Source organism: Ruegeria sp. CF1 (assembly GCF_056537445.1).
Window position 1 is genome coordinate 57,303 of the sequence record NZ_JBQFRN010000005.1, and the last position, 214,309, is coordinate 271,611.

A 214,309-nucleotide genomic window follows, 5' to 3' on the forward strand; every position below is an offset into this window, starting at 1 on the left:
TTCGCTGACCAGGCACTTGGCCTTACAAATGACGATACAAAATCGGAAAACTCCCTCCCGTGGGATTGGCAACTGCGCATGTCGGTCCCCGAACGGGCGGTCATGGAAGCGATGGATGAATTGCCAGACCATGAGAGTTTTCACAACCTCGACATGGTGTTCGAGGGCTTGACGACGCTACGACCTAAGTTGCTCTCGGCACTTTTGCTGAGCTGCAAGAAAATAAAGGTCAGGCGCCTCTTCTTCGTTTTTGCGGATCGTCACAATCACCCCTGGCGCAAACGACTTGATGCTGACGCCTTCAACCTCGGGACGGGGGATCGAGCATTGGTCAAAGGTGGCCGGGTACATCCGCGATATCGCATCATGGTACCCGAAGAGTTCGTCACGACAGGGGCAGAAAATGGCGCGTAGGAATTATGAATCCCAGGTCGCCCTTCTCGTGCGTGTATTGCCTTACGTCGCGCAGGAAGAGATATTCGCGCTCAAGGGCGGGACAGCAATCAACCTATTCTATCGCGATCTACCGCGACTCTCGGTTGATATCGACCTGACATATCTGCCGATCAAAGAGCGTGAACAGAGCCTCGCCGAGATCAACGAAGCCATGGATCGTATCGCTAAGTCGATCGAAAAGGGCATCAACGGGGCCAAGGCTCAGAGAATAAAAGGAGGTGGAGGCGGCGCCACCCGCGTGCTTGCGCGTCTGGAAAGTGCAGAAGTCAAAATCGAGACCTCCCCAGTCACGCGCGGCGTTGTTCACGATCCCGAAACCCGGGCGGTCTCCGACGCCGTAGCAGACGCGTTTGGCTATGCAGAAATGCAGATCGTCTCATTCGAAGATTTGTTCGGCGGTAAGCTTCACGCAGCCGTGGATCGCCAGCATCCACGCGATCTTTATGACGTAAAACTTCTCTACGAACATGAAGGACTGACGGATGATCTGTTCCGGACTTTCCTGATCTACATTGCCTGTTCGGCACGTCCGGCACACGAATTGCTGAATCCCAACCTGATTGCCCTCGATCAACCTTATGTGCGTGAGTTCGAGGGCATGACCAAGTCGCCCGTCGGCCTGGATGACCTGCTGGCGACGCGCAACCAACTGATTGCGGATATCCAGTCTCGCTTCGACAAACCCACCAGACAATTTTTGCTCAGCCTGCAGGATGGCGCGCCGGATTTCGCCGCAATAGATCGACCGCAGGCCGCCAATCTTCCCGCCGTGCGTTGGAAGCTTCTCAATCTGGAGCGCCTGATCCGGGACAACCCAAAAAAGCACGTCGAGCAAAGGGAAGAACTCGAGAAACTCCTAGTTCGCCTCTTCGACTGATTGAAATTCAGAGTCCGACCAATTGAAAGCGCGGGCACATTTCCGCGCCGCTCACCCGCCCTTCGTGCCGTATTTCAGCCCCCTACCCGTCCCGATCTAGCTTTAACCAATAGCGAGTGTACCGGAGTTCACCTGTTCGGGTCAGAGCGCCCTTCTCGACCAGGTCCTGCAGATCCCGCGTCGCCGTGGCGCGCGATGTTCCCGTGATCGAGATATAGTTCTCAGCACTTAATCCGCCTTTGAACCCTTCCGGTCCAGCTTTGAACAAACGTGCGATTACTTTGCTTTGCCGGGCGTTGAACTGATCACGATACCGGTCATAGAAATGCGTCTTAGCAATGAAGAAACCAACCCGATCAAGAGTCACCCGCTGCGCTGTAAGAACGGTCTCGGCAAACCAGATAAGCCAAGGTGTAACGTCTAGCGTCTTTTGATGACGTTCGAGTTGGTCGTAGTATGCCTTCCGCTCTCGCTCGATCGTGAAAGCAAGTGCAATCAGACTTGGCTGACCAATGTTTTGTGCCAGGGACTTTTCAGCCAGCGCCCTACCCAACCGGCCATTGCCGTCCTCAAAGGGGTGAATGCTCTCGAAATACAGATGGCTCAAACCGGCCCGGATCAGCGCGCGCAAAGGTTCTGGACCATCTGGTGCGGTGCGGTTGAACCAGGTTACGAACTGGTCCATTTCAGCTGGAATCTGATGAGAAGGTGGCGCTTCGAAATGCACCGTTGGGCGGTCGAGCCTGCCTGAGACGATTTGCATTGCATCCTCATGGCTCCGGTATGATCCAATCGTTTCCAGATGCCTGTCATGGGACAGAAGCATGTCATGCCACCGAAACAGGGTGTCATGTGACAGTGGCTCCGAATAGTTGGAATAAACGTCCACCATCATTTCTGAAACGCCTTGCTCGCGCGGTTTGGATGGATAGCTGTCGGGAGCCAGTCCAAGATGGCGACGCAAGGAAGATTGCACGCTGAGCCTATCTAGCATCTCACCTTCGATCGCACTGGTCTTCATTGCCTCTTCGCTTAGCAGGTCGATACGCAATTGATCTCGATCCGATGTGTTCACATGATGAACCGCTCCAAGAACTTCCCCTGAGGACAACAGGAACTGTTGCTCGTATGGTTCGAGGCTCGAGGCATCGTAACGAAAAGTCGGCCAATCAGGGTTCTGCCAGTTCCATATCATGAGGTATAAGATTCCAGTCTATAACTCATTATTTATTACTTTTTGACCCATAGGGGTCAATCCTATAGCTCACCTCTTTCCGAACCGTTCAATCTAAACATTGATTTGAAAGATAAGCTGACGACAGAAAATCTCTTCCTGTTTCATAAAACCTACGACGCATTGGAGGTCCGCGTCAGCATTGCGCTTGGAGATAGCTCTCCCTTTTCAATCTTGGCCAGTAATGAAATCAGGTAAGCCCCTGGAGACTGTATGTTCTCAGTACGTTGGAAGATGTATCCGAGAACGATAAAGCGAATAGCGGGGCCAAACGTTAATTTCATTGCATACCAGGTTTTGCCAAGTCGTAGATACTCGGCGATATCATCCATAAGCCGATCACAGTGGTGCTGATCTTTCGCAAAGCGTAGTTCTGCGCATAGCCGTGGAAAACTGCGCTCCATTTGGTCTGGAGAAACCTGAATCTGAGAGAATTTTTCTTTTTTAACTTCCGGATTCAAAGAGTCCTCTTTGTGCCCCTCAATTTCACTGTCACTGGCCCTCAAATTTTCTGTATCAGTCTGTGTTATCTCGGAGATTTCCACAGAGATTTCTGCCAGCAGCTCGCTGAGTATATTTGCATCTGGTTTGCGACGCAGAGCATTGCGTACGGTGGTCATCAAATCAGAGATCGCGGTGTCATTTGCTACGAGGTCCCTAAGGCGCGCCAGAGCGGCGGAAACCTTGTCGCGGAGTACAGTGAACTCCAGAACTCGATCAGCATGCCTCTGGGCTTCCTGGATGAACTCAGCGTGCCGTTCAGACAAAGGCATCAAGGAGAGCCCAGTTGCGGTGACCACCCTGCCCTGTCGATCCCGGCGCGCCCATCGCTTGCCGTTTGCGCTCATTACGCGGCGGATAAGTCCAAGCTCAACCAGCGTTGAGATATGACGCTCAACTGTCTGCACGCTGACATGAGTTCGCTTGGCGATCGCCGCGTTGGAAGCGAAGCAGATGTGATGATCATCTTGGTCCGGAGCAATCTGATCACCGCCCACAAAGGAAATCATCGTTCTCAGGACATTGAGAGTTGTGGATTTTAACCCAAGAGGTTCTCTGGCCTCTTCAACGGCGCGAAGAAGTATCCATTTTTTGGGCGTACTACTCCCCTGCCCTGTCGTTACTGACAAGGTTGCTCCATTTGGAGCCAATGCTGTTAGTGTTTTCATGAAATTTTGTCAGCAGACAAAGAAAACCTGTTCACCCAGAGGCGTTTTTTATTGTGTCGTGATTCGCGGGCTGTTAGGGTTTAGGTGTTAAATCTATAACCACTAGTTGGTTTTTAGCCCTCGGAGCCTCAGGTTTCGGGGGTTTCTTTTTTGCTTTCCTCCTCTTTGCTCGTTGCCTCATGTAGAGTTAACATCTGTTAACTCGCTTACTCCTCGGCGCTTTCTTTGAAACGCTCGTAGGATTCTTGAATGATTTGTCCAAGGTTGTCCGAAAGCCAACTTGTGTAGGCTTCATTGTCCCCTGCCCTTTTGATCGTCATGTTCACCGCAGAATCGCTGGTCTTGATAACAACGTCGGGCGCCGGCCGGACTTCCTGTGCTTCTTTCTTAGGGGTCAAGCTACCCAAGAGCCCGTTTAACCGATCATCCGAATTAGCTATATTGAGCGTCTCCAAAAGCTTCTTGGCCTTGTCCGCTGTTATCACCTCTTTTCGCAACGCATCGGCGAGTGCTGTCCATTTGGGCCGTCCGGATTTCGGTGCTGGACCAATCATATCCCCGAGATCGTCCGGAATATCGTTTGTGACTCGCTCCAACTGTGACAGCGTGTTCTTGGAAATTGCTAGCGCTGTGATCGCTTCCGAGCGGTCATATCCCTGGTTTAGAATTTCGCGTGCGAACCGGGCTCTCTCGTAGTAACTGAGGTCAACCCGAGAAGAGTTCTCCAGACCTTTTGCCTGAAGCGCTTCCTTATCATCAAGGGTCCTTACCAGCGCGCGAACCGGCTGGTTTAGATACTGACAAGCTAAGATGCGACGGCGACCGTAGATAACCTCGAAGTGACCGTCGACTTCCTCGGAAGGACGTAACAGGACGGGAACCTGTTGGCCTCCTGCGTCCTTGATGCTTTCAGCAAGTTCCAGAACAGCTAAATCGATGTTCGCCTCGGCACCAGAGTTAACAGGTGTTAACTCGATTCCAAGCCTATCTTTTGGGCCCCAGGGTAAAATGAGTGAGGTATCGATGTCTTGGATACCTCCGGCTCCAACACGGACCGATGCAATTGTACCGCGTGGAAGTGCCGCATTAGCGCGTTCCGTTTTTGTAGGTGGAATTGGCGGGTTTCCGGCTGCCGCTGCAATCGCTGCAGCCATGCTGGTTTTGTTTTGTTTAAGTGCCATTTCAACGGCCCCACGCAGTTTGAATCATGTTTGAAACTTCGTGCCCAACGGCATCCATGCTTGATCGGGCGCGGTCATAGGTCGACCGCGTCATTTCTGATCGAACGACTTCGTACATTGTCATTTTCAACATCGCAGCATCAGCAATGGCCGTGCTTCGTAGCGCAGTTGCACCGATCACTCGATCCTGAAACAACGCCCGCATCAGGCTGACAATTTGCTGAGACGGGGTATCTGAGGGGTCGTCCCGTGTTATGAGAAACCGGAAATTGTCATGGACGATCGGAATCCCGGAGTTTTCAAACTCTTCAAGGTACGCCGAAGTCATTTCAAGAAACTGCTGTGTGGAAGCTACGTCCAACATGCTCGGTGTTAGCGGCACAATGACAGACGTTGCCGCGAACAATCCCGCCAGCGTCAGGAAGCCCAAAGAAGGCGGGCTATCGATAATGATCACATCGTAGTCTGCCTCTACCGTCTCGATTGCATTAGCGAGTCGATTATAAAAGGGGACACCTTTTCGGGCGTAGACAGCGGTTTCTGTTTCAAACTCTGACAGGATCAACTGAGCGGGGGAAAGATCCAAGCCAGGGAAGTAGGTGGCCCGAATACACTCGGACATTGGGACCGGATCTTCGTAGCGCAAAGCATCATAGATTGAGTTTCCCTCAAACTCGATCTCAGGCTGAATTCCGCAGAATCCAGTTAGGCTACCTTGTGGGTCAAGGTCGATGGCAAGAACGCGATAACCTTGAAGCGCAAGATAATGACACAGATGAATGGCAGAGGTGGACTTGGCACTGCCACCCTTGAAGTTCATTAGTTGAATGACCTGAAGCCGGTCGCTATCGCGACGGCCGGGGAGGTATTTCCCGGGTTTTCTGGAGCTGCCTTCAAGAATCTGGCGCATCGTTTTTATTTCGGCTCCGGAGTAAAAACGTCTGCCGTTTTTGTTGACTTCCGGTTCTGGAAGAGAGCCTTCAGCATGACCTTTTCGCAAGTATTGACCGGTTGTGCCAAAAAGGTCGGCTACCTCTGTCGCACTGAAGAGACGAAGGGTCTTTGACAACTCAGGAGAATAGGCCTGAGTTAAGTGGGTCGTCAGTGCAACTTGTAGACGATCAGAGATTTCACGTGTAACGTGAGACTGCGTCGCCGCAGCAATGGGTGTGGTCTGTAGCATAGTTGCAGTTTTCCTGCTCATTTTTGTATGGTTGCGCAACTTGCGTACATTTAGGCACTCGTATTCCGATTCATGTCAAGAGAAAAATCAATAACTTGTGGGTCGCTGCGAGGCCTGCACAAGCGCTCTGAAGTTAACAGCTGTTAACTCACGTATTCGCTGAGCGCTTAAGAAGCGGTTGGAGGTTGCATAGTGCCGATAAGAATTCAGATTCCCAGCCGGTGTTTTTAAAGGATGCTTGACCTCAGGTGCATTGTTGCTTCTTTGAGTTCAGCAAAGCGTTCACATCTTATCTAATCTTCAGAAAAGAAATTACTCGAATGCAATGCTTCACGCCGCCCCAATACTGAACGCGCGGATTTTCCTGACAAACGTCGACTAATTTTGACGGGATAGGGCAGGGCGGGTGGGGTTCGAATTACAGGATCTTTGCGCCAATAAGATACGGATGTGGTTCTGTTATCGTTGGGCTTGGTCTTTGAGGTATTATTCTGCGACAGTACAAAAATCTGATGCTGCAGATCAGTTGAACCGATGCTTCTTCCACTTGTTTATGGCGTTCGCTCGGACTTCGGCGATGCCGTTGTCGTCATGGTGTTTCTGTTCTTGTGCCATGAAGCGGTGCGGTGACAATCGTGTGGCGGTTTGGAAAGGGGGCCATCCGAGGCCACTGAGTCAGAAACTCAGAACGCAGTCCATGAATTGAGGCGTGTTATCTGATAAATCGCAACCGGGTTGAGACGCTGTTTCAAGACACCTTCGTCCGTCCTTGGAGGCGTGGTGGAACTAAACTCTTCTTCTCGATCAAAAGAAACCAGTTAGCTGAAGTACTTCTCAGAAATGAGACCAGATCGACTAAACTGCTTGGGCTATGTCCTCAATCGTTGAACCGACAGCCTCATTGGCATATATTGCCATAGAGGAGTCTTATGCCATGGTAACACGCAATGTCGTACTTACAGAATCGCAGGATCAACTGGTGCAGAAGCTGGTTGCGTCCGGTCGATATCAGAACGCCAGTGAAGCGTTGCGTGCCGGCCTTCGGCTTTTGGAGCGGGAAGAAGCGGGCCTAGTGTCTCTCATACAAGGCCTGCAAGAGGGCGTGGCACAGGCTCAGGCTGGAGATCTGGCAGAAGGCAGCGGTCCGGATGCGATCCGCCGTGCCTTTGCAAGGGCACGAACCGAAGCGTGACCAGACCCTTTCGACTGACACGCCGCGCTGAAGCCAGCCTGGTGGAAATTGCCCGATGGACCATCGACAAGTTTGGATCGCATCAAGCCGATCTTTATGAACAAGAACTAATAGCGCGCTGTCAGGCCATCACAGAGGGCAGGGTGGCCAGCCGCAGTTGTTCTATATTGGTCGAAGAGGCGGCGGATCTCAGATATGTGCGCGCAGGAGAGCATTTCCTGATTTATCTGGATCAGCCGGACGCGGTGATCATTGTTGATATCCTGCATTCCCGTTGCGATCTGCCGCGACATGTTTCCGCGCTGGCCACGTTAACAGATGCGACAGGAAACAAGACATAGGCACAGCAGCCGGAGTTTCCCTCAAGCGGGGATTATTAAATAGTCAGTAACTACTCACCCCAGTAGATCAGTCGCCGGGTTATCCGCGATGTCCACATCGTCGTAATATTTCTGCGCCTGCGCCATGGAGCGATGCAAGGATAGGCGCATGGCGGCCTGGATCGGGGCGCCGTCCAGCGCGGCCTGGGTCAGAAAGCCCGAGCGCAACCCGTGGGGCGAGGCAAACCCCTCGGGCAGTCCCGCCAGTTTCAGGCGGTGCTTGACGATCTGGTATATCGCATCGGCGGAAAGGCGGCGTTTCAGCACACGATCCGCTTTTGAGACTGGTCTGAACAGTGGCCCGTTCTTAATCTGTCCAACTTCGATCCAATGGACCAGCGCTTGGGCTGCGCGGCCTTTCAACACCAGCCGCGGCGTTTCACCTTTGGTTGTCGTCTTGGTCTCCAGCAGTGAAATCCAAACCAGGCTTTTCTCGTCGAACTCCTTCAGCGAGACGTCTTCAAACATCAACCCGGTGATCTCCGAGCGCCGTCTACCACCAGAAGCCCAACCCAGCATCAAGATGGCGCGGTCGCGGCAATCCCGCCGGGACCCCCGACAGGTGGACAGCAGTTGCTCCAGCACATCTCGTGTAATCGGGTGCTGCGATTTTGGGGCAGGGGGCCGGGCTGCAGCCCGGCGCGCCTTGGCACGGGCCTGCTTCACCTGCGGCGCACCGAAAGGGCTGGTCAGGTTCTTCATTCGATGAAACGCCAGCCAGGAGGCGATGCGCCGGTCCAGCGTCGAAGGGGCAGGGCAGGCGAGGGACTTGCGCAGCCCCTGAGCAATCAGCGCTTCTGCGGTTTCGCGCGCGACATCCGTTTCTGGTGCATCATTCAGATTTCGTGCGTGATCGAGAATGAAGGCGAGCGCAGTGGCCTCAGATTCCGGCCAGTCCAGCGTTGCTGCGAACCGCGCGGACTTCCAGGCGGTGATGTAGAGCAAATCCCGTTCATATGCCCGCAGCGTGTTTTCCGGTGTGCCGCGCACATAAAGATCAGTGAGCGCCTCCTGATCTGTGTCCGAGAGGGCAGTGGCGGCGGCGGGGAGGTATGGGGCAGGGGGCTTCATTGTCGATTTCCCCTAACCTGTAGACTTCTCTTACTTGTTTTCACCATGTTTCATGGTTGGCCTTATGCTAAGTTGTTCCTTTAAGTGTAGACGCGGACCAGAATTGTGCCGGTATTTGTTTACAAAATTGCAGGTTACAGTGCTGCATCTACTTAAGTTTTCTGCCGGAGCGGGGCAGGGGTCTACGGGTTTTGGACCAAGCCATCGCGAGTCCGGGGATTAAGGAAAACCGATAGAGGGCGTCATGGCCCCCATTTTGCATCAGTTTCGGGGCAAAATCAATTAAACCTGATAAGCGCTACTTATCATTAATAATAAGAAAAATTGAGAATACTGAAAGTGATGAGCAAAAATGCCAATTTATGCTCATGTAACAAAAAGAGAGCCAGCAGCATTGAAAAAGTAGGGGACGTCCATTCCATCAGGGTTCGGTTCTGTTGCTGTCACTGGGGAGTGGAAAAGCTTTGGGGATTATGCCGCTCTAAGTAGCCCTAGAGAAAGCCTTCCATCCAAGACGGCAGCCCTGAAAACCGCAACACGGTGCGCGCCTCTTGGGGACCATCTCATGCGTTGTTTCTTTCCCATGCGCACATTGGCGATTTCATTTACGAGGCCTTCTGCCCTTGACGTTGAGACCGCTTTCCCTTGCTGACGTCTTCGCCCGTAGTTCGCGATGGCTGACAGGTTGTGGCTCAAGTATGTTCTCAGATCCATTGCGGGTGAGGCGACCGAGAGCGCCGCATCGTTTGACTGACCATGGGTGTGTTCGCGCACACGCATCGCGAAGCGGAACAAGACATCAAGCGTATCGCGTGCTCGGTCTGTCTGGCCATGCCATATGCGCCAGCGAAGTGTCCCAACAAGGGCAGCAATCTCTGCACTACTTTCGGTTCCGATGTGTGATGTCAGCGTTTGAAATGTTGTCTCCACATGTCGGATGCGCGCCGATATATGCCACCAATCTAGTATGTGACGAACATCGGCACCGGTTGCATTTCTGACCAAGCGAGGCAGCGCGGGATCCCCATCAGAAAGAACAGTGACTGGAACGCCATCCTCCCAACCAGCGGCTTTCAGGCTGGACCGCAGGTGTTCAATCGGGTGATCGGCACCCATCTGGCTCAATCCAAACCGCCGTTTTTCAGCTGTTTCGCTTTCAATCGACCCCACAATAACTTCGAAATTTCGCCTTTGATATTCGAGGCGTGAACGAACATATGCGCTGTCCAGAAAGACCGTCACCTCGGTAGGTTTTGCTTGAATGGCCGTATCCGTGGGTTTCTCGCAACAGCGATCTTCCAGGGCCTTGGCAACCGACGCAAGCCGGTTTCGGATCGTTGCGTGGTTCTGGGTGGCGCAACGTGTGAGCTCGTTCAACAGTCGCGCGGCTTCCCGAAAACTATGCCAGGCACCCAGCTCGGCTTGAAGCCTCCTAAATTCGGGTGTGGCATTGTCTTTCAATATCCGCGTGAGCGGAGAATACGCTGCCTTGAACGCAGGAAAGCCCGGAAAGCCGCACATACACATCCGGCCCCGAGGCGCTTCGACAGTCACACGACCGAAATGAGTATCGACACGTCGCTTACGACGATCATGCACAGGCAAATACGAATCGCAGTGACGGCATACCCGCGCGACTTCGCTGATTTCTTCCACTTGATCCTGGAGAACAGCACGCTGGGCTTCTTTCAAGATCGATTTGCCTTCAGCGAGGCTGATACCAAGGCCGTCTTCCGACGGATCGATAGAACACCGCTCAATGACGCCAATATCATGGGACCGGCACTCGCCCCACCCAAACTCCGTTTCAATCCTGATCCGAACTTTCACACCAAATCCTCCTGTAACAAAGCCAACAGGATAGACCGAGATCAATTTAGGTCCCCAAAGCTTTTCCACTCCCCAGTGACAAAATGGCTCAGGCGGGTATATTACCTTGCCAGTTGAGCAAACTGCTGAAATGCAAAGAGTTCGGGTCTGAATTGACCTTTCCAACGCATCGCCGACATTGGGTCATTGCGCAGCATAGAGCGAAGTGGGCTCTCTCGTTGTATTCGCCGCGCATTGACCAGAGTCTGCTTCACCAGAATTCTGCTTAAAGGGGCAATTAGCACTCTGCCACACTCGACCCCAAACAGGTTGGCCTTCTAAAATATGCGGCCATTGACGTTCAAATCAATACGCGTGATGAATCAGCAATCCTTGGCTACTACTAACTGAGTATCGAAGTTCCTGCATGCTTCCGAAAACTTTGCAGGTGGGTAGTCATCTGTTACGAACATGTCGATTTCAGGCAATCCAGCTATCTTGATCGGCGCTTTTCGTTCGAATTTTGAGATGTCTGCGACTAGGAAAACCTTGTCGCTTCGCCCTATGATTGTTTGGCTTACGCCTACTTCACGGGTATCAAAATCCAATATATCGCCCTCCGGGTGGAGAGCGGAGCATCCTACAATTGCGAAGTCAAAGCGAAATCTTGAAATCGTTTCTCGCGCAACTGCACCCACAAGACCTCCATCAGACTTTCGTAAGTCACCACCAGTCACCACAACATCAACGCTTGAGTCATGAGACAGCTTGTTTGCGATATTGAGATTGTTAGTCACAACTAGCAACCCAGTATGCCGTCGCAACTCTGTGGCTACCGCTTCAGTGGTTGTTCCAATGTTCAAGAATAATGAACAATCGTTCGGAATGTGTTTCACACATTCTCTAGCGATATCAACCTTGGAAGGCTGGTTCAGCTCCTGCCGTTCCATATACCCAATGTTCATTGTGGTCGATGGGAGTATGGCACCTCCGTGCACGCGTTCGAGTTGGCCCGAGTCTGCCAGTTCTGTCAGGTCTTTTCTAATAGTTTGCGGCGTTACGCCAAAGTACTCAACCAACCGGTCAACGGTAACTCTGCCTTCACGCCTAGCGATCTCGATTATTTCAGGCTTTCGCAATGTCTGAACCATTATGCCTCCCTATTCTTCGTCGAACATAGTTTGTTTGCTTCGTTTCGCAAATATCAGCGTTCGTTTTAGCTTCGAATCGGCGATAAAGGGGTTCACAGTTGCCTTCGGATAGATGTTGGTCAAAAAAATTACTTATTTTTCCGGTAGTTGGCATAAAAGGAAAGAAAACGAAAAGAAAATCCTTCCATTTGCGTGCGTTTTCTGGTCAAAAGTATTGGCGGTCTGGAGAGCCGCACTGGGAGGATTACCATGCAAACAGACTATGACCTGTTGGTCATCGGCGGAGGTATTAACGGATGCGGGATTGCTCGCGACGCCGCTGGCCGAGGGCTAAAGGTTTGCCTCGTGGAAATGAACGACCTCGGCGGCGCGACTTCGGCGTCTTCGACCAAACTATTCCATGGCGGACTCCGCTATCTTGAGTACTTCGAATTTCGGCTGGTGCGCGAGGCTCTGATCGAAAGAGAAGTATTGCTAAAGGCGATGCCACATATTTCATGGCCAATGCGGTTTGTCCTTCCATATCACGGGGATATGCGGTTCGACTCTACGACTCCAACGTCTAAGTTGCTCAGCACAGTATTACCGTGGATGAAGGGCCGTCGCCCAGCTTGGCTTATCCGCTTGGGCTTGTTTCTGTACGACAATCTCGGTGGACGCGAAATCCTACCGGGCACGGTCAGCCTAGACCTGAGTTCGGCACCCGAAGGGTCTCCACTCAACGACAAGTTCAAAAAAGCATTTGAATACTCCGATTGTTGGGTTGAAGACTCGCGTCTTGTTGTGCTCAATGCGCGTGACGCCGAAAACAGAGGTGCGGATATCCTCACGCGGGAGAAAGTCGTATCAACGGATGTTTCCAATGGCCGTTGGAAGGTCACCCTTAAGAACTCAAACACTGGCAGTAAAACTTTGCGCACTGCAAAGATGGTAGTGAATGCTGCGGGGCCTTGGGTTGGAGACGTCCTTCGCGGCACATTAAAGAGCAACAGTTCGGCGGGCGTTCGTTTGGTGCGCGGCAGTCACATCGTGACAAAGAAGCTATTTGACCACGACAAGTGCTACTTTTTTCAAGGTACCGATGGTCGGATTATTTTCGCCATCCCCTACGAAACAGATTTTACGCTTATCGGAACAACGGATGTCGAACACACCGATCCGTCTGAGAAGCCTGAATGCACTGATGAAGAACGCGATTATTTGATACAATTCATCAACCAGTACATTTCTAAACCGATCACGACAGAAGATGTCGTCTGGAACTACTCAGGAGTTCGCCCTCTCTATGATGACGGTGCAGACAGCGCGACCGCGGCGACAAGAGACTATGTACTAAAGGTCGATAAGTCCCGTGGCGCTCCTGCACTGAACGTTTTCGGCGGCAAAATCACGACATACCGCTGCCTCGCCGAAAGCGCGATGGAAGAAATCGAAAGGGAGCTTGCTTTTGAAGGCGAGCCTTGGACAGCGGGTGTATCGATGCCTGGTGGCGACTTCCCGGTCGATGGGGTGCAAACTTTAGTCAAAGAACTTCGCGACCAGTTAGATTTCATCGACCAACGCTGGGCACTTCGGTTGGTACGAGCGTATGGCACCGATGCAAAGAAAATATTGAGCGATGCCAAAGTGTATGAGGACCTTGGGCGGGACTTTGGCGCTTCGTTGACCGAAGCCGAGGTCGTATGGCTCATGGACAAAGAATTCGCGCAACGCGCAGCGGATGTCGTTTGGCGCAGAAGTAAACTCGGGCTTCGAATGACGTCCGAGCAAATCAAAGAACTCGATAAATGGATGACCGCGCGCGCATTAGCGGCGCCCACGGCAGCTGCAGAATAGGGGAGGGGTTTTAGCAAATGTCGCTCGAACTGAAAGGCGTTTCCAAGGTCGTGAACGGCCAAACGCACATATACGAAACTGATCTTACTCTAGAAAAAGGCACCATGAACGTTTTGTTGGGGCCCACTTTGTCTGGCAAAACATCACTAATGCGCCTTATGGCGGGGCTCGATAAACCTGCCACTGGAAGAATTTTCTGGGAAGGCGAGGACGTTACCGACATGAAGGTTCAAGACCGGCATGTCGCGATGGTCTATCAACAGTTCATCAATTATCCTTCGATGACTGTTTACGACAATATCGCTTCACCACTCAAACTGATGGGCAAGAACAAAGGTGAGATTGATCGAGCAGTTCAAAAGTCTGCAGAGCTAATGCAGCTTACTCCAATGCTTGACCGCAAACCACTTGAGCTTTCAGGGGGCCAGCAACAAAGATGTGCATTGGCCAGAGCTCTGGTCAAAGATGCGGGCCTTGTGTTGTTGGATGAACCTCTCGCGAACCTTGACTACAAACTTCGCGAAGAACTGCGCGTTGAGATTCCCAAAATATTTGAAGAATCTGGGGCTATCTTTGTGTATGCCACCACCGAGCCAGAAGAAGCACTTTTGTTGGGTGGCAATACCGCGGCGCTTTGGGAAGGTCGCGTAACTCAATTTGGTCTGACACCGACTGTTTACAGGCAGCCTGTCGACGCAACTACTGCGCGAGTGTTCAGCGATCCACCTATGAATTTCCTAAACGTCAGCAAAACCGGACAGCGTATCATGTTCGGTGATGGACAATCTGCGCCAGCAGTGGGTCCGATGGCAGAATTGTCGGATGGTCGCTACATCGCGGGTTTCCGTCCCAACCACGTTGAAATCCTGTCGCACACGGCAAGTGCCATGACCTTTGAGACGCGGCTTATGGTGACCGAACTTACCGGCTCTGAGACCTTTGTGCATCTGGATCATCACGGCGAAAAATGGGTCGGGCTGGTGCATGGCGTGCACGACCTAGAAATTGGCGCACCACTCACGGTCTATCTGGACCCAAGCCATGTTTATATCTTCAGCGAAAACGGCGATCTGGTTTCTCCCGCATCGTACGCGCTGGCCGCTTAAGGAGGGGGACGATGGCTAAAATAACACTCGATAACTTGGCGCATTCATATTTTCCGAAGCCAAATTCCGAAGATGACTTTGCGCTAAAAGAACTGAACCACGTTTGGGCCGATGGTGAGGCATATGCCCTGCTTGGGTCTTCGGGTTGCGGCAAGTCGACCCTTTTGAATATTATCTCGGGCCTTTTGCATCCCAGCCAGGGGCGCATCCTGTTTGACGATGTGGACGTAACGGCCGCAACTACAGCGGAACGCAACATTGCACAGGTTTTCCAGTTCCCGGTTGTCTACGACACGATGACGGTGCGCGATAACCTGGCCTTTCCGCTGAAAAACCGCGGTGAAAGCCCACAGTATATCGCGGAGCGTGTGCAACAGATCGGCACGATGATCGGGATGGAGCACGAGTTGGACCGCCGCGCTCGCGGGCTTACGGCAGATGCAAAGCAGAAGATCTCTTTGGGTCGTGGGATGGTGCGCGAAGATGTTAACGCGCTTCTCTTTGATGAGCCGTTGACTGTGATTGATCCTCATATGAAGTGGGAACTGCGCACCCAACTGAAATCCTTGCACCACGAGTTTGGTCACACAATGATCTACGTGACCCATGACCAAACTGAGGCCCTGACCTTCGCAGACAAAGTGGTTGTCATGTATGACGGCCGTGTGGTGCAGATCGGAACGCCCGAAGAACTGTTCGAAAAGCCGCAGCATACTTTTGTAGGGTACTTCATTGGGTCCCCTGGTATGAATGTGATCTCAGCAGAGGTGGACGGCAACATGGCCAACATCCACGGAGTATCGCTTGGGTTGGGCCGTTCCTATTCGTCAATGCAAGGGAAGGTCGAGATCGGGGTTCGGCCGGAATTCGTGACGCTAACCGAAGGCGAGGGGCTACCCGTCCGGGTTAGGCGCGTTGAGGATGTAGGCCGGCACAAAATCGTGCGCGCCGACCTATTCGGAAATGACATCAACATCGTCGCGAACGAAGACACCTCGATTTCGCCGGATATGAACAGGGTGATCTTCGACCCCGCGAAAGTGAATGTTTACGAAAACGACTGGTTAAAGGAAGGGGAGGCCGCCTGATGGAAAAGACAGTCAATCACAAGGCTTGGTTTCTGGTTCTTCCGGTTCTGGTACTGGTCGCTTTCTCCGCGGTTATCCCGCTGATGACCGTGGTCAACTACTCGGTACAGGATACCTTTGGGAACAACGAATTCTTCTGGGCTGGTCTCGACTGGTTCGAAGAAATGTTGAGCTCGGACCGCCTTTGGGCCGCGTTCTGGCGCCAGTTAATGTTCTCGGGGATCATTCTGGCGATCGAGATACCGCTAGGGATCTTTGTAGCTCTGAATATGCCCAAAAGCGGGTTCTGGTCTAGCTTCTGTCTGGTTCTGATGTCGCTGCCATTGCTGATCCCATGGAACGTGGTTGGCACCATCTGGCAGATTTTCGGACGCGTTGATATCGGCCTGCTGGGCTATACACTTGACGCGCTCGGCATCAACTACAACTACACGCAGAATATTTTTGCAGCATGGGCCACGATCATCGTCATGGATGTCTGGCACTGGACCTCACTGGTGGCGCTGCTTGCCTTCGCGGGTCTGAAATCCATCCCGGATGCGTATTATCAGGCCGCTAAAATCGACCAGGCATCGCGCTGGAATGTATTCCGCTACATCGAGCTTCCGAAGATGATGGGCGTGCTGATGATCGCGGTGCTGTTGCGGTTCATGGACAGCTTCATGATCTACACCGAACCATTCGTGGTCACAGGCGGTGGACCCGGTAACGCGACCACATTGCTTTCGATTGACCTTGTGAAGATGGCTCTTGGACAGTTTGACCTTGGTCCGGCGGCAGCATTCTCAATCATGTACAACCTTGTGATCCTGACGTTGGCATATGTGTTCTACACCGTCATGACCACCATGGACAAAAAGGGAGTTTGATCCATGGCTGATATATCGGCAAACACAACTCCGTTGACCGTTTCGGCGCGAAAAACACCCAAGGTGCGCGTCAAGGGATCGACGATTGTCATGACCTTGTACCTGCTCTTTCTGATGCTGCCGATCTATTGGCTGATCAACATGAGCTTCAAGTCGAACACCGAAATCCTGAACACGTTCACGTTGTGGCCGAACGACCTGACCTTCGCCAATTACGCAACGATCCTGACCGATCCAGCCTGGTATTCAGGCTACATCAACTCGATGATCTACGTCATGCTGAACACCGTGATCAGCCTGACCGTCGCATTGCCCGCAGCTTATGCGTTCAGCCGGTACACGTTTATGGGAGACAAGCACCTGTTCTTCTGGTTGTTGACCAACCGGATGGCGCCACCTGCAGTTTTCGCACTGCCGTTCTTCCAGCTGTATTCTTCGGTGGGCCTGTTTGACACACACATCGCGGTAGCCCTAGCGCATTGTCTGTTCAATGTCCCGCTGGCTGTCTGGATCCTCGAAGGCTTCATGCGGGGTGTTCCGAAAGAGATCGATGAAACGGCCTATATCGACGGGTATTCGTTTGGGAAGTTCTTTGTGAAGATCTTCATGCCGCTCATTTCCTCAGGTATCGGTGTCGCAGCCTTCTTCTGCTTCATGTTCTCGTGGGTGGAACTGCTGCTCAGCCGGACATTGACGACCGTAGACGCGAAGCCGATCGCTGCAATCATGACACGTACCCAGGGTGCAGCGGGGATCGACTGGGGCGTTCTGGCGGCGGCGGGTGTGCTGACGCTCGTTCCCGGCGCATTGGTCATCTACTTCGTGCGCAACTACATCGCCAAGGGTTTTGCCCTGGGCCGCGTTTAACTCAGACCGGAGGACTCGAGATATGGACTGGATGGCTTGGACTGTACCTACTGCGCTGTTCTTTGGCTTCATTGCAACCACGCTGGTGATCTTCACGATACTGGCAATCAAATTTCCCGAAACGCCCCGCAAAGGCGTTCTGGGAATGGAGACGACACGAGGGGATCGTCTTTTCATCACACTCCTTGGCTCGGCCTTTATCAATTTGGCCTGGCTGGGGCTTGTCGGCGCAAATCAACCGTATGCGCTTATCGTCTGCCTCGTTTACGCGACCGCGGTCTTCCGCTGGGTGTGAACGTTGTAGGAGGGCCTGAAACTATGCGGTTTTCGGCCTTCAGCCTTTAATTGAAGTTTCCACAACAGGGAGGAAATAATGAACTACATGCTTAAATCAAGCACAGCGGTGGCGCTAGCACTTGGACTGACAAGTGCCCCTGCCTTCGCCGATATGGACGCCGCAAAGGCGTTCCTGGACGCGGAGATTGGCGATCTGTCTGTCCTGTCGCGTGAAGAACAAGAAGCCGAGATGCAGTTCTTCGTCGATGCCGCAAAACCTTTTGCAGGCATGGATATCAAGGTGGTTTCAGAGACCATTGCGACGCACCAGTACGAAAGCGAAGTTCTGGCGCCTGCCTTTGAGGCCATCACCGGCATCAAGGTAACACATGACCTGATCGGTGAAGGTGACGTTGTGGAGAAGCTGCAGACGCAAATGCAGTCGGGCGAAAATATCTATGACGCCTACATCAACGACTCCGACCTGATCGGCACCCATTGGCGCTATCAGCAGGTGCGTAACCTGACCGACTGGATGGCGTTCGAAGGTGCAGACGTGACGCTGCCTACCCTGGACGTTGAGGATTTCATCGGAACCAGCTTTACCACCGGACCTGACGGAAAACTCTATCAGCTGCCGACACAGCAATTCGCGAACCTTTATTGGTTCCGCTATGACTGGTTCAACGACGAAAAGAACAAGGCCGACTTTAAAGAAGCCTATGGCTATGATCTGGGCGTTCCGGTCAACTGGTCGGCGTATGAGGACATCGCCGAGTTCTTCACCGGTCGCGATCTGAGCCATCTGGGTGTTGACGGCGAAGTCTTTGGTAACATGGACTACGGCAAGAAAGACCCGTCGCTGGGCTGGCGTTATACCGATGCCTGGCTGTCGATGGCTGGCGTGGGTGACGTTGGTGAACCCAACGGTCTGCCGGTCGACGAATGGGGCATTCGTGTCAACGAAAACTCGCAGCCGGTCGGATCCTGTGTTGCCCGCGGTGGCGCGACGAACTCTCCGGCGGCTGTTTATGCTGTGGCCAAGGCGATTGAATGGCTGGAGAAATACTCGCCCCCCGCGGCGGCAGGCATGACCTTCTCCGAGGCCGGACCGATCCCAGCGCAGGGTAACATTGCCCAGCAGATGTTCTGGTACACAGCCTTCACCGCAGCCACCGTCGAGCCTGACCTGCCGGTCATGAACGAAGATGGCACGCCGAAATGGCGTATGGCGCCGTCTCCGCATGGCGTGTACTGGAAAGAAGGTCAGAAGATCGGCTATCAGGACGCCGGTTCCTGGACGCTGATGAAGTCGACCCCGGAAGATCGCGCCAAGGCTGCGTGGCTGTACGCTCAGTTCGTTGTGTCGAAAACCGTCGATCTGAAAAAATCCGATGTTGGTCTGACGTTCATTCGTGAAAGCACCATTGAAAGCCAGCACTTCACGGACCGTGCTGACAAGCTGGGCGGGTTGATCGAATTCTACCGTTCGCCAGCCCGCGTTCAGTGGTCGCCGACTGGCACCAACGTTCCTGACTACCCCAAGCTGGCACAGCTGTGGTGGCAGAACATTGGTGACGCGATGTCGGGCGCCAAAACGCCTCAGGAAGCCTTGGATGCATTGTGTTCTGATCAGGAACGCGTTCTTGAGCGTTTGGAGCGCGCCGGCGTCCAAGGCGATCTCGGACCTGTCATGAATGACGAACAGGATCCGGAGTACTGGTTCTCCCAACCGGGCGCTCCTTATCCGATGATCGAAAACGAGGACGAAGATCCGAAAACCGTCTCTTATGACGAACTGATCAAGTCCTGGCAGTAAGCTCAGGGTTCCTCCCCGGTGCGGGGCGCGAAGGCGCCTCGTGCCACCAAATTACTCTTCCATACTCCTGATGGCTCTCCCCGAGCCCAACTCGGGCGGTTTAACCACCGCTCCCCTTTTTTGCGGCCAATTGACCAAGGCAAATGTCCAATGAAATACGTACTCGCAGTTGACCAAGGGACAACCTCAACCCGCGCAATCATCTTTGACGAAGCATTGAAAGTAGTAGCTACTTCGCAAGATGAGTTTGATCAGCACTTCCCGCAGTCGGGTTGGGTTGAACATGTGCCTGACGATTTGTGGGCCTCATCCGCTGGAACGTGCCGCGCGGTTATTGAGCGTGCCAGTATTGATCCAAAAGACATTGTTTCAATCGGTATCACTAACCAGCGCGAAACCACCATCGTTTGGGATAAAGCGACTGGTCAACCGATCTACAATGCTATTGTTTGGCAAGATCGCCGAACTTCAAACTACTGCGAGCAACTACGAGAAGCTGGTCACAGCGATATGTTTGCTGACCGGACTGGTCTTCTGATTGATCCTTACTTTTCTTCGACGAAATTGAAATGGATTCTCGATCATGTCGATGGCGCCCGCGAGCGGGCGCGTAAGGGCGAGTTGCTGTTCGGAACAGTGGATACATTTCTAATCTGGAAACTGACCGGTGGAAAAGTGCATGCAACCGACGCGACAAATGCTGCCCGCACCATGCTCTATGACATCCGCAAAGGCCGTTGGAGCAGCACAATATGTGAGCTGTTCGATATACCGATGGAGATGCTCCCTGAAGTCAAGGATAGCGCTGCAGATTTTGGTATGAGCCGTGCCGATCTATTCGGTCGGGAAATCCCGATTTGTGGTGTAGCTGGTGATCAACAAGCTGCCACACTGGGTCAAGCTTGCTTCGAACCAGGTATGCTGAAAGCCACATATGGCACAGGCTGCTTTGCATTGCTGAACACCGGGGATACGCCGGTGCAATCGAAAAACCGGCTACTGACCACAATCGCGTATCAGCTGAACGGAAAACCAACATATGCGCTGGAGGGTTCAATTTTCATCGCTGGTGCGGTTGTCCAATGGCTAAGGGACGGTCTTCGGATCATTCATGAAGCCAGGGAAACACAGGCTTTGGCCGAGAAAGCAGATCCGACCCAGAATGTCGTTCTGGTGCCGGCATTCACAGGGCTAGGCGCACCTTACTGGAAGCCTGATTGCCGCGGGTCTGTATTCGGACTCACTCGTAGCTCTGGGCCCAACGAGTTGGCAAAAGCCGCGTTGGAGAGCGTGGCATTTCAAACACGTGATCTGCTTGAAGCGATGACTTCTGACATTGGAGATAAGGCAGACAATGCGGTGCTTCGCGTTGACGGCGGCATGAGCGCGTCTGATTGGGCGATGCAGTTTTTAGCAGATATCATCGATGGACCGGTAGACAGGCCGCAGATACTCGAGACAACTGCTCTTGGAGTTGCGTGGCTTGCGGGCATGCAAGTCGGCGCGATGCCTGAGAGGGAAGAATTCGCCAAACTCTGGGCACTTGAACGCGAGTTTGTGCCTTTGATGGATCAGAAGACACGCGCAAGAAAGTACGGTGCGTGGAAACGCGCAGTCGAGTGCACCTTGGCGTTCTAGATGGCGCCGCACTTTCATATCGATACGCCAACTTTGGTACACTTTGGCAAAGGTGCTTCACGGGCGCTGAAATCGGTATTGCCGAAGCACACTGATGCCGTGTTGATGGTGCGTGGAAAGTCTGAGACCAACTCTCTCTCAATCAGAGAGGACCTTGAACAACACGGAATTGTCGTCCACCAGATATCCGTCTCATCAGAACCTACCGTTGCAGCAGTCAATTTAGCTTTTGACGAGGCGGCTGGAAAGAAATGCTCTGCGATCATCGCCTGTGGCGGAGGCTCCGTTTTGGACACCGCAAAGGCGCTTCGATTCTGTCTGGAACTTGGAGCGAAACTTCCAGAAGATATTGGGACAGTCGATCAAGCGGATTTACAAGCTGAAGCCTCGATCGTTTTAGTGGCCATTCCAACGACCGCAGGAACTGGAGCGGAAGTAACAAGCAATGCAGTGCTGGGAATGCCAGCTTCAAAGGCGAGCCTTAGAGGTAGGCGACTCTTCCCATCGTTTGCTTTCGTAGATCCAGCGCTGCTATCTTCCGCTCCCAAAGCCGTAGCGATTGGAGCCGGTCTTGATGCCGTCACCCAAACGATCGAGGCTTACACCTCCCGTTTATCGTCTCCGTTCACTGCGGCAATCACAGAACCAAACATTCGATTGGGCGCCCAGGCTCTCCGCAGAGTTGTCGAACGCAATGACCAAGACGCTTGGATTCAGTTGGGTTGGGTGAGCCTAAGTAGTGGTATAGCTCTTGCGAATGGCGGACTTGGTGCCGCGCACGGGTTAGCTGCTGTTTTAGGGAGCAGGCTCGATGCACCACATGGACTGCTTTGTGGGCGACTATTGGGCCCTGTTCTGATCCAGAATCGTGCTGTTGCGCAGATCGGTTCCGAGACGCTTCGAAAGATAGAGACGAGCATCGAAGCTTTGGCTGAGGTTTTTCCTGAAAAACTTGGCACCAACGAGCTTTCTGGATTTGGGTCTTGGTTGGATCAAAATCGCGTCCCACGGCTGAGAGACTATTCAAACGACAAAGCAAACTTCGATGATTTCGCAGAGGCGGCAGTCTTTGCTTCGTCAAGCACAAAGAATGCTGTGCCGCTTAGAAAAACGGATTTCCGAGAAATTCTAGAAGCAGCTTACTAAAGCGAGAGAGAGATGACTAACAATCGTACAAACACAAAGATTGTCGCGACCTTAGGCCCAGCTTCGCGAGACAAAGAAGTAATCAAATCGCTGGTTGAGCACGGAGCGAATGTTTTTCGACTGAACATGAGCCATGGTGACCAGGAAACCATCAAAAAGACCCATGCAACTATCCGCGAAGTCGAGAACGAACTCGGCCGTCCCATCGGAATTCTAGCGGACCTTCAAGGGCCAAAAATTCGTTGTGGTGTGTTTGACGAAGGTCCCTACGAGCTAACCGTTGGTAGCATTTTTACTTTTGACAATGATCCAAAGCCAGGAGACTCAATGCGGGTCCAGCTTCCCCATCCTGAGGTTCTTGAAGCGTTGAAACCCGGCTCAACCGTTCTTGTGAATGACGGGAAGCTTCGGTTGATTGTCCGCGAATGTACCAGCACATCTGCTCAGTGCGAGGTATTGGTTGGTGGGCAGATCTCAGATCGGAAGGGCGTAAACCTTCCCGATGTATTGCTTCCGCTAAGCGCTTTGAGCACCAAAGACCGGAGCGATCTAGACTTCGTTTGTAATCTCGGTGTGGATTGGTTGGCTTTGTCCTTTGTCCAGAAAGCTGCAGACGTGGAAGAAGCTGCAGCGCTCGTGAAGGGCAGGGCACGGACCGTCGCAAAAATCGAGAAACCGCTCGCAGTCGAAAATTTTGATGAGATCCTTGAAATTTCGGATGGCATTATGGTCGCGAGAGGGGATCTCGGTGTTGAACTCCCTGTCCAAGAAGTACCTCGGGTTCAGAGAAATCTCGTTGCCAAGGCTCGGGCGGCGGGTAAACCCGTTATCGTAGCGACACAAATGCTTGAGAGCATGATTGATGCACCTGTCCCGACGCGAGCTGAGGTCTCCGACGTGGCAACCGCAATCTATGACGGGGCGGACGCAGTTATGCTGTCAGCGGAAACGGCAGCGGGGCAGTTTCCTCGCGAAGCCGTAAGCGTCATGTCAGCAGTAGCTAGAGAAACCGAATCCGACCCTAAGTATGCAGAGCTCATGGCAGTGCGTCAGCCGGACGAAATCGAGATAGATACGTCTCATGCGATTGCAGCTGCGGCCCGTGAGATTTCAGATCGCGCGCGTATCTCGGCAATTTGCTGCTTTACCCAATCTGGCACGACTGCGTTCCTCGTGGCACGCGAGAAGCCTAGAAAACCCGTTCTTGCACTAACCCCAAGTGAACAAACCGCTCGGCAACTCTGTTTGGTCTGGGGGCTTCAAAGCATCGTCGTCCCTCAAGCATCGCGCTTCAAAGAAGCAGGTATTTTCGCATGCGAGCAATGTCTTTCGCATGGTCTGGCTGCAACAGGCGACGAGATCGTTTTCACCGCGGGTGTTCCAATTGAGGACGCCGGAACCACCAACATTCTCCGAGTTTGGAGAGTTTGATTTGCGCGAAAATGTTAGCGCTAAAAGGAGAACACCATGACTACGGTAGCAATCAACGGCTTTGGCCGGATCGGACGAAATGTTCTTCGGGCCATTGTCGAATCTGGCCGGACGGACTTAGAGGTCGTTGCAATCAATGACCTTGGTCCCGTCGAAACCAATGCACACTTGATGAAATATGATAGTGTGCACGGCCGCTTCAATGGAGAGGTCAAAGCCACCGATTCCACGATCGACGTTGGGCGCGGGCCCATGGACGTGACCGCCATCCGGAATCCGGCTGAACTGCCGTGGAGCGGGGTCGATGTTGTGCTCGAATGCACTGGAATTTTCACGTCGAAGCAAGTGTGCCAAGCTCACCTCGACAATGGATCAAAACGTGTGTTGATCTCTGCTCCCGGAAAGGACGCCGATAAAACAATTGTGTTCGGGGTCAACCACGACACTCTCACATCAGAGGACGTCGTTGTTTCGAATGCGTCGTGCACCACAAACTGCTTGTCACCAGTCGCAAAGGTACTGAATGAGACCGTTGGCATCGCCAAAGGCTTTATGACGACCATTCACAGCTACACAGGTGACCAACCGACCCTCGACACGATGCACAAGGACTTCTATCGCGCTCGTGCGGCGGCCATGAGCATGATCCCAACCTCAACCGGCGCCGCTAAGGCCGTTGGCTTAGTCTTGCCCGATCTGAATGGAAAGCTCGATGGCGTAGCAATCCGTGTACCCACACCAAACGTGTCAGTGGTCGATCTGACTTTTGAAGCTGTGCGTGAGACAAGTGTTGAAGAAATCAACGAAGCCATTCGATCTGCGGCGAACGGCTCATTGAAGGGTATTCTTGGAGTCACCGACGAGAAGCTAGTGAGCCAAGATTTCAACCATGATCCGCGTTCATCCATCTTCGCCACCGACCAGACGAAAATCTTGGACGGTAATATGTGCCGAGTTTTGAGTTGGTACGACAACGAATGGGGCTTTTCGAACCGCATGGCAGATACTGCTGTCGCGATGGGCAAGCTTATTTGAGGACAGGAACATGAGCAAAATTTCAAAGATTAGTGCCCGTGAGATACTGGATAGTCGCGGCAACCCCACTGTCGAAGTTGACGTCATTTTGGAAGACGGCATGCTTGGCCGCGCGGCAGTCCCTTCGGGTGCATCGACTGGGGCACATGAAGCGGCTGAAAAACGCGACGGGGACACGTCGCGTTACTTGGGCAAAGGCGTTCTGGGCGCCGTCCGCGCTGTCAATGAAGAGATTGCCGAGACGCTCATCGGCATGGAGGCGACCGAACAAGTTGCTATAGACCAAGCGATGATCGCGCTGGACGGCACGGCGAATAAAGGTCGATTGGGCGCAAACGCCATTCTGGGCGTCTCCTTGGCGGTCGCAAAAGCGGCTGCGGACGGCACCTCGCTACCGCTGTTCCGCTATGTCGGAGGGACCTCTGCCCGCGTCTTACCCGTGCCGATGATGAACATCATCAATGGGGGTGAACATGCGGACAACCCGATCGATATTCAGGAATTCATGATCATGCCGGTTTCCGCATCGAACATCAAAGACGCTGTTCGTATGGGATCTGAGGTTTTTCACACGCTGAAGAAAGAGCTCTCGGCAGCTGGTCACAACACAGGGATCGGCGACGAAGGCGGTTTTGCCCCGAACCTGGAAAGCACGCGGGTTGCGCTCGATTTTATCAAAACGGCTGTCGAAAAAGCGGGCTACACGTTGGGCGAAGATATTTTTCTCGCCCTCGATTGCGCCTCCACTGAGTATTTCGCCGACGGCAAGTACGAGATGAAAGGCGAGGGCGCCTCGCTGAGCTCTGCGGAGAATGCAGACTACCTCGCGGCTCTTTGTGACGATTACCCGATCATTTCGATCGAAGACGGTATGGCCGAAGATGATTGGGAAGGCTGGAAGCTTCTCACTGATAAGATCGGCGACAAAGTCCAACTCGTTGGAGACGATCTTTTTGTGACGAACCCCGTGCGTCTTGCGGACGGCATTGCACAAGGCGTGGCCAATTCCATGCTCGTAAAGGTGAACCAGATCGGGTCCCTGACCGAGACCTTGCAAGCCGTCGATATGGCACATCGCGCGCGCTACACCAATGTGATGTCGCATCGATCCGGCGAAACCGAAGATGCCACAATCGCCGATCTGGCGGTCGCGACCAACTGTGGCCAGATCAAAACCGGCTCGCTGTCGCGTTCTGATCGTCTGGCAAAGTACAACCAATTGATCCGCATTGAAGAAGCCTTGGGAGACACGGCCGAATATGCCGGACGCTCCATCTTGAAGGTCTAAAGCCATGAAAGATGTGACTGAAAGCACACCATTTCTGGTTATTGGGAACTGGAAAATGAACGGCACGCGCGCGCAGCTGTGTGAATTTGCGCATTCCAGCGCACCTCAGGATCCGGAAGGGTGCAAACGCGTGTTGTGCTTGCCATCGGTTCTTTTGCCTCACGGCGTGAGTACGTTTTCCCAAACTTCGATCGAGTTCGGCGGGCAAAATTGTCATGAAAGCGCATCGGGCGCTTTCACCGGTGAGATATCGGCATCAATGCTGGCGGACGCCGGCGCCAAATGGGTCATTTTGGGTCACTCTGAGCGGCGCGAAGGTTTTGGAGAAACGGATGCGTTGGTGCGCTCAAAGGCTGTTACGGCCCTCAGCGTGGGCCTCATTCCAATCATTTGCATTGGGGAAAGCTTGGAAGACCGCGATGCTGGACGGCATCTCGGTGTTATCCTTGCGCAGTTGGAGGCGTCGACTCCTTTGGCGGAACCCGGTTGGTTGCTGGCAATCGCCTATGAACCGATTTGGGCCATTGGGAGCGGCATAAGCGCCTCTGAGGATCAGGTGCTTGAAGCGCATGAGGCGATTGCCAATTGGCTTCGTGAAAACCGCCAACCTGCACCCGTCCTATACGGTGGCTCGGTCAAGCCGGAAACGGCCGCCGGTCTTGCCTCGCTTGATCACGTTGACGGCTTTCTGATCGGCGGGGCGTCTTTGAACCCTCTTTCCTTTGATAGCATCGCTGATCTTTCAGCGGCCGCTCTGAGCTCGCTTCGGGGGTAAAACGATGCCTTTCAACTCGATCACTGATGTTAATCTGTCTGACAAACGCGTCATCATCCGGCTGGATCTGAACCTACCCGTTCAGGGCGGTTTGGTGACAGACTGGACCCGTCTTGAACGCTCCGAACCGACGATAAGACACATCGTTGAACAAGGGGGGCAAGCAGTTATTCTGTCTCATTTTGGTCGTCCGAAAGGCGCTTACGCCCCTGAGTATTCTTTTGATCTGCTGTTCAAGCAACTCCGGGAAAAGCTTCGCTTTCGCTGTGAGATGCTCGATCATAAGGGGAAGCTGCCGCTTGCCAAACTTGACTTGCCGAAAGAGGTTGCCGACGTACTGCTGATTGACAACACGCGGTTCTTTGAAGGCGAAACCAGCGGTGACGCTGAGCTGGCAAAAGAATTTGCGGCCTTCGGTGATTACTTCTGTTTGGATGCGTTTTCGATCGCCCATAGGGACCACGCGAGTGTGACCGGGCTTGCGCGTTATTTGCCGGCGTTTGCCGGGCTTTCATTGGCAAGTGAACTAAAAAACCTCAACGCGTCGCTGAACACCGTTGCGCGACCCTCAGTTGCGATTGTTGGTGGGGCGAAGGTGTCAACCAAGATAGGTGTTCTAGAAAACCTGATCCCAAAAACCGACACCATTGTTGTTGGCGGTGGGATGGCAAATACGTTTTTGAAAGCTCTGGGGCATGAAATTGGCATCTCGCTGGTCGAAGATGAGCAAATCTCCACGGCCACTGAGTTGATGAAGATGGCTGACGCGTCCGGGTGCAGCCTTGTCTTGCCTCTAGATGTTGCAACCAACGACAGCTTCGCGTCCACGAACGCGGCTTTGGTCTGTGACGTTAAAGATGTCGGCAGAAACCAGATGATCCTCGATTTTGGTCCGGCTAGCGTCGAAACGATCAAGCAAACTGTTCAGGCGGCACGGACGGTTCTTTGGAATGGCCCTCTTGGGGCCTTCGAGCTAACACCGTTTGATATTGCATCGGTTGAGCTTGCAACGGAAGTTGCGCGCCTCTGTAGAACCGGAGGACTGACAGCTATGGCCGGGGGCGGGGATACCTTGGCGTTGCTTGCCAAAGCTGGTGTCGCTGACGACTTCACCTTTTGCAGCACAGGCGGAGGTGCATTTTTGGAGTGGCTTGAAGGCAAATACTTGCCCGGCCTGGCGATGTTGGAGGTGAGTAGTTGAACGTTGGCTCATGTCCTAAACGTCGAACAAGGACAGACTTCAACAAGATCCTGATCGCCAACCGCGGCGAGATTGCCATCCGCGTTATGCGCGCAGCAAACGAGATGGGCAAACGCACCGTCGCCGTTTACGCCGCAGAAGATAAGCTGGGTCTGCACCGGTTCAAGGCGGATGAGGCGTATCAGATCGGCGAGGGCATGAGGCCGGTCGCGGCCTATCTGTCGATAGACGAGGTCATCCGCGTGGCCAAGCAATGCGGCGCGGATGCGATCCACCCAGGCTATGGCCTGTTGTCCGAGAAACCGGGTTTCGTCGACGCCTGCGTCAAGAATGGCATCACCTTCATTGGCCCCAAAGCCGGAACCATGCGCGCCCTGGATGACAAGGCCAGCGCGCGGCGCGTGGCCATCGCGGCAGATGTGCCCGTCATTCCAGCCACCGAAGTGCTGGGCGACTTCATGGATGCAATACTCGGGCCGCGTCAAGAAGTCGTCCTCCTTGAAGACATGCACCGAGAATTTGACGAAGGCTTACGACAACGGCCCAATTAGAGATGCAGTAGGAAATGTCCATCAAAGAGCAAAACAACACAGCATGGTTGATGATATTGCCGGCTATATCGCTACTCGCGACCGTTGGCCTAGTTCCGCTGGTAGCCGTGTTCAACTACGCTTTTTTTGATATTTTCACATTAAGAGATCGGTTCTGGGTTGGACCCGAGTGGTTTGCTGCACTGGTTTCCGAGCCAGGGATCTACAAGTCGCTGTTGCGTAGTTTTTTCTTTTCAAGTCTTGTCATCCTGATCCAGTTTCCCATCGGGATTGGCATCGCGTTGTTGCTTCCAAAGAACTCGGTTCTCAGCGGCATGGCCCTCATGCTCGTCGCCATTCCACTGGTCATTCCATGGAACATGATCCCAATCATTTGGTTGAACTTGCTGCATCCTGAGTTTGGGGTCGTAACGACTGTCTTTGAGGAGATTGGATGGGACTTCGACTACAAGTTCAACGCGGCCCACACGTATCTTCTCCTTGTTGTCGTTGACACTTGGCATTGGCTTGGGCTCGTCGTGATCCTTGCTTTCTCGGGCCTATCGAGCATTCAGCCTTCGTTTTATCAAGCTGCCGAAATCGACGGAGCGTCGAGGTGGGCAATTTTTCGATTCATTGAGTTGCCGAAGATGCGCGGCGTCCTTTTGATGGCCCTTTTACTGCGCACTTTGGATAGCCTTATGATCTACACGGAAGCCTTTGTGATCAATGCGGGCGGCCCAAACAATGCGACAGCATTCTTGTCTCTTGAGCTTGGAGAAGAGATCGCAGCGTTCAACTATGGGCCAGCGGCTGCACGGTCAGTGATCTATTTCTTGTTTGTCCTGACTGTGGCTTGGGTGTTTCGTATTCAGATGCAGCGTGATCAAGCGGTTGATAGGTGGTAGTCAGCATGACCTACAAGAGCAGCATTTCGAACCCTTGGCCTTTGGTTGGTCGGTTTGTCGTCTTTGGATTGCTTGCAGCGTTTATTCTCGCCCCGTTGCTTCAATCTATCATCATCAGTTTTACTGTGACATTGCCCCGCGAGGGATTTGTTGTTGGGCAGCGATCAATCCTAAATTACGCAAACATTTTTCGCGATCCTGATCTAGTCGCTGCACTTGGGAATTCGCTCACTTACGTCGTGGCAAATGTTGTCGTCACGATCCTGGTTTCGCTCCCTGCGGCCTATGCTTTATCGCGTTTCGCCTTTGTAGGCGATCGTCATGTCATGTTGATGCTATTGGCGTTTCGCATCACGCCTCAGGTTGTTTTGTCGCTTCCGGTGTTTTTGCTGTTCGCGCAGATCAACCTGCTGAACAACCCGCTTGGTATCGCTCTCGTGCACTGCCTGTTCAATATTCCGATCGCCACGTGGATCTTGGCGGGCTTCATTTCAGCTGTTCCAAAAGAGTTCGACGAAACCGCTTTTCTTGACGGGCACTCGCGCCCCGCCTTCTTTGTGCGATTTCTTGTGCCAGTCATAGCGCCGGGCATTGGGGTCGCATGTTTCTTCTGCTTCATCTTTTCCTGGGTCGAAGTCGTCTTTGCTCGGGTTTTGACATCGACTGGTGGCAAACCAATTGCTATGGCGATTGAAGGTCTGTTTGGCTTCACAACCGATATCGGTCTCGTAATGGCTATGACGATGTTCTCCGTTTTGCCGGGCGTGTTGCTAATATATTTTGTGCGGAACTACATCGCGCGCGGCTTCCAGGTTCGCGCATAGACATGCTTAGGAGTGGGAAAGCCCTTGGCAGCGAGACGCCTTAGATCACACAGTTCGGACGCTCCAACCCTGACCGAAGTCGAGTTGGTGATCATGAACGTGGTCTGGCTGCATCAAGGCGTGACGGTCAAGGAAGTGGTGGCGGCCTTGCCTGAGGGCGAGGGCAGAAAAGTCACAACGGTTGCAACGTTTCTGAAAATCCTCGAGACCAAAGGGTTTGTGACATCGCACAAACACGAACGCAGCCTAGTCTATTGTCCGAAAATTGCCTTGGGCGAATACCAGTTGATCGCACTTAGACAGATGTGCCGAACCTTGTTTGATGGCCGCACAGATGTGTTCTTGGAACGGTGTTTGGATGAGTTCAAATTGAAACAGCAAGATTTGGAAGTATTGATCCACCAGTTGGATAACGCAATCGAACGCGATGGCTAACCGCTTGGTCGCACGTCACCTTAAGATCATAGTGCGGCGTCCAACTCTGTTGGGGTCGATGGCGGGACAGGGACAAGTGACGCTATCGGCTCGGTTGTGTTTCGATGACATTGGAGCGTTTAGCGACAAAAAAAATGAAACCCAAAGTACAGAGTGCCGCAAGCGGCTCTGAAGGTGTAGACGCCCCCGCTGGCCTCGATGTGCCATTGTGGGTTTGCAAACAACCTGAATGGAGGCGTCTATGGAAGAGATTAGCATGATTGGCCTGGATTTGGCGAAGAATGTGTTCCAGGTGCACGGAGCGGATAGAACAGGTCATCCCGTTCTTCGGAAGAAACTGCGTAGAGGTCAGGTCCTCGAGTATTTTGCCAAGTTACCGCATTGCGTGGTGGCGATGGAGGCCTGCGCCAGTGCGCATTATTGGGCGCGCGAGATCGGTTGTTTGGGTCACAAAGTCAGGCTGATCCATCCGGCCTACGTGAAACCATTCGTCAAACGTCAGAAGAACGATTTGGTCGATGCGGAAGCGATCTGTGAAGCTGCAAGCCGACCAACGATGCGCTTTGTTGCCGTGAAGAGTGAAGAGACCCAGGCGTCAGCGATGGTTCTTCGGGCTCGCGAGCTGTTGGTTCGGCAGCGCACGCAATTGATCAATGCCGTGCGAGGTCACCTTGGAGAGCGCGGCCAATATTCGCAAGCTGGTTGCTTTGGTGGACTCTGGCGATAGCGCGATCCCGGATTTGGCCCGGGAGTGCTTAGAAAGGCTGATCAGCTTGCTGGACCAGCTGGACGGTCAGATCAAAGAACTGGATGCCGAGATTGCCCGCCGCGCGCGGTCAAACGAAACGGCACGCCGCCTTATGACGGTGCCTGGAATTGGCCCGCTCATTGCAACTGCGCTGGTTGCCCTTGCGCCACCGCCTGAAACGTTCCGTCGAGGACGGGATTTCGCCGCCTGGCTCGGGCTGGTTCCAAGACAGCATTCAACAGGGGGCAAGCAGCGCCTCGGGGCGACAACGAAGATGGGAGAACGTTCGCTCAGGCGATTACTGATCATCGGTGCCAACAGCGTTGTTATGTGGCGTTCGCGTAAGAGAACAGGAACCGATCCCTGGTGTCACTGGGGAGTGGAAAGAATATGGGGATACCCGCAGATTCTGATCTAATGTCTCGTTGTTTTTGCGGGAGGCATAGCGATGAAATTCAAGATCAGTATAGAGACAGAGTTTGGTTGGGGCGAGAAGCGATCACACGAGATTTGCACCCTGGAACGCCGGTCGGTTGATGCGTCCGAGGAAGACCTTGGACTGTGTCTGGTCGAGGCGAAATCAATACTTAATGAGATCCAGCGCGCGCTGCTGCAGGATCAGGTTGAAGAGATCGGCGAAATCGCTCGTGTCTGCCGTTTTTGTGGCACCTATCTACCGGTTCATGACCGCCGCCGACGCCGCATTGACACGCTTTTCGGTCGGGTCATCGTCGAAGCGCCACGGGTTCGAATATGCATGTGCGGTCTCCCGGGATTTCCAACGTTGAAAGTAGCGCATTCTCCTCTGACGCACCTTTTGCCGGACAATGCAACGCCAGAGCTTCGACGACTACAGGCAGAACTGGGAGCGCGCCATAGTTTTCGGGAAGCTGCGAGGCTTCTGAATGAACTGACACCTTGTGCTAAACAGAACCACGTAACGATCCGAAACCGAGTCGCGACCATCGCTGATGACCTTTCCGGCAGCGAACTTCTTTTGGCCACAGAAGCCAATCAACGCACCGAGTCATCTGAGATTACGGTATTTCTGGATAGCGCATATGTCCGATCAAGACCGGAGTATCAACGCCGGAACTTTGAAGTCATTGTTGGTTCCATCGAGAGCAAAGGATGCGAAAAACGCCGATTTGGATTGAGCGTGATTGGTTCGAACAATGCGCGCGAATATCTGCGACGAAATCTGGAAGCGGCCGGATGGCGTGATGGCACCACCGTAACGGTTCTGTCTGATGGTGACCCCGCATTGCCCCGATTGGTGAGGGACGCGACAAGTGCGGATGTCAGTCACGTCCTGGACTGGTGGCATGTTTCGATCCGCATCAGACATGTGGAAACAACTTTTCAAACTCTGCTTTCTTTACTGGAAGGGGTCGAAGTTCCAGGACTTGAGCCATTGGCACAAAGCCTTCGATGGCGCATATGGCACGGGCAAGCGGAACGGGCACTTGATGCGATTGAAACCCTGCTCAGATTTGGTATGCGCGTGCGCCGCGAAACAATTGGCCGAACGAATGAAGCGGCCTTTTCAGCGGTTGCACGAGCAATGGAGCTGCGCACCTACCTGGAATACAATCGTGCTGTACTCGTCGATTATGGTCGTCGGCGTCGTAACGAGAAGGCAATCTCGACATCACGAGCAGAAGGACTGGTCAATGATGTCGCGAACGCCCGGATGGGCAAGAAGCGCCGGATGCGTTGGTCCCCGCAAGGCGCGCATCGGGTGGCAACGGTAAGGGCCGCAGTTTTGGATGGAAGGCTTGGCGAAGGTCTACTCCGAGCGGCTTGATCCCCACATTCTTTCCACTCCCCAGTGACATTTTGCGCGTAAAGAAGACGTAGGTCATGCTGTGCAACAGAAATCACGCAGGCGACGGGGGTTCTGTTGCAATCTTTTGACCCCTGACCTTCGTGGCGTTAGAGCCTGATTGGAGAACGCCATTTCTATGATTGCTCTGCGTTGGATGACTGGAGCGGCTAGAATGGACGATCCAAGCGAGTTCCGCTCTGCTTACTTTTTGGTTAGAGAATGAGGCCACGAAACGAAACCTTGCCCTTACCTGCTCGAAGATATCTAAAAAAGGGCGGCAACCAAGGGCTTGGTTGTCTAAATCTGCGGCAGAGGGCGGATCCGAACAGATTTGATCGTCGGGAAAAATTTGTTGAGACCAATCTTAGTATTCGTACCGTTTTTTGCTGGAGTTTTGGCTCTTCCTTCTTTTGGTCAAGACCTAGACCCTGATGCTTCTGACTCTACTGCACGTGCAGCGCTGTCTGTTTTGAGTATCGCGGCCACTCCAAATGAAACTCTGTCTTCATTCTCATTCTTGAAGACATCCGGAGATACAAGAAATCTGCGTTCTACACAGTTGCGCGGAGGGTTCAACCCGTACGATAACGGTCTGTATCTAGAGGGCCTCATTGCGTATCAAAACTACAACCCTGTGCTCATTTTTCCCGAGATCGCTTCCGGGGCAGAATTGGATGTGACCTGGTCAAGTGTCGCGGCGACAGTTGGTGCCGGCTGGGAGTTTCCTCTGAACAATGGTTGGTACATCCGTCCGACGGGTCATTTTTCGCTTGGGCGTGTCACCACGGATGCTATTTTGAATGGTTTCCAATTGCCTTCTTCCCGCTCAGGTTCGGCTGATGCTGTTGATGGTGATTTGAACGCCTTTGGTGTCGGTGCTTCGCTTGGTATTTTTAAGGAGACGCAGATTGGCAAATGGAACGCAGAGTATCGATTCCGCCAGACCTTTTTGGAGTTTCACCCAATAAACGAGGCGCAGGCCGGGGATGCGAAGGCAAACTCCAATCAAACGACCTTGTTCTCACGTCATCGATATCCGCTGGAGGGACGCAAAGTCTTCGAACTGCCGTTACACCTCGTTTTGGACGCTGGGGTCGTTCTCTATCATGGGGATAGCGCGATCGTGCTGGGCACTGATTGGCTGGCTACTGCGGGTATCGGAATTGAAATTGATACTACGTCAACTGGCATACCGGCGATTCAAGCAGGGCGTATCATGCTGAACGGAGTTGTTGCTGAAGGACTTTCGGGATTTTCGATAGGTCTGGGTCTTCGGTTTTAAGTTGTCTGCAACCAGCGCTTGAGACTATTCAACCTTCCAAGAAATCAAAAGTTTTTGTGCCCAAGACCAGTCGAAACATGGGACTACTTGTTGCTACGGATCAAGACGGTATTCTAAAATTGCAATATGTTTGGTGTCCTCACCAATCCGACCGACTAAGGGGGCGAATGCCTTGCTGGATATTCTATTCTACGTAATGACAATCGTTTCGTTGTTTGTTGCAGTACTCTATTTCAGAGACCTTGGCGATATTCCGCAATTGTTCGTTAAAACGAAACGCAAGAATGTCGATCGGTTCATTCGTCACGAATACCGTTTCTGCTTCCAGAAATTAAGGGCACAGTGACATCCTGCCTCGATCGAAATCCGTGATGGCATTTACACAGAGATCTCCTGGCCAAAAGATTGCGACAAAGCCGTGCAGACGCAATGAACTACTTCATTTTCGATGCCTGATCGGGATTGACACTCAACTCGAAAAATAGATTCTGTGCATGTAGCGTCATATAGTATTCGTAGAATCTATTACGGTCAGGGCATGACGCATTCCAACGCAGCTTCCGGGTTTTCCCTCAACCAACTGGATCTCAACCTGCTTCGTGTTTTCGATGCGATCATGCGCGAGCGAAGTATAACCCGAGCGGCAATGCGCCTGGGTAGAACGCAACCATCGGTCAGCCACGCGCTGAATAGGTTGCGCGACATCTTGGGCGATGAGCTATTCCTGCGCGTTGACGGGCAAATGGCGCCAACGCCCCGCGCAAAAGATTTATCGGTGACGATCAGCAAAGCACTGTCAGACGTAAGCCTCGCGATTGAACAACATCTGCATTTTGAGCCCAAGTACACGACGCGAACCTTTCGGCTGTGCGTGTCAGATTATACCGCTGTTGTGGTTCTGCAGGCCCTAATTCAGAAATTTATTACCCAAGCCCCGAAGGCCAAATTGAACGTCGTGCATGCACAAAACTTCGAAGTGGCCTTGAAGTTGCGTAAGCGCGAGATCGATTGCGCGATCGTCGGGGATTACTCCGGGAACGATCCGTTGATTGAACAGGAGCTTGTGTCCAAGGACCGAATGGTTTGCGCCGCCTGGTCCGGCAACACCAAGCTCAAGGATATGACCCTTCAGCGGTACCTTGATGCACAACATCTCCAGATTTCATCTGATGGTCGCTCATCAGGCATGATGGATCGGGCGTTGAAAGATATCGGATTAAGCCGCACTACGATTGCTGTGACGCCCTATTATATGGGGATACCCTATGTTCTGGCGGGCACAGATATCATGACCGTGTTTGGCGAAGGCACGTTGCTGGCATTGCCGCCCGACAGTGACCTCACAATCTTTCCTCCGCCCGTAGAACTACCTGACCTCAGGGTCGAATTGCTGTACGAAAACTCGGTGTCGCCGGATCCGGGGCGAGAATGGTTAATGAACGTCATTCGCGAAGTCGTGGGGCAACAGGACAGCCGCAAAAAGGCGCTTTACAAAAAGATGCTAACGGTGATTTAGCAAACTAATGTAGCGTTCTGCTGGCATCATCTGGCAAAATGCTAAATCTGAATTGCCATCACTCGATTTCAAAGATTGCCTCGACTTCAACACTGGCCTGAAGCGGCAGCGAGGACACACTCACAGTGGCGCGCGTGTGACGACCGGCATCACCAAAGACGTCGACCATAAGGTCCGATGCCCCGTTCATGATTGGTGCGTGATCCGCAAAATCGGCATGCGCGGCGATGTAGCCACGCAGCTGAGATACACCCGTGACACGATCAAGCGATCCCAGTGCGGCTCTTGCCTGGGCCAATACGTTCATTGCACAAGCTCTCGAGGCCGCAACGGCATCTTCGATAGTTGCCCCTGTACTGACGGCACCTTTCGATACAAGCGTGCCCTCGATATCCAGACACAGTTGACCTGAGATGTACAATTGATTGCCGGAGATCTTGGTGGCCACATAGTTGGCCACAGATTTCGGGGGCTCAGGGAGCATAAGGCCCAATTCCGAGATCCGCGCTTCTGCATTTGTTGTCATTTTTGTGTCCTTAAATATTGTCAGGCGGTTTTCTGATGGTTTTGAAAGGCCGCAACAAACCGGTCCAGCCCGCTTTGAAGCGTTATCCGGGCCGTTGCCAAGTTAAGACGGATATGGCCTTCGCCACCGGGGCCAAGCGGCTTGCCGGGTGTGACCGAGATCCGCGCCTCTTCGATGATGGCATTGATTTGGTCGTCCGAGAGGCCCAGCCCACGCATATCCAGCCAAGCAAAATAGGTGGCGTCCGAGTCAAAAACCGTGATTTGTGGCAATGCATTCTCGAGCGTGTTGCGCAGAAGGGCGTGATTGCCTTCGATATAGCCCATCAACGCCCTGCGCCACGAGTCCCCGCCGCGTAGGGCGGCCTCGGTCGCGGCCTGCCCAAACATGCACCCTCCGAAATAGAGGTTGTTTTTGGCCAACCCGCGCTCGAATGCCTGGCGGTACTTGGGATTATCGATGATCACCAAGGAATGCTTGGTGCCGGTCAGATTGAAACTCTTGCTGGCCGATGTCAGCGTCGCTGAATTAATTGCCGCGGCCTCGGAAATCGAGGCGAACGGAGTATACTTGTGATCTGCTTTGACGAGGCCAAAGTAAACTTCATCACTGAGAACAAAAATGCCCCTGTTCAGGCAGAACTCGTTCAGCGCACTTAGCTCGTCGTGGGTCCAGGCACGCCCAACGGGATTGTGCGGGTTGCAAAGGAGCAGCATCTTGGTGCGCTCTGTCACTACTTGGGCCAGCCCGTCCAGATCCATGACATAGCGGCCATTTTCTACCTTGAGCGGGTTGGCCAGCGGAACACAGCCGCTTTCCCTGATGATCTCTTCAAAGCAGTGATGCACGGGCGACTGGTATACGACCTCGTCACCCGTCTGGGTCAGTTCCTCAAAGAATGGCTGCATCGACGGATAGATTGCGACGTGGCTGTAGATGGAGTCTCGATCAATCGTCCAGCCGTGGTTGCGTTCAAAGTGTCCGATGATCGCATCGAAATAGCTTTCCCGCTTCTGCGGATATCCAAAATGCCCACCCTGCGCGACGCGGTTGATAGCGTCCTGAACGGCGGGGGCGGCCTTGAAATCCATCTCGGCCGTGCCAAAGCACAGCCAGGAGGGATCTTTCCTGTTGGCTTGTTCAAGCTCCCATTTTTTTGTGCTCAGACCCGTGCGATCGAGCGGAATTTCAAAGCCGAAATTCGTGCTGTCGGTCGTTTCCTGAATGGCCATGGAAGGAGATTGAAGCATGGGGTTTCCTGTTCTTGCTCGTTTTCGTCGTGTGCTGTCTAGTCTTTCATAGAACACGCGCCAGAAACTCTTTGGTTCGCGGCGACTTCGGGTTGGCAATGACTTCCTTTGGGTCGCCTTCTTCTTCAACGATACCGCCATCCATGAAGATCAGCTTGTCAGCCACTTCGCGTGCAAAGCCGATTTCGTGGGTCACAACCACCATCGTGATGCCCTCTTTGACGAGGCCTTTCATCACGTCGAGCACTTCGCCGACCAGTTCGGGATCAAGCGCCGAGGTCGGCTCGTCGAACAACAGGACCTTAGGGCGCATGGCCAACGCCCGGGCAATGGCCACACGCTGTTGCTGGCCACCTGACAACTGTCGCGGGTAGTTGTCCCGCTTGGCCGCCAAGCCCACACGCTCCAACAGCTCTTCGGCATAGGCGATGGCGTCTTTCGAAGATTCTCCGCGCACCCGGATGGGGGCTTCGATCAAGTTTTCCAACACGGTCATGTGGGGGAACAGGTTGAAGTGCTGGAAGACCATTCCGATCTCGGCGCGACGCTGGCAGATGGCCGAGTCAGGCAGCTCGTGCAACTTGTTGCCGTCCAGCCGGTAGCCGACAAAATCACCATCAACCAGCAACAGCCCCGCATTGATCTCTTCGAGGTGATTGATGCAACGCAGGAAGGTGCTCTTGCCCGATCCCGATGGACCAATAATGCAGGTGCAGGTTCCGGCAGGCACCGTCACATTCACGCCCTTCAGTACTTCCAAGTGGCCGTAGGATTTGTGCACTCCTGCGGCGTGGACCATGGCTTCAGACGGAACACCAAACTTCTCACGGTGATTAAGTGGCGCAGCCATGCTTATTTCCTCCGGTTGAATTTAAAGAGAGATTTTAGGAATCCTTCAGCGTCGCCATGGTCTTCCTTGCCATAGTAGCGCTCGAGATAGCCCTGCCCGACCGACATGATCGAAACAACGACGAGGTACCAAAATGTCACCACAATCAAGAGCGGGATGGTTTCAAACGTCCGGGCATAGATTGCCTGGGCCGAATATAGAAGGTCACCCACGGCAATGATCGAAACCAATGACGTGGTTTTCAAGAGGTTGATGGTTTCGTTGCCGGTTGGTGGGATGATCATGCGCATCGCTTGCGGAATGATGATCCGGCGTGTCAGAAGGCTCGGTTTCATACCGAGGCAGGCAGCGGCCTCGGTCTGGCCCTTGTTCACGGACATCAAGCCACCACGGATGATTTCCGCCATGTAGCCAGACTCATGTAGCGACAGAGCGATCGTGGCCGCCACAAAGGGTGTCATGACATCATTGGTTGGAACCGAGACGAGCATGACAACGCCGGGAATCCCAATGCCGATATTTTTCACCAGGATAGCAAGGTTGTACCATAGGATCAGCTGAACCAACGCCGGTGTTCCTCGGAAAAACCAGACAAACACGCGGGCGGGAATGGCTAGTAGCTTGCTCGTCGACATCATCATGAGCGCAGCAACCATGCCCATCGCCGTAGCTAGAGCCATCACCACAATCGTGAGCCAAATGGTGGTCCAAAGTCCTTTCATGATCAAAGGATGGAACAGGTATTTGCCTACGATGTGCCATTGAAGTGCTTGATTTGTCACTGCTCCATTGACGAGGAATAAGACGCCAATGACTACAAGGGTCGCAGCTATGACGCGACCGGGGTGACGCAAAGGGATAACCTTGAGTTTTTCAGGGTCAAGGTACACGCTAACGGATTGGTTTTCGGCTGATGAACTCATGGCAGAATCCCCCTCATGGGATAGGCGTCCCCTTAGCGCGGGACAAAAGTGGAGAGGTCAAAAGGAACAGGTGATTGCTGGCCCCACCACGGGAGACTATGGCAGGGCCGGGGCCGTTTAGTTCGGCAATTGGGACGCTTCGGTGTATACCGTCGACTCCGATAGTCCGGACGCGTTCAGCTTATACCCTGACAGAATCCGCTCGTAGCTCCCGTCGCTGATCATCGCGTTAAAGACTGCCTGCATCATCTCAGCCGTAGCGGTATCGCCTTTTCGAACGGCTACGCCCAACGGCAACGGAAACATTGGATCACCAACAACAACCTGCGCGCCTTCGCTGGTGACTTGATAATACCCAGCCGAGGTCGAGTCTTCGAGCCGCGCCTCTGAGCGACCTGCTATGATCGCCTGGATTGCGTCTTTTTGCTCGGGGTAGATCTGCTTTTCGACAGCAGGCTTGCCAGCCGCCTCGCAGGCTTCGGTCAGCTTGTCGGCTACAAAGTCACCCGAAGACCCGGTCAGAACAGCGATCTTGCGACCGCAGGCACCGTGTTCACCTTCAAACGACGCCGCTGCGTCTGGTGTTGTCACAATAACCACACCGGTCTGCAAGAATGACACGAAGTCAACTTGCTCGAGGCGTTCTGCCGTCACTGTGAACGTCGACCAGGCGATTTGGAACCGGTCGGCTGCCAGGCCGGGAATCTGCGAGGCAAATGGCACCACGTCGATGTCCAACTCCGCTCCCAAGAGATTGGCGGCCGCAGTAGCCAGTTCAATATCAACACCAGCGGGCTTGCCATTCTCGTCCGTGTATTCGAACGGCGCATAAGAAAGCGAGTTTGCAATAGCAAGTTTGCCACTGTCTTTGACAGCATCGGTGACGGGGATGTCGCCAGCTGAGGCAACGGTTGCGACTACGGCTAGTGCAGCAACTGCAACAGGCTTGTTCAGAGATTTGAGCATGGGTTCCTCCCGAGATAGTACTCAGAGGTAGGCTAGAAATGCACAGTTAATTAATCCAATTCATAGTTAGCATACGCTAAATGCATCACCTGCATAAATGTGCACTCACGAGCTTTGCTAAAACGTCGAAAAAGCCTTTACCTCTTTGACTCAAATAAATCCTTGTAGATTTCGTTAACTGCTTTGCAATTCTCAAGTATCTTGTTCATGTCCGTGTTCTTTTGTTGGGGGCAGCCTAGTGTTCTGCCGAATGACAGCCTGCGGTACGCCGTCAAGAGCGCGATGTCATCGTTGGCGCCACAAAAGATCCGACTATGTCATGTCGGAATAACTGGAACCAGAGGTATCCCGACTATCAATGGTGTGCGCTGGCCATCCCACCAAAGGCGGCTCATCACACAATGAGAACAATCTTTCGATCGTGACGTTGTGTTTCGGCACGTGTAGTTGGGTTTCACTAGCCGAACGGCCGATTGGATGGAGCACGACCGATCTTTCCAAACATGCGGCGAAGGCCTGAAATTCACCCATCTGCGGATTGCTTTACTCCAAGGAGGTGTTCTTTTGAGACCGTCGCGAATTCATCCTTTGTCCCACACACGGTATTGTCTACTAGTGTTGGCTGGTAGTCCACACCGGGATAAAGCAAACACATGACTTCTCAATAAGTTACCAATGACGACAGGCTTCTACTCCTACAGAATTCGTATGGTTTCCGCACAAATCACTGTTGCGGATCCGACCGGAATTGCGGCAAAAGACACTACCTTGGCGAGCGCAGTTCTGGTTGATTGGTCGACCAACAATTTGTAGCGCCTGAACTTCTTGGATGTTCTAACCGTTCTCGGCGAGCGTGACTTGTCGCTGGGATTTTGGAGGGCACAATGAAAGCCTATCTCGTTGCGCATATTCTATTGCTGCCATTTCTCACCTTCACTGTCCTCGCACCGTTTGGTTTTCCACTCGCTGGTGCGGTCTTAGGTGCAGTTATCGGTATTGTTGGCTGTGCCGTGCGGTATGGCGCTCAATTTCCTCCGGCATTTATGGCCGCCCAGGTTCTGGGAGTTCTGACCGTGACGCTGGTTCTTCTGCTCGGGCCAGGGATTCGGGAGACCGACGCGCTCGCCATTGTATTCTCGTTTCTCGCAGTTGGGGCATTCGTGAGTATCCGCCAAGGCAGGCCGTGGACAGCAGAACTATCTGCGGCCGATGTCGGTGAATTTGCTCAGCATCCGGCCTTCATCAAGTCCAACATGATGTTCTCAGTTATGTGGATGCTAATCTTTGCTTGGTTCGCTTTTGCAAACTGGCAAGAGCTCTCGGCCATATATCGGTGGGTTCCGATGATCCTTGGTGGTGTCATTACGGTTATTGGGCCGAAACTTTTGATGAGAATTGGCGTCAAACGCGGCGTTGTTCCTCCGCAAAAATAGAATGATGCAGCGATGCCGGACTCATTGAAGGACGGAGAAACGAAAATCTAACGGTTTCAAAACCTTCGTTTCTCCAATGGCCTTCGTTTACGAGACAACCCCTTGGATATTGATGCTCCGTTTCTCGATGAACCGGTCACCTCTTCGTCAAAACCGATAAGTTGCCCCAATGAGCGGCCCGGACTGACTGAACGTGTAGTCGCTTCCATCAATCTCGTGATCGAATGAGATGTATCGGTAGCCTCCCCTGATAAGCCATCTGTCGCTAATAGCGTAGTCTGCGGTCATCAGAACCTGCCAGGTTTCGCTTCCGCTTCTAAAGCCTCCATAATCAAAAAAACCGGTACCAGACCATTTATCCGAAAAGGCAATACGTGCTCTTGCGGCGACAACCGGATCGGTCCAGCTTTCATCGGCAATACTCGATCTCCCGGGCATCATTCCCGGCGTAAATTGCAGGTCTGTTTTTGTTCTGTACCATCTAAACCCGCCGGCCAAGTCCAATTTGACGGATGGGTCCTCATAAACCCTGTATCCCAGATAACCACTGAAAAACTGGGTTTTGACCGAAGTATCCAGATCGGCATTTGCAGGACCTGACAATGTGTTGCTGAAGCTTAAATCGACGTAATTGTAGTCCGCTAGAATGCTCCAACGACCATTGGTTGCGGCAAACGCCCCCATGAATGCTAGATCCAGATTCTCAAGCGCATCTGAAAAACTCAGCGTACCCTCAATAGTACCTATGGGTGTTGCTTGAGAGGTTTTGGTCTCTGGTGTGAACAAATAGATCGAAGCCTCGTAGGACCAGTCATTTTGCTGCGCTGAGACCGCATTCGCCGCAAGCATATACACTGCGACCAGTGGTGCGAGGTCTTTCAGTAGTCTATTGAAAATCATATCTTCCACCTGCCGATCAAATGTAGTTGAGCTTCTTGCTTATCCAAAAAAGGATTTCCGCCAGCGCTGAGATCGCGCCGGCCTCTTCCGTGATTATCAGGGCTGTTCCAGATGTACCAAGCTGTGCGCTATCTGCAGGAAGGCCTTCTGGGATATCCATAGTGACGATGTAGCTGGACGCACCAGTTAGTTCGCGCAGGCTTGGCAACCCGCCTCTCGCATCCACCGCGCCTTCTCGCGTTCCCGGCGGAATTGCGCGGATTGTTGTCTCAAACTCGCGGCCCGGCATTGTTCCCAAAGCAATCCGGATCGTATCGCCTACTGACACGTTGGGATAACTACTTTGCGGCAACTGCGCGATGAGCAACCGGTCTGCAGGAAGCGAAAAGTTCATGGCACCTTGAAGAGTCGTTACGCGATTTCCGGGACGCAGCGAGAGGGCAGTGACGATACCGTTATCAGGCGCGCGCACAACTGTCTGTTGCAAAGCCCACTCAGCCTGTGCCAGTGCCTCCTGAACTTCGACAACTCCAACATCAACGCCGTCCACTTGGGCCGCAATTCGTCGTTCAAGACTACGCTTGCGCGCCTGTGCAGCGCGCAGTCCGGCTTCGAGTTGTTCAATCGTGGAAACTGCTTCCTGAAGTTGGAATTCAGCGGCAGCACCGCGTCCGGTAAGTTGGACTATGTCGTTGCGGCGCTGCACACCGAAAGCAAGTTGCGCTTCGAGAGATTCAATCTCTGCAAGCGCCGCCTGATGATCTGTTTTCAACTGATCTGCGGCTGACTGTGCGGCTGCAAGTGATGCTTGAAGCCGGGCAACTTCAGCCGCATAGGTGGTATCATCGATACGAAACAACACATCACCCTTTGCGACCGGTTGGTTTGCTTCAACGGCCACTTCGGTGACGGGACCAGACACGTTGGGTGCAATATTGATGACAGCACCTTGCACAGACACTGACCCGGAAGGTGTCGTGTGGTTCAAAGCTCCGATTACAACCAGCGCTATGACCAATGCTCCACCATATACGACTGTCTTGAAGAACCCGTTCCAAGGCAGGACTTTGAGCTTCGCAAAAACCAGCCAGACAATGCCGAAATAAAGACCAAGGATAATGAGCATCGTTAATAGCCCTCACTGTGTTTCTTTTACGTCCGCTGCCGTCAAAACTCGCGCGTATAGCTGATGCCAAGTAGGTTACGTTGTCCGAAAGTGTTGTCGATGTAGCTACCAAACACACTGATGCTGTCGTCTGGCGACGCATTGAAGGTAACACCGGCACCGATGCTGAACCCTGTGTAGTCGTTTGAGCCGGCGGATAGGACACCCGCGGTCTTTATCGTCCAGCGTTCAGAAATAGGTTTGAGACCCAACAATCCGACATATCCACCTTTGCTGGCGATTTCGGTGGGAAAGGCATCGGCAAACTCGAAATTGCTATTGCTGATCCGACCATCGGTGTAGTTTGCTCCGAGAGCCGGGAACAAAAGCCACCCTTTCGGTCGGATGCCAAATGCAGCAAGAGGTACGAACGTTCCGATGGCGTATTGCGTTTGCATGACACCGCCTTCGAGTTCCTGCTCTGAGACCGAGATATTCACGATGCCAAAATCGAAGAGGTAAGATCCGCCTATGCGCCACTGATCGTCCTCCGAGATTGATACGTTGATCTTAGTGACAGGTCCGAATGCTACTGACACGAATAGGGTGCCAAAATCGCTGTACCGGACGCCGATTTTTGTAACAATTTTTGTCGGATCATCCGAGAGTTTTTCATCTGGAACGGTCTGCGCCCAAGACGTGGAAGCCGCCACAGCGAAGAATGCCCCTAAAAAAGCACGGGATATCATTCGCCATCTGGTCATGCTCCGGTATCCTCACCATCTTTCGTGGCTTGGTCTTGCCGTTTCCGCGCTACCGCGCAGATAATGGTGAATACCAGGTTGATTGGAACCATCAGCGCCATGAATGCCAAGACACTTGCCGAATAGGCCGGGTTGAAGCAGCACGCATCCACAAGAAGGTATACGAGGCCGACATTGCGTAGGTTTGTACAGATGGCCAGTACCTGCCTATATTCCCGATTGCTGCCGCCTAAAAACCAACCGACCGCCATGAGCGAGAGAATGAAGATCAACATGGCGATCAGGCTCATCGGCCCAAGACCTACAGCCGCTTCTTGCCTGGTCCCGAGACTCGCTACGACAGATGCAATAAAAGAAACTGTCGATATGAGCATCGCCGGTTTGTAAATGTGCTCGGCCACTGTAGGGAAGAAACGACGGATCAACATACCCAACAACAGTGGAATCCCAATGACAGCCACGATACGGATTAGCAATTGATCCCAGGCGACGCGTTCAAGCGCATCGGTTGGAAGGACAATCTGAGCTGCCGCAGGGGCGAGTATTAAGCCAATGATTGACAGCAAGAACAGCAACGCTCCAGCAGCACCGACTTGTCCCGGTGCTTTGGTTGAAAACTGGACTGCGTTGATACCGCCAGGAGCTACCGCCAACAAAAACAACACGACGCTCACTGGTCGTGGGAGGGGAAAGAAACCGATGATGAGAATCGCGATGATAGGCGGAACGAACACATTCGCGGCAAGTACTCGCGCAAGTTTTTCTCGTTCGAGAATGGAGGAGCCCATTTCGCGGAAAGTTGCACTCATCCCGATGCAGAGCATCGCGAGGCAGAGAAAAATATGGATAAATAGCGTGACGGATTCTTCGAAGGGAAGGGGGGAGTCCATCACAGTGGTTCCACATTCCAAAGGATGCTAATTGTAGCGTAAATCGCAACCGCGAAAACCAACCCGGCTGAGATCAAGGCAGGTGAAATCGGAAAAGGCTTTCCGGAGATATCAGACAGTCGCTTAAGAAAAGTTATCTGTTGTATGATAGCAACTGACAGCATCAGCACCGCCAGTACCAGCATGAACAAACCAACAAAACGTGCGCGTTCCACCGGTGCGTCTTCTAACCCAGGCACGTCAGTTAGAATTCGGAAAAGTGCTGGTATGGAGAAGCCGAACCCAATGAGTGACGTGGCCGTTCTCATATATCCCATCGTCGTCCTGTCCGATGCAAGCCGGGAACGCTCGAATGCAAGATCCGTGCGCTCTCCAGCCAACTGATTGGTAGAACGCTGCGGTTCATCCTCATCGTCAAAATCCATGGTATGCCTCAGTGATAATTCTAGGTCTCATTTGGTTTGTCTGCGACCCGCTCTTCACGAATTTCCCGAACAAGAAAATAATCGAGAAAAGTTCGGACAAAGGCGATCGCCGTCAGCTTCGCGAGTTCTTCAATTGTCGGGTCTGTCGCAGTTGCGATAATGTCCGCGCCTAACTGCAATTCGAGCGCAACAATCAGGTACTTTCCGAGGATGCGCCGCGCGATTGGCTCTGCATCGGAGTTTCTGTGCAATATGAGCGCTCTAAGGAAGGCAACACCTCCTGCTGCAACAACAATGACGCTCGCCGCTTCGAAAAGGATCTGGATATAGCTTGCCGCTTGAACGATCAGTATTTCCAACGCATGCATGGTAACTATCCTGTTGCGACAGGTTCATCTTGACTTTCAGTTCGACCGACAGACGACACTGCGCAAGCATTGAACAACTCACCCAAGTGATCTGGATCGAGCGTTGATTTATGGGCGATGGCAACGATGCGGTTGGCCCGATTCTCAGCACCCCAAGCACGGTCCTTTGTCAGCTCAACGCGCCGTCCAACAACTTGCAGCACATATCGGTAATCCCGATCGTCATCCAGGTGCACAAAGCCTTTGCAGCGATAGATATTAGAAGGCAGTTCTCTCTTGATCATTCGTTCCAGTGCTTTGCGCTGTAACGGAGCATTGTGCGTATAGCTCCATGTACTGAAGAATGAACCGTGATTGTGCCTATGATCATGGTCATGGCTGTGTTCTTGATCAGCCATCGCGCGAGAAACATCGAACCGCCCAACGGACAGCAGGATTTCGAGGGGAACGCCACACTTGACCGCAGGCACAATGCGGACCCTCGAGAAGAAGCCGTCTATCCACCTCTTTACCTTTGCAGTTTCCTCGACACCCGCCAGATCAACTTTGTTTAGGATTACAAGATCCGCAAATCCGATCTGCTGCAGCTTGAGCTTGGCAAGGTCCGGGTCGTCATAAGTGAAGACTTGATCGGCGTCGACGACACACGTCACACTGTCAAGCCGTATCAGGTCGCGATAGGCTGAATCAACGAAGGTCATATAAATGCTTGCTGGGTCTGCCACCCCGCTGGCTTCAAGCAGTATGTATTCGATGGGATCATCACGTTCGATCAATGCGGCGACAGACTCAACGAGATCATCTCGGATTTGACAGCAGACGCAGCCGTTCGCGAGGCTGATCATCCCATCTTCGACGTCAACAACCAATTCTGCATCGACATTGATCGAACCGAAATCATTCACGAGAATGCCGACTTTCAACCCATGATCACCCTCCAAAATCCGGTTCAGCAGAGTGGTTTTTCCCGCACCCAGAAACCCTGTTAGGATCGTCAGCGGGACAGGTTCTTTTGGGGCATTATTCATGGCTGCATCCTTGGCAAGAACTGTGATCGCGCCGCGTGGCTCAGAAACGCGGCGCGTATTTTTAGTCAACAATCAGATCAATCCGTATGATCGCGTGCAGCAATCAGGGCGTGGAGGTCGAAGCGGAACGTTTCTTCGTCGTAGTGCTGCGTCAGTGGACGGAGTACGTCCTCAGGCATGTAGAGGGCCGGATCTAGTTCCCGTTCCCGGAGGAAGGCATCCTGTTGTTCCTCACGCGGCAAACGCGGTTTCGGGATCTGAATGTAATCCGGCATCTCGCCATCCGGGAACGGTATCGTTCTGGGATCTGGTGGCTGCATCGCCGGCATTTCCGGACGCAGGGCCATGCGTTCCCAGATACGATCCTTGGTGACGTTGATTACCTTGGTGTCTGGTCCACCAAAGAGGAATAGACCATCCCAATGCGCGCGAATTTCCGCGATGGCTTCGCCCGCCGATTCCTCGGTGTAGTGGCAGATCACACCGGCCCGAGGTTGAATTTCATTCATCAGATATCCCGCCGCATAGTAAGGCGTGTGGTAGGTATCCAGAGTGAATTCCAGAACTTCTTTGGGCGTGCCGTATTTGTAATTGAGCAGTTGCGGTAGATCGGCTTGTCCTTCGGTCACGAAAATGTCGCAGCCTTTCGCAAACTCGATCGTGCTTTCATCAGGGCGCCCGTCGCCTGTCCAGACAAAGGACAATCCGGCTTCTTCCCAATCCACGCGATATGCTGACGCACCGCTTTTCACGTGGCTTCGCGCCCAATGCGTGACTTTCAATCCGGGTTCTTCCAGAACCACACCGCCTTCGTCTTTGTAGTCGAACTCGACAACTTCGGTGTCGTAGCCTGCGCCAATCGGGCAGTGGTCAAAGTTTTCAAGATGCCATGTCATCATCTCATGCATCTTGTCGACCATATATTGAGTGCCCGTCTCTGGCCGGTCACCCGATGGGCCGAAAATGCGCAAACCGTTACGCCAGCCACCCGACCATGCGCGGAACGGCATAAAGTAGGGCAGGTCTGCATAGTGGTCGACGTGCAAGTGGCTGATGAAGATGTCGCGCACCATCGGCGGCAAAATGCCAAGCTGAATAATATTCCTTACGCAGCCATTGCCGAAATCAAAGAACAGGCGGCGCGGGAATGGAGTACCATTCCCCAACTCCAAGATAATGCATGTGCCGGACTGTACCATCGTCGGAGGCCAAGGCGTGCTACCCGGAAAACAAATCCGCATCTCGCCTTTTGGCAAAAGCTCGTTGGGCGGGAAAAAGTTGTTGCTTGTACAGCCGGGTGTTGGCCGGAAATATTCCGGCAGCGTAATGCCACCGCCGGGGCGTTGCCCGTAAGGGTTGCGTGGTTGGCTCATTCTAGATTCCTCCGGATATGGTTTTGGTGCTCAGTGTTTTGACTTCTTCTTGGTTCCTGAAGATCAGGCCCCGCAGTTCGGTGACATCGTCGAGGTCAATCGACATTGGTGAGCCTCTGAGTGTGCCTTCGTATTTCAGACAGCAGCTCGTCTCGAACAGTCTCCCATTCTCTTCGAACAGGAGACTTTTCTGGTGAGAGGGCTAAATACTTAAGGGCTTCATCAAGGTCTTCCACCGCTTCACGTACGTTTTCGTTCCTTAGCGCTCGGGACAGAGCTGCCTCGGAATACTCGGGTATGAGGGTGTGGAGTTCCCTGCAGTTCATGGCAGAATGTGACCCTTTTGTATTCACTTTAGCCAATATGTTAGAAGGTGGATGAAGCGAAAGGAAAGTGAGTTACAGTGAGCTAGGGGTAAGTTCAGCTTAAATTCAGAGGAGCAGGATGGTTATTAATATATTGAAAAAACTGCTTAAATCAGGTTCTTTCTAAGAAAATGGTAACGGCTGAAGAAATTAGACAAGCACTTGAGCGCGTCCTGACATCTGCAGAGTTTGCTGGTTCACCCAGACTGCAGTCCTTCCTGAGATACATTGTCGAGCAGGAACTTGACGGTCATGGGAGTTCTATAAAGGGCAAAGTTATTGCGACCGATGTCTACGATAAGGAACTTGACGAGAACGGAGGGGCACTAAACCTCGTGCGGGTTGAAGCCCGTCGCCTACGGCGTGGTTTGGAGGATTATTACAGTGGCGCGGGCAGATCGGACCCTTTGCGCATAAATATGCAAACCGGAGGGTATCGACCACAGTTTGAACGATTCATCGCGACGAAGCCAAGTGTCGGACAAAGCCAGTCGGAATCTTCGCATTCTGACGGTTTATGGCGTCATAAACTCCTGCTGCCCCTGATCGGAACAACGCTTTTGTTGATATTTGTTCTGTGGTATTTTGGTCTACGCGGTTCCCAATCGAAAACGGAGTTCGCAACCGTTAAAAGCTCCGCAGAACTGGCCGCACTTCGGGAGAGGTCAATTACCAGTGTTCAGGCTGTAAACTTAGCCGAGCAAACACGGGGATTGTTTTTTCCTTTGTTCGACCTCCGACGGCAAGCCATTAACCTGGAAACGTTTCGGTATGTGATTGAACTCGATCCGAACCTTGCTGCAGGCTATGCGGGTTCGGCCCAGGTACTCACACTTAAGTCACTGCTTACAAGCAATGCCGACGCATCTACCACTTTAATTGGTGAAGCTTTGGAAATGGCAGAGCACGCTACCACGCTAGACCCTTTGGATGGTTGGTCCCAAGCAGCTCATGGTTGGACCCTTGCCGTGACGGGAGACATTGAAGGAGCGCTTAGCCGTGCCAGAATTGCCTTGGACCTTAGCCCTCAAGACGGCCACACTTTGGATCTAATAGGCATCACGGCCCTAGTGGTAGATGATCCAGTGTTTATGGCCGAAGTGTCTCACCCACAACGGTCTCGACTGGGCGTCGGCCGTTTCGCATACAACAATATCTACGGCGCTTCACAACTAATGCTGGAGAACTATGACGAAGTCATTGAGGCCTTCTCCAAAGCAGCAGAGCGAGGCCATCCCGTAAGTCCTCCAAGCCTCTTTTTGCTCGCGACCGCCTTTCACGAAACAGGTAATCCTGCAGGGGCGGAGAAGGCAATCGTCGAAATGTTGGACACTTGGCCGGACTTTCCTGCCCATGAAGTTATAGCTCGGTTTTTCGTGAATGACTCTGCAACTCGTTCGCGCGTTCTTTCGGTGCTTGATCTGTATTCACCAAGTTGAGTCAGCAGACGTTCAGCTAGTCGAAGGAGTCCGCGCGACCAACTCGCCACCTTCCAGTCCGTTAGAGCTTCCTGACTCAGGCTGTTCGCCTCGGCCAACATACACATGATTGAAGATAATCGTACACGCTTCGGTTCGAATTCGAAGATCCGTAGCGACCCAATCTAATCGCATGAATAAAAGGAGGTTGATAAGCCAAGCATATCTGCAAAGCTCTTATTATCTGCCAGACACGAGGCCTCAAGTGCGACTGATCAGGATTTGTTTAATTGTAGCAGCGATGATCGCAATGGCCGTCGTCGGACTAAGGCTGGCGTTTCCACTCCCGCGAGAAAACTTCGCCGAACAGACTGTGATGCAAGGTTCCGATTGGACTGGACCACTTGGGACGACCATCAAGAGCGCTTTGGAGAGCAATTCCGGATTCGACGGGGTGCGCCCGTTAGGAAGCGGTCGCGCGGCATTTGCAGCCCGCGCCATCCTCGCGAGGGAAGCGACATCTTCAATCGATGCTCAGTATTACATCTGGCAGGATGACGTGACCGGCCTGATGCTACTTGACGAGCTTAGGGCAGCCGCCGAGCGTGGTGTGCGGGTTAGGTTGCTGGTCGACGATAACGGCATCTCAGGATTGGATGGTTTGCTTGCCGAACTGGATGCTTTGCCCACTGCAAATGTTCGCATTTTTAATCCGTTCACACTGAGAAGTCCCAAACTATTGTCGTACGCCTTTGACTTCAGCCGCCTGAACCGGCGGATGCACAACAAGTCAATGACAGTGGATGGGGTGGCCACAATTGTCGGTGGCCGCAATATCGGCCACATATATTTCGACTACGGGGCAGGAACTCACTATCTTGACGTAGACGCGATAGCCATCGGTCCTATTGTGGAAGAGGTTTCGCAGTCCTTCGATACATATTGGAATAGCGCTTCTTCGTATGATGCCGTTCTCTTCTTAGACCTTCCCGCAGAAAAAAGCCTACAGGCTAAAGCTGATGCGGCGCGCCAGACTGCCATCGGCGCAGGTTATCAGAAAGCAATCGAGGAAAGCGAACTACCCGACCGGATTGAGGGACATGATTTGAAGTTCGACTGGAGTGAGGTCACTCTTTTTGTCGACGACCCTGCCAAAGGCTTGGGTATCGTCGCAAGTAAAGACTTGATCGTCGAACAACTGATCGAATCCAATCTTTGGCGCGGTGTTTGAGACAGACCAACAAATCGCGGTGGCTTTGCCCAATGGGCAACGAATGATGGTAGGCCTGCCGTTGGCGAATTTGCTCACCTTTCTTGAATCGATCCAGTCTGAATAGTCACTGACCAATCTGCTCATCCGTGTCAGCCGTTCGTCTGATTGACATGAGAGTCAACGGCGGCCCCAACACCTCGAAGGCCACAGTACTGACTAGAGTAAAAGCCATGATCGACGCGGCCCAATGTGGAAATTGCTCTCCGGCGACAAGGGCCATTCCCACCGCGACACCGGCCTGTGGTAACAAAGCTGGACCGTACCAGCAGGTCTGACGGCTAGGCAGGCCGCCAAGTCTCGCTCCGCAATAACCCCCGACGAGGCGGGCGACAGCGCGCAAGAATAGGAAAAGAGCACCAGCCCAGCCCATCAAGCCGAAGGCTTCAATATCCAACGTGGCGCCAGCCAACAGGAAGAACAGGATCATGAATGGCCACTGAATGTGCTCGATCTCATGGAAAGCACGCTCGTGATGGCGGGCAAGATTCCCGATAACTGCGCCCGCAACCATGCCTGCTACCAAGAATGAAACCTCCAGCCAAAGCGCGAGGCCCGCTGTAAGAAAGACTATGCCCACTGCTTCTGCCTGCATTGGCTCTCCCGGTTTCAAGCGACCGGTCAGGTAAGCGGATGGCACGCCTAGTGCAGAACCCAACAAAATAGCCCCTCCGAAATCCCACATCGCTGTGGTCGTGATGGTAGCCCAACCGTCCGAATGACCGGCCAGAACCAATGCGACGCTGAAAACGATCAGTCCCCAAGCGTCATCAATTGCGACTATGCCCTTTAATGTCTCGGTGAAGCTGTTGGACACCCCAGATTGTTTTATCACGTCTGTCATGGCGGCCGGAGCTGTAGCCGTAGCAATTGCCGCCAGCACCAGCGCCAACCCGAAGGGCACGCCAATAGCGGCCAGTCCAGCAGAAACAATAACAAGGGTTGCAACCACGATTGAAATCGAAATCGTCAGAATGGCTCGGCCATGCCGAACCAGATTCTCGCGGGTCAATGATCCTCCAAGAAGAAATGCGACCATCGTCAATGCCACGATGGATACCTCATCGAACCACATTGCAACGTCGAGTGGGATCAACCCCATTCCGGCATTCCCTGCGATCAAGCCAAGGAAAAGCAAGGTGGTAACACGAGGAAGATGCGTGGCCCGGCCGAGTTGGTCGGCCGCCAATCCGGCAAGGAAGAGCACACCAAGGGTAATCAGAAAGCCGGCAATGTGCATAGAAAACCAAGCGTTAAGTTCTTGTCTAGACTACTCTAACCCCAACCCTGCCTGCTAGGAACCGATGACGGAGAAAATGCGAGTGTCCCGTCGCAGCTTAGGCCAAAGATCCCTAAAAAAAGGGATATTGATCTGTATTAAGGCGAAAGCGCGCTGCACTTGAAACAATAACTCATTCAGGAAATGAAGAGAAACTTTCGATGCCGACAAAGGAATCTAACACAAATATTCCGACGTCACTTTTGGATGTTTTCAAACAAATGCAGCCGCCCATGTCTGGCAATCCGGCCTTCGATGCCCAGATCGAACAATTTTGGTACGCATAGGAAAATTGCTCGAAGAAACAGAGGCCTTTGCGCAGGTCACAACCAGCTTCGCACCGCTCATGGTCAGACGGTCCTGAATAGCCTTGGGCCCAAAGGCTGTGAACAATGGCTGATAGGCCGCGCCAGCCCGGAGGGCGCCGAGAACAACTGTCACGAGATCCGGGGTGCGTGGCAATAGACCCGCCACGATGTCGCCGGGTTGGATGCCTTGTTCCTTCAGCAAGTTGGCGAAACGCGCGGCTTCATCGCGCAACTCCATAAAGTTGCGAGTCTCATAATGCCCGTCCAATGCAATCCAGTTCAAAGCCAGGGGATTGCCCTGCAAATGGGCGTCACAACATTCGACGCATGCATTGATCCCGTCGCTGAAACTACCGGAAAAGACAGACTTTGCGATGTTCAGATCAAAGTTTTCCACCGCTTTGGAATAGTCTCGAGGAGTACCAGAGTCAGAATTCGATTCCATCAAAACACATTCCTCCAAATGCAGCCCTTCAGTTACCTTGCACTCAAATGGGTCGAATTTCCACGTTGGAGATTACGCGAACGTAAGTGCACCAAGAGCGGTCCATTAGTCCCCTACCAAAGCTAGGTTTGGGTTCGAGAGGCCGACCTCGGCTGCGGTGCCGCATCCACAACACCTCCGTCCTGATACCCTGCGCGGTCCCCCCAAAGGCGACATCCATCGCACTTTGAGTTACTGCATTGCAGCTTTCTTAAATGGGATGTGTTAAAAAACCAGCCCTCGCGGCACATTGCCTGAACTAACAAGGAGCGGGCAGTGCGGACTTTCGCAAGTGCAAGAAAATCCTCATGCCATCATGCTCTTAGGCGCGACTGATCCGTGCGTATGAAAGGAAACTAACACCGTCACGGCGAGGAGTGTTGCCGTCGATAGCCGCTCGGCGTTTGACCTGTCCATCGTTTGACTGCGCGGGAAAGAGTTTCCTGATTTGCATAGCCAAGCTCGCGCGATAACTGATTCAGAGAAACGCTTGGCTCTTCAAGCAGGCGACTAAGAGAAGTCTCAGCGCGAACCCTATCTACAATCTGCTCAAGATTTGTGTTTTCCTCAGAAAGTAGACGTCTGAAGCTGCGTGCGCTGGTACCTGCAGCAGCGGCCAAGCTGTCCAAGCTTGGCGGCGCCTTTCCAAGCATGCTTTCGACAAGCGCACCAGCCTGATCGGCCAGCGACTGGCTCTCGCGCAATACACGCAGGTTTGTATCGTCTTTTTTGACGGCCAGGCTGCGTACTTCTTCCGGGAACTCGGCCTCGGCCACGTCCTGATCAATTTTTACATTCAGCGTGCGGTTTTTCGCGGGCATCACTCGATCCCCGAGCCAAGGTTTCAAATGAGACAAACCTTCGTCTGGGTGGGGTACAAGTTCGACACGCGAAACAGCTGGTGTATTGTTTGTCGCCACAGAGCAAATCATGTCAACCAACGCCGCCACATATTGCTGGACGTAGTGCAGAACTTCCTGCTCGCCCACCTCCAAGATCCAGCCATCCGTGATTTGAATTGAATTCGGCCCATCAACAACCATGAAGATTTCATGTGTGGAATGGGTTTGCATCTTTTGCGATACCCGGCGAAACCCATGGCGTACAGTTGGCCCAGCGAAGGCCGCGGCACCAATCAAGCCGATCTCGAATCCGCCGCGCCCGTCTACGATCCTTCGTGGGGTGTCAGCACCTTCCTGCCTCGAAAGTTCCACCAAAAAACGAACGGTGCCGCGCAGTGGAATTGGCAGGTAAGGGTCATTATCTGGAACCCACTCCAGCCCCGCCTTCGCCAGCAAACCGTCAACGTCAAGATGATTGTCATGCGCCCATCGCCGCATTGGATAAATGGACGCGGCGCGAATGAGTGGAATGGATGATGGCATAAGAGTAGTCTCCAGCTTCTCGTCGAATTTTGGCCACTGAAGTCAAATTTAGACCAGTATTTTGATCCAAATCAATATAGGATCACTCCGCTTCAGGATGCTTGTTCAATACCCAAGCTCGGCAAAATCCGGTGGGGACGCTACCTGCCGCCAAGATTTTTCCGACTTTCAGGATGCGCAGCAGATCGAAGGGAAGAAACAGAGTATGACACATCGAAATCTAGCACTGGCTGTAGCAATAGCTTCTATGTCTTGCGTGAGCCTGAGTGCCCATGCACAGACCGAAGCCCCGCTAGGATCGCCGGGTGCCACAACCACAATTGACGGCAGACAACTACCTCCGCCACCGTCTGAGTTTGGCGGCAAAATTGAACCTCAAGCGCTCAAGTCAACCGAGTACTGGCCACCGCGCGTGGTACCGCCGGAGGGGGCACCCAACGTTCTGCTTATCATCCTTGATGACGCAGGGTTTGGCGTTCCAAGCACCTTCGGTGGGGTAATCCCGACGGATACGATGGACGAACTTGCTGCAGCAGGGCTGAGCTTCACCAATATCCACTCGACCGCTTTGTGCTCGCCCACACGAGCGGCTTTGATCACAGGTCGCAATCACCATTCAGTCGGCTTTGGTGTCATTTCCGAACAGTCCACCGGCTACCCCGGTTATAACAGCATCATACCTGAAAATAAGGCTACCATCGGCCGGATACTATCAGACAACGGCTACGCAACTTCGTGGTTTGGTAAAGATCACAACACGCCGTCTTTCGCCGCCAGCCAGGCGGGACCATTCGACAAATGGCCCACAGGCCTCGGGTTTGAGTATTTCTATGGCTTTGTTGGCGGAGACGCGAACCAATGGCAACCAAATCTCTTCCGCAACACGACCCAGATTTACCCCTATGACGGAAATCCGGAATGGAACATGATCACGGGTATGGCGGATGATGCGATCCAGCATATTTCACGTCTGACCCAAATCGAACCCAATAAGCCGTTCTTCGTGAAATACGCGCCTGGTGCAACGCACGCCCCGCACCACCCGACCAAGGAATGGGTGGAGAAGATTGAGGCGATGAACCTCTTTGACGACGGCTATGAGGCGCTGCGCCAGACGATATTCGAAAACCAGAAGAAGCTGGGGCTTGTCCCTCAGGATGCGACCTTGACTCCATGGCCCGCTGACAAGATCAAGCCATGGGATCAACTGAGCGATGACGAGAAAAAACTGTTCGTCAAGCAGGTTGAGGTCTTTGCCGCCTATGCGGCCTACACTGACCATGAGATTGGCCGCGTTGTCGATGCTATCGACGATCTGGGACGGTTGGAGAACACGCTGGTCATTTACATCAACGGTGACAACGGGACATCCGCCGAGGGTGGTCCCATGGGAACGCCGAACGAGGTTGCCTGGTTCAACGGTATCTCGGCCATGCCTGCCAAGACCCAACTTCAATGGTATGATGTTTGGGGCACTGAAGAGACGTACAACCACATGTCCGCAGGCTGGTCATGGGCTTTTGACACGCCGTTCGATTACTTCAAGCAAAATGCCAACCGGCTGGGTGGCGTGCGTCAGAACATGGTCGTATCATGGCCCAAAGGGATTACCGACAAAGGCGGGATGCGCGATCAGTTCCTGCACGTGATCGATGTCGTCCCGACCCTTCTCGAAGTGACCGGTATCGCTGAACCGCTCGAGGTGGACGGCATCGTTCAGTCACCAATTGAAGGCACAAGCTTTGCCTATACCTTCGACAAGGCGAATGCGGACGCGCCAAGTCGTCACCGTACGCAGTACTTTGAGATGATGGGCCAATGGGCGCTGTATCACGAAGGCTGGTTCCTGAGCACCAAGGTCAACCGGATGCCATGGGAAACCCCCAAGACACCCAACCCCGACCCGCTGAACAATCAGGAGTTCGAACTCTATGATCTCAGAACGGACATGAACCAGCAAAAGAACGTGGCCAAGGATCATCCGGAGAAGGTGGAAGAACTGAAAGCGATCTTCATCGAGGAAGCCAAAAAATACCAGGTTTTCCCGCTGGATGCCTCTGTGACGTCGCGCCTCGCCAAGCCGCGACCCAGCATCACCGCAGGCCGCACCGAGTTTGTCTATACGCAACCCATGATCGGTGTGCCTCAGGGCGACTCTCCCAGTATCTTGAATTCGTCTTATACGTTCACGGCCGAGATCGAGGTGCCTGAAGGCGGCGCGGAGGGTATGATCGTGACTTCTGGCGGCAGGTTCGCGGGCTACGGGTTCTACCTCAAGGACGGCAAACCGACCTTCACTTGGAACATGCTCAATCTTAAGCGCATCCAGTGGCAGGGTAACGACGCTTTGACACCAGGTAAACATACCGTCGAGTTCGATTTCAAATATGACGGATTGGGTGACGGAACGCTGGCCTATGGCGACGCCAGTGGCATCGGACAGAGTGGAACCGGCACCCTGAGCGTGGATGGCAAGGTAGTTTCAACCAAGAAGATGAAAAACACCATCCCGGTCATTCTGCAATGGGATGAATCGTTCGACATCGGGCAGGATACGCTAACAGGTGTCTACGACAACGACTACAAACCGCCGTTCAACCTGACTGCAAAGCTGGACAAACTGACGTTGAAAATCGAACGGCCGGAACTCTCGGACGCCGATAAGAAACGGTTGGAAGACGCAATGCATCGCGCGAGCGACTAACCCCTTAACAGGGCTCTGTTTCCGACGGGGTCCTGTCAATGATGAATTCCGTGGAGGATGTTATGCAGGATCACCCGAAAAAACATGAGACCATCACAACCCGACGCCAGCTTTGCATTGGTGAGGCACCGCTGCTGGCCGCCACGGTCGCTCTCCAATAAAAGCAGAACACACCTCAGACGGCGAGGCAGATTTTCTATTTCTCCAGAAAGCCAGGGGCATGACGTATTTAGCCCGCGAAAGGCAGCGCACTTACCGGCGTGCAATGATGTACTAGCGACGCAGCGCTTGCTGCATTTTTTGAAGAGAGGGGGATACTGAATTGGCAAAACCAAGCACCTTGTACTGGTGGCTGGTTGGGTTTGGCTCGGCCGTCCTCGTAGTGGCAGAGGTCGTGTTTGGCGGCATCCTGCTTCATGGCGAAACAAAGCAGATCACCTCGACAACCCGCGTTCTTTTGTTCCTGCTGAGCGGCAGCTTGTTGTCGCTCGCCATGCTCGCTGTGCTGCGCCACTACCTGTTGACCAGCAATGCCCGGCAGGAAACCACCGACCCTGATCATGCGCCTTTGTCACGCGGTCTCAGTGTTATCCCCTTAGTGCGGGCAATCCTTATCACCTTTACCGTCATCATTGCGATCCTTGTCGCCCTTGCAGAGCTTGGGGTCAAAATTGCACCGATGTTGGCAGGGGCAGGCATTGTCGGGATCGTATTGGGAATGGGGGCACAGAGCCTCCTGAAGGATATTCTAGCGGGCATTTTCTTTGTGATAGACGATGCCTTTCGGCTGGGAGAATATGTAGAGATCGGCGAGACACGCGGCACCGTCGAAAAGATTTCTCTGAGATCGATGCAAATCAGGCACCACCGGGGGGCGCTGCAAACGCTCCCCTACGGCACCATTCAATCGGTCAAGAACCTCAGCCGGGACTGGGTCATCTCAAAGCTTGAGTTTCAGGTCCCGCATGACACGGACATCCTCAAAGTTAAGAAAGTCATCAAGGCGCTGTCCAGGCAAATCGAAGAGGATGAGTATTTTGGTCCGCAAATGCTCTCTCCTGTTAAGTTTCAAGGTATCTACGGCGTCGATCTCTACGGGCTGACCGTACGTGTCAAATTCACAACCCTGCCTGGCGAACAGTTTCTCATCCGCCGCGAAGTCTACAGGCTGGTTCAGCAAGGCTTTGCAAACAACGGTATCGAGTTTGCTGAACGTACTGTAAAAGTGGATCGTTCAGACGATGTTATTGCCACCGCGGACGACACCGAGGCACCGCGTGTATCGGCCTCTGGCTGACGGCTGACGTACTGGCGCGACTAATCAATTGTTTTTAGCGCTTCAAAAAAGGACATGGCCATGCGCAGTTTGACTGTATTGGTTGTCGTTGCCGCCGCAATGATCAGCGGCTGCGGTGAACGCGGAACATTGGCCCTGTTGCCAAATGCTGCAACGCCGGCACGCGAAAGGACGATCCTTGTCGCGGCCTCCCGGGCGCATGCACCCGCGCCAGATTTCTTTACTGAAACCCGTTCCGATCAGACCAATTATTCCAAACTTGTCATCTCGATACCGCCAGCGCGGGAAATCGGGGAAGTGAGGTACCCTAAAGGACAAGATGTTGATCCGCACACGCAGTTCCTGGTCTCTTCTGCCGTGCGGTTGAAAGGCAAACAGGCATTTGTGCGGGCCATAAATGAAGAGGTCGGCAAACGCGTCGTCGATGACCGTCAAGGATTTGTTTTCGTCCATGGGTTCAATACCAATTCAGCCGAAGCTGTCATACGCGCAACCGCCCTCGCAGAAGATACCGGACGCGAAGGGGTCGAAATCGTGTATTCGTGGCCGTCTGCTGGCCGCGTGTTGAAATACCTTGATGACCGTAAAAGCGCATTGTTTGCCCGTGGATCATTCAAGGAGACCCTCGCCGCCATGTCAGAGTCGCGTCTAACGAACTATCTGGTGGTTGCCCACTCCATGGGAAATTTCGTGGCCATGGACTCCATGCGTGAATTGGCTCAGCAAAATCAAATATCGGTTTTGCGGAAAATCCGGGCTCTTATCCTGATATCTGCGGACCTCGACATAGATGTTTTCCGCACGCAGGCACAACCTGTCCTGGCGCAAGGTATACCCATCATCTTGCTGACAACAAATGATGATCTGGCGCTTAGCCTCTCAGCAAAACTTCGGCGTCAGGGAGATAGGGTCGGTGATATCAAATCCGTGTCTGAGCTTGGTGGTCTGAAGGTTGCCGTATTTGACTTGACCAACATTAAGTCCAGTGACCCGCTGAAGCATTTCAAGATCGGCTCATCTCCGGAAATATTGAAATTCCTCAAGTCACTGCATCAGTCTGGAGGCGGAGTCATCAGCACCGACGCAACGGGACGCATAATTACCGTCGACGCAGAAAAACTTGAAGCTGAGACGGGCATCGTTTTAACGCAGTAATCAATATGCCGGTGCGCGTTCATCGCGTTATTTCTGCACGTGCTTGATTTCTTCGCTGCAAGCGCCAAACTCAACTCTTTAAAATAACCGCTTTGTCCGGCGGTCTCAATGGATCGACGCAACACTTCACTTTGAGAGTAAAGATGGAGTGTTGGAATGGCGTATCGACGTCGGATCTATTTTACAGAGAAACAAAAGGCGGACATCGAAATATCAAAAAGCCGATGGACGTTCCAAGTTGATGTTAGGGATTTGGTTTTTCCAACTTCCAGATGAGATTAGCTTTTACCGTCGCCCACTCGGACTTAATAATGGAATACACAGCGGTGTCCCGGATTGTTCCGTTTGCCATGATCATGTTTGACCTGAGGATACCATCAAGTTTTGCTCCAAGCCTTTCGATGGCTCTGCGGCTTTTAGAATTGATGAAGTGGGTTCTGAACTCGACACAAATACAGTCAAGTTCCTCAAATGCTTGCTGCAATAGCAGTAACTTACATTCCGTATTCAGCGGAGTTCTTTGTGCCGACTGTCGATACCAAGTTGAACCAATTTCAAGCCTACGATTTGAGGCATCAATATTCATGTAGGTCGTCATGCCAACGGCGCGACCTGTAGAGTTCTCGATTACCGCAAAAGGAAGCATCGAGCCGTTTTCACGTAAAGATAGACGGCGTTCGATTTCTGCGTGAATACCCTCCGGCTTGGGGATCATGGTATACCAAAGGCGATGAAGTTGCCCATCGGCTGCGGCTTCAGCGAGGTCATCATGATGAAGCTGTGAGAGAGGTTCGACCGTAACATGCAGCCCCTCGATTGAAAAAGGTTCCGGCCAATTTAACATGGCAAATGCTCCCTGAATCGGTAGTGATATTTGCAGTACAATCTGTGTGTTTGCATGGCAATCAAAACGGCGCCCTAGCATTCATCAGATGGCTGACTAGCCAGTCCACCCAGTCTCGCGCCGGGTATCCCGCAATGGTCTGCATTGGGCTCGGGGACTAAGCCGCTCTCGCGGCATTTGCGCTTGTGGCTGCTGTATCGATCTGACCTACAGGGAGCGCGTTTTGCGATGTGACGGATCTGCCTGACGATTGAGTTTTCTCAATTGGACAGGAGGTTTCCATGACACAGGAGAATATGAGCCGGCTGCGTGCGCGGATGATCGAGGACATGCGTATTCGCGGGTTGGCGGAAACAACGCAGAAAGCGCACATCCGTGCACTCAAGCACTTCACAGCCTTTCTCGGGCGCTCACCGGACACGGCGACGCCGGACGATTTGCGCGGCTATCAGCTTCACATGACAGATACCGAGGTCACGCCGTCGGTCTACAACGCCCGGGTCGCTGCGCTTCGGTTCTTTTTCGGCAAGACCTGCGATCGGGAGGATATGAAGAAGTATATCCAGTTCCGCACCGAACCGCGGAAGCTGCCGATTGTGCTGAGCTTCGAGGAGGTTGCGGCGGTTCTGGCGTCGGCCCCGGGGCCAGGTCTCAAATACCGGGCGGCGCTCGGCATTGGTTACGGTGCGGGATTGCGCGCCTCCGAGGTCACCAATCTGAAGGTTCGGGACATCGACAGCAATCGGATGCTGATCCATGTCGAACGTGGCAAAGGCGGCAAGGATCGTGACGTGATGCTGTCACCGTCGTTGTTGGCGCTGCTGCGCGACTATTGGCGCGAGGCCCGCCCGCAGGGCTGGCTGTTCCCGGGACAGAGCAGGGTCGAGCCTCTGTCTCCGCGTTCCTCATGCCGCGACTGTCGATGTTTATTGACGAATTCTCCAATATCGAATTGAGGATTGATTCAACGATCCAGGCTGTCGACCTCAAGCCGGGCGGAATTGATATGGCCATCCGATACGGAACAGGTCGCTGGCCTGGGCTTGTCTCGCAGATGCTGCTACCCGGCTGTCTGACGGTCGTCGCGTCCCGCGAACTGATTGGAAACCGGGTGCTCACAAAACCTGCGGAATTGCTTGAATTCACTCTTCTTCAGGAACAGGCATCGGTCGAGTTTGATCTTTGGATGGAAAAGGTCGGAATCCCCCCCGAAACAGACCGGAGGGTCGTCCGCATGCCGGGCAACATGCTGCTGGATGGCATCCGTCGCGGTGATGGTATCGGGGCGACGGTACCGGCTTTTGTTTCTGACGAATTGAAGTCGGGACAACTCGTGGCACTGTTCGATGATCCAATACCTCAGATCGGCTACTACCTTGTCACTTTGTCGGGCCCGGTTCGACCAGCGGCAAATCTGTTCATGCAGTGGCTCTCGAAATCAATTACCGAATATGAGAAAAGCCTTTTCCGATGGATGCCCTCTCACTTGCTGTAGGCAGTAAAGAGCACCGATTAGAGTTAAATTGGGTCTGACTTGCCGTATATGACTGTGCGTACAGTGCGCGAATTGGCGCCGGATATGGTCATGTTCCCGCAACTTGGCGTTCATAATCCACATCATCATACCAACCGAGCGATTTGGTGACGTTCAGGTTGTCGTCTAAGTCCCACTCTTCCCAGCCCGAGAAACGAACATGGTTACCGGTCTCTTTATGATGGCCTTCGAAAGTCCACGCATAGACCATGTGGTGATCGGCGACGAGAACCGTGTCGAGGTTAAGAACGAGGTCAGGGAAGTCAGCCATAAATCCCGCCGCCATGTCGCCAATCTCCGTCCGGCTCTCCATTGGGTCGCCACCGTTCATTATCATGATTGTATCTTCAGCATATCTTCCGGCGACATCGCCAGGCGCCCGGTTTGTCCAAGCAGCGCAATGATCTTGAGCTATGCGGCGGGCGGTTTGTACATCAGGTGTCATCTATATCTACATGTCCTAAAAATCGCGAAAATACATGGTTGCAAAAACGTTAGTCGGGTCTCTGAAAGCAATCAAGTTTGCTTAACAGCGCTTCTCAACGATGGCAGGTTTGTTTGCGTCACGGCCATCCGCTCGTTGAAATTGCTGCGCTTTGAACGAACGGCAGTTCTCGGAAAGCCGATGGGTGAACTGTGAGAGATATCGAATGTCGGCTGTGGGCCGCCAGTGAAGGCGGCCCGAACTTTTCAGATTTCAACCGCTTCTGCGATCGCTAGAGCATCCTCGAGTTCGACGCCGAGGTAACGAACTGTGCTGTCCATCTTCGTGTGGCCCAGCAACAGTTGAAAAGCGCGCAGGTTGCCTGTTTTTTTGTAGATTTGCGTCACCTTCGTCCGCCGCATCGAATGCGTACCATAGGCACTGGCCTCCAGACCAATCGACGTGACCCAGTCGCGAACTATCCGGGCATACTGGCGGGTCGAGATATGCAAGCGCTCATGAAAGCGACCCGGCCAAAGATACTCTGAACCGATCATAAGTTTGTCTTCCATCCATTTCTCGACAGATGCGCGGGTGCCCTCAGAAATTTCAAAGCGCACTGGCTTTTGCGTTTTGCTTTGCAGTACCGACGCCCGCTCCTTGATCTGGCCGGATGACATGACATCGACAACTTTCATCTTGACCAGATCACAACCGCGCAGCTTGCTATCGATGGCCATGTTGAACAAGGCTAGATCGCGGTGATTTTCCGCAAGCTCAAGCCTGACCCGAATGGCCCATACATGCTTGGGTTTCAATGGGCGCTTCTGTCCGACGATGCGGCCCTTGTTCCAGGCCGGGCGAAGCGCACGAATAGCAGGTAAGTTGGGTGTTGGTTCCATGGCTGATCCTCTTATCCGCCACACGCCACCAAATCGTCAGTCCGCTGACGTGAAAGAATACCACATGCGGGGATATTGAAAAATACCGAATATTGGTATAGATGGCTGGTAGGAGGTAACTGATGGCCAAAAACACTTCGATGTCCCTCGGGGACCACTTTGCGGGGTTTATCGAAACTCAGGTGAGCAATGGACGCTACGGATCGGCCAGCGATGTCGTCCGGGCTGGACTGAGGCTTCTCGAGGAGCACGAGGCCAAGGTTCAGGCCCTAAAGGAAGCCTTGATTGCCGGCGAAAATTCGGGGAAACCCCGATCGTTTGACCGTGAGGCATTTCAAGCTCGAATGCGTCAGAAGAACAGCAACTGATGTCGCTGACTTATATGCTGTCGCCGATGGCGGAAGCAGACCTCGAAGACATTTGGGCCTACACTGCGGAAACATGGTCCGCCGATCAGGCTGAGATCTACACCAACGATATAATCAATGTGTTTGAGGAACTCGCAGAAGGCCAAAAGAAAGGCAGAGCAGTCGAAGTCCGAGAGCGCTATCTAAAGGCGCTGGTCGGTCGCCATGCGATCTATTTTCAAGTCCGAGGGGAAGTGATCGCAATCATCAGAATTCTGCATCAAAGCATGGATGTCGAACGGCATTTGTAGCCACGACGAACGTCCGCAATTTGGGCTGCACGCGCGGCAATTGAAGACTATCGTCAAAGGCGGCTCTGGGCCCATAGTGCCGGATGCAGCGATGCGCATGAGTGTCGGCTAATGGAACAATTAGTTAAGCCACGGCCTCAACCCGACAAGCCGCGCATTGTAAGTTGATGGCGTGACGTTCGTGTCAACCATGTGCAGTTGATAGGCGCGCAAGTCTTCGGGCGTCGCAGTGTCCGGCGATCGCCCAAGGAACTCCGCAAGATATCGAACCGCTCGGATGTGGGCCTTCTGCGAGCCATCGCCCAGTCCTTTGATCCGCATATCTTCGATCATTCGCGCGCGCAGCGGTGTGGTCTTGGTGTCCGTCATGGGACCCTCCTGTCTGTTGATTGAGAGCCCCAATCGTCAGACAGACACGTCCATTCCCAAAATCCCGACGCTCAGATTACAGCGCCCCCCTCGCCGCAAGCGCCCATGCCGCGCGAGCGGCTTCGTCCTTGTCCCGCAAAGCGGAACTTGCACAAGTATTACGGAGCGACCGCTTTCGGCATAAGCTGACATTCAAGTCCACGAAATCGGTTCTTCTGTGTAAGATGTCTGTTTTCAACGAGACCGGACGTTCGGCAAAATTGGGCCAACTTCCGGTATGCGGACTTTACCGCCGATCGAAATCGATGGCGAAGGGTCCGCTCTTTGCGCATTGCCGCCGCTCAGGAGCCCACAGTGTCGCAAGCGCAGCAGGGTTTTCGACCGTCGAGAACGCCCTCCGTTGCCATTTCGACGGACAAAAATGAATGGCAGCGTTCCTCATCAAAACAATTTGAACAGTGCCTTTGGGAAGGCCCATTTGGGACTAGAAACTCACGTGAGCACCGAGCCGATACCGTTCCAACCCTGCCAGAGTACAAATACTGAAAGCGCTGCTGTTATCATCGCCGGCACTCCATCTCTCCAGGTGTCGAATATCAGATGGCAGAGAATGGCGCCGACGGATGTTGCCAAGAGCGCTGCCGCCCCAAGTGGACCCAGCCAAGGCCCCTGAATCCAGATGCAGACAGCGCCGAATAATTCGATAAGGCCCACCATGAACATGACCTGCCGGTTGAGGCCGTAGCTTTCGAACATGGCGAGTTGTGTTTCGAACACTTTCGTCTGCCAGCCTGTCAGTTTGATTGAACTTGCCAGAAGGAAGAACGCCGACAGGAGCGCAATGACTATCGTTAAGGTCATTGTTCTGGGTCTTTGTGTGAGCGTTTGAAGGCCTGTGGGGATTGACCTGTCCATCTGCGGAAAGCCCGTGAGAATGCAGTCGGATCGGAAAACCCCAGTTGCTGGGCGGCGTCTCTGACCGAGCAGGCTTCCACACCCAACAGTTCAATGGCTTTCTCCCGCTTCAGGCGTGCAATGACCTTGGAGGTTGTTTCGCCACGTTCGGACAGGCGCGCATTCAATGTGTTGGGGTGTAACCCCACTAGCCGTGCCGCCTGCTCTGCTGTGAAGGTCGGTTCAGACAGCCGTGATCGCACGATGTCTTCGAAGCCGGTCAGAAAGTCGATTGGTGCAGCAAGCTCAACATCATTCGGGTGATAATCGGATACATTCTCCAGAACCTCGTCTGGGAGGCGGTGGTTCAACCAGGTGGACGGGAAGCGAATGGAAAAGCCACGCTCGTCAGACGGGACGCCTGTTACTCCAAAAAAATGCCTCGGCAAGACGTCGGGGTCGGCAAGCTGTAGTATCACTTTGTGCGGATCCCAACGGAAATCGAGCACCCGGTGCAGCAGGGAAATCCAAATACCAATCATGAACCCGTCAGCTTGAGCTGGTGATACTGACGAGCGAAAATGCCGCCGGGCCGCAAAGTAGGCATGTTCGTCTTCAACGATCAGAGATTGAGTGACTGCATTTGACTCTTTTGAGACGATCTGAGTGAAGCGCGTGAAAAAATCTCCCAGCGTCAATGCTTCTGCCAGATCCCGCCCTTTCGGGAGGAATCGCTTAAGGTCAACAGACTGGCCAACCCGAGCGCAAAAGTCCGATCCTTCGGCTGCAGCCGCGGCACTGAACGCTGCATACACGGTCTCATGCGACAGGAAATGTTCAGGTGTGATCGTTTTGGCCGCTTCAAAACCCAAATCCTGAAAGACTTCTTCGGGATCCGACCCCAGGTTTCTCAACGCGGTAGTGACCGGGGACAGCACGGTCGCCCGAACCAACGGAAGATCAGATTGTCTGGGCGTTTTTCGATTTCCGAACATGTTTACTCCCTTCGGCCGGAATCGTGACATCGTCACGGTGAGGTTTCCAGAAAAATGCGCAAGAACCTGACCAGACCCTAACCAAAAAAATTTTCCCCTTAGGGCATGGTCAGGCATGCGCCGAGAAAACTCGCCATACTCGGCAAGTGAAGTGGCGAATCCACATCGCTTGCAATTTCACGGAGATGTCATGATCACAGATATCACACGAGCCTGTACCGCCGTCACATTGGGTGCGATGACGCTTTCCGCAAGTGTCGCTCTTGCACAGCAGGAACCGCCGTCGGTCACCTTGTTCAAGAACGTTATGATCTTTGATGGAACCACGGACGGGCTTCAGGATCTCGACGTGCTTGTTGTTGGAAACAAAATCCACACCGTCGCGGAAGACATACCGGAATCAGGCACATGGGAAGTTGAAGCTGGCCAAGATGGCCCCCTGTATTCTCAAATACATAGCGGTGGCACTGGGTATACCTTTGTCGTGGAAGGCGAAGAGGGCACCAAAACCGTCAAGCTGTCGCCCAATGTCATCGACGGCGGGGGACGAACCTTGATGCCGGGCATGATTGATAGCCATACCCACTTTAACCTCTCGATGGATGGCGGGCGTCCGGGCATGGAAATGGCGCGGTGGGATTATATGGCGGGACACGCCTCCTCTGCAGCACTGGAGTGGTTTTACGATGGCTTCACGACAGTGCGTGATATGGGGGGCATGGCCGATGGATTGCGACGGGTCATAGACAAAGGCCTCATGGAAGGACCTCGCATCTACAGCGCCGCCGGGATGATCAGTCAAAGTGCCGGTCATGGGGATCTCAGGTTTAAAAGCCAGACCAACCCCCTCCAAAGCAGCACGTGGCGAAATGGTATCTATCACATTGCCAACAGTCCCAATGAAGTCCGCACAGCGGTTCGCGAGAATTTCAATGCGGGCGCAACCCACATGAAAATCATGATGGCGGGCGGTGTGGCCAGCAACAAGGGTCCCTTTGAAGCATCTCAGTACACCGACGCTGAAATCACTGCGGCGGTGGAAGAAGCCGCGACGCGCGGAACCTACGTAGCGGCCCACCTTTATCTCGATGAAGCTATACGCCGTGCGCTCGATTTGGGTGTCATGTCGATTGAACACGGTCAATTCCTGCAAGAAGACACAGCCATGTTGATGAAGGAAAAGGGCGCCTTCATTTCTCCGTATATTGCGGCCGTTATGAGCGAGGATATTCTGACCCATCCGGTCTACGGAAACCCGGCAACCTTCGAATATGAGCGGACGCTCATGATGAAAGAAGGGACCGCCAACTTCGCCGAAGTCATCAAGAAAGTGCAGCCGAATATCGTATTTTCCATCGACATCGTCAGCACCAACGGTATGGCGGCGCGGCATCACAGGGACCACGAAAAATGGATCTTCGCGGACACTTTCGGCAACTATGAAACTCTGAAAGCAATGACTTCTACCGGCGGCAAGCTTGCAGCGTTGACCGGAGGCAGCAACCCTTATCCCGCTCCTCTAGGGGTCATCGAGGAAGGGGCATATGCCGACATCCTGTTGATCGACGGCAATCCGCTGGAGGACATCACGGTTCTGGGTGGAAATCCTTCATGGTTCAACGCAGAACCGCGTCCGCGTGGCATCGAGACTATCAACCTCATCATGAAAGACGGCGTGATCTACAAGAACACGCTGGACGACTGAACGATGCGTACCGGCGCAATTGTTTTGGCCTTCGCAAGCCTTGCCTCAGCAGCTTTCGCGGATCAGCGGGCTATGGTTCCGCTTGAGTGGGATGAGCTGCCGGATCCTTTGGCGCAGGTCTATGAGGATCCTTTCCTCGACCTCTCCACATCCCAGATGACCGCCCTGTTGACCCTTGTGCAGATGCGCGAGAAGTTGGCTCGGGATGATCTGTCAACCGACACGCGAGAGGGCTATGAGGCGCGTTTGTCGGAGGTCAGCACTGAACTTTCAGCCCAGGAGATCGACTTTGACTGGCTGATTTCGCAGCGTTGGGTGGTTACCGAGCGACGCGAGGCTGCTGCTGCGGCCGGTAACCCGTCTCTCGATGGACAAACGATCAGCATTGCTGGTTTTGCCATCCCCACTTCAATTGAAACGGACGGCACCCGGATCGCCTATCTTGTTCCGACTCCCGGCATGTGTAGCCACCTTCCGCCACCAGACCCGAACCAGTTGATCCGGGTTCGCCTTGGCGAAGACTGGGCGCCAAAGTACTTCCACGAACCGGTACGCCTATCGGGCAGACTGCACCTCGATCCGACCACACAGTCGCTCTGGCTGGTGGATGGAACTGTGCCGATGCAGGCCACCTGGACTCTGGATGTGGAAGACGCCGTAACGGCATTTGCAGCGCCCGCAAAGGGTACTGCCACAAACAGATGGGCAGACGTGTTACGTGAAAGCCTTCGCGCCTCCTCAGAAACGAACTTTGACAACCGCAAGACCGGCGGAGTTGAGCAGCGCGGCAGCCCACCTGCCTCCGCGGAAACGAGCTCCGACATCTGGGGGAACCAATAAGGAAAAACAGAAATGTTGCTGGTCACATGACGAGGGCGTCGGGCTCTGATGCCTGCCTCGCCCAGGTGCAGCAAACCAACCAACGGGCAAGAGCTTTGCCCTCTAGCCGGAGACAGTAGAATGAAGCAACAGATAGCCGCCGTGACCCTTGCGCTTGCGCTGGCGACCGCGCCGGTATCCGCGCAGGAAGTCGCCGATATTCCATCCGCCGTCACGCTGTTCAAGAATGTGAAGGTCTTCAATGGGGTCGACGACGGTCTCCAAGACGTCGATGTCCTGGTCGTCAAGAATAAGATCCACAGGGTCGAGGCCGACATTCCTGAAACTGGCACATGGGAAATTGACGCCGATACCAGGCAAGGGACACGGGTTATCGACCCACCACTGGGCGACTATACGGGCGGATATACCTTACTCGTTGAGGATTCCGAGGGCAGCTCGGAGACGATTGAGGTTGCGGTCAACATTGTCGATGGCGGCGGGCGGACCTTGATGCCGGGCATGTTGGATATGCACGTACACCTCGCCACCTTCGGGCCCGTTCAAACGCAGTCGCGCGATGGGCTTCATCCCTATGCCCATGGTGCGCTGGCGGCTGACCGTGCAGAGGGGATGCTGATGAACGGTTTTACCACAGTGCGAGACCTGGGCGGTCCAGCGAATTTCCTTCGCCTCATCATAGATGAAGGCGTCATGGTAGGGCCCCGCATCTATCCAACGGAAAACTGGATAACCACAACGTCCGGCCATGGCGATTTCCGTGAATTGAATGACCCTCACCCGAATATCGCTGGGGGACGGCAACACTTCTACGAAGACTACGTTACGATTATCGCCGACGGACGGGAAGAAAGCCTGCGCGCGGCGCGTGAAGCATTCCGCCGCGGCGCGACTCAGCTCAAGCTGTTCACTGGCGGCGGTGTGACAAGTCTATTCGATCCGCTGCATTCGGGCCCTCTTGACGAAGAGGTCCAGGCCGTTGTCGAGGTGGCGGAGCGTTGGGATACCTACGTCGCGTCACATGCACATACGGCAGTGGCAATTCAGCAGGCCATAGACAACGGTGTGATGTCGATCGAGCACGCTCCCTATCTGACCGAAGAACAGGCCAAAACGATGATCGAGAAGGGCATGTTTGTTTCGACCGCGTTTTCCCCGGTCTTCTCGATATCCGAGGAACAGGCAAGAAAGGCATACCCGCCCGAGAGCTTTGAGAAATGGTGGGTCATTCGCAATGCCGCCGAGAATGCTCTGAACGTGATCGCCAACAACCCGGAACTGAAAGTGGTCGTTGCTTCCGATCATATTCCACAATGGAACACGGGGCGCGCATACGACGAAAAGGCGCTGGACGAGTTCAAGTATTTTTCGGAAGCCATCGGCAACTTCAGAACACTCAGGGCGTTTACTTCGACCGCCGGAGAACTGAATTCTCTGACCGGTCAGATGAACCCGTACCCTGAGGGGCCCTTGGGCGTCATTCAAGAAGGTGCCTACGCTGACCTGCTGCTGGTAGACGGAGATCCCCTCGAAAACATCGAGATCCTTATGGACCCTGACACCAGTCTGAAGATCATCATGAAGGACGGCGTGATCTACAAGAACACGCTGAACTGAGCGATGGGCGGGATGGTTCACCTCGTCCATCCCGCCCGTTTGTGAAAACCAGCAGATGAACAAAAGCACGGAAACAGGAGAGAAACATTTGGTAAGAAAAATGAAGATCGAAATCGCAACTGCGTTTGCCCTATTGGTATCTGCACCAGTCCTTGCTCAACAGACCACTGTGATGACCGGTGGCAACATCCTGACGATTGATCAAAACTTCTCGATTGTTGAAGCTTTGGTCATCCGTGGAAACGAAATCGTCGCTGTAGGAAGCGACGCGGATGTGCGACAGGTCGCAGGGGAAAACGCACAGATCGTCGACCTGGGTGGCAAGACTGTGATGCCGGGTTTCATTGACGCACATACACACCCGATTGGGGGCGGAGGGTCTTCGGTCTTTGAAAATGTCGGGGTCGATCGCTTCGGTACCGTAGAGGAGGCTCTCGCGCACATGAAAAGTGTGTTCGAGGGGCAGGATAACGATGACTGGGCATTGTTCGTCAACCTTGATCTTGCAACGCAAAGTTTTTCTGAGCCCGCGCTAACGCGCGAACACCTCGATGAAATCGCGCCCCAATCACCGGCGGTGGTTTGGCACGCGGGTGGTCATAAAATGACTGTTAACTCCAAGATGCTCGAACTTATGGGTGTAAGCGATAATACTCCTGACCCGGACGGGGCGCAGTATGGCCGGATGGAAGGCGGCCGCCCGGACGGGAACTTGTCTGGCGGCGCATTGTTGTTTGCTGCCCTCGCGGAGATTGAACCCTACCAGAACTATGACCGCGTAAACGGCACAAAGACCATAGCGCAGGGTTGGGCATCCAGTGGGGTCACGGCGGTCGGTGTCGCGGGTGTGGCAAATCCCGACGACTGGAGTACATTCGAGTTACTGGCGTCCGACGATGACTTTCCCATTCGGACACGCAGTTACCTTCAATGGGCTGAACTGGATGCTTGGGACGCTGCCGGGGTCGCGCCGGGCGATGGCAATGCCAAGGCTCGCGTGATCGGATGGAAAATCTCCGCTGACGGATCGAACCAGGCATTTACCGGGTTACAGCGAGAACCGTACCTGAACTCCGATAATCTGGGCCTAGCCTACATGATTCAGAACGACATCAATTTCGCAGTAGCCGACGGAACCGTCCGCGGTGGACAGATGGCTATGCATGGCAACGGAAACGCGTCCATCGATAACATTATCGCGGCTGTCGAAAAGGCACGTTCCGACGGGATCGACATGGTGCGCCCGAGGATCGAACATTGCTCGATTACAGAAGACGATCAGATCGCAAGACTAAAGGAACTCGACATCTCGTGCTCTTTTCTGATCGCTCACGTGCTCTTCTGGGGGGAGGCTTTCCGCGATGTTGTGTTCGGCGAAGCCAAAGCTGAGAAGCTCGACCGTACAGGCAGCTTCGAGCGGGCGGGAATACCCTACTCACTGCACACGGATTACTCTGTTTCCACACTCACGCCTCTGGAGATGGTTGAAGTAGCAGTTAACCGGACACTCTTCACTGATCCTGACTACGTTCTGGGCGAAGAAGAGCGAGCTTCGATTGACATGGCCCTCCGCGCCGTGACCAGCGTTCCGGCGTTCCAGTTGCTTTCGGAGGACGAGATCGGAAGCATTGAGGTTGGCAAACTGGCGGACCTTGTGGTCTTGGCTGATGATCCAAGGACCGTGGGTCTCGATCAGATTGGTGAGATTGAGGTGCTCGAGACTTGGATGAACGGGAAACGCACGTACTAAGTCACCGATTTCAACCGCAGCCTGAGCGTCCAATTTCCCGCAACGCTCATCCAAATAAAGAGTTCACATGACCAAGCAAAACACTCTAACCTTAGCATCCGCCGCATTGGGAATGTTTCTGCTTGCGGCGAGCACATTGTCGCTGTCCGCTGATGAAGCTTCCCATGCCCTCGGTGCGGAAAGTGCAACCGGCGCTGGCATTGTGGTCCCGGCAAAAAGCTGGGATGTATCGGCAGCCGCCGAAAACCAGATCGACACTGTCCACTTTATTGAGGGCCAATTCGTTAAGGAAGGTGATCTGCTGGTAACCTTCGATCAGGTCTTCAAGCAATGGGATGCCAAAATAGCCGAGTTGGCTCACCAGCAGGCCGTGGCTGAACTGGAGCTGGCCCAGGCTGACTTGTCCAGAAAGAAGCAGTTGGGCGCCAATTCAGTTTCTGAAGTTGAGATTGCACAAGCTGAAGCGCGCGTCGAAATCGCCGAAGCAACCGTTGAGACAAAGAGGCTCAATGCGGAAAAGGCCAAGGCTATCTCAGATCTCCAGCTCATCCACGCACCGTTCGACGGCCAGATGAGCGCGCCGCGTTTTCGAGATAATGCAAACGTCGTCGCCGACTCGCCCGAAATCGGAACGCTGTATCAACTTGATCCGATCCACGTTCGCGTGGCGGGCACGTACGAAAAGCATCAGGAACGCATCCTAGCGGGCGAAAGCCACGAGAGTGTAATGCGCAGCCTGACACTAGTGTTGGAACTGCCGGAAGGTGGTGAGTTCCCACACCAGGGACGCCTGATATCAACGCCGTTCGAGTTCGATCCGGAGACAGGGATTGGCTACAGCATCGCCGAATTCCCAAATCCCGAACTCCTGTTGCGTCCCGGAATGAAGGTCCGGGTGACTTCCTTCGAAAAAGCAGGCCAATGACCTTCTCTGCAGTTTCAAGGAGAAAAAAATGAAGTGGTTTTACCCGGTTGTGTCGGCCGCCCTCCTGGCCTCACCCGTCTTCGCGGACAGTCATAGCCAAACACGGCACTTCCTGTTTGTAGGCACTCCAAATGCTGCCGCTTGGAAATCCATGATCGATGCCCCCGGCGATCGAGAGGCAAGCGTTCGAGGACCTATCGAAGCCCTTGGCGGTGACTTGCTCGCGTATTTCTGGGGGCTCGGCAATGGAAAGAATTACATCCTCGTCGAGTTGCCGGATGATCCAACTTTCATCCAGGCGTTCTATCTCACGCGCCTCGGTGACGGGCTTCTCAATGGCTATCAGATGATCGAACTCATGAGCTCCGCCGACATGGCCGAGGCCCTTTCTCGTGTCTCAGAAGTCAAGGAAGCCGAAGCCAAGCAAAAATGATCCACTTGGACGCGGCTGCGGGCCCATGTGTCGACTGACCAATAACCTGCTTCCGGTACGCCAGGCCAAAACACTATCTTAGAGAAAGGAAACGCGAAAAAATGAAAATTCCACCCTTCAGCCTCACCGCACTTACGGCAACTGTGATCCTGTCTGGCACGGTTTCGGCCAACGCTGACGAATTTGACTCGCGTTGGGCGCTGGTTTCTGACGCCTATGCCAGCGTCGACGCAATCCTTGGCGGCGAGGGCGACACTGTTGGAAAGTTGGCGCAGCTGGATCAGGCGTTGTCCGAACTGAAGGCCAAGTGTGACACGCTGAATGTACATTTTGAGCGCGCTTCGTGCCACGAAGATGTTCGCCGTCTGATGTCGATTTCACAATTCATGGCCGACCCTGAAGATCCGAACCGTAACGACAGTTTCCCGTCACACATCCCGGATTTTGTTAGCCCCGAGATGCGCGAAATCATGGTGAATTGGACACCAGGCTGGCTGGGCGCGACGTGGGAGGGTTATCCGGAGCCAGACGACTATGGCGCGTGGCAATCGCTGCATGACGCTCAGATCGACCCGATGATGGAAGCCGGGAAGAAGCTTCTCACGACAATGAACCTCACAACCGAGGAACGGGAAATCGGTGGCGTTAGGACCGTTACGGTCAGCCCAAGCGAGAACCGCCACCCGGGTAAGGCGTTGATCCATGTCCACGGCGGCGCCTTTTACGGAAACACCCCGGAGACAACCTTCGACCGGACAGCTCCGCTTGCCGATCACATGGGCATCGATATTGTTTCCGTCGACTACAAACTGATGCCCGCGCCTGACTGGGACATTCTGGACCAGCGCGATCAGGTGATTGCTGTCTTCGATGCTCTTACCGGCGAAGGTGGTGACTACGCTCCGGAGGATGTGGGGATTTATGGCTGTTCTGCTGGTGGCGGGCTGGTCGCTATGTCCACCAACGAGATGTCACATCGTGGCGGACCGCTTCCTGGCGCCGCTGTCATGCAGAGCCCGCAGACCGATTTTTCCTTTAACAGCGACTCGACCTGGACGCTGCGCTACCACGATCCTCGGACACTGGTGGACAACCTCATTGATTCAGTCTGGCCAATGCTCGGGATCACCGAGGAAAAGGCACAAGATCCACGATACTCGACCGTCTACGACAACTTTGATGGGCGGGACTTCCCTCCGACAATGGTCCAGGTGGGTACCAAAGAAATTCAGATGAGCGATGGTATCCGCATGTATGGCGTTCTGCGCAGCGCCGGACACGAGGCGGTCCTCGATGCCCACGACGCGATGCAACACTGCTTCCACGGTCACTGGGGTACACCAGAAGCCGCCGAAGCTGTCCGTCGTGTCGCCGAGTTTTTCGAAGAGCATCTGGGTTCCGAATGAGGAGCCCGGGCGTTGCAATGGAGGCCCGATACAATCGCCGCCACTCTGCGAGCGCACAGAACCGTCCTGATGAACCGGCCAACCGGGTTCACTGCGGTGGCTGGAATTTTGCTCAATTATGCTGTTCCCGGCGCCTGCCCGATCTGGAAATGGAGAAGCGGTTCATTCGGGTTGGTGACGAAATCCTCGAGGTCACTCAAGATCTTTCAACCGTTGTGGATGCTGTCGGAGTTGTTGGAAACCTTCTCAAGTGAACCAAAGAGAACAATGGCGACATCTCTGACCAGAGTTGATCTCTCGTCCGGTTCCGCTCCCAATGAGCCATACAAAATAGCGAGTGACTGTTTCAAGAGTATCGGAGAGCGGTTGCTGCCCTCGAGTATGCCGCTCTCCCTTCATTTCAAATGGCGCGACTGGAGCGTGACATGATGCAAAAAACGTGGTTTGGTCGCATCGGCCTCATTCTTTCAATTCTGGCGTTCCTGGCAATTGGCAATCCGGCAAACGCCCAGACCGCTGACGCACCGATCACTTCGACTGGATCTTTAGAAGCAGCTCAAAATGCTTCCGTGCCCGCGGATGACCTAAGCATTTTCCTCTTACCGTTAACCGGCGCCGATCTCGCCCTTGTCGCTGAAACCTGGCAAAGTCATACAAGAAACTTACTCGAAGGTTTGTCTGCGACAAACCTTGCCCTCAGGCAGGCAACAGGCGCCCAGGAAAAAGCGCTTCGCGCGCGTTTTGCCGAGGAAAGCGAAGCAATCACAGTCACCATGGAAAAGTATCAGATGGTTCTGGACGCCTGGTCGGCCAAGGGTGGCGCCGATGAGGATGTCGCGGCGCATCGTAGCTATGTTACAGCTGTGATCGCTGGCACCCTGAAGACGACGGACATAAAGACCCTTTTGGCGAAGGCGTGGGGCTGGTTGACGTCCAGCGATGGCGGTCTGGGTGTGGTGTTCGGAATACTGGGCGTTGTCGCGGCAATCTGGGTCATGATGATAGTGTCTCGCATCGTGCGCAACATGGCACACCGTGGTCTTGATCGCGTGCCGACCATGTCCCGTCTGCTGAAATCCTTCGTCATCGGTTTGGTTTATTGGGCGACGCTGGTTCTGGGTGTGCTGGTCGTGCTCGGACTGTTTGGCGTGAATGTCACCCCGCTTTTTGCGGTTTTCGGCGGTCTTTCCTTCATCCTCGGCTTCGCGCTTCAGGAAACGCTGGGCAACCTTGCCAGTGGCCTGATGATCATGGTTCTGAAACCTTTTGACACCGGCGACTACATCCAAGTGGGCGGAGCATCCGGTACGGTGGATGAAATGTCCGTTGTTTCGACCAAGATCCGAACATTCGACAACCAAATCATCATCGTGCCCAACAATAAGATATGGGGCGACACCATAACCAATGTGAGCGCTGCAGAGGAGCGGCGCGTCGATCTAGTATTCGGGATCGGCTATTCCGATTCCGCAGCACGAGCCATCGAAGTATTGCAAATGCTCGTAGAGAGCCACCAGGCTTGTCTTGCCGATCCACCGCCGGAAATCTTCGTTGGTGAATTAGGCGAAAGCTCGGTCAACATCTTTTGCCGACCTTGGGTCAAGTCGGAGGATTATTGGGACGTCTACTGGGACCTGACCGGTCAGGCCAAGGATCGCTTCGATGCAGAAGGCATCTCTATCCCGTTCCCGCAACGCGACGTTCACCTCATCCAATCGCCAGAGGCGGTTTGAGCGAAGCCGGTTCTGTTGCGAAGTTTTGGTTGGATGACAAGAACGCGCTGTGGCAATGGGTTTAAGAGGCGAGTTGCGCGAACTGGCGAAATGGAGAGAGTCCGGGTGTAATTTGGCCTTTGCGGATCATGTGAGCCACTTCGATCCCATCGAGCGTTGCCGCCGCTGAAGAGAATGCCTTGAACCCCAGCATTGGCCGAGTGCGTTTCTTAATGAAACGATGATCCTGTTCCACGATGTTGTTCAGGTATTTCCGTCTGACCATCTCGATTGGGATCGGACAACCAAAGCCTTTAAGCATCTTGTTGATTGCTTTGATACCAGCGGTATTCGCACCGCTCTTGTCGATGACAATCTTTCGTGGAAGTCCGTTGCATTCCAGCATTCGGGCGAAGAATTTGGTGGCCGCGGGTTTGTTTCGACGCTGCGAAAGCATAAAATCAAGCGTTTTCCCGTGCTTGTCGACAGCTCGATAGAGATAGACCCAGTTGCCTCTCACCTTGATGTAAGTCTCGTCCATTCTCCAGGAGCGGTCGCACGGTCCCTTTCGACGACGCGCCGCTTCAGCGATTGCGCCTGCATACCGCGTCACCCAGCGGTTCAGTGTAGTGTGATCCACTGCAACGCCTCGCTCATGCATGATCTCTTCCAGATCGCGATATGACACACCGTATCGGACATAGAAGAACACTGCGAAGAGGATCACATCTTTCGGATACTGTGCGCCTTTGAAAGAGATCATAAACAAACTTTCGACTTCAATATTTCGATTTCCATTCACTCGAAGCACTAGTGAGAGGCAACAGTCAAAAGTTTGCAACAGATCCTCGGCGGCAACATCACCGTCGTTGGTGTCGAAGGTTTCGCCTGGTATCGCCACGAAGCGACCGTCGAGGCCGGCGGTATCGGACGCGAATTCGAAGACCGCGCACGCGACATGGGCGCTGCCGTGCCCGAAAGCCAGTCGCTGAGTTACGAGATCGACAGCGAGGGCTTCAAGCTCGTCGCCGATCGTCGCAGCTCGTGCGCAGTCAAAGAAGCGTCCAACGCTGAGTTCATGGCGCATGGACGAGACCTATATTCGTGTTCGCAGCAAATGGATGTACCTCTATCGGGCCGTCGACAAAGCTGGGAATACTCTTGATTTCATGCTGTCCGAGCGCAGGAACCGTCCAGCAGCAGCCAGGTTTTTTGCCAAAGCGCTGTCTTCAAATGGAATCGCGAGCAAGATCGTCATCGAAAAAAGTGGCGCCAACGCGGCGGGCGTTCCAGAAGTGAACAAAATCCTTAATCGGTTTGGCTGCCCAGCCAAGATCCAAACGGTCAGGTCCAAGTATCTGAATAACCTGATCGAACAGGATCATCGATTTATCAAGCGTCGCGTACGGCACATGTGTCGGTTCAAATCGTTCAGATCCGCATCAGCCACTTTGGACGGCATCGAAGTCGCCGATATGATCCGGAAGCGGCAATTCCCAAGCGATACGACTTCCGGCTTTCAGCTACTAGCCGAGATCGCAGGATAGGTGTATCCAGTAAGTCGCTGACTTTGGCCGTTCCAAATGTTTGCGACACATCCTTCCAGAAAATGTAACGAACCGGTAGAGAGCTGGCACAAAGCCGTTAGACAAAATGAGGTCGCAATGCTTCAGATCAGACAAGCCGTAGGAGCTGATGCCGCCGAGATGAGCCGAGTCCTTATCGATATTCTCGACAAGTGGAACAGCACCAGGCCCGGTTCGGAGGAGCATGTCCGTGGCTTCTATATAGACCATCCTGACAGCATTAAATGCTCTGTTGCATCTGATGAACAGGGCAGGGTGGTCGGGTTCCAGTCACTGAAGATTGCGCGATCCGGGAATGACTACGAGGTCCCGTCTGGATGGGGGGTCATTGGGACCTACGTCAGCAGTGCCGCATTGCGTCAAGGCGTCGGGTCTGCTCTGTTCCGCAGCACCCTTAACGCCGCTTCGGATGCCGGTATCCGTTCGATTGATGCAACGATTGGCGCGCAGCATTCGGATGCACTTGGCTATTACGATGCAATGGGGTTCCGGACCTATCGCAGTATCGAGGGTGCGGTCGGTAAGCGGTTTGATTTGCCGTAGAGACGTTTGGTTTTCGGCGCTGTGAGTGCTTGGTTGGTGCAGTTCCTGCGTCCACCGCATACGCTCAAGGATGGCGCCCATAAACGCCTGCACCTAACTGGCTTCACTCGATCGGCAGTGTCACCGTAGGTCGTGCGGCAGAAGGTCTTCCGGCATGTTCTGGTAACAAACCGGTCGAAGGAACCTGCGTATTGAAAGGGTTCCAACCGAGGTTGCCCCAAAATTGGTGCTGGCCGGGTAGGGGCCGCCGTGAACCATGCTGTCACAGACTTCCACCCCGGTGGGGAAGCCATTGGCCAGCATCCGCCCGGCTTTGCGCTCCAGAACCGGAAGCAGGTCTTGGGCAAGCTGTGCGTCATCCGCATCGATATGCAAGGTGCAGGTCAATTGACCGTGCAACGATTGCGCAACTGCAAGCATCTCGTCGCGCGAACGTGCCTTGACGATCATTCCGACCGGGCCAAATACTTCCTCACCCAATTCCTTGTTCGCCAGCCATTCGGCTGCGGTTGTTGCAAACAGGCTGGGCGTGGCCTGCCGGAGATCACAGCCCGAAGTCATGACTGAGTGCACACCTGGTGCGGCGGCTAGCCGGTCGCGCCCGCTTTGAAACGCCTCGGCGATCCCCCGGGTCAACATGGTTTGGCTCCCCACCTGACCCAAAGCGGTCGAAACGTCTTGTGTGAAGGCTTCGGCCTCTGGTCCTTCCAGCATCATTGCGACCCCGGGATTGGTGCAGAACTGCCCCGCCCCCATGGTCAGCGACCCGACCCACCCCTCGGCAATCTGGGGGCCACGGTTCGACAACGCTTGTGGCAGGATGAACATCGGGTTGATCGAGCCCAGTTCGCCAAAAAACGGGATTGGATCTGGTCTTGATGCGCAGAGATCGAACAGCGCGCGCCCTCCGGCCAGCGAACCCGTGAACCCGACAGCCATTATAGAAGGATGTTGAACCAGTGCGGTTCCGACCGCGCGGTTGCCGCCCTGGATCTGGCTGAAGACGCCAGGGTGCAGGACCAGGGCTTTTATGGCGGCGTTGATGGCCTGAGCCACCAGGTCACTGACGCCAGGATGCGCTGAATGGGCCTTGACCACAACGGGGCAACCGGCGGCAAGCGCGGCGGCGGTATCGCCGCCCGCCGTCGAAAAGGCCAGCGGGAAGTTCGATGCACCAAAGATGGCAACAGGTCCGATGGGGCGTTGCATCATGCGCAGATCGGGCCGCGGCAGGGGGGCACGGTCGCGCAATGCCTTGTCATGACGTCGGTCCAGATAGTCCCCGGCCTCGATATGTTCGGCAAATATCCTGAGCTGCCCCGTGGTGCGCGCACGTTCACCAACAAGACGGGCCTCTGGAAGACCCGTTTCCTTGATCCCCATATCGGTGATGTCATCACCCCGCGCATCGATCTCGTCGGCAATCCGGCGCAGGAAACCAGCCCGTGTGTCGCGGTCGGAATAACCATAGGACCAAAACGCGTCCTCGGCCGCCTGGCAGGCACGATCAACAAGGTCCGGAGTTCCGACAGCAAAGCTGTCAGCCTTGCCATTGACCGGTTCGTTGGTGAATAGCGCCTCACCCCCGATCCATTCGCCTGCAATCAGATGCGTGGTTTTCAGCATTCGATCTCTCCCATTCTCAATCCCGTGCCCAATAGCTGTCAGGGGGTGGGCCGAAATCAATCAGGGCGCAGGAATAGACGGCGGTTTCATCAAACGGGTATCGCGCCTCGATTGCCGGTGTCAGGGTCAAACCCAGACCCGGCGCGGTGGGCCGCATGAGTTTGCCATCAACGATCCGGCCCTGATCGCCCATCATCTCACGCCCCAAGGGGAAATCCAGCATGGGAAACTCGACCAGTTTGCCACCTGCAGCAAAAGCGGCGTGATAGCTTGCCATGATCGCGGCAGCACCGCCCCAGGCGTGAACGACGACCGGGGTGTCTTTGGCCTTGGCTGCTTCGAAAACATCCATGACGGCAGAGATACCCCCCATGACCGAGGCGTCAGGCTGAACAAAATCGTAAACATCGTCATTGATGCGATCGATCATTTCTTTTGGTGTTGTGATGATCTCACCGCCGCATACATCGACATCAATGTGCGACCGCAGTTCCCTGAACCCTTCCGGCGCGTCCGGTCCAATCGCTTCTTCGACAAAGATCATCCGCCGGTCGGTGATGGCGTGAACGCTCTCGACAAATGTCACCACATCGTCGACGTCCTGCGGCGGGTCGGCGAGGTTCTGGCACATGTCAACGCCCACTTCGATCCCGCGCCGACCGGCCTCTTCCAACACCCAGGCGGTTCGCAGGATATCACTTTTGATCGAGCGCATCTTGTAGGTTTTGATCCCGAGGTTTTCGAGAAGATCCAGTTCACGTTGGAACTGCTCTTTTGCATCGCAACACCCGCCTGACCCGTAGATTGGTATTTCCGTCAGGTCGGTGCCGCCCAGAAGATCGTAGACCGGTATGCCGAGAGATTTGCCTTTTGCATCCTGAAGCGCGATTTCAAAAGCCGCGATCACGTGACGCGCCGCACCCTGAAGCGACCAGTAGTCGCAGAGCGACCGCAGATCGCGAACGCGACCGGCAATGTCGAACCCATCCTTGCCCACCACCTGCGGTGTACACAGATCAACGATAGACTTGAACACGAAAGGGGCAAACACAGCGAGATAACCTTCGCCCAATCCGGTTACGCCGTTGTCCAGGGTCACCTCGACCATGCCGATCGTCCGCTTGGGACCATTGGGAAAGCACTCTTTGATCTCCGGGTTATCCGCGTCGGCATAAGGTGAGCTCAGCAGCACGCAACGGATGTTTTCAATCTTGGGCATCAGTATCCTCGTCTCATATCAACGGTTCCAATCAACGCGTCACCCCGCCGGTAGCGGGCGAGATTGGCCAGAAAATGATCAATCTTGCGGTCAACCTCGTCCCGGGTGCCGCCGCCCGTGTGTTGGGTCAGAATGGTGTTGGGGCAGGTCCAGAGCGGGTCTTCCGGGTCGAGGGGCTCGTGCTCTGTCACATCGAGCAAGGCCCCCGCCAGGCGTCCTGAGTTTAGCGCCTTGACCAAAGCAGGCTCGACGACCAGAGACCCGCGGCCCAAATTGACGAAGAACGCGGAGGAGGGGAGAAGACCGATCCGCCGTTCATCCATCATGCCGCGGGTCTCTGGTGTATCGGGAACAGCCGCCACAAAAACCTCGGTGGCGGGAAGCTCCCGGTTGAGCTGATCGGGGGCCAGATCGGTCCCCAATTGCGTTATGGAACATCCGAAGGGCGCCAGTAATTCGCCAAGACGGCGATTGATGGCGCCGCGACCCAGCATCGTGACACGCGCACCGCCCAGCACTCGCAGCTTGGCGCGCAAGGGATCACCGATCCATTCCCGACGATCCTGAAGCGTGACCAGTTCGTTGACACCGCGCATCAGTGCCAGAATGCCGGCCAGCGCGCTTTCAGCCACGGGTTCGGCAAAAAAACCGGCAAGATTGGTCAGCGCGATCTTTTCGTTGATGGAACCCCAATCCAGCTCGAGATATTCGCCAAATCCAACGGATTCAAGCTGAACCCACCGCAGGTGTTCCGCGCTTGTGATCTGCGCGGGATCCGGATTGCCAAACACGATTTCTGCGGTGCCGATTGCGTCGCCGTAACTCAGACGGGCACCGTCGACAGCAACTTCCAGCCGTGTCTGCTGCGCTGGGGTCAACTCAAGCTGTACTGAAATCTCGGTCACCCGCAGGCCCCTCGTGAAATCCAGATCGTTTTGGTCTGCAGATACTGATCCATCGCCTCGACACCATTGTCGCGTGACAGGGATCCCGACTGGCGATAACCGCCAAAAGGCGTCTTGATGTCACCTTCGGAAAAACCGTTGATCGACACCGTGCCGCAGGGCAGCCGCTGCGCCATGTGCAATGCGCGGTCAATATCGCGGGTGAACACGGTTGCGTGGAGGCCATAGATCGAATCCGAGGCAATTTCCAAAGCCTCTTTCATGCCGTTCACGGGCAGAACGCCAAGCACCGGGCCAAAGATTTCCTCGCGCGCAATCACCATTTCTGGCGTGACGCCACCAAACACCGTGGGTTCGACGAAAAAGCCGGGGCCATCCGGCACAGATCCGGTCAAAAGACGGGCGCCTTCAGCGCGTCCCTTGTCAATATACCCGGTCACGCGGGCCATGTGGTCCTGGGTCACCATCGCGCCAATATCCGTTTCCGGATCAAGCGGGTTGCCGACCTTATAAGACTTCGCCCGTGCCACAACGCGGTCCAGGAACTCATCCGCTATCCGCGCGTCCACAAGTTGACGCATGTTGGCAGAGCAGTTCTGACCACCGTTCCAGAATGCGGATGTCGCGGCGTGCTCGATCAGGTCATCGTTCAAGTCGGCGTCGTCCAGCACAATGAACGGGCTCTTGCCACCCATTTCAAGGCCGACAACCTTGAGATTGCTTTCACCCGCATATCGGAGGAAATAGCCGCCGACCTCGGTGGAACCGGTGAATGAAACGATATCTATGTCGGTGTGACGCCCAATGGCTTGTCCGGTTGTTTCGCCCAATCCGGGCAGCACGTTCAGGACACCGTCCGGCACGCCTGCTTGCTGTGCCAGTTCGGCAAGCCGAAGCGCTGTAAGTGGCGTTTGTTCCGCTGGTTTGACAATGCAGGAGCATCCCGCAGCCAATGCGGGTGCAAGTTTCCAAGCTGCCATAAGAAGGGGAAAGTTCCAGGGCAGCACAAGCCCGACCACCCCCGCCGGTTCCTTGACGACAAGCGCCAGCGCATCCTCGCCGGTGGGCGCAACTTTACCAAAGGACTTATCCGTCAGCTCGCCATACCATTGGAAGAAACTGGCAACTTCCGTGCCGATTTCGTGCAGGCAGTCGGTGATCGTTTTGCCGCTGTCGAGGCTTTCCAGAACGGCCAGGTCTTCGGCGTTTTCCCGAACCAGTTCCGCAAGGCGCAACAGGACCTCTTTGCGATCCTCGGGTGCAGCGCGCGACCAGGACCCGTCATTGAAGGCACGACGCGCAGCTTTGACGGTCCGATCCACATCGTCCCCTGAACAATGGGCGACCGACGCGATTTCCTCACCCGTAGCGGGGTTGAGTGTCGGAAAGGTTGCCCCGTCTGACGATGCGCAGAATGCGCCGTCGATGAAGGCTTTGTGTGGCAGGTTCAGTTTTTCAGCGCGTGCTGTGGTGTGTTCCAACGTCATCGTCATGATCAAGCCCTTTCTCGAAAGCCAACGGGTGTCAGTTGCGCCGGACAGAAATGTGCCAGGGGATAAGCAATCGCTCTGCGAGTGTCACAAGGCCGAAGAGGCACAGACCCAGAAGCGTCAGGAAGAAGATACCGGCGAAGGCGAGGTCCGGGCGCATGTTCCCCGTGACGATCTGGATATAGAACCCGAGCCCCTCATCCGAGCCGATGAACTCTGCAATGGCGGCTCCGACCGTGGCGTTGATCGCCGCGTATTTGAAGCCAACGAAGCACTGGGGCAGGGCAGCCGGCAGTCGGATCTTGAAGAATGTGCGCCGGACACCCGCACCGGTCGAACGTGAGAACAGCGTCAGTTCCTCGCTGAGCGAATTGAAGGCCAGAATGGCGTTCAGAACGATGGGGAAAAAACAGACCAGGAAAACAATGATCACTTTTGGCAGCAGACCGAAGCCGAGCCACGAGATGAAAAGCGGCGCAAAGGCGATCTTGGGCACCATCTCGATGCAGACGATAAAGGGATAGATGGTGCGCTTCAGGATCGATGAAAACGCAATCGCAAGGCCGAGCGGCAGCGCCAGGGTGATGGCGATCCCGTATCCCAGAATAACCTCGAGCCCGGTGACATAGGTATAATACAGCAAACGGTCGAGATCGGCGGCGCCCTTTTCAATGATCACCGATGGAGGTGTCAGGACGTAACGGGGGATGTCGAACCAGAGGACCGCATATTCCCAGAACAGAAAGAAAGCGATGAAGAAGGCGATGAACATCCAGGAGTTCATCAGCCGAAGCTTCAGTGCCGCGAAATATGGTTGTTTCCTAAATAACGCCATAGCCCCTGAAGATCTCCTGTGTTTCGCGCACATAGGCGGTGAATTCGGGCGAGGTTTTTACATCGAAGTCGCGCGGATAGGGCAGATCAATCTCGATGATGCGTTCGATCCGGCCCGGGCGCGGCGTGATGACGGCCACGCGGCTGGAAAGCTGGATCGCCTCTTCGATCGAATGCGTGACAAACAGCACCGTGGGTTTTTCCTGCATCCACAGGCTTTGCAGATCCTGGCGGATGCTCTCGCGTGTCATCGCGTCGAGCTTTCCCAGTGGTTCGTCCAACAGCATTGTGCTGGGCGCGTGGACCATTGCCTGACAGAACGCGGCGCGTTGCTGCATTCCGCCGGACAGCTCATATGGGTGCCGATCCGAGAAATCCTCCATATGGACAGACTTCAGCAGGCTTTCGACCTTGTCTCTGTGTTTCGCGGGGTCCAGCCCGCGCATCTCAAGCTGCAATTCTATATTGCCGCGCACCGTTCGCCAGGGCACCAACGTGTTGTCCTGAAACATAATACCGATGTCGGTTTGCGGGCCTTTGACAAGCTTGCCACCGATACTGACGGTTCCTTCAGTGGGTTCCAACAACCCTGATGTCATGAGCATCAATGTGGACTTGCCGCATCCTGACGGACCCAGCAGCGATATGAATTCGCCCTCTTCAACTGTCATATCAACTGGCCCGAAGGCATGGACGGCGTCGGCTCCCGATCCGAAGACCTTTTTTACGCCCGAGAATTCTATCCGGTGGCTCATGATCCAGTGCTTTCCAAAAATGTGGCGGGCGACCATAGGCAATCGCCCGCCTGCGCGTGGTTTGGTGTCGGCTTTGACGAGATGTTAGTCGACAAACTCATTGGTATAGAATGAGGCCGGATCGGCGTTGGGATCGAGGTCGTTATATTCCTTCATCAGGTTGACCATGCTTTCCCAGTCCGAAGGCACGTTGTAACCGAGCTTTTTGTCAGCATTGGCGCCGGAGTAGAGCAGTCCCAGGGTCACATCGAGGACCGAACGCGATTGCGCTTTTCCTTCATCCTCGGCCATCGTGCCACCGACGATATCGGCAATGGCCGCAACTGCGCGATCCGGGTCGGCTTCGGTTTCCGAATAGGATTTGACCGTTGCATCGACAAAGCGGTTGACCAGATCGGGATTGCTTTCGACCAATTCTTTGCGCGTCGAAATGCAGTAGCCCACCTGATCAACACCGTAATCGGAGTAGGGGAACAGGATCGGATCTTCCCCGCCATTGGCCCGGATTTCAGCCGGTTTGTCATCAAGGCCGCCCAGAATACCCACGGCGTCACCGGATCCTTGCAGATAAGCTGACACCAGCGCTCCGTCTGGTACGTTGGTCACGTTGACGTCTTCCTCGCTCAGGCCCGCATTGGCAAGAACGATCGGAAAGAAGGTATTCACACCAGCATTGGCGGTTGTCAGGATCGTTTTGCCTTTCAGGTCTTCAATGGACTTCACCCCGCTGTCGGGACGCACGATCACAGCTTCGGCCCCCATGGCGTCGATGACGGCGACCGAGATGATTTCTGCCCCCTGCGAGGCAAGGCTGATCAGCGCCCCGCATGAACCATAGGCAAAATCGCTGTCCCCATTGGCAACCAGGCGGTGCGCGGAACTTGAACCGTTGCCCGAGCGGATATCGATATCGATACCGGCCTCATCATAAATCCCGGCATCCTTGCCGAGCGCAAAGCCCGCATGGCTGCCATAATACATCCAATTGAGGCGCAGCCGTACATCGTCTTCGGCCATGGCGGCATCCGTTGCCAGCAAAGTCGCTGCAATGGCGACCGCGGTTGCCTTGATTGTTCTTGGTGTCATTGTTGTGTCTCCCTTTCTTGGATTGGTCTGCTTGAATTGCCGTTCTCTCGCGGCTTAGTTTGATTGCGGGGTCAGTCTGGGAACGCCGATTGCGTGCATCATGGATTGTGTCTGTTCCCGGTAGACTGGACGGATATCGCGGGTAGGAGGGCGGCAACGGCTGGACGGAAGTCCGATCAACTCCATGCAGAGTTTATCCAGATATCCATCACCACTGGTGAACTCGCGCTCGATCTCGACCCATAGCTTGTAGAAAGGCATACCCTCTTGGACCAGCATCCTGGTGATTTCGGGATAGTTCTCGGCGCGAACCTCGTTGATCAGCTTGATCCCCCATTCCGGCCAGAAATTGCAATGATGCACCTCAAAAGCCTTCGCACCGAGTGACGGCATCGCGCTCATGCCAAAAAACAGGTTGTTGTCGATGATCGTGAACCGGTCCGAGAAATGCGAGCAGACATCCTCGAATTCCATTGCGTCACTTCTGGGGGCGGCCCATTTCAGACCCACGATGTTCGGTATTTCAGCTAGCCTTTCGACCATCGAGAAACTGAGGTTTTGGCTGGTCCAGAAGGTATTGTAGATGATGATCCCAACCTCGGGCGCCGCGTCCGCGGCCGCACGGATATACTCCTCGAAGTCGCGTTCGGTGTGGGCGAAGTAATAGGGGCAGGATACCTGAATAAAGTCAGCTCCGATCCGCGCTGCGGACTGGGCGAGTTTGACAAGTTCAAGGGTGCTGGTTGTTTGTGCCCCCATGGCGATCGGTACGGCACCGGCCGCTTCGTCGATGACGATTTCGGCTACATTCAGCCGTTCGTCGAATGTCATGGTCGAGAAGTCGCCGGCCGCACCGCCAGCCAACAAAGTCGCGTATTCTTCATTCAACCCGGCATCGATCAGGAATCGTACATATTGGCGCAGCGCCTGTTCGTTGACTGCCATATCCGCATTGTCCTGGAAGGGCGTCGGAATGGTGACATAACAGCCTTCGAGCCTCTTTTTAAGTTGATCCAAACCTTTTCCCCTTTGTTCAGGCACAGCCTCGCCACGGCAGAGAAGCTCGTCCTCTGCGCTGCCTTTTCGGCGCCACAACGTTCCAGAAGTTTGTTGAACTGACTTTTTCGCAGTTCCGTCTCGAACCAGTTTTTAACAGTTCTGCGAGAACTAATTGACAAAAAGTGCCAAAGAAAAAACATTTATTGCCAGAACTCAGAAAATCAAAGGCCGAAATTGATGAACTCACCACACGCTCTGACTCGATTCGCTTTCGTGCTCGAACCGGAATTTCCGATCTCTGCGGTGATTCTGGCCAGCGAGGCTTTGCGTATCGTCAACCAGAATTCGGGCATCGAATGTTTTGCCTGGCAATTCGTCAGTGAAGAAGGGCAGATGGTCCGGGCCAGCAACGGAATGTGGCTGCAGACAGATTGTCGTTTCGAAGATGCGATACCGGCTGATGTGGTTCTGTTGTTTGAAGGCAACCTGCCCACGCAGCACGTTTCGCGGCGGCTTTTGGGGTTTTTGCGAAGCGCCGCCCGTTTTGGTAAAACAGTTGGTGGTGTAGATACCGGCGCATTTGCGCTGGCACAGGCGGGGTTGGCGGCAACCGATGGCAATCCAGAAGTGACGCTGCATTGGGAGGCGGTCCCGGCTTTTGTCGAGCGATTTCCAGCATCATCGCCCCAGAACTGCATCAACCTTTCCGATGGCAATGTGGTGCACTCAGCAGGTGGGATTGCGTCTTTCGATTTAATGCTGGACCTGATTGCGCGGTTTTCTGACGAGGCAATGGCCAACGAAGTCGCCAACGCGATGATACATTCGCGCCGCCCGCAGTCGGACAGGCAGCGCACGGATCACCAGCGCGCGTTCAACTCCAGCCATCTTGCCAATGCCATGGTGCGCCTGATGGAGCAAAACCTGGACTTTCCCCTGTCCCTGGACGAAATGGCCGACGCGCTTGATACCTCAAAGCGTACTCTTGCTCGGACAAGCGAAGAGACTTTCCAGGTTTCGCCCATGCGCCTTTATCTCAGAATAAGGCTTCAGGCGGCGCGGAATTACTTGTTTTATGAGGAACATAGTATCAAGGACATCGCGACAGCCTGCGGATTTTCCTATCCGGCGGCGTTTTCGCGTGCCTTTCGCCAGCAATTCGATGTCACACCATCCGAGTTTCGCAAAACGTTACGAAAACGGCAGCGATTGTCCGTACACCCCGAAATCCACCGTTTGATCAGGACCCAGAGCTCATGACCGAAGATGCGTTTCGTCGTGATCGAGAAAACCAATCAGCAAGCGATTTTGATGCCATCGAGCATACGACCTTTTAATCCGCAGTTGTACCAAGCAGCTCAATGTTGAGCTCGGCCATCTGGTGGAGTTCGGGACTTTGAATCTGGGGTCGACTTCGGAATAGGGCGTAATAACACGTTAGCGAAAGCGACCGCTCTACGATTGATATCAAAGACCGAAGCTGCCCCCAAAGTGGTTGAGGTTGTGGTCTAGATCGCTCTGCTTGGCCCATTCTCGAAAAAAGCCGGTCGCGAACGCGCAGTGCCAATCGCGGTAAATGTGGAACGCTCGGATCTCATGACAAATTCGGTTGCCAGGCTTCCTGATTCAACAATACTGACGGAGGTCTGCAGATAGACGATGTTTATAGCGGGCTTTCAGTTCGGCTTTGCTGCAATAAAACCGAAAAGACATTCGTTTTTCAAAGGAACATTTTGGCGCTACGTTTTTCACGCTTGCCCAAACCGCTACCAGCTGATCCGCACCGGCGACATAGCCCAGATCATCGTCGCCTCTTCTGCACGCCGGTTCCGGAAGCGGTGCGCAATCATCGAAGGGTAGGAGAAGCTGTCACCGGCGCTTAGAACGATGACCTCATCTTCCAAGCGCAATTCGACTTCACCGGTAAGCACCATTGCGTGCTGCTCACCCTCGAAGACGTAACCCTCCAGCGGTTCAGGCGGGTTCCCGGCGCCCGGCGCAAACCGCGACAGGATCAGATAGCATTGGCCCGACAAGGTGCTGGAGAGAAGTTCATCTTCAAAGCCGAGTTCTTCTTTGGACCGGGTATACATGCCCGACAAGGGCCTGCGGTTTTCGGCCCGCACCACATGGCGGATCTCCAGCGGGCCGGCACCGGACCGCTTAGGGAAAAACCAGTCCGGATCGACTTGCAAAGCGGCGCTGATTTCCGACAGGAGCGGTTCGGACACACGTGCAGAACCAAGCTCGATCCTGCTGAGGTAAGCCATTGAACAGGATATCTGGCGGCTCAGCTCTTTAAGCGTCATCCCCCGCGCTTTGCGCACTTCGCGGATTTCAGAGCCGAGGAGCTCAGCATCAGTTTCTGGGTTTGAATCGTCCATACGTTAGTTTTGTTGAACTCATCCGAAAGTTTCAACTGCTCAAGTTGCCCAACCATGCACTGGCGCCGCGAAAAAGGGGACGCCCCCGGACAGGTTATTGCCCTGCGGCTTGCCGCTGCAGACGCGCGCATCAGCTGGACCGGGACAGACTTCCCATACTGTCCGCAGAACCGTCTGCCGCATTCCAGGCAGACAAAACAGGAGCAACCTGAGTCGCGGTTATCGCGGCACAGGAAGACCGGACAGCGATGAAACAGCCGTCGGCGGCTGCAGTTCTTGATGCTGAAGGCTGAATGCAAGTTTCAGATTTCACGGGCAAAAAATTCACTGACAGGATGACAAACTTACTCCTGTGAATAGTTGATTTTTCGGCAAAGAATCAACTAAGTTGAAAATAACTCAAAAATTCAACTTCAGTGGAGGAAAGATGCGTTTCGATCTCATTGCCAATTTCAGCCCCGGCGAAACCATCCCCTGGACCAGAGCGCTCGAAATGATCCTCGAGCAATGTTCGCTGGCAGAAGATGCCGGCTTCACCACAGCCTGGTTCACCGAACATCACTTTGCCCACAACGGTTTCATGAACGCGCCGCCAAACCCGATCCAGATGTGTACGCATGTGGCGGCACATTGTAAGAAACTACGAGTTGGCACGGCGCCCATCATCCTGCCGGACTGGCACCCCCTGCGTGTCGCGGAAGATGTTGCGATGCTGGACAACATGACCTTAGGGCGTGTCGATTTCGGCGTGGCCAAAGGGATCAACGAGCGGTCCACCATCCAGTTCAATATCGACGCTGACCGGCGTGACAACGCCAAGGTGATGAGGCTCTATCAAGAGTCGCTGGAGATAATCCTGAAGGCTTGGACCAATGAGGCTTTTACCCATAAGGGCGAATTCTACCAGTTCCCGGTTCCCGGCTGGAAGGAGAAGAACCGGTTCTTCGAGCCGCTTGACCCGCGTTATCACGACGAGGACGGCGAGTATAAGGCGATGTATGTGCATCCGCGCCCCTATCAGCCCGGCCACCCGCCGGTCTGGCTGATGTCGAATGCACCGCCGACCTTCAAGCTGGCGGGCGAAAAGGGCTGGGGTGTGATCTCGATGTCGGCGGGCCCTAAAAGCACGCTTGCCTGCTGGGATGCCTATCGCGCGGCGCGGTCCGAGCGCGAAGGCCGCGATGTTCCGCGGGGCAAAGGTGTCGGGGTCTGCACGGCGTTCTATGTCGGAGAGAGTATGGAAGAAGCCGTGAACACCATCCGCGGCCCGATCAATGCCTATTACGAATTCCTCGGCGGTGCGCGCCCAGCCGGCGAATGGACCAAACACGGCTACCTGGATATCGGAGAGGAGATGGCGCCAGAGGACGAGGCCATGGACTGGTTCGACTTCCTCAACAAGCGTGGCATCATCGTGGTTGGGGACGCGCAGTATGTTGCGGAAAAATTCGCCGAAAAGCAGGAAACCATCGGCCTGGACCACCTTATGCTGATGCAGCAGTACACAGGCGTCCCGTACGAGAAGATCCTCGCCAGCTGGCACCGGCTGTTCGAACATGTCGTCCCCCAGTTCGGCACCCAGTCGATCACTCAGAAACGGGAGCTGGAACGTGCTTGAGATCTGGGGCCGCCCTTATTCGTCCAATGTGATCCCGGTCATCTGGACGGCAAATGAGCTGAAGCTTGACTATACGCTGCAACTGGCTGGCGGCAGTTTCGGCAAGCTGGACACGGAGGCCTATGCCCGCGTCAACCCCAACCGAATGATCCCGGCCATCCGGGATGGGGATTTCGCGCTTTGGGAAAGCCTCGCCATCGTCCGCTACCTCAGCGGCCGTTATGGGGAGGGGTCTTTGTGCCCTTCCGATCAGCAAACCCGCGCGGTTGCGGATCAATGGATGGAATGGAGCGCATCCATTGCCTTCCCTCCGGTGATCCAGCTGTTCTTTGCCACCGTGCGCACCCAGCCCGATCAGCGCGATCCGGCACGGATTGCGACCCTTAGGGATGACGCAAGCAAGGCCCTGGCTCTGCTGGACGCGCATCTGTCGCAGCAGCCGTATGTTGCGGGGGATGCCTTCACCATGGGCGACATTCCTCTGGGGTGCGTGGCGTACCGCTATTTCAATGTCGAGGTTGACCGGCCGCCGCTGCCGCATCTTGAAGCCTGGTATAGGCGCCTGTGCGAACGCCCGGCCTATCAGGATCACGTCATGCGTTTTTTCGGCACCAACCCCGATGAATGGCAGGCCCTGGAAAAAGCCAGCGCCACAGAAGGAGTGTTGTGACATGGATAAAAAAGACTATCGCCGTGCGCTCGGATCGTTCCCGACAGGGGTAACCATTGTCACGGTTTTTGATGAGAAAGGCGAACCTTGGGGCCTAACAGCCAATTCCTTCACCTCGGTCTCGCTGGAACCTCCCGTGATCTCTGTATGTGTCGCAAAATCCGGACGGGTATTCCCCACCCTCAAGACCTCGACCAGGTTTGCCGTTAACATCCTGTCGGATCAGCAGCGCGATCTGGCAATGCACTTTGCCAGCAACACCGAAAACCGATTTACCGGAACGCCGTGGGAAGCACAGCCCGATGGCGCGCCATTGTTCCCCAATGCCTCGGCGCGGCTGGATTGCGTCGTGCATGAGCGGGTCGATGCGGGCGACCATGAAATCCTGCTGGGCCGGGTCGTCTACTATGATCACTGCCCCAATCCGCCGCTGACCTTCTGCCGGGGCGTCTTTTTCCCGGCCGCGCTGCCGGAGGTAACGGCATGAATGATGCACTGACATACCACACCCGGTTCTCGCCACAGGAATTCGACGCGCAGTACAATCTGCGTGCCGGGCGTCCGGACTACGAGGAAACCGTGGTTCCAGCCTGGATCCAGCGCAGTGAAACGGTGCGGGAGACGCTCGACTGCACGCTGGACGTCCGGTATGGCGACGGCCCCAAGCAAAAGTTTGATGTGTTCAAAGGCGGCGATGCTTCCGCACCGGTACTGGTGTTTTTCCACGGCGGATACTGGCAGCGCGGCGACAAGTCTGTTTACAGCTTCATTGCCGAACCCTTTGCCGCCGCCGGGGTGAATGTCGTCCTGCTGGGGTACGACCTCTGCCCCACAGTCTCGATCACGCGGATTTCGGAGGAGGCGCGTGAAGCGATGGCCTATCTCTGGCGCAACGCACCGGATCTCGGCATCAGCCGCGACCGGATCACTTTCATGGGGCATTCGGCCGGCGGGCATATCACCCAGATGATGATGGCGACGGACTGGCCCGCCTATGCCGAAGACTTGCCTGCGGATCTGATCAAAGCAGGCATCCCGGTATCGCCGCTCAGTTATCTGGAGCCCGTGCGCCTGACCGAAGCGTTGAACTCCGGTATCCGCATGGATGCCGCCGAGGCCGAGCGCGAAAGCCCGATGACAAATCATCCGCCCGTCACCGACGCGCCGCAACTTGTTGTGGTGGGGGGCAAGGAGACGGATGAGTTCCACCGGCAGGGCCGGATGTATGTCGAAAAGTATCAGACCGGAAGCCGGTCAATCGGTTTTTACGTGGTCCCCGGTGTGGACCACTTTGACGAGCTGAATGTGCTGACGGATCCATCTAGCGAATTCTTCAAGAAAACCTGTGCCATGCTTGGCCTCAACAGAAAGAGTGAAACATGACTGAACTTACCCGTGACCTCGTGGATGCCGTTGGCGATGCATTTAACGCAAACGACATCGATGCCGTAATGAAGTACTTTGCCCCGGACGCTGTGTTCGATCACGCCACCGGGCCGGAGGTATTTGGCAGCCGGTTCGAAGGGGCGGAGACCCTGCGCGGTCTGTTTGCCGGCCTGTTCGAGAAGGTCGAGAATGTGCATTGGGAAACGCTGGACTGCCGCATCGCGGGCGATAAGGCCTATTGCGAATACCGCAAGCGGGTAACTCACAAAGACGGCTCCACTGAGGATTACCACAGCGTCGACATCCTGACCTACCGCGACGGCCTGATCGTCCGCAAAGACACCTACTACAAGCACCGGGCCGCCTAGGGTCAGGATTCATAACCAGTATATGACGGTTGCCGCGAGTGCGATGGCTGATAGGAAGACCTTGGGGCAACGGTCGTAGCGTGTTGCCACGCGCCTCCAATCCTTGAGCCTGCCAAACATGATCTCTATGCGGTTTCGCCGCTTGTATCGGCGTTTGTCGTATTTGACGGGCGTCTTGCGCTGCATTCGGCCGGGGACGCAGGCGCGTATCATCGCCGCGCGGTCGAAAGCGAAGACGAAGCTTTCTTCTTACGCATTTCGAATGTCGGCGATTACCGCTATGAAGGGGCAGATCTGGGCATCCTTGTCACCAGGGGTAGATCGATGACCAAGGGGTTCCAGCTCAAAGCCAAGTCGAAGAACTGGATCGCAGGCATCAAGAACGCATTTTCGGCCCGTCCGCTGCCCTCGGCTCAGGCATTTGAGGATCCGGCGTTTAAGATTATGTAGGCCGAATGAAACTTACTTTTCGTGCCGTGGAAGAAAAAAACCCGGGCAGAAGCTGTCGGCAATTTTTTCGGAATATCGAAATGCCTACATTCAATGGTGGGCAAGCGAAGGATTATCGTCGCGTCCAACATACTCTGAATGCCGCCATGCGGTGAAAACATACATGCCGGAAATGCTCGAACCGTACGACATGCTCTGCGCTGCCTTTGGCGCAGGCGACTTGGAGGCACGGTTTCTGAGTTTCTATTGCCCGCCGCGCAATCTGGCCGGGTGCAGCCAAGCGATCTGGCAGGGATCAGAACCGCTGATGGTGCGGAACTATGACTACGATTTGGCTGCCTTTGACGGGATTTTCCTGACGACCGCTTGGTCCGGTCGCCAGGTAATGGGCACGTCGGATGGGCTATTTGGATTGCTGGACGGCATGAATGATGCAGGGCTTACTGTCTCCCTGACATTCGGCGGTCGCCGTGAGGTTGGCGAAGGCTTTGGGGTTCCCCTGATCCTACGGTACCTATTGCAGACCTGTTCGACAGTAGATGAGGCAAAGAGTGTTCTATTTCGCGTCCCGTGCCATATGAGTTACAACGTCACGGTTCTGGACCGGGAGCGGAACTTTTTCACAGCCTATCTTGCTCCGGACCGACCGACACTCATTACCCGCGCAGCTGTTTCAACCAACCACCAAGAGCGCGTGGAATGGAAGAGCCACGCGCGTCTCACAGCGACGGTCGAGCGAGAACGATACCTTCTGCACCGCCTGACTTTGCATCCTGAGACGAAAGAGCTTTTCGTCCGGGCCTTTCTCAAACCGCCACTTTACTCGTCTGCCTTTGATCGAGGTTTTGGAACGCTGTACACCGCAGCTTATCACCCCCATAATCTGTCCGCCGAACTCCTCTGGCCAGGCAGGAGATGGCAAAAAAGCTTCGATCAGTTTAATGCGGACAGTGTGAAGGTTGTCTACCCGCGACAACTGGCTTGAAGCCTGATGCCTGCCGTAAAACACGATGCCTATTTTGAGTGTACGACTTTCCTCTAAAGAAAAACTCTTCCGCGCTAGGGCCTGGGAAATTAGTCGTGATGATCCCGGCTTCGCCGTGCGGAAACGTGGCAAGGGTTATGCTGTCGCTGTGCATCTAGATGATTGGCTTGGTGGCAGGTAGGGCAAAGCGCAATCGCGATCTCAATGCTCTCGCCGGTCTCGTAGTCAAAGCAATGTTCCTGTCCACAGAGTTCGAGAATCTCTCCGCGTTGGATCAGTTCCGATACGGTGGCGCCGCAGTGATCACAGAACCCATTTGCGAGAGCGGCTTTGAGATCGGGCAAATCCACAGTTTTCTGAAAGTTGCACTTACTCTTACTCATATCCTTCCAAAACCCCACTCAACGTACTCAATCATATCTCGGTGGTGTTAGATTTCAAGGTTCGGCGATGTGATTAAGGTGGCTTGCGGTTTTGGCCCAGCTAATCCTATGAGCTGCGTTTTTGCCGCGGATTTAGTCTAGCGAGCATTCAACTAAAGGATTCCGCGAGACTACGAAGCTGTTGCGCGGCCTGGCCTGGTAACCCGTCTGCCTCGCTCTCATCGAACACCGCATAGGCGGCATATGCAAAACGGGGCGCAGCCTCGGCCAAAGCGAGCCACCCTTCCTCAAGCTCTCGTTTGATCACGCGCTTGGGAAAGTACCCGGCTGCGGGAACTGACTTCAGGTACTGAAGACCCAGGGTTCCGATACCAAGCTGAAGGCGCGGCGTGTCGAGCTCTGGAAAGTTCAATAGATGGTCGGCCCGGAATTCAGGGCCCCAATCAATCAAAACGTAACTGTCATCCTGAACAGTTGGAAGGGCGTCAGGGCCGCTGGTGACCAGGACAAACTCATCTTCAAAGAGTTGTAGCGCAGATAAGCCCGACACGCTTCGCGGCCGGTACAAGACTGCAATATCGAGGTTTCCCTCCTCAATCTCACGAGTCAGGGCCTCGGAAGAAGCGGCTGACGCCCTGAATGCGACATCTGGCAGCGATGTCATTAGCCCCGGTAACGCGTTGGTCAGGTACCCGTCCCAAAGGCTTGGAGCCGCGCCGATTTCCAGCGCGGCCGTCATTGAGGTTGGAAGGCTCGCGTCCAACTTTGCCTGTGTCCAGGTGCGCACAAGAACTTGTGCATGTTTTAGAAAATGCCGCCCTGCTGGTGTCAGGGTCGCGCCGGATTTTCCTCGTTCGAACACAGACTGGCCAAGTTGCTGCTCAAGCGTACGAATCCGCATGCTCACTGTCGATTGCGTGACATGAACCTTGTTCGCAGCATCGAAGAAGGTACCGGTTTCAACAACGGCCAGAAAAGTTCGGGCAAGTTCAATGTCCATGGGTTACCTATTGGAATTTCCGATATTATCTGCGAGAAAAATTCGTTATTCAACACGATACCTTTGTGCCATATTCCGATTGTAGCGCGAAAGTGCCCCCACCAGATCGGAACGCTAATCATCAGTTCTCATTTTGTAGTGGAGATCCCGACCTGAGGAGCCGTTGCAATATGAAACCAGTTGAATTGCCACCGACACCGGAGCGCTACACCAACCCCACTATGGGCGAGCCGCCCATTTTCTTATGGAGAACAAAAATGAGTCGAGTTTCCTTTGTTGCTCTGCTCTCTTCGTTGTTTGCTGTTCCGGCATTCGCCATGCCCGCTGATCATGACATGGACGGTGATGGCCTGGCGTCGCTGGCGGAGCTTCAGACCAAGTATCCTGAAGTCTCAGATGATCTTTTCCTCGAGATCGACGCAAATGCAGATGGTTTCATCAATGACGACGAATTGGTTGCCGCCGTTGATGCAGAGCTTCTCCCCGGTCCCGCAGGGGATCAGTAAGCAAAGGTCGCCACGGTTATGAGGAAGCCCATCCCACCCCATAAATGGCTGCTTGCCGCGATGGGTATCTGGTTGGTTCTGTCCCCGTTTGTCCTGTTTCGTGAGGAAACTCTGTTGCAGGGCATGGCTGAACTTGAAGCTCTCGCCTTCATGGCCGTTGGCATTGGTGCCCTGGTCATGTCCGGCGCTGACGGCCGGAGCCACCTTCTCGCACGGGTGGCTCCGGTATCGGCACTTGGGTTTTCTCTGATCGCCGCACCTGCAGCGCTGAACTTCACGGGCCACATTGTGGCAACGGCCAATGCTTGGCTAACGGGATCGGCGCTGATCGCGCTCGCCGTATGGGAGGTAATGGTGAGCCGCGGATTGCGAGCGGTCTCGTAAACTGGCGCGGGGCGGGCAACTGCCCCGCGTTTTTACATTCAGACTATCTAAATGATCTCGTCTTCATCGAACATTGGATCGCCGTCGAGCTGATTGGCGATCATGTCGACCCGCATTTCAACATCTGCGCTCGTCGTTTTGGCGATATGAAACAAGGCGTCGCCCTCGTGCACAAATGGCAAGTTGGTGCGGCCCACAATGATGCCGTCAGACTCTCCAAGAACATCCATTCTAATTTCACCAAACGGGTCCGAGATCCGGCCGAGCAAGTCGCCAACCTTCACATATTCGCCCGCTGCCTTGAACGTTCTCAACAAACCACCGACCGGAGCGCGTACCCAGGAACTTGTCCTTGCGTGAACCGGCGCCTCACGCACGGTGGCGATGCCACGCTTGGCGACCATGCCCATCGCGTTCATAACCCGAAGGATACCTGCGAGACCCGCCCGTGCCGAAGCGCTGCTGCGCCAGATCGCCGAGAACGCGGGTGTCGACGGTGCGGTTGTTGCTGGCAAGGTTCGTGAAAACGAAGACGCTGCATTCGGCTTCAACGCTCAGACCGAAGAATATGGCGACATGTTCTCGTTCGGCGTGATCGACCCGGCCAAAGTTGTTCGTACCGCTCTGGAAGACGCGGCATCGGTTGCTGGCCTGCTGGTCACTACCGAAGCTATGGTTGCCGACAAGCCTGCCAAAGAAGGCGCAGCACCTGCAGGCGGCATGCCCGACGTGGGCGGCATGATGTAAGCCAAGTAGATGGAGAAGGGGGCTTTGGCCCCCTTCTTTTTTGGTATCCCAACATTTCCGCGTCGAGGAAAGCCTATCCAACCTTCCTTAACAGCGAATATGTGAAACATGCGCCTCCGCGCAATTTAGAAGACGGAGCGGGGAACATTAGCCGAGTTCGGAGATGCCTGATCCATAGGCATTAGCCCCCGGCGCGCCCAACTTCCTTCAGGATCTTGTTGGCACCCAGAATGATGTTATTGGCCAAGTCCTGGACTAGAACCATGTGGAAGTTATCAAAACTCCGCACAGTTCGACCCTCTTCATTGATGACCAACTCGTGAATACTCTAGGCCTAACGTGCGATCTTATTGCACGCCCAATGGGCGCGTTGGGGTTACGACAAAAGGCGCAGAAGAATATGTGCATCGTGGTTTTGGCCACTGTAGAAGACGGCGAGCACTTGAACGACCTGTTCGTCATCGTCGACTTCAAAATAGATGATCGCCTTGTTCTTGGTTACATTCCGAACGCTGTTGCCGAGATGCGGTCGTAAGGTGCCCTGGTGTGGAACGTTCACCAGGCTTTCGAGGCTCTCCTGAATCTCCATTACGCGCTTCTCAGCGCGCAGAAAAGCACTCTCCAGATCGTCGCCAAAGTGCTCAGCGGTTTCGACAAGATAGTCAAATATGAGATCAAGATCTGCGGTGACTTCTTCGGCGCGAACGACCTTATAGACCACGCGCGGCCCGCTTGCGTGCGATCATGTCTTCGGTGCGCTTTTTGCCCTCTTTGAGAGTAACGAAGGTTCCGTTACGACGTTGATCCAGCAGCTCTCGCAGTGCATCAGTGTTTCGCGATTGCTCACGCATCAGTTCAAGCCCATGTTGAAGGACGGCGGACAGGCTAGCATAGTGGCCCTGGTCGACAAGATTTCGCGCGTAGGCATCTTGTGACTCGGTTAGGGATATTGATGCTTTGACACTCATATCGGGCCTCGTATGTACTACTGAGTAGTATGGGAGCACGGCGAAAAGCTGTCAATATAGCGCGCGCACGGGCGTAAATTAGCGTGACAACACCAATATCATTCGTCGGTCACGCGGAATTCACCTGAGGCGGCATCTGTTGGAGGTTCTCCGAATTCGTCTGAGTTCAGACCTCTGCGAATGAGTTCGCGAATGGCAGCAGCTCTCGATGGCAGGCGGTTTTCGAACCGCCAATCGTCGATTGCCTTTAGTTCTTCCTGATCAAGCATCAATTGGAGCTTTTCGGTCCGCTTCGGAGGTCGGGGTTGGTCAGTCAATTTCTTGAGCCTTAACTTACGTCACTTACTCCAATGATGTAAGCCAATGCACTTCCATGTCTACAGCAAACATTGCAGGCACTGTTGGGAGCGTCGGTCAATCAAGCGATGGAAGAACCACGGGGAAGGTCTTTTGCGTATGTTAAGTATATGTTTTTATTTGCTATAATCCGTATACCGCCTATCTTTGTATCAAGAGAAAAGCGGAAGAGGTGAAATATGACACAGCAAGTCCTGAGACCCGAAGCGCAAGATGAAACGCATGACACAGGTATCGACAAGAATGCCTGGATCGCAAATGAAGTGACGGAAATCCTGTCCGACAGCATGTTGTTGATGGTGAAGACACAAGGGTGCCACTGGAACGTTGTTGGCCCCCTTTTTCTGCCGATCCACGAGTTAACTGAACGGCTGTATCGCGACCTGTTCGAAGCAATTGATACTTTGGCGGAACGTATCCGTGCACTGGGGCATGTAGCGCCAATCTCCTTCACTGACATGATCAGCCAGGCCAAATTGACCGAAGAAGAGACCGTTAAGGACGCTCACGGGATGATCAACCAATTGATCACCGACAACGAAACCGTTGCACGCAAACTGCGCGAAACGGCAACGCTCGCATCGCGCCACGGTGACGGAGCAACCGAAGATCTGATGAACACGAGAATGGCGAAACACGAAGAGGCTGTTTGGATGCTCAAAGCCATTGTAGCGACCTGACCGCTCGTCGCCAAAAGTCAGGTTGATCGGAAAGAAGGAAAGGAATCGATATGACGCGAGTGGGTTATGAGAAAAAAGCAAAATTGCAACTGGATGCCTGGAACGCCCAAATTGACGTGCTGAAGGCAAAGCTGGAAGTGGCGGAAGTGGATGCAAAGAAAGAGTATCAGGATCACCTTAATGCGCTTTACTCAGCAAAAGGTGAAGCAGAAGCCAAGCTGGAGGAGCTAAGAACAACCAGCGATGAGGCCTGGGAGGATGTGCGTGACGGCTACGAAAAAGCATGGGACGACATGCAATCTGCGCTGAAGAAAGCGGCCAGCCGTTTTTCGTAGTTTTTGGTATCTACCGAATGCGCCGCTGGTCTACCGAGCGCCGAAGATGACAGTGCCAGCTTTCTCAATCTTGGAGGGCAAGATACGGCAGCTCGACGAAGGCGATTGGTTTCATAAACGATGCACTTGTTCAAAGAACGATTTGGAGAATTGAAATGAACTGGGACCAAATCAGAGGTCAATGGAAACAACTAAAAGGTAATGTTCAAGCTAAATGGGCTGAACTCACCGACGACGATCTGGAAAAGGTCAAAGGTGACCGGGAAAAACTGGAAGGCATACTTCAGGAGAAGTACGGAAAATCAAAAGAAGAGGTCCGGCGAGAAGTCGATGAATTTTTCTCTTCGGAATAAGGCGACCACCTGCTCGAGAACAACGGCCTGTGACGATTGAGTTGCTTTGTTGTGCGGTGCGAGGATCGCAAAATATGTTTGCCTCAAATTCCAGCGAAAGTACAAAAAAGCGGAGGTCACCATGCGGACATCTGGAGAAATCTTGAAGTATTTTCGCGGGTTTCTGACAATCCCCGCCGTCATAAGTCTTTCAGGGCTTGCGGTGGCGTGGGTTGTTTTTCTCCTTGAGCAGGCGCTCGTTCGCTGGGGATGGGTTGTACCGTCCTTGTTTGCCGTTCCTCAAAATACCGCAAACAACGTTCTAGGGGTAATTGCCACCGCTTCAATGTCAGCCTTGGTCATGGTCTATTCCATTGTGCTGTTGGTCTATACTTTGGCGGCTGGATCCATCGGGCCAAGGCTCTTGCAGCGTTTCAGTGAAGATCGTGTGAACCAAACTGCAGTCGGCTCACTTGGAGCCACGTTTCTGTACAGTATTCTGATGCTGTGGTTGATGCGCGACGACACTTTGGTCAATTTGGCCGCCAGTGTTGGTCTTCTTTACGCAATCGTTTCAGTTTTGATGCTGCTGCTGTTTGTTCATACAGTTTCCACACGGGTGACGATTGATCAGGAGGCCGCCAGGATATCAAAGGCTCTGGACCTCCAAATCGATGAAGCACTTAAAGACAGCGCGGATTTGCACGCATCCAACGTTGTCCCCTGGGAGGGAGCGTCATATCAAATTTCGTCGTCTGGCACGGGTTACGTAGACTTCATAAATGCAACTGGATTGGTGAAAGCAGCCCAGGGCGCAAACTCTGTTGTTGTTTTCGAGGTCCAGCCCGGCGACTTTCTGGTGCCGACCGATACTCTGGCGACTGTCCACGGTGACGCCGGCGAAGAAATCTCCGATCTGGTGCTGGCGGCGGCTCCACTCGCGGCCGCACGGGATCCAAATGGTGACATTCGGTTTTCTGTACACCTGCTTGTCGAAATTGCACTTCGGGCTTTGTCGCCCGGCGTCAACGACACTTTTACCGCTATTGTTTGTATTGACAGGTTGTCAGCTTCTTTGGCACGCGCCTGGTCGTCTGACCTGTGCACCGGTGTTTACAGAGATGACGCTGGTGCTGTTCGGCTTGTCTATCCGTCCATCACGGCAAGGTCTTTGTTTCGAGACTCGTTTCCACCGCTGAGGCGTGCAGCCCGAGGCAATGGGCTGGTAACTGAGGCAATCATCAGGGCGCTGACACGCATGGCCAACGCGGCTCCCGACGATGATTTGGATGCTATCACCTTCGAACTTACAGCCATTGCGGATGAAACAAAGAGCAGCGGCATGCTTGACAGCGAAATTGAGCAGGTTTGCGAAGAGATAGAAGCTGCGATTGCGTTGGCGGACAAGAAAAACAATAGAGACAAAGCTGAGCGGCAGTGATTTAGGTTAATGTGCTAATTCATCGTCTTGGCGACAGGCAATCTGGGTTACTCCGCCTTGTTCAAATCGCCGGTTGTCAGGATCGCGCCGGCCTGAAGGTCTTCGGCGTCGAGCATCGTCGCAACCCTTTCGAGCGCGGCAACAAGCATCGCTTGCTCCCAGTCCTCCATTTGCTTGAACCGCTGCACATAGAGCTGTTGCAGCGGATCTGGGGCGTCCGCCAGGGTTTGCCGCCCGCGATCCGTGATCAGTATATTGGTCTGCCGTCGGTCGGTCATGGATTTCTCACGCACGACCATGCCGCCCGAGACCAGCTTGTCCACAAGTGCAGTGACCGTGGCCTGGCTGACATGCATGCGCATTGAAATTGCCTTGGCGGTGGTTTGCCCGGTTTCGCCAACCACCTGCAATACACGAAGTTGGACCGCGGTCAGCCCCGCGGCTTGCGCCAGTTCCCGGCCGGACATCTCGGTCGCGCGAAGGATTCGGCGCAGGGCGACAAGGCTGCTGTCGATACGATCCATGTCTCTACTCCGCATTCGATTGGAGTGAGATTGTCAAAATTGCATTGATTGCTCAAGCGTTAACCGAAAATGAATAATTAGTCTTACAAATTAAAATATTGTTAAAAGAGATGAGTTTATGACGTTTTAGCAAAACTAACCTTAGAGTTTTGAAGTTTTGGTCTTCCTGTGGTACTTAGCTAATCAAAGTTTATTGTTGGAGCGGTACATGCAGCATTCTTTGGAGTTGTTGGAACAACCTATTCCGGTTTTGCGTCCCCCTTTGCCGGAAGACGGTACAGCGGTGTCTTCGCTGGCCAAAACCGAAGGTCAGGAAGCTATGGGCGACCTTCTTGGCGAACTGGCGGCGTTTGATGACTACAAAGAATTCTCGATCATTGCGGAACTGGATGGAGATCTGGTTGGCGCGATGCTGGCTTATGTACTGCCATATGACCCGGAAACCCTGTTCATCTGGCAAGTCGGCGTTTCAGAGCGTGAAGCGGACAAGGGTCTTGCGTCCCTGATGCTGGGCCAGGTGATGCGTCGGGAAGTCTGCACCGATGTCACCCGTGTTCAGACTGTGATTACGTCCAACGACGAGTGCACTTGGGCGTTGTTCCGCCGGTTTGCGCAGTGGCAGCGGTCCCGCATGGATATCCAGCCCTTCATCACGCAGGCGCTGACCCCATATCGCCGCCATGAAAACAGCAATCTTGTCACGATCCGTCTTAAGGATCGCATCAAACTCGCGGCCTGATCACACCATGACAATTTTCAATCAAAGTGAGAGAGCAGAATGAACGTAGCCACGACTATATCGAACGACACCTCATATTACGGTGATGAAGCAGCAACCTTGGGTGACCGGATCGTCGCCGCGCGCGAAGCGGTGGGATATTCGCAAAAGAAGCTTGCGAGCCGCCTGGGCGTCAAACTGAAGACCGTACAGGGATGGGAAGAAGATCGCACCGAGCCGCGTGCAAACAAGGCGCAGATGATGTCCGGCATTCTTGGCGTCTCTCTAGTTTGGCTTCTGAGCGGTGAAGGAGAAGGTGTGCTTGAACCGACCGATACCAACTCCGGATCGGAGGATATTCAAGGCATCCTTGATGAAATCCGTAGCCTGCGGACAGATATCACTCAGGCGACCCAAAAGCTGAGCACTGTCGAGAAGCGCCTGCGCGCCAGACTTTGACATCTACGCAAATGCGAATTTCAGGCATGACCTATGGCCATGGCACAAATGACAACAAAAAGGAGCAGATGATGACAGGACCGGATCCCTGCCTTGTGCCCGTTGATCCGGCGCAAAGCAACCGTTCGGACACCAATTCCGAGCCCGTCGCTACACCGCTTGAGGTTCGCGAAAAGGCCGGTTTGACCGTGGCAGAAATGGCCGAACTTATCGGGATGAGCGAATTTGGTTACAAACTGTGGGAGAGCGGCGCCCGCCGCCCCGGAGGACCAGCATACAAGCTCCTCGCGCTGCTGGATGCTCATCCGAAAGAAACGGTGGTGCAGCTGCGGCAACACAGTTGAGTACGGCGCTCAGCGGTAAGTGCGCATGTCCATTGGCGTTGCCTCAATAGCAGTCAGGATTTCCTGTAGCAGCAGTTCTTCGGCTCGGTTTTTGACCGTGGCAGCGCGCTAACCGTTGTTAGTGAACAGATCTGAGAAACTCGGCGAGAACGTCGACGGCGACGCCCATATCTGCTGCGGATGCAAACTCCTCCGGCCTGTGGCTCACACCATCACGACAGCGAACGAACAGCATCGCGACAGGGCACAGATCCGCCATTGCCGAAGCATCATGCGTAGCGCCCGAGGGCAATAACAACCCCTTGGCGCCCTTGGATCTGGCTGCATTGGTCAAGACACATGACAATCTGGCATCGCAGGGCTGGGCTTGCTGGGAATATGTTACCGAGCACTCGATGGCCAAACCCATACTCGCAGCTATGGATTGAGCGAATTGATGCAAGTCCTGACCTGCTTGCAGGCGGATTTCGTCCAGCGGAGAGCGAATTTCGACCGTCATCTGTACAATCCGTGGTACCGCATTGACGACATTTGGTTCCACCGTGAGTGAACCGACAGTGGCGCGCAGATCAGCCGTTTCGCGCCCCATTCTGTTCACCTCTGAAACTATCTCTGCTGCGCCGACAAGGGCATCCTTCCGTCCCTGCATTGGCAGGGTACCCGCGTGTCCGGTTTGTCCGGTCAGGATGATCTGATGCCGTTCGATGCCGCAAATAGCTGTGACGACACCAACAGCCTCATCTTCGCGTTCCAGAACCGGGCCCTGTTCAATGTGCGTTTCGAGAAATCCAATGATGTCTTCTGGATCTCGGGCGAGTGCGTTGATCTTCTCGGGGTTCAATTCAAACGAACGCATTGCCTGCATCAGTGTCGTGCCTTGCAGGTCGCGCATTTCCAGAGTTGACGGGTCAAAGGTTCCGGACAGCGCGCGTGATCCGATGAGGGCGGTCGGAAACCGCACCCCTTCTTCATCTGCAAAGGCAAGAACCTCTACGCCAAATGACAGTTCGGTGCATTCGCTTTGAAGTTTTTGTAGGGCGAGGATTGGCAGGACAACGCCCATGATCCCATCATATGCGCCACCTTCACGAACTGAATCCTGGTGAGATCCCAGCAACAATGTCTTGCAGCCAGGTGGCCCGTCTTGCCGTCCCACCAGTGTTCCCGCGTCGTCGAGGCGTACAGTCAAACCGGTCTTGAACATTTCGGCCTTCAGTAATTCGAGAGCCGCATCATGCTCGGCGGTAAAAGGCAGGCGGGTCACCCCGGGGCCAGGTTCCGAACAAGCCGCAAGTTCGTTCAGCAAAGCTTCGGCGCGTGCACCCCAATCAATCAAGGATGCGCTCCCGGTCGTTGGGGGTTGGTACTTGTTCTGTCCATCTGGAATACGCGCCTGTTGTTGCTTTCCCATACAAGTCTTCAAGCGCTGCAATCGGGTTGGAAGGGTCATAGTCAATCCGCAATGACAGAGGCGGTTTGTCGGGGTGCAGTACCAATAACGCCGCGGATAAAAGTCCCCGGCTGTCGCCGCCCATTTGAGTGGCCGCCCTCAAGGACGCGAGAAGCTTGTCGCTGAGCCCCCCCTCGGTTTCAGCAAACCGATCGACCATCGCGTCCAAAACATCAGTGCTGGCCAGTAGGTTCCCGGCGACTACTCCATGGTGAAAAGCAAAGCTGCCTTTCTCTGGCTCGTTGGAAGCCCCGGTGAATTCACCAGTCTGCCCAAACAGATCGAGTGCAGTTAATTGACGATAAGCTCTGCCGTTATCCGCAGCGGAGATGTGTTCCACAGCATCCGCGGCACAGGCCCCGTTGTGCATTGCTGTCAGGACGTCTTCGCCCCAGATTGTTGACGGCGCGGCACCCTGGCTGGCTGACATTCCAGCTGAAACGTGGCCGCGCAGAACCCAGCCGCCAACACATAACGAGCCGGTCGCAGCTGCGCCACCAATGGCGCCAGACACAGGATCACGTGCAAGAATCGAAAAAGTCATATCGCTCCCGTATTCACATCCTTCGCTATTTATCATGAAAAATTGACCGGTGCAATTTATCATGATAAATAAGGCGTGCCATGCCAACTGGGAGAATGATAATGTTTTTCAAGACCTGGACCCGACGGGGTCTGATGGCTGCTGCCGCAAGCACGGCGCTGGTTGTCGGCGCTGTCACGTCCCCCGCAATTGCTCAAACACCGCCGAATGTTCTGATCGTCGGTCAGATTGCAGAACCCAAATCGCTTGATCCGGCGGCTGTGACCGCAGTCAACGATTTCCGAATTCTGGTGAACGTTTACGAAGGACTGACCCGGTACAAATCCGGCACGCTGGAAGTAGAGCCTGCGCTGGCGACGGAATGGGACATCAGCGAAGATGGTACGGAGTACACGTTTACTCTGCGCGACGGTATTACGTTCCACGACGGGACACCGTTCAACGCCGAGGCTGTGAAATTCAATTTCGACCGGATGCTGGATGAGAACCATCCCTATCATGACACTGGTCCATTCCCGCTCAGCTTTTTCTTTGGAGCGGTGGAATCGACCGAGGTCGTAGATGACATGACGGTGAAGTTCACACTGAACGCGCCTTATGCGCCCTTCCTGTCGAACCTTGCTTATCCGACCGGATTGATCGTATCGCCTGCTGCGGTTGAGGCGAACGGTAAAGAGTTTGGCCGCAACCCTGTCGGCACTGGTCCGTTCAAGTTTGCGGAATGGCGTTCGAACGAGGCAGTTGTTGTTGAGCGTAACGATGGTTACTGGGGCGAGCCCGCGGGAACCGAGGCTGTCGTCTTCCGCCCGATCACCGATGCCAATACACGCGTGGCCGAAATGCTGGCAGGGGGCATCGACCTGATGGTCGAAGTTCCGCCCACATCATTGGGCCAATTCGAAGGTGACGCGTTTTCGGTGGCTGAACAGGCCGGACCACATGTCTGGTTCCTGATCCTGAACGCCAAGGAAGGTCCATTCGCCGACAAACGCGTGCGTCAGGCTGCAAACTACGCGATCAACAAGGAAGCGATCGTCAATGACGTGCTGGAAGGTACAGCCACGGTTGCGGCTGGTCCAACTCCTCCGGCATTTGCCTGGGCATACAACGAAGAACTGGACCCCTACGCTTATGATCCCGAAAAGGCCAAGGCTCTGATCGCCGAGGCCGGCGCGGATGGAGCGGAATTGACTTTCTATGTCACCGAAGGTGGTTCGGGCATGTTGGATCCGGTACCGATGGGAACCGCCATTCAGGCCGATCTGGAGGCGGTGGGCTTCGACGTCAACATCGAGACCTATGAATGGAATACATTCCTGGGAGAGGTGAATCCCGGCTTGGAAGGCAAAGCGGATATGGCCGAAATGGCGTGGATGACCAACGATCCGGACACGCTACCATATCTGGCGCTGCGCTCGGAAGCCTGGCCTGACAAGGGTGGGTTCAACTCGGGCTATTACGCCAACGAAAAGGTTGACGAATTGCTGGAGGCTGCGCGTACCGCCACCGATCAGGATGAGCGTGCCAGACTGTACCGCGAAATGCAGGCAATAGTGCAGGACGATGCCCCATGGGTCTTTGTTGCCAACTGGAAGCAGAATGCCGTCACAAATGACCGGGTTGAGAATTTTGGTCTGGAGCCGTCATTCCTGTTGCACCTGCAAGGTGTTGTAAAAAACTAAACCTTAAAGTCAGGGGCCGGAGTTTTCCGGCCCTCTGCGTCTGCGAATGAGGGCAGAATGGGCGGTTACATCGTCAAACGTCTGGTATCGGCTGTCCCTGTCCTTTTGGGGATCACGATCATTGTTTTCTTGATCATGTCCCTGATTCCTGGCGATCCGGCCACGGCTATCCTTGGCTCCTATGCGACGCCGGAGAACGTGGAAAAACTGAACCGCGACCTTGGCTTGGACAAGCCCGTAATCACAAGATACTTCATCTGGATCACCAACATGCTGTCTGGTGATTTCGGCCGGTCCTATTCGCTGAACCGGCCTGTAATCGACGAAGTGCTGGAACGGTTCAACGCGACGCTGATACTGGCGGGCACGGCCTTTGTTCTGTGTTCGGTGCTGGGCATTCTCGCAGGGGTGGTCTCCGCTGCTCGCCAGTACGGCGCCGCAGACAAGATCATTACATTTGTAGTTTTGATCGGCATTTCGGTGCCTTCATTTTTCCTCGGCATGATGATGATCCTGCTGTTTGCGGTGAACCTGCGCTGGCTGCCTGTGTCGGGCATGTATGCCATCTATGGCGGTGGTGATCTGCCTGACCTGCTGCGTCATCTGATTATGCCTGCGCTGGCGTTGGCCGCTGTGGCAACCGGAGTTATTGCGCGCCTCTCGCGCTCGGCCATGTTGGAGGTATTGCGTCAGGATTTTATACGAACGGCTCGCGCGAAGGGAGTTCCAGAGCGTCGCGTCATCATGGGCCACGCATTGCGCGCGGCCATGGTGTCGATCATCCCGGTACTGGGCATTCAGGCAGGGTTCGTTCTGTCTGGTGCCGTTTACATCGAGATCGTCTTTCAGTGGCCCGGAGTTGGTCGAATGCTGGTCGACGCGATCCTCAAGCGCGACCTTCTGCTGGTCCAGGGCGGCGTGGTGTTTGTGGCCGCCTGTTATGTGCTGTTTAACATCGCGGTCGATGTTGCGCAGAGCCTGCTGGATCCAAGGATCAAGACATGACAGCTTTTCTCAAGTTGTTGTTTCGCAACCGGTTGGCGGCGTTGGGCGCGGTTGTCCTGAGCGCGATCCTGATCCTGGTGTTGCTGACGCCGGTCCTGCCACTACAAAACCCGGATATCACAGCCACTGCGGATCGTTTTCAAAAGCCGTTCACCGAAGCCCATCTGCTTGGTACCGACCATTTGGGACGGGATTTGCTCAGCCGCCTTTTACATGGCACGCGCCTAAGCCTTGCGGTTGGTCTAGCCGCAGCCCTGATAGCGGCCACGATTGGTTCGGCCATTGGCATTGTCGCAGGATATTTTGGCGGTCGTGCCGACAACATCATCATGCGGGGCGTCGATATGTTGATGGCCTTTCCGTATATATTGCTCGCGCTGGCAATTGTTGCTGCCTTGGGCCCGGGCCTCATGAATGCGCTGATTGCGGTTGCGGCCGTGAACGTTCCGTTCTTTGCCAGAAACATTCGCGGGATCACGGTCGGGCTGGCTGGGCGTGAATTCATTGATGCTGCGCGGCTTGCAGGAATGGGGCACATTCGTATCATCCTGACGGAACTTCTGCCTAACGTGCTACCGGTCATAATCATTGCCATGTCGACGACTGTCGGCTGGATGATCCTGGAAACCGCCGGTCTCAGCTTTCTCGGCCTTGGCAGCCAGCCGCCGCAAGCCGATCTGGGATCAATGCTGGGCGAGGCGCGCTCTGCCCTTATTTCACATCCGCATACCTCGGTCGTTCCGGGGATAATGATCTTTCTGATTGTTATGTCGATAAACCTGCTCGGCGACGGAGTGCGCGATGCACTCGACCCGCGCCTGCGGTCTGGGGCACTGTCCCGTCCACGTGCCATGACGTTGGTTGAGCGCAAGGGGGAAGTCCCGGCACCAACCGACGATCTACTCGCAATTCAGGATTTGCAGACCCAGTTTCACGTTGGCGACCGCGTGTATCGAGCCGTCGGTGGTGTCTCTTTATCCGTCAAAGCGGGGGAATGCCTGGGTGTCATCGGGGAGAGTGGATCGGGAAAATCGGTCACGGCTCTAAGCGTGATGGGGCTGGTGGCGTCCCCACCCGGCGTGATTACCGGCGGCGCGGTGCGGTTTCAGGGCGAAGACCTGATTGGCGCGTCTTACGAAAGCCTGCGTCAAAAGCGCGGGGATCGCGTCGCCTATATCTTTCAGGATCCGCTATCCACCTTGCATCCACTCTATCGCATCGGACGACAACTGGCCGAGGCCATTCAGTCGCATCACGATATCCCGAAATCCGAGGCACGGGCCCGGGCAGTACAGCTTCTCAGGGACGTGCGTATACCGAACGCCGAGGCGCGGGTGGACAATTACCCGCACGAATTGTCGGGCGGAATGCGACAGCGCGTTGGCATTGCGATGGCGCTGGCGAATGAACCGGATGTCATTATCGCCGATGAACCAACGACCGCCCTTGACGTTACCGTTCAGGCTCAAATCCTCTCTCTCCTTGACGATTTGCGGCGCGAGCGTGGGTTGGCGATCATCTTCATCACGCATGACTTTGGCGTAGTCGCACAGCTTTGCGATCGAATTGCTGTCATGTATGCCGGACGTATCGTTGAGGAGGGTCCGACGCCATTTGTATTGGACGCGCCAGCCCACCCCTATACCAAGCGTCTGATCGCCTGCGTTCCGGAATTGGGTGGTGGACAGCGCGCATTGGCAGCTATCCCCGGATTGCCCCCACTTGTCGACGACCTTCCGCCGGGCTGCGCCTTTGCCCCGCGGTGCGAAAAGGCGCAAGACACGTGCAGAACGAGCGAAGTGATGTTGAAAGGTGATGCCTCCCGCGCGGTCCGTTGCCACTATCCCGAGGAGGCGATCTGATGCCCGCGCTCAAAGTGGACAATCTGGCAAAGACCTTTGCGTTGAAAAAACCGCTATTTGGCGCTGCGCCGGCAGGAGTGCGCGCGGTGCGACCGATGTCGTTTCAGGTCGAAACCGGGGAAACACTGGGTGTTGTCGGGGAATCCGGGTGTGGTAAATCCACATTGGCGCGAATGCTGGTCGGGCTTCTGGACGCCAGCGAAGGGACAATCGAAATTGAAGGGAAAGCGCTCGACAACGCGGACCCTGCCAAATTCGGCAAACTGATACAATATGTGTTTCAGGACCCGAACAGCAGCCTCAACCCGCGGAAAACCATTCGGCAGGTCATGGAAGCGCCGCTGAAACGCCTGTACGGGATGCCAAGATCCGAGCGTGAAACACGCGTTTCCCAAATTTTCGCATCGGTCAATTTGCGGCAAGAGTTCCTCGAACGCTATCCTCATGAATTTTCGGGCGGGCAGGCGCAGAGGATTGGAATCGCGCGGGCTTTGGCCGCCAACCCCCGGATCTTCGTGCTGGACGAGCCCGTTTCAGCGCTGGACGTGTCTGTGCAGGCGCAGGTTTTGAATCTGCTGGCTGACCTCAAAACAGAGTTTGGCCTGACCTACCTTTTTATCACACATGACCTTGCCGTGGTTGAGGCAGTCAGTGACCGGATCATGGTGCTGTATTTTGGTTCGGTGGTCGAGATCGGAGATGCCAGGCGCATCTTTGCAAATCCTCGTCATCCCTATACAAAACTGCTGGCTGAAAGCGCGCCAGTTGTTGGCCGTCCGCTCACCGCACCCGAGCAAAAGGGAACTGAGCTTCCGGACCCGCTGAATCCACCACCGGGCTGCGCCTTTGCGGGACGGTGTCCGAATGCGACCGATCTGTGCCGGACGCAGGAGCCAGAACTTGAACCTGTGGGAGAAGACCAACTTGCCGCCTGCCACCATCCGATCCAAGACTGAACCCAGGCTCAGCAGACCGGTCCAGGTCGCTGAGGCGATTAAGGACTGGGTGGTAGAGCAGGGGCTGCAAGCCGGTGATCGATTGCCCGGCGAGGCAGATCTGATCGAACGTTTCGGAATGGCCAAAGGCACGATCCGCGAAGCGATGCGGGTGCTGGAGGCGCAGGGCCTGATCAAGACCCGCACCGGACCGGGCGGTGGCAGCTTTGTGCACGAAGTCAGCCAACAGCGTGCCAAGGCCTTGTTGGGGAATTATTTCTACTTCAAGGATCTCACGATCGGCGACATTTACCAGTTGCGTTTGACCTTGGAGCCAGAGCTTGCAGCAACGCTTGCAGGAAATTTGTCTGAGGACGTCTTGCGCCAGCTTGAAGACAACATCGCGGAGTATCGCGAACCGGCAACCAGCGCTGATGAGGAACGTGAACAACATGTTGCGTCACTTCGATTTCACGCCATTTTGGCAGAACAAGCGCAAAATCCACTGCTTGGTTTCATCATTGATTTCATGGTCAATCTTTTGGCGGACCTGACGGTTTATCGCCGACTTTACTCGCCGCCAAATACCGAACTTTGGAAGCAGGGCCGTGATCATCAGCAGCGGCTTGTCGCAGCGTTGCGGGACGGCGAATCAGAGCTGGCGCGGTCCATTATGGCCGGCCATATGGAGATTGCCTGGACCCTAATGCGCCAGCAGGAAGCCGAAGTGCAGCGCCGGTTTCTGTCGGAATAACGTGACCAGTTTCAACCACCGGAACGAATGCAGCAACTGCTTGGCCGCTTGTTCAGCGGTGCAACACTAATCACAAGCCCGATCGTTATGCCTGTTACTAGAGAGTGGAAAGACTCCGGGGATCAAGCGGTGTGTAGCTGTCCTGCTCCAAGCCTTCCATCCAGGACCGCGGCTCGGACCGTTGCCACTCGATGTGCGCCTTTTTGGGGACCACGCATTCGGCGTTTTTTTCCCATGCGAGCGTTGGCTATTTCATTGACTAGTTCCTCCGCCCGCGATGTCGAAACGGCCCAACCGTGGCCCTCTCTCTCACCGCCGTTCTCAGTCCGAGCTTGTCGCAGAGAATGGCAGCACAGAGCCCAATATGTCGAATGCTGGAACTCGGACGAATGTCGGTTCAGCCACATTTTTCGTGTACTAATTTTAGCACACAAGTATTGACGGCTCTTGAATCGAAGACTAATTGCGTCGCACGCTAGAGGCAGATCGCCTCTTGTTATGGAGATTTTATGAAAGAGAATCGGGGCTAACGCCCGTTCCTGGCGAAGCAAATTCAGGAACACCAACATTGATAGGCACACTCACGCGCGACGCTGAGTGTCCTGTTTCTGTACTTTCGTAAAATCGAGACATCCCAATGAACATCTCAAAGCACGAGCAACGTGTTTTGCATGAACTCGCCTTAGGTGGTGAGATACAATACGTGCGCGCCGACAACGGAAAGGTGCGATCCGTCGAATGCTATACACGCGACGGTTTCACCTTCCCCGCATGCACGATGGACGTATTCACACGCCTCAAAGACAAGCGCTTCATCAAATCAAAAAATGGCCGCCCCTATCGGATCACCCATTTAGGGAACCAGTCCGTTCGCGCGCAAATGAACCAACGATAATCAAATCAAGAAGGAGAGTTTTCTTTGAAAACACCTCATCAAATCCAATACGAGGCTTTCGCTGCGGCCGGAGGCTTATACGATGAACGACATGCGAAACTGTATGCCGATTTTACGGATGACCTGATCGCAGATGGCAGCTTTTCTATCGTTTGTGAGGGGGTTGCACATGCTTGCTATACCCCGCTCGCAATCGACAGGGCAGCGCACTTGAAGTGCTTTGTGCTCGCTCCATTAGCTGTGCTGCCCGAGTTTCAAAGAATGGGCTATGCCACACGCCTGATGGAAGAGGCGGAACGACAACTTGATGCAGATGTGATCTTTGTGATGGGGGAACAGTTCCACTATGGGAACCGATACAACACTCCGCACAAAGTCCTGCCGCCTGTTAGAACGCAGGCTCCGCTTGAGTGTTGGTTTGCGCGCGAACTTACACCGGGCGCTTTGGATGGCATCGGAGAAAGCACGTCCAGCGTGACCGGCCCATATGCTGCGCCGCTCATGTGGGGTCATCCAAGCGAGCAAGTTTAGAGCCGAGTTCTGAAAACCAGAAAACGCAACCCTGCTTCGCGCACTGGAACATGAGCCCACGACTATGGGGGCATTTGGTGCGCGGACAAATTTTCCAAAGATAGGACTAAACCATGAACCAATCAGAAATCGACGCCATTTTGGAAGTCCACAGACTGGCGTTTGGCGAAGCGGAAGGTGAAGAAACCGCTCAACTTGCCAAAGACTTCCTCGATCACCCAGAAACGATTTCGATCAGTGTCAGACGTGACGGTCGGATAGCAGGCAACGTGTTGTTCACCCCGTTTTTTTTCGAGGATCAATTAGATACAAAATGCTACCTGCTTGCGCCTTGCGGCGTGTCGCCAGACTATCAAGGCCGTGGTGTAGGCAAAGAGTTGATGGAAACCAGCATCGAACACCTAAAGTCCATTGGAACGGACGCTGTGTTCGTATTGGGCGTCCCGACCTTCTATCCTCGATACGGTTTTGCCCCGACTGACAAACAGACGCCCTATCCGGATTTGCTGACTGCACATGAAGCGTGGATGGCCCTTGAGTTGACGGCTGGAGCGGTCGAGAAACTAAGCGGCAAGACGAAGGCAATCCCACAGTTCATGCAACCGCATTGGTGGGACACGTCTGGGCGCGAGTGACGCCAGCTACCCTGACCCAGACATTAGGTGTTGTCAGTCGAATGTCTGGGTTGCCGGCCATGCCGACGTTGAAACGCATCCGTCGGATGAACAAGCCTGACCAAAACTGTCGGATGACGACTGCGAGCCCCAAAGCGGCCAAAGAGCTGAGCCGAGCATGAATAGCCAGTCGGGCTGGCCAATGTTGGGCGGTGCTCGGATCTAGCTGGTTAGAAAAACGAAGAGAGCCATTGATCCAGATCGCGTGCCACCGCATCTTTTTAGGGAACCAGTGAACCGAACGCACAGAGCATAGGACATAAATTGAAGGGAGATTGGACCGAAAGCTTTCTTGGCACGAGAAACCTACCTCGGCGGGTCAGGGATAAGCTTCTACATGAAGCACGCGTGGTTTCATACAAGCAGGGCCAGCAAGTTTTCGGACCCGACAACATCCCGGACAGTCTGATGTTTTTGCATGCCGGCCGCATACGCGTTTCCCAAAGCTCTGATGCCGGGCGAGAAATCGTGCTGTATCGCGTTGAGGCTGGAGAGAGCTGTGTGCTGACCACCGCCTGCATGTTGTCAGAGGAAGCTTATAATGCTGAGGGTATTGCCGAGACCGACGTTACGGCCATCACATTACCAAAAACCTCTTTTGATAGGCTGGCTGCTGAAGAAGACAGTTTTCGCGGTTTCGTTTTCTCGGCTTATTCTCGTCGGTTGATTGATCTTTTGCGTGTGGTCGACGATGTCGCCTTTGGCAGAATGGACGTTCGACTGGCAGAGCGCCTTTTGGTGCTGGGAGAAGGCCATTCCGAAATCCAGGCGACTCATCAGGCTTTGGCAAACGAGTTAGGCACAGCGCGTGAGGTCGTTTCACGCATCCTGAACGATTTTCAAAAGCGCGGACTTATCCTTCAGACGAGAGGGCGGATTACTCTCCAGAACAAACCTCAATTGGAGCGTTTGGCCGACAGCGCATGAATTCTTTGCGTTAAGTGACATTGTCACTGAAGAGTAAGGTGCCGGCCGGTAATCAAGTTGCAGCATGAACAACCGGAGACGCCTGATGGAAACAGCGTTTACACCGATCGCCTCATTTGGAGGCGGGCTCGCAATTGGATTTGGATCCGTGCTTTTGATGCTTGGACTGGGACGCATCATGGGTGCAACGGGCATATTGTCCGGCTTGGCATTCCCAGAAAACCGCGAGGAATTCGCCTGGCGAACAGCTTTGGTTGTGGGAATGATCCTCGCACCGGGCCTGATCTATGCTGCAACCGGTGCGATGCCTGAACTTACGGTACCTGTCAGCCCGACTATGATCGTGATCGGCGGCGTGATCGTAGGCCTGGGCGCCAGTCTCGGGTCTGGCTGCACTTCAGGGCATGGTGTTTGCGGACTGTCTCGGCTGTCTGTTCGCTCTTTGGTGGCAGTGCCGACCTTCATGGTCACAGCTGCAATCACAGTCTTCCTGATCCGTCATGTCTTTGGAGTATAATGCAATGAAGCTTGTTTTTGCTTTGTTTACTGGCCTGATCTTTGGCATTGGCATCGCTGTGTCGGGCATGATGGACCCGGCCAAAGTTCTGAATTTCTTCGATATTGCCGGGACGTGGGATCCTAGCCTCGCCTTTGTTATGGGTGGTGCGCTCCTGGTCACTTTCTTCGGCTACAGACTTGCCTGGCGGCAAACAACGCCGCTCTTTGGCGGGCGTTTTCAGATTCCAAGCGCGACGGCCGTAGACAAGCGACTGGTTGGTGGTTCGGCGCTCTTTGGCATCGGTTGGGGAATTGCAGGCTTTTGCCCCGGCGCTGCTATACCGGCACTTGGCACCGGGCGTTGGGAAGTCGCTCTCTTTCTGGTTGCCGTTCTTGCCGGGTTTGTACTGCGCAGGCTCCTTTTCCCGCGTCCTGTTCGGTCGGCGGCTTAGTCTCCGACTTCCCTCAACCTCCCATGAGTACAATCAGATGACGTATCCCGTAAACATGAACATCAAGCCGGACGTTCAGGCCTTCTTCGATGAGGCGACGAACACCATCAGCTATATTGTGAAGGACCCAACCTCAAACTCATGTGCCATTGTCGATAGCGTAATGGACATTGACTACGCGGCGGGGCGCATCACTTACGATCACGCAGACGAGCTCATCCGCCAGATCGTAAGCCAAGATCTGAATTTGGAATGGATCATTGAGACCCATGTTCACGCCGATCATTTGAGTGCGGCGCCGTATATCCAAGAAAAGCTTGGGGGAAAAATCGGCATTGGTTCAAAAATCATGATCGTGCAGGACACGTTTGGAAAGGTCTTCAACGAAGGTACCGAGTTCCAGCGTGATGGCAGCCAGTTCGATCAGCTTTTCGAAGACGGCGATACGTACATGGTTGGCAATATGAAGGTGTTCACAATGTACACCCCCGGCCATACGCCGGCTTGCATGGTACATGTCGCAGGGGATGCGGCTTTTGTGGGCGATACTTTGTTCATGCCGGATGGGGGATCGGCGCGCGCAGATTTTCCCGGCGGCGATGCAGCAACGCTTTACGATAGCATTCAAAAAGTCCTGAGCTTGCCGGACGAAACACGACTTTTCATGTGTCATGACTACGGACCAAACGGGCGGGACATCGCCTGGGAAACAACTGTCGGCGATGAGAAAGCCCACAATATCCACGTTGGTGGTGGCAAATCAAAAGAAGAGTTCGTTAAGTTTCGCACAGAACGAGATGCTCAGCTGGCAGTGCCGAAGCTGATCATCCCATCACTTCAGGTGAATATGCGTGCGGGTGAGGTGCCAACGGACATGGACGGCAACCCGATGCTCAAGGTTCCGGTCAACAAACTCTGATTTTGAAAGGATGAGAGCGATGGAAATCACCCAAATTTCCGACGACTTCAGTACTTGCGGTCAATTGGAGACCGATGACTTGTCGGAAGTCAAAACGCATGGATTTCGCTCGCTAATCTGTGTGCGCCCAGACGGCGAACAAAAGGATCAGCCTACTTTTGGCAAGATCCAAGACTGCGCCAATGCGCAAGGTCTTCAAGCTCGTTATGTGCCGGTCAAACCCTCCGGCGCAACAGAAGCGAACCACATTGCATTTTCTAAGGCGTTGGCAGAGCTGCCCGAGCCTGTCCTTGGCTACTGCCGAAGCGGTCAGCGCGCTGCAATGCTGTGGCACGCACGACGACATACTGCGGCGTAGCGGGAGGTAAGGATGCGGGTGGCGCAATATCTGCCGGTTCTGAGTTGGGCTCGCAGCTATGGACGGGCAGAGCTTTCTAACGATCTGATGGCAGCGGTGATCGTCACCATCATGCTGATACCCCAATCCTTGGCCTACGCGCTCCTGGCTGGATTGCCTCCAGAAGCGGGGCTGTATGCATCCATCGCGCCAATTCTTCTTTACGCAATATTTGGAACCAGTCGCGCCTTAGCGGTTGGCCCGGTTGCCGTTGTCTCACTGTTAACTGCGTCAGCGGTCGGTCAGGTTGCTGAACAAGGCACGGCAGGTTACGCGGTTGCGGCACTAACCCTCGCATTTCTTTCTGGCGGTTTCCTGTTGCTTTTGGGGTTCTTGCGGCTAGGCTTCCTGGCTAATTTTTTGAGCCACCCGGTGATTGCGGGGTTTATCACAGCATCTGGGATCTTGATCGCCGCCAGCCAACTCAAGCACATTTTCGGTGTGAATGCTCACGGACATACATTGCTCGAGATCCTCGCATCGATTGCTGCGCACTTGCATGAGGTGAATTGGGTTACGCTCGTTATCGGCCTTGGTGCGACGGCCTTCCTTTTTTGGGCCCGCCGTTGGTTAAAACCCGGATTATTGAGGCTAGGCGCCCCGGCGGCGCTTGCTGACATTCTGACGAAGGCGGGACCTGTTGCCGCCGTAGTTGCTACTACGGTTGCGGTTTGGGCATTAGATCTTGTCGAAATGGGTGTGGAAATCGTTGGGGAAGTCCCGCAAAGCCTGCCGCCGCTCACATTGCCAGTATTTGCGCTCGACTTGCTTGCGGCGCTGTTGGTTCCGGCGGTCCTGATTTCAGTGATTGGCTTTGTCGAATCCGTCTCAGTCGCGCAAACATTGGCTGCCAAGAAACGTCAACGGATTGATCCGGACCAGGAACTCATTGGGCTGGGCGCAGCCAATATAGGCGCAGCGTTCACCGGAGGCTATCCAGTCACGGGGGGATTTGCGCGATCAGTCGTCAATTTCGATGCCGGCGCCGAAACTCCTGCTGCGGGCGCCTACACGGCGCTTGGCCTCGCGATCGCCGCCTTGGCGTTGACGCCATTGGTGTACTTCTTGCCAAACGCTACGTTGGCCGCCACAATCATTGTGGCGGTTCTGAGCCTCGTAGATTTTTCAATATTGCGCAGAACATGGGACTATTCCCGAGCGGACTTCATCGCGGTATCTGCAACGGTTTTTCTGACGCTCGGTTTGGGTGTCGAAGTCGGCGTCGCGTCTGGAGTGGCGATTTCAGTTCTTCTGCATCTATACAAGACGTCTCGACCGCATGTTGCGGAAGTGGGCCGTGTGCCCGGGACAGAGCACTTTCGAAATGTCCTGCGCCACGATGTCGAAACCGCACCTACGGTGTTGACGCTGCGCATCGACGAGAGCCTTTATTTTGTAAACGCCGGCTTTCTGGAAGAACTGATCTTCAGTCGCCTTGCCGAGCGGACAATGGTCAAACATGTTGTTTTGATGTTCTCCGCCGTTAACGAAGTGGACTACTCAGCGCTGGAAACTCTCGAGGCGATCAATCACCGCCTTAGAGAGCTTGGTGTTGGCCTACATCTGTCCGAAGTTAAGGGTCCTGTTATGGACAGACTCAAACGGTCTCATCTTGTCGACGGTCTGAACGGCAGGGTTTTCTTGTCCCAGCACGATGCGTGGACAACGCTCATAGCAGAAGCGAGCGAGTGACAAAGATCAGATTGGTTTGTTCACGTGATCTGAACGAGCGCTTTGGTCCGCATAGCGAACCTATGAGCGTATTTGTTGAATGAACGCCTCGTGCCCATATGTGCCATCAAAGGCAATCGCTTTCTGAATAAAGGAGAACCGTCGAAACCGTCCTTCACAGGTGAATTCTTGTTTGAACTGTCAAGTCAGCGTTCAGTTATGAAGGACAGCCCAGACACGAGTTGTTTCAAGCCAAGCGCCGCACCGGCGAAGATGGCAGCGAATGTTACAGGCGCGCTGTAGGTCAATAGTGAGAAGGCAGATATACCTTGTCCGACGCTGCAACCAACCGCGATGATCGCGCCTGGCCCCATAATCGCCGCGCCGAGCATTTGACGCTTGAGTTCACGTGGATCCTCGCATGCTTCCCATCGGAAATGACCTTTGGACCAGGACCCCAAAAATGCACCAATGAGAACGCCGGAGACTGATCCGACCGCAAAGGACAAAGTGTTTCCGGAGGCTGTCATAAGGTAGAATATTGTGTCGCCAAGAGGTGCCGCGAAGGTATGGGTTTGAACTGGCTCACCATCGAAACCGTGCGTCGCAACCCAATTCGTGCCGAGCCAACCTGATACGATCGCCAGTCCAACTATAGATCCCCAGAACACCTGTGCGGGAGTGCGGCGGAAGCGCTGGTTTGCCAAGGCGAAAATCACCAACGCAACGCCGATGACAGAGCCAATGAGCCAAGCTGGGATAGAGGTCAGTTGTTCGGCCAGGAAGCTCATGCTCTGCGGGCCATTAAGACCCATTTCCTCGGGGAAGACCCAAACGCGCAAATACGCAAGGGGCCCGGACATGACAACGTAAGCAGATAGCCCCATAATCAATACGATGACGAAGGATCGAAGGTCGCCGCCCCCAAGCCTTGCCAGCGCGCCATAGCCGCAGTTTCCGCTGATGGCCATTCCGTAACCAAACATGAGACCACCTACGATCGACCCAAGTGGGTTCCAGGTCTGTGCAAAATACCTTGTTCCAACAGGGTCCAGCCACCCTAAAGCCATAGCTGTGTGGCTGCCGACAATTGCTACGCCGATCGCAATTGCCCACATGCGCAGCCGCCGGTCATCATCTGCGTAAAGGTAATCTTCGATTGCACCCAACGTGCAGAAACGGCCAATGCGTGCGGCCAAGCCCAACACAATGCCGCCGATCAAACCGATCAGGGCAACGGTGTTGGCGTCTCCCAATGCTTCGAACATTGCCAGTCTCCTCCCAAAGCTGGCGGTTACTTTTGGCGACTTCTACTTCTCCCTGCAGAATAGATCGTAGACGACTTCCAGAATCTGTGTCGATCGATCATCCGCCAGTCTGTAGTAGATCGTTTTCCCCTCGCGCCGTGTTTTCACCAAGCCCTCAAAGCGCAAGCGGGACAGTTGTTGAGACACCGCAGCCTGACGTGCCGAGAGCATTTCCTCCATTTGCGTGACAGATTTTTCCCCCGAGGACAGATAGCACAAGATCATCAAGCGCCCTTCATGGCTGATCGCCTTAAGGAAACTCGACGCCGTCTGAGCATTCTCCATCATTCTGTCCAGGTCTTCGGCGCACATGTCCGGGGAGAACACAGGCAGTTTCGAAGATTTGTCCAACAAGATCGCCTCGCTTTCATAGCTTCACGCATTCATAACAGTTTATGGAATGCGCCACAGTTTATCCAGAGGTCTCAATCGATACACCAGCGTCACGCAGCAAAACGCCCAGCACCCCCCAGAAAAAATCTTCACCGGGATAGCCTTCGATCCGACCGACCTCTTCGCCATTCTCCAGCAGAACAAAGGTTGGCGTGTAGTAGAGGGGCCGATCCAATGCGATGCCATCAGGTATGACTTTGTGGATATCGATGCGCTTAAGTGGAGCGGCTTGTCCTTCGGGTGTCTTGGGGTAGATCTCCGAGATTTCCGAGTCCCAACGCGCGCACCACATACAGCCGTCTTCTTCTGCCATCAATAGTGTCATCTCTGCCCGGGAAGCCACGGGAGAAACAAGCAACGTGATCGCAAACAAAGGCAGAAGTAGGTGGCGCATCTCACGCTCCGATTGACCGCAGTGATATATTCTTATTATTTTGAATGTGTGAATGATAGCGCGTCAGGACGGGTTTGACCATGCTCGACATTACATATGCAGGGGCTTTGGTCGCAGGACTGTTGTCTTTCCTGTCGCCCTGCGTCTTACCCATTGTGCCGTTTTACCTTAGCTATCTGGCAGGGGTCGGGATGGAGCAAATAGCCGCAGGGTCTACATTATCCGGCGACGTTCGTCGTAAGGCAACGCTTTCGGCAATTGCATTTGCAGCGGGGATCGTAACGATCTTCATGGCGCTGGGTGCGACGGCTTCGATATTCGGACAGTTGGTTCGAGAGTATTTCGACATTCTGCGTTGGATCGCAGCAGCCATCATTATTGCCATGGGCCTGCATTTCCTGGGGGTTATTCGTGTTGGGTTCCTGTATCGCCAGTTTCGTGCGGACGTCGGTGAGACATCAAATGTAAGCCTGCTTGGGGCTTATGTTCTGGGATTGGCGTTTGCTTTTGGCTGGACACCCTGCGTCGGGCCGGTGCTCGCTGCGATCCTGTTTACGGCGGCCGGAACCGATACGGCTTGGCGTGGAGCGCTTCTGTTATTCGTCTATGGGGTTGGAATGACCGCTCCGTTTGTGCTGGCGGCCTTTTTGGTCCGCCCCTTCATGCAATGGATGGCGCGGTTCAGAAAGCATTTGCCATTGATCGAAAAGGCAATGGGAAGTTTGCTGATTCTTTTCGGTGTCCTGATTGCAACCAACTCCATCAATCACATCGCACAATGGATGCTCGACCACATGCCCTGGCTCGCAGCCATAGGTTAATTCGGGAGGAAGACATGAAACGAGTTTTGTCAGTATTGATCGCGTGTCTGATCGGCGGGGCAGTTTCCGCTGCTGAACTGGGCGACGACGGTTTGCATAAAACACCTTGGATGCGCGACACGTTCAAGGACCTCCGCGAGGATCTTGAAGAGGCCTCGAGCGAGGACAAACGGCTGGTGTTATTCATTGAACAGCAGGGCTGTATCTATTGCAAAAAGATGCATGAAGAGGTGTTCCCCCAGCCTGATCTGGCGGCATTTATCGAAGAAAACTTCTTTGTCGTCCAACTGGATTTGCATGGCAGTACCACGGCCACTGACTTTGACGGGGAAGAAAACGAGCAAAGAGCGCTGATGCGCAAATGGGGGATTCTGTTTACCCCAACGCTTGTTTTTCTGCCGGAAGAGGTGCCCGAGAACGCCTCAGCCATCGATGCCGCGGTTGCTGTAATGCCGGGGGCGTTCTCTAAAGGAACAACCTTGGATCTGTTCACCTGGGTCGATGAAAAACGGTATGAACTTGATAATGGTGAAGATTTTCAACGATATCATGCCCGTCGCATTCAGGAGCGAAACAATGTTTCTCAAGATTAAGCGTTACCGTTATAAATAAAAAAATTCACCATAATGAATTTAATGTTGCGACAAGCGGTACTCGTCGACTACGGTACACAAAGGCTTTGGGTCGCAAGGCGCCGTCGGCGCGTTAGCAAATGGGAGGGATCATGAAGCTGAGACTCTTAACATCGGTCTGCGCAATGACAGGCGTTGCCGCATTTGCGGCAGATACAGATCCGAAAGACGTAACCTATGACGACTATGGTGCGATCGAGGTTTCTCTGTCCGGCACTGCTGGTGATGCGGCTAATGGCGCACTCATCGTTGGCGACAAGTCAAAAGGCAACTGCGTCGCGTGCCACGCGGTCACGGTTTTGGCAGACATCCCGTTCCACGGTGAAGTCGGCCCGATGCTGGATGGTGCCGGTGATCGTTGGACCGAAGCAGAGCTTCGAGGGTTGGTCGCAAACGCAAAGATGACATTTGAAGGCACGGTGATGCCAGCTTTCTACAAGGATGACGGCTATATCCGCCCGGGCGACGCCTATACCGGCAAAGCCCCAACCGCGCCTTTGACGTCGATCCTTACAGCACAGGAAATCGAGGACGTGGTCGCGTTTCTCGCGACCCTGAAAGAAGAATAGATGCGCTTCCAGGCGCGGGTTTTCGAAGAATCAAAGGAGATTGAAAATGGAACTCTCTCGCCGCGAGACACTGGCCCTTGGGCTGGGCGCCGCGTTCCTGACAATTATGCCGCTTCGGGCAAATGCAGCTGCTGAAGATGCCATCGCGGCATTTACAGGCGGGGCAGATATGGCTGATGGCGGTGTTACGTTGACTGCACCGGAAATCGCAGAAAACGGAAATACTGTACCTATCGAAGTGAGTGCTCCGGGTGCCGCTGCAATTCTGATCGTGGCTGCAGGCAACCCCGAACCGGGCGTCGCGACATTCAATTTCGGTCCATTGGCGGCTGAACAAGCCGCATCAACCCGCATCCGTCTTGCCGGAACGCAGGACGTCGTTGCCGTGGCGAAGATGGCAGATGGCAGCTTTGCCAAAGCGTCCGCGACCGTAAAAGTGACAATCGGCGGCTGCGGCGGCTGATCGCCACGCGCCCTGAAGAACAGGAGATTAACCAATGGCATCCGGTGTAAAACCCCGCGTCAAGGTTCCAAAGACAGCCGCTGCTGGTGAAACCATAACGATCAAGACACTGATCAGCCACAAGATGGAAAGCGGCCAGCGTAAAGACAAAGAAGGCAACGTCATCCCGCGCTCGATCATCAACCGTTTCACCTGCGAGTTTAATGGAGAAATGGTAGTTGATGTGACGATGGAGCCGGCGATTTCGACAAACCCGTACTTCCAGTTCGAAGCAACTGTGCCCGAGGCCGGTGAGTTTGTCTTCACTTGGTACGATGATGACGGCTCTGTCTACGATGAGAAGAAAACGATCGAGATCGCCTGACGGCTCGACGACTAAGGCAGATCAGTGCTGGTCGGAGGAACTGGCGCTGGTCCACCAAGGGAGGAACGCAATGAATACCAAGGTACTTACGGCGATCGCGGCAGTTCTGGTTTTCCCGGCTGCAGCAATGGCTGGTCCTGACGAAGAGAATCTTGTGATCAATGATGAGCTGGACATGACCTCGGTCACTGAAGCTCCGGCACATCTGGAAAATTTGGACACGATCTATTCGGGTTGGCATTTCCGCACGGATGAAACGCAAGCGCTTCAAATTGATGACTTCGACAATCCTGCAATGATCTTCGTCGATCAGGCCGCCGATCTCTTCGAGACCGTCGATGGTACCGCGGGCGAGAGCTGTGCCTCATGCCACGATGGGGTGGAAAGCTTCAAGGGATTGCAGGCGTCCATGCCGAAGGTGGATGCCGAAACTGGTAAGCTGGTCGTCATGGAAGATCTGATCAACAAGTGTCGTACGGACCGTATGGAAGCGGATGCCTGGAAATGGTCCGGGGGCGACATGCAAGGCATGGTCGCTTTGATCGGTCTGCAATCACGTGGGTTGCCAATGAATGTCGCGATTGATGGCGATGCCGCCCCGTACTGGGAGCAAGGCAAGGAGATGTATTATACCCGCTATGGTCAGCTCGAGTTGAGCTGTGCCAATTGTCATGAAGACAACTGGGGCAACATGATCCGTGCTGACCACCTGAGCCAAGGTATGATCAACGGGTTCCCGACTTATCGTCTGAAACAGGCCAAGCTGATCTCGCGCCACAATCGTTTCCGCGGCTGTATTCGCGATACGCGGGCGGAAACTTTTGCGGAAGGATCGGACGAGTTTCGTGCGCTTGAGCTTTATGTGGCCTCACGTGGCAACGGGCTTTCAGTCGAAACTCCTGCAGTACGCCAATAACGAACAAGCCGCGCGGGCGTTGTCCTGCGCGGGTTTTTCATACATATAACATGCACACATTTATATGTGTTACAGGAAAGCTGATAGATGATTTCTCGACGTGACTTCTTGCAGGTTTCAATGGCTGCATCAGCTTTGTACGGGGCGTCCGGGTTCGGAAACTGGGCCAGACTTGCCGCGCAGCAAAGCCTAACACAGGATCAATTGTTGGAGTTCGAGACCTTCGGAAACATCAGCCTGATACATGTCACCGATATTCACGCGCAACTCAAACCGATCTATTTCCGCGAACCCGAGATAAACCTTGGTATTGGCGATGCACGAGGGCAGATGCCGCATGTCACAGGGGCGGCGTTCCGTAAGGCCTACGGGATCGAAGATGGAAGCCCGTCGGCCTATGCCCTGACCTACAATGATTTCTCTTCGCTGGCCAAGACCTACGGTCGGGTTGGTGGATTGGACCGGGTCTCAACTGTCATCAACGCCATTCGTGCTGACCGTCCTGATGCCCTGCTTCTGGATGGTGGCGATACCTGGCATGGCTCTTACACCTGTTACCAGACAGCGGGTCAGGACATGGTCAATGTCATGAACGCTCTGAATCCCGATGCTATGACCTTCCATTGGGAGTTCACGTTGGGCAGCGACAGGGTTAACGAAATCGTCGAAGGTTTGCCCTTTGCGGCCTTAGGTCAAAACATCTTTGATGCCGAGTGGGACGAACCTGCGGAATTGTTCCAGCCCTATAAGTTCTTTGATCGGGGCGGCGCAAAGGTTGCTGTTATCGGGCAAGCGTTTCCTTACATGCCAATCGCGAACCCAGGCTGGATGTTCCCAGAATATTCGTTCGGTATCCGGGATGAAAACATGCAGGCCATGGTCGACGAGGTTCGCGATGCCGGCGCTGATGTCGTTGTCGTCCTCAGCCACAACGGCTTTGACGTGGACAAGAAGATGGCAGGTCGGGTGCAAGGGATCGACGTGATCCTTAGCGGTCACACCCATGACGCGCTACCCGAGCCGGTTCTGGTCGGTAAAACTCATATCATTGCGTCTGGCTCGAACGGCAAATTCGTCAGCCGCGTCGATCTCGACGTGAGGGACGGGCAGATGATGGGGCTGCAGCACAAGCTGATCCCGATCTTCTCTGACGTCATCGCTCCTGATCCTAAGATCACCGCTCTGATAGATGGTCAGCGCGCGCCGTACGAGGCTGCGCTGAGTGAGGTGATTGGCAAAACGGATTCGTTGCTCTACCGCCGCGGCAACTTTAACGGCACCTGGGATGACCTGATTTGCGATGCCCTGATCAATGAGCGTGAGGCAGACATCGCGATGTCGCCTGGCGTCCGTTGGGGACCCTCAATCCTGCCGGGACAAGATATCACGCGCGAGGACATCTGGAACGTCACATCGATGTCGTATCCCAATGCCTATCGCACAGAAATGACAGGCGAATTCATCCACGTCATTCTCGAGGATGTCGGCGACAACCTGTTCAACCCCGACCCTTATTACCAGCAAGGCGGCGATATGGTCCGCGTCGGTGGGCTTGGCTACCGCATCGATGTGAACAAGCCACAAGGGCAACGGATCAGCGAAATGACTTTGCTCAAAACGGGTGAAGCGATTGATCCATCGAAAACCTACGTCGTGGCTGGTTGGGCCAGTGTCAACGAAGGCACCGAGGGCCCGCCGATCTGGGATGTCGTCGAAAACCACATTCGCAACCTTGGCACCGTCACGGTGCAAGAGAACACCAGTGTCGATGTTGTCGGCGCTTAAGAAACAGATGGAGACCTAAGAGATATGGATGACGCGTTCAAACCGTCCCGCCGGGCCTTCTTGAAAGGCAGTGCTGCGGTCGCCGCAGGATCAGTTGCGGGTGCGGCAGCGGCAGACACGCCCGACCCACTGATAACAGAGCTTCAGGATTGGGCGTCTTACACGGGTGCCGGTGTTGATGAGTCACCTTATGGCATGCCGATCAGTTTTGAATCCCATGTTGTGCGCCGCAATGTGGAATGGCTGACCGCCTCTCCGATTTCGTCGATTAACTTCACGCCGATCCACGCGCTTGAAGGCACGATCACTCCGCAAGGATGCGCCTTTGAGCGTCATCATTCAGGTGCGATTGAACTGCGCAAGGAGGATTATCGCCTGATGATCAACGGGCTGGTCGATCGCCCGCTTGTGTTTACTTATGAAGACATTGAGCGGTTCCCGCGCGAAAACCATGTGTATTTCTGCGAATGTGCGGCAAATACCGGTATGGAGTGGGCGGGTGCGCAACTCAACGGCGTCCAATTTACGCACGGCATGATTCACAACATGGAATACACCGGTGTTCCGCTGCGTACGCTGTTGCAGGAAGCAGGCGCCGATATCTCACCCGACAAATGGGTCTATGTTGAGGGCGCAGATGCGTCATCCAATGGCCGCTCCATCCCGATGGAAAAAGCACTGGATGACGTGTTGGTGGCTTTCAAGGCAAATGGTGAAGCACTGCGCATGGAACATGGTTACCCCGTGCGACTGGTTGTTCCCGGGTGGGAAGGCAACATGTGGGTCAAGTGGCTGCGCCGCATTGAGGTTGTCGATATGGCGGTCGAAAGCCGCGAAGAAACATCAAAATACACTGATGTTTACGCCGATGGCACGGCCCAGAAATGGACGTGGGTCATGGATGCTAAGTCCGTCATTACTTCACCCAGCCCTCAAATGCCCATCAAACATGGACCGGGACCTTTGGTCATTTCCGGACTTGCCTGGTCAGGCCACGGGCAAATTACGCGGGTCGATGTGTCCAAGGACGGTGGGATCACCTGGGAGACTGCGCGTCTTGGCAAGCAGGGCGACAGCAAGGCTTTGACGCGCTTCTATCTCGATACGAACTGGGACGGAGCTCCAATGCTTTTGCAGGCCCGGGCGATAGACGAGACTGGCTATGTGCAGCCGACCAAAGACCAACTGCGCGAAAAGCGCGGAGAGAACTCGGTCTACCACAACAACTGTATCCAGACTTGGTACGTGAGCGCAGAAGGGATCGCTGAGAATGTCGAAGTCTCTTAGTCATGTTTTCCTGCCCGTATTTGGTGGCACAGCCTTGGTGCTTGCGGCAGCGTTGGTATTTGCCAATCGGAACTACGGCCAGTCGAAGATAGACAGTTTGGAAACCCGGATAGGTCAGGTTGAGGCGCATGCAGCCGCAGCCCAAGAAAATGCGCAAGCGGAGGCCAGCCGAGCAGCTGAACTCGAGACTAAAGTCGAAGAAATCCAAGCGGCCGCCGCGGAACGGGTTGCAAATGGTGCGAACCTAACTGCACCGGCGCCCAGTCGCGACGGTACTATTGGGCTTGGACGTCCTGCATTGGAGGAAGAGATCGCTGCCTGGGACGTTGACATCTTGCCCGACGGGCGTGGCTTGCCGGTTGGATCAGGCGATGTCTGGACTGGAGAAGAAGTGTTTGTCGACCGGTGTGCGTCCTGTCACGGCGAGTTTGCCGAAGGCGCCGACAATTGGCCTGTTCTGGCCGGTGGATTCGACACGCTTGCCGACGAAGATCCTGTAAAAACCGTTGGGTCCTATTGGCCGCATTTGTCCACCGCCTGGGATTACATTTCTCGGTCGATGCCGTTTGGTGAAGCGGGCACGCTGACAGCGGACGAGACATACGCAATCGTCGCCTATATCCTTTATTCCAATGACCTGGTGGATGACGATTTCGTTCTCAGCAATGAAAACTTCGCCGAATTCGAGATGCACAACAAGGATGGGTTTGTCGTCGATACGCGACCTGAGACTGAGTACGCAGAATGGCAAAAAGAGCCCTGTATGGAGAATTGCAAAACAGAAGCCTCTGTTACTATGCGCTCTGTATTTCTGGTTGAGACGCCACCAGAAGGCGGTTCGAATTCGGTCATGAACGAAGCCAGCGCGGACGAGTTGCCGACGTTTACGGTGGAAGGACCCTCGTTCATTCCGGCCGCAGCGCCAAAGCCTGAGGAAGAAGCCGCCGCAACACCGGCTGTTCAGGAAACCGACGAGGCTGATCAGACTACGGAACTGTTCGCAGCCGGTGAGAAGGTCTTCAAGAAATGTAAAGCCTGCCATCAGGTTGGTGACGGTGCAAAGGACAGTACGGGTCCGGCGCTGAACGGGGTAATAGGGGCCAACGCAGGGTCGGTTGAAGGGTTCAAATACTCCAAAGCTATGAAAACGGCTGCCGAGGCTGGTCTTGTTTGGACCGAAGAAGAAATGGCGGCCTTCCTGGCAAAACCCAAGGACTACATGAAGGGTACACGCATGTCCTTTGCTGGGCTCAAGAAACCAGACGATATTGAAGCCGTGATCGTTTACCTCAAGTCGTTCGGAAGCTGATCATGCGCTGGTCGAACATTTTGAAGTGCGCAGCGGCCTTAGTTGCTGTTGCCCCATCGACCCACGCCACCGAAGGCCTCGGCGACGCCGAAGCTGGTAAAAAAGTGTTCGCCAAATGCAAAGGCTGTCATCAGGTTGGAGATGGAGCCAAAAACAAAATCGGGCCGCATTTGAATGGTGTCTTTGGGCGCAAGGCTGCTGGTCTGGATGGTTTCAATTACTCAAAGAGCCTAGAGCGTGCGGGCAACTCGGGTCTGGAATGGCACGCTGATACTCTGTCCGCCTACATCGAAAACCCACGCGCATTTGCGTCAGGCACGCGGATGAGTTTTCCCGGTTTGAAAGACCCGGAAGACCGAGCCAACGTGATCGCCTATTTGCGGGCATTTTCGGATAATCCTCAGGACATCCCAGAAGCGGACCCAACGGCGAAAGGCACGGATCATTCGGTCGATCCCGCGATCCTGGCGATACAAGGAGATCCTGAGTACGGCGCATATCTCAGCAGCGAATGCACAACGTGTCACCAGATCGAAGGGGGCGATGAGGGCATTCCTTCGATTGTGTACTGGCCTGACGAAGACTTCGTGGTCGCCATGCACGCTTACAAGGACAAACAGCGGCCACATCCGGTCATGCAAATGATCGCTGGACGGCTGAGCAATGACGAGATCGCGGCATTGGCCGCCTACTTCAATAATCCAGAATGAAAGTGCCCAAGGGGAGGAAACGCGATGACACTCAATAGACGAGTATTTCTTGGAGCCGCCGGGGTAGTGGCCGCCGGGCTATCCGCTCCGATGGTGCTGGCTCAAGGCAAGCCCCGTGTAGTGGTTGTTGGTGGCGGTGCAGGCGGTGCAACTGCCGCGCGGTACATTGCAAAGGACAGTAAAGGTGAGATTGACGTGACGCTGATTGAGCCGTCTCGGACCTACTACACCTGTTTCTTCTCAAACCTTTATTTGGGAGGTTTTCAGGAGCTATCGGACATCGCCCACAGCTACGGCACGCTTGCCGCGAACTACGGTATCAACGTCGTGCATGATTGGGCCACTGGGGTCGACCGCGACGCAAAGACGGTGTCCTTGGCAGGTGGTGGGTCAGTTCCTTATGACAAACTGATCCTCAGCCCGGGTATCGACTTTGTTGATGGCGCGGTCGAGGGCTGGGATCTGTCGGCCCAGAATAAGATGCCGCATGCTTACAAAGCTGGTTCTCAGACAGAGCTCTTGAAAGCGCAAATCATGGCAATGCCTGAAGGTGGCACCTTCGCGATGGTCGCTCCTCCTAACCCCTTCCGTTGCCCGCCTGGGCCATATGAGCGGATTTCGATGGTTGCGCATGTTTTGAAGAAGAATAATCCGACAGCAAAGATCATTGTGGCCGACCCGAAGCCAAAATTCTCAAAAATGGCGTTGTTCCAAGAAGGCTGGGGAAACAACTACGAAGGAATGGTCGACTGGATCGGCGAAGATTTCGGCGGTGGCATTGTATCCGTCAATCCGGATGCAATGACGGTGACTATCGACGGCGAAGAGACAAAAGTCGATGTCTGCAATGTGATCCCAGCGATGAAAGCAGGTCGCATTGCGGAAATGGCAGGAGTAACCGACGGCAACTGGGCACCAGTAAACGCTGCGGACATGTCCTCCAAAGCCGATCCGGACATATATGTTCTCGGTGATGCCAGCCAGCAGGGTGACATGCCGAAATCCGGATTTTCGGCAAACAGCCAGGCAAAGGTCTGCGCGAATGCCGTTCGAGGTGCGTTGACCGGGTCTAAAGTATTCCCGGCCAAGTTCTCGAACACATGCTGGTCGCTCATCGATACCGATGATGGCGTGAAGGTTGGCGCAACCTATGAGGCGACGCCAGAAAAGATTGCCAAAGTCGATGGCTTTATCAGTCAAACCGGTGAAGATGCCGATTTGAGAAAAGCAACCTACGAAGAGTCACTGGGTTGGTACGCTGGTATCACGTCTGACATGTTCGGGTGAGGCATTCGGGGGCTTTGACCGGTGTCAAAGACCCCAAAGATCAATCTGAGAAAATGCGGTTCAGGAGGAGGACTAAAACCATGAAACACTTTATCGCCGCAGCCGCGTTTTCCACTGTTCTGGTGAGCCAAGGGCTTGCAGAAGAGATCATCACTATACCCTTCGACGGCAGTTTTGATGATGCAACATTCGCAGTCGAGTCTGCGATTGTGGGACAGGGACTGGTCATCGACTATGTAAGCCACGTCGGCGACATGTTGAATCGAACAGGCGCTGATGTCGGCAGCGACAAACAGATATTTGCAGCCGCAGACATCTTCATCTTCTGCTCGGCAAAAATCTCGCGTGAAGTGATGGAAGCAGACCCGATGAATATTGGCTTCTGCCCCTATGGGGTTTTTGTAGCCGAAGACGACGACGGCGTGATGGTTGGATACCGAAGCTATCCTGATGGACCAATGCAAAAGGTTCAGACCCTGTTGTCCGGGATCGTAGAAGAAGCCGTTGGGAACTGAAATGAACTATCAGCATTTTTTCCGAGATCAGTTGGAGCAGCTGCGCGAAGAGGGAAACTACAGGGTCTTTGCCGAACTTGAACGGCAGTGCGGAGCTTTCCCATCGGCGCGCAGTTATTCAGATGGAAATCCTGAAAAAGTCACGGTCTGGTGCTCCAACGACTATCTCGGAATGGGTCAGCATCCCAAGGTGCTCGCAGCCATGCACCAGGCGATTGATAAATCCGGGGCAGGTGCCGGCGGTACTCGGAATATCTCGGGGACAACCCACGAGCATGTATTGCTGGAGCAAGAGCTTGCAGACCTGCACGGCAAAGATGCGGCCTTGCTGTTTACGTCAGGCTATGTGTCAAACTGGGCCGCGCTGGGTACTTTGGCGTCCCGCATTCCCGGCATCACCGTTCTGTCTGATGAATTGAACCATGCCTCAATGATCGAGGGTATTCGCCACAGTCACTGTCAAAAGCGGATCTGGAAACACAACGACCTCGCGGACCTTGAAAAGCACCTTGCTGAACTGCCCGCCAATGCACCTAAGCTTGTAGCGTTCGAAAGCGTCTATTCCATGGATGGCGACATCGCACCAATTGCCGAGATCTGCGATCTGGCGGATCGCTATGGTGCGATGACCTATTTGGATGAGGTTCACGCCGTGGGGCTTTACGGACCACGCGGCGGAGGCATAGCTGAGCGCGAAGGCCTGATGGATCGGCTAACCGTCATCGAGGGGACGTTGGGCAAAGCATTCGGTGTAGTTGGCGGATACATCGCCGCGTCGACAGAGCTTGTCGATTTTGTCCGATCCTTTGCCAGTGGGTTTATCTTTACCACTGCATTGCCTCCTGCCGTGGCCGCAGGAGCTGCCGCTTCGGTTCGGCACCTGAAGCAAAGCAATTCGGAACGACATTTGCACCAGCAGCGCGTGCGCGAGGTTCGGGACAGGCTGGACGATTTGGGCATTCCGCATACACCAAACCCAAGTCACATCATTCCGGTCATGGTCGGCGATCCGGTCAAGTGTCGCTTCATCTCTGACGTGCTGATGCGTGACTATGGGATTTACATCCAGCCGATCAACTATCCAACCGTCCCCAAGGGAACGGAACGTCTGCGGATTACGCCTTCCCCTGTGCATTCTTCAGAAGACGTGGATCGACTGGTATCTGCCTTGGGTGAGTTATGGACGCAATGCCAACTGGCGCGCAGGCCAATGGCCGCACAATGACAGCTTGACCGAAGACAAGGACGCACACGCAACGAAGTGAGAGTTTCTGTTCATGGAGAGGCTCATCGATCTGTTTGGGGACCCGGGCGCATTGGCATTTGTCGGCGTGCTTGTAGGTATCTTGTTCGGCGTAACGGCGCAGAAGTCTCATTTTTGTTTGCGGGCATCGACCATCGAAGTTGCCGAAGGCGAGCTTGGTCCCCGCCTGGCGGTTTGGCTGATCGCCTTCGCTGCGGCGCTCACCTTAGTACAGGCGCTTGTCTCGTTTGAGTTTTTAGACCTTTCCGAGACACGCGCGATCGCGTCGAGGGGCAGCCTTAGCGGCGCAATAATTGGCGGGGCGATGTTCGGCGTTGGCATGGTTTTGGCGCGTGGGTGTGCATCTCGCCTGTTGGTATTAGCCTCCTGCGGTAATCTTCGCGCCCTGATTACAGGATTGGTTTTAACCTTAGTGGCTCAGGCTGCTTACACGGGCGTTCTTAGTCCTGTCCGAGAATTGCTTTCCGTGATCTGGACTGTCTCAGGAGGCGCCTCGAGAGACCTTTCAGAAATACTTGGATTTTCGCCAGTGGCTTACACAGCCGTTGCAGCGTTGGGATTGGTGTCGGCAATTGCCTTTGCATTTCACCGGAGGGTCGCGCCTGTCAGGATCGTAACAGCCGCAGGCGTTGGTGTGGCTGTGGCGCTTGGCTGGTTGATGACATATGCGATCGCGCAAGCATCTTTTGACGTAGTGCCCGTGTCGTCAATCACATTTACCGGACCGGCCACGGATACACTGATGGCGTTAGTTGCGGAGAGGAGCGTTGTGTTGTCCTTCGGTATCGGCCTCGTTCCAGGCGTAGCAATTGGTGCCGCAGGCGCGGCCTTAACTGCAGGGGAGTGGAAGATCGAACGTTTTGGCCCGGATACTCCGATGGAACGATACCTTGTTGGAGCTGTCTTCATGGGGTTTGGAGCCATGCTGGCCGGAGGTTGCGCCGTGGGTGCAGGGCTTTCGGGAGGGTCCGCCCTGTCATTGACAGCGTGGCTTGCCGTTTTCTTCATGTGGGTTGGAGCGATCAGCACGCATAGATTATTGAGGCGAATGCCTGTTCCACAAACGTCCTGAGCTATTCGAATTCCATCTGCTCAAATACGCGCCCGGCATTTTTTGTCGCTAGTTCCTCAAACGTGTCCAAATGGGCATATGGTGACTGATCGACATAGTATGCCTCTGCCAGATCGCCGCCAGCATCCATATGCTCTTGGATCTTGCCGCGCAGATAGGTCAGGTAATCGCGTGTATAGCGGCGCACCTGATCCATGTTTGTCGGATGACCGTGCCCGGGGATGACATATGTGGCTCCCAAAGCTTCGAACTCGTTGTCCCAAGTCTCAAGCCATTCCGCCGTATAGGTTTCCTGAAATATAGGCAGCATACGCTCGTGAAACGCCATGTCACCCGCGATAACAAGGCTTTGGTTCGGCAGCCAAATTGAGATGTCGCCGGGACTATGGGCCGGCCCGAGATATTTGGCCTCAATCCGGAAATCACCCATTTCAACAACGTATTCATCCTCGAATGTCTCGGTTGGGCCAGCCATAAAGGTTCTTTCCGCCTTGTCCTGATTGTAACGTTGCATTCCTTCAAGGATCTGAGGGCCGTATTCCTCAAATTCAGCCGCAGCATCCGAATGGGCGATAATTGGAACGTCGAGCTCTGACCAGTAGGCGTTGCCAAGCATCGCATGCCCCTGACCATTCTCGTTGAAGACAAGCTTAACCGGCTGTTCCGTGATCGCCTGAATTTCCTGGTGCAGCGCTTCGGCAAGCACGTATGCCGCACCGCCGTTTATGACGACCACGCCCTCCCCGGTAACTATGAAGCTGAGGTTGTTGTTGTGACCAGAGTTTTCATAGGTCGGCGGTGCAGTTGCGCCAATGGCGGAATAGACGCCGGGTATGTATTCGACCGGTTTGGAATACAGAACACTTTGCGGGTATTGGTCTGCAATATCCTCGCTTGCCCAAGCTGGTGTGGCCAGGGCCAAGACAATCGCCAGCGATCGCATCATTATGGTTCTCCAATGAACTTATAAGCAGAGCCAGTCTTCTCGACCCGGCCGATCCCACCATTTGGCAGGTGGAACCCAATCATTTTCATTTGCTCGTGGGAAATCTGATCCAGCAGTGAGTTCCGAGCTGCTGCGGCCGCCTGTGGATCCTGATCCGTGCCGCTGTGCCAGTCGGGGCGTTCAAAAGCTACGTGTGGATTTCCCAACGCGTCGCCGACAACCATCACGGATTCACCACCGCTGCGAATTTCAAACGCCATGTGGCCGGGCGTGTGTCCAAAGGTTGCGCGTGCTGCAACACCGGGAAGAATCTCTTGTCCGTCGTCAAAAAACGCGACCTGATCCTCAATTGCCGCCATACGCCGCTTCGCGCCTACAGCGAACGCAGCGCGATCTTCTCCAATGGTATCCACCGTTGAGGGGTTCCACCAATAATCCCACTCATCGCGGCCAAAGTGATGCGTGGCGTTGGGGAAAAGAAGGTCATCGAAATCATCCAAAACGCCCCAGATGTGATCCGGGTGCGCATGGGTGAAGATCACGTGTGAAATGTCTTCGGGCGACAGGTTGATAGTTTCAAGAGATTCCAGAAGCTTGCCAGATGTTGACATGAAATCGGGTCCAGCTCCCACATCGAACAGCACCGTGTTTTGATCATCTCGATAAAGTGCCACATTGCACTCTGGCTCGTACTTGTTCGCGTCCACCTTGTAGCGGTCCAGAAGCTGCCTGAGTTCTTCCTTCGGCATGGCGCCGAAGACCATTTCCGGAGGCAATGACAGGTACCCGTCTGAAATGGTCGCAATCCGAGCCGAAGAACCGAGTTGTAGTTCTGCCCAAGCGGTTTTGGACTTTACACCAAGTGCCGCGAGACACGCGGCGTTGTGCAAGAAAGCACGTCGAGAAAATACATCTCCACCCATTCACAATCAATAAAATGAATTCTTTAATTTGTAAATGAAGAAAGATAGGCAGTGGGTGTAAATTTGCTTTCGAAAGGGTCTTAGCGTGTCTTAGTATTTTGATGCCATCGGCTTTCAGGTTTCTGATGGCTATTCATTTTGGATCTCCTTCTATGCGTTGAACGAAACCAGCAATCATCTGCACTACATGATTGCGAAGAGTATCTTGTGCATCGGACGCAAAGATTGCGTCACCATAGAGCTCTGCAAAAGTTGCCCGGTTCGATACGTTGAAAGCGCTTAGTGCCGAGATTTGCCAGTGCAGCTCGGTTGCATCAAGATCCTGCCGGAAGAGGCCCATAGCTTGACCACGGGTGATGATATCCGCCAAGTTCCGGATCGCGGGGCCGTTCATCTCGCGAATGATGGACGACGTTTTCAAATAAGCGGCATTGTGGATGTTTTCGATCATCACTAAGCGAATAAAATCGGGATTTCGCCGGTGATGATCGAAAGAAAAGGCAACTAGGCGGGCGAGTGCTTCTTTGGGCGACAGCCCATCTAGGCTCAACGCGCTTTCACCTTCGCGCACATCCGCATAGGCCTTTTCAAGGCAGGCTTTGTACAAACCTTCCTTGTCGCCAAAATAGTAATAGATCATTCGTTTCGAGGTCTTGGTGCGGGCCGTAATTTCTTCAATTCGGGAACCGAACAAGCCTTTTTGGGCAAACTCCTTCGTGGCGACGCGTAGGATGTTGCGGCGTACTCCATCAGGGTCACGTTTGCCTTTAGATGATTGTTTTTCACCATCTTTTGGCAAACCTATCATCCTCGCCCTTAATGCTCTCTTGGGTTATTTTACGAGCACATAGTTTTAACTGTCCAGTACAAAGCTGTTGACAGGTGCGCGCACAAAAGAGATCGTACAGAGAATTTGTACCAAACGGTACATAGATGTATGTGGAGGAGTGGCTATGACAGTCAACCGCACTTTGGCGAGCGGTCACATTGTAGCAGCGCCTGTGCAAGTTGGCCTGATCGGCCATGGCATCTATTCGTCCCGAACACCACGCATGCACATCGAAGAAGGAGCGGCGCACGGGCTGGACTTCCGCTATTCACTTGTTGACACCTCGGAATCATCGGACACCATCGACACGTTGCTTGACCGGGCCGAGGCGGAGGGTTTTCGGGGTGTGAACGTCACCCATCCGTTCAAACAAGCCGCGCTGCCTTTTCTGGATGTCCTGTCGGACACGGCGCAGGCCGTTGGCGCTGTGAACACTGTTGTTTTTGAAAATGGCCGCCGCATGGGACACAACACGGATTTCTGGGGGTTTTCCCTAGCTTTCCAGGAGACTCTGTCAGACACAGACCACAAGGACGTGTTGTTGCTTGGCGCTGGTGGCGCGGGAGGGGCGGTTGCCCACGCCCTGCTGAAAAACAATGTCGAGACGCTTTGGATATACGACGTGAATATAGATGCGGCCCATGCTCTGGCTGCGAATATTGGCGATGGCCGGGCGCGGGTTGCCAACACAGCGGAACAGGCGCTTGCGGTAGCGCAAGGTGCCGTGAACGCCAGCCCCATGGGCATGGTATCCCACCCGGGCACGCCTTTTGACCTGAATGCCCTGTGCACCGATCACTGGGTGGCAGATGTCGTCTATTTCCCGCTGGATACCGACCTGTTAACCGGCGCTCGTGCGCGTGGCTGCCGGACCATGTCCGGCGCGGGCATGGCCGTGTTCCAGGCGGTGTGCGCGTTCGAGCTGTTCACCGGCATCAAACCCGATCCGACACGGATGAAGGCAACCTTTTACGCTTTATCGTCACCACGCTGTAATTTTCATTGCTGAAACCAGTACCAATATGCATCTATTGGGGCGCCCAGACAATAAAGGCATAGCGCGCTGCTGTCGGGGTGAGCTGAGCCCGTCTGCTTAGGCGAACTCATTCAGTTTAATGCGTGCACTCAGCTCTTTTCATGACAACCGGCGGCGCGCCGCCCGAACCTGAAGGGCACTCGATGCTTCACAACGATCAACTTGAACACTGGGATCGCGAAAACTTCTTCCACCCATCAACGCATCTGGCCGAGTTTGCGCGAGGAAACGTCCCCCATCGTGTCATCACTGGCGGTACGGGTTGCCATATCGAAGACCGTGACGGAAACCGCCTGCTGGATGCTTTTGCCGGTCTTTACTGTGTGAATGTGGGCTATGGCCGCCCCGAGATCGCCGAAGCCATCGCAAATCAGGCGCGTGAGCTGGCCTATTATCATTCCTATGTCGGGCACGGGACCGAGGCGTCGATCACCCTGTCCAAGATGATCCTCGACCGGGCGCCGGGCCATATGTCGAAGGTCTATTTCGGTCTGTCCGGATCGGATGCAAATGAGACCAACATCAAGCTGATCTGGTACTACAACAACATCCTTGGCCGGCCAAAGAAAAAGAAGATCATCTCGCGCTGGCGGGGATATCACGGGTCCGGGCTGATGACGGGATCGCTGACTGGGCTTGAGCTGTTTCACAACCAGTTTGATCTGCCCCTGACGCAAGTGATCCACACCGAGGCCCCCGATTATTTCCGCCGCCCTGACCCGACCCAAAGCGAGTCCGCATTCGTGGCCCATTGCGTGGCTGAACTTGAAACGCTGATCGAACGCGAAGGGGCCGACACCATCGCCGCATTTATCGGCGAACCGGTGCTGGGCACAGGGGGGATCGTGCCACCCCCTACTGGCTATTGGGACGCGATCCAGGTGGTGCTTGAGAAACATGACATTCTGCTGGTTGCAGACGAAGTTGTCACCGGATTTGGTCGCTTGGGGACGATGTTCGGGTCGGAGCATTATGGCCTTCGCCCGGACCTGATCACCATTGCCAAGGGCCTGACGTCAGCTTATGCGCCGCTGTCGGGGACCATTGTCTCGGACAAAATGTGGAAGGTTCTGGAACAGGGGACGGATGAAAATGGTCCCATTGGTCACGGCTGGACTTACTCGGCTCACCCCATCGGCGCAGCTGCAGGGGTCGCGAACCTAATGCTTATTGACGATCTGGATCTGGTCACGAATGCAGGTTCGGTCGGAGCCTATCTGAAAGCGGCCCTGCAGGACGCGCTGGGACAGCACGCCCATGTCGGCGAAGTGCGCGGCGAGGGGATGCTCTGCGCGGTCGAGTTCGTGGCCGACAAGGACAGTCGCAGCTTCTTTGATGCCCATGACAAAATTGGTCTGCAGGTCGCGGCCCAACTGCTGGAACAAGACAACATCATCGCCCGTGCCATGCCGCAAGGCGATATCTTGGGATTTGCCCCGCCGTTCTGCCTGACAAAAGAGGAAGCAGATCAGATCGTGGCCGCCACCGCGCGGACTGTTCACGCGGTATTGGGCTAAGGAGACATCAATGACACACAGCAACGCACCCTTCACCCAAGCAGAATACGACCGCCGAATCGCCCTTACCCGCTCTGCAATGGCGAAGGCTGGACTGGACGTGATCTTTGTCACCGACCCGTCGAACCAAGCCTGGCTGACTGGCTACGACGGCTGGTCCTTCTATGTTCATCAGGGCGTGATCCTGACCATGGAGGGCGAGCCGATTTGGTGGGGACGCTACATGGACATGATGGGCGGGCGCCGAACCTGTTGGATGGATCACAAAAACATCCTTGGCTATGGCGATCAGTTCGTTCAGTCGACGGTGATGCATCCGATGCAGGACCTCGCCGCGCATCTCAAGGCACGCGGGCTCAGCAAGGTCCGTATCGGCGTCGAGATGGAGAATTACTATTACTCTGCCAAGGCCCATGCGGTTCTGACCGAAGAAATGCCTGAGGCCACGCTTGTGGACGCGACGGCCTTGACCAACTGGCAACGGCTGGTCAAATCAAAAGACGAAATCGCCTTTATTCGCAAGGCGGCAAGTATTTCCGACAAGGTGATCCAGACCGCGATTGACCGCGCAGCACCGGGCGTGCGCAAGAACGATCTTGTAGCCGATATCATGCATGCAGGCATCACCGGGGTCGGCGACGATTGGGGGGATTACCCGGCTATCGTCCCTCTGACCCCGTCGGGCCTGGATGCCACCGCCGCTCACCTGACATGGAACGGCGAACCGATGCGCGAAGGCGAAGCGACCTTTTTCGAACTGTCGGGCTGTTATCGCCGCTATCACGCGCCACTCTGCCGGACTATATTCCTTGGCCAGCCCTCGGACGAGATGTTGCGCGCGGAACAAGCCCAATTGGATGGCATCGACGCCGGGTTGAACGCGGCGCGTGCGGGCAATCGCACGTGTGACATCGCCAATGCCTTCATGGATGTACTTGCCAAACACGGGATCGAACGGTCGGGCCGCATAGGCTATCCCATCGGTCTCAGCTATCCGCCGGATTGGGGGGAACGTACCGCCTCGATCCGGACCGAGGATGAAACGATTCTTGAACCCGGAATGGTCTTCCACTTTATGCCTGCGCTCTGGATGGACAGCTGGGGGCTTGAGACAACCGAGACCATTTTGATCCGCGAAAACGGCGCGGCCGAGCCAATGTGCAGCATCGATCGCAAGCTTTTTGTGAAAGGCTAACTTATGCTGGACGAGGCCAAGCGTATCCTGAAAGACCTGATCGCCTTTTCGACGGTCTCGGCGGACAGCAATTTAGAGATGATCGGCTATATGGTGGAACACCTTGATGCCTGCAAAGCGATAGCTTCGATGAACGCCAGAACTTACGACAGATCCATTGCTGGTGCGCTTTGACGCGGTTCGCTAGTATGGAGTTTTCTTACTCCTACGATTGGTTCTTTGCGGCTTGGATCATCTTCCTGAGACGCTCTTTCATGCGTCTGTCGCCTTCAGGTGTGCCATCATGCCACGTCCCCATCCACTTATCGAACGGCAGGGCGCCGTCGGCATAATTCACTTCGAAATACTTGTGGTGCAGGTAATGCGCGTAGGCGTGGGTATTCATCGCCGCGTCGTCACCAAGCTCGATCTTGTCAAACCCGATATGCCCGATCACCGCCCCCGTGCCGCTGATCTGGAGATGGTAAAGGATCAAGAGCGGGTGGGATGGAAAAATCAGATGGATGAGTGTTCCGGACCAATACAGCAGGTGCTCGACGGGGTGCATTGAAAGCGAAGACCACGGGCTTGGGTTGACTGAGTTGTGGTGAACCGAGTGGACCCATTTGTAGAGGAACGGCGTGTGGATCAGACGATGGATGGCGTAAAAATGTGCCTCGTGCAAAAGGGGAAGGAGGAGGGTAAACGCTGCCAGCCAGATTGGCTCTGCGCCCCAGGTCAACCATGGGCCGATATTGTTTGCCCAGGCCCAAAGCAGGATCACCTCATATGCAGTCCAAATGGGCAGGCCGCTCAGAAAGGTCCGAAGCGCGTTGTCGATGTTTTGAGAGCGAAACCAGAACACATCTGTTGGGTGGTCGGCCGGAAATCTCGCATTGTATTTGAAGTGATTGCCCTGTCTGCGCCTGAAGTAAAGGCGTAGTTCAAGTGCGCCGTAGACCATCAAGATCAATGCGGCATTTCGCAGAAAGAGAAAACCAATCCAACCCGGCTCGAAGGTCTGTAGTGTTTCGCGGCTCGGGGTGAGCCAAACCCAGAAGACCGAGGCCAGCGCAAAGAACACAGCATTCCAGGGTAAGAAGTATCCCGGTATCCACCTTAGAACCCGCGTAAAACTCCACGGCGTGTCGAGAAGCGGGCCGACTTGAAGGGGAGCATCCGGCCTCCAGTTTCCCCGTTTGTCTCGTGTTCCACAGTCCTGATCGTCCATGGTCTGCACCTCACACGTTCTCGGAGGTGTATATCTCAAAGCCAAGCGCCACGCGCTGTGCACCTGCGTCGGCCCCGGCTTTCTTGGCCTTGACGAGCGTGCTGATCGTTTCACGGGCGAAGGTTTCCATCGGGTGCGAAATGACCATGGAAAGCGTGCCGTCGATCAGGGCCGTGCGTGTTTCGTCGAACAGTTCATAGCCGACCGCGACGAAATCTTTGCGTTTCGGCGTTTCTCGCAGGGCAGCCAGAGCCCCGGTGATGCCCCCGCCTGAGATCAATAGGCCGCAAAGGTCAGGGTGCTCTTTAAGCAGCGTTTCGACCAGTTCGCGGGCCGCCGCGGCGGATTCGTATGTGGCCAATGGCTCCAGCGGAGTAAACTGAGCGTTGTGTTCGCGGAAATACGAGCGGAAACCGCTCTCGTTCATTTCCTGGTTTCGATACCGAAAGTTACCCAGAAGAATGCCAATCTTGCCGGGATCGCGGACGATCTTGTCGAAGGCCCATGCGGCAGTACGCCCAACCTTCCAGTTGTCCAGACCGACAAAGCTGACATTGCCTTGGGCGGAAAGGGGTGCGATGAGGCTGGCGACGGGGACACCTTTTGCCATAACGGCGTCGATGGCGTCGGCGACAAGGGGGTGCTGCGCGGCAACAAGTGCAATCGCCTCGCATGTCTCGCCCAAAGCGACAAGGTGCTCAGCGACGCGTTCGGGAGAGAGATCATCAAGATAGTCGAGGGACAGTTCGACGGTCTCATCAGTCCAACGATCGGCTTCGACAAGCATCGCTTTGCCCAGGTTCCGGTAGAATCGCCGCCCCTTCTGTTGCAACAGGATACCCAGCTTGTGTTTCTGCCGTCCGGTCTGGACGGCATGTTTGATTGTTCCAAGCCCGTAAAAACCGATTTCTTCCGCTGCACCCATCACGCGTTCACGTGTTGGTTGCCGCACCGATTCTGGTTGGTTCAACACACGATTCACCGTTGAGACGGAAACACCGGCGGCACTGGCAAGATCCGGGATGGTCGGGCGTTTCACTGCAATCTCCATTTCATTTCATCTCATTTTTTGCCTCATGTGATACTAAATGAGACGAAAAAGCAGATACATTTTGGGTAAACTTGACTGGATACACCTCAACCTGTCAAGAAAAAGCGCACCAAAAATGCTTCTTTTGAAGCGGTACTGCGACCAAGGGGGGAGGGCGACATGGACGATCTACAGTTCGGAACACGTGACAAGCGCGGGAACTGGAGTCCAAATAACGCGTTGCAGATTGCGCCCTTCTGGGAAGGCAAATGGAGCCAGATGAAACACTTCGTTGTGGAGTACTTCTGGCCCTGGAACACTTTTCACATGGTCGTCACGCTGGCTTATTGGTTCTTGCTGATCCAACCGAACCTCGAGGCATTCAAGAGTTTCTCTCTGAGCTGGACTCTGCTCCTCTACGCGATCAACGCTGGAGGAATTTTTGTGATGTATGGCTCAATCGAGCTGTTTTATTACGTCAAACGCAAGCAAGGTACACGCTTTAAATACAACGCAAAGTTCCCAGCAGAGAATCCGTCTGACGTGTTCTGGTTCAAGTCTCAGAACCTCGACAACTTTTTGCGCAGCTTCTTCATCTCAATCCCAATCTGGACAGTGATACAGGTGTTCTTCCTGTGGTGCTTCACCAACGGTATACACGCATTCGGCTGGTTGAACTGGCAAGACAGCTGGGTGTGGCTTGTGGTGCTGACCCTGCTGGCTCCTGCGATCCACGAGGTTCACTTCTTCTGCGGTCACTGGGTGATCCATCAAGGCGTGCTCTACAAATGGATCCACTCGGTTCATCACAACTCGATCAACCCAAGCCCGTGGTCTTCGATGTCCATGCACCCGGTTGAATCTACCTTCTTCTTTTCGGAAATTCTGTGGCATCTGCTGATCCCGTCCAACCCCATCGTTGCGTTGTTTCAACTCAACAGCACGGCATATGGCGCAGTGAACGGACACATTGGCTTTGAAAAACTGGAAATGGGTGGCGAAGCCGCGCTCGATAGCCATGCCTACGCCCATTACCTCCATCACAAGTACTTCGAAGTGAACTACGGCGGAGAGGGCTTGGTCCCGCTCGATAAGTGGTTCGGCACTTGGCACGATGGCTCCAAGGAATCCGACGAGCGGATGAAAGAACGGTTCCGCAAGAAAAAGGAACGGATGAAAGCCAAGCAGGCAAAGACAACGACGACCGAGTGAATGCGTGCCTGAGTTTGCGGAGGAGGCAAACCCAGATGGCAGACCCGGGCAGATGATAACCGCCGTATTTTCGGCACCGAAGGGGAGGAGACCCAAATGAAACTGACCAAAGTCCTTGCAGTTACAGCCGCTGTTGCCATGAGCGCGACCTTCGCGGTAGCACAAGAGAGTGGGCCGAACATCTTCGTCGTAGGCGGCAAGCCTGACGATCCGTTCTGGTCGCGCGTCAAGCTCGGTGCCGAGCACGCGGGCAAGGTCGCCGAGATGCACGGTGGTTCCGTCACCTGGCTTGGTCCGCAAAACTACGACAACCTCGGCCCGGATGCTGCAGAATTGATCCGTCAGGCGATTGACCAGGGCGCCGATGCCGTGGTTGGCCCGAATTGGGTGCCGGAAGCGATGGACCCCGCCTTTCAGGCTGTTGTTGACGCCGGCATTCCGCTGGTCATTTACAACGCCGGTGGCATCGAGGCGGCAGATCGTTTGGGCGCGATGAACTACGTTGGCGCGGTCGACTACAAATCGGGCGAAGCAGCTGGCATCTATCTGGCCGAAGCGGGCCAGACGAATGGCGCCTGTGTGAACACGTTGCCGGGCGCGGCCAATATCGAAGCCTTCTGCAACGGTTTCAATGATGGCATGGCCTCTGCCGGCGGTTCTGGTTCTGTCCTGCAATTGCCCGCAACTGCGTTTGGCGACAGCACCGCAGTGGCACAGGCCGTGCGTGCACACCTGCTGCAGAACCCCGACATCAACGCTCTGTTCGCCATCGGCGATCAGGACACCAACGCTGCAATCAGCGGTATTCAGCAGGCTGGCAAAGCGGGTCAGGTCCAGATTTGTGGTATGAACTTCAACGACTCGATCCTTGCCAACATCAAAGAGGGCACCCAGGCCTGCGCGATTGACCAGCAAGGTTACCAGCAAGGCTTCTTTGCGACGTCGATCCTGATCAATCACGTTCAGTACGGCACAACGATTCCGACCCGTGAAATCCTTACCGGACCGGGTATCGTCGATGCCAGCAACGTCGATCTGGTGATCGCGGGCGTTGAAGCCGGCGCACGCTGATCCTCCCCGAGTGGTCGCCCAGTCAAGGCCGGGCGGCCATTCATGTTTCCCTGAATTTCAATCGCGGATCCAAACAGATGACTTCTCAGACACAAACCAGAGCAGCGCGTTTTTCGCTTGGCGCCCTTGCCCGGCGCCCGGAGACAGGATCGTTGATCGGTTTCGTGGTCGTGTTCGTCTTTTTCGCATCCCTTGGCGGTTCGGTTTTTATGGGTGCCGCCGGCTGGTCAAGCTGGCTCAACATCGCCGCCGAGGTTGGGATCATCGCCTTACCTGTCGGGCTGTTGATGATTGCGGGCGAGTTCGACATCTCCGTCGGTTCAGTCGTTCCGGCATCATCCATGATGACCGCGATGCTGGCCGGCCACTACGACCTGCCCGCGATGGTTGCCATCTGCGGTGGCCTCGGCGTCGGGCTGCTGATCGGTTTCATTAACGGCATCCTGGTCACGCGTACAACCATTCCGTCGCTGATCGTGACTATTGGGGTCATGTTCGCGGTGATGGGTCTGACGCTCGGCTTTGCCGTCCTGATCAAAGGGTCGACGAGTGTATCTTATGTGCCCGCGCCGTTGGCCAAAGCGTTGCTCGGCCAGTTCATCAATTTCATGTTTAGCGTGACGATCTTCTGGTGGCTGGGATTCGCTGCAGTGTTCTTTTACTTGCTGCACATCTCACCCATCGGGAATTGGATATTCGCCGTTGGAGGCGACCGCGAAAGTGCCCGCAATGCCGGCATCCCTACGAGCCGTGTCACAATCGGCCTCTTCATGGCTTCAGGTTTTTGCGCCGCTTTCGTAGGCGTGGCACAGGTCATGACTTATCAGCAGGCGCAGGTCGCAGGCGGTCAGGCATTCATCTTCAATTCGATCATGTGCGTTGTGATCGGAGGAGTTCTGTTGACGGGTGGGGCTGGGTCTATCATCGGCATTCTTCTCGGCACGATGACTTTTGCGGTCGTCAATCAGGGCGTCTTCTTTGCGTCGCTCGATCCCAACGTTGGTTCAATTATCGTTGGAGCGCTGCTGTTGGCTGCGGTCTTGTCCAACGACACTTTCCGGGCGCTCGCATTGAGCGCCGCGGCAAAGAAACCGTGAGGGCAGAGACATGAGCTACGCTTCGAATCTTCTTCGCCGCCCTGCCGCCGCATCCGTCTTGAGTCTGATCGCGGTGCTTGCGTTCTATGTCACCATTGGTGGCGTTGAATTTGGTAAATTGATGGGGGCGGCAAGTTGGGTCAACTATGCTGCCCGCATCGGTATTGTCGCTTTGCCGGTCGGCCTTTTGATGATCTCGGGCGAGATAGACATCTCTATCGGTGCCATGATCCCTGCGGGGGCCATGACGACGGCGATCATTTCGGGCCATTACGAGTTGCCGATCATCTTCGGCATTCTCGGTGCGCTTTCGGTCGGTGTGATCATCGGAACCATCAACGGCGTACTAGCAGTACGCACAAATGTTCCAACTTTGATCATCACGTTGGCGACGCTGGTGGGCATGCAAGGTGTGGTGCTTGCCGGTTCAAAGCTGCTTACGGGTAGTGCGTCGGTGCCTCTGACCGCTCCCGACTGGGCCAAAACGATTTTTGGACAGCTTATGTTTGGCGGTTCGCACCAGGTCATCATTATCTGGTGGGTGATCTTTGCAGTTATCTTCTGGTTCATCCTGCACCAAAGCCGCTTCGGAAACTGGGTCTACGCCATTGGCGGCGACCGAGAGAGCGCGCGCAATGCAGGTATACCGGTGGACCGGATGACCATCCTGCTCTTCATCGGCACGGCAACATCGGCGTCATTCGTCGGAATGTGCCACGCAATGCTGTTTAATTCGGCTCAAGTGTCGGGGGGCATGAACGACATTTTCAACATCATTGTCAGTGTCGTTGTCGGTGGTGTGCTTTTGACAGGGGGCTTCGGTTCCGTCCCCGGAATATTCGTCGGCACGCTGACTTTTGCCATCGTCAATAAGGGCATCGATTTCACAACGATCGACCGGAATTGGTCGAACCTGATCATCGGGGTGATGCTGCTGGTGGCCGTCGCGATGAACGAAAGCTTCCGCAAACTCGCTTTAAGTGCTGTGACCGGCAAAGGCGGGAAATCCAAACAGAATGCGCCCCAAGGGGCAGCAACCGGGCAAGGTGCCCAATGACTTGTCGAACCGCCAGCGGGGCGGGCCATAAAAGGGAGGAAACCGACATGAACTTCACCAAGACCATTGCAACAGCCGTGACCGCGTCTGTGATGGCGACCGGCGCGTTCGCGCAGGATATCGCCGTGATTGCGGGCTCGATCGAGGATGGCTTTTTTAACTTGATCAAGAAGGGCGTGGACGATGCCACGCTGATGGTCGAAGCTAATGGCGGCACCGTGAACTATCTCCGTGTGCCGAATTACGACAACTTCGGTCCCGACCTCGTGACGCTTATCAATCAGGCGGTCGCTCAGGGTGTCGACGGAATTGCGATCCCGGTCTGGGTACCAGAAGCACAGGTTCCCGCCTTACAGGCCGCCCGCGAGCAGGGCATCGTGATCATGCAGTATAATGCTGGTCAGGGCGTCAAGGATGACCTCGCTGCAGTCAACTACTTCGGGTCCGACGAATACGCGGCCGGTTTTGGTGGCGGCAAGTACATGGCAGAAAATGGCGCTACGCATATTCTTTGTCACATCCAGGTGCCAGGTGCGGTAAACCTTGAGACCCGCTGCGAAGGCGTAACCGACGGCGCGGCTGAGGCCGGTGCCAAAGTGACAACGCTACGTGTTCCGGCAAACCTTGATGGTGATGTTACGGGTACCGCTGAGGCAATCAAAGCTGAGCTGATCGGTGACCAATCTATCGATGCCGTAATGAACCTGGCTGCTTGGGCGTCAGACGCCTCGGCAAACGCGGTGGCCCAGATCGGCGGCAGTCAGATGATCGGAACGTTCGATATGAATCCTGCCGTTCTTGAACGCATCCAGGCTGGCACCCAAACCATGGCGATCGACCAGCAACCCTATCTGCAGGGCTTCCTGGCCACATCGATGCTCTTTGCCCACCTGAAGTTCGGTACTGAAATCTCGACCGACCCGGTTCTGACAGGCCCTGCGATCGTGGATGCATCGAATGTCGAAACCGCGCTGGCGGGCGTGGCACTCGGCGCGCGCTGATTGAAACAAGGTCTCGGCCCACCTGGGGTTGGCCGAGACCATGCACCGAGTTTTGGGCCGAAGAAACGCAAAGGCGAACAAAATGACAGAAGTAACGCAAAACCAGGCGGAGCCGTCAGAGCGGAAACTATCCGACCTTCTCAGTGTCTTTCGCCGTCCCGAAGTCGGGGCTTTCGCAGGCCTGCTCATCATCTTCGTGTTCTTCAGCTATTTTGGTTGGGACCGGAACTTTCTCAGCCCGCTCGGCGCCGCCAGCTGGCTCAACTTTGCGTCGACGGTTGGTATAATTGCGATCCCGGTGGGATTCTTGATGATCTCGGGAGAACTGGACATCTCTGTGGGTGCCATGGTGCCTGCCTCAAAAATTGTACTTGCGATTGCTGTCGGCTTTTACGGTCTGAATATTTGGCTCGGCATCTTGATCACACTTGGTGTGGCCGGGACAATAGGCTGGATCAACGGAATTCTGGTCACCCGCACCAATGTACCGTCTCTGATCGTGACCCTTGCGACGCTCTTCGCTGTCGCGGGGCTGACTTTATTTGGATCGATTCTGCTTACAGACACCACACAGCTCGGACTGCCCGACACAACGACAGACACTCTTTCCGAGTTCGTGTTCGGCACTTATCACACCTTCCGTATCGGCGAGACAGCGATCTGGCAGGGCCTGCAGAGCTCGGTCTTTATATGGTTCGGGATGATCGCAGCGTGCTACTATTTCTTGCATGTCAGTCCCTGGGGGAACTGGGTTTTCGCACTGGGCGGAGACCAGGAGAGCGCACGCAATGCGGGCATTCCAATCAACCGTTTGAAAATAGGGCTCTTCATGCTGACGGCAATGTCAGCCGCACTTGTGGGCATGTCTGAGACAATTTTGTCGAACTCGGCAAGTACAACGACGCAGTTCACGATGATATTCAACACGATTATCGCCGTCGTTGTTGGTGGCGTGTTGCTGACCGGTGGGTTCGGCAACGTGCTGGGCATTGCTTTTGGCACAGCTACGTTAGCCATTGTCCAGCAGGGTATCAACTTCACAACTTTTGATCGCAATCTTTCAAGCTTGATCATCGGTGTCATGCTGCTGATCGCTGTTCTGATGAACGACACCTTCCGCAACCTGGCGACCAGTGCGTCGACCTCTAAGAAAAAATAAGGAACCAAAGAATGTCTGACAAAACACCCGTTCTGGAAATGAGAAACGTCGACAAGAGCTTTGGGCCCATCGACGTTCTACACGAAATCAGCCTCAAGGTGAATGAGGGCGAAGTCCTTTGCCTTCTCGGCGACAATGGCGCGGGCAAGTCCACGCTGATTAAGACGTTGTCTGGTGTGCATCAGCCGACCCGCGGTGAATTGCGCATGGACGGCAAACCGGTCAGTTTTGCTAATCCGCGCGAGGCTCAAGGAATGGGCATCGCGACGGTGCACCAGTTCGGCGGTACCTATCCGCTGATGTCCATAGGCCGGAACTTCTTTGCTGGGGTTGAGCCCACCAAGGGTTTTGGTCCCTTCAAGGTATTCGACCGTGCCAAAGCCAACCGGATCGCGGTTGAAGAAGTGCAGAAGATGGGCATTACACGGATTACCGATGGTGACCGTCTTGTTGGGGGCCTCTCGGGCGGCGAACGCCAGTCTTTGGCCATTGCCCGCGCGGTGTACTTCGGGGCGCGCGTTCTGATTCTTGATGAGCCAACGGCGGCCCTTGGTGTGAAGCAAGCCGCTCACGTGCTGCGGATCGTGAACGAGGCCAAGCGGCGCGGACTGGCGGTGATTTTCATCACGCACCAGGTCATGCACGCGATGGCCGTGGGCGATCACTTCGCGGTTCTGATCCGCGGTGCCATCGCGGCGGACTTCCGCAAAGGCGACAAAACCCGCGAGGAAATCGCCGACCTGATGGCCGGAGGTGAGTCCATGGCCGATCTCGAGGCGAACATCGAAGGCTACATGGAGACCCACGACGGACATCCCCCCGCGCCTGCACATTGAATATCCAACGGACGTTCACGCGTCCGGTTGCAGAACAACCAAACTGACGGGCGGAATCGTAACTGACCCGAGATCTGTGGAGACTGACGTGACAACGAGAATTGCTGTAATCGGCGCGGGGCTAATGGGGGCCGATCATGCCGGGATCGTGGCCCAGGACATGCCCCGCGCGACGCTTCAGCTGGTGTGCGACATGGATGCGGACCGCGCGCGCGTTGTCGCCGATGCGAACGGGGCCGTAGATATCGCCACTGATCCCGAAGCGGTCGTCTCGCGTAATGACGTGGACGCCGTGATTGTCGCCTCTCCCGATTTTACCCATGCACCGTTGTCGAAAGCGTGCATCGCCGCAGGCAAGCGAGTTTTGTGTGAAAAGCCGCTATCGCAGAACCTGGCCGAATGCCTTGACGTCATGCAGGCCGAAGAGGCGACCGGCGCACGCCACGTCATGCTGGGTTTCATGCGGCGCTACGATCAATCCTACGTCGAGATGCGCGCGGCGCTGCAAGACGGCACGCTTGGCCGCGCGTTGATGATGCACAATTTCCACCGCAACGTGGAAACGCCTGCCGCCGATTTCACCGGTGCCATGGCGATCACCAACTCGGCGCCCCACGAGTTCGACGTGGTCCGCCATGTGCTCGGCACCGAATACGCCAGCATCACCGCTCACCAGCCCAGGCGTTCTGACGACCGTGTCGCCCCCGTGGTGATGGTGCTCGAGACGACCGATGGCCAGCTTGTCACCATCGAGATCAACAACAATGCGGCCTATGGCTATGACGTGCGGGCCGAGCTTGTTGGCGAGGTGGGGAGCGTGGCGATGAATAATGTCGCCTACACGCGCACAGACATGAAACTCAGCAACGCCACCCGCTATGACGCCGATTGGCGTACACGCTATCGCGAGGCCTATGTGCGCCAGAACCGCGATTTTCTGAGCTTTGTTGAAACCGGGGTCTTTCCCGAAATCGGGTCGGATTGCTGGGACGGGTATTGCGCTGCTGCCGTTGCCGAGATGGGGGTGAAGGCACTGGAAACAGGCACCAAACAGGCGGTTGAGATGATCGCGAAACCGGAGTTCTACAAGTGAAACTAGGCTTTGTAACCGACAGCCTCGGGGCGATGACGTTCACCGACATGATGGATCACGCCGAGCGTATGGGTGTCTCTGGTGTCGAGGTGAACACCTGCGGCTGGTCCACCGCGCCGCATTGCAAGATGGACGATTTGCTTGGCAAGTCTGACGCACAGAAGGCCTTCAAAGCCGAGTTTGACCGGCGCGGCCTTGAGATCATCAGCTTCAATGCCAACGGCAACCCGTTGCATCCAACGGACTCTAGGCAGCGTGAGGACTTGAAAAAGACCATCCGCCTTGCCGGAGAAATGGGTGTGAAAACCGTCTGCACCATGTCGGGCCTGCCGGCAGGGTCGGCCAAAGACACCATGCCAAACTGGGTCGTGTCGTCCTGGCCGCCGGAGACACAGGAGATCCTACGCTACCAGTGGGACGAGAAGTTGATCCCGTTCTGGACCGAGATAACAGCGCTCGCCAAGGAAAATGGTGTCGAGAAAATCGCGCTCGAACTTCACGGTAACCAATGCGTCTACAACGTTCCGTCCCTGAGACGACTGCGAGAGGTGGTAGGGCCTGTGATCGGAGCAAATCTCGACCCCTCGCACCTTTTCTGGATGGGGGCTGATCCGCTCATCGCCGCCGAAGCCTTGGGCGAAGCGGTCTACCACGTCCACGCCAAGGACACTTTCCTGAACGCGCCGGTTCAGGCCACGACGAGCTTGCTAGAAAACGGCTCACTCATGGACATACCGGCACGCAGTTGGTCCTATATCACGCTGGGTTTTGGACATGGAGAAGAGTGGTGGCGGCAGTTCTGCTACCGACTGAAAATGGCCGGCTATGACGGCTGGCTTTCCATCGAGCACGAGGATGTTCTGCTCAACTCGCTCGAAGGTCTGGAGAAATCCGTCGCTCTTTTGCAGAATGTCATGCCTTCGGCTCCTGCTGATTTCAAACCGCAGGAGATCTGACCCGTGCCTCGTGACTACAGCCTTTTGGGAGATGACGCCAAGCGCGCTGTGACCGATGGCCTGGTCACGGAGGATTGGTACCGGACGCCGCTTGACCGCAGGACGATAAAGGCACTGATGAAGCGCGCTGATCAGCCAGCGATCAGAGATACAATCATCCTCTTCGGCTCCATGATCTTATCTGCGAGCATTGCCATCGCCCTTATGCCGTCCTGGTGGTCGGTGCCGTTCTGGTTGGTTTATGGAGTTCTCTACGGGTCGGCGATGGATAGCCGCTGGCATGAATGCGGGCACGGCACCGCCTTCAAGACGCGCTGGATGAACAAGCTCGTTTATCAGATCGCCAGCTTTTGCATGATCCGCGATCCTTTTTGCTGGAAGTTCAGCCACGCGCGGCACCACTCGGACACGATCATCGTGGGCCGCGATCCCGAGATCGCGATCATGCGCCCGGTTGTCGCGCTGAAGATGGTCGCGAACCTGTTCGGCATCATTGACATGATTGACGGGATCAAACGGATGCTCGCCCATGCGTCAGGGAAGATCCTTGCGGACGAGGCCGATTACGTGGAACCGGTGTTCTATTCGAAGACCATTTTGACCGCGCGCATCTGGCTTGTGATCTACGCAGCCGCCATCGCCACAGCGCTGATTTTCCAAAGCTGGATTCCAGTACTTCTAGTCGGGTTGCCGCGGCTCTTCGGCGCTTGGCACATGGTGATCTGTGGCTGGCTTCAGCATGGCGGGTTGGCGGACAACGTTCTGGATCACCGGCTGAATTGCCGGACCGTCTATATGAACCCGGTGAGTCGGTTCCTCTACTGGAACATGAATTATCACGTGGAACACCACATGTTCCCGTTGGTTCCGTATTTCCGGCTTCCAGACCTGCACCAAGCTTGCAAGTTCGACTTCCCGGCACCCAACACTTCGTTCTTCGACGGCTATTCCGAAATGCTTCCGGTGCTCTGGCTTCAGCGGACCGATCCCGATTTTCACATTCGGCGCACATTGCCCGAAACCGCAAACTCTTATCACGACGGGCCGCGTGCCCAAGCCGCTTGAGACTAGAAGGAGACAAACCGATGGCTGAATGGGTAGATGCCTGCGCCGCAGACGAAATCGATGAAGAAGATGTGATCCGCTTTGATCATGGATCCCGCACCTTCATCATCGTGCGGGACCACGAGGACAATTACTACTGCACCGACGGGCTGTGCACGCACGAGGAAATTCACCTCAGCGACGGCCTCGTTGTCGAGGCCACGATCGAATGCCCCAAGCATTCGTCGATTTTCGACTGCGCCACAGGCGAGGTCGAAACCCCTCCGGCCTGCGAAAACCTGCACACCTATCCCACCAAGGTCGAAGGTGGTCGGGTTTTCGTGGAGATCTGATTCATGCCGTTCCAACTCGCCGCCTGCGCGGAAATGCTCTGGCAGGACAAACCCATTCACTGGCGCGCAGCAAGGCTGAACGAAATGGGCTTCGGTGTGGGGCTCTGGAATTGGCCGAGCTGGGATCTGGGCGCATTGGAAAAGACCGGCGCGACATTTACCATCATGAACGGTTACCTTGAAGGGCGCCTGGCCGATGCGGATGGGGCCGACATGTTGCTCGCCTCCGCGCGCGAGACAGCGCAAGTCGGCAAGCGGCTGGGTGTGCGCCTGTTGAACCTTCACGGCACGGCGTTGGGGGATCAGGGGATTCCTGTCCCAAAAATGTCTCATGTGGCGCCGGGTATGTGGCTGCGCGCCCGTGATACCCTGCATCGCATCTGCGACATGGCTGAGGAAGAGGGCGTGATCTTCACTCTGGAAAACCTCAACCTGCGCGAACATCCCGGCTGTCCTTTCAATTCGACAGCGGATGTGCTGAGCCTCGTGGCCGCTGTCGACCGACCGCAGTTGCGCATTAATCTGGATCTTTACCACACCCAGATCGGCGAGGGCGATGTGATCCGCCACGCCAAGGCCTGCCTTCCGTGGATCGGAGAGATACAGGTCGCCGACAACCCGGGCCGGTTTGAACCCGGCACAGGTGAGATGAACTGGTCGATGATCGCGTGCGCTTTGGCGGAAATGGGCTACGACGGTCCGGTCGGCATGGAAGCTTATGCAAAAAATAATCCCGAAGACGCGCTGGCCGCGTTCCGGGCGGCGTTCAAGGTGTAGGGTATGGACAAGATCGTCATCATTGGGGCAGGAGAATGTGGCGTCCGCGCCGCCTTTGCGCTGCGTGAACAGGGATTTGCGGGCAGCGTAACGCTGATAGGCGATGAACCGTCTCTGCCCTATGAACGCCCGCCTCTCTCCAAAGGTGTGAATGGGGCATTGAAGCCGATCCGGCCTTGCGCGGCCTATGGCGGTGCGGAGATTGACCTTCATAGAAGCGCCCGCGTGGATCGGATCGATCCTGCAGCACAAAATGTCTCCCTGAAGTCGGGCGAGAGCCTGTCCTATGACGCGCTCCTGATTGCAACCGGGTCCCGAGCCCGGCTGTTCCCGACGATGGAAAGCTGCCTGACGCTGCGAACTGATGCGGACGCCGATGTGATTTTCCAGAGCGTCAAGCCAGGTTCGACACTGGGGATCATAGGTGGCGGGTTCATCGGGCTGGAATTGGCCGCGGTGGCCCGCGGCCTGGGCGCGGAAGTGACCGTTTTCGAGGCAGGCGAGCGTTTGCTGGCCCGTGCCGTACCTGCCGAAATCGCCGGCATGGCCGCCGCTCGGCATCAGGCCGAAGGTGTGACGATCCGCACAGGTGTTAATGTGGCGGCAGCGACTGGCACGACGGTTTCCCTGTCGGACGGGGAGAGCCTAACTTTTGATCAGGTTGTTGCGGGGGTAGGCTCTGTGCCGAACACCGAACTGGCCGAGGCCGCCGGGCTAGACGTCGAAAACGGCATCCGGGTTGACGAAAATTTCAGAACCTCTGACCCGCATATCTTTGCTGCAGGCGATTGCTGCAACTTTGTCTGGCAGGGCGCGCAGGTGCGGTTGGAAAGCTGGAAAGCAGCACAAGACCAAGGTGCCTTTGCTGCGAGCGCGATGTTGAGCAACGGGGGCAGCTATACAAGCGTGCCGTGGTTCTGGTCGGATCAGTTCGATCTCACCATGCAGGTTGCAGGGCTGTTCGATCCTGCGCTTACCGTGAAAGAGAGGCCGTCCGAAGAAGGTCAGTGCATCGTATTCCAATGCAACGCAGAGGGGCAATTGCTGGCCGCGGCGGGCATTGGACCGGGCAATAGCATCGCCAAGGACATTCGGATTTTCGAGAAACTCATCGAGCGGGGCGCACCGCTTGATCCCGGCCTGCTGGCCGATCCGTCACAAAACATCAAACGGCTGCTTCGGGCGGCCTGAACGATCTAGCACGACAAGGAAGACAGCCATGTATCACAATCGCCCCCACGTCGAAGACATCCGCGCCATGAAGAAGCGCGGCGATAAGATCTCCATGCTTTTCGTCACAACGCCAGAGGAAGCTGCCGCTGCCAATGCCGCAGGCATTCACATGCTGTCGATTCAAGGAAAGTTCTTCGACGCCGAGATGCGCGAAGCTGCCGGTGATTGCTTTGTGCAGGTGGGCCTGCCATACGGCGGCTGGGGTCGGTTTGAGGGCCGCCCCATTGCCACCGGTGAAGACTATTTGCGGGCGGCCTTCCACTATGCCGGGATCGGTGGCGATGCCTACTATTGCTCGGCCAGCTATGACATTCAGAAGCTTCTGTGTGACAATCACCTGCCCGTCGTCGGCCATATCGGTCTGATCCCGTCCTATATCACCTGGACTGGTTGGCGTGCCGTCGGCAAGACGGCGGATGAAGCCGCCGCGCTCTGGCGGCATACGCAGATGCTGGAAAAGGTCGGTGTCTTCGGGGCGGAACTGGAGGTCGTGCCGGATCGCGTAGCGAAATTCCTGACTGAAAACTCGTCACTCATCATGCTTGGCATGGGCGCGGGCAAATATGCCGACGCGCAGTATCTCTTTACAGAGGACGTCTGCGGCTATGGCAAGAACTACAAGCCACGTCACGGCAAGAGGTACCGGAATTTCGCACCAGAATATGAGCGGCTGCAAAACGAACGCGTCGCAGCGTTCAAAGAGTACAAGGCCGATGTGGAGGCAGGCGGTTACCCAGCTGCGGAACACACAGTTCCAATTGAGGACGATGAGTTCGACGCGTTCATGGCGAAGGTGCAGAACTGATGCTGAGAATCGGGGTTGTCGGCTACGGTACCGGAGGACAGCATTTCCATACGCCGTTCATCGCGGCGGCGGACGGCTGTGCTTTGGCCGGGATCGTCGCGCGGGCGGAAGCAACGATTGCCAAGGTGCGTGCCGATTGGCCCGACACGCCGATCTTCCCAAGCTTGAGCGCCATGATCGAGGCGGGCGTTTGTGACGCGGTGACGATCACAACACCGCCGCAGACCCGAAGGGAACTGGTGCTCGAGGCCATCGAGGCCGGGTTGCACGTCATTGCCGACAAGCCTTTTGCGCCCAACTACGAGGGCGCAATGGAGCTCGATGCGGCGGCCAGGGCCAAGGGCGTTAAACTGGGCGTCTACCAGAACCGTCGTTTCGATGCCGATCTTCAGACGTTGAAGAAGGTGATCGACGATGGCCGGATAGGCCAAGTCTGGCGGATCGAAAGCCGGATGGATCAGGACAGCCCCCTCACCGTAGAGCGGGGGCCGACGGGCGGCCTTTTGCGCGATCTCGGCAGCCATGTCGTCGATCAGATGGTCTACCTTCTGGGGCCTGTCATTGCCATCGACGCGCAGTTGGACATCGTGGATTTTCCCGAAGGCCCGACCGATGTGAGCTTTACCCTTACCCTGCGGCACGAAAGTGGCGCTCACAGCCATGTGTCGGCCTGCAAACTGAACTTCATTGACGACCGTGAATTGCGCGTGATCGGTGACAAGGGCAGCTATGTGTCTAAGTCCATCGACATTCAGGCGCAGGACATCTTTGCCGGCAAGCGGCCCGCTGATGATCCGGCATCGTGGGGCTACGAGCCCGAGGCAAACTGGGGAATGCTGCGCACCTCTGAAGGTGCCGTACGCGTGCCGTCCGAGCAGGGTCGCTATCACGACTATTACATCGCCTTCGCTGCCGCTGTGCGTGATGGCACCCCACCTCCTGTGACAGCCGAAACCGGCGCACGCACCTTGGCCATTCTCGATGCCGCGCGCAAGAGCGCCGCCGAGGGTCGGTCCATCTCACTCTGACGGGCAAGAAAGACGAGCCACATGTTGAAAGTAGGACTACTCGGTGCAGGGCGGATTGCAGGTGTTCACGCCACCGCCATCTCGGGCCACCCGGACAGCACGCTGGTTGCTGTTTCAGACTACGTTGCGGCCAACGCCGAGAAACTGGCAACGCAATATGGTTGTGACGCGCGCGCAACCGAAGAGATCATTGCCGATCCGAAAATTGACGCCGTGTTGATCGCCACGTCGACTGACACCCACTCCGACCTGATTGAAGTCGCAACGGCTGCGGGCAAGGCTGTGCTCTGCGAAAAACCTGTAGATCTGTCGCTGGACCGCGCCCGAGCCTGCCAGTCCAACATCGCGGGCCATGACCAACCTGTAATGATCGGTTTCAACCGCCGCTTCGATCCGAACTTCGGAGCGCTTAAGGTGGCACTGGATGCGGGCGAGATCGGTAAGGCCGAGATATTGTCAATTACCTCCTTCGACCCGGCCCCCCCTCCTGTGGCCTATATCAAGGTCTCTGGTGGTCTGTTCCGGGACATGATGATCCATGATTTCGACATGGCGAATTTCATCATGGGCACAGCGCCGCTGGCCGTCATGGCCACTGCATCTTCCATCGTAGATCCCGCGATAGGTGAGGCCGGTGATGTGGATACCGCCGTGGTCACACTCACCTACGCGGATGGCCGCATCGCGGTCATCAAGAACTCCCGCCGTGCGGTTTATGGGTATGACCAGCGGGTCGAGCTCCTTGGGTCCGAGGGCTTATTGCAGGCACAGAATACGCTGGAAAACACCGTGGTCAAATCGACCAGCGCGGGCGTTATCGGAGCCAAACCGACCTACTTTTTTCTCGAACGCTACATGCCTGCCTATGCCGCTGAATGGGCGGCGTTCGTTGCCGCGGTTACCGAAAAGAACGCCATGCCTGTGACACTGGATGACGGAGTCGCCGCGCTTGCCATGGCTGAAGCCGCGACACGGTCGGCCAAAACCGGCGCACCCGTCAGCCTGGCCGATCTCTGATCTGGCAGCCTCAAACTGAAGACAATGAAAGCTCGAAACGACATGAAGACAGGCCTCGCCCTTCGCGTTCACTGCAAATCCCGCCGCGGGATCGTCTCGGCGATCTCGACTTTTCTGGCGGAGCAGGGATGCAACATCACCGACAGCGCGCAATTCGACGATGCCGAAACGGGATCTTTCTTCATGCGCATCAGCTTCCAGTCAGAAGAGGGCAGGGGCCTCGATGACCTTACCGAGGCGTTCGCACCCGTCTGCGAGAGCTTTGACATGGACGCAGAGTTCTTTGACGAAGCGGCAAAGCGCAAGGTCGTCATCATGGTGTCGCGTTTCGGGCATTGTCTGAACGATCTGCTTTATCGCTGGCGGATCGGGGCGCTGCCGATCGACATCGTGGCGGTGATCTCGAACCACATGGATTATCAGAAAGTCGTGGTGAACCACGATATTCCTTTCCACTGCATCAAGGTCACAAAAGAGAACAAGGCCGAGGCCGAGGCGCGGATCATGCAGGTTGTCGAGGACACTGGCGCGGAACTGATCGTGCTGGCCCGCTACATGCAGATCCTGTCCGATGCGATGTGCCGCAAGATGTCCGGCCGGATCATCAATATCCACCACTCGTTCCTGCCGTCGTTCAAGGGGGCTAACCCCTATAAGCAGGCTTTTGAGAAGGGTGTGAAGCTAATTGGAGCGACGTCGCATTACGTCACAGCCGATCTCGACGAAGGTCCGATCATCGAACAGGACACGATCCGTGTCACGCATGCTCAATCACCAGAGGATTACGTGTCGCTTGGGCGCGATGTCGAAGCGCAGGTCTTTGCGCGGGCCATCCATGCCCATGTGAATGGAAGGGTCTTCTTGAATGGAAACAAGACGGTGGTTTTCCCGCCATCGCCGGGCTCCTACGCCTCGGAACGTATGGGATAGGAGGCAAACATGTCCAAGAAACTTGATCTCATCACGATCGGCCGATCCTCGGTTGACCTTTACGGCGCGCAGATTGGCGGGCGGCTCGAGGATATGGGCTCATTCGATAAATATATCGGCGGCTCGCCCACCAACATCGCCTGCGGCACGGCACGGCTGGGATTGAAGTCCGCGGTCATCACTGGCGTGGGTGACGAACACATGGGTCGGTTTATCCGCGAGCAGCTGGAACGCGAAGGCGTGAACACCGATGGCGTCAAGACGGACCCCGACCGGCTGACGGCGCTCGTTCTGTTGGGCATTCGAGATCAGGAGAAGTTTCCGTTGATCTTCTACCGCGAAAACTGTGCCGACATGGGGCTGACGGTCGACGACATCGATCCCGACTTCATCAGAAGCGCCCGAGCTGTCGTGGCGACTGGGACGCATCTGAGCCACCCACAGGTCGAAGCGGCGACCATCAAAGCGTTGGAGATTGCGCGCGAGGCGGGCGTGCAGACCGCACTCGACATCGACTACCGCCCGAACCTCTGGGGCGTTGCGGGGCACGGAGAAGGCGAAAGCCGGTTTGTCGAAAGCGCAGCGGTGACAGCGAAGTTGCAATCAACATTGCACCTGTTCGATTTGATCGTCGGCACCGAAGAGGAACTCCATATCGCGGGAGGATCGACCGACACAATTGAGGCACTGGGCGCGGTCCGGCAGGTCTCGAAGGCCACGCTGGTCTGCAAGCGCGGCGCAGCTGGCGCGGTGGCTTTCACAGGCGACATTCCTGAAAATCTCGATGACGGTCAGGCTGGGCCTGGTTTCCCGATCGAGGTGTTTAATGTGCTTGGGGCAGGGGATGGCTTCATGTCTGGACTGCTCAAAGGCTGGCTTGACGGCGAGGACTGGCCCACGGCGTTGAAATACGCCAACGCTTGTGGGGCTCTCGCAGTCAGCCGTCATGGCTGCACGCCCGCGTATCCAAGTTGGGAGGAGCTTCAGTTCTTCTTCGAGCGCGGAATCGAGCGCCCGGACCTGCGCAACGATGCTGAGCTGGAACAGGTGCATTGGGCCACCAATCGCGCGGGCGACTGGTCATCGGTCAAGACCTTCGCCTTCGATCACCGGCTGCAACTGGAAGAAATGCCGGGATATACCAAAGAGAAGGGTGCGGCATTCAAGGAACTTTGCCTTGATGCGGCTCTGAAGGTGCAGAACGGTCGGCCGGGTTTCGGCATTCTCTGCGACAATCGCATCGGGCGCTCTGCGCTTCACCACGCAACCGGCTCCGGTCTTTGGATAGGGCGTCCGACAGAACTGCCTGGCTCTCGACCAATCGACTTCGAACCCGAACTGGGCGAGGATTTCGGTCGCCTGCGGGAATGGGCGCGGGAGAACGTGGTCAAGCTGCTGGTCTTCTGCCATCCCGATGACGACGAAAAGACCGCGAAGATGCAGTTGGCGCGCGTGAAGCGGCTGTTCACGGCGGCGCGGCGCAACGGGCTGGAATTCCTGCTGGAGATCATTCCGTCGAAGGTCGGCTCGGTCGATGACACGACCTCAGCGACCCTTATCCAGACGTTCTATGACGCTGGCATCTATCCCGACTGGTGGAAGCTGGAGCCTTTCAAGACTGAAGCCGCCTGGGCCAACGCCGTCTCCGCCATCACCCGCAACGACCCCCGCACGCGTGGGATCGTCGTTCTGGGTCTCGACGCCCCCGAGGCGGAACTCGCCGCCAGTTTCGCGCTGGCCGCCAAGCAGCCGCTGGTCAAAGGTTTCGCGGTGGGCCGGACGATCTTCGGCAACGCCGCGCGGCGCTGGATGGCGGGTGAGATGACCGACGATGAGGCCATCAGCGAGATGGCAGAAAACTACGCCCGCTTGTGCGGCTTATGGGACAAGGCCCGCAACCAAGCCACGGAGGACGCGGCATGACACAGACGATCCGACTGACCGCCGCGCAGGCGCTCGTGCGTTATCTGACCGGGCAATTGAACGAGGATGGCGACAGTTTCATCTCTGGGGTCTGGGCGATCTTTGGTCATGGCAACGTGGCTGGCCTGGGTGAGGCACTCTATGCCTCGCGCGGAGCGCTCCCGACATACCGTGGCCACAACGAGCAAACTATGGCCCACGCTGCGATTGCCTATTCCAAGCAGCTAGGCCGCAAGCGGGCGATGGCGGTGACGTCGTCCATCGGGCCGGGGGCCACGAACATGGTGACGGCGGCGGCGCTGGCGCATGTAAACCGCTTGCCAGTCCTGCTGCTGCCGGGCGATGTCTTTGCGAACCGCGGCCCCGATCCGGTGTTGCAGCAAATCGAGGATTTCGGAGACGGGACGGTCAGCGCCAACGACGCCTTCAAGCCCGTCAGCCGCTACTTCGACCGGATCACCCGGCCGGAACAACTGCTCACGGCTTTGCCTCGCGCCTTCCGGACGATGACCGATCCGGCCGATTGCGGTCCGGTGACGCTGGCCTTCTGTCAGGACGTGCAGGCCGAGGCCTGTGATTATCCTGTCAGCTTCTTCGAGCCGACGACCTGGTATCAGCGCCGCATTCGCCCTGATTCGTGTGAGCTTGCGCGCGCGGTAGAGGCGATCAAGGCGGCCAAACGTCCTGTGATCGTTGCGGGTGGCGGCGTGCATTACTCCGGCGCGACCGATGCGCTCGCGGCCTTTGCTGAGGTGCATAACGTGCCCGTGGCCGAGACACAGGCCGGCAAATCGGCACTGCCCTGGGATCATCCGCTGAACCTTGGGCCTATCGGTGTGACGGGTGGGGAACCTGCCAATGCCGTCTGCGCTGAGGCCGATTTGGTCCTTGGCGTCGGCACACGTTTTCAGGATTTCACAACAGGCTCATGGGGGCTCTTTGCCAATCCGGCACGCCGGATTATCAGCCTGAATGTTCAGGCCTATGACGCCAGAAAGCATGGCGCGATGCCAGTGATGGCAGATGCGAAAGAGGGGCTTGCCGACGTGTCGGCAGCGCTTGAGGGACAACGCTTCGACACCGCTGCGACGTCGCTCAAATCCGGCTGGTTCGCCAAGGTCGATCCGCTCACGGAGGCGCCCGGCGACGGCAATGCCCTGCCCACCGATATGCAGGTCATCGGAGCGGTCCAGCGCGCGTCGAACGAAAACACTGTCGCCATGTGCGCCGCGGGCACCATGCCGGGCGAGCTGCACAAGCTCTGGAAAGCCAGGCGTCCCGGCTCCTACCACATGGAATACGGCTTTTCCTGCATGGGCTACGAGATCGCCGGGGCAATGGGCATCAAGATGGCCGAGCCCGAGCGCGACGTGATCTGCTTCACCGGCGACGGCACCTACATGATGGCGAATTCCGAGATGGCGACGGCGGCGATGCTAGGGATCGCCTTTACTGTCGTGGTCACCGACAACCGGGGCTATGGCTGTATCAACCGATTGCAGATGGGTTGCGGTGGGGCCGAGTTCAACAACCTGCTCGATCATGCGATTGGCGGCGAAAATTCCAACATCGACTTCGCCAAACATGCCGAGGCGATGGGGGCCACGTCAGTCAAAGTGGGCTCTATTGCCGAACTTGAAAAGGCGCTTGCCAAACGAGGCGAGATCAAAGGCCCCTATGTCGTGGTGATCGACACAGATCCCTATCCCTCGACTGAACCCGGAGGCACATGGTGGGACGTTGGCGTGCCGGAAGTTTCGGGCCGACCCGAAGTGAACGCCGCATATGCCGGGTATGTTGAGAACAAGAAAAAGCAGCGAGCAAACTGATGCTCGCCAAGATCGGCATCTCTCTGATCGCGTGGCAGAACGACGACCTGCCGAAGCTGACGCGGCTTTCACCACCGAAGACGCGATGGAAGATGCCGCGCGCAACGGCCACGTGGCCGTTGAGCGGGGGCGTCGCATGCCCACTGATACCGATGGATCGCGCGCTAACGACCGAGGCTTTTTCGACGGAGTTGAGGCGGGCGTCTATTTGGTGCCCCGGCGACCCCGATGGTTGCATTGACCTTCAGGCAATCACGGACCGGCTCAAGGCCATCGGCTACAGCGGCTGGATTGACGTCGAGGCCGAGCAGGACCCGGCAAAGGCGCCACCCTACGAATACTCCAGGCTTGGATATGAACACATCATCGAATTCAGCGGCCGTTCTGGCCTGACCATCGAAAGGTAAAGACATGACCGACCTCCTTTGCAGACCCTTTGGTAAACGAGGCAAAGTTCATCAGATCACCCCAGAAAGCGCGGGCTGGCGCTATGTTGGCTTCTCGCTTTATCAGCTGAAGGCGGGAGATACTGCAGCAGAAGCAACGGGCGACCGTGAGGTCATCCTCGTGATGGTCGAGGGCAAAGCGGCGATTACAGGTGCTGGGCAGGACTGGGGCGTACTGGGAGAGCGGATGGATGTATTTGATAAGACCCCACCACATTGCCTGTATCTGCCGAACGGCACCGAGTGGGAAGCGCAGGCCGAGACGGACTGTGTTCTGGCGGTATGTTCAGCACCGGGGCAGGGTGGGCATGAGGCACGGCGCATCGGCCCCGATGGCATCACTCTCACCGAACGAGGCAAGGGCACCAACACCCGCCACATCAACAACATCGCGATGGAAAACGAAGACTACTGCGACAGTCTGCTGGTTACAGAGGTCTTCACCCCTGCTGGCCACTGGTCAAGCTACCCGAGCCACCGCCACGATGAAGACGATTATCCCCGGATAACGTATCTTGAGGAGACCTACTATCACCGGCTGAATCCGGCATCTGGATTTGGGATCCAACGCGTTTACACAGACGACGGGGGCCTCGATGAAACCATGGCGGTCTCGGACGGCGATGTCGTGCTCGTCCCGCGCGGCCACCACCCATGCGGTGCACCCTACGGGTTCGAGATGTATTACCTTAACGTCATGGCCGGCCCCTTGCGCAAGTGGCGCTTCGTGCCCGCGCCTGAGGTCGAGTGGATCATGGAGCGTGATGCCTGATATGAACGATCTGCGAAGCAGAAGAGGCTCAACCATGATACTTTCTTTTCGGTTCTTAGCGGGGCTTGGTTTCATCCTATTGGCGAGCGGCGCGATTGCGCAGCACGTTCATCAAGATGGAACTAGCAGGCCGTATGCGGGAATGCAGACGCGGGAGGTTAAAAGCCTGTCGGCGCAGGATATAGTGGACCTGCGTGAAGGTCGTGGTTGGGGGCTGGCACTTCCGGCCGAACTCAATGGTCGTCCCGGACCCGCTCACGTTCTGGAATTGCGCAAAGAGCTCGACCTGAACGCTAAACAGATTACAGCTATTACTGAAGAGTTCCACAGGATGCGCGCGGCAGCGATCTTGGCGGGTGAAAGACTGATTGCTGCGGAAACCGCTTTGGATGCCGCATTCGCGGGTGGTCGATTGGATCGAAGTGCCTTGGCCAGACTGCTTTCGGAAAGCGAATCCGCGCGCACGGAACTCCGCATGATTCATCTTTCCGCCCATCTGGTGACACCTGACCTTTTGACCGACGAGCAAATCCAAAAATACAACGTACTTCGTGGCTACGCTGATAACCCTTGTGCAACTGTCCCAGCGGGCCACGACCCCGCAATGTGGCGTCGCCATAACGGATGCGAATAGTTGATCCTAAATGGTCAGATGACTCGATTTGCGCAATCGACACTACCATAGTGATTGAGCGTGCAACTTGGTTGAGCAGGTCACGATCCTGTCGGACAATTTGACTCAGAAATTTCACCACCGCCTATACCCGCCGAACAACACGCAGTTTCTCGTGCCAGATGATCTAGTAGCTGCGGGTCACGAAGAGGTTTTGAAATTACCGGTTCATGTCTTTGCCGTCCGTCGTGAATTCAATGGAAATGCCGATGCGCGCCCGCGACGTAATGAGGGTTGCCGGTCCTCGATCAACGCCCCATTTTCTCGTAGGTGACTTACTGACCATGATGGCGGACGGTGATATCGATGGTGTTCCTGTATTTGAGTACGGAAAGATCACTGGTATCGCTACTCGGACAGACCTTATATCTGCGCTTGCTCGGAAATTTGCGCAAGCAGACACGTTCTAAGGAGTAGCTGACATCCTGGATTAACGGCTGTGAACTCACGTTGATGCGGCGTAATTGCAATTATGTCAAATAATGAGGGATGTATCCGCTCCGCTCCCGACACTGCCCGGTTCGAACACCCATAGCCTCAACTGAACCAACGGTTCGTGCGTCGATCAAGGGGGAGTTTTCCTACTGAATGTGCCCACATTTGCTGCTCATCTCAAGTTGAGTTATTCGAATGTGTAACCTATGGTCATCGGAATCTAATATCAAAAAGGGGCGGTCGTTTTGCCAATCCGTATCACAAACTGCCTAATCGCAATTTCATTCGCCTATTTCACTACAACGTTTGCTGCATACGCCCACTCCGGCGACGGATATGGCGGTGGGTTCGTTGCAGGCTTTACTCATCCGATCCTTGGTTGGGATCACGTCGCGGCCATGGTTGCAGTGGGCCTTTGGGGCGCGTTTCTGGGTGCACCGGCAATCTGGACTTTGCCGATTGTGTTCCCGCTTGTCATGGCTTTAGGGGCCGTTGCAGGCATAATCGGTATTCCCATCCCTGCAATCGAAACGGGCATCGCACTGTCTGCTGTCGTGTTGGGAGTAATGATTGTATTTGCTATTAGACCGCCGATCTGGATATGTGCTGTCGTCGTTGGCTCTTTTGCAATCTTCCATGGTTATGCACATGGCACTGAACTTCCGGCCACGGTGAATGCATTTGCATATGCAGTCGGTTTCGTCATCTCGACCGGGCTACTTCACCTGGTTGGTATCGCATTCGGATTACTTGTTCGATGGCCGGCCGGCCGAGTTGCTGTCCGCGGCGCTGGGGGGCTAATTGCCTTCGCAGGGATCGCATTTCTTACTGGTGTTGCATAAGGGTGGACGTGTGTAAGCGACTTGTCTACCTTCCTTTGGTGTTCGCAGCTGAGCCCGCGCGGGCGCATAGTGCCATGCCTGGCATTGAAGGATTCTATGTCGGACTGATCCACCCCTTTTCCACACCTCCGCAGGCCCTTCTCATGTTTGGCCTCGGTCTGGTTGCTGGCGGTTTCCAACCTAAAATGGCGCAATGGCTCCTATTCACTTTTCTTTTGGCCAGCCTTGCCGGTTTGATCATCGCCTTTGGATTTGAAGAACTCGACGCAACAATGTTTGCGGCCGCTTTTGTCGCGTGTTCCGTTGCCGCGCTTTTGCCTGGAATGTGGAGTCCCTTCACCATTGCCCTGATCGGTGTTGGGGCGTTTTTGATCGGTGATGCATCCGTTCCGAACGACGGGCCCATGCGAGACAGGCTGTTCACGATGTCCGGTTCAATGGTCGGCGCGAATGTTGGCTTGTTGTACCTTTTGGGTGCTTTCGTCTTTGTCAGGGAACGCTTCAGAAAACCGTGGGTCGGAGTCGCCTTCCGCGTTGCGGCGGCATGGCTTGGGGCTGTTTCGCTTTTAATGCTAGCTCTTGGTTTTTCCGATATTGATCCTTCGACGTAGCCGCAACAATTGCTTTCTTGCCTACACTGCATAGCCCGTCTGTCACTCCGCTATTAACACTGATCCCAGAACGGTTTCCAACACCCGCGTAGGCAATCGGTGTTGAAGAGCACGTGTGAACGTTGTGAGAAACTTAATCTACAGTGCTTGAAATTGCACGCCGTTTGGAGTCCTTCTGTTTCCAGAAAATGTTGAACATGGAGCCAGCATTGGAATTCGATAGAACCGCCGCGTTGTACAACCAGATCAGCTTGCCGTTACTTTCGATTGAAGTTGCCATGTTGGTTCTCATAGTAATTTTGCCCACAGCTGCAATCTGCGGTTACTTTGCAGGCGCCTTGCGAAGAAAGGCTTTAGTCGATGCCGGTAAACCTGTCGATCAGGTCGTAGGAGAAACTACGCTTGGAGCAATTTTGGCGCTTCTTGGGTTGTTGCTTGCCTTCAGTTTCGGCAATGCGTTGACTCTCTCTCAAATGAGGAAGTCTGCCGTCGTCAATGAGTCAGCAGCAATTGGCACGGCCTTCCTGCGCGCTGATTTCTTGCCCGAACCGGGTCGTTTGGAGTTGCAAAGTGCTCTACTTGAATATGCCGAAACAAGGATTCTGCCCGGCGATGGAAGCATAGATACTCTAGAGGCCGCCCAGAACTTCATTGCTCGAACGCTTGATGCCCAGGCAAAACTATGGCCCATTACTTTGCGCGCGACGGATGACCCGGTGCCCGCACCTATCAAGGTTTTTGTAGGTGGCGCAATAAACGATACGATTGATGCACATCTTTACCGCGTGGAAACACTGTCCACTCCTGTGTCCGATGTTACCCAAACGATGATGTTGGCTGCGGCGCTGGTTGCTCTTTTCCTGCTTGGAAACAGGGCTGGCATTGTGGGTCGAAAATTAACCTGGCGGACCTTTGTCTTTTCCGGCGTCTTGCTTGTAGTGATGGCCACCATAATGGATACACAGCGCAGTAGTGAAGGTCTTGTTCGAATTGATGACACGGCTCTCAGGGCAACAATCTTTGATATGCAAAAAACGCTGTTAGAAGGTACGTGACGCATCAGGTCCTGATCCGGCTTGACGTGTCCGTCGCACCAAGTATAGCCGCGGATTGAGGCTCAAGGACTATCGGAGTTGATTGAGTTCAAGCAGTAGTCTTTCATGAATGTCGCTGTCAGGTATCATCGTGACAACTGCACGACCGGCAAAATCTCCAACTTCGGGTAGATCGGCTTTGAGGCGACCATAAACCTCTTGTGCGAGTGTCTTTTGTCCCAACTCAGCGGCGATAGCGCACTGAAAGATGGGTAACCAGAAACTGTCGGCGGGTTCAGGCTCGGAGATCAAGCGCCGTAACTCATCCTTGTCGTTACTTTTCATCGCCTGAACGATATTGGCGGCACGCAGTATGAAACTGTCTCCTTCCGTCATACGCTGTGATTTCCCGGATAGCATCTGAAGCGGAGTATTCGGGCTCAGTGAGCACAGAAAATTCAAGTCATCTGCCGGAGAGCCAAACACCTGTGCCCCCGCAAGGATCGAAAGATCTGTTGTGTCAGCCAGGTCAGCTCCCACCGCATTACTGATGTAGGCGAGTGAAAGCCAAGCATAGGGCTGCATTGGATCGCGTTCAAAGACCCGGGTTGCGGATTCAACCAAACCCTCGTGCAAGATGATATTTTCATCGGTCGCAAAACCGTAACTTGCCCGACGCGCATCAATGTGTAGGGCGTCAATCAGAGGGGATGAAAAGCTTGAATTGCGAGCGTCGCTGAATGCAGAAAGGCTTGATGGCAAGAGCCTGCGATTTTGTGTTGTCATAAACCGAAAAAACGTCATGGCAAGCGCAAGTCGACTGGTCGGTTGCTGTTTTGCGAGTATGTAAGGGATCTCACTTTGCAGCGGATCAGTAAGTGAAGCAACAATGTCCTGGGCGGACACTGCCAAACTGTTTTCAGTCATTTCCGAAAACAATCGCTTCGCCAATATCGCTCCATCGCGCGCATTTATCACCAGAAGTCTTACGCTGTTGCCGGTGATCCGAATATGAGCATGTAGCGGCAGGCCCGTTTCCCGACACATCGCAAGTGCGCGCTCTGGCGAAGATTCCGGCAACCGGTCCGCCTTTAGTGCGCCATCATGAACCAGAGCGGATTGCGAAAATTGCAAGACTAACTCTTTTTCGAGCTTGTGTCCCCAAGCGGGCACCTCTTTGTTGCGGTCTTCTGTTAGCGTCCATGCGAAGGCAGGCGTAGTGTTTTTTGCAGCAATCTCAGAGCCCAATATCGGGTCATTTCGACGTATATCGATGCGATAACATCCTTTGGGAATAACCAAACGCATTGCCCGGAAGGCGCCGTATGTCTCATAGAAACCGGACAGAGCTTTCCGAAGCCGGCTGACCGCTATACGGGCGTGGGCGTCAGCGTCAGGTTGAAAATCGGTCCCAAGGCCAAGGACATGTTCCGCAATCGCTTCCTGTGTGCACTCAACGTCGCCATCCCGGCCCAAAAACGTGAGCAGCCTGAGATTCATGGGGCTGAGCGTCGATTGCGGATGCGACAAAACAAAGTTTAGCTCGCGTTCCAGCGCTTGTCGGGTTTGTTGATCAAATTTACGACCGTCACTCATGAATACGCCTTAAGATTGTATATGGATAATGTTATTCTCCCTATCATCCATAGTAATGGTAACCTTGGGTAACTTATACCGATCCAGCGACAACTCTACAAATGTCGCAACGCAACGCTGGATCAATCATACATGCTGGCACCAACAAAAACTCAGCGTGTTTTCTCACCAAAAGGGCTGTTCTGGGCTGGTGCGACATTGGTTTTTTCTGCCAATCCCGGAGTAACCGAGGAACAACCGCCTTTCGAATACGGTGAGATTTCGGGTGTTTTTGAACCCTATGGTGAGCGTGACGGCTACTGGTCTTTTGGCGGGCTTGATGAAGCGTACCAGAGTTACTCGGATTGGAAAGACCGGCTGTCAGAAAAACACGGGCTGTCGTTTCTGATCGAAGACCGGCTGATTATGCAATGGGCCGACGGCAGCGATGTCTACGACAACGAGCTCAATGTGATCGCGAGGCAAGAGCTGTTTCGCGGCGGCCCCGGAGATTTGTCCTTCAATATCTGGGGTCAATTTGCCAACTCTATTGGCGGAACGACGGCAGGCGAATTTCAAAGCGAACTGGGTATCTTGTCTCCGCTGAATGGAGGTAACTCAGGGCCCGATACTTCAAATCAAATTCTACAGATGTTCGCCTTTGAGTATATAAACCCTGACGAAACTTGGAGGATCCAGGCCGGCAAACTGGCTTTGCGGACGTTGATCAACCTGAACCGTTACGCCAACGGCGACAGCGAAATGTTTTTCTCGCCGATGCTCGGGAACAATCCCGTTGTCCCCTACACTGCACTTCTGGGGCTTGGGGTATACGGCCAATATCGGACCGACGCCTGGTCAATTGCCGGTCTGGTCCGTGCACCTGATACTGATCTCGGCCTGTCGACCGATGCGTGGCAGGACGGGAACCGCGGGTATGCGGTTGAATTTGCGCTGACCCCGACGATCCCGAACCTTGGGGATGGTGTATATCGCCTAACTTGGTCGCTCGATGAAGAAAACGACGCCCTTCCAAGGATGGAGACATGGTCGCTGAGTGCTGATCAGGACATTGGTGATCGAATAGGCGCCTTTTTTCGCTATGCGTGGGCTGACCAGACGTTCCGTGATTTTGATCGCCGCCTGGCGGTCGGGTTTCAGGTCAAGAAACCGTTTGGGTTTACCTACGACCGGATTGGCGTCGGCGGATGGTGGGGCAATCCTACGGACGATACGTTGAATGACGAACGCGGGCTTGAGTTTTTCTACAAAGCGCAGGTTAGCCCCTTTCTTGAAATCACGCCTGATCTGCAAGTTGTCTTTGACCCGGCTCTCAGCGACGCGAATACCGATGTGATCATCGGTTTGCGACTTCGACTTGTCCTGTAATCCAGCGCACGAGCACTGCGTGCGTTGCGCGACATCGGTAGATAAAAAAAGGAGCACTGAAATAGTTATGACCCGTTTTGCCCTCATCATCGCACTCATGGCCGGGGTTATGCCGCAGATCTCCTCAGCCCAGGGAACGCCTGACTGCGACTATCCTGATGGCCTGAAAGATGTCATCCCCGAATGCACCGGAGACCCGGTAATCAGCCTTGATCCCAACAGTCCGACCTATGACATCTGGCGCCAAAAACGATCTGATCTTTCAGAGGGGCGAGACCCCGGTCCGATCAATGTCCAACGCTATGAAGGCGGCTTCGCATGGAGCGGGATTCCAACATTCTTCCATGCACCTGTCGCTTTAACCCCCGAAGACCTTGCTGCCGGTGAGGTCGATGTAGCGATCATGGGGGCCGAGATCGGAAGCGATCAGCGCGCCCGCACGTGGGGACCTGCTGCATTGCGGGACCCGCGCAGTTCTGACGTCTGGCTGACATGGGGGTCGTTTGCTGTTCCGCACATGGGAACTTTGATCCAACCGTTCGATCATGTTTCTGTCGTCGATTACGGCGACGCAGCGCATGAGGCCTTTGCAATTGAGCGTACGGCCTATGTCGTCCGCGACCTTGTCCGTGAGATTGCCAGCGTTCAGCATGAAGATGGGCGCAGGACGATCCCGTTCATCGTTGGCGGCAGTCATGCGCTGGAATACCCCAACGTTGCGGGTTTGACGGATGTCTATGGTGTCGGCAATGTTGCCGTTGTGCATATCGACGCCCATACAGATACTGCAGAGCCTCTGTTTGGCCATTTTTTGACTCATGGCAGCCCGGTCTACAAGTTAGTAGAGGAAGGGCTTGTTCCAGGTAAAAACTACATCCAGGTCGCCGTCCGTGGCTGGTATCCGGGTCGCGCAGGCTTTGAATGGATGCGCAAGCACGGCATGCAGTATCACACGATGTTCGAGATCGAAGACCGCGGGTGGGAAGTTGTGCTGGATGAAATTATCGCCGAGGCCCAGTCGGTTGCCGACTATGTTCATGTCTCCTTCGACATTGATGCTCTGGATCCAAGCTTTGCACCAGGGACGTTCACGCCGGAACCGGGTGGCCTTACCATGTTGCAAGCCATGCCAATGGTGCGGCGGCTTTGCCATGAAACCAACCTGGTGGGTTTTGACATGGTCGAGATTAAACCGGAAAGCGATCCGACGGTCATGACCGTACAAAATGCAAATCGTCTGATGCGCGAATGCCTTGTCGGATTGGCCCTGAAACGCGCCGGTATCACCGAACCGAACTATGTCGCGCCGCTGGTGCTCGATGACGGTAAGTGATCCAACGAGACCGTTGTCGAGTGGCGAAAAGTCAACGGCAACACTCAGCAAGGGGCTGATGGCGCTGTGGCGTTGGCTAAAAGTTACTCCGCTAGCACAATTCTTGCTGGCGGGTGCTTTTATCTTTACTCTCGACCGTTGGGTAGATGGCACCGGAGCTGAGACAATCATTCTCGACGAGGCATCAGTAGGTCAACTGATCGCCACACGCGAGGCTGAGTTGGCACGACCGCTATTACCGATGGAACGCGACCAGCTTTTGCAAGCCTATGTCGACAACGAAATCCTGTTTCGCGAAGCGCTGAACCTGGGCCTGCATGAAGGTTCAGAGGCGCGCAAAATGCTCACGCGCAAAATGCAGTACCTACTTCGGGAAGATGTACCGGAACCGACCGAACACGAACTGCGACAGTTCCATCAGACCAATACCGAACGTTATGGGCAACCTCGTTCAATCGCGCTGGATCAGATTTTCTTTGCAGATGGAGGCGCACAAAGAGCAGAGGTGGCATTGTCCAGCCTAAAAAGCGGGGCGGATCCTGAATCCCTTGGCGACAAGGTTAATTTTCTACCGCGCAGTTTCGGGCGGGCAAGCGAAAGTGAGGTTGCTGTTTTTCTGGGGTCCAAAGCCGCACGCGAAGTGTTTTCTTTGTCAGAAGATGAGTGGACTGGTCCCATCGCATCGCAACATGGACTTCATCTGGTTCGGGTTGTTCAGCGTTTTCCCGCGCAGGGCGCAAGATTTGAAGACGTCGCTCAGTATGTGCGCGAGGATTGGCACCTGGACCAGTTGCGCGCCAGTCTCCGCTTGCGACTTGATGAACTCAGAACCGGTTACGATATCGAAATCCGGGGGCAAGACTAGACATGCTGAAAGCGGTTTGCATTGGGATCGTTGTGTTTGTCTCAGCTATTATCCTGCAAACGTTCGAGGCGCAGGCCCATGAGTATGGCCTCGCAAAGGCGGCACTTATCGAGTTGGAGCCCGGCGTATATCGCCTGGAAGGCAGCGTCCCGCCGGGTGTTTCGTATGTCTATCAACCTCCCATTTTGCCAGAGCGATGTTCGTTGATAGGGTCAGACGCGGACCACCGTGCCGTCGATGGCTTCCGATTTGAGTTTAAATGCGACACTCGGCCTCTTTCTGCAACCGACCAATTGCGGTTGCCCTGGGACAGATCCGGCGTCCTGTTGACGGCACAGTGGAGCGACGGCATTTCCGTTCAATCCTTTATTCCCCGTGACGGGGAAACCATTGCAATCGACATGGCGCATCTGCAGGCGGGGTCAGGAGATTGGAAGTCCACTTTTTCTCGCTACGTTTCTCTGGGCGTTGAACACATTCTGAGCGGTGCCGACCACCTGGCGTTCGTTCTCTGCCTCTGCTTGCTTGCCAGCGGTTGGCGACTGATCAAGCTAGTGACGGCATTTACAATCGGTCACTCAGTGACGCTGGGTCTTGCATCTTTGGGGTGGATTGCGCTTCCGGCCCCTCCGGTTGAAGCCTGCATCGCACTGTCCATCGTGTTTTTAGCAAACGAAGCAATCAGCCGTCACAGCACTGGCCACAGTTACCTGATTACGGCCGGCTTCGGCCTTTTGCATGGCCTTGGATTTGCAAGCGCAATCAAAGCGATTGGAGTGGGTCGTGAAGACATTCTTCTCAGTCTGTTTGCTTTTAACATCGGCGTGGAAATCGGGCAGATACTGTTTGTGGCAGCAGCGACATCCCTGTTTTTTGCGCTCAAGCGCGTCAGCCTGCCCTTACCTCTTGTGCAGAGATATGTTGCTTTCTCGCTCGGTAGTCTTGGAATGTTTTGGACGTTAGATCGCATGGCCGGGATTATCGGTTTTGCCTAAAGGGCTTGGGTTACTACGGCAAAGCTTAACCCCAATGCAAGTTGTCCCTCGATCAGTAAATTCACCTGTGGTCAGGGTCAGGAATCATAACCAGTAGGCGAGATTACTGCGAACACGACAGCTGGTAGGAAGACCTTTGGACAGCGGACAAAGTGAGTTGCCACGCACCTCAATTCAATGTTTGTTTTGCAATACTTCATAAATCAGCCGTATTGAGCACAGGCCCAAGAGCTACTGATAGCTGCAAATTATTGTGAAGAAGGGCGCCGCCGGCTTGGTTCACAGATATCTGATCCACAGGGCTTGATCGTCTGAATCTCCGACCACTTCGGTGATTTCAGCTGGGCTGAGGCCAAATTCCGCAACCAGATCTTCGACCTGAACTGAGTGGAAGCTATCGAGACGTCGCACCAACCGACCTTCTTCAAATGCGATCAATTCGTGAGATCTGCTGGACCAACGGACGATCCCGCCGCAGAGCGTCCGATGTTCCATATCGACCAGTTCTGCCACCGGATCGGCGAAGAAATCGCTCCATTTGAGAAATCCGGTACTGACAGCTCGCGCAACCGCTTGTTCGATCGTCCGGCTCTTCAGCTTGGTGGTGATCGAAGATATCTGCGCATCCACCGTTCGAGAGGGGTTTCCCGTCTGTTTGGCAATGACAGACGGTATCAATCCTGACGCAAACATCTTCAGAACATCCAACTCATCACCAGACAAGGAATCCGAGGGGAAGTTGAAGACGGTTTCGATGACGTCCAGCGCAAGCAGATGCAGTATCTGGGCTTCGTGGCGCAGGGCAGGGAGCATTGTCGCGATCAATGCCTCCCATTCGGCGCGAGGTGCATTTGATGTGACGGTAAACACGCCTCGCTCACCAAAAGGATTGATGACCGGAATAGTCAGGCCGTTGCGGCCAACGCCAAATTTTCTGGCGGCTTCAAAAAGCGCTGCATAGTCGGACTGGTTGTAGAATGCTGTCCAATCAATCGGAGCGATCATAGTGGCGCCGAACCGAATGAGGGGATCGGCCAGGATCAGGTCGTTTTCGATATAGTGCCTGGTCCATTCAGACGGAAACGTGGTGCAGCCATGAACGATGTTTTGCGACTTGTCGATATGGGCATAAGAGGCGTTTTCAAATCCAAATCTGCGGCAAATCTCCTGAAGGCGTGCCTCCCCGGTTTGCCGGAAATCCAACTCAGAGCTGCCAATATCTGCGATTTTCATAGACCGTCTTTCTGTTCCGCGCTGCCGTTGAGGCCGCATAGCAACCTAAAGCTGAACAAACTACTCGGGATTTCCCGTAGCCAATCACAGATGCGAATACAGTTCTGTTCAGAAGACGGAAACAGAGCGGAAACCTGCCGATAAGGCACGTGATTTTGAAAAGTTGACAGCGCAAACCTCAAAGGGTTGTGAAACATCCTTTCCGCCCTAACGAAGCCCATGGTCTTCCTCCCGCGCTCTTCGCGCCAGCAGCCCCATGAAGCTGGAAATCAGGTTCAACTCTCCGCGTTCATCTGCCTGAACCATGCCCCGAAGATATCCGCCTGGATTGACGACCTGTGGCAGTTTCGGATCACTCAACCTTGCGTCTGTGATCACTCCAGCCAGGATCGCGCCCATGAGCGTCAGTCGATTGATCGCCTCATGCCAGGCGGAGATATTGGTGCCGATCTCCGACAACCGAGACCAAATTCCGGTTTCAATTGCATAAAGCGATGGGCTGGGGTTCTGAACGCCGCCTCCAGCAATATCGATATGCATGCGCAGCTCGGGTGAAGCCAGCTCATAGAGAATACGGTTGTTCACCCGCGGTAGCTTTTGGGTCTTGTGCGCTGCCGCATCCGTCGGATGATTGCTTTCTAAGCAATGCGCAGGGCCGTCAGGCCCGGAGCCAGAACAATCTGGTTCCGAGGCTTCAGCCGAGGGCATTGAATTCTCGCCATCGGCGTTACAGGACAGGATTTTTTCTTCAATTTGGTCTTGTATATGGGACCCGAAATAAGCTTCGGGCGCACCCGAAATTTCACCGGGTTTTGCGACATGCCCATCGATGCGTTTCCAAAGGTCATGAGCGGCCTGAACATGGCATTTGAGCTGTTCCAAGGACATGTATTTCAGTTTGTCGGAACGCGGCCAGGACCGAAATGCCTCCATCATGTCTTCGGCACATTCGGGAGGGCAGGGGAGTGAAACGAGTACCGCCAGGCTGTATTTCACATATCGGTATAGGCGCGACCGATCCCCGCGCAGCGCGTCATGTTCTTTCTTGTCTGCCTTGTTTTGTGCTTCTGCGTCGTGCATCTCGGGAATGAGGTTCAGGGCGGGCGTCAGGAAGAGGCCAAGCCCCTTACGCTTGCATCGCGCCCCATTTTCACCAAGCCTGCGTTCAATGAGACCAATGGCTTCCAGGTTGCGCTCGTGATTGTGGATCGTCCGATCTGTCAATCTACGCCCGGCAATGAGAGTTTCCTGACGGGCATAGCAAAAAGGTTCCTGGGACGGATTGCGAAACGCGTTTGGAGAGATCATGTCGATGATGATCTCAAAAGTGCGAATACATTGGGGGGATACGCCTCTGATCTGGGCATAACTCACGCAGAGCTGCCGAAACCGGTCCCGGTTCCAGCCGTCTGGCAGGCCATTGTGGAAACGCTTCGGGTCTTGAAACCGGGCGGTCGAGACCTGTCGGAAACTCATGGCTTCGACCTCGCTGGGCGTGATTCCAGTAGACCTGCACAGTGTCGCGCGGTGGCAAATTGAATAGAGTGGATTTGCTTCATGATCTGTTTCTCGTTTGCGAAGCAAAGCGGGTCGAACCTCGGCAATAAGACAAAGAAAATCCATTCGCACAGACGCGTTTATCCTTGTCAGATATTTGGGAACTTCCTATAAATCAGGTGATCAAACTTGACTTAAGAAGATCCCCGCTGAGGCCCCGCCTTGCGGGGGTTTTTTGTTGTTGGGCTTGGGTATTTCCTCTGGGCCAGACTGCCTTGTGGGCAAATGCAGTCGACAATTTCTGCAGCTAAGCCAGGATCATCGCATCCTGATGATGAACGCGCCGGTCAGTATTTGACCAACTCGTAATCGCTGATCCCAAATGTGTCGGTCCATTCCACCCCGACGCCACGAAAGTAGCTGGGAGGCTCGCAACGATTGCGCAGCGGCAACCAGGACGGAATGGGAGCGGGGGCTGTCTCAGACCATTGAAAGCTCGCATTGTCATCATAGGAGCCGACAGCAAGATCTAGCGATCGCTCGCAGTCTCCCTCCCGAGAGCGACGGCGATAACTGTAGTGGCGCACATCCCAAACCCTGATGGATCTGACGACGTCGAAATCGGAAGAGGAGAGATCGACACTGACTGGCGTGGCCTGCGATGTATCGGAGAATAGTCCGAAGAAATCATGAGCCGCCTCGGCAGAAGTCGCAGCCTCCAGCAGAAGTGGCTCCGAGGATATGTGTGTTGGAAGTTCTGGATCGGGATTGGTACTGGAACGCTTGATGGCATCCAATCTTTCCATTGGGCTGAGACGTGACGCGCTTAGTGCTGCGTTCATTGGACAGCGCCACAGTTGCAGCGGCGGTTCGACCGGGTAGGGTGTGATGCGCCGAATGAACTCCGCCTTGGCTGCGACGCAATCAGTCGAACTTGGCCAACCTCCGGCGAGGCAAAGGAATATGGCACAGTCAATTGGATAGGCACTGGCCTGCGTGGCCGGCAGTGCAGCGAGTGCAACTGCAAGGGCCTTTGCGCGAGTTCTATTTCCGGATTTTGAGTGTTTCAAGATGGTCTCTCCTGCTGCGAATCGCCTAAGCAATATCCGGCCAATATATTTCTGACAATCCAATATCGTATATTGGCGTACTTTCTTATATTGACGTAGATTGTGTTTTAGTCCACAACTTTTGGATGTAGAAGACGGCCCATAGGGGGTCGTCATGGCGGACAACAAGAGACAATACACTGTGGTAACCATCGAGATGGTCCGGGGCCTGAAAGAAGATCAGGTTCCCTTTACATGCCGCTACGAATTTATCGGACTCGCATCCCTTGGACGACCTAAGTACCACTGCATTTACAGCTCGCCGAACTATGTCGGAGCCTTGTGCAAGTCGAAGATCTCTCGAGCGGGCGCTGAGCCCAGAGAGTTCGATCTTTGGCCGGGTCTCTTCAAACATCATCAGGAATTTGGTGATGGGCGCATTCTCTGCGTCAAATCAGACTATACGATCGAGTCGATTACCCCAGAGGGTCTTGAAGCAGCTCAGGCCCTGGACGCGAAATCCAAAACCTGATCGTTCACGTTCGAGAACCTGGCTCATCAAGATACTGGGGCAGGGCACATGAAACGGCTCTTGCTTCTCAGCGCTGTGCTCGCGTCTTTGTTCATTGCTGCGGTTTGGACTGAACCATCAAAACAAACCAAGGTCCTGAGTGCATCCGAGGTGATTGCCGTTGATGGTGACACCATCGACCACGGCGACGACCGCTACCGCCTCATCGGTTTCGACACACCTGAGACTTACCGGCCGCAATGCGCAGCTGAAAAGGCTCTGGGATTGAAAGCAAAAGCTCGGCTCACGGAACTGATCCAAACGACAGGTCAAGTCGAGTTGGTCATCCAACCTGAACTGGATGTGCATGACCGTTTCTTGGCGGTTGGGCGTGTGGCAGGGCAGGAGGTCGGGGCTATCCTGATTTCCGAAAGTCTTGCGAGACCATACGTCGGCGGCAAGCGCCGGTCCTGGTGCGGTTGAAGGAAAGGACTGGACAACGAATTACCAAAAAACGGAACGAAACTATTGAGCAATGAGCGGTCCTGTCGATTGCGCCAACAACCGACAGGACAAGAAACGCCCCAAATCCATCCGGGCATTCCTTCAACATCAAGAGAGAACTGTACTATGGTAAAAACAGTAGTCCTAGATGCCGATCCTAGATTGGATAGCATCGCGCCAGAGTCAATGGGTGCGAACTCAGACAACGTGTCTGAGCTTACGACCGCACGGCACTGACCGGCAACAGCGGCGAGCAGGACATCCCCTACACTTTGGTCAGACCTTCAGGCTGATTGATCCGAGCTGAACGCTGGCTGTCTACGAAGCCCGCGAAAGGCTCAGTGCTGTGTCCCGGCATCCAATTTCTTGCTGCTCAGATGATCCAATACCGAACCACATAATAGTAATTATGTAAAAACTACTGACCTATTTAGAGGAATGGAAAGGGTATCGCCTTGGCCTTCGAATCTTGGTTGAACTACATAACAACGAGTGATGTTCTCCTCGGGGAACTCTCTTCGATGCATGTGGTGCTACACCGAAGAGAGAACGTGGTGAGCTCCAGATGGGGCTGTACCCACCACCTATCCGACTCCGCCAATCAAAGCGAAGCGGCACCATCAAAGCTACCCAAGCCAGTCTTTTCAAAACAACGCGAAATCAAATCCGATCACGGATTTGTTAACCAACTCCTTAGGACGCTTTTCAGTCGCTCCACTTTGGCTTTCTTGCTGTGGTTTGCGGCGACAAACCCCGCTCTCGCCCAGGTCATTGAGTACGAACCGGATGGCAGCGTGTTTCTGAACGGCGCGCGGGCAGAAATCGTTGATGGCGTGGTGAAACCAATCCAGATGCGGGAATACGAGCTAGACGAACAGCCGCAACCGCCCAAGGCCAAGCCGCAGGAAAAGATCGAGATTGCGGGCAAGGCACCGCGGCCTCGCAGATCCTCGGGCGGCTGGTCGCAGGAGCGTATCGTCAAAGAAATCCACGCAGCGGCAGAACGCCATGACATTCCGGCCGAGTTGTTCATGGCACTGGTCTGGCAGGAAAGCCGGTATCGCGCTGATGCTCTGTCGCCCAAGGGTGCCTATGGCTTCGCGCAGCTCATGCCCGGAACGGCGAAAGACCTGGGCGTGAACCCAAAGAACCCTGCAGAAAATCTCGACGGTGGTGCCCGCTATTTGGCGGCGCAGTACCGCGAGTTCGGAACCTGGAAGCTGGCGCTTGCCGCCTACAACGCCGGGCCTCACCGCGTCGTCGAATACGGCGGCGTCCCCCCCTTCACCGAAACCCGTAACTACGTGCGGATCATCCTAAGCAAAGTGAGTAAAGACCTATGAAAAGAACCCACTTCTACCAGCAGATGGCGTTTTTCGCGATCACTGCGTTCATCATCACAGCAGCGCCCGCCTCCGCTGGCTGGCTGCAAGATGCCATTGGCGATTTCATCAACGAAACGCTGGCCGACTCGAAGGTCGTTGGCGTCAGCCTTGCCGCTGTCGGCTTCATCTGGGGCTGTCTCGCCTACGTGTTCGGCTGGGGTTCGCTGAAAGGCCCTGTAATCGCTATCGTCGTCGGTGCTGTTATCGGCCTCGCTGATACATTCATCGGAGCCTGATTGATGCCGCGCCGCAATACGGTCTTTCGCGGCCTGAGCCGCCCCGCAGAATGGGGTGGCCTACCCGTGATCTATCTGCTGGTGATCCTCGGGATGACCATGCTTTCGTTCTTCATGTTCGGGATAGCGCCAGCAATCATTGCGGGTTTTGTTTTCTACACCGGGCTTCGCCTCTTTTACGAATGGGAACCGGCTTTCTTCCGCGTCCTGTCCGTAACCCTTTCCAAAACTCCGCGCACCAAAAACCGCCAGCATCATGGGGGAGATTACTATAGTGCCTAAGCCTGCTGCACAGGATTTGTGGACCCTTGCCCGCTCGTTGATCGAGCCGAGCTGGCGCAAGGATGAAATGAGCCTCTTTCAGATGTTGCCATACGGCTATGTCGTGGACGATGAGGTCATTTCCACGCGCAACGGTGGTCTGATCGCCGCTGCAGAAATCACCGGAATTAACGCAAACACGCTGGACGAAAACGAATTCGAGTTTTTGGCCGAGCGGTTTGAACGTGTGTTGCGCACCACTCCAAATGAGGTCGCATTTTACATTCATCGACTGACCGTCCCGGCTGAGACAGGGCATGTCATCACGGTTCCAACCGGCTTCGCCGGTGCCGTGGCACAGGCGATGCGCTCAGCGTCCGTCGATGCAGAGCTGAAAGAGCGCAAGATCATCATCAGCGCCATTCTCCAAAAGCGGCAGGATGAACGCGCAAAACAGATCTTCGGTATGTCGTCAGGAACGATTGACGAAGAACGCCGCGAAATGATGGAGCAGCTCGACGGTGTGTTCACAACACTGGCGGGCACGCTGGGCGAGGCCCGTGTGCGCCGGCTGAAGCTCAGCGAGGGGCGTTGGCTCGGCTATTATGGCATGCTGTTGAACGGTCGGTATCAGCCGATCATTCACACGAACATTGCAGAACCCATCGCCTTCAACATGCCGCAAGAGGATGTGCTGTTTCAGGGCAAGACTGGCAAACTGGTTACGGGCGACAATCAGGAACGCTCCATAAGGGTCTATTCCCTGAAGAATTACCCGATGGCGTCATTCCCCGGCATTTTCGACGGGCTGGACCTGCCGGTTGATGTCGTGATTTCGCAATCTTTCCTCCCGATCAGCCGTTCACAGGCGCAAGAAATGGAACGCCGCAAATCGGGTCAGATGCGCTCGGCAGGCGATAAAGCGAAGTCGCTGGAAGAGGACTTGTCCATCCTGGCCGATGGCATTGCGTCTGGCACGATGTCTCTGGGAAAGCACCACCTGTCGATCTGCGTGTTCGGGACTGAGGAAGATCTGAAAACCGCCGAAAAACACATCATCGGTGAAATTCAGATTTCAGGCGGCACAGTGAAGCGCGAAGCGATGTCGGCGCGGGCGGTGTATTTCGCGCAGCATCCCGGCAATTTCGCGTTCCGCGCCCGTGAAGAACTGATCACGGACCAGAACTTTGCGGATATGGTTGCGTTCCACATGCGCCCCAAAGGGTTGGATGCGGAAAAGCTGCCTTGGCCGGGGCCGTTAGCGACGTTTCCAACGACACATGGCGACCGCTATGACGTGTCCTTGCATCAGCAAAAGACCAGCAAAGACGCTGAAAACCTGCCCTCCGGCCACACAATCGTTCTGGGGCCGAATGGCTCGGGTAAAACCGTGATTGCGATGCTGTTGGCGACAACGGCTGTTGCTCAGGGCGCGCGGATCATCGCGTTCGACAAAGACCGGGCGATGGAAGCACCCATGCGTGCGCTTGGGGCACAATACATTCGTGTCAGGATCGGTGAACCCACCGGCATGAATCCATTCCAAACGGAGACGGATGAGGCTGGTCAAAGCTGGCTCGCAAATTGGGTCATCGCCCTTTTAAGTTATGATGAGCCTCTAACGGCTGAGCAAAAAGACGAAATTACGCAGGCGTGCCAAGCCAATGCGACTCTGCCTCCGAAGCTACAGAATTTCGATTCACTGGTGGAGCGGTTCAGAGCCTTTGATGACGGTAAGAACCTTTACAAACGGGCCAGCGAATGGGCGGGCAATGGGCGGCTGTCCTGGATGTTTGGCGAGGGTGGCACAGATCCTTTCGCCTCTGACGATCGGCATCTTGCGTTCGACATTTCCGAGGTTCTGGATGACGAATTGGTACGGTTGGCATGGATCAGCTATGTCATGCGTCGGTTAGAGCATCGCTGCGCAGAAAAAATCCCCTCTGTTTTTGTCATTGATGAAGCATGGAAAATTGCCGGGAACGAGTACGGCGCAGCAATCCTCGAAAATGGTTTCACCACGTTCCGTAAGTTGAACGTCGTCATGATGTTGATGACGCAAAGCCCCAAACACATCCTGTCGTCGCAGGCCAGCGATTCCATTTTGGTAAACACCAGCACTCAGCTTTTGTTCCCGTCCCGATCCGGCAAGGAAGCGGATTTCCAGGCGCTCGGTTTGAACGACGCGGAGCTGGGCGCGTTGCGGGCGCATTTTGGCGACCGCGTAATGCTCATGAAGAAAGGTGATGAGAGTGTTTGGCTCGATGTCGATGTCGGCGCTCTCGGCCCGCTTCTTCGTGTTCTGAGCGGATCAGACGGAAAGTCGTTCCCTGATCCTGACTGGCGACAAAACCCCAACTTCTGGAAGGAAATCACATGAAAACCCGCCTTGTAATCGCCCTAGTCGTTCTGGCTGCCGTCTCTGCCTGCACCAGCACCTATTCGGGCTATCGCAGCAAATGCGCCTGCGACTTTGAGCGCATGACCCCCCCTGAAAACCTGGAGCTTGTCTGATGAATATTTCAAAGAAATTCCGCACAACCATTGCTGTTTCGGTTCTGGCCGCCCTGCCCGTCGTGGTGTCGGCCCAAGGTGTTCCGGTGGTGGACTCTGCATCCATCACACAGGACGCCGCCAATTCTGCCAAAGAAATCGCTGAAATGGTCCGCCAGTACGAGCAATTGCTGGAACAGTACGAGAAACTGGAACAACAGCGGGCATTGCTCGAAAACTCCTTCAAGACTATCACTGGCCTGACGGATCTGGACGAGTTCAACAGCCGTAGCTTTTTGAAGCTGGCGACCGCCGCTGACACGCTCGGCTACGCACTGGACGCGGCAGAAGGCGGTATCTCCGGGCTGCCCGATGTCGCTGCTCAGGCAATGGAACGTCGATCCATCAACCTCGGCCTCAACGGTGGCATCTTGTCAGAGTTTAATGGCTCAGACGTAGCAGCTCGTCGCATCCTGTCTGAACGTGGTGGCGCGGGCCTTATGGCATCGGCGTTGGGTGAGAATGGCTATGACATGGCCGGTCAGCTCGCCGAAGATGCCGAAAAGCTGCGCGGTGAAATCGGTCAGCAAGAAGATCTGAAGGACGCAATCGACTACAATACGGCGATTCTCCTGAAACTCTTGCAAGTTGAAATTGAAATCTTGCGCACAACCTCGGCTAATGCTCTGGCGTCGGGCACGGATCTGGCTGCAAACGCAGCGGACCTAAAGACGCTTAGCAATTACGCAAGAGGAGAAACCCAATGAAAAGCCGCACCACTTTCGCCCTGATCACACTGACGGCGACGCTTTTAGCGTCGTCGGCCAGTGCTGAGGCCAGACTGCCGTTTCCCCCCAATGTTGATTGGACATTTGGGGAATATCGGACCTGTCTTGGTTACTCGGGCGTGCGAGCGTTCAAAAAACCCCTGAAGGAATACGGGGTTGAACAGCTCGCTAACGCTGGTCAGGGCGCGGATCAACAGTATGTCGTTGGCAACTGGACCGATGCCATTCTGAATGAGCAAGTGATAGCTGCTCATGAATTTGCCATTGAGCAATGCCGACTACGCAAAGCCGATGAAGCATTCAGCACTGAATGCCCGCTCGGCAATCTCAGCCGCGAAGCTGCAATCGAGTTGGTGGGCGCAAACCAGGACGATTTCTGGTCGAAGCCATCCAGCGAACTCAAATCGCTCAAAGAAGCGCAGCAAGCACGCTTGGAAGCGCTGCGCCCTGTAATTGAGGAGGCTTGTGGGCCGTGATTCAGGATTTCGTCAGCTCGATTGAAACAGCAATCAGCAACTTTTCTCAGCAAGCATACACCAGCCTTGCGGCGGATCTCGCATCCGCCCTCTGGGCTATTGCTGCACTGATCTTCGTGGCGATGCTGATCAACGGCGTACTTCAGATCAGAGAAATAGGGTTGGGTGGTTATATCGGCTGGCTCATTCGGGCGACGATAATCATCGGAATGGCCTCAAGCTGGTCCTTTTTTCAGCCAATCTATCAAGGCGTTCAAACCTTGCCGGACAGCATTGCCGGGGCGCTCACTGGCACCACAAATGTATGGCAGGCGCTCGATGAGATTGCGCTTCAATGCTTTATCATGGGTCAAACAGCTATCGAGAACGCCACGTGGGGCTTGAGCATTACAGGCGCAATCTTGTGGGTTGTCGGGGCGGTTATCGTCGCCTTTGGCACTGGCATGGCACTAATCGCCAAGGGCGGCATGGCAGTCCTTCTCGGTTTGGCACCCGTGTTCATTGCAACGCTTTTAAGCTCGGCAACTGCAAACATCTTTGCCGCATGGGCGAAAACGACCGTGGGCCTCGTCATGGTCATAGTTGTGCTGACAGGGATTGTCTCGCTGATCCAAGCGCTTTTCGCCTCGGAGCTTGGTTCCTTGTCTGATGTCAATGATATGGAAGCCAGCGGGCGTTTTCTTGCAATCTGTATCGTCGCTATCGTCATGCTTACACAGATCCCATCCCTCGCTGGGGGAATGTCAGGAGCTATTGTGTCAGCGTCATCGGGCCTTGCCGTTGCAACCGGTGCTGCAGCAGCCGCCAGAGGCGCGCTGGGAACAGCAGTTGATGGCGGGCGTGGCGCGGTGGCCGGTGGCAAAACCGCCGCTGCGATGGCTTCTGCAGCCCGCGACGGGACCGGCATTCGTGACAGCGCGTCTCGCGCAATGCAAGCGCGTCGGGACATAGAGCACAGAGCCCGCAATCAGGATGGGGCGGCTCGTCAGAGCTACGCCGCTGACCGCTATCGGCAGAGCATTCGAGCTGCTCGCGAAAAACCACAACAAAAATCGTCGTAATCCGAGGTGCAGAGCAAATGTCACACGTGACAGATCACGAAAAAGAACTCTTTCTGGGCGCACGCCGTGATGCCTTCAAATGGCAGGTATTCGGCATGGTCGGCATGGCAATGGGCGTGGCCTCTATGATTGGCTGGGCGATGCTCCTTCCCCTGAAGGAAATCCGCGCGGTGCCATTCTCCATCGATCCCGACACAAAGCTGCCGGTGCTGCTGACTGAAAAGGTCGAAGAACTGGAACCATCCGAGGCGATGGCCTTCCGCGAGGTGGCAAACTATGTGCAGGACCGGGAAACCTATGATGTCCAGGACAACAACGAGCGCCTGAAATCGGTGCTGCGACGTTCTGATGAGCTGGCCGAAACGTCCTACCGCGAACTGTGGGACGGCTCGAACGACAACCATCCGGACGAAATCTATACGCCCAAGACAAAGGTGCAGACCGAAATTCTGGGCGTCTCGCCGGTCAACGATGAGACGGTGCAGGTCGAGATCCGCAAGTCCCTGATCGTGCCAAACCAAGCAACGGTCTCAGCCCGCTACGTGGTCACAGTGACCTACGGGTTTGAGGAAAAAATCGTGACGTCGATGGATGAGCTTCTTGAAAATCCATTCGGTTTTGTCGTCACCAACTACCGCGTCGACTCCATGGGAGACATCTGATGCAGCGAACCATTAAGACACTCACAACCGTCACTGCCGCAGTCCTGGCTCTTTCTATGCCTGTTCTGGCGGAAATCACACCAACGCCAGACGGAAGGAACGCGGATCACCGCATCACGCATTTCCACTATGTCGAGAACCAGGTGTATCGCATCCCTGTGGGTGAACGCCTGATCACCTATGTTCATTTTCCGCAGGGTGAAACCGTCCGCAGCATTGGTGCCGGTGACACCGAAAGTTTTCAGATCACCCGCCTGCAGGAAGGGCGCGTTATTGCGTTCAAGCCGGAAATCCTGAACTCGGATTCAAACCTGACCGTTCTGACCAATCGCGGGACATACAACTTCTATCTGGTTCCGGCCGAGAGCGCCGCCGAACGCAAACGTGTTCCGTTCCGGGTCACGTTCTACAACAAAAACAACGGCGACGGGACCACAACACGTCGTGGTACGGTTGCTCGGAGTGAGCCGAAACCAACAGGCCGGTTTGTGAACCAAAACTACTCACGCTCGGGCAAAGCTGACTTCGCGCCTACCGCCGTATGGGACGATGGCGTACACACGTACATGCAAATCCCGCAAGACGAGGAATTGCCCGGAATTTTCCGAGTATTGCCTGACGGTCGGGAACTGATGGTGAACACCACAGTGAAAGAGCGCGGCATTATACAGGTGCAGGGTCTTTCCGATCTCTGGACGCTGCGCATCGAGGACGACTCGATCTGCGTCCGGAACGATGGCGACGATTACCAGCAAGCCAGCGCTCGCGGCCAGACTGGTAGACCAATCACCTCGCAAACAGTCCAACCGGGGGGCAGCAAGTAATGAACCGCGAAAGCACAATTGCGGCACGGGCGGCGGCTGAACAGCCGCCCCTACGTGCCCGAAAAAAGTTCGAACCTAAGAAACTTGTTGGCGTAGCGGTTGCGGGGGCAGTGTTTCTCGGTTTCGTTTGGTTTGTGATGGGCGATGACGCCAAGAACAGCCGCGCAGGTATCCGCGTTGATGCTCTGCAACAAAGCGGTGGCGAACGCTATGGCCTGCTTACGGCACGGGGGCCGGACGTGGACGAACCAGAACCAGATGCCCTGCCCGAGACCATAGCTGTCGCGACACCCGAAACAGCGCCGGTGCAGATTGATTCCGAAGGGCTCAAACAAGCCTTGAAAACTATCGAACAGCAGAATGGTCGGATCTCCGATCTTCAAGGCGAGTTGACCGATGCAAAAGTTTCGCTGTCAGAAAAGGACAGTGAAATCGCCTCTCTCAATCTGACCAACGAGCGTTTGGAGGTCAGATATGACGAGCGCGAGAAGAAGTTTCAGACAGAGCTTGCCCAGGCCGTTGCTGATGCTGAGGCACGGGCACTTGCCAGCATGAGCCACTTGCAGACTACGGGTCTGACCGATGATGAGCGGCGCAGGCTTGAAGAACTCAAGCGGATGCGCGAGCGCCAGAACCAGTCGGACGGCATCGTGTTCGATGAAAACCCATTTCGTAGAAACTGATGGAGCTGACGATGAACAGAACAGCACTTACCCTCGCCCTGGTCACGTTGGCCTCAAGTGCAATGGCTCAGGAACAGAATTACCAACCCATCAACAGTGGGTCGCAGCCGATCATTTTCCAGCCCGTGCAACCGGCACCGCAGCCTGTGCAGGTTCAGCCTGAAAGCACTCGCCTGCCTGAAGAACAGCGCGGCTATCAGGAAAACCCGAACGCGACATGGCAAAACAACTTGGTCGAAGAATATCCGCCCATCGTGGGGGCCTCGATCATTGACGATCCGTCCCGCACGCTGACTCAGGGCACGGTATTGACTGCCGTGTTTGGCGGGGCCGTAAGCTCGGAACTTCCGGGTAGCGTGGTGGCGACGATCACGCGTGGCGTCTACTCGATGGACGGTACGCGTTTGCTGCTCCCGCGTGGATCGAAGCTCTATGGCGAGTATCGGGCGGATACGACGCTGGCGCAAACGCGCATCATGATTGTTTGGAGCCGTGTCATCACGCCTGATGGCCTGTCCGCTCAGATCGGATCGGCTGGTACGGACGGTCAAGGCCGGACTGGTGCGACCGGCAAGGTGAACACACACTTTGGGAAGCGGTTCGGAACTGCTACGCTGTTGTCCATCATCGGCATTGCGCCGGTGGCGTTGGTGTCTGACAGCGATAGCAACAACTCGGTTCGCACTGATCTGGCAACGCAAGTGGGGTCTAACCTGCAGAACGCCACGGCAGCGGCGCTTGATGAATACCTGCGCATCACACCGACAATCTTTGTCGATCAGGGCAGTCGTATCAACGCGATCCTGCAGCGCGACGTTGTGTTCGATAGCTTCTGAGCGCGAGCCAATGAGCCGACCGCCTCAGCTGTCTTTCCGGCCGCCGCCAGCATGATCGAGTGCGGTAGCGGCCATTTTTGACGCAAATTCAGCACTTTTTGGAATTAATGAATCTTGTGTGGGTACGTTCGCGTTCGAGGCAAAGCCGAGAGGCAGCGAAGGCAACCTCCACTGTTCCCAAAAGTGCTCTACCAAGGACAAGAACATGAGCGGGCGGAACGGTAATAGCCTTCTGGAATACTATACAGGCAAGATCGAGCATTTGTTGCACAATGAAAGCCTGAGCGAAATTTCTGTGAATCCTGACGGATCGGTCTGGGTCGAAGAAATGGGCACAACGCACATGACCAGGACAGACATCACTCTGAACAGAGACGAGGTAGAAAACATCGGGCGCTGCGTGGCCGGTTTCAGCGATGTGACATTCGGAGAAAAGAAGCCGATTGCGACGGCCAATGTGCCGACACAGCAGGGCAAAGCGCGGGTGCAGGTCGTGATTCCGCCTGCAACAACCGGCGTGGGGTCCGTGGCGATCCGCCTGCTCCGTGTGAAAACCGTTGATCTAGGCGCGTTCAGCTTCGCCAGCAAAGAGGCCGCATTGGCGGAAAGCAACGATCATAGTGCGCTCGAAAATGCCCGTTCTGCCCTCGCAGCGGGCACGATGAGCTTTGACGAGCTGGCGGACCTCTCGATGCAAAGTAAGTGGAACGTGATTATTGCCGGGGGCACCTCGTCTGGCAAAACCACTATTCTCAATGCAATGCTGAAGCGCGTCGATCCAGGCGAACGGATCGTGACGATTGAAGAAGTGGCAGAGCTGGACATCGAGCAACCAAACTTCGTGGGCTTGCTTGCTGATCGTTCAGAAGAAAATGGGCCTCGATCACCAACAAAGCTGCTGGAATCGGCTCTGCGGTTACGGCCTGACCGCCTCGTCTGCGGTGAAATCCGAGGCGACGACGCGAATATGTTCCTGGAGCTGGTAAACACCGGGCATGACGGATCTGTCTGCACCATGCACGCCAACTCGCCCGTAGATGCCATTGGTCGAATGAGCAAAATGGTGCGGCGCGGATCTCCGACCGTCCAAAAGTCAGAGGTGGTCGATGACATCCGGGCCACCATTCACATGATCGTTCACATGAAGAAAATCGGGGACGAACGGAAGGTCAACGGAGTGATCTTTCCACCCCTGATGGCCGCTGATCAACTTATCTGAAGGAGAAATAGAATGAAAAAATTTGAGTATCGTAATGTCTTGATGCGGGTAGAGGAAAATGCAGGCGAGAAGTTTGCGAAGCTCGGGCAAGACGGTTGGGAAATGGTCGGCGTCGTACCTGCCGAGTTTGGCATCGTGTGCTTCTTCAAACGCGAGCTGACCGATGGCTGAGTTTCAGGATCTCCCAAAAGGCAAGAAGGTAGCGATAGCCGGCACAATGGGCTTTATCGCTACTTCAGCTTGTGCAGTGTTGGTGGTCGGCCTGGTCATCGAATACCTCAATACGAAAGGCTTCAGGGGGCTGGACATCTGGGCGATACCGGAAAAGTTCATGGCACGGCCTGCAGAGGAACAACAGGTCATCGGGCTTGTGGCTGTTGTGGCCGTCTGCGTTCTGACATTTGCGTTTGTGGCCGCTGCTCTGCGCGGCCCCTCGACCAAATACGGGGATGCGGTTTTTGCGAAAGCGCCTCAGCTCGTCACAGAAGGATACGCGGCACCTCTGAAGCTGAAATCAAAGCTGGACAGTGAAATTGTCTTTGCCAAGTTCGGCCCACCAAAAGAGAAAAACGCGATCTTCTATAAGCCCGGTCCGACTGTTCAGAAACCACATGCGATGTTCATTGCGCCGTCTGGCTCGGGCAAAACCAGCGGCTTTGTGATCCCCAACATTCTGCGTTTCAACGGCTCCTGCGTTGTCCTGGACATCAAGGGCGAGATATTCCAAGCGACCGGCGCACGGCGGGCGGCAATGGGTGATGAGGTCTTTGTGTTCGACCCTGAAAACCCAGAAAAAAGCCACAGCTATAACCCGCTGCGCCGCGCAGCTCGCGCAGATAATCTGGATCGGCGTTGGGAAGAAGTGATTCAGGTCGCAACCCAGATGTTCGACACGCCCAGCTCGTCCGCTCAGGGCTTTTTGGGTGGCGTCGAAGGCATGTTCTGCGCAATGGCGATGTTGGCGATCAAGCGGGATCGTCCGTACATTTCCGAGATCCTGCGCCTGGTCAAAACGACCAAGCAAAAGGATTACGAGAAAATGGCTGAAGAAGTAGGCTATGCCCGGGCAGCGGATGAGTTCCTGAATCTTGCAGCCGAAGAATCCAAAATCCTGCGGTCAACAGTTTCGGTTATGCTGAACTCCGGCCTTCAGCTCTGGCGCAACCCGTCTGTGGCAAGAGCGACGCAGGGTAATGACATCAACTTTGAGGATCTGCGTCGGCGCCCCACCTCGATCTATTTTTCTGTGCCGGGAAAAAAGGTCAAAGAATTCCGGACGCTCATTCGTCTTTTCTTCCTCGATCTGGTGAATACCATTGAAACCGTTGAGCCGGGTGAAGATGAGCCGTTCAAGGTTTTGATGCTGCTCGATGAGTTTCAGCGTCTCGGCCATCTTGAGCGCGTGGTCGAAGCGTATGACACTATGCGATCCTTCGGTGGCCGGCTGGTGGTGATTTCGCAAACACTGTCGCGTCTGCAGGACATCTACGGGCATGAAGGCGTGCGGGCGATGCTGGCAAATGCCGGGACGCAAATGTTTGCAGCCTCTGAGGACTCAGAGGTACGCGAACACGTGTCCAGGTCCATCGGTGACAAAACAGTCATGAGCAAATCGAAGTCTCGGGCGCTCGGCAAAATGGAGATGGGCAGCATGTCGGAACGCGAGGAGGGCATTCGCCTGCTCCGGCCAGAACATGTGGGTCGATTGCCCGAAAATGAGGTTGTTCTGCTCCGCGAAGGCAAGATGCCGGTGATTGCCAACAAGATCCGATACTTCGAAGATCCTTACTTTGTGCAATTCCTCGGGGGCGATACTCCGAAAATCAAAGGGGCACACCTCGATCTGGCTGTCGAACAAGCCAGGGACACGGCAAAGGAACTGGCTGATGCGAAACCGGCCCCTGCCCCGGTGAAAGGGGTTTCCGAGAAAGACAAGGAACTTCAGGCGGCTTTTGATGCGCAGCGCACGGTCGCGAAGCGGAAAAGCCGGTCAGCGAAAGATATGGCGATGGAGAAAATGAGAGCCGAACGGCCTGAAAGTAGCGCCTCCGCTTGACGGGGGTGCTGTTTAAGTAAATCTGCGTTTAACCATGTTTGTGAGAACATAGCGGTCTAACTATCAGAAGGTTATTTCAGATGAGATTGATACTCGCGATTTTGCTTCCATTTGTGGTGTTCTTCACGATCAGACGCCCATTTCAGGGCTTTTTCTGCCTGCTTTTGCAGCTAACGCTCATTGGCTGGATTCCGGCCGCTATTTGGGCCGTGTACTCGCTGAGTCAGTACAACACAGACAAGAAGATCAAGGCTGCGGCGAATAGGCTGGGCGAATAATGATCGGAAGTGCCGAATAACCGGATTGATTTGAAGAAATAGAAAACCGCAAGATCAACCCTGCCGTAGGCTAATCCAAATAGGGCCACCCCGAGGCGGGGGTCTACTACGCTAGGCGGCAGGATCATACGTTCGTGCAAGCAGCCGTTCGCGAACCATGCGGCGAATGGTTCCGAAGAGCCCGAACCCGAAGTGCTACTCCTCTGTCTCTCGCTGATGCAACAAGCCCTTCAACTAACGCCAACAGCCGCGCCGCAGCAAGAAAAGCCGCCGTTCGTGCCGACCGCAGCGAGTTTTTTGGCTCGGATGTCTCAGTTGCGGACGAACCCGCCTGATGCTGGCGCAGAGAAAATCACCTTGATTGGTCGACTGTGCCACGGCAATGCCTGCAGCGGCGCGGCGCGATTTCCCGAAAACGGACACTTAAATCGTGAAAATGGCCAAAACCCAATCTGGTCGTTCGCTGCGCCCCCGTTCTAAGTCTCACATGCGGACAAACCCGCCTTTCGCAGCCGCGGCTATTGCTCGTACAGAAGGTCTTCGCTCCTGCGGAACGCCTATCCTTGCGATGCAGCACAGCTCTCCGAAACAGTCATTCACTAAGGACAATTTTGCCGAATTCCAAACTGCCTTTTTCGCTGCAACCTGAACCGACCATTGAGGAGCGGACGAGGTGAGCACGCACTGCGGTTTCTCGAAGGACCGGTTCGAGAATAACCTCAAGACACGATAGTCGAAGAAGTTAGTTCCAATGACACGCATCACTAATCTAATATTTCAGACCCCAATCATAGCCATCTTGTTCAGTGCCATATCGTGCATCTTATAGCCTGGCTGGTGGCGGCATGCGAATGGCATTCAGTGAAATCAAACGCCTGTTAAATCTGGCGAACGCGCAATGAAGTGGCGACATCTGCAGTTGAGATTTCTGAAGAGAGGCTACAAGAAACCCTGGGCCGGATCATTTATCCAAGAATGTTGCCACGGTTTCCCTTAAAGCGTCCCAATCGGTGAACTCCCGAGCACCGTCCCTTGGGTCGATCTTTTGATCCTTTAAGACAACATGCTGAACGATCTCTTCTTCAAAATACCCATAGTTGTCAGGCTGCACAGCGCCCGCAACCAAAGCCGTTTGGTCAGGTTCAAAATGCGTACGCATCAGCATTTCGGTAAGATAGTCCCAGGCGTCTTCCTGGCCTCTTGCAAAAGCCGCCTTTAGGCTGACCGAAAGCACTAGCGACTTCCGGGACGCAAGCGCGTCTCTATGCATTTCAACAAACGCTTCGAATAGCTTGGGGTGCCGGCGTTCATGGACAGGAGCCGCAAGAATGACCCTGTCCACACCTGTCAGGGACACGTGTCGTATCTGATCTCCGGTGTTGATCAGTATTGTATCGTAGCCGGCTTTTCTTGTGACATCGTTGATAAAACGAGCAATCTTGGCAGTCTGACCTTCAACGGTGCCGTAGGCAATCAGCACTGTCATTTCGATCCTCCCGTAAATCGATCCGAAAAGCGCGCCAACTATGCCGAAACCGTTCGCTTCAGCCCTTGATCTCAATCAAAAGTGACTGTCTTGCCAAGCTATTTGGACGCGGGTGCGGCGTCGTTTGGTCGGCTCATGCGGTTCTGGAAAGCGCTACAGCTATCGCCAGCCAAAATCCAGTGCGTATGGTCATTGCACCGACGGTTCGCCATTCAAACGGCGTTCCAAACAGTGCCACTAATATCAGAACAGCGAACACAAGTAGTGTAGATAAGCCCATCACCCAGGCAATTCGAGTTGCCCAGGTTGTTGATTTAAAGAGCGCGATTGCACCAAGCAAATAGACAAATCCAGCCAGGAAATTGAACCAAAGCACGAATGGAACTGCATCTCCGACTGCATCTCTGGCAGCAGCACCCCCGAACAGTGCCGTTCCGCCGGAGAAAATAGTAAGAAGACCAAAGAGTGCTGCGGCTATTGCAACTGGGCGAACCCAAGGCGAAGAGGAAGGCATCGTCGTTTTCCTCTGGAATAAGATTGAATTTCGTGTCGTAAGCAATCCGCCGTCATCGCCAAACGAACTGAAACGCACGTCCATAGTAGCAATTTTTCTCGCCATTACCCTTGATCTTTATCGTTGGGCTAAATTGATACCCATTGAAAAAGCAGCGTTTGCAGGAGGTATTTCGCAATAAATATGTGCTGTTTCCTCTTTGGGATGAACCGTTTGCAATTCCAACGATTCTTAAAGTTGGTTCGGTTACCGTGAATCTTCTGGAAACGAACGGACGACAACGCTCGAATTTGCAGCGAAAAGTGTTGATTTGAGTCAATGCTAGTTGCTGCAAGTTCACCCATACTGACCCCTCACAAAGGAGGGAGTGCGACATGTTCAAAATAATTGTGGTTGGCTTGGATGGATCAGAGGCGTCAGAAGCAGCTCTACGCGTTGCCTGTGATATCTCAAGCAAATATGGCTCCCAAATTCACCTTGTCCATACACCTCAGCCGCAAACCGTGGCTTTCGCAATGGGCGCGGTTGCTGGCTATCACGCCGTCACGACAATGCCTTCAGACGAAGAGGTTCAGCAGGCAGCAGACAAAATCATTTCCGCGGGTAAAGAGATTGCCAAAGAATACAATCAGACAGTTTCGCAAACACATACCCAACGCGGTGATCCGGTCGACGAGATCATAGCATGCGCCGAGCAATGCAAAGCTGACCTGATTGTGACGGGCCGCCGCGGATTGGGAAGCATTGGTAGCCTGATTCAAGGGAGCACCTCTCAAGGCATCAGTCGGAATGCCACTTGTGCGGTTTTGACCGTTGCCTAAATTTCAAACTTGGTCCCAATCGGCACAAAAACGATGACGATCAATAAGCTTTGCATTGAAGCCTCGTGACAGAACTAAGGTTCGATGGCTACTCCGTGACGCTGAACTCCCGACCGTGAAAATGGAGTCAGATATCCACTGCTTCATGACGGTGGCAGAAAACGGAGGCTGAAACAGAGGTTATGGGTGCCTGTGGCGATGACCGGAGACCAAACTGTGTAAGGCGAAACTACCCGAACTGTGGTGGAACAGATGAACTTCCCCTTTTATTTGTGCATTGGTTCAAGGTCAGAAGATAGGCTGTAAATTTCCTGCTACGTAGATCCGTGTTAACTTTGGAGCCCGACATGAACACCCCGTCCCTGTTCGACGCTCATAAACCCTCTGAAATTGCGACGTTAGTTGAGACTGCCGGGGTCACAAAGGCAAAGTTGCCAATGGCACCCATGTTCGTTCTTGCGATGCTGGCCGGGGCATTCATAGGGTTTGGCGCAGCGGCCTATACGATGGCGGTTACTGGGGCAGACAGCGCTGCGGGGCCGATCCGCGTTCTGGGTGGTGCGGTGTTTTCCCTGGGCCTTATCCTGGTGATCGCAGGTGGTGCAGAATTGTTCACCGGAAATGTTTTGATGGTGATCGCAGCGGTCGACCGCAAGATACCGCTGCGACTGCTGTTTCGAAGCTGGGGCATCGTCTACGCCGGAAACTTCGCGGGCGCCCTCGGGCTTGCATTGGCCTTCTCTCTGACCGGCCTGCTCGAGGGGCCGATGGGCAATACCGCCGTGGTGATAGCCGATGCCAAAGCGGGGTTGGAACCGATAGAGGCCTTCGCCCGTGGCGCACTGTGCAACGGGTTGGTATGCCTTGCTGTTTGGCTGTCCTTTGCCGCCCGCAGCGTTGCCGGCAAAGTTCTGGCCGTTTTGTGGCCCGTCACTGCTTTTGTGTTGCTGGGGCTCGAGCATTCGATTGCGAACATGTTTTTCTTCCCGCAGGGTTGGGCAGCGGGGGCAACTGTGCCGGTTTTCTCAGCGGCGACTAATCTATTGTGGGTTACTCTGGGCAACATTGTCGGCGGGGCGGGAGGAGTCGCCTTGGCCTACTGGTTTGCTTATCTTGGCGCTACTAAACGGTAAGACCCACTTCTTCGATCACAGCGCCTGCCAGAGCAAAACGATCGGTTTCAGTTGGTTATGAAGGCGTTGTCTAATTGTGCAGCCCAGATCAAGCTTTTCCTGCACTTAATAGTCTAGATGCCGGGAGCATGGTTGTCTTCGTGGTCGATATCGGTTGTCGCATGATGGCGCAACACGAGGGGAAGCGGCACAGGCTTGCCTAAGTCCGCTGATTGGGATGCGGGCCGGTTGATCAGTCAGATAAGAGAGTTGGATGCGGAGGTAGCTCACCAACCACGAGGCAAGGAGATGGCGCCCTGGCTGATGACGGTACCGGGGATTGGCCCGTTCTTTGCCACTGCACTAGTTGCCCTCTCGTTCCCGAACTGGATTCTCCGCCAACATCTAATTTCATTGATCCTCGTCAAGATTGGAAAAGGCAAGATGTGATACCGTAGATGCCAAAAATGGGGGCTATCATGGAAGAATTAGTCGAGATTGGAAGAACATTTGTTCAGGCAATGCGTGATCGCAGGGGCCTTGCAAATGTTGATGAAATGTATGCCGAGAACGCTCAATCCATAGAAGCGGTTGTGCCTCCGGTTCGACAGTTTCGCATCACCAAAGGCCGTGATGCTATCAAAGGGAAAAGAGAGGATTGGCTGGCAGCTCATGAAATCATCGAATTTGACGTCGATGGCCCCTATGTTCATCCCCCAAACCGCTTCAGTGTGCGATATAAGGCTGACGTAAAGCAGAAGGAAACTGGGCAACGTATCACCTTGAGTGAGATTGCAGTTTATTCAGTAGCAGACGGAAAGATTGTACTGGAAGAGTTCTTCATGTTGCCGAAGTAGGAGCGGCAACCCGCAATACTGACGCAGTGTTGGTTTCATCCGCACGCTGGAAGTATGACTTGTAAGTGCTTTGACACGATGGATGGACAATTGGGCATTTGTTTCGATCGCGTGATGCTTGCCCATGCGCAACAATTCCGTCAGTTCGGCGCAACCGAAATCTAAAGTCACGCCGTGGAATCCGCATTGAGCTATTGATGCGGGTTAACAATCAGACTGCTGCGCCGGTTTTCTACCCGAGTTTGGCCTGAACAACCCTCTAAAGGGCTCTGTTTGATCCAAAACAAAGCGTTATGCGGGGTTTGAGATAACGTCACCTAGTAGCTCTAACCGCGGTACGCCAGATCATGAAAAAGAATGTGCGCGCAATACTGATCGTCGTAATGCTCCTTCTCGCAGGTGCGGCGTTGTACATATTCGTTTCAGAAGACAGCAGTGAATTGCCAATTGGATTTGTACAGGGCAATGGACGGATAGAGGCCGAACAAGTGGAAATTGCCCCCACCTTCGCAGGGCGGGTTGCACAGGTTTTGTCGGCAGAAGGCAACTTGGTTGTTGTGGGTGAACTGTTGGTCGAGATGGACACCGATGAACTGTCTGCAGCGCTTGATCGCGCCAAAGCCGAAGTAGCATTGGCGCGTCAAGCCAAGGCCGAAGCCGAGGCTGTTGTTGTCCAACGAGAAAGCCAACAGCGTCGCGCGGCGCAGGAACTGGAACGGGCAAAGGCACTGTTGGCCGGTCAAAACATTTCGATGACAGTCTTTGAAGATCGCGAAACCGCATTTCAGGTTGCCGACGCCGTTCTGGGTGCCGCCAAGGCCCGGGTTGCAACCTCGGACAGCCAGATCGCGGCTGCCGAAGCCGAAGTGCGCCGGATCGCCGCCCAGATCGAGGATGCTTCGCTTGTTGCCCCTATGCCAGGGCGCATTCTTTACAGACTGGCTGAGCCCGGTGAAGTTGTTGGCGCAGGGGAGCCGATCCTTACACTTCTCAGCTTAGAGAACGTCTATATGGACGTGTACCTGCCCGCACGCGAAGCGGGGTTGCTGCCCATCGGGGCTGAGGCGCGCATCGTACTTGATGCCTTGCCGGATTTTGCCGTTCCTGCAACCGTCACTTTTGTATCCCCCGAAGCCCAGTTCACTCCGAAGCAGGTAGAGACATTGAGCGAGCGTGAACAGTTGGTCTTTCGCGTTCGGGTTCGCATTCCTGAGGATCTGATCACAGAACGGATCGAACATGTGAAAACCGGCCTTCGCGGTATCGCTGTGATCAGGCTTTCTTCTGACAGTGTATGGCCGGAATATCTGGAAAGGCGGATTCCACCCGAATTGTTCGAATGAATTCCCAGGCGGGCCCATCTGATTTCTGCGTCAGTGGTGTCACGCATAAGTATCGCCAGCGGACAGCACTCGATAACCTGTCGCTTAACCTGCCGGTAGGTCAGCTTATTGGGCTGATCGGGCCTGACGGGGTTGGCAAATCAACGCTTTTGGGATTGATCACCGGCGCGAAGAAGCTTCAATCCGGCACAATCAATGTTCTCGGAGGCCCAATCGACGACCGCGCCCATCGTCACCATATCTGCCCTGCGATCGCATTTATGCCGCAGGGATTGGGCCGTAATCTCTATGCAGAATTGTCGGTGCGCGAGAACCTTGAGTTCTTTTCGCGTTTGTTCGGACAGGGGCAGCAGGAGCGTGACATCCGGATCACAGCATTGCTGTCGGCAACCGGGCTTGCGCCTTTCTCTGATCGACTGATGGGAAAACTCTCGGGCGGCATGAAACAGAAGCTTGGGCTGTGTTGTGCACTGATCCATGACCCTAAGCTTTTGGTTCTGGATGAGCCGACCACCGGCATCGACCCACTGTCGCGGCGTCAGTTCTGGGCGCTGATCGACGCGGTCCGAGAGGCTACTCCCAACCTCTCCATACTGGTTTCGACAGCTTATATGGAAGAAGCCGAACAATTCGACTTTATCGTCGCGATGGATGCCGGGCGCGTGCTTTTCCATGGTTCTCCGGCAGAATTGAAGGGGGAAGCCAGCGATCTTGAAACGTCCTACCGGCGGTTGCAGGCGCACGGAGATCCCCTGATCGCACCAAGGAAAGCGCCCACACATCACCGTGAGGCAGACCCAGTGATCACGGCACGTGGATTGACGCGGCGCTTTGGCGATTTCACGGCAGTCAATAACGTCGAATTCTCGATTAACCGTGGTGAGATTTTCGGCTTCCTCGGGTCGAACGGCTGCGGCAAGTCGACCACCATGAAAATGCTGACAGGCCTTCTGCCCGCGAGTGACGGTGAGGCGTTACTGTTCGGAAGACCGGTTGATGCACGCGACCTGAGGATGCGTCGCGAGATTGGCTATATGAGTCAGGCATTCTCGCTTTATGGCGAGTTGACCGTTCGGCAGAATCTCCAGCTACATGCCCGCATCTTTGCAATCACGGACCGCGATAGGCGTATCGATGAACTGGCGGAACGCTTTGGCCTGATTGCACAAATGGACATGCTGGCCACGGCGTTGCCACTTGGCATCAAGCAACGTCTTTCCCTGGCCGTCGCTGTGATCCACCGACCTCGCGTGCTGATCCTGGATGAGCCAACCTCGGGGGTGGACCCTGAGGCGCGCGACTCGTTTTGGGCGTTGCTGATTGAGCTTTCGAGAGATGAAGAAGTGACGATTTTCGTCTCGACCCATTTCATGGCCGAAGCAGAGCGCTGTGATCGGGTGTCGTTCATGCACGCGGGCCGTGTTCTGGCGGAGGGAACACCGGATGAGTTGATCGCCGGGGCACAGGTAGACAGTCTGGAAGAAGCATTTGTCACGGTATTGAAGGCAGCTGACCCTCCGGCACCGGTAAAAGCTCCTGAGGCATCGGTTCATGCCCTTGATGACAGCGCTGGCGGGGGTATCAGGCGCACACTGGCATACACGAAGCGTGAAACCATCGAGATTTTGCGCGACCGCGTGCGTTTGGCGTTTGCGTTCCTGGGCTCGGTGATCCTGATGCTGGTCTTTTGCTACGGGATTACGCTGGACATCGAAGAACTGGATTTCGCGGTACTGGATTTGTCACAGGGGCCAGAAAGCCGCGCCTACATTGCAGAGATTTCAGGATCGCGCTACTTCAACCCAACGCAGCCACTGACGAGTATCGATGAGGGCCATGAACGGCTGGCCCGAGGAGATGCCTCGCTGGTTGTCGAACTCCCACCTGACTTTGGGCGCAAGATCCGCTCTGTTGAAGCAACGGACGTGCTTGCAATTGTGGACGGCGCAATTCCGTTCAAAGGCGAGACTGTAGAAGGCTATGTGGCGGGGCTCCACAATACCTTTTTGGCGGCAATGGCCCGCCAAAAAGGTGTGCATCCGGTCGAGATCGCCCGTATCGAGCCACGCTTCAGGTACAATCAGAGTTTCGAGAGTATTGCCGCAATGGCCCCGGCCATGCCTGCGATCCTTTTGATAATGTTACCGGCAGTTCTGATGGCGGTTAGCGTCGCACGTGAAAAAGAGTTGGGAACAATCACCAATTTCTATGCAACGCCAACGACGCGGCTTGAGTTTCTGGTTGGCAAGCAAATCCCTTATATCGCAATCGCGTTCGCCAATTTCCTGCTCTTGGCCGGAATGACGGTCCTTGTTTTTGATGTACCGCTCAAAGGCAACCCGGTTCCCCTGGCGATTGGCGCGTTGCTGTATGTCTGGGCGACCACATCTTATGGGCTGCTCATTGCGACCATGACCTCAAGCCAGGTGGCCGCTACCTTCGCGACCGCGATCGCCTCGGTCGTACCGACCATTCAGTTCTCGGGCCTGCTGCAGCCGGTTTCATCGCTTGAAGGCGGTGCGCAGACAATCGGATCGCTCTGGCCGTCATCCTATTTCCTGCACCTGAATGTCGGTGCCTTCACCAAAGGGCTGGGCTGGGATGCGCTTGCCCCCGATCTTCTCGCACTAGCCTGTTTCGGGCCGGTGCTGACGTTGATCGCTGCCCTTTTACTTCGAGCGCAGGAGAAATAAATGCAACGGTTGTCCTGCATCTTCTGGCTTGGCTTGAAAGAAATGATGAGCCTTCGGCGTGATTGGGTGATGATGGCGCTGCTGTTCTGGTCATTCACGCTGGCACCCGTGATGGAGGCGACGGGGGTTTCGAACTCGGTCAACAATGCCTCCATTGCATTTGCCGATGAGGATGGCTCGCCCCTTTCACGGTCTCTTGCCACGGCGTTCTTCCCTCCGGAGTTTCAACCCGTTGTCCAGATCGCACCGGGTACCGGAGCCGAAAAGATGGATGCCGGGCATTTCCTGTTTGTGGTCGCGGTGCCACCAGGGTTCGAGAAAGATGTTCGCGCCGGGCGCACGCCGGAAATTCAGGTTCTGATTGATGCGACGGCGATGGAACAGGCCGGGATTGGCGCAAACTATATCGTCAATATCCTCAGCGCCGAGATCCGTCGCTTTGCCATTGGTGCGGACCTGGCTGAGTCATTGCCCGTCGATATCATCATGCGCAGTGCGTTCAATCCCAACCGTGATACTGTTCGTTTTGCCGGCATCGTGGCGCTCATCGGCCAGATCATGTGGCTGACCACGATCCTCACCGGTGCCGCGATGATCCGCGAGCGTGAACATGGCACAATCGAACATCTGCTTGCGATGCCGCTTACCCCGTTTGACATTGCGATGGCCAAGATTTGGGCAAACGCAGCGGTGGTTCTTGTCGCGGCCGCCTTATCGCTGACCTTTGTTATGCAAGGTTTCCTGGGGATCAACATCGCGGGGTCGAAGGTGTTGTTTCTTTTTGGCACCGCGCTGTTTCTTTTCACAGCAACCGCACTTGGGGTATTTCTTGCAACGATTGCACGCTCAATGGCGCAATTCGCACTTTTGGTAATGCTGACAGTCCTTCCGATGCTGATGCTGTCGGGAGGTGAGACACCGATCGAGGGGCAGCCCGACTGGCTTCAGGTCGGAACATCGATCCTTCCGTCCCGCCATTACATGTCCGCCAGCCAATCCATCATCTTCAAGGGGGCGAGGTTTGAGACGGTCTGGCCAGAGTTCTTATGGATGGCGTTACTCGGCGCAATCCTTCTGGCGTCCAGCCTGATGCTTTTCAGACGCTCGTTGGCGCAATAGAGTCAGATCAGTTTACCCCTTGGCCTGGACGTATGACCGGTAATGCGCCTTGTTTCATTCGGAATGCCGATACGGCCGGGATGTCCTTTTGGCGCGTTACCGAGGACGCTTGCTTGCGCAAGATCAAGGTAATTAGACGAGTTTTTTGCCATAATGCAGCCTCCCCCCAATCGCACCGAAGGAGGAGGATCAGAAAATGCTTGAAGACAAAAAACCACAACTGTTTGCTGGAACACATCCGCTCTCTGATAATTTTCGACGCGAAATGGAATCCATGATGTCGCGCTTTTTCGGGGGCGCAGCGCCATTCCTGCCGCTGGAAACAGCCGCGCAACGCACGGGCTTCCCGTCGTTGGACATGACGGGTGCGATTTCGCCGGCGATTGACATCCACGAAACGGATACAGCGATCGTTCTCACGGCTGAATTGCCGGGTCTCGAAGAAGACGACGTCGAAGTCGAAATCAAAGACCGTAGATTGACGCTGCGGGGCCAGAAGAATGTTACGCATGATGACACAGGCGATCTGCGCGTTAGCGAGAGAAGCTATGGCAGTTTCACTCGGACAATGACGCTGCCTGATGCAGTCGATATCGAGGAGATTTCCGCTGCGTTCGACAAAGGTGTCCTGCACGTCACGATGCCGAAAACCGAACCTCAGGATCCCAGCCGGAAGATCAAGGTCTCATCGAAATAGGCGCAATGGAGGCGCACACGCAACCTTCATGGTCCGGGCAGCATGCGCAGACCCTTGGTGTTCTTAAAACGAGCACACTATTGCCCACCATAGCGGTTTCACTGCTGCGCATGATAATGTGCCAATAGGGCTAGAGTACTGAGATGGACAATGCGGACGCCGGACAAAAGCGATGTGGAAACTGAAACGGGCGATGTCCGTGCATTTCTGGAGAGCTTGACGGGGCCGTCCCGCGGAACCGTTACCTGGCTTGTCGGCAACGCTTTGGCTGCTTCGGTGGGTCCTGATCGTATCCTGAAGTTCAGGCGAAAAGAGGATTTGCCCCCGCATGACGAAGACGTGGCAACGATTCAGTGGTCGCAAGGCGGTTACGCGCTAAACGCTTTGCCTGGCCGGGATATCTGGGTCAATGGTCAAAAAACTGCTTCGGCAGTTCTTGGGCATGGCGACATGATTGAGTTCGGTGCAGAGGGGCCCATGTCGCGCTACAGGGTGTGTGACCACTCATTCCCGGCACATCACACGGTCGAAGATATAATAAGTGACGCTTATGTGTATGCGCGCTCCAGCCGACGACCCTTCGCCAGAAAAATGTCCGGTGCGCTGCGCGAAGGCGGGCGTCGGCTGACATCACAAACCACGGTTTTGTTCAGGGTTACCGTTATCGGTGTGCTTCTTCTGATCTTTGCCTTTGGCTATTTGCTTTTTCAGAACGATCGGAAGCTGGCGGACAGCCTTAAACAGGAGTCTCTCAAGATCGAGGCGGTTGCTGTCATGCTTACGCAGACGCGAGAAGATGCACTGACGGCGGATGATCTGGTCGCGCTCAGAGAAGCGTTTGACAACCAGGTGATTTCCACCGAGCAGCGCCTTGGCACTTTGGAAGAACGCGCTGGTGCGTCAAGGCGAGTTATCACAGCCTCGACGCGATCTATTGCCTTTATCCAGGGTGCTTACGGATTGCGACAGACCGAAAGCGGCAAATTGCTGCGGCATGTGCTTGGCCCGGACGGGGAGAAACTAAAAACTCCATTCGGAAAACCATGGATTGAGCCAGATGCGGAAGGCGCGCCGGCAGAATTTCAGTTCACCGGAACCGGGTTTCTATTGCAGGACACCTCTCTTTTGGTGACCAACCGTCATGTCGCCTTGCCCTGGACGACCGGGGATCGGGCGCAGGCCCTGAAGGCAGCAGGGCTTGAAGCCGAGATACTTAGCCTGCTGGCTTATCTTCCAGAACAATCCAAGCCAATGGAAGCGGTATTGCTTAGGGCAAGCAAAACGGCCGATCTGGCGCTTCTGTCCGTTGATGCGAACCGTGTTCAAGGGCTTGGACTCTCACTGGCACCTCAACCGACGCGAGCAGGTGAAGAAGTTTTCTTGCTTGGATTTCCGACTGGCCTTAAGGCCTTGATTGTGCAGGCTGGGCCGGATTTTCTGAAAACGCTTGAGAGAGACGGCGCCGTCGATTTCTGGACTATTGCAAAACACCTTTCAAAGCAGAACAAAATCAGGCCTCTGGCCAGCCGGGGGATCGTCGCCCAGACCAGCCCCGGTGCAGTCGTTTATGATGCTGAAACCACAACCGGCGGAAGCGGCGGACCTGCCCTTAACCGAAACGGCGAGGTGGTTGCTATCAATGCCGCGATCTTACCCGAATTTGGCGGCTCGAATATTGGCGTTCCGGTGTCACACCTCAAGATACTTCTCGATGAAAGCGATTGATCCGCATATTCAATCGCGCGTCTGATAAGGCGAGTTTTGCACCAGAAAAACCACAGCCAGTGGGATGATGACAGAGATCAAGCCCACGGTAATCAGCAAGTTCCCCAAATGGCTATAGTCAGCGACGGAGGCAACAGTACCCGTTCTGGGATCGGTAACCGCGCGGGTAACGGTAAAGATCTGATTCAGGTATTTTGTACCGAGACTGCTTGCTGACAATGCCATGTTGGTGAAAGACGCCATGACCGCAAAAAAGGTAGCCTTCAGATGTGTTGGGGCGTTGCGCGCGATCCAAGCCAACATTGGGACCATCGCGATCTGACCCAGCGGTGACTCAACGGCTGTGTCAAGAATGGCGATAAACCTTGCATCCACGACCCCACCTGTGCGCGCGGCCGTCCATTCATGCACCCCGTAGTACAAGGCAAGGTTTGGCAGGGACAGCACTCCGGCGGCAATCGTGAGTAACACTACAACCTGCGCAATCGAACGACTTGCCATAAACGGCCTGAGGATAATCAGGCCAAGCAAAGCAAGTAGTGAGGTCAGAAGCGCTAGAATGGCCAGGAACTGTTCGTCAAACCCAAGCTCGTCGATCTCGAACCAGGTCAGGCCCGGTCCTGGCAAGGGAACTGCTCGAAAAACGAAAATGATAGTTGCTGTCCCGATCAGAACTTTGGCCTGTTTCGACTCCAGCTCTCTCAGCAAACGCGACATGAGGTAGAGAATGACCGTGAGCGACACCCCAAAAACGGTCTCTTGCGCGAAGGCAAAACTTGCGGTTCCCAACACTATGCTGAGAACGACAAACGCAAGTCCGCCCAGCAGTATCGGCCACCTGACTTCGGTGGTTTGATCTGGTCTGTGCAGAAGGTGTCCTCGACGAACGAGGCGACGCTGTATCAGAGCGTGAAGAACCACTCCACTGACAGACAACAGTGGGATAGCCAGGGCAATGAGATAGACCCGACCGTAGAGAACCAAACGATCGGCTTTCTCCAGATTTTCCGCCCCCGAAAAAATCCAGATGTTAACCGCGGCGACCCCTGCAAACCCGGATATGATCGCAATCCTGCCGAGGGTCTGCATGGTGGTGTGTCGGGCACGAACTTCGTCCTGAATAAACGCGCGTCCGTCTCGGTCCGATTGCGGCACTGCTTCGACTGTCATGGCGTCAGCAACGACATCCTGAATGGCATAACCTGAAGGAGCCAACATCAAGGCAACGACGTACCAATCCTCAAGTGGCATAATGCCGGCCATTTGGTCAGGCGCAGCCACAAGCCTGTACATGATGAGCAATGACGCCGTGATAAAGGATGCGCCAACAACAATCAGCAGGGATTTCCAGCGCCAGAACAGGTCAACCAGATGACCCAGCGGCATTTTTAGAATCCATGGCAACCCGGCCCAGAATGCCAATCCCGCAACAAAAGCGGCGGATAGATTCAGATAGTCCTTAAGAAAAAACGCACCGACGACGGATGTTAGCCCCGAAACCCCGGCCGCAAAGTAAACCATCAATGGTGGCAGGTAAGACCATTGCAATTGCGCGATCAGATCGACGAAAGTCCGGTGCCACCAGCCTGAAATCCGCCTTCCAAATGTTGATCGGTCAGTGTTCATGCGTCAATCGGACCCCGTTCTGGTGACCCTGTGCTGTCGGTTCTCCTCTCAGAGAAATCCGGCACCAAAAAGCAGAGCGCTGGTCAGCACCCCAAGGATTGGTACAACAAGAGGTACGCGGAAATGTTCCCGAGTTGACCCCGGCCGGGACTTCAGCAATATCAGCGAGATGTTGACCAGAACAAACACTCCCAAAACGATCTGGGATGTGCGTTCCGCTAGTATGCCGATTGGCAAAGTTTGCGTCAGCAGAAGAATTATCACAACTACCAACAGGGTTGCGACGACCGGTGTTTGGGTAACCTGCGGGACAGTCGCCAGTATTTTCGGAAGATGATCCCGGTCGGCAAGACCATAGATCACCCGCGACGCCATAATCATCTGGATCAAGACGCCATTGACTGTTGCAACGACTGCGACTGCGGCGAACCCTTGTTTGATTACTTCGGGTGCGTCGAAGAAAACCAGCGTGAGTGGGGCGGCCGAGGTCGACAAGGTATCGATAGGAACAACGAGCAGGACCGTGATCGAGGTCGCTAGATACAAACCCGTCGCCAGAACGAGCGTCAAAAGGATAGCCTTTGGAATTGTGTGGGTTGGGTCTTTTACCTCTTCCGCGACGTTTGCCATGTCTTCAAAGCCGACAAAGGCAAAAAATGCCAGCAGAGATGCCGCCATAATACCGCGCCAGGTACTGAGCTCGAGTCCCGGAATCATCGCACTAATTTCATGGCCTTGCGGTTCCTGAACAGACATGCCCCAGCCAATCACAAAAAGAAGCCCCGCGATCTCGATGACCGTGATCACAGCTGCCACAAATACCGATTGTGTAATGCCCCAGATTGCAATCAGCCCCATGACCGACACAACGCCGATCGTAAGCAATGCGGTGCCAAGCCCCGTCAGGGTGTAAAGGTATGAGGCCGCCCCAATCGCAACAGCGGAGGCTGAAATAATCCCAGACGCAGCAACGGCAAGACCGATTAGAACCGCCATCCAGCCCCTTTGAAATCCCGCTTCAACGTATGCCGCTTCACCCGCGCTTACGGGATAGCGCGTCGCGAGTTCGGCGTACGACAAAGCCGTCAGCGAAACGACGAGCGCTGCAACAAGAAACGAAACTGCAGCATAAGGGCCCGCGGCCTCGGCGGTTGCGCCGACGAGCACATAAATTCCCGCACCGACGGTTACACCGAGCCCATATAAGGTAAGCAACGGAGTGGTGAGAGAACGTCGGAGTTTAGGGGACGGTGGATCAACTGTATGCATTCACCTCACTCCTTGATGGGCAATTGCCGGGTTATCGAAGCTGTGCCGCAAACAAGCACCCCGATGATAAACCAAGGGCTCATCACCGCTCATGCCGAGCTTCTTCTGAAACATTCATACTTTGATATGTAATTCTTTATTTGGCGTTGATCTATATCATCAGGCGCTAAGACTGATCAGAGAGGCGGATCCGAATGCTGCGACCGTCGTTTCGTGATGGTTTTTCCCAGCTGGTACTCAAAGGTTGAATATGAGCGAGATCAATGAAGCATTCATTCGATATCGCGTATTTTCAACTCGAAATGCTGATCTCGGAGGAGGAACAGATGCTAGTTTGTCGCGGACTTCTTTTGTCAATATTTGCTGCAAGTGCTGCACTGGCGCAGGATATTGACCTTCAAAATGGGCACGATCTCTACAGAACTTATTGTTGGCAATGTCATGGTTTTGAGGCCACAGGAGATGGTCCAATGGCGGAGATGCTGGCGATAAGGACACCTGATCTGACGAGGCTCGCGGCCCAAAACGACGGTGTTTTTCCGATTGAGGCGGTGGCGCGTCAAATTGATGGTCGCGCACCATTGCTCGCGCATGGTGGAGAAATGCCCATTTTTGGACCAGCTTTGGATTCGGATCAAAAAGTTGCGCTGACGATGCCTGACGGCCAACCGATGTTCGCAGGTGTGCCGTTGGCGAATGTGATTGCGTATCTTGAGGCTATACAGACTGAATAGGTTGGCACAAAGCCCACCCTTGGATTGCAGGACACCACTACCACGTTTGCCGGCGGTGGTTGATTTACATTAAGGCAAGTTTCCACGATCTCAGTTAATATTCAGCATTTAGAGATGAGGAGGAATCTCCGATGCCTGAAGAGAAGCCAAAATCAAGTTACTCCAACGCACTTATAGATATTTTCAAGCAGGTGCAGCCGACTACTACAGCCAATCCGTTTCTGGGCGCTCAGCTTGAGCAATTTTGGGACACGCAGGAGAAGTCACTGAAAGAGGCAGAGGCCTTTGCTCAACATTGGTTTGAGAGGCGTCACGAGGCTGTTCGAACCGCACTTGAAGCTGCGCGCTCGGCGTCTGCTGCAGACCCGACTGATCCAGCGAAAGCACTGCAATCCATAGCAGAGTGGCAGAAGCATTCAGCCGAACGTCTTATGGCTGACGCTCAGGAATGGTTCGAAACAGTTGCCCGATGTGTAGCATATGCAGCGGAAACCGAAGCCGAAGCTGTGGAAAAGACAATAGATGATGTTGCAAGCACAGCAAAGAAAGCGGGTAAGTCTTCGAAATCCGAACCGGTTTAGAGTGCCGTATCACCGCGGAGGCCTGAATGATCGTAGCAGTAGAAATGGAGGGTAACTAACATGTATAAAAACATTCTAGTACCAGTCGCCCTGGACAAAGATCACGATACACAGGCCTCATTTGAAGCTGCTCGTTTGCTGGCGAATGCCGATGCGGAATTCACAGTGCTTCATGTGCAGGAACCGATCCCTGCATATGTGGCATCTCAGATACCCGAGGAAGTTCTGGCAAACACGCGAAAAGAGCTTCAGGAAGGCTTACATCGGAACGCTGCAGAGCTAACGGGCGCGAAACCGCGGCTTATCTCGGGGAGCGCTGGCCGCGCGATCGTTGATTTCGCAAATGAAAATGACATCGATTGCATAGTACTGGCCTCACACAAGCCGGGGATCGAGAACATATTTATAGGGTCGACTGCGAACCGGGTCGTTCACCACGCCAATTGTTCTGTCCACGTGATCCGCTGAAATGGTTCCTGGTGAGTGCCGCACGTCGATTATGCGGCCGGTTACTCGATATTGCAGACATTGGCGCAAACGCGGCGAATTTACCCTTTGTCCCACGACTCGTTCCTTGCCTGACGAAATCTTGTTGCGCCCGACACGAATGGCGGCTGTTAACACAGCATTGCCGCGCTAAAGATGATGCCTGCGCGGCAAAATCCGTGCTGCGAGCGCTCGCAGCGAGAAAATCAAATTCACGGGTTGGGCTCCGAGTGGTCATTCACTGCACTCGGCATGAGCATCCGCTTTGCGGGACTTTGCAGCCATCCGCGTTTTATGCCAAAGGACCGCAGTCAGCCCAAACCGGACATTCAATCCAAGACTTTGCAATTCCGGGTTGCGGACAAATCTTCCGTTCGCTGCAGTGGCTCCAAGGTCCGCTCTACTCACGCGAGTCAGCCTCAAGCAACTTTGAGCAGTAGTTTCCGTGCCTCTCCCCATTGCCTCGGCGATTGCCCATACATGCGCCTGAACTCGCGACTGAACTGGGACGGGCTGACGTAACCAACGTCCATTGCGGCTTCGTTCACAGGCATCCCGCCCGCGATCTTCATGGCGGCGTTGTTGAGGCGCATCGACTTAACGAATTGGATTGGTGCCATCGTCGTGACTTGCTTGAATTTACGATGGAAGACGGCCCGGCTCATGCCCGCTCGGCTTGCCATATCGTCAATCGAGACCGGCGCATCCAAGTGTGACGACACATGCGCAATTGAACGTGCGATGGCGTTGCCAGCACCGAATGCCTGCCGGGCGAAGGTGCCAGCTTCTCCCCTCAGGATCGCATAGAGCACCTCACGTAATCGCGCCTCGCCAAGAACTGCTGTATCCGTCTCGCTGTTTCCGAGCTGCAGTAGCCGCAGCAGAGCTTCAGTGAATCCATCGTCCCATCGTGCAAACCTAATTCCTGGCTCCCGCAGATCTCCTTTGACCGAAGGCAGAACGCCCCCGGCATTTTCCATCTCCATTGCCAACTCGGCCATGGCGCGTTGCTCAAGAAAGATCATAACCCCGTAGAGAGGGTTGTCATGCGAGGCCAAAGGCGTCCCTGCCTTGACCGGCATCGACATTGGGCAGCAGAGGTATTGACTGTTGTCATATTCGTATCTTCGGCCATCCAGAACGGCTTCCTTCACACCACTCACAATGGCCACGATGCAGGGCTCGTAAACGGCTGGAACACAGGGGATTGATTGCGTGGCGCGAAATAGCCGCACGCCCGTGATTCCTGTCTCGGTCAGGCCGTCTGTTTCGGTTCGGTTAGCGATGATTTGTTTAATCTGATCCTTGCTCATAACAGAGATGTAATGGCTCCAGATCGATGCTGGCAACTACCTTGATGTAATCGGGCAAGTATTCGCGATGATCTCGCCTGTTTCTGTGCTTTGGTGAGAGTTATATGCATTTCCAAGTTAACACACTCTTCACTCGATCCCTGCGCTGACGCAGTTAGGAGACAAAAGATGCCCGATACCACCTTTGGACCCAAAGGCTGGATGCCTGAGCGCCTCGGCGACCTCTCCGGCAAGACCTACCTCATCACGGGTGCCAGCGCCGGTGCCGGGTTCGAGGCCGCGCGGACGCTCCTAAAAAAGAGCGCCAAGGTCGTGATGTTGAACCGCTCGGTTGAGAAGTCTCAGGCAGCTGTTGAGGACCTGAAAACTGAGTTCGGCAGCGAGGCGGAAGTGAGCTTCATTCGCATGGATCTGGCCTCGCTGGCAAGCGTACGCGAAGCTGCGGAAGAAGTTCTGAATTCTGTTCCCCGGATTGATGCGCTCATCTGCAATGCTGCCATCGCGCAGGTGCCAACCCGCAAGCTGACAGAGGATGGGTTCGAGAGTCAGCTCGGTACCAACCATTACGGTCACTTCCTGCTCTGTGGTCTTCTGTTTGAGCGGATCGAAGCCTCGAAAGGTAGGATCGTTGTTGTCGCCAGTCTCGGCTACAACATGGGTTTGAAGACGATCAAGTTCGACGACATGAACTGGGAAGAGGGTTACGGGCCGAATACCGCCTACTCGCAAAGCAAGCTGGCGCAAATGATGTTCGCCTATGAACTACAGGACAGGCTTGCCGCCGCCGGGCGCACCGAGGTCGAGGTCTATGTCTGCCACCCCGGCTCGTCGGCAACGTCACTGATCAGTACGAGCGGCAGCCGGACGATGCGGTTCATCTGGTGGCTGACAACCAAGACACCTATGGTTCAAACAGCCGAGCAAGGGTCCTATCCCGAAGTCATGTGCGCCATCGAAGAGACTTTGACCGAACAACGCGCACTCTACGGACCAACAGGCCGCTTAGAAGCTGTTGGCCCGGTCGGCAAGGGTACATTGAACCCGCATGCGTATGACAAAACCATCATGGGAAGGCTTTGGGAGGTCACTGAACAAGAAACAGGCTTTAAGTGGGAGATTTGATCCAACGGGTCCCGTGTGGCTGGTGATGCTTCTCCCACAATCGGACATTTGTGCACCGTGCAGCATCGGTTACAAAGGGCTCACTGCCCGAATTCGCTGTTTTCGGCACGAACATCGGCTCCTATGATTCGAACGACCGCACCTTGAACGAGACGACGGAAGATCAAAGGCTTGCTCCAAATCGCCGATGGCCGGTTCCGTTACGCCATCTCGGAGGTGCTCGCTGCGATGGCATCGGGCAGCTCGGAGCCCAAAGCAGAAATCTTAGGGAAGCAGATTTGGAGTTGTGGTACCAGCGCCAAAAGCAAGCCATTTTAACTCGTCCAATCTGCCCAACCGACGGTTGGGCTGCCCGAGGCAAACAAGCCAGCCGCGAAGTCCCTGGGGCTTTCCGACAGGAGTGGGCTTAACCTAGGTGGGGGGTCTGTGTTGCAGTTGAGCTGGCTACACAGGCCACAGAAAACAGTGTCACAAAGTCTTGCAGGTCTCGGCGTTTTCGCACGAATGACTGTGTTGGTACGCGGCAATTTGATCCTGTTGGAATTTTTCGCTTTTGAAAGCCGATTTGACTAGTTCTGTTCATAATCTTTGCTGCGCTGGTATGTGAATCGGCATGCAAAATTGACCCACTTAGGTGGGTTATGAGCGAATAAAATTGACCCACCTGTTTTCGTTAAGATCCGCACAAAAGTG

Annotated in this window: 215 protein-coding genes and 10 pseudogenes (1 of these 225 running past the window's edge); 158 read left to right on the top strand and 67 right to left on the bottom strand. The window is 54.8% G+C overall.

The annotated features are described in order from the left end of the window. Together ACRZ96_RS10865 and ACRZ96_RS10870 are read left to right on the top strand one after the other, a co-directional pair. Window positions 1–414, top strand: the 3' portion of a protein-coding gene (locus ACRZ96_RS10865) for a type IV toxin-antitoxin system AbiEi family antitoxin domain-containing protein (protein ID WP_480814525.1). It extends 408 nt beyond the left edge of the window; 414 of the gene's 822 nt are visible here — the last part of the coding sequence; its start codon lies beyond the left edge, outside the window; its stop codon occupies window positions 412–414. Then, on the top strand, window positions 404–1,333 hold the full coding sequence (locus tag ACRZ96_RS10870; RefSeq protein WP_480814526.1) for a nucleotidyl transferase AbiEii/AbiGii toxin family protein: 930 nt from the start codon (window positions 404–406) through the stop codon (window positions 1,331–1,333). Before ACRZ96_RS10865 ends, ACRZ96_RS10870 begins: the two co-directional genes overlap by 11 nt. Window positions 1,334–1,415: 82 nt before the next feature. On the opposite strand, the gene ACRZ96_RS10875 is transcribed toward ACRZ96_RS10870, so the two are convergent. From ACRZ96_RS10875 to repA, 4 genes are all read right to left on the bottom strand, one after another. Beyond that, window positions 1,416–2,528 carry a DUF4172 domain-containing protein gene (locus tag ACRZ96_RS10875; RefSeq protein WP_480814527.1) on the bottom strand — a complete coding sequence of 371 codons (1,113 nt, stop codon included), beginning with the start codon at window positions 2,526–2,528 and terminating at the stop codon, window positions 1,416–1,418. A gap of 152 nt (window positions 2,529–2,680) precedes the next feature. Then, entirely contained in the window at window positions 2,681–3,736 is a 1,056-nt protein-coding gene (locus ACRZ96_RS10880) for a helix-turn-helix domain-containing protein (protein WP_480814528.1), read from the bottom strand. A 206-nt stretch (window positions 3,737–3,942) separates the two neighbouring features. Next, window positions 3,943–4,917 (bottom strand): ParB/RepB/Spo0J family partition protein, encoded by a 975-nt coding sequence (locus ACRZ96_RS10885; RefSeq protein ID WP_480814529.1) that lies wholly within the window; start codon window positions 4,915–4,917, stop codon window positions 3,943–3,945. 1 nt (window position 4,918) lies between these two features. Further along, complete coding sequence (gene repA, locus ACRZ96_RS10890) at window positions 4,919–6,121, bottom strand: plasmid partitioning protein RepA (protein ID WP_008759056.1); 1,203 nt, start codon at window positions 6,119–6,121, stop codon at window positions 4,919–4,921. Window positions 6,122–7,034: 913 nt separating this feature from the next. On the opposite strand from repA, the gene ACRZ96_RS10895 reads away from it, so the two are divergent. Both ACRZ96_RS10895 and ACRZ96_RS10900 read left to right on the top strand, forming a co-directional pair. Next, window positions 7,035–7,292 (top strand): type II toxin-antitoxin system ParD family antitoxin, encoded by a 258-nt coding sequence (locus tag ACRZ96_RS10895; protein ID WP_480814530.1) that lies wholly within the window; start codon window positions 7,035–7,037, stop codon window positions 7,290–7,292. Continuing rightward, complete coding sequence (locus tag ACRZ96_RS10900; RefSeq protein ID WP_480814531.1) at window positions 7,289–7,633, top strand: type II toxin-antitoxin system RelE/ParE family toxin; 345 nt, start codon at window positions 7,289–7,291, stop codon at window positions 7,631–7,633. The genes ACRZ96_RS10895 and ACRZ96_RS10900 overlap by 4 nt, the downstream gene beginning before the upstream one ends. Before the next feature lie 54 nt (window positions 7,634–7,687). On the opposite strand, the gene ACRZ96_RS10905 is transcribed toward ACRZ96_RS10900, so the two are convergent. The 3 genes from ACRZ96_RS10905 to ACRZ96_RS10915 form a co-directional block, all read right to left on the bottom strand. Next, complete coding sequence (locus ACRZ96_RS10905) at window positions 7,688–8,743, bottom strand: tyrosine-type recombinase/integrase (protein WP_480814532.1); 1,056 nt, start codon at window positions 8,741–8,743, stop codon at window positions 7,688–7,690. Window positions 8,744–9,214: 471 nt separating this feature from the next. After that, window positions 9,215–10,573, bottom strand: coding sequence for an ISKra4 family transposase (locus tag ACRZ96_RS10910; RefSeq protein WP_480814533.1), 1,359 nt, complete (start codon window positions 10,571–10,573; stop codon window positions 9,215–9,217). A 362-nt stretch (window positions 10,574–10,935) separates the two neighbouring features. Then, window positions 10,936–11,703, bottom strand: a complete 768-nt coding sequence (locus ACRZ96_RS10915) for a DeoR/GlpR family DNA-binding transcription regulator (protein ID WP_480814534.1) — start codon at window positions 11,701–11,703, stop codon at window positions 10,936–10,938. A 249-nt stretch (window positions 11,704–11,952) separates the two neighbouring features. Between ACRZ96_RS10915 and glpD the strand changes: the two genes are divergently transcribed. The 22 genes and pseudogenes from glpD (at window position 11,953) to ACRZ96_RS11025 (ending at window position 36,149) form a co-directional block, all read left to right on the top strand. Next, window positions 11,953–13,539 carry a glycerol-3-phosphate dehydrogenase gene (gene glpD, locus ACRZ96_RS10920; protein ID WP_480814535.1) on the top strand — a complete coding sequence of 529 codons (1,587 nt, stop codon included), beginning with the start codon at window positions 11,953–11,955 and terminating at the stop codon, window positions 13,537–13,539. 17 nt (window positions 13,540–13,556) lie between these two features. Next, the gene (locus tag ACRZ96_RS10925) at window positions 13,557–14,645 is read left to right on the top strand and encodes an ABC transporter ATP-binding protein (protein WP_480814536.1); all 1,089 of its coding nucleotides are present in this window, start codon (window positions 13,557–13,559) and stop codon (window positions 14,643–14,645) included. A gap of 11 nt (window positions 14,646–14,656) precedes the next feature. Then, the gene (locus ACRZ96_RS10930; RefSeq protein ID WP_480814537.1) at window positions 14,657–15,733 is read left to right on the top strand and encodes an ABC transporter ATP-binding protein; all 1,077 of its coding nucleotides are present in this window, start codon (window positions 14,657–14,659) and stop codon (window positions 15,731–15,733) included. Next, window positions 15,733–16,602 carry a carbohydrate ABC transporter permease gene (locus ACRZ96_RS10935; RefSeq protein ID WP_480814538.1) on the top strand — a complete coding sequence of 290 codons (870 nt, stop codon included), beginning with the start codon at window positions 15,733–15,735 and terminating at the stop codon, window positions 16,600–16,602. The genes ACRZ96_RS10930 and ACRZ96_RS10935 overlap by 1 nt, the downstream gene beginning before the upstream one ends. A 3-nt stretch (window positions 16,603–16,605) precedes the next feature. Further along, entirely contained in the window at window positions 16,606–17,469 is an 864-nt protein-coding gene (locus ACRZ96_RS10940; RefSeq protein ID WP_480814539.1) for a carbohydrate ABC transporter permease, read from the top strand. 22 nt (window positions 17,470–17,491) lie between these two features. Beyond that, complete coding sequence (locus ACRZ96_RS10945) at window positions 17,492–17,764, top strand: DUF2160 domain-containing protein (RefSeq protein ID WP_480814540.1); 273 nt, start codon at window positions 17,492–17,494, stop codon at window positions 17,762–17,764. 78 nt (window positions 17,765–17,842) lie between these two features. Beyond that, window positions 17,843–19,564 (top strand): ABC transporter substrate-binding protein, encoded by a 1,722-nt coding sequence (locus tag ACRZ96_RS10950; protein ID WP_480814541.1) that lies wholly within the window; start codon window positions 17,843–17,845, stop codon window positions 19,562–19,564. A gap of 150 nt (window positions 19,565–19,714) precedes the next feature. Continuing rightward, on the top strand, window positions 19,715–21,202 hold the full coding sequence (gene glpK, locus ACRZ96_RS10955) for a glycerol kinase GlpK (RefSeq protein ID WP_480814542.1): 1,488 nt from the start codon (window positions 19,715–19,717) through the stop codon (window positions 21,200–21,202). Beyond that, on the top strand, window positions 21,203–22,348 hold the full coding sequence (locus ACRZ96_RS10960; protein ID WP_480814543.1) for an iron-containing alcohol dehydrogenase: 1,146 nt from the start codon (window positions 21,203–21,205) through the stop codon (window positions 22,346–22,348). Window positions 22,349–22,360: 12 nt separating this feature from the next. After that, window positions 22,361–23,779, top strand: coding sequence for a pyruvate kinase (gene pyk / locus ACRZ96_RS10965; RefSeq protein ID WP_480814544.1), 1,419 nt, complete (start codon window positions 22,361–22,363; stop codon window positions 23,777–23,779). Window positions 23,780–23,815: 36 nt separating this feature from the next. Beyond that, window positions 23,816–24,814: a type I glyceraldehyde-3-phosphate dehydrogenase gene (gap, locus tag ACRZ96_RS10970; RefSeq protein WP_480814545.1), complete on the top strand. Its 999-nt coding sequence runs from the start codon at window positions 23,816–23,818 to the stop codon at window positions 24,812–24,814. A gap of 10 nt (window positions 24,815–24,824) precedes the next feature. Further along, window positions 24,825–26,102 carry a phosphopyruvate hydratase gene (eno, locus tag ACRZ96_RS10975; protein WP_480814546.1) on the top strand — a complete coding sequence of 426 codons (1,278 nt, stop codon included), beginning with the start codon at window positions 24,825–24,827 and terminating at the stop codon, window positions 26,100–26,102. A gap of 4 nt (window positions 26,103–26,106) precedes the next feature. Continuing rightward, window positions 26,107–26,877, top strand: coding sequence for a triose-phosphate isomerase (gene tpiA / locus ACRZ96_RS10980; protein ID WP_480814547.1), 771 nt, complete (start codon window positions 26,107–26,109; stop codon window positions 26,875–26,877). A gap of 4 nt (window positions 26,878–26,881) precedes the next feature. Next, window positions 26,882–28,078, top strand: a complete 1,197-nt coding sequence (locus ACRZ96_RS10985; RefSeq protein WP_480814548.1) for a phosphoglycerate kinase — start codon at window positions 26,882–26,884, stop codon at window positions 28,076–28,078. Further along, a pseudogene (locus tag ACRZ96_RS10990) lies at window positions 28,075–28,569 on the top strand (biotin carboxylase N-terminal domain-containing protein); the annotation flags it as partial. The gene ACRZ96_RS10985 and the pseudogene ACRZ96_RS10990, both read left to right, overlap by 4 nt. A gap of 110 nt (window positions 28,570–28,679) precedes the next feature. Further along, on the top strand, window positions 28,680–29,516 hold the full coding sequence (locus tag ACRZ96_RS10995; RefSeq protein WP_480814549.1) for a carbohydrate ABC transporter permease: 837 nt from the start codon (window positions 28,680–28,682) through the stop codon (window positions 29,514–29,516). A gap of 5 nt (window positions 29,517–29,521) precedes the next feature. After that, complete coding sequence (locus ACRZ96_RS11000; protein WP_480814550.1) at window positions 29,522–30,340, top strand: carbohydrate ABC transporter permease; 819 nt, start codon at window positions 29,522–29,524, stop codon at window positions 30,338–30,340. A gap of 24 nt (window positions 30,341–30,364) precedes the next feature. Beyond that, window positions 30,365–30,775 carry a BlaI/MecI/CopY family transcriptional regulator gene (locus tag ACRZ96_RS11005; RefSeq protein ID WP_480814551.1) on the top strand — a complete coding sequence of 137 codons (411 nt, stop codon included), beginning with the start codon at window positions 30,365–30,367 and terminating at the stop codon, window positions 30,773–30,775. Between the two features lie 241 nt (window positions 30,776–31,016). Next, window positions 31,017–31,860, top strand: a pseudogene (locus tag ACRZ96_RS11010) (IS110 family RNA-guided transposase); the annotation flags it as partial. A gap of 111 nt (window positions 31,861–31,971) precedes the next feature. Then, window positions 31,972–33,330 (top strand): ISKra4 family transposase, encoded by a 1,359-nt coding sequence (locus tag ACRZ96_RS11015; protein WP_480814552.1) that lies wholly within the window; start codon window positions 31,972–31,974, stop codon window positions 33,328–33,330. A gap of 352 nt (window positions 33,331–33,682) precedes the next feature. After that, window positions 33,683–34,633 (top strand): autotransporter domain-containing protein, encoded by a 951-nt coding sequence (locus ACRZ96_RS11020; RefSeq protein ID WP_480814553.1) that lies wholly within the window; start codon window positions 33,683–33,685, stop codon window positions 34,631–34,633. Window positions 34,634–35,171: 538 nt separating this feature from the next. Then, on the top strand, window positions 35,172–36,149 hold the full coding sequence (locus ACRZ96_RS11025) for a LysR family transcriptional regulator (protein WP_170425020.1): 978 nt from the start codon (window positions 35,172–35,174) through the stop codon (window positions 36,147–36,149). 58 nt (window positions 36,150–36,207) lie between these two features. On the opposite strand, the gene ACRZ96_RS11030 is transcribed toward ACRZ96_RS11025, so the two are convergent. The 5 genes from ACRZ96_RS11030 to ACRZ96_RS11050 all read right to left on the bottom strand — a co-directional run bounded on the left by ACRZ96_RS11030 (window position 36,208) and on the right by ACRZ96_RS11050 (window position 40,664). Then, entirely contained in the window at window positions 36,208–36,675 is a 468-nt protein-coding gene (locus ACRZ96_RS11030) for a RidA family protein (RefSeq protein WP_480814554.1), read from the bottom strand. Between the two features lie 20 nt (window positions 36,676–36,695). Beyond that, window positions 36,696–37,925, bottom strand: a complete 1,230-nt coding sequence (locus ACRZ96_RS11035) for a MalY/PatB family protein (RefSeq protein WP_480814555.1) — start codon at window positions 37,923–37,925, stop codon at window positions 36,696–36,698. A gap of 46 nt (window positions 37,926–37,971) precedes the next feature. Next, a complete protein-coding gene (locus ACRZ96_RS11040; protein WP_480457473.1) occupies window positions 37,972–38,775 on the bottom strand; it encodes an amino acid ABC transporter ATP-binding protein in 804 nt (267 codons plus the stop codon). A gap of 2 nt (window positions 38,776–38,777) precedes the next feature. After that, entirely contained in the window at window positions 38,778–39,698 is a 921-nt protein-coding gene (locus ACRZ96_RS11045) for an amino acid ABC transporter permease (RefSeq protein WP_170425029.1), read from the bottom strand. A gap of 117 nt (window positions 39,699–39,815) precedes the next feature. Further along, on the bottom strand, window positions 39,816–40,664 hold the full coding sequence (locus ACRZ96_RS11050) for an ABC transporter substrate-binding protein (RefSeq protein WP_480814556.1): 849 nt from the start codon (window positions 40,662–40,664) through the stop codon (window positions 39,816–39,818). A gap of 884 nt (window positions 40,665–41,548) precedes the next feature. Here ACRZ96_RS11050 and ACRZ96_RS11055 point away from each other — a divergent pair. Then, window positions 41,549–42,097, top strand: coding sequence for a hypothetical protein (locus ACRZ96_RS11055; RefSeq protein WP_480814557.1), 549 nt, complete (start codon window positions 41,549–41,551; stop codon window positions 42,095–42,097). Window positions 42,098–42,244: 147 nt separating this feature from the next. On the opposite strand, the gene ACRZ96_RS11060 is transcribed toward ACRZ96_RS11055, so the two are convergent. The 8 genes from ACRZ96_RS11060 to gntH all read right to left on the bottom strand — a co-directional run bounded on the left by ACRZ96_RS11060 (window position 42,245) and on the right by gntH (window position 48,950). Beyond that, window positions 42,245–42,997 carry a porin family protein gene (locus tag ACRZ96_RS11060; RefSeq protein WP_254443027.1) on the bottom strand — a complete coding sequence of 251 codons (753 nt, stop codon included), beginning with the start codon at window positions 42,995–42,997 and terminating at the stop codon, window positions 42,245–42,247. 16 nt (window positions 42,998–43,013) lie between these two features. Continuing rightward, window positions 43,014–44,123 (bottom strand): HlyD family secretion protein, encoded by a 1,110-nt coding sequence (locus ACRZ96_RS11065; protein ID WP_480814558.1) that lies wholly within the window; start codon window positions 44,121–44,123, stop codon window positions 43,014–43,016. 41 nt (window positions 44,124–44,164) lie between these two features. After that, window positions 44,165–44,851: a hypothetical protein gene (locus ACRZ96_RS11070; RefSeq protein WP_480814559.1), complete on the bottom strand. Its 687-nt coding sequence runs from the start codon at window positions 44,849–44,851 to the stop codon at window positions 44,165–44,167. Window positions 44,852–44,862: 11 nt separating this feature from the next. Further along, window positions 44,863–45,756, bottom strand: a complete 894-nt coding sequence (locus ACRZ96_RS11075; protein WP_480814560.1) for a bile acid:sodium symporter family protein — start codon at window positions 45,754–45,756, stop codon at window positions 44,863–44,865. Continuing rightward, entirely contained in the window at window positions 45,756–46,181 is a 426-nt protein-coding gene (locus tag ACRZ96_RS11080) for a YidH family protein (protein WP_170425047.1), read from the bottom strand. The genes ACRZ96_RS11075 and ACRZ96_RS11080 overlap by 1 nt, the downstream gene beginning before the upstream one ends. A 20-nt stretch (window positions 46,182–46,201) precedes the next feature. Then, entirely contained in the window at window positions 46,202–46,549 is a 348-nt protein-coding gene (locus tag ACRZ96_RS11085) for a DUF1622 domain-containing protein (RefSeq protein ID WP_480814561.1), read from the bottom strand. Between the two features lie 5 nt (window positions 46,550–46,554). After that, the gene (locus ACRZ96_RS11090) at window positions 46,555–47,577 is read right to left on the bottom strand and encodes a CobW family GTP-binding protein (protein ID WP_170425053.1); all 1,023 of its coding nucleotides are present in this window, start codon (window positions 47,575–47,577) and stop codon (window positions 46,555–46,557) included. A 77-nt stretch (window positions 47,578–47,654) separates the two neighbouring features. Beyond that, window positions 47,655–48,950, bottom strand: a complete 1,296-nt coding sequence (gene gntH, locus ACRZ96_RS11095) for a guanitoxin biosynthesis MBL fold metallo-hydrolase GntH (protein ID WP_170425056.1) — start codon at window positions 48,948–48,950, stop codon at window positions 47,655–47,657. A gap of 496 nt (window positions 48,951–49,446) precedes the next feature. Here gntH and ACRZ96_RS11100 point away from each other — a divergent pair, with 496 nt between their 5' ends. Beyond that, window positions 49,447–50,754, top strand: coding sequence for a tetratricopeptide repeat protein (locus ACRZ96_RS11100; protein WP_480814562.1), 1,308 nt, complete (start codon window positions 49,447–49,449; stop codon window positions 50,752–50,754). Window positions 50,755–51,034: 280 nt separating this feature from the next. Further along, window positions 51,035–51,964, top strand: a complete 930-nt coding sequence (locus ACRZ96_RS11105; RefSeq protein ID WP_480814563.1) for a phospholipase D-like domain-containing protein — start codon at window positions 51,035–51,037, stop codon at window positions 51,962–51,964. A gap of 106 nt (window positions 51,965–52,070) precedes the next feature. On the opposite strand, the gene ACRZ96_RS11110 is transcribed toward ACRZ96_RS11105, so the two are convergent. From ACRZ96_RS11110 to ACRZ96_RS11120, 3 genes are all read right to left on the bottom strand, one after another. Continuing rightward, the gene (locus ACRZ96_RS11110; protein ID WP_170514570.1) at window positions 52,071–53,243 is read right to left on the bottom strand and encodes a cation:proton antiporter domain-containing protein; all 1,173 of its coding nucleotides are present in this window, start codon (window positions 53,241–53,243) and stop codon (window positions 52,071–52,073) included. A gap of 252 nt (window positions 53,244–53,495) precedes the next feature. Next, window positions 53,496–54,035, bottom strand: coding sequence for an AMP-binding protein (locus ACRZ96_RS11115; RefSeq protein ID WP_480814564.1), 540 nt, complete (start codon window positions 54,033–54,035; stop codon window positions 53,496–53,498). A 404-nt stretch (window positions 54,036–54,439) separates the two neighbouring features. After that, window positions 54,440–55,063 (bottom strand): helix-turn-helix transcriptional regulator, encoded by a 624-nt coding sequence (locus tag ACRZ96_RS11120; protein ID WP_480814565.1) that lies wholly within the window; start codon window positions 55,061–55,063, stop codon window positions 54,440–54,442. 108 nt (window positions 55,064–55,171) lie between these two features. Here ACRZ96_RS11120 and ACRZ96_RS11125 point away from each other — a divergent pair, with 108 nt between their 5' ends. From ACRZ96_RS11125 to ACRZ96_RS11140, 4 genes are all read left to right on the top strand, one after another. After that, window positions 55,172–55,453 carry a hypothetical protein gene (locus ACRZ96_RS11125; protein WP_480796166.1) on the top strand — a complete coding sequence of 94 codons (282 nt, stop codon included), beginning with the start codon at window positions 55,172–55,174 and terminating at the stop codon, window positions 55,451–55,453. A gap of 253 nt (window positions 55,454–55,706) precedes the next feature. Beyond that, window positions 55,707–58,163: an arylsulfatase gene (locus ACRZ96_RS11130; protein ID WP_480814672.1), complete on the top strand. Its 2,457-nt coding sequence runs from the start codon at window positions 55,707–55,709 to the stop codon at window positions 58,161–58,163. Between the two features lie 322 nt (window positions 58,164–58,485). Then, window positions 58,486–59,460, top strand: coding sequence for a mechanosensitive ion channel family protein (locus ACRZ96_RS11135; RefSeq protein ID WP_170514579.1), 975 nt, complete (start codon window positions 58,486–58,488; stop codon window positions 59,458–59,460). 60 nt (window positions 59,461–59,520) lie between these two features. Then, window positions 59,521–60,615: an alpha/beta hydrolase gene (locus tag ACRZ96_RS11140; RefSeq protein ID WP_480814566.1), complete on the top strand. Its 1,095-nt coding sequence runs from the start codon at window positions 59,521–59,523 to the stop codon at window positions 60,613–60,615. A 244-nt stretch (window positions 60,616–60,859) separates the two neighbouring features. On the opposite strand, the gene ACRZ96_RS11145 is transcribed toward ACRZ96_RS11140, so the two are convergent. Beyond that, the gene (locus tag ACRZ96_RS11145; protein ID WP_170514585.1) at window positions 60,860–61,459 is read right to left on the bottom strand and encodes a GNAT family N-acetyltransferase; all 600 of its coding nucleotides are present in this window, start codon (window positions 61,457–61,459) and stop codon (window positions 60,860–60,862) included. Between the two features lie 281 nt (window positions 61,460–61,740). Between ACRZ96_RS11145 and ACRZ96_RS11150 the strand changes: the two are divergent. Next, window positions 61,741–62,361, top strand: a pseudogene (locus tag ACRZ96_RS11150) (tyrosine-type recombinase/integrase); the annotation flags it as partial. A 20-nt stretch (window positions 62,362–62,381) separates the two neighbouring features. Further along, a complete protein-coding gene (locus tag ACRZ96_RS11155) occupies window positions 62,382–62,954 on the top strand; it encodes a LysR substrate-binding domain-containing protein (RefSeq protein WP_480814567.1) in 573 nt (190 codons plus the stop codon). A gap of 88 nt (window positions 62,955–63,042) precedes the next feature. Here ACRZ96_RS11155 and ACRZ96_RS11160 read toward each other — a convergent pair whose 3' ends face one another. After that, window positions 63,043–63,438 carry a DUF1348 family protein gene (locus tag ACRZ96_RS11160; RefSeq protein ID WP_480814568.1) on the bottom strand — a complete coding sequence of 132 codons (396 nt, stop codon included), beginning with the start codon at window positions 63,436–63,438 and terminating at the stop codon, window positions 63,043–63,045. 245 nt (window positions 63,439–63,683) lie between these two features. Next, on the bottom strand, window positions 63,684–64,319 hold the full coding sequence (locus ACRZ96_RS11165) for a tyrosine-type recombinase/integrase (protein WP_170514594.1): 636 nt from the start codon (window positions 64,317–64,319) through the stop codon (window positions 63,684–63,686). Between the two features lie 122 nt (window positions 64,320–64,441). Here ACRZ96_RS11165 and ACRZ96_RS11170 point away from each other — a divergent pair, with 122 nt between their 5' ends. Continuing rightward, the gene (locus ACRZ96_RS11170; protein ID WP_170514597.1) at window positions 64,442–64,687 is read left to right on the top strand and encodes a type II toxin-antitoxin system ParD family antitoxin; all 246 of its coding nucleotides are present in this window, start codon (window positions 64,442–64,444) and stop codon (window positions 64,685–64,687) included. Then, entirely contained in the window at window positions 64,687–64,977 is a 291-nt protein-coding gene (locus tag ACRZ96_RS11175) for a type II toxin-antitoxin system RelE/ParE family toxin (RefSeq protein WP_170514600.1), read from the top strand. The genes ACRZ96_RS11170 and ACRZ96_RS11175 overlap by 1 nt, the downstream gene beginning before the upstream one ends. 135 nt (window positions 64,978–65,112) lie before the next feature. Here ACRZ96_RS11175 and ACRZ96_RS11180 read toward each other — a convergent pair. The 3 genes and pseudogenes from ACRZ96_RS11180 to ACRZ96_RS11190 form a co-directional block, all read right to left on the bottom strand. Beyond that, a pseudogene (locus ACRZ96_RS11180) lies at window positions 65,113–65,346 on the bottom strand (phage integrase N-terminal SAM-like domain-containing protein); the annotation flags it as partial. A 492-nt stretch (window positions 65,347–65,838) separates the two neighbouring features. Further along, on the bottom strand, window positions 65,839–66,207 hold the full coding sequence (locus ACRZ96_RS11185) for a DoxX family protein (RefSeq protein WP_170514609.1): 369 nt from the start codon (window positions 66,205–66,207) through the stop codon (window positions 65,839–65,841). After that, window positions 66,204–67,235 (bottom strand): helix-turn-helix domain-containing protein, encoded by a 1,032-nt coding sequence (locus ACRZ96_RS11190; protein ID WP_170514612.1) that lies wholly within the window; start codon window positions 67,233–67,235, stop codon window positions 66,204–66,206. Before ACRZ96_RS11190 ends, ACRZ96_RS11185 begins: the two co-directional genes overlap by 4 nt. Before the next feature lie 238 nt (window positions 67,236–67,473). Here ACRZ96_RS11190 and ACRZ96_RS11195 point away from each other — a divergent pair, with 238 nt between their 5' ends. From ACRZ96_RS11195 to ACRZ96_RS11230, 8 genes are all read left to right on the top strand, one after another. Further along, window positions 67,474–68,940, top strand: a complete 1,467-nt coding sequence (locus tag ACRZ96_RS11195; protein ID WP_480814673.1) for a metal-dependent hydrolase family protein — start codon at window positions 67,474–67,476, stop codon at window positions 68,938–68,940. 3 nt (window positions 68,941–68,943) lie between these two features. Then, entirely contained in the window at window positions 68,944–69,780 is an 837-nt protein-coding gene (locus tag ACRZ96_RS11200; protein ID WP_170514618.1) for a DUF3299 domain-containing protein, read from the top strand. A gap of 120 nt (window positions 69,781–69,900) precedes the next feature. Further along, window positions 69,901–71,397 carry a metal-dependent hydrolase family protein gene (locus ACRZ96_RS11205; protein WP_170514621.1) on the top strand — a complete coding sequence of 499 codons (1,497 nt, stop codon included), beginning with the start codon at window positions 69,901–69,903 and terminating at the stop codon, window positions 71,395–71,397. Window positions 71,398–71,497: 100 nt separating this feature from the next. After that, window positions 71,498–73,147: an amidohydrolase gene (locus ACRZ96_RS11210; RefSeq protein ID WP_480814569.1), complete on the top strand. Its 1,650-nt coding sequence runs from the start codon at window positions 71,498–71,500 to the stop codon at window positions 73,145–73,147. Between the two features lie 67 nt (window positions 73,148–73,214). After that, window positions 73,215–74,072 carry an efflux RND transporter periplasmic adaptor subunit gene (locus ACRZ96_RS11215; protein ID WP_170514627.1) on the top strand — a complete coding sequence of 286 codons (858 nt, stop codon included), beginning with the start codon at window positions 73,215–73,217 and terminating at the stop codon, window positions 74,070–74,072. A 28-nt stretch (window positions 74,073–74,100) separates the two neighbouring features. Further along, a complete protein-coding gene (locus ACRZ96_RS11220) occupies window positions 74,101–74,505 on the top strand; it encodes a GYD domain-containing protein (RefSeq protein ID WP_170514629.1) in 405 nt (134 codons plus the stop codon). Between the two features lie 101 nt (window positions 74,506–74,606). Then, complete coding sequence (locus ACRZ96_RS11225; RefSeq protein WP_480814570.1) at window positions 74,607–75,911, top strand: alpha/beta hydrolase; 1,305 nt, start codon at window positions 74,607–74,609, stop codon at window positions 75,909–75,911. A gap of 404 nt (window positions 75,912–76,315) precedes the next feature. Continuing rightward, window positions 76,316–77,644 (top strand): mechanosensitive ion channel family protein, encoded by a 1,329-nt coding sequence (locus tag ACRZ96_RS11230; RefSeq protein WP_480814571.1) that lies wholly within the window; start codon window positions 76,316–76,318, stop codon window positions 77,642–77,644. A 61-nt stretch (window positions 77,645–77,705) separates the two neighbouring features. Here the strand turns inward: ACRZ96_RS11230 and ACRZ96_RS11235 are convergent, their stop codons facing one another. Beyond that, window positions 77,706–78,386: an IS6 family transposase gene (locus ACRZ96_RS11235; protein ID WP_170514674.1), complete on the bottom strand. Its 681-nt coding sequence runs from the start codon at window positions 78,384–78,386 to the stop codon at window positions 77,706–77,708. Window positions 78,387–78,470: 84 nt separating this feature from the next. Here ACRZ96_RS11235 and ACRZ96_RS11240 point away from each other — a divergent pair. From ACRZ96_RS11240 to ACRZ96_RS11250, 3 genes and pseudogenes are all read left to right on the top strand, one after another. Next, window positions 78,471–78,659: pseudogene (locus ACRZ96_RS11240) on the top strand (pyridine nucleotide-disulfide oxidoreductase); the annotation flags it as partial. Next, a pseudogene (locus ACRZ96_RS11245) lies at window positions 78,658–79,170 on the top strand (IS6 family transposase); the annotation flags it as partial. The pseudogenes ACRZ96_RS11240 and ACRZ96_RS11245, both read left to right, overlap by 2 nt. 117 nt (window positions 79,171–79,287) lie before the next feature. Next, window positions 79,288–79,752 (top strand): N-acetyltransferase family protein, encoded by a 465-nt coding sequence (locus ACRZ96_RS11250; protein WP_480814572.1) that lies wholly within the window; start codon window positions 79,288–79,290, stop codon window positions 79,750–79,752. 120 nt (window positions 79,753–79,872) lie between these two features. Here the strand turns inward: ACRZ96_RS11250 and ACRZ96_RS11255 are convergent, their stop codons facing one another. The 8 genes from ACRZ96_RS11255 to ACRZ96_RS11290 all read right to left on the bottom strand — a co-directional run bounded on the left by ACRZ96_RS11255 (window position 79,873) and on the right by ACRZ96_RS11290 (window position 88,684). Next, window positions 79,873–81,378: an aldehyde dehydrogenase (NADP(+)) gene (locus ACRZ96_RS11255; protein ID WP_480814573.1), complete on the bottom strand. Its 1,506-nt coding sequence runs from the start codon at window positions 81,376–81,378 to the stop codon at window positions 79,873–79,875. 16 nt (window positions 81,379–81,394) lie between these two features. Continuing rightward, window positions 81,395–82,597 (bottom strand): mandelate racemase/muconate lactonizing enzyme family protein, encoded by a 1,203-nt coding sequence (locus ACRZ96_RS11260; protein ID WP_480814574.1) that lies wholly within the window; start codon window positions 82,595–82,597, stop codon window positions 81,395–81,397. Continuing rightward, the gene (locus tag ACRZ96_RS11265; protein ID WP_480814575.1) at window positions 82,597–83,502 is read right to left on the bottom strand and encodes a D-2-hydroxyacid dehydrogenase; all 906 of its coding nucleotides are present in this window, start codon (window positions 83,500–83,502) and stop codon (window positions 82,597–82,599) included. The genes ACRZ96_RS11260 and ACRZ96_RS11265 overlap by 1 nt, the downstream gene beginning before the upstream one ends. Then, window positions 83,499–84,989 (bottom strand): aldehyde dehydrogenase, encoded by a 1,491-nt coding sequence (locus ACRZ96_RS11270; protein WP_480814674.1) that lies wholly within the window; start codon window positions 84,987–84,989, stop codon window positions 83,499–83,501. Before ACRZ96_RS11270 ends, ACRZ96_RS11265 begins: the two co-directional genes overlap by 4 nt. Before the next feature lie 37 nt (window positions 84,990–85,026). Continuing rightward, a complete protein-coding gene (locus tag ACRZ96_RS11275) occupies window positions 85,027–85,860 on the bottom strand; it encodes an ABC transporter permease (protein WP_480814576.1) in 834 nt (277 codons plus the stop codon). After that, window positions 85,814–86,581, bottom strand: coding sequence for an ABC transporter ATP-binding protein (locus tag ACRZ96_RS11280; RefSeq protein ID WP_480814577.1), 768 nt, complete (start codon window positions 86,579–86,581; stop codon window positions 85,814–85,816). The genes ACRZ96_RS11275 and ACRZ96_RS11280 overlap by 47 nt, the downstream gene beginning before the upstream one ends. A gap of 84 nt (window positions 86,582–86,665) precedes the next feature. Next, window positions 86,666–87,667, bottom strand: coding sequence for an ABC transporter substrate-binding protein (locus ACRZ96_RS11285; protein WP_480814578.1), 1,002 nt, complete (start codon window positions 87,665–87,667; stop codon window positions 86,666–86,668). Window positions 87,668–87,721: 54 nt separating this feature from the next. Next, window positions 87,722–88,684 carry a dihydrodipicolinate synthase family protein gene (locus ACRZ96_RS11290; RefSeq protein ID WP_480814579.1) on the bottom strand — a complete coding sequence of 321 codons (963 nt, stop codon included), beginning with the start codon at window positions 88,682–88,684 and terminating at the stop codon, window positions 87,722–87,724. 219 nt (window positions 88,685–88,903) lie between these two features. Here ACRZ96_RS11290 and ACRZ96_RS11295 point away from each other — a divergent pair, with 219 nt between their 5' ends. Next, window positions 88,904–89,926 (top strand): GlxA family transcriptional regulator, encoded by a 1,023-nt coding sequence (locus tag ACRZ96_RS11295; protein WP_480814580.1) that lies wholly within the window; start codon window positions 88,904–88,906, stop codon window positions 89,924–89,926. Between the two features lie 506 nt (window positions 89,927–90,432). Here the strand turns inward: ACRZ96_RS11295 and ACRZ96_RS11300 are convergent. Beyond that, window positions 90,433–91,050 (bottom strand): helix-turn-helix domain-containing protein, encoded by a 618-nt coding sequence (locus ACRZ96_RS11300; protein ID WP_480814581.1) that lies wholly within the window; start codon window positions 91,048–91,050, stop codon window positions 90,433–90,435. Window positions 91,051–91,477: 427 nt separating this feature from the next. On the opposite strand from ACRZ96_RS11300, the gene ACRZ96_RS11305 reads away from it, so the two are divergent. The 5 genes from ACRZ96_RS11305 to ACRZ96_RS11325 are packed head-to-tail and all read left to right on the top strand — an operon-like array spanning window position 91,478 to window position 95,092. Then, window positions 91,478–92,668, top strand: coding sequence for an LLM class flavin-dependent oxidoreductase (locus ACRZ96_RS11305; protein ID WP_480814582.1), 1,191 nt, complete (start codon window positions 91,478–91,480; stop codon window positions 92,666–92,668). Further along, window positions 92,661–93,338: a glutathione S-transferase family protein gene (locus ACRZ96_RS11310; RefSeq protein WP_480814583.1), complete on the top strand. Its 678-nt coding sequence runs from the start codon at window positions 92,661–92,663 to the stop codon at window positions 93,336–93,338. The genes ACRZ96_RS11305 and ACRZ96_RS11310 overlap by 8 nt, the downstream gene beginning before the upstream one ends. A gap of 1 nt (window position 93,339) precedes the next feature. Further along, the gene (locus tag ACRZ96_RS11315) at window positions 93,340–93,825 is read left to right on the top strand and encodes a flavin reductase family protein (RefSeq protein WP_480814584.1); all 486 of its coding nucleotides are present in this window, start codon (window positions 93,340–93,342) and stop codon (window positions 93,823–93,825) included. After that, window positions 93,822–94,721, top strand: coding sequence for an alpha/beta hydrolase (locus ACRZ96_RS11320; RefSeq protein WP_480814585.1), 900 nt, complete (start codon window positions 93,822–93,824; stop codon window positions 94,719–94,721). Before ACRZ96_RS11315 ends, ACRZ96_RS11320 begins: the two co-directional genes overlap by 4 nt. After that, entirely contained in the window at window positions 94,718–95,092 is a 375-nt protein-coding gene (locus tag ACRZ96_RS11325; RefSeq protein ID WP_170514641.1) for a nuclear transport factor 2 family protein, read from the top strand. Before ACRZ96_RS11320 ends, ACRZ96_RS11325 begins: the two co-directional genes overlap by 4 nt. Window positions 95,093–95,101: 9 nt before the next feature. On the opposite strand, the pseudogene ACRZ96_RS11330 reads toward ACRZ96_RS11325, so the two are convergent. After that, window positions 95,102–95,302, bottom strand: a pseudogene (locus ACRZ96_RS11330) (transposase); the annotation flags it as partial. On the opposite strand from ACRZ96_RS11330, the pseudogene ACRZ96_RS11335 reads away from it, so the two are divergent. Beyond that, window positions 95,294–95,542: pseudogene (locus tag ACRZ96_RS11335) on the top strand (biotin carboxylase); the annotation flags it as partial. The pseudogenes ACRZ96_RS11330 and ACRZ96_RS11335 sit on opposite strands and share 9 nt — an antisense overlap. Then, on the top strand, window positions 95,514–96,527 hold the full coding sequence (locus ACRZ96_RS11340) for a C45 family autoproteolytic acyltransferase/hydolase (protein WP_480814586.1): 1,014 nt from the start codon (window positions 95,514–95,516) through the stop codon (window positions 96,525–96,527). The pseudogene ACRZ96_RS11335 and the gene ACRZ96_RS11340, both read left to right, overlap by 29 nt. Before the next feature lie 89 nt (window positions 96,528–96,616). On the opposite strand, the gene ACRZ96_RS11345 is transcribed toward ACRZ96_RS11340, so the two are convergent. Next, window positions 96,617–96,910 (bottom strand): hypothetical protein, encoded by a 294-nt coding sequence (locus ACRZ96_RS11345; RefSeq protein WP_170664629.1) that lies wholly within the window; start codon window positions 96,908–96,910, stop codon window positions 96,617–96,619. Window positions 96,911–97,058: 148 nt separating this feature from the next. Next, window positions 97,059–97,910: a LysR family transcriptional regulator gene (locus tag ACRZ96_RS11350; RefSeq protein WP_170514644.1), complete on the bottom strand. Its 852-nt coding sequence runs from the start codon at window positions 97,908–97,910 to the stop codon at window positions 97,059–97,061. Between the two features lie 170 nt (window positions 97,911–98,080). Between ACRZ96_RS11350 and ACRZ96_RS11355 the strand changes: the two genes are divergently transcribed. Together ACRZ96_RS11355 and ACRZ96_RS11360 are read left to right on the top strand one after the other, a co-directional pair. Further along, entirely contained in the window at window positions 98,081–98,416 is a 336-nt protein-coding gene (locus ACRZ96_RS11355; RefSeq protein ID WP_480796161.1) for an EF-hand domain-containing protein, read from the top strand. An 18-nt stretch (window positions 98,417–98,434) separates the two neighbouring features. Further along, a complete protein-coding gene (locus ACRZ96_RS11360) occupies window positions 98,435–98,800 on the top strand; it encodes a hypothetical protein (RefSeq protein ID WP_170514648.1) in 366 nt (121 codons plus the stop codon). Between the two features lie 47 nt (window positions 98,801–98,847). On the opposite strand, the gene ACRZ96_RS11365 is transcribed toward ACRZ96_RS11360, so the two are convergent. Then, the gene (locus ACRZ96_RS11365; RefSeq protein ID WP_170514651.1) at window positions 98,848–99,219 is read right to left on the bottom strand and encodes a succinylglutamate desuccinylase/aspartoacylase family protein; all 372 of its coding nucleotides are present in this window, start codon (window positions 99,217–99,219) and stop codon (window positions 98,848–98,850) included. Window positions 99,220–99,253: 34 nt separating this feature from the next. Here ACRZ96_RS11365 and ACRZ96_RS11370 point away from each other — a divergent pair. Next, window positions 99,254–99,547: pseudogene (locus tag ACRZ96_RS11370) on the top strand (TCP-1/cpn60 chaperonin family protein); the annotation flags it as partial. A 376-nt stretch (window positions 99,548–99,923) separates the two neighbouring features. Here ACRZ96_RS11370 and ACRZ96_RS11375 read toward each other — a convergent pair. The 3 genes from ACRZ96_RS11375 to ACRZ96_RS11385 form a co-directional block, all read right to left on the bottom strand. Beyond that, window positions 99,924–100,268: a type II toxin-antitoxin system RelE/ParE family toxin gene (locus ACRZ96_RS11375; RefSeq protein WP_170514262.1), complete on the bottom strand. Its 345-nt coding sequence runs from the start codon at window positions 100,266–100,268 to the stop codon at window positions 99,924–99,926. Beyond that, window positions 100,258–100,515 (bottom strand): type II toxin-antitoxin system ParD family antitoxin, encoded by a 258-nt coding sequence (locus tag ACRZ96_RS11380; protein WP_170514265.1) that lies wholly within the window; start codon window positions 100,513–100,515, stop codon window positions 100,258–100,260. The genes ACRZ96_RS11375 and ACRZ96_RS11380 overlap by 11 nt, the downstream gene beginning before the upstream one ends. 98 nt (window positions 100,516–100,613) lie before the next feature. Beyond that, window positions 100,614–100,832, bottom strand: coding sequence for a ribbon-helix-helix domain-containing protein (locus tag ACRZ96_RS11385; RefSeq protein WP_170514250.1), 219 nt, complete (start codon window positions 100,830–100,832; stop codon window positions 100,614–100,616). Window positions 100,833–101,051: 219 nt separating this feature from the next. On the opposite strand from ACRZ96_RS11385, the gene ACRZ96_RS11390 reads away from it, so the two are divergent. From ACRZ96_RS11390 to ACRZ96_RS11405, 4 genes are all read left to right on the top strand, one after another. After that, the gene (locus tag ACRZ96_RS11390; RefSeq protein ID WP_170514269.1) at window positions 101,052–101,552 is read left to right on the top strand and encodes a Dps family protein; all 501 of its coding nucleotides are present in this window, start codon (window positions 101,052–101,054) and stop codon (window positions 101,550–101,552) included. A 50-nt stretch (window positions 101,553–101,602) separates the two neighbouring features. Continuing rightward, window positions 101,603–101,887 carry a sll1863 family stress response protein gene (locus ACRZ96_RS11395; RefSeq protein WP_170514272.1) on the top strand — a complete coding sequence of 95 codons (285 nt, stop codon included), beginning with the start codon at window positions 101,603–101,605 and terminating at the stop codon, window positions 101,885–101,887. A gap of 155 nt (window positions 101,888–102,042) precedes the next feature. Continuing rightward, window positions 102,043–102,240, top strand: coding sequence for a CsbD family protein (locus ACRZ96_RS11400; RefSeq protein WP_480814587.1), 198 nt, complete (start codon window positions 102,043–102,045; stop codon window positions 102,238–102,240). A 121-nt stretch (window positions 102,241–102,361) separates the two neighbouring features. Then, complete coding sequence (locus ACRZ96_RS11405) at window positions 102,362–103,660, top strand: DUF2254 domain-containing protein (protein WP_480814588.1); 1,299 nt, start codon at window positions 102,362–102,364, stop codon at window positions 103,658–103,660. Window positions 103,661–103,707: 47 nt separating this feature from the next. On the opposite strand, the gene ACRZ96_RS11410 is transcribed toward ACRZ96_RS11405, so the two are convergent. Next, a complete protein-coding gene (locus ACRZ96_RS11410; protein WP_170514281.1) occupies window positions 103,708–104,184 on the bottom strand; it encodes a MarR family transcriptional regulator in 477 nt (158 codons plus the stop codon). A gap of 208 nt (window positions 104,185–104,392) precedes the next feature. Between ACRZ96_RS11410 and ACRZ96_RS11415 the strand changes: the two genes are divergently transcribed. The 3 genes from ACRZ96_RS11415 to ACRZ96_RS11425 all read left to right on the top strand — a co-directional run bounded on the left by ACRZ96_RS11415 (window position 104,393) and on the right by ACRZ96_RS11425 (window position 105,705). Continuing rightward, window positions 104,393–104,923: a GNAT family N-acetyltransferase gene (locus ACRZ96_RS11415; protein ID WP_170514284.1), complete on the top strand. Its 531-nt coding sequence runs from the start codon at window positions 104,393–104,395 to the stop codon at window positions 104,921–104,923. Window positions 104,924–104,962: 39 nt separating this feature from the next. Continuing rightward, window positions 104,963–105,361: a helix-turn-helix domain-containing protein gene (locus ACRZ96_RS11420; RefSeq protein WP_480814589.1), complete on the top strand. Its 399-nt coding sequence runs from the start codon at window positions 104,963–104,965 to the stop codon at window positions 105,359–105,361. Between the two features lie 71 nt (window positions 105,362–105,432). Next, window positions 105,433–105,705 carry a helix-turn-helix domain-containing protein gene (locus tag ACRZ96_RS11425; protein ID WP_480814590.1) on the top strand — a complete coding sequence of 91 codons (273 nt, stop codon included), beginning with the start codon at window positions 105,433–105,435 and terminating at the stop codon, window positions 105,703–105,705. Window positions 105,706–105,823: 118 nt separating this feature from the next. Here ACRZ96_RS11425 and ACRZ96_RS11430 read toward each other — a convergent pair whose 3' ends face one another. Continuing rightward, window positions 105,824–107,041 (bottom strand): hydantoinase/carbamoylase family amidase, encoded by a 1,218-nt coding sequence (locus ACRZ96_RS11430; protein WP_480814591.1) that lies wholly within the window; start codon window positions 107,039–107,041, stop codon window positions 105,824–105,826. Beyond that, entirely contained in the window at window positions 107,034–107,699 is a 666-nt protein-coding gene (locus tag ACRZ96_RS11435) for a DUF1028 domain-containing protein (RefSeq protein WP_480814592.1), read from the bottom strand. Before ACRZ96_RS11435 ends, ACRZ96_RS11430 begins: the two co-directional genes overlap by 8 nt. A 101-nt stretch (window positions 107,700–107,800) precedes the next feature. Between ACRZ96_RS11435 and ACRZ96_RS11440 the strand changes: the two genes are divergently transcribed. Genes ACRZ96_RS11440 through ACRZ96_RS11460 form a run of 5 tightly spaced genes read left to right on the top strand, consistent with a single transcriptional unit; the run spans window position 107,801 to window position 113,937 of the window. Further along, the gene (locus ACRZ96_RS11440) at window positions 107,801–109,381 is read left to right on the top strand and encodes an ABC transporter substrate-binding protein (protein ID WP_480814593.1); all 1,581 of its coding nucleotides are present in this window, start codon (window positions 107,801–107,803) and stop codon (window positions 109,379–109,381) included. Between the two features lie 57 nt (window positions 109,382–109,438). Continuing rightward, window positions 109,439–110,386: an ABC transporter permease gene (locus tag ACRZ96_RS11445; protein WP_480814594.1), complete on the top strand. Its 948-nt coding sequence runs from the start codon at window positions 109,439–109,441 to the stop codon at window positions 110,384–110,386. Beyond that, on the top strand, window positions 110,383–112,248 hold the full coding sequence (locus ACRZ96_RS11450) for a dipeptide/oligopeptide/nickel ABC transporter permease/ATP-binding protein (protein WP_480814595.1): 1,866 nt from the start codon (window positions 110,383–110,385) through the stop codon (window positions 112,246–112,248). The genes ACRZ96_RS11445 and ACRZ96_RS11450 overlap by 4 nt, the downstream gene beginning before the upstream one ends. Continuing rightward, window positions 112,245–113,204 carry an ABC transporter ATP-binding protein gene (locus ACRZ96_RS11455; RefSeq protein ID WP_480814675.1) on the top strand — a complete coding sequence of 320 codons (960 nt, stop codon included), beginning with the start codon at window positions 112,245–112,247 and terminating at the stop codon, window positions 113,202–113,204. Before ACRZ96_RS11450 ends, ACRZ96_RS11455 begins: the two co-directional genes overlap by 4 nt. Beyond that, the gene (locus ACRZ96_RS11460) at window positions 113,188–113,937 is read left to right on the top strand and encodes a FadR/GntR family transcriptional regulator (protein ID WP_475163968.1); all 750 of its coding nucleotides are present in this window, start codon (window positions 113,188–113,190) and stop codon (window positions 113,935–113,937) included. Before ACRZ96_RS11455 ends, ACRZ96_RS11460 begins: the two co-directional genes overlap by 17 nt. A gap of 122 nt (window positions 113,938–114,059) precedes the next feature. Here ACRZ96_RS11460 and ACRZ96_RS11465 read toward each other — a convergent pair. Continuing rightward, a pseudogene (locus ACRZ96_RS11465) lies at window positions 114,060–114,251 on the bottom strand (ISKra4 family transposase); the annotation flags it as partial. Between the two features lie 323 nt (window positions 114,252–114,574). Between ACRZ96_RS11465 and ACRZ96_RS11470 the strand changes: the two are divergent. From ACRZ96_RS11470 to ACRZ96_RS11510, 9 genes are all read left to right on the top strand, one after another. Next, entirely contained in the window at window positions 114,575–114,832 is a 258-nt protein-coding gene (locus ACRZ96_RS11470) for a YjhX family toxin (RefSeq protein WP_170514305.1), read from the top strand. A 24-nt stretch (window positions 114,833–114,856) separates the two neighbouring features. Beyond that, a complete protein-coding gene (locus ACRZ96_RS11475; RefSeq protein ID WP_480814596.1) occupies window positions 114,857–115,363 on the top strand; it encodes a GNAT family N-acetyltransferase in 507 nt (168 codons plus the stop codon). Between the two features lie 113 nt (window positions 115,364–115,476). Beyond that, window positions 115,477–115,998: a GNAT family N-acetyltransferase gene (locus ACRZ96_RS11480; protein WP_480814597.1), complete on the top strand. Its 522-nt coding sequence runs from the start codon at window positions 115,477–115,479 to the stop codon at window positions 115,996–115,998. A 303-nt stretch (window positions 115,999–116,301) separates the two neighbouring features. Then, entirely contained in the window at window positions 116,302–116,964 is a 663-nt protein-coding gene (locus tag ACRZ96_RS11485) for a Crp/Fnr family transcriptional regulator (RefSeq protein WP_480814598.1), read from the top strand. An 85-nt stretch (window positions 116,965–117,049) separates the two neighbouring features. Next, a complete protein-coding gene (locus tag ACRZ96_RS11490; RefSeq protein ID WP_480814599.1) occupies window positions 117,050–117,481 on the top strand; it encodes a YeeE/YedE family protein in 432 nt (143 codons plus the stop codon). A gap of 4 nt (window positions 117,482–117,485) precedes the next feature. After that, the gene (locus tag ACRZ96_RS11495) at window positions 117,486–117,914 is read left to right on the top strand and encodes a DUF6691 family protein (protein ID WP_480814600.1); all 429 of its coding nucleotides are present in this window, start codon (window positions 117,486–117,488) and stop codon (window positions 117,912–117,914) included. 37 nt (window positions 117,915–117,951) lie between these two features. Then, window positions 117,952–118,833, top strand: a complete 882-nt coding sequence (locus ACRZ96_RS11500; protein WP_480814601.1) for an MBL fold metallo-hydrolase — start codon at window positions 117,952–117,954, stop codon at window positions 118,831–118,833. A gap of 19 nt (window positions 118,834–118,852) precedes the next feature. Further along, a complete protein-coding gene (locus ACRZ96_RS11505) occupies window positions 118,853–119,191 on the top strand; it encodes a TIGR01244 family sulfur transferase (protein ID WP_170514328.1) in 339 nt (112 codons plus the stop codon). 12 nt (window positions 119,192–119,203) lie between these two features. Further along, a complete protein-coding gene (locus tag ACRZ96_RS11510; RefSeq protein ID WP_170514331.1) occupies window positions 119,204–120,922 on the top strand; it encodes a sulfate permease in 1,719 nt (572 codons plus the stop codon). A gap of 185 nt (window positions 120,923–121,107) precedes the next feature. Here ACRZ96_RS11510 and ACRZ96_RS11515 read toward each other — a convergent pair whose 3' ends face one another. From ACRZ96_RS11515 to ACRZ96_RS11525, 3 genes are all read right to left on the bottom strand, one after another. Continuing rightward, on the bottom strand, window positions 121,108–122,169 hold the full coding sequence (locus ACRZ96_RS11515) for a YeeE/YedE family protein (RefSeq protein ID WP_170514334.1): 1,062 nt from the start codon (window positions 122,167–122,169) through the stop codon (window positions 121,108–121,110). A 42-nt stretch (window positions 122,170–122,211) separates the two neighbouring features. Then, window positions 122,212–122,520 carry an ArsR/SmtB family transcription factor gene (locus tag ACRZ96_RS11520; RefSeq protein ID WP_170514663.1) on the bottom strand — a complete coding sequence of 103 codons (309 nt, stop codon included), beginning with the start codon at window positions 122,518–122,520 and terminating at the stop codon, window positions 122,212–122,214. A gap of 100 nt (window positions 122,521–122,620) precedes the next feature. Further along, window positions 122,621–122,995 (bottom strand): thioredoxin domain-containing protein, encoded by a 375-nt coding sequence (locus ACRZ96_RS11525; protein WP_170514337.1) that lies wholly within the window; start codon window positions 122,993–122,995, stop codon window positions 122,621–122,623. An 80-nt stretch (window positions 122,996–123,075) separates the two neighbouring features. On the opposite strand from ACRZ96_RS11525, the gene ACRZ96_RS11530 reads away from it, so the two are divergent. The 14 genes from ACRZ96_RS11530 to ACRZ96_RS11595 all read left to right on the top strand — a co-directional run bounded on the left by ACRZ96_RS11530 (window position 123,076) and on the right by ACRZ96_RS11595 (window position 135,989). Further along, on the top strand, window positions 123,076–123,816 hold the full coding sequence (locus tag ACRZ96_RS11530) for a cytochrome c biogenesis protein CcdA (RefSeq protein ID WP_170514340.1): 741 nt from the start codon (window positions 123,076–123,078) through the stop codon (window positions 123,814–123,816). Window positions 123,817–123,830: 14 nt separating this feature from the next. Further along, window positions 123,831–124,409: a thioredoxin family protein gene (locus ACRZ96_RS11535; RefSeq protein ID WP_480814602.1), complete on the top strand. Its 579-nt coding sequence runs from the start codon at window positions 123,831–123,833 to the stop codon at window positions 124,407–124,409. 131 nt (window positions 124,410–124,540) lie between these two features. Then, window positions 124,541–125,017 carry a sulfur oxidation c-type cytochrome SoxX gene (gene soxX, locus ACRZ96_RS11540; RefSeq protein WP_480814603.1) on the top strand — a complete coding sequence of 159 codons (477 nt, stop codon included), beginning with the start codon at window positions 124,541–124,543 and terminating at the stop codon, window positions 125,015–125,017. 46 nt (window positions 125,018–125,063) lie between these two features. Next, window positions 125,064–125,480, top strand: a complete 417-nt coding sequence (gene soxY / locus ACRZ96_RS11545; RefSeq protein WP_170514352.1) for a thiosulfate oxidation carrier protein SoxY — start codon at window positions 125,064–125,066, stop codon at window positions 125,478–125,480. Between the two features lie 34 nt (window positions 125,481–125,514). Further along, window positions 125,515–125,844: a thiosulfate oxidation carrier complex protein SoxZ gene (gene soxZ, locus ACRZ96_RS11550; protein WP_170394054.1), complete on the top strand. Its 330-nt coding sequence runs from the start codon at window positions 125,515–125,517 to the stop codon at window positions 125,842–125,844. A 70-nt stretch (window positions 125,845–125,914) separates the two neighbouring features. After that, a complete protein-coding gene (gene soxA / locus ACRZ96_RS11555) occupies window positions 125,915–126,760 on the top strand; it encodes a sulfur oxidation c-type cytochrome SoxA (protein ID WP_480814604.1) in 846 nt (281 codons plus the stop codon). Between the two features lie 87 nt (window positions 126,761–126,847). Continuing rightward, a complete protein-coding gene (gene soxB / locus ACRZ96_RS11560) occupies window positions 126,848–128,545 on the top strand; it encodes a thiosulfohydrolase SoxB (RefSeq protein ID WP_480814605.1) in 1,698 nt (565 codons plus the stop codon). 24 nt (window positions 128,546–128,569) lie between these two features. After that, entirely contained in the window at window positions 128,570–129,832 is a 1,263-nt protein-coding gene (soxC, locus tag ACRZ96_RS11565; RefSeq protein WP_480814606.1) for a sulfite dehydrogenase, read from the top strand. Further along, the gene (locus ACRZ96_RS11570; protein WP_170514361.1) at window positions 129,816–131,141 is read left to right on the top strand and encodes a c-type cytochrome; all 1,326 of its coding nucleotides are present in this window, start codon (window positions 129,816–129,818) and stop codon (window positions 131,139–131,141) included. Before soxC ends, ACRZ96_RS11570 begins: the two co-directional genes overlap by 17 nt. A gap of 2 nt (window positions 131,142–131,143) precedes the next feature. After that, window positions 131,144–131,851 (top strand): c-type cytochrome, encoded by a 708-nt coding sequence (locus ACRZ96_RS11575; protein ID WP_170514364.1) that lies wholly within the window; start codon window positions 131,144–131,146, stop codon window positions 131,849–131,851. A gap of 24 nt (window positions 131,852–131,875) precedes the next feature. Further along, window positions 131,876–133,138, top strand: a complete 1,263-nt coding sequence (locus ACRZ96_RS11580) for an FCSD flavin-binding domain-containing protein (protein WP_480814607.1) — start codon at window positions 131,876–131,878, stop codon at window positions 133,136–133,138. Between the two features lie 80 nt (window positions 133,139–133,218). Beyond that, a complete protein-coding gene (locus ACRZ96_RS11585) occupies window positions 133,219–133,653 on the top strand; it encodes a DUF302 domain-containing protein (RefSeq protein ID WP_480814608.1) in 435 nt (144 codons plus the stop codon). Window position 133,654: 1 nt separating this feature from the next. Then, window positions 133,655–134,878, top strand: coding sequence for a 5-aminolevulinate synthase (gene hemA / locus ACRZ96_RS11590; RefSeq protein ID WP_480814609.1), 1,224 nt, complete (start codon window positions 133,655–133,657; stop codon window positions 134,876–134,878). 52 nt (window positions 134,879–134,930) lie between these two features. Continuing rightward, the gene (locus tag ACRZ96_RS11595) at window positions 134,931–135,989 is read left to right on the top strand and encodes a YeeE/YedE family protein (protein ID WP_480814610.1); all 1,059 of its coding nucleotides are present in this window, start codon (window positions 134,931–134,933) and stop codon (window positions 135,987–135,989) included. A gap of 1 nt (window position 135,990) precedes the next feature. Here the strand turns inward: ACRZ96_RS11595 and ACRZ96_RS11600 are convergent, their stop codons facing one another. The 3 genes from ACRZ96_RS11600 to ACRZ96_RS11610 all read right to left on the bottom strand — a co-directional run bounded on the left by ACRZ96_RS11600 (window position 135,991) and on the right by ACRZ96_RS11610 (window position 138,657). Continuing rightward, entirely contained in the window at window positions 135,991–136,932 is a 942-nt protein-coding gene (locus ACRZ96_RS11600) for an MBL fold metallo-hydrolase (protein ID WP_480814676.1), read from the bottom strand. 2 nt (window positions 136,933–136,934) lie between these two features. Next, on the bottom strand, window positions 136,935–137,858 hold the full coding sequence (locus ACRZ96_RS11605; protein ID WP_480814611.1) for an MBL fold metallo-hydrolase: 924 nt from the start codon (window positions 137,856–137,858) through the stop codon (window positions 136,935–136,937). A gap of 133 nt (window positions 137,859–137,991) precedes the next feature. Beyond that, window positions 137,992–138,657, bottom strand: a complete 666-nt coding sequence (locus tag ACRZ96_RS11610; protein ID WP_480814612.1) for a TetR/AcrR family transcriptional regulator — start codon at window positions 138,655–138,657, stop codon at window positions 137,992–137,994. 154 nt (window positions 138,658–138,811) lie between these two features. Between ACRZ96_RS11610 and ACRZ96_RS11615 the strand changes: the two genes are divergently transcribed. The 4 genes from ACRZ96_RS11615 to ACRZ96_RS11630 all read left to right on the top strand — a co-directional run bounded on the left by ACRZ96_RS11615 (window position 138,812) and on the right by ACRZ96_RS11630 (window position 142,609). After that, window positions 138,812–139,696: a shikimate dehydrogenase gene (locus ACRZ96_RS11615; protein WP_480814613.1), complete on the top strand. Its 885-nt coding sequence runs from the start codon at window positions 138,812–138,814 to the stop codon at window positions 139,694–139,696. A gap of 170 nt (window positions 139,697–139,866) precedes the next feature. After that, on the top strand, window positions 139,867–141,240 hold the full coding sequence (locus ACRZ96_RS11620; RefSeq protein ID WP_480814677.1) for an aminotransferase: 1,374 nt from the start codon (window positions 139,867–139,869) through the stop codon (window positions 141,238–141,240). 10 nt (window positions 141,241–141,250) lie between these two features. Continuing rightward, the gene (locus ACRZ96_RS11625; protein ID WP_480814614.1) at window positions 141,251–142,435 is read left to right on the top strand and encodes a M24 family metallopeptidase; all 1,185 of its coding nucleotides are present in this window, start codon (window positions 141,251–141,253) and stop codon (window positions 142,433–142,435) included. Between the two features lie 3 nt (window positions 142,436–142,438). Then, window positions 142,439–142,609: a hypothetical protein gene (locus ACRZ96_RS11630; RefSeq protein ID WP_480814615.1), complete on the top strand. Its 171-nt coding sequence runs from the start codon at window positions 142,439–142,441 to the stop codon at window positions 142,607–142,609. Window positions 142,610–142,640: 31 nt separating this feature from the next. Here the strand turns inward: ACRZ96_RS11630 and ACRZ96_RS11635 are convergent, their stop codons facing one another. Next, a complete protein-coding gene (locus ACRZ96_RS11635; protein ID WP_480814616.1) occupies window positions 142,641–143,645 on the bottom strand; it encodes a sterol desaturase family protein in 1,005 nt (334 codons plus the stop codon). 10 nt (window positions 143,646–143,655) lie between these two features. After that, window positions 143,656–144,684, bottom strand: a complete 1,029-nt coding sequence (locus tag ACRZ96_RS11640; RefSeq protein WP_480814617.1) for a substrate-binding domain-containing protein — start codon at window positions 144,682–144,684, stop codon at window positions 143,656–143,658. Between the two features lie 171 nt (window positions 144,685–144,855). On the opposite strand from ACRZ96_RS11640, the gene ACRZ96_RS11645 reads away from it, so the two are divergent. The 26 genes from ACRZ96_RS11645 (at window position 144,856) to ACRZ96_RS11770 (ending at window position 169,930) form a co-directional block, all read left to right on the top strand. After that, on the top strand, window positions 144,856–145,887 hold the full coding sequence (locus tag ACRZ96_RS11645; protein ID WP_480814618.1) for a sterol desaturase family protein: 1,032 nt from the start codon (window positions 144,856–144,858) through the stop codon (window positions 145,885–145,887). 96 nt (window positions 145,888–145,983) lie between these two features. Then, the gene (locus ACRZ96_RS11650) at window positions 145,984–146,958 is read left to right on the top strand and encodes a substrate-binding domain-containing protein (protein ID WP_480814619.1); all 975 of its coding nucleotides are present in this window, start codon (window positions 145,984–145,986) and stop codon (window positions 146,956–146,958) included. A 152-nt stretch (window positions 146,959–147,110) separates the two neighbouring features. Beyond that, entirely contained in the window at window positions 147,111–148,055 is a 945-nt protein-coding gene (locus ACRZ96_RS11655) for an ABC transporter permease (RefSeq protein ID WP_480814620.1), read from the top strand. A gap of 10 nt (window positions 148,056–148,065) precedes the next feature. After that, complete coding sequence (locus ACRZ96_RS11660) at window positions 148,066–149,112, top strand: ABC transporter permease (protein ID WP_480814621.1); 1,047 nt, start codon at window positions 148,066–148,068, stop codon at window positions 149,110–149,112. Between the two features lie 47 nt (window positions 149,113–149,159). Continuing rightward, entirely contained in the window at window positions 149,160–150,113 is a 954-nt protein-coding gene (locus ACRZ96_RS11665; RefSeq protein ID WP_480814622.1) for a substrate-binding domain-containing protein, read from the top strand. Window positions 150,114–150,195: 82 nt separating this feature from the next. Further along, complete coding sequence (locus ACRZ96_RS11670; protein ID WP_480814623.1) at window positions 150,196–151,272, top strand: ABC transporter permease; 1,077 nt, start codon at window positions 150,196–150,198, stop codon at window positions 151,270–151,272. An 11-nt stretch (window positions 151,273–151,283) separates the two neighbouring features. Then, on the top strand, window positions 151,284–152,108 hold the full coding sequence (locus ACRZ96_RS11675) for an ATP-binding cassette domain-containing protein (RefSeq protein WP_480814624.1): 825 nt from the start codon (window positions 151,284–151,286) through the stop codon (window positions 152,106–152,108). Window positions 152,109–152,196: 88 nt separating this feature from the next. Beyond that, window positions 152,197–153,201: a Gfo/Idh/MocA family oxidoreductase gene (locus ACRZ96_RS11680; protein WP_480814625.1), complete on the top strand. Its 1,005-nt coding sequence runs from the start codon at window positions 152,197–152,199 to the stop codon at window positions 153,199–153,201. Beyond that, window positions 153,198–154,157: a sugar phosphate isomerase/epimerase family protein gene (locus ACRZ96_RS11685; RefSeq protein ID WP_480814626.1), complete on the top strand. Its 960-nt coding sequence runs from the start codon at window positions 153,198–153,200 to the stop codon at window positions 154,155–154,157. Before ACRZ96_RS11680 ends, ACRZ96_RS11685 begins: the two co-directional genes overlap by 4 nt. 3 nt (window positions 154,158–154,160) lie before the next feature. Further along, entirely contained in the window at window positions 154,161–155,222 is a 1,062-nt protein-coding gene (locus tag ACRZ96_RS11690) for a fatty acid desaturase (protein WP_480814627.1), read from the top strand. Window positions 155,223–155,242: 20 nt separating this feature from the next. Continuing rightward, window positions 155,243–155,554 (top strand): MocE family 2Fe-2S type ferredoxin, encoded by a 312-nt coding sequence (locus ACRZ96_RS11695; RefSeq protein WP_480814628.1) that lies wholly within the window; start codon window positions 155,243–155,245, stop codon window positions 155,552–155,554. A 3-nt stretch (window positions 155,555–155,557) separates the two neighbouring features. Further along, the gene (locus ACRZ96_RS11700; protein WP_480814629.1) at window positions 155,558–156,331 is read left to right on the top strand and encodes a TIM barrel protein; all 774 of its coding nucleotides are present in this window, start codon (window positions 155,558–155,560) and stop codon (window positions 156,329–156,331) included. A 3-nt stretch (window positions 156,332–156,334) separates the two neighbouring features. Continuing rightward, on the top strand, window positions 156,335–157,522 hold the full coding sequence (locus tag ACRZ96_RS11705; RefSeq protein ID WP_480814630.1) for an NAD(P)/FAD-dependent oxidoreductase: 1,188 nt from the start codon (window positions 156,335–156,337) through the stop codon (window positions 157,520–157,522). Window positions 157,523–157,550: 28 nt separating this feature from the next. Beyond that, window positions 157,551–158,369, top strand: a complete 819-nt coding sequence (locus ACRZ96_RS11710; protein ID WP_480814631.1) for a 3-methyl-2-oxobutanoate hydroxymethyltransferase — start codon at window positions 157,551–157,553, stop codon at window positions 158,367–158,369. After that, a complete protein-coding gene (locus ACRZ96_RS11715) occupies window positions 158,369–159,397 on the top strand; it encodes a Gfo/Idh/MocA family protein (RefSeq protein WP_480814632.1) in 1,029 nt (342 codons plus the stop codon). Before ACRZ96_RS11710 ends, ACRZ96_RS11715 begins: the two co-directional genes overlap by 1 nt. 21 nt (window positions 159,398–159,418) lie before the next feature. After that, window positions 159,419–160,414, top strand: a complete 996-nt coding sequence (iolG, locus tag ACRZ96_RS11720) for an inositol 2-dehydrogenase (protein WP_480814633.1) — start codon at window positions 159,419–159,421, stop codon at window positions 160,412–160,414. Between the two features lie 42 nt (window positions 160,415–160,456). Beyond that, window positions 160,457–161,344 carry a formyltetrahydrofolate deformylase gene (purU, locus tag ACRZ96_RS11725; RefSeq protein WP_480814678.1) on the top strand — a complete coding sequence of 296 codons (888 nt, stop codon included), beginning with the start codon at window positions 160,457–160,459 and terminating at the stop codon, window positions 161,342–161,344. Window positions 161,345–161,353: 9 nt separating this feature from the next. Next, window positions 161,354–163,267: a bifunctional 5-dehydro-2-deoxygluconokinase/5-dehydro-2-deoxyphosphogluconate aldolase gene (locus ACRZ96_RS11730; RefSeq protein WP_480814634.1), complete on the top strand. Its 1,914-nt coding sequence runs from the start codon at window positions 161,354–161,356 to the stop codon at window positions 163,265–163,267. Beyond that, window positions 163,264–165,096 carry a 3D-(3,5/4)-trihydroxycyclohexane-1,2-dione acylhydrolase (decyclizing) gene (iolD, locus tag ACRZ96_RS11735; RefSeq protein ID WP_480814635.1) on the top strand — a complete coding sequence of 611 codons (1,833 nt, stop codon included), beginning with the start codon at window positions 163,264–163,266 and terminating at the stop codon, window positions 165,094–165,096. Before ACRZ96_RS11730 ends, iolD begins: the two co-directional genes overlap by 4 nt. Next, window positions 165,096–165,503, top strand: coding sequence for a hypothetical protein (locus tag ACRZ96_RS11740; RefSeq protein ID WP_480814636.1), 408 nt, complete (start codon window positions 165,096–165,098; stop codon window positions 165,501–165,503). The genes iolD and ACRZ96_RS11740 overlap by 1 nt, the downstream gene beginning before the upstream one ends. Before the next feature lie 4 nt (window positions 165,504–165,507). Continuing rightward, entirely contained in the window at window positions 165,508–166,314 is an 807-nt protein-coding gene (gene iolB / locus ACRZ96_RS11745; RefSeq protein ID WP_480814637.1) for a 5-deoxy-glucuronate isomerase, read from the top strand. Next, on the top strand, window positions 166,307–166,948 hold the full coding sequence (locus ACRZ96_RS11750) for a Spy/CpxP family protein refolding chaperone (RefSeq protein ID WP_480814638.1): 642 nt from the start codon (window positions 166,307–166,309) through the stop codon (window positions 166,946–166,948). Before iolB ends, ACRZ96_RS11750 begins: the two co-directional genes overlap by 8 nt. Before the next feature lie 266 nt (window positions 166,949–167,214). Continuing rightward, window positions 167,215–167,397 (top strand): CBS domain-containing protein, encoded by a 183-nt coding sequence (locus ACRZ96_RS11755; protein ID WP_480814679.1) that lies wholly within the window; start codon window positions 167,215–167,217, stop codon window positions 167,395–167,397. 270 nt (window positions 167,398–167,667) lie between these two features. After that, the gene (locus ACRZ96_RS11760) at window positions 167,668–168,264 is read left to right on the top strand and encodes a HupE/UreJ family protein (RefSeq protein WP_480814639.1); all 597 of its coding nucleotides are present in this window, start codon (window positions 167,668–167,670) and stop codon (window positions 168,262–168,264) included. After that, complete coding sequence (locus ACRZ96_RS11765; RefSeq protein WP_480814640.1) at window positions 168,180–168,875, top strand: HupE/UreJ family protein; 696 nt, start codon at window positions 168,180–168,182, stop codon at window positions 168,873–168,875. Before ACRZ96_RS11760 ends, ACRZ96_RS11765 begins: the two co-directional genes overlap by 85 nt. A 188-nt stretch (window positions 168,876–169,063) precedes the next feature. Then, a complete protein-coding gene (locus tag ACRZ96_RS11770; RefSeq protein ID WP_480814641.1) occupies window positions 169,064–169,930 on the top strand; it encodes a hypothetical protein in 867 nt (288 codons plus the stop codon). A 69-nt stretch (window positions 169,931–169,999) separates the two neighbouring features. On the opposite strand, the gene ACRZ96_RS11775 is transcribed toward ACRZ96_RS11770, so the two are convergent. Next, complete coding sequence (locus ACRZ96_RS11775) at window positions 170,000–171,217, bottom strand: hypothetical protein (protein ID WP_480814642.1); 1,218 nt, start codon at window positions 171,215–171,217, stop codon at window positions 170,000–170,002. 420 nt (window positions 171,218–171,637) lie between these two features. On the opposite strand from ACRZ96_RS11775, the gene ACRZ96_RS11780 reads away from it, so the two are divergent. The 4 genes from ACRZ96_RS11780 to ACRZ96_RS11795 all read left to right on the top strand — a co-directional run bounded on the left by ACRZ96_RS11780 (window position 171,638) and on the right by ACRZ96_RS11795 (window position 176,066). After that, the gene (locus ACRZ96_RS11780) at window positions 171,638–172,873 is read left to right on the top strand and encodes a carbohydrate porin (RefSeq protein WP_480814643.1); all 1,236 of its coding nucleotides are present in this window, start codon (window positions 171,638–171,640) and stop codon (window positions 172,871–172,873) included. Between the two features lie 67 nt (window positions 172,874–172,940). Continuing rightward, window positions 172,941–174,206, top strand: coding sequence for an agmatinase family protein (locus ACRZ96_RS11785; RefSeq protein ID WP_475220427.1), 1,266 nt, complete (start codon window positions 172,941–172,943; stop codon window positions 174,204–174,206). A gap of 58 nt (window positions 174,207–174,264) precedes the next feature. Then, on the top strand, window positions 174,265–175,071 hold the full coding sequence (locus ACRZ96_RS11790) for a peptidyl-prolyl cis-trans isomerase (protein ID WP_480814644.1): 807 nt from the start codon (window positions 174,265–174,267) through the stop codon (window positions 175,069–175,071). A 2-nt stretch (window positions 175,072–175,073) separates the two neighbouring features. Continuing rightward, on the top strand, window positions 175,074–176,066 hold the full coding sequence (locus tag ACRZ96_RS11795) for a HupE/UreJ family protein (protein WP_480814645.1): 993 nt from the start codon (window positions 175,074–175,076) through the stop codon (window positions 176,064–176,066). Between the two features lie 279 nt (window positions 176,067–176,345). On the opposite strand, the gene ACRZ96_RS11800 is transcribed toward ACRZ96_RS11795, so the two are convergent. The 3 genes from ACRZ96_RS11800 to ACRZ96_RS11810 form a co-directional block, all read right to left on the bottom strand. Next, window positions 176,346–177,299 (bottom strand): autoinducer binding domain-containing protein, encoded by a 954-nt coding sequence (locus ACRZ96_RS11800; protein WP_480814646.1) that lies wholly within the window; start codon window positions 177,297–177,299, stop codon window positions 176,346–176,348. 207 nt (window positions 177,300–177,506) lie between these two features. After that, the gene (locus tag ACRZ96_RS11805; protein WP_480814647.1) at window positions 177,507–178,775 is read right to left on the bottom strand and encodes a helix-turn-helix domain-containing protein; all 1,269 of its coding nucleotides are present in this window, start codon (window positions 178,773–178,775) and stop codon (window positions 177,507–177,509) included. A 368-nt stretch (window positions 178,776–179,143) separates the two neighbouring features. Beyond that, window positions 179,144–179,866, bottom strand: coding sequence for a hypothetical protein (locus ACRZ96_RS11810; protein ID WP_480814648.1), 723 nt, complete (start codon window positions 179,864–179,866; stop codon window positions 179,144–179,146). Window positions 179,867–180,020: 154 nt separating this feature from the next. On the opposite strand from ACRZ96_RS11810, the gene ACRZ96_RS11815 reads away from it, so the two are divergent. The 18 genes from ACRZ96_RS11815 (at window position 180,021) to ACRZ96_RS11900 (ending at window position 194,118) form a co-directional block, all read left to right on the top strand. After that, window positions 180,021–180,377 carry a hypothetical protein gene (locus tag ACRZ96_RS11815; RefSeq protein WP_142638830.1) on the top strand — a complete coding sequence of 119 codons (357 nt, stop codon included), beginning with the start codon at window positions 180,021–180,023 and terminating at the stop codon, window positions 180,375–180,377. 48 nt (window positions 180,378–180,425) lie between these two features. Next, window positions 180,426–180,839 carry a thermonuclease family protein gene (locus ACRZ96_RS11820; protein ID WP_480814649.1) on the top strand — a complete coding sequence of 138 codons (414 nt, stop codon included), beginning with the start codon at window positions 180,426–180,428 and terminating at the stop codon, window positions 180,837–180,839. A 749-nt stretch (window positions 180,840–181,588) separates the two neighbouring features. Further along, entirely contained in the window at window positions 181,589–182,203 is a 615-nt protein-coding gene (locus ACRZ96_RS11825; RefSeq protein WP_480814650.1) for a lytic transglycosylase domain-containing protein, read from the top strand. Next, entirely contained in the window at window positions 182,200–182,481 is a 282-nt protein-coding gene (locus ACRZ96_RS11830; protein ID WP_170574749.1) for an HAD family hydrolase, read from the top strand. The genes ACRZ96_RS11825 and ACRZ96_RS11830 overlap by 4 nt, the downstream gene beginning before the upstream one ends. Window positions 182,482–182,484: 3 nt before the next feature. Next, window positions 182,485–182,763 carry a VirB3 family type IV secretion system protein gene (locus ACRZ96_RS11835; RefSeq protein WP_152460684.1) on the top strand — a complete coding sequence of 93 codons (279 nt, stop codon included), beginning with the start codon at window positions 182,485–182,487 and terminating at the stop codon, window positions 182,761–182,763. Then, window positions 182,738–185,122, top strand: a complete 2,385-nt coding sequence (locus tag ACRZ96_RS11840; RefSeq protein ID WP_480814651.1) for a VirB4 family type IV secretion/conjugal transfer ATPase — start codon at window positions 182,738–182,740, stop codon at window positions 185,120–185,122. The genes ACRZ96_RS11835 and ACRZ96_RS11840 overlap by 26 nt, the downstream gene beginning before the upstream one ends. Then, window positions 185,119–185,256, top strand: coding sequence for a hypothetical protein (locus ACRZ96_RS11845; RefSeq protein WP_170417970.1), 138 nt, complete (start codon window positions 185,119–185,121; stop codon window positions 185,254–185,256). Before ACRZ96_RS11840 ends, ACRZ96_RS11845 begins: the two co-directional genes overlap by 4 nt. Further along, window positions 185,256–186,002: a type IV secretion system protein gene (locus tag ACRZ96_RS11850; protein ID WP_480814652.1), complete on the top strand. Its 747-nt coding sequence runs from the start codon at window positions 185,256–185,258 to the stop codon at window positions 186,000–186,002. The genes ACRZ96_RS11845 and ACRZ96_RS11850 overlap by 1 nt, the downstream gene beginning before the upstream one ends. Continuing rightward, the gene (locus ACRZ96_RS11855) at window positions 185,999–186,499 is read left to right on the top strand and encodes a hypothetical protein (RefSeq protein WP_480814653.1); all 501 of its coding nucleotides are present in this window, start codon (window positions 185,999–186,001) and stop codon (window positions 186,497–186,499) included. Before ACRZ96_RS11850 ends, ACRZ96_RS11855 begins: the two co-directional genes overlap by 4 nt. Beyond that, the gene (locus ACRZ96_RS11860) at window positions 186,496–187,560 is read left to right on the top strand and encodes a TrbL/VirB6 family protein (protein WP_480814654.1); all 1,065 of its coding nucleotides are present in this window, start codon (window positions 186,496–186,498) and stop codon (window positions 187,558–187,560) included. The genes ACRZ96_RS11855 and ACRZ96_RS11860 overlap by 4 nt, the downstream gene beginning before the upstream one ends. 26 nt (window positions 187,561–187,586) lie before the next feature. Then, window positions 187,587–188,222 (top strand): VirB8 family type IV secretion system protein, encoded by a 636-nt coding sequence (locus tag ACRZ96_RS11865; RefSeq protein ID WP_480814655.1) that lies wholly within the window; start codon window positions 187,587–187,589, stop codon window positions 188,220–188,222. Beyond that, window positions 188,222–189,046 carry a TrbG/VirB9 family P-type conjugative transfer protein gene (locus ACRZ96_RS11870; RefSeq protein ID WP_480814656.1) on the top strand — a complete coding sequence of 275 codons (825 nt, stop codon included), beginning with the start codon at window positions 188,222–188,224 and terminating at the stop codon, window positions 189,044–189,046. The genes ACRZ96_RS11865 and ACRZ96_RS11870 overlap by 1 nt, the downstream gene beginning before the upstream one ends. After that, entirely contained in the window at window positions 189,046–189,729 is a 684-nt protein-coding gene (locus ACRZ96_RS11875) for a hypothetical protein (protein ID WP_480814657.1), read from the top strand. The genes ACRZ96_RS11870 and ACRZ96_RS11875 overlap by 1 nt, the downstream gene beginning before the upstream one ends. Window positions 189,730–189,740: 11 nt before the next feature. Beyond that, window positions 189,741–190,565 (top strand): TraB/TrbI/VirB10 family type IV secretion system protein, encoded by an 825-nt coding sequence (locus ACRZ96_RS11880; protein WP_480814658.1) that lies wholly within the window; start codon window positions 189,741–189,743, stop codon window positions 190,563–190,565. Window positions 190,566–190,770: 205 nt separating this feature from the next. Next, the gene (locus ACRZ96_RS11885) at window positions 190,771–191,784 is read left to right on the top strand and encodes an ATPase, T2SS/T4P/T4SS family (RefSeq protein ID WP_480814659.1); all 1,014 of its coding nucleotides are present in this window, start codon (window positions 190,771–190,773) and stop codon (window positions 191,782–191,784) included. A gap of 12 nt (window positions 191,785–191,796) precedes the next feature. Further along, window positions 191,797–191,955 carry a DUF4177 domain-containing protein gene (locus ACRZ96_RS11890; RefSeq protein ID WP_152460674.1) on the top strand — a complete coding sequence of 53 codons (159 nt, stop codon included), beginning with the start codon at window positions 191,797–191,799 and terminating at the stop codon, window positions 191,953–191,955. Then, window positions 191,948–193,840, top strand: coding sequence for a type IV secretory system conjugative DNA transfer family protein (locus tag ACRZ96_RS11895; protein ID WP_480814660.1), 1,893 nt, complete (start codon window positions 191,948–191,950; stop codon window positions 193,838–193,840). Before ACRZ96_RS11890 ends, ACRZ96_RS11895 begins: the two co-directional genes overlap by 8 nt. Before the next feature lie 80 nt (window positions 193,841–193,920). Beyond that, window positions 193,921–194,118 (top strand): YqaE/Pmp3 family membrane protein, encoded by a 198-nt coding sequence (locus tag ACRZ96_RS11900; RefSeq protein WP_271951236.1) that lies wholly within the window; start codon window positions 193,921–193,923, stop codon window positions 194,116–194,118. Between the two features lie 961 nt (window positions 194,119–195,079). Here the strand turns inward: ACRZ96_RS11900 and ACRZ96_RS11905 are convergent. Together ACRZ96_RS11905 and ACRZ96_RS11910 are read right to left on the bottom strand one after the other, a co-directional pair. After that, a complete protein-coding gene (locus tag ACRZ96_RS11905; protein ID WP_480814661.1) occupies window positions 195,080–195,604 on the bottom strand; it encodes a flavodoxin domain-containing protein in 525 nt (174 codons plus the stop codon). Window positions 195,605–195,737: 133 nt separating this feature from the next. After that, window positions 195,738–196,223, bottom strand: a complete 486-nt coding sequence (locus tag ACRZ96_RS11910; protein ID WP_480620923.1) for a hypothetical protein — start codon at window positions 196,221–196,223, stop codon at window positions 195,738–195,740. Between the two features lie 269 nt (window positions 196,224–196,492). Between ACRZ96_RS11910 and ACRZ96_RS11915 the strand changes: the two genes are divergently transcribed. The 8 genes from ACRZ96_RS11915 to ACRZ96_RS11950 all read left to right on the top strand — a co-directional run bounded on the left by ACRZ96_RS11915 (window position 196,493) and on the right by ACRZ96_RS11950 (window position 206,485). Beyond that, window positions 196,493–196,939, top strand: coding sequence for a universal stress protein (locus tag ACRZ96_RS11915; protein WP_058283451.1), 447 nt, complete (start codon window positions 196,493–196,495; stop codon window positions 196,937–196,939). A 347-nt stretch (window positions 196,940–197,286) separates the two neighbouring features. Continuing rightward, window positions 197,287–198,072 carry a formate/nitrite transporter family protein gene (locus tag ACRZ96_RS11920; RefSeq protein ID WP_480814662.1) on the top strand — a complete coding sequence of 262 codons (786 nt, stop codon included), beginning with the start codon at window positions 197,287–197,289 and terminating at the stop codon, window positions 198,070–198,072. Between the two features lie 458 nt (window positions 198,073–198,530). After that, the gene (locus ACRZ96_RS11925) at window positions 198,531–198,908 is read left to right on the top strand and encodes a SnoaL-like domain-containing protein (protein ID WP_425078535.1); all 378 of its coding nucleotides are present in this window, start codon (window positions 198,531–198,533) and stop codon (window positions 198,906–198,908) included. A 383-nt stretch (window positions 198,909–199,291) separates the two neighbouring features. After that, complete coding sequence (locus ACRZ96_RS11930; protein WP_480814663.1) at window positions 199,292–200,251, top strand: HlyD family secretion protein; 960 nt, start codon at window positions 199,292–199,294, stop codon at window positions 200,249–200,251. Beyond that, window positions 200,248–202,944 (top strand): ribosome-associated ATPase/putative transporter RbbA, encoded by a 2,697-nt coding sequence (gene rbbA, locus ACRZ96_RS11935; protein ID WP_480814664.1) that lies wholly within the window; start codon window positions 200,248–200,250, stop codon window positions 202,942–202,944. The genes ACRZ96_RS11930 and rbbA overlap by 4 nt, the downstream gene beginning before the upstream one ends. Next, window positions 202,945–204,063, top strand: a complete 1,119-nt coding sequence (locus ACRZ96_RS11940) for an ABC transporter permease (RefSeq protein ID WP_480795886.1) — start codon at window positions 202,945–202,947, stop codon at window positions 204,061–204,063. A gap of 196 nt (window positions 204,064–204,259) precedes the next feature. Further along, complete coding sequence (locus ACRZ96_RS11945; protein ID WP_425078531.1) at window positions 204,260–204,760, top strand: Hsp20/alpha crystallin family protein; 501 nt, start codon at window positions 204,260–204,262, stop codon at window positions 204,758–204,760. Between the two features lie 150 nt (window positions 204,761–204,910). Beyond that, on the top strand, window positions 204,911–206,485 hold the full coding sequence (locus ACRZ96_RS11950) for a trypsin-like peptidase domain-containing protein (RefSeq protein WP_480814665.1): 1,575 nt from the start codon (window positions 204,911–204,913) through the stop codon (window positions 206,483–206,485). Between the two features lie 9 nt (window positions 206,486–206,494). Here the strand turns inward: ACRZ96_RS11950 and ACRZ96_RS11955 are convergent, their stop codons facing one another. Further along, window positions 206,495–208,111, bottom strand: coding sequence for an MFS transporter (locus ACRZ96_RS11955; protein WP_480814666.1), 1,617 nt, complete (start codon window positions 208,109–208,111; stop codon window positions 206,495–206,497). A gap of 48 nt (window positions 208,112–208,159) precedes the next feature. Beyond that, a complete protein-coding gene (locus tag ACRZ96_RS11960) occupies window positions 208,160–209,380 on the bottom strand; it encodes an APC family permease (protein WP_480814667.1) in 1,221 nt (406 codons plus the stop codon). 263 nt (window positions 209,381–209,643) lie between these two features. Here ACRZ96_RS11960 and ACRZ96_RS11965 point away from each other — a divergent pair, with 263 nt between their 5' ends. From ACRZ96_RS11965 to ACRZ96_RS11975, 3 genes are all read left to right on the top strand, one after another. After that, on the top strand, window positions 209,644–210,114 hold the full coding sequence (locus ACRZ96_RS11965; protein WP_082643718.1) for a c-type cytochrome: 471 nt from the start codon (window positions 209,644–209,646) through the stop codon (window positions 210,112–210,114). A gap of 131 nt (window positions 210,115–210,245) precedes the next feature. Next, window positions 210,246–210,695, top strand: a complete 450-nt coding sequence (locus ACRZ96_RS11970) for a phasin family protein (RefSeq protein ID WP_480814668.1) — start codon at window positions 210,246–210,248, stop codon at window positions 210,693–210,695. A gap of 60 nt (window positions 210,696–210,755) precedes the next feature. Then, the gene (locus ACRZ96_RS11975) at window positions 210,756–211,163 is read left to right on the top strand and encodes a universal stress protein (RefSeq protein ID WP_480814669.1); all 408 of its coding nucleotides are present in this window, start codon (window positions 210,756–210,758) and stop codon (window positions 211,161–211,163) included. A gap of 437 nt (window positions 211,164–211,600) precedes the next feature. Here the strand turns inward: ACRZ96_RS11975 and ACRZ96_RS11980 are convergent, their stop codons facing one another. Then, window positions 211,601–212,494, bottom strand: coding sequence for an AraC family transcriptional regulator (locus tag ACRZ96_RS11980; protein ID WP_480814670.1), 894 nt, complete (start codon window positions 212,492–212,494; stop codon window positions 211,601–211,603). Window positions 212,495–212,662: 168 nt separating this feature from the next. Between ACRZ96_RS11980 and ACRZ96_RS11985 the strand changes: the two genes are divergently transcribed. After that, window positions 212,663–213,616 carry an SDR family oxidoreductase gene (locus ACRZ96_RS11985; protein ID WP_480814671.1) on the top strand — a complete coding sequence of 318 codons (954 nt, stop codon included), beginning with the start codon at window positions 212,663–212,665 and terminating at the stop codon, window positions 213,614–213,616. The last annotated feature ends 693 nt before the right edge of the window (window positions 213,617–214,309 follow it).

Excerpts from the sequence above, each read along its gene's own strand:
- ACRZ96_RS11285 (WP_480814578.1), bottom strand. The coding sequence starts at position 87,667 with ATGACACCAAGAACAATCAAGGCAACCGCGGTCGCCATTGCAGCGACT.
- iolB (WP_480814637.1), top strand. The coding sequence starts at position 165,508 with ATGACCGACCTCCTTTGCAGACCCTTTGGTAAACGAGGCAAAGTTCAT.
- ACRZ96_RS11055 (WP_480814557.1), top strand. The coding sequence starts at position 41,549 with ATGAAAGCCTATCTCGTTGCGCATATTCTATTGCTGCCATTTCTCACC.
- ACRZ96_RS11255 (WP_480814573.1), bottom strand. The coding sequence starts at position 81,378 with ATGCTGAAAACCACGCATCTGATTGCAGGCGAATGGATCGGGGGTGAG.
- soxZ (WP_170394054.1), top strand. The coding sequence starts at position 125,515 with ATGGCATCCGGTGTAAAACCCCGCGTCAAGGTTCCAAAGACAGCCGCT.
- ACRZ96_RS10915 (WP_480814534.1), bottom strand. The coding sequence starts at position 11,703 with ATGGTTCAGACATTGCGAAAGCCTGAAATAATCGAGATCGCTAGGCGT.
- ACRZ96_RS11060 (WP_254443027.1), bottom strand. The coding sequence starts at position 42,997 with ATGATTTTCAATAGACTACTGAAAGACCTCGCACCACTGGTCGCAGTG.
- ACRZ96_RS11900 (WP_271951236.1), top strand. The coding sequence starts at position 193,921 with ATGAGATTGATACTCGCGATTTTGCTTCCATTTGTGGTGTTCTTCACG.
- ACRZ96_RS11830 (WP_170574749.1), top strand. The coding sequence starts at position 182,200 with ATGAAAAGAACCCACTTCTACCAGCAGATGGCGTTTTTCGCGATCACT.
- ACRZ96_RS11765 (WP_480814640.1), top strand. The coding sequence starts at position 168,180 with ATGGCCGGCCGGCCGAGTTGCTGTCCGCGGCGCTGGGGGGCTAATTGC.
- ACRZ96_RS10935 (WP_480814538.1), top strand. The coding sequence starts at position 15,733 with ATGGAAAAGACAGTCAATCACAAGGCTTGGTTTCTGGTTCTTCCGGTT.
- ACRZ96_RS11570 (WP_170514361.1), top strand. The coding sequence starts at position 129,816 with ATGTCGAAGTCTCTTAGTCATGTTTTCCTGCCCGTATTTGGTGGCACA.
- ACRZ96_RS11125 (WP_480796166.1), top strand. The coding sequence starts at position 55,172 with ATGGCGTACAGTTGGCCCAGCGAAGGCCGCGGCACCAATCAAGCCGAT.
- ACRZ96_RS11505 (WP_170514328.1), top strand. The coding sequence starts at position 118,853 with ATGGAAATCACCCAAATTTCCGACGACTTCAGTACTTGCGGTCAATTG.
- iolD (WP_480814635.1), top strand. The coding sequence starts at position 163,264 with ATGACACAGACGATCCGACTGACCGCCGCGCAGGCGCTCGTGCGTTAT.
- ACRZ96_RS11075 (WP_480814560.1), bottom strand. The coding sequence starts at position 45,756 with ATGGACTCCCCCCTTCCCTTCGAAGAATCCGTCACGCTATTTATCCAT.
- ACRZ96_RS11345 (WP_170664629.1), bottom strand. The coding sequence starts at position 96,910 with ATGAGTAAGAGTAAGTGCAACTTTCAGAAAACTGTGGATTTGCCCGAT.
- ACRZ96_RS11700 (WP_480814629.1), top strand. The coding sequence starts at position 155,558 with ATGCCGTTCCAACTCGCCGCCTGCGCGGAAATGCTCTGGCAGGACAAA.
- ACRZ96_RS11580 (WP_480814607.1), top strand. The coding sequence starts at position 131,876 with ATGACACTCAATAGACGAGTATTTCTTGGAGCCGCCGGGGTAGTGGCC.
- ACRZ96_RS11855 (WP_480814653.1), top strand. The coding sequence starts at position 185,999 with ATGAAAAGCCGCACCACTTTCGCCCTGATCACACTGACGGCGACGCTT.
- ACRZ96_RS11820 (WP_480814649.1), top strand. The coding sequence starts at position 180,426 with ATGAAACGGCTCTTGCTTCTCAGCGCTGTGCTCGCGTCTTTGTTCATT.
- ACRZ96_RS10885 (WP_480814529.1), bottom strand. The coding sequence starts at position 4,917 with ATGGCACTTAAACAAAACAAAACCAGCATGGCTGCAGCGATTGCAGCG.
- ACRZ96_RS11225 (WP_480814570.1), top strand. The coding sequence starts at position 74,607 with ATGAAAATTCCACCCTTCAGCCTCACCGCACTTACGGCAACTGTGATC.
- ACRZ96_RS11470 (WP_170514305.1), top strand. The coding sequence starts at position 114,575 with ATGAACATCTCAAAGCACGAGCAACGTGTTTTGCATGAACTCGCCTTA.
- ACRZ96_RS11585 (WP_480814608.1), top strand. The coding sequence starts at position 133,219 with ATGAAACACTTTATCGCCGCAGCCGCGTTTTCCACTGTTCTGGTGAGC.
- ACRZ96_RS10930 (WP_480814537.1), top strand. The coding sequence starts at position 14,657 with ATGGCTAAAATAACACTCGATAACTTGGCGCATTCATATTTTCCGAAG.
- rbbA (WP_480814664.1), top strand. The coding sequence starts at position 200,248 with ATGAATTCCCAGGCGGGCCCATCTGATTTCTGCGTCAGTGGTGTCACG.
- ACRZ96_RS11090 (WP_170425053.1), bottom strand. The coding sequence starts at position 47,577 with ATGAATAATGCCCCAAAAGAACCTGTCCCGCTGACGATCCTAACAGGG.
- ACRZ96_RS11665 (WP_480814622.1), top strand. The coding sequence starts at position 149,160 with ATGAACTTCACCAAGACCATTGCAACAGCCGTGACCGCGTCTGTGATG.
- ACRZ96_RS11840 (WP_480814651.1), top strand. The coding sequence starts at position 182,738 with ATGGGGGAGATTACTATAGTGCCTAAGCCTGCTGCACAGGATTTGTGG.
- ACRZ96_RS11145 (WP_170514585.1), bottom strand. The coding sequence starts at position 61,459 with ATGTTAAATTGGCCGGAACCTTTTTCAATCGAGGGGCTGCATGTTACG.
- glpD (WP_480814535.1), top strand. The coding sequence starts at position 11,953 with ATGCAAACAGACTATGACCTGTTGGTCATCGGCGGAGGTATTAACGGA.
- ACRZ96_RS10875 (WP_480814527.1), bottom strand. The coding sequence starts at position 2,528 with ATGATATGGAACTGGCAGAACCCTGATTGGCCGACTTTTCGTTACGAT.
- tpiA (WP_480814547.1), top strand. The coding sequence starts at position 26,107 with ATGAAAGATGTGACTGAAAGCACACCATTTCTGGTTATTGGGAACTGG.
- ACRZ96_RS11025 (WP_170425020.1), top strand. The coding sequence starts at position 35,172 with ATGACGCATTCCAACGCAGCTTCCGGGTTTTCCCTCAACCAACTGGAT.
- ACRZ96_RS11535 (WP_480814602.1), top strand. The coding sequence starts at position 123,831 with ATGAAACGAGTTTTGTCAGTATTGATCGCGTGTCTGATCGGCGGGGCA.
- ACRZ96_RS11775 (WP_480814642.1), bottom strand. The coding sequence starts at position 171,217 with ATGCGTTTGGTTATTCCCAAAGGATGTTATCGCATCGATATACGTCGA.
- ACRZ96_RS11695 (WP_480814628.1), top strand. The coding sequence starts at position 155,243 with ATGGCTGAATGGGTAGATGCCTGCGCCGCAGACGAAATCGATGAAGAA.
- ACRZ96_RS11605 (WP_480814611.1), bottom strand. The coding sequence starts at position 137,858 with ATGGGTGGAGATGTATTTTCTCGACGTGCTTTCTTGCACAACGCCGCG.
- ACRZ96_RS11515 (WP_170514334.1), bottom strand. The coding sequence starts at position 122,169 with ATGTTCGAAGCATTGGGAGACGCCAACACCGTTGCCCTGATCGGTTTG.
- ACRZ96_RS11595 (WP_480814610.1), top strand. The coding sequence starts at position 134,931 with ATGGAGAGGCTCATCGATCTGTTTGGGGACCCGGGCGCATTGGCATTT.
- ACRZ96_RS11450 (WP_480814595.1), top strand. The coding sequence starts at position 110,383 with ATGACAGCTTTTCTCAAGTTGTTGTTTCGCAACCGGTTGGCGGCGTTG.
- ACRZ96_RS11295 (WP_480814580.1), top strand. The coding sequence starts at position 88,904 with ATGAACTCACCACACGCTCTGACTCGATTCGCTTTCGTGCTCGAACCG.
- ACRZ96_RS11850 (WP_480814652.1), top strand. The coding sequence starts at position 185,256 with ATGAATATTTCAAAGAAATTCCGCACAACCATTGCTGTTTCGGTTCTG.
- ACRZ96_RS11895 (WP_480814660.1), top strand. The coding sequence starts at position 191,948 with ATGGCTGAGTTTCAGGATCTCCCAAAAGGCAAGAAGGTAGCGATAGCC.
- purU (WP_480814678.1), top strand. The coding sequence starts at position 160,457 with ATGAAGACAGGCCTCGCCCTTCGCGTTCACTGCAAATCCCGCCGCGGG.
- ACRZ96_RS11445 (WP_480814594.1), top strand. The coding sequence starts at position 109,439 with ATGGGCGGTTACATCGTCAAACGTCTGGTATCGGCTGTCCCTGTCCTT.
- ACRZ96_RS10940 (WP_480814539.1), top strand. The coding sequence starts at position 16,606 with ATGGCTGATATATCGGCAAACACAACTCCGTTGACCGTTTCGGCGCGA.
- ACRZ96_RS11910 (WP_480620923.1), bottom strand. The coding sequence starts at position 196,223 with ATGGCGAGAAAAATTGCTACTATGGACGTGCGTTTCAGTTCGTTTGGC.
- ACRZ96_RS11755 (WP_480814679.1), top strand. The coding sequence starts at position 167,215 with ATGAGGGTTGCCGGTCCTCGATCAACGCCCCATTTTCTCGTAGGTGAC.
- ACRZ96_RS11235 (WP_170514674.1), bottom strand. The coding sequence starts at position 78,386 with ATGATCTCTTTCAAAGGCGCACAGTATCCGAAAGATGTGATCCTCTTC.
- ACRZ96_RS11800 (WP_480814646.1), bottom strand. The coding sequence starts at position 177,299 with ATGAAAATCGCAGATATTGGCAGCTCTGAGTTGGATTTCCGGCAAACC.
- ACRZ96_RS11395 (WP_170514272.1), top strand. The coding sequence starts at position 101,603 with ATGACGCGAGTGGGTTATGAGAAAAAAGCAAAATTGCAACTGGATGCC.
- ACRZ96_RS11320 (WP_480814585.1), top strand. The coding sequence starts at position 93,822 with ATGAATGATGCACTGACATACCACACCCGGTTCTCGCCACAGGAATTC.
- ACRZ96_RS11510 (WP_170514331.1), top strand. The coding sequence starts at position 119,204 with ATGCGGGTGGCGCAATATCTGCCGGTTCTGAGTTGGGCTCGCAGCTAT.
- ACRZ96_RS11965 (WP_082643718.1), top strand. The coding sequence starts at position 209,644 with ATGAAGCATTCATTCGATATCGCGTATTTTCAACTCGAAATGCTGATC.
- ACRZ96_RS11970 (WP_480814668.1), top strand. The coding sequence starts at position 210,246 with ATGCCTGAAGAGAAGCCAAAATCAAGTTACTCCAACGCACTTATAGAT.
- ACRZ96_RS11675 (WP_480814624.1), top strand. The coding sequence starts at position 151,284 with ATGTCTGACAAAACACCCGTTCTGGAAATGAGAAACGTCGACAAGAGC.
- ACRZ96_RS11175 (WP_170514600.1), top strand. The coding sequence starts at position 64,687 with ATGTCGCTGACTTATATGCTGTCGCCGATGGCGGAAGCAGACCTCGAA.
- ACRZ96_RS11985 (WP_480814671.1), top strand. The coding sequence starts at position 212,663 with ATGCCCGATACCACCTTTGGACCCAAAGGCTGGATGCCTGAGCGCCTC.
- ACRZ96_RS11440 (WP_480814593.1), top strand. The coding sequence starts at position 107,801 with ATGTTTTTCAAGACCTGGACCCGACGGGGTCTGATGGCTGCTGCCGCA.
- ACRZ96_RS11280 (WP_480814577.1), bottom strand. The coding sequence starts at position 86,581 with ATGAGCCACCGGATAGAATTCTCGGGCGTAAAAAAGGTCTTCGGATCG.
- soxA (WP_480814604.1), top strand. The coding sequence starts at position 125,915 with ATGAATACCAAGGTACTTACGGCGATCGCGGCAGTTCTGGTTTTCCCG.
- ACRZ96_RS10995 (WP_480814549.1), top strand. The coding sequence starts at position 28,680 with ATGATATTGCCGGCTATATCGCTACTCGCGACCGTTGGCCTAGTTCCG.
- ACRZ96_RS11740 (WP_480814636.1), top strand. The coding sequence starts at position 165,096 with ATGCTCGCCAAGATCGGCATCTCTCTGATCGCGTGGCAGAACGACGAC.
- ACRZ96_RS11200 (WP_170514618.1), top strand. The coding sequence starts at position 68,944 with ATGCGTACCGGCGCAATTGTTTTGGCCTTCGCAAGCCTTGCCTCAGCA.
- ACRZ96_RS11065 (WP_480814558.1), bottom strand. The coding sequence starts at position 44,123 with ATGCTCATTATCCTTGGTCTTTATTTCGGCATTGTCTGGCTGGTTTTT.
- ACRZ96_RS11815 (WP_142638830.1), top strand. The coding sequence starts at position 180,021 with ATGGCGGACAACAAGAGACAATACACTGTGGTAACCATCGAGATGGTC.
- ACRZ96_RS11400 (WP_480814587.1), top strand. The coding sequence starts at position 102,043 with ATGAACTGGGACCAAATCAGAGGTCAATGGAAACAACTAAAAGGTAAT.
- ACRZ96_RS11015 (WP_480814552.1), top strand. The coding sequence starts at position 31,972 with ATGAAATTCAAGATCAGTATAGAGACAGAGTTTGGTTGGGGCGAGAAG.
- ACRZ96_RS11890 (WP_152460674.1), top strand. The coding sequence starts at position 191,797 with ATGAAAAAATTTGAGTATCGTAATGTCTTGATGCGGGTAGAGGAAAAT.
- ACRZ96_RS10880 (WP_480814528.1), bottom strand. The coding sequence starts at position 3,736 with ATGAAAACACTAACAGCATTGGCTCCAAATGGAGCAACCTTGTCAGTA.
- ACRZ96_RS11405 (WP_480814588.1), top strand. The coding sequence starts at position 102,362 with ATGCGGACATCTGGAGAAATCTTGAAGTATTTTCGCGGGTTTCTGACA.
- ACRZ96_RS11660 (WP_480814621.1), top strand. The coding sequence starts at position 148,066 with ATGAGCTACGCTTCGAATCTTCTTCGCCGCCCTGCCGCCGCATCCGTC.
- ACRZ96_RS11930 (WP_480814663.1), top strand. The coding sequence starts at position 199,292 with ATGCTCCTTCTCGCAGGTGCGGCGTTGTACATATTCGTTTCAGAAGAC.
- ACRZ96_RS11315 (WP_480814584.1), top strand. The coding sequence starts at position 93,340 with ATGGATAAAAAAGACTATCGCCGTGCGCTCGGATCGTTCCCGACAGGG.
- eno (WP_480814546.1), top strand. The coding sequence starts at position 24,825 with ATGAGCAAAATTTCAAAGATTAGTGCCCGTGAGATACTGGATAGTCGC.
- ACRZ96_RS11790 (WP_480814644.1), top strand. The coding sequence starts at position 174,265 with ATGGCGCTGTGGCGTTGGCTAAAAGTTACTCCGCTAGCACAATTCTTG.
- ACRZ96_RS11250 (WP_480814572.1), top strand. The coding sequence starts at position 79,288 with ATGCTTCAGATCAGACAAGCCGTAGGAGCTGATGCCGCCGAGATGAGC.
- ACRZ96_RS11530 (WP_170514340.1), top strand. The coding sequence starts at position 123,076 with ATGCTCGACATTACATATGCAGGGGCTTTGGTCGCAGGACTGTTGTCT.
- ACRZ96_RS10895 (WP_480814530.1), top strand. The coding sequence starts at position 7,035 with ATGGTAACACGCAATGTCGTACTTACAGAATCGCAGGATCAACTGGTG.
- ACRZ96_RS10945 (WP_480814540.1), top strand. The coding sequence starts at position 17,492 with ATGGACTGGATGGCTTGGACTGTACCTACTGCGCTGTTCTTTGGCTTC.
- ACRZ96_RS11100 (WP_480814562.1), top strand. The coding sequence starts at position 49,447 with ATGGTAACGGCTGAAGAAATTAGACAAGCACTTGAGCGCGTCCTGACA.
- ACRZ96_RS11705 (WP_480814630.1), top strand. The coding sequence starts at position 156,335 with ATGGACAAGATCGTCATCATTGGGGCAGGAGAATGTGGCGTCCGCGCC.
- ACRZ96_RS11425 (WP_480814590.1), top strand. The coding sequence starts at position 105,433 with ATGACAGGACCGGATCCCTGCCTTGTGCCCGTTGATCCGGCGCAAAGC.
- ACRZ96_RS11780 (WP_480814643.1), top strand. The coding sequence starts at position 171,638 with ATGCTGGCACCAACAAAAACTCAGCGTGTTTTCTCACCAAAAGGGCTG.
- ACRZ96_RS11215 (WP_170514627.1), top strand. The coding sequence starts at position 73,215 with ATGACCAAGCAAAACACTCTAACCTTAGCATCCGCCGCATTGGGAATG.
- ACRZ96_RS11185 (WP_170514609.1), bottom strand. The coding sequence starts at position 66,207 with ATGACCTTAACGATAGTCATTGCGCTCCTGTCGGCGTTCTTCCTTCTG.
- ACRZ96_RS11190 (WP_170514612.1), bottom strand. The coding sequence starts at position 67,235 with ATGTTCGGAAATCGAAAAACGCCCAGACAATCTGATCTTCCGTTGGTT.
- ACRZ96_RS11940 (WP_480795886.1), top strand. The coding sequence starts at position 202,945 with ATGCAACGGTTGTCCTGCATCTTCTGGCTTGGCTTGAAAGAAATGATG.
- gntH (WP_170425056.1), bottom strand. The coding sequence starts at position 48,950 with ATGAGCCAACCACGCAACCCTTACGGGCAACGCCCCGGCGGTGGCATT.
- ACRZ96_RS11110 (WP_170514570.1), bottom strand. The coding sequence starts at position 53,243 with ATGCACATTGCCGGCTTTCTGATTACCCTTGGTGTGCTCTTCCTTGCC.
- ACRZ96_RS11275 (WP_480814576.1), bottom strand. The coding sequence starts at position 85,860 with ATGTGCGCGAAACACAGGAGATCTTCAGGGGCTATGGCGTTATTTAGG.
- ACRZ96_RS11415 (WP_170514284.1), top strand. The coding sequence starts at position 104,393 with ATGCAGCATTCTTTGGAGTTGTTGGAACAACCTATTCCGGTTTTGCGT.
- ACRZ96_RS10905 (WP_480814532.1), bottom strand. The coding sequence starts at position 8,743 with ATGAAGCCCCCTGCCCCATACCTCCCCGCCGCCGCCACTGCCCTCTCG.
- pyk (WP_480814544.1), top strand. The coding sequence starts at position 22,361 with ATGACTAACAATCGTACAAACACAAAGATTGTCGCGACCTTAGGCCCA.
- soxY (WP_170514352.1), top strand. The coding sequence starts at position 125,064 with ATGGAACTCTCTCGCCGCGAGACACTGGCCCTTGGGCTGGGCGCCGCG.
- ACRZ96_RS11630 (WP_480814615.1), top strand. The coding sequence starts at position 142,439 with ATGCTGGACGAGGCCAAGCGTATCCTGAAAGACCTGATCGCCTTTTCG.
- ACRZ96_RS11325 (WP_170514641.1), top strand. The coding sequence starts at position 94,718 with ATGACTGAACTTACCCGTGACCTCGTGGATGCCGTTGGCGATGCATTT.
- ACRZ96_RS11365 (WP_170514651.1), bottom strand. The coding sequence starts at position 99,219 with ATGAACGCGATGGGCATGGTCGCCAAGCGTGGCATCGCCACCGTGCGT.
- ACRZ96_RS11160 (WP_480814568.1), bottom strand. The coding sequence starts at position 63,438 with ATGACACCTGATGTACAAACCGCCCGCCGCATAGCTCAAGATCATTGC.
- ACRZ96_RS11045 (WP_170425029.1), bottom strand. The coding sequence starts at position 39,698 with ATGAGTTCATCAGCCGAAAACCAATCCGTTAGCGTGTACCTTGACCCT.
- ACRZ96_RS11645 (WP_480814618.1), top strand. The coding sequence starts at position 144,856 with ATGGACGATCTACAGTTCGGAACACGTGACAAGCGCGGGAACTGGAGT.
- ACRZ96_RS11650 (WP_480814619.1), top strand. The coding sequence starts at position 145,984 with ATGAAACTGACCAAAGTCCTTGCAGTTACAGCCGCTGTTGCCATGAGC.
- ACRZ96_RS11795 (WP_480814645.1), top strand. The coding sequence starts at position 175,074 with ATGCTGAAAGCGGTTTGCATTGGGATCGTTGTGTTTGTCTCAGCTATT.
- ACRZ96_RS11955 (WP_480814666.1), bottom strand. The coding sequence starts at position 208,111 with ATGAACACTGACCGATCAACATTTGGAAGGCGGATTTCAGGCTGGTGG.
- ACRZ96_RS11750 (WP_480814638.1), top strand. The coding sequence starts at position 166,307 with ATGCCTGATATGAACGATCTGCGAAGCAGAAGAGGCTCAACCATGATA.
- ACRZ96_RS11170 (WP_170514597.1), top strand. The coding sequence starts at position 64,442 with ATGGCCAAAAACACTTCGATGTCCCTCGGGGACCACTTTGCGGGGTTT.
- ACRZ96_RS11870 (WP_480814656.1), top strand. The coding sequence starts at position 188,222 with ATGCAGCGAACCATTAAGACACTCACAACCGTCACTGCCGCAGTCCTG.
- soxC (WP_480814606.1), top strand. The coding sequence starts at position 128,570 with ATGGATGACGCGTTCAAACCGTCCCGCCGGGCCTTCTTGAAAGGCAGT.
- ACRZ96_RS11715 (WP_480814632.1), top strand. The coding sequence starts at position 158,369 with ATGCTGAGAATCGGGGTTGTCGGCTACGGTACCGGAGGACAGCATTTC.
- soxB (WP_480814605.1), top strand. The coding sequence starts at position 126,848 with ATGATTTCTCGACGTGACTTCTTGCAGGTTTCAATGGCTGCATCAGCT.
- ACRZ96_RS11035 (WP_480814555.1), bottom strand. The coding sequence starts at position 37,925 with ATGCTTCAATCTCCTTCCATGGCCATTCAGGAAACGACCGACAGCACG.
- ACRZ96_RS11885 (WP_480814659.1), top strand. The coding sequence starts at position 190,771 with ATGAGCGGGCGGAACGGTAATAGCCTTCTGGAATACTATACAGGCAAG.
- ACRZ96_RS11210 (WP_480814569.1), top strand. The coding sequence starts at position 71,498 with ATGAAGATCGAAATCGCAACTGCGTTTGCCCTATTGGTATCTGCACCA.
- ACRZ96_RS11730 (WP_480814634.1), top strand. The coding sequence starts at position 161,354 with ATGTCCAAGAAACTTGATCTCATCACGATCGGCCGATCCTCGGTTGAC.
- ACRZ96_RS11380 (WP_170514265.1), bottom strand. The coding sequence starts at position 100,515 with ATGAGTGTCAAAGCATCAATATCCCTAACCGAGTCACAAGATGCCTAC.
- ACRZ96_RS11905 (WP_480814661.1), bottom strand. The coding sequence starts at position 195,604 with ATGACAGTGCTGATTGCCTACGGCACCGTTGAAGGTCAGACTGCCAAG.
- ACRZ96_RS11230 (WP_480814571.1), top strand. The coding sequence starts at position 76,316 with ATGGCGCGACTGGAGCGTGACATGATGCAAAAAACGTGGTTTGGTCGC.
- iolG (WP_480814633.1), top strand. The coding sequence starts at position 159,419 with ATGTTGAAAGTAGGACTACTCGGTGCAGGGCGGATTGCAGGTGTTCAC.
- ACRZ96_RS11220 (WP_170514629.1), top strand. The coding sequence starts at position 74,101 with ATGAAGTGGTTTTACCCGGTTGTGTCGGCCGCCCTCCTGGCCTCACCC.
- gap (WP_480814545.1), top strand. The coding sequence starts at position 23,816 with ATGACTACGGTAGCAATCAACGGCTTTGGCCGGATCGGACGAAATGTT.
- ACRZ96_RS11620 (WP_480814677.1), top strand. The coding sequence starts at position 139,867 with ATGCTTCACAACGATCAACTTGAACACTGGGATCGCGAAAACTTCTTC.
- ACRZ96_RS10950 (WP_480814541.1), top strand. The coding sequence starts at position 17,843 with ATGAACTACATGCTTAAATCAAGCACAGCGGTGGCGCTAGCACTTGGA.
- ACRZ96_RS11080 (WP_170425047.1), bottom strand. The coding sequence starts at position 46,181 with ATGGATTTTGACGATGAGGATGAACCGCAGCGTTCTACCAATCAGTTG.
- soxX (WP_480814603.1), top strand. The coding sequence starts at position 124,541 with ATGAAGCTGAGACTCTTAACATCGGTCTGCGCAATGACAGGCGTTGCC.
- ACRZ96_RS11770 (WP_480814641.1), top strand. The coding sequence starts at position 169,064 with ATGTTGAACATGGAGCCAGCATTGGAATTCGATAGAACCGCCGCGTTG.
- ACRZ96_RS11875 (WP_480814657.1), top strand. The coding sequence starts at position 189,046 with ATGAACCGCGAAAGCACAATTGCGGCACGGGCGGCGGCTGAACAGCCG.
- ACRZ96_RS11945 (WP_425078531.1), top strand. The coding sequence starts at position 204,260 with ATGCTTGAAGACAAAAAACCACAACTGTTTGCTGGAACACATCCGCTC.
- ACRZ96_RS11155 (WP_480814567.1), top strand. The coding sequence starts at position 62,382 with ATGTTTATTGACGAATTCTCCAATATCGAATTGAGGATTGATTCAACG.
- ACRZ96_RS11165 (WP_170514594.1), bottom strand. The coding sequence starts at position 64,319 with ATGGAACCAACACCCAACTTACCTGCTATTCGTGCGCTTCGCCCGGCC.
- ACRZ96_RS11785 (WP_475220427.1), top strand. The coding sequence starts at position 172,941 with ATGACCCGTTTTGCCCTCATCATCGCACTCATGGCCGGGGTTATGCCG.
- ACRZ96_RS11600 (WP_480814676.1), bottom strand. The coding sequence starts at position 136,932 with ATGCGATCGCTGGCGATTGTCTTGGCCCTGGCCACACCAGCTTGGGCA.
- ACRZ96_RS11000 (WP_480814550.1), top strand. The coding sequence starts at position 29,522 with ATGACCTACAAGAGCAGCATTTCGAACCCTTGGCCTTTGGTTGGTCGG.
- ACRZ96_RS11880 (WP_480814658.1), top strand. The coding sequence starts at position 189,741 with ATGAACAGAACAGCACTTACCCTCGCCCTGGTCACGTTGGCCTCAAGT.
- ACRZ96_RS10925 (WP_480814536.1), top strand. The coding sequence starts at position 13,557 with ATGTCGCTCGAACTGAAAGGCGTTTCCAAGGTCGTGAACGGCCAAACG.
- ACRZ96_RS11360 (WP_170514648.1), top strand. The coding sequence starts at position 98,435 with ATGAGGAAGCCCATCCCACCCCATAAATGGCTGCTTGCCGCGATGGGT.
- ACRZ96_RS11070 (WP_480814559.1), bottom strand. The coding sequence starts at position 44,851 with ATGATATCCCGTGCTTTTTTAGGGGCATTCTTCGCTGTGGCGGCTTCC.
- ACRZ96_RS11410 (WP_170514281.1), bottom strand. The coding sequence starts at position 104,184 with ATGGATCGTATCGACAGCAGCCTTGTCGCCCTGCGCCGAATCCTTCGC.
- ACRZ96_RS11670 (WP_480814623.1), top strand. The coding sequence starts at position 150,196 with ATGACAGAAGTAACGCAAAACCAGGCGGAGCCGTCAGAGCGGAAACTA.
- hemA (WP_480814609.1), top strand. The coding sequence starts at position 133,655 with ATGAACTATCAGCATTTTTTCCGAGATCAGTTGGAGCAGCTGCGCGAA.
- glpK (WP_480814542.1), top strand. The coding sequence starts at position 19,715 with ATGAAATACGTACTCGCAGTTGACCAAGGGACAACCTCAACCCGCGCA.
- ACRZ96_RS10870 (WP_480814526.1), top strand. The coding sequence starts at position 404 with ATGGCGCGTAGGAATTATGAATCCCAGGTCGCCCTTCTCGTGCGTGTA.
- ACRZ96_RS11195 (WP_480814673.1), top strand. The coding sequence starts at position 67,474 with ATGACGCTTTCCGCAAGTGTCGCTCTTGCACAGCAGGAACCGCCGTCG.
- ACRZ96_RS11050 (WP_480814556.1), bottom strand. The coding sequence starts at position 40,664 with ATGCTCAAATCTCTGAACAAGCCTGTTGCAGTTGCTGCACTAGCCGTA.
- ACRZ96_RS11480 (WP_480814597.1), top strand. The coding sequence starts at position 115,477 with ATGAACCAATCAGAAATCGACGCCATTTTGGAAGTCCACAGACTGGCG.
- ACRZ96_RS11980 (WP_480814670.1), bottom strand. The coding sequence starts at position 212,494 with ATGAGCAAGGATCAGATTAAACAAATCATCGCTAACCGAACCGAAACA.
- ACRZ96_RS11420 (WP_480814589.1), top strand. The coding sequence starts at position 104,963 with ATGAACGTAGCCACGACTATATCGAACGACACCTCATATTACGGTGAT.
- ACRZ96_RS11140 (WP_480814566.1), top strand. The coding sequence starts at position 59,521 with ATGCGCAGTTTGACTGTATTGGTTGTCGTTGCCGCCGCAATGATCAGC.
- ACRZ96_RS11490 (WP_480814599.1), top strand. The coding sequence starts at position 117,050 with ATGGAAACAGCGTTTACACCGATCGCCTCATTTGGAGGCGGGCTCGCA.
- ACRZ96_RS11205 (WP_170514621.1), top strand. The coding sequence starts at position 69,901 with ATGAAGCAACAGATAGCCGCCGTGACCCTTGCGCTTGCGCTGGCGACC.
- ACRZ96_RS11835 (WP_152460684.1), top strand. The coding sequence starts at position 182,485 with ATGCCGCGCCGCAATACGGTCTTTCGCGGCCTGAGCCGCCCCGCAGAA.
- ACRZ96_RS11950 (WP_480814665.1), top strand. The coding sequence starts at position 204,911 with ATGCGGACGCCGGACAAAAGCGATGTGGAAACTGAAACGGGCGATGTC.
- ACRZ96_RS11040 (WP_480457473.1), bottom strand. The coding sequence starts at position 38,775 with ATGGCTGCGCCACTTAATCACCGTGAGAAGTTTGGTGTTCCGTCTGAA.
- ACRZ96_RS11520 (WP_170514663.1), bottom strand. The coding sequence starts at position 122,520 with ATGTGCGCCGAAGACCTGGACAGAATGATGGAGAATGCTCAGACGGCG.
- ACRZ96_RS11805 (WP_480814647.1), bottom strand. The coding sequence starts at position 178,775 with ATGAGTTTCCGACAGGTCTCGACCGCCCGGTTTCAAGACCCGAAGCGT.
- ACRZ96_RS11030 (WP_480814554.1), bottom strand. The coding sequence starts at position 36,675 with ATGACAACAAATGCAGAAGCGCGGATCTCGGAATTGGGCCTTATGCTC.
- ACRZ96_RS11270 (WP_480814674.1), bottom strand. The coding sequence starts at position 84,989 with ATGACGTTGGAACACACCACAGCACGCGCTGAAAAACTGAACCTGCCA.
- ACRZ96_RS11625 (WP_480814614.1), top strand. The coding sequence starts at position 141,251 with ATGACACACAGCAACGCACCCTTCACCCAAGCAGAATACGACCGCCGA.
- ACRZ96_RS11845 (WP_170417970.1), top strand. The coding sequence starts at position 185,119 with ATGAAAACCCGCCTTGTAATCGCCCTAGTCGTTCTGGCTGCCGTCTCT.
- repA (WP_008759056.1), bottom strand. The coding sequence starts at position 6,121 with ATGAGCAGGAAAACTGCAACTATGCTACAGACCACACCCATTGCTGCG.
- ACRZ96_RS11975 (WP_480814669.1), top strand. The coding sequence starts at position 210,756 with ATGTATAAAAACATTCTAGTACCAGTCGCCCTGGACAAAGATCACGAT.
- ACRZ96_RS11925 (WP_425078535.1), top strand. The coding sequence starts at position 198,531 with ATGGAAGAATTAGTCGAGATTGGAAGAACATTTGTTCAGGCAATGCGT.
- ACRZ96_RS11305 (WP_480814582.1), top strand. The coding sequence starts at position 91,478 with ATGCGTTTCGATCTCATTGCCAATTTCAGCCCCGGCGAAACCATCCCC.
- ACRZ96_RS11615 (WP_480814613.1), top strand. The coding sequence starts at position 138,812 with ATGACAGTCAACCGCACTTTGGCGAGCGGTCACATTGTAGCAGCGCCT.
- ACRZ96_RS11710 (WP_480814631.1), top strand. The coding sequence starts at position 157,551 with ATGTATCACAATCGCCCCCACGTCGAAGACATCCGCGCCATGAAGAAG.
- ACRZ96_RS11130 (WP_480814672.1), top strand. The coding sequence starts at position 55,707 with ATGTCTTGCGTGAGCCTGAGTGCCCATGCACAGACCGAAGCCCCGCTA.
- ACRZ96_RS10985 (WP_480814548.1), top strand. The coding sequence starts at position 26,882 with ATGCCTTTCAACTCGATCACTGATGTTAATCTGTCTGACAAACGCGTC.
- ACRZ96_RS10960 (WP_480814543.1), top strand. The coding sequence starts at position 21,203 with ATGGCGCCGCACTTTCATATCGATACGCCAACTTTGGTACACTTTGGC.
- ACRZ96_RS11920 (WP_480814662.1), top strand. The coding sequence starts at position 197,287 with ATGAACACCCCGTCCCTGTTCGACGCTCATAAACCCTCTGAAATTGCG.
- ACRZ96_RS11525 (WP_170514337.1), bottom strand. The coding sequence starts at position 122,995 with ATGCGCCACCTACTTCTGCCTTTGTTTGCGATCACGTTGCTTGTTTCT.
- ACRZ96_RS11495 (WP_480814600.1), top strand. The coding sequence starts at position 117,486 with ATGAAGCTTGTTTTTGCTTTGTTTACTGGCCTGATCTTTGGCATTGGC.
- ACRZ96_RS11355 (WP_480796161.1), top strand. The coding sequence starts at position 98,081 with ATGAAACCAGTTGAATTGCCACCGACACCGGAGCGCTACACCAACCCC.
- ACRZ96_RS11915 (WP_058283451.1), top strand. The coding sequence starts at position 196,493 with ATGTTCAAAATAATTGTGGTTGGCTTGGATGGATCAGAGGCGTCAGAA.
- ACRZ96_RS11085 (WP_480814561.1), bottom strand. The coding sequence starts at position 46,549 with ATGCATGCGTTGGAAATACTGATCGTTCAAGCGGCAAGCTATATCCAG.
- ACRZ96_RS11960 (WP_480814667.1), bottom strand. The coding sequence starts at position 209,380 with ATGCATACAGTTGATCCACCGTCCCCTAAACTCCGACGTTCTCTCACC.
- ACRZ96_RS11435 (WP_480814592.1), bottom strand. The coding sequence starts at position 107,699 with ATGACTTTTTCGATTCTTGCACGTGATCCTGTGTCTGGCGCCATTGGT.
- ACRZ96_RS11300 (WP_480814581.1), bottom strand. The coding sequence starts at position 91,050 with ATGGACGATTCAAACCCAGAAACTGATGCTGAGCTCCTCGGCTCTGAA.
- ACRZ96_RS11575 (WP_170514364.1), top strand. The coding sequence starts at position 131,144 with ATGCGCTGGTCGAACATTTTGAAGTGCGCAGCGGCCTTAGTTGCTGTT.
- ACRZ96_RS11115 (WP_480814564.1), bottom strand. The coding sequence starts at position 54,035 with ATGGAATCGAATTCTGACTCTGGTACTCCTCGAGACTATTCCAAAGCG.
- ACRZ96_RS11500 (WP_480814601.1), top strand. The coding sequence starts at position 117,952 with ATGACGTATCCCGTAAACATGAACATCAAGCCGGACGTTCAGGCCTTC.
- ACRZ96_RS11390 (WP_170514269.1), top strand. The coding sequence starts at position 101,052 with ATGACACAGCAAGTCCTGAGACCCGAAGCGCAAGATGAAACGCATGAC.
- ACRZ96_RS11635 (WP_480814616.1), bottom strand. The coding sequence starts at position 143,645 with ATGGACGATCAGGACTGTGGAACACGAGACAAACGGGGAAACTGGAGG.
- ACRZ96_RS11260 (WP_480814574.1), bottom strand. The coding sequence starts at position 82,597 with ATGCCCAAGATTGAAAACATCCGTTGCGTGCTGCTGAGCTCACCTTAT.
- ACRZ96_RS11350 (WP_170514644.1), bottom strand. The coding sequence starts at position 97,910 with ATGGACATTGAACTTGCCCGAACTTTTCTGGCCGTTGTTGAAACCGGT.
- ACRZ96_RS11105 (WP_480814563.1), top strand. The coding sequence starts at position 51,035 with ATGATCGCAATGGCCGTCGTCGGACTAAGGCTGGCGTTTCCACTCCCG.